221 protein-coding genes, 14 tRNA genes, 2 pseudogenes, 5 riboswitches and 3 other annotated features (1 of these 245 only partly in view) are annotated in these 230,686 nt (G+C 35.0%); of the genes and pseudogenes, 71 read left to right on the top strand and 166 right to left on the bottom strand.

Annotated features, from left to right (window positions below):
* The 3 genes in view from ppk1 to NQ499_RS04625 are tightly spaced (at most 50 nt apart) and all read left to right on the top strand, a layout consistent with a single transcriptional unit that may run on beyond the window.
* Positions 1-711 carry the end of a polyphosphate kinase 1 gene (gene ppk1 / locus NQ499_RS04635; RefSeq protein ID WP_006505578.1) on the top strand. Its footprint begins 1,338 nt before the window's first position, so the window shows 711 of its 2,049 coding nt (coding positions 1,339-2,049); its start codon lies off the left edge, out of view; it ends in the stop codon at positions 709-711.
* A 1-nt stretch (position 712) separates the two neighbouring features.
* A complete protein-coding gene (locus NQ499_RS04630; RefSeq protein WP_006505577.1) occupies positions 713-1,780 on the top strand; it encodes a 6-phosphofructokinase in 1,068 nt (355 codons plus the stop codon).
* 50 nt (positions 1,781-1,830) lie between these two features.
* Positions 1,831-2,520 carry an RsiV family protein gene (locus tag NQ499_RS04625; protein WP_006505576.1) on the top strand — a complete coding sequence of 230 codons (690 nt, stop codon included), beginning with the start codon at positions 1,831-1,833 and terminating at the stop codon, positions 2,518-2,520.
* 7 nt (positions 2,521-2,527) lie between these two features.
* On the opposite strand, the gene NQ499_RS04620 is transcribed toward NQ499_RS04625, so the two are convergent.
* The 4 genes from NQ499_RS04620 to NQ499_RS04605 are packed head-to-tail and all read right to left on the bottom strand — an operon-like array spanning position 2,528 to position 5,948.
* The gene (locus NQ499_RS04620) at positions 2,528-3,034 is read right to left on the bottom strand and encodes an NAD(+) diphosphatase (RefSeq protein ID WP_006505575.1); all 507 of its coding nucleotides are present in this window, start codon (positions 3,032-3,034) and stop codon (positions 2,528-2,530) included.
* On the bottom strand, positions 3,031-4,341 hold the full coding sequence (locus tag NQ499_RS04615; RefSeq protein WP_006505574.1) for a replication-associated recombination protein A: 1,311 nt from the start codon (positions 4,339-4,341) through the stop codon (positions 3,031-3,033). The genes NQ499_RS04620 and NQ499_RS04615 overlap by 4 nt, the downstream gene beginning before the upstream one ends.
* 28 nt (positions 4,342-4,369) lie before the next feature.
* Complete coding sequence (locus tag NQ499_RS04610; protein WP_040389844.1) at positions 4,370-5,053, bottom strand: prepilin peptidase; 684 nt, start codon at positions 5,051-5,053, stop codon at positions 4,370-4,372.
* Between the two features lie 10 nt (positions 5,054-5,063).
* Complete coding sequence (locus NQ499_RS04605) at positions 5,064-5,948, bottom strand: LysR family transcriptional regulator (RefSeq protein WP_006505572.1); 885 nt, start codon at positions 5,946-5,948, stop codon at positions 5,064-5,066.
* Between the two features lie 110 nt (positions 5,949-6,058).
* Between NQ499_RS04605 and NQ499_RS04600 the strand changes: the two genes are divergently transcribed.
* Positions 6,059-6,748, top strand: coding sequence for a YoaK family protein (locus NQ499_RS04600; protein ID WP_202898384.1), 690 nt, complete (start codon positions 6,059-6,061; stop codon positions 6,746-6,748).
* A gap of 42 nt (positions 6,749-6,790) precedes the next feature.
* On the opposite strand, the gene NQ499_RS04595 is transcribed toward NQ499_RS04600, so the two are convergent.
* Complete coding sequence (locus NQ499_RS04595) at positions 6,791-7,834, bottom strand: SWIM zinc finger family protein (RefSeq protein WP_006505570.1); 1,044 nt, start codon at positions 7,832-7,834, stop codon at positions 6,791-6,793.
* A gap of 291 nt (positions 7,835-8,125) precedes the next feature.
* Here NQ499_RS04595 and NQ499_RS04590 point away from each other — a divergent pair, with 291 nt between their 5' ends.
* On the top strand, positions 8,126-8,890 hold the full coding sequence (locus NQ499_RS04590) for a helix-turn-helix transcriptional regulator (protein ID WP_006505569.1): 765 nt from the start codon (positions 8,126-8,128) through the stop codon (positions 8,888-8,890).
* Here NQ499_RS04590 and NQ499_RS04585 read toward each other — a convergent pair.
* The 3 genes from NQ499_RS04585 to NQ499_RS04575 all read right to left on the bottom strand — a co-directional run bounded on the left by NQ499_RS04585 (position 8,878) and on the right by NQ499_RS04575 (position 12,013).
* Positions 8,878-10,209: an MATE family efflux transporter gene (locus tag NQ499_RS04585; RefSeq protein WP_006505568.1), complete on the bottom strand. Its 1,332-nt coding sequence runs from the start codon at positions 10,207-10,209 to the stop codon at positions 8,878-8,880. The two genes, NQ499_RS04590 and NQ499_RS04585, sit on opposite strands and share 13 nt — an antisense overlap.
* Before the next feature lie 55 nt (positions 10,210-10,264).
* On the bottom strand, positions 10,265-10,801 hold the full coding sequence (locus tag NQ499_RS04580) for a GDSL-type esterase/lipase family protein (RefSeq protein ID WP_006505567.1): 537 nt from the start codon (positions 10,799-10,801) through the stop codon (positions 10,265-10,267).
* A 111-nt stretch (positions 10,802-10,912) separates the two neighbouring features.
* The gene (locus tag NQ499_RS04575; protein ID WP_259848616.1) at positions 10,913-12,013 is read right to left on the bottom strand and encodes an IS1/IS1595 family N-terminal zinc-binding domain-containing protein; all 1,101 of its coding nucleotides are present in this window, start codon (positions 12,011-12,013) and stop codon (positions 10,913-10,915) included.
* 125 nt (positions 12,014-12,138) lie between these two features.
* Positions 12,139-12,215, top strand: a riboswitch (glycine riboswitch).
* Positions 12,216-12,284, top strand: a riboswitch (glycine riboswitch).
* A gap of 45 nt (positions 12,285-12,329) precedes the next feature.
* Here NQ499_RS04575 and NQ499_RS04570 point away from each other — a divergent pair.
* Entirely contained in the window at positions 12,330-13,676 is a 1,347-nt protein-coding gene (locus NQ499_RS04570) for an alanine/glycine:cation symporter family protein (protein ID WP_006504781.1), read from the top strand.
* A gap of 50 nt (positions 13,677-13,726) precedes the next feature.
* Here the strand turns inward: NQ499_RS04570 and NQ499_RS04565 are convergent, their stop codons facing one another.
* The 5 genes from NQ499_RS04565 to NQ499_RS04545 all read right to left on the bottom strand — a co-directional run bounded on the left by NQ499_RS04565 (position 13,727) and on the right by NQ499_RS04545 (position 21,315).
* On the bottom strand, positions 13,727-14,215 hold the full coding sequence (locus tag NQ499_RS04565) for a YitT family protein (protein ID WP_006504780.1): 489 nt from the start codon (positions 14,213-14,215) through the stop codon (positions 13,727-13,729).
* Positions 14,216-14,901: 686 nt separating this feature from the next.
* The gene (locus NQ499_RS04560) at positions 14,902-16,596 is read right to left on the bottom strand and encodes a TniQ family protein (protein WP_238319817.1); all 1,695 of its coding nucleotides are present in this window, start codon (positions 16,594-16,596) and stop codon (positions 14,902-14,904) included.
* Positions 16,597-16,662: 66 nt separating this feature from the next.
* A complete protein-coding gene (locus NQ499_RS04555) occupies positions 16,663-18,312 on the bottom strand; it encodes an AAA family ATPase (RefSeq protein WP_006504778.1) in 1,650 nt (549 codons plus the stop codon).
* A 14-nt stretch (positions 18,313-18,326) separates the two neighbouring features.
* Entirely contained in the window at positions 18,327-20,579 is a 2,253-nt protein-coding gene (locus tag NQ499_RS04550) for a transposase (protein ID WP_238319816.1), read from the bottom strand.
* The gene (locus NQ499_RS04545; RefSeq protein WP_006504776.1) at positions 20,560-21,315 is read right to left on the bottom strand and encodes a TnsA endonuclease N-terminal domain-containing protein; all 756 of its coding nucleotides are present in this window, start codon (positions 21,313-21,315) and stop codon (positions 20,560-20,562) included. The genes NQ499_RS04550 and NQ499_RS04545 overlap by 20 nt, the downstream gene beginning before the upstream one ends.
* A gap of 258 nt (positions 21,316-21,573) precedes the next feature.
* Here NQ499_RS04545 and NQ499_RS04540 point away from each other — a divergent pair, with 258 nt between their 5' ends.
* On the top strand, positions 21,574-22,248 hold the full coding sequence (locus NQ499_RS04540; protein WP_238319815.1) for a recombinase family protein: 675 nt from the start codon (positions 21,574-21,576) through the stop codon (positions 22,246-22,248).
* Here the strand turns inward: NQ499_RS04540 and NQ499_RS04535 are convergent.
* The 16 genes from NQ499_RS04535 to NQ499_RS04460 form a co-directional block, all read right to left on the bottom strand.
* Complete coding sequence (locus NQ499_RS04535) at positions 22,233-22,694, bottom strand: hypothetical protein (RefSeq protein ID WP_006504774.1); 462 nt, start codon at positions 22,692-22,694, stop codon at positions 22,233-22,235. The genes NQ499_RS04540 and NQ499_RS04535 overlap by 16 nt on opposite strands.
* Before the next feature lie 266 nt (positions 22,695-22,960).
* Positions 22,961-23,146 carry a hypothetical protein gene (locus tag NQ499_RS04530; RefSeq protein ID WP_040389629.1) on the bottom strand — a complete coding sequence of 62 codons (186 nt, stop codon included), beginning with the start codon at positions 23,144-23,146 and terminating at the stop codon, positions 22,961-22,963.
* On the bottom strand, positions 23,146-26,496 hold the full coding sequence (locus NQ499_RS04525) for a DEAD/DEAH box helicase (protein WP_006504772.1): 3,351 nt from the start codon (positions 26,494-26,496) through the stop codon (positions 23,146-23,148). Before NQ499_RS04525 ends, NQ499_RS04530 begins: the two co-directional genes overlap by 1 nt.
* A 1-nt stretch (position 26,497) precedes the next feature.
* On the bottom strand, positions 26,498-27,526 hold the full coding sequence (locus NQ499_RS04520) for an Eco57I restriction-modification methylase domain-containing protein (protein ID WP_006504771.1): 1,029 nt from the start codon (positions 27,524-27,526) through the stop codon (positions 26,498-26,500).
* A gap of 6 nt (positions 27,527-27,532) precedes the next feature.
* Positions 27,533-28,486 (bottom strand): hypothetical protein, encoded by a 954-nt coding sequence (locus NQ499_RS04515; protein WP_006504770.1) that lies wholly within the window; start codon positions 28,484-28,486, stop codon positions 27,533-27,535.
* Between the two features lie 569 nt (positions 28,487-29,055).
* Positions 29,056-29,460, bottom strand: coding sequence for a YitT family protein (locus NQ499_RS04510; RefSeq protein WP_006504769.1), 405 nt, complete (start codon positions 29,458-29,460; stop codon positions 29,056-29,058).
* Positions 29,423-30,163 carry a copper homeostasis protein CutC gene (locus NQ499_RS04505; RefSeq protein ID WP_006504768.1) on the bottom strand — a complete coding sequence of 247 codons (741 nt, stop codon included), beginning with the start codon at positions 30,161-30,163 and terminating at the stop codon, positions 29,423-29,425. The genes NQ499_RS04510 and NQ499_RS04505 overlap by 38 nt, the downstream gene beginning before the upstream one ends.
* Positions 30,160-31,254 carry a Sapep family Mn(2+)-dependent dipeptidase gene (locus NQ499_RS04500; RefSeq protein WP_006504767.1) on the bottom strand — a complete coding sequence of 365 codons (1,095 nt, stop codon included), beginning with the start codon at positions 31,252-31,254 and terminating at the stop codon, positions 30,160-30,162. Before NQ499_RS04500 ends, NQ499_RS04505 begins: the two co-directional genes overlap by 4 nt.
* The gene (locus NQ499_RS04495) at positions 31,254-32,207 is read right to left on the bottom strand and encodes a N(4)-(beta-N-acetylglucosaminyl)-L-asparaginase (protein ID WP_006504766.1); all 954 of its coding nucleotides are present in this window, start codon (positions 32,205-32,207) and stop codon (positions 31,254-31,256) included. The genes NQ499_RS04500 and NQ499_RS04495 overlap by 1 nt, the downstream gene beginning before the upstream one ends.
* A 56-nt stretch (positions 32,208-32,263) precedes the next feature.
* Positions 32,264-32,785, bottom strand: a complete 522-nt coding sequence (locus NQ499_RS04490; protein WP_006504765.1) for a GrdB-related putative oxidoreductase — start codon at positions 32,783-32,785, stop codon at positions 32,264-32,266.
* Between the two features lie 16 nt (positions 32,786-32,801).
* Positions 32,802-34,169, bottom strand: coding sequence for a PTS sugar transporter subunit IIC (locus tag NQ499_RS04485; RefSeq protein WP_006504764.1), 1,368 nt, complete (start codon positions 34,167-34,169; stop codon positions 32,802-32,804).
* A gap of 23 nt (positions 34,170-34,192) precedes the next feature.
* A complete protein-coding gene (locus NQ499_RS04480) occupies positions 34,193-34,516 on the bottom strand; it encodes a PTS sugar transporter subunit IIB (RefSeq protein ID WP_006504763.1) in 324 nt (107 codons plus the stop codon).
* A gap of 1 nt (position 34,517) precedes the next feature.
* Positions 34,518-34,844: a PTS lactose/cellobiose transporter subunit IIA gene (locus tag NQ499_RS04475; RefSeq protein WP_006504762.1), complete on the bottom strand. Its 327-nt coding sequence runs from the start codon at positions 34,842-34,844 to the stop codon at positions 34,518-34,520.
* 74 nt (positions 34,845-34,918) lie between these two features.
* Entirely contained in the window at positions 34,919-35,470 is a 552-nt protein-coding gene (locus NQ499_RS04470; RefSeq protein ID WP_006504761.1) for an RDD family protein, read from the bottom strand.
* Positions 35,471-35,478: 8 nt separating this feature from the next.
* Positions 35,479-37,353 (bottom strand): BglG family transcription antiterminator, encoded by a 1,875-nt coding sequence (locus tag NQ499_RS04465; RefSeq protein ID WP_006504760.1) that lies wholly within the window; start codon positions 37,351-37,353, stop codon positions 35,479-35,481.
* A gap of 102 nt (positions 37,354-37,455) precedes the next feature.
* The gene (locus tag NQ499_RS04460; protein WP_006504759.1) at positions 37,456-38,034 is read right to left on the bottom strand and encodes a GNAT family N-acetyltransferase; all 579 of its coding nucleotides are present in this window, start codon (positions 38,032-38,034) and stop codon (positions 37,456-37,458) included.
* Between the two features lie 93 nt (positions 38,035-38,127).
* Here NQ499_RS04460 and pdxR point away from each other — a divergent pair, with 93 nt between their 5' ends.
* The 3 genes from pdxR (at position 38,128) to NQ499_RS04445 (ending at position 40,816) form a co-directional block, all read left to right on the top strand.
* Positions 38,128-39,519: a MocR-like pyridoxine biosynthesis transcription factor PdxR gene (pdxR, locus tag NQ499_RS04455; protein WP_006504758.1), complete on the top strand. Its 1,392-nt coding sequence runs from the start codon at positions 38,128-38,130 to the stop codon at positions 39,517-39,519.
* Between the two features lie 152 nt (positions 39,520-39,671).
* Positions 39,672-40,118, top strand: coding sequence for a DUF2798 domain-containing protein (locus NQ499_RS04450; protein WP_006504757.1), 447 nt, complete (start codon positions 39,672-39,674; stop codon positions 40,116-40,118).
* 101 nt (positions 40,119-40,219) lie between these two features.
* Positions 40,220-40,816, top strand: a complete 597-nt coding sequence (locus NQ499_RS04445; RefSeq protein ID WP_006504756.1) for an ECF transporter S component — start codon at positions 40,220-40,222, stop codon at positions 40,814-40,816.
* Positions 40,817-40,838: 22 nt separating this feature from the next.
* Here the strand turns inward: NQ499_RS04445 and NQ499_RS04440 are convergent, their stop codons facing one another.
* The 3 genes from NQ499_RS04440 to NQ499_RS04430 form a co-directional block, all read right to left on the bottom strand.
* On the bottom strand, positions 40,839-41,399 hold the full coding sequence (locus NQ499_RS04440) for a flavin reductase family protein (protein ID WP_006504755.1): 561 nt from the start codon (positions 41,397-41,399) through the stop codon (positions 40,839-40,841).
* The gene (locus NQ499_RS04435) at positions 41,396-42,124 is read right to left on the bottom strand and encodes an arginase family protein (protein WP_040389628.1); all 729 of its coding nucleotides are present in this window, start codon (positions 42,122-42,124) and stop codon (positions 41,396-41,398) included. The genes NQ499_RS04440 and NQ499_RS04435 overlap by 4 nt, the downstream gene beginning before the upstream one ends.
* A 90-nt stretch (positions 42,125-42,214) precedes the next feature.
* Positions 42,215-43,639, bottom strand: a complete 1,425-nt coding sequence (locus tag NQ499_RS04430; RefSeq protein ID WP_006504753.1) for a 6-phospho-beta-glucosidase — start codon at positions 43,637-43,639, stop codon at positions 42,215-42,217.
* A gap of 281 nt (positions 43,640-43,920) precedes the next feature.
* A riboswitch (TPP riboswitch) is annotated at positions 43,921-44,030 on the top strand.
* A gap of 46 nt (positions 44,031-44,076) precedes the next feature.
* Between NQ499_RS04430 and thiC the strand changes: the two genes are divergently transcribed.
* Positions 44,077-45,384 carry a phosphomethylpyrimidine synthase ThiC gene (gene thiC / locus NQ499_RS04425; RefSeq protein ID WP_006504752.1) on the top strand — a complete coding sequence of 436 codons (1,308 nt, stop codon included), beginning with the start codon at positions 44,077-44,079 and terminating at the stop codon, positions 45,382-45,384.
* Positions 45,385-45,427: 43 nt separating this feature from the next.
* Here the strand turns inward: thiC and NQ499_RS04420 are convergent, their stop codons facing one another.
* The 8 genes from NQ499_RS04420 to nagB form a co-directional block, all read right to left on the bottom strand.
* Entirely contained in the window at positions 45,428-46,897 is a 1,470-nt protein-coding gene (locus tag NQ499_RS04420) for a glycoside hydrolase family 1 protein (protein ID WP_006504751.1), read from the bottom strand.
* A 121-nt stretch (positions 46,898-47,018) separates the two neighbouring features.
* Positions 47,019-48,056 carry an NUDIX domain-containing protein gene (locus NQ499_RS04415; RefSeq protein ID WP_006504750.1) on the bottom strand — a complete coding sequence of 346 codons (1,038 nt, stop codon included), beginning with the start codon at positions 48,054-48,056 and terminating at the stop codon, positions 47,019-47,021.
* Between the two features lie 48 nt (positions 48,057-48,104).
* Positions 48,105-48,758: a M15 family metallopeptidase gene (locus tag NQ499_RS04410; RefSeq protein ID WP_006504749.1), complete on the bottom strand. Its 654-nt coding sequence runs from the start codon at positions 48,756-48,758 to the stop codon at positions 48,105-48,107.
* 70 nt (positions 48,759-48,828) lie between these two features.
* Positions 48,829-49,314 (bottom strand): hypothetical protein, encoded by a 486-nt coding sequence (locus NQ499_RS04405; protein ID WP_040389627.1) that lies wholly within the window; start codon positions 49,312-49,314, stop codon positions 48,829-48,831.
* Between the two features lie 6 nt (positions 49,315-49,320).
* Positions 49,321-50,358 (bottom strand): YdcF family protein, encoded by a 1,038-nt coding sequence (locus NQ499_RS04400; RefSeq protein WP_006504747.1) that lies wholly within the window; start codon positions 50,356-50,358, stop codon positions 49,321-49,323.
* A 23-nt stretch (positions 50,359-50,381) separates the two neighbouring features.
* Positions 50,382-51,320, bottom strand: coding sequence for a homoserine O-acetyltransferase MetA (gene metA / locus NQ499_RS04395; protein WP_006504746.1), 939 nt, complete (start codon positions 51,318-51,320; stop codon positions 50,382-50,384).
* An 11-nt stretch (positions 51,321-51,331) separates the two neighbouring features.
* A complete protein-coding gene (locus tag NQ499_RS04390; RefSeq protein ID WP_006504745.1) occupies positions 51,332-52,528 on the bottom strand; it encodes a deoxyguanosinetriphosphate triphosphohydrolase family protein in 1,197 nt (398 codons plus the stop codon).
* 58 nt (positions 52,529-52,586) lie between these two features.
* Positions 52,587-53,318, bottom strand: coding sequence for a glucosamine-6-phosphate deaminase (nagB, locus tag NQ499_RS04385; protein ID WP_006504744.1), 732 nt, complete (start codon positions 53,316-53,318; stop codon positions 52,587-52,589).
* Positions 53,319-53,684: 366 nt separating this feature from the next.
* Here nagB and ptsP point away from each other — a divergent pair, with 366 nt between their 5' ends.
* Positions 53,685-55,406 (top strand): phosphoenolpyruvate--protein phosphotransferase, encoded by a 1,722-nt coding sequence (gene ptsP / locus NQ499_RS04380; RefSeq protein ID WP_259848615.1) that lies wholly within the window; start codon positions 53,685-53,687, stop codon positions 55,404-55,406.
* A 92-nt stretch (positions 55,407-55,498) separates the two neighbouring features.
* Here the strand turns inward: ptsP and ucpA are convergent, their stop codons facing one another.
* The 6 genes from ucpA to NQ499_RS04350 all read right to left on the bottom strand — a co-directional run bounded on the left by ucpA (position 55,499) and on the right by NQ499_RS04350 (position 61,032).
* Positions 55,499-56,296, bottom strand: a complete 798-nt coding sequence (gene ucpA, locus NQ499_RS04375; RefSeq protein WP_006504742.1) for an SDR family oxidoreductase UcpA — start codon at positions 56,294-56,296, stop codon at positions 55,499-55,501.
* Positions 56,297-56,379: 83 nt separating this feature from the next.
* Positions 56,380-57,783, bottom strand: coding sequence for an APC family permease (locus NQ499_RS04370; RefSeq protein ID WP_006504741.1), 1,404 nt, complete (start codon positions 57,781-57,783; stop codon positions 56,380-56,382).
* Between the two features lie 334 nt (positions 57,784-58,117).
* On the bottom strand, positions 58,118-58,336 hold the full coding sequence (locus NQ499_RS04365; protein WP_244985257.1) for a hypothetical protein: 219 nt from the start codon (positions 58,334-58,336) through the stop codon (positions 58,118-58,120).
* 90 nt (positions 58,337-58,426) lie between these two features.
* Complete coding sequence (gene der, locus NQ499_RS04360; RefSeq protein ID WP_006504739.1) at positions 58,427-59,734, bottom strand: ribosome biogenesis GTPase Der; 1,308 nt, start codon at positions 59,732-59,734, stop codon at positions 58,427-58,429.
* A gap of 11 nt (positions 59,735-59,745) precedes the next feature.
* Positions 59,746-60,408, bottom strand: a complete 663-nt coding sequence (cmk, locus tag NQ499_RS04355) for a (d)CMP kinase (RefSeq protein ID WP_006504738.1) — start codon at positions 60,406-60,408, stop codon at positions 59,746-59,748.
* 12 nt (positions 60,409-60,420) lie between these two features.
* Positions 60,421-61,032, bottom strand: coding sequence for a hypothetical protein (locus NQ499_RS04350; protein WP_006504737.1), 612 nt, complete (start codon positions 61,030-61,032; stop codon positions 60,421-60,423).
* Positions 61,033-61,148: 116 nt separating this feature from the next.
* Between NQ499_RS04350 and NQ499_RS04345 the strand changes: the two genes are divergently transcribed.
* Positions 61,149-61,325, top strand: a complete 177-nt coding sequence (locus tag NQ499_RS04345; RefSeq protein ID WP_006504736.1) for a ferredoxin — start codon at positions 61,149-61,151, stop codon at positions 61,323-61,325.
* A gap of 29 nt (positions 61,326-61,354) precedes the next feature.
* Here the strand turns inward: NQ499_RS04345 and NQ499_RS04340 are convergent, their stop codons facing one another.
* On the bottom strand, positions 61,355-62,098 hold the full coding sequence (locus NQ499_RS04340) for a pseudouridine synthase (RefSeq protein WP_006504735.1): 744 nt from the start codon (positions 62,096-62,098) through the stop codon (positions 61,355-61,357).
* Between the two features lie 30 nt (positions 62,099-62,128).
* Positions 62,129-62,683 (bottom strand): DUF5662 family protein, encoded by a 555-nt coding sequence (locus tag NQ499_RS04335; RefSeq protein ID WP_006504734.1) that lies wholly within the window; start codon positions 62,681-62,683, stop codon positions 62,129-62,131.
* Positions 62,684-62,796: 113 nt separating this feature from the next.
* Between NQ499_RS04335 and NQ499_RS04330 the strand changes: the two genes are divergently transcribed.
* Positions 62,797-63,159, top strand: coding sequence for a hypothetical protein (locus NQ499_RS04330; RefSeq protein ID WP_006504733.1), 363 nt, complete (start codon positions 62,797-62,799; stop codon positions 63,157-63,159).
* Between the two features lie 90 nt (positions 63,160-63,249).
* Here the strand turns inward: NQ499_RS04330 and NQ499_RS04325 are convergent, their stop codons facing one another.
* The 15 genes from NQ499_RS04325 to NQ499_RS04255 all read right to left on the bottom strand — a co-directional run bounded on the left by NQ499_RS04325 (position 63,250) and on the right by NQ499_RS04255 (position 74,622).
* Entirely contained in the window at positions 63,250-63,492 is a 243-nt protein-coding gene (locus tag NQ499_RS04325) for a hypothetical protein (protein WP_006506913.1), read from the bottom strand.
* Entirely contained in the window at positions 63,467-63,619 is a 153-nt protein-coding gene (locus tag NQ499_RS04320) for a hypothetical protein (RefSeq protein ID WP_006506914.1), read from the bottom strand. The genes NQ499_RS04325 and NQ499_RS04320 overlap by 26 nt, the downstream gene beginning before the upstream one ends.
* 166 nt (positions 63,620-63,785) lie before the next feature.
* The gene (gene scpB / locus NQ499_RS04315; RefSeq protein ID WP_006506915.1) at positions 63,786-64,376 is read right to left on the bottom strand and encodes an SMC-Scp complex subunit ScpB; all 591 of its coding nucleotides are present in this window, start codon (positions 64,374-64,376) and stop codon (positions 63,786-63,788) included.
* Entirely contained in the window at positions 64,363-65,100 is a 738-nt protein-coding gene (locus NQ499_RS04310) for a segregation and condensation protein A (protein WP_006506916.1), read from the bottom strand. Before NQ499_RS04310 ends, scpB begins: the two co-directional genes overlap by 14 nt.
* 10 nt (positions 65,101-65,110) lie before the next feature.
* Positions 65,111-65,914, bottom strand: coding sequence for a folate family ECF transporter S component (locus NQ499_RS04305; RefSeq protein ID WP_006506917.1), 804 nt, complete (start codon positions 65,912-65,914; stop codon positions 65,111-65,113).
* Positions 65,915-66,032: 118 nt separating this feature from the next.
* Positions 66,033-67,412, bottom strand: a complete 1,380-nt coding sequence (locus NQ499_RS04300) for an NAD(P)-dependent oxidoreductase (RefSeq protein WP_006506918.1) — start codon at positions 67,410-67,412, stop codon at positions 66,033-66,035.
* Positions 67,409-68,836, bottom strand: coding sequence for a metallophosphoesterase family protein (locus NQ499_RS04295; protein ID WP_040390209.1), 1,428 nt, complete (start codon positions 68,834-68,836; stop codon positions 67,409-67,411). Before NQ499_RS04295 ends, NQ499_RS04300 begins: the two co-directional genes overlap by 4 nt.
* A 42-nt stretch (positions 68,837-68,878) precedes the next feature.
* Entirely contained in the window at positions 68,879-70,264 is a 1,386-nt protein-coding gene (gene asnS, locus NQ499_RS04290) for an asparagine--tRNA ligase (protein WP_006506920.1), read from the bottom strand.
* 5 nt (positions 70,265-70,269) lie between these two features.
* Positions 70,270-70,914: a redox-sensing transcriptional repressor Rex gene (locus tag NQ499_RS04285; RefSeq protein ID WP_006506921.1), complete on the bottom strand. Its 645-nt coding sequence runs from the start codon at positions 70,912-70,914 to the stop codon at positions 70,270-70,272.
* Positions 70,907-71,920, bottom strand: coding sequence for a tRNA (adenosine(37)-N6)-threonylcarbamoyltransferase complex transferase subunit TsaD (gene tsaD, locus NQ499_RS04280; protein ID WP_006506922.1), 1,014 nt, complete (start codon positions 71,918-71,920; stop codon positions 70,907-70,909). The genes NQ499_RS04285 and tsaD overlap by 8 nt, the downstream gene beginning before the upstream one ends.
* A complete protein-coding gene (gene rimI, locus NQ499_RS04275) occupies positions 71,920-72,357 on the bottom strand; it encodes a ribosomal protein S18-alanine N-acetyltransferase (protein WP_006506923.1) in 438 nt (145 codons plus the stop codon). Before rimI ends, tsaD begins: the two co-directional genes overlap by 1 nt.
* Entirely contained in the window at positions 72,348-72,953 is a 606-nt protein-coding gene (tsaB, locus tag NQ499_RS04270; RefSeq protein ID WP_006506924.1) for a tRNA (adenosine(37)-N6)-threonylcarbamoyltransferase complex dimerization subunit type 1 TsaB, read from the bottom strand. The genes rimI and tsaB overlap by 10 nt, the downstream gene beginning before the upstream one ends.
* A complete protein-coding gene (tsaE, locus tag NQ499_RS04265) occupies positions 72,946-73,392 on the bottom strand; it encodes a tRNA (adenosine(37)-N6)-threonylcarbamoyltransferase complex ATPase subunit type 1 TsaE (protein WP_006506925.1) in 447 nt (148 codons plus the stop codon). Before tsaE ends, tsaB begins: the two co-directional genes overlap by 8 nt.
* Positions 73,373-73,936 (bottom strand): DUF402 domain-containing protein, encoded by a 564-nt coding sequence (locus tag NQ499_RS04260; RefSeq protein ID WP_006506926.1) that lies wholly within the window; start codon positions 73,934-73,936, stop codon positions 73,373-73,375. Before NQ499_RS04260 ends, tsaE begins: the two co-directional genes overlap by 20 nt.
* A gap of 140 nt (positions 73,937-74,076) precedes the next feature.
* Positions 74,077-74,622 (bottom strand): energy-coupled thiamine transporter ThiT, encoded by a 546-nt coding sequence (locus NQ499_RS04255; RefSeq protein WP_006506927.1) that lies wholly within the window; start codon positions 74,620-74,622, stop codon positions 74,077-74,079.
* A gap of 45 nt (positions 74,623-74,667) precedes the next feature.
* A riboswitch (TPP riboswitch) is annotated at positions 74,668-74,769 on the bottom strand.
* 99 nt (positions 74,770-74,868) lie between these two features.
* Between NQ499_RS04255 and NQ499_RS04250 the strand changes: the two genes are divergently transcribed.
* A complete protein-coding gene (locus tag NQ499_RS04250) occupies positions 74,869-76,059 on the top strand; it encodes an acetate/propionate family kinase (protein WP_006506928.1) in 1,191 nt (396 codons plus the stop codon).
* Between the two features lie 446 nt (positions 76,060-76,505).
* Here NQ499_RS04250 and NQ499_RS04245 read toward each other — a convergent pair whose 3' ends face one another.
* Both NQ499_RS04245 and NQ499_RS04240 read right to left on the bottom strand, forming a co-directional pair.
* On the bottom strand, positions 76,506-79,277 hold the full coding sequence (locus NQ499_RS04245) for a pectinesterase family protein (protein ID WP_006506929.1): 2,772 nt from the start codon (positions 79,275-79,277) through the stop codon (positions 76,506-76,508).
* Between the two features lie 56 nt (positions 79,278-79,333).
* A complete protein-coding gene (locus NQ499_RS04240; RefSeq protein WP_006506930.1) occupies positions 79,334-80,251 on the bottom strand; it encodes a hypothetical protein in 918 nt (305 codons plus the stop codon).
* 442 nt (positions 80,252-80,693) lie between these two features.
* Here NQ499_RS04240 and NQ499_RS04235 point away from each other — a divergent pair, with 442 nt between their 5' ends.
* Both NQ499_RS04235 and NQ499_RS04230 read left to right on the top strand, forming a co-directional pair.
* On the top strand, positions 80,694-82,337 hold the full coding sequence (locus NQ499_RS04235; protein ID WP_259848614.1) for an IS1182 family transposase: 1,644 nt from the start codon (positions 80,694-80,696) through the stop codon (positions 82,335-82,337).
* 175 nt (positions 82,338-82,512) lie between these two features.
* Positions 82,513-82,884, top strand: coding sequence for a hypothetical protein (locus NQ499_RS04230; protein ID WP_006507025.1), 372 nt, complete (start codon positions 82,513-82,515; stop codon positions 82,882-82,884).
* Here NQ499_RS04230 and NQ499_RS04225 read toward each other — a convergent pair.
* The 8 genes from NQ499_RS04225 to NQ499_RS04190 form a co-directional block, all read right to left on the bottom strand.
* Positions 82,834-83,868 carry an IS3 family transposase gene (locus NQ499_RS04225; RefSeq protein WP_006507026.1) on the bottom strand — a complete coding sequence of 345 codons (1,035 nt, stop codon included), beginning with the start codon at positions 83,866-83,868 and terminating at the stop codon, positions 82,834-82,836. The two genes, NQ499_RS04230 and NQ499_RS04225, sit on opposite strands and share 51 nt — an antisense overlap.
* 14 nt (positions 83,869-83,882) lie before the next feature.
* The gene (locus NQ499_RS04220; RefSeq protein ID WP_259848613.1) at positions 83,883-84,311 is read right to left on the bottom strand and encodes an HTH domain-containing protein; all 429 of its coding nucleotides are present in this window, start codon (positions 84,309-84,311) and stop codon (positions 83,883-83,885) included.
* 231 nt (positions 84,312-84,542) lie between these two features.
* Complete coding sequence (locus tag NQ499_RS04215) at positions 84,543-85,049, bottom strand: GNAT family N-acetyltransferase (RefSeq protein ID WP_006507163.1); 507 nt, start codon at positions 85,047-85,049, stop codon at positions 84,543-84,545.
* A gap of 43 nt (positions 85,050-85,092) precedes the next feature.
* A complete protein-coding gene (locus NQ499_RS04210; protein ID WP_040390275.1) occupies positions 85,093-86,556 on the bottom strand; it encodes a WD40/YVTN/BNR-like repeat-containing protein in 1,464 nt (487 codons plus the stop codon).
* 53 nt (positions 86,557-86,609) lie between these two features.
* Positions 86,610-86,915 (bottom strand): hypothetical protein, encoded by a 306-nt coding sequence (locus NQ499_RS04205; RefSeq protein WP_202898498.1) that lies wholly within the window; start codon positions 86,913-86,915, stop codon positions 86,610-86,612.
* Positions 86,916-87,417: 502 nt separating this feature from the next.
* Positions 87,418-87,930 (bottom strand): YcxB family protein, encoded by a 513-nt coding sequence (locus tag NQ499_RS04200; RefSeq protein ID WP_040390276.1) that lies wholly within the window; start codon positions 87,928-87,930, stop codon positions 87,418-87,420.
* 479 nt (positions 87,931-88,409) lie between these two features.
* Positions 88,410-88,715, bottom strand: coding sequence for an AzlD domain-containing protein (locus NQ499_RS04195; protein WP_006507169.1), 306 nt, complete (start codon positions 88,713-88,715; stop codon positions 88,410-88,412).
* Positions 88,712-89,407, bottom strand: coding sequence for an AzlC family ABC transporter permease (locus tag NQ499_RS04190; RefSeq protein ID WP_006507170.1), 696 nt, complete (start codon positions 89,405-89,407; stop codon positions 88,712-88,714). The genes NQ499_RS04195 and NQ499_RS04190 overlap by 4 nt, the downstream gene beginning before the upstream one ends.
* 173 nt (positions 89,408-89,580) lie before the next feature.
* Here NQ499_RS04190 and NQ499_RS04185 point away from each other — a divergent pair, with 173 nt between their 5' ends.
* Positions 89,581-90,627, top strand: a complete 1,047-nt coding sequence (locus NQ499_RS04185) for an IS1/IS1595 family N-terminal zinc-binding domain-containing protein (RefSeq protein ID WP_040389582.1) — start codon at positions 89,581-89,583, stop codon at positions 90,625-90,627.
* Positions 90,628-90,669: 42 nt separating this feature from the next.
* Here the strand turns inward: NQ499_RS04185 and NQ499_RS04180 are convergent, their stop codons facing one another.
* Complete coding sequence (locus NQ499_RS04180; RefSeq protein WP_006506247.1) at positions 90,670-91,194, bottom strand: hypothetical protein; 525 nt, start codon at positions 91,192-91,194, stop codon at positions 90,670-90,672.
* Between the two features lie 349 nt (positions 91,195-91,543).
* Between NQ499_RS04180 and glmS the strand changes: the two genes are divergently transcribed.
* From glmS to NQ499_RS04155, 5 genes are all read left to right on the top strand, one after another.
* The gene (gene glmS, locus NQ499_RS04175) at positions 91,544-93,343 is read left to right on the top strand and encodes a glutamine--fructose-6-phosphate transaminase (isomerizing) (protein WP_040390035.1); all 1,800 of its coding nucleotides are present in this window, start codon (positions 91,544-91,546) and stop codon (positions 93,341-93,343) included.
* Positions 93,344-93,432: 89 nt separating this feature from the next.
* Entirely contained in the window at positions 93,433-94,680 is a 1,248-nt protein-coding gene (locus NQ499_RS04170) for a hypothetical protein (RefSeq protein ID WP_006506249.1), read from the top strand.
* 108 nt (positions 94,681-94,788) lie between these two features.
* Positions 94,789-94,989 (top strand) — a binding site (T-box leader).
* A gap of 49 nt (positions 94,990-95,038) precedes the next feature.
* Positions 95,039-96,007 carry an ABC transporter substrate-binding protein gene (locus NQ499_RS04165; RefSeq protein WP_006506250.1) on the top strand — a complete coding sequence of 323 codons (969 nt, stop codon included), beginning with the start codon at positions 95,039-95,041 and terminating at the stop codon, positions 96,005-96,007.
* Positions 96,008-96,020: 13 nt separating this feature from the next.
* A complete protein-coding gene (locus NQ499_RS04160; protein WP_006506251.1) occupies positions 96,021-96,944 on the top strand; it encodes an ABC transporter permease in 924 nt (307 codons plus the stop codon).
* Positions 96,937-97,731 carry an ABC transporter ATP-binding protein gene (locus NQ499_RS04155; RefSeq protein WP_022425417.1) on the top strand — a complete coding sequence of 265 codons (795 nt, stop codon included), beginning with the start codon at positions 96,937-96,939 and terminating at the stop codon, positions 97,729-97,731. Before NQ499_RS04160 ends, NQ499_RS04155 begins: the two co-directional genes overlap by 8 nt.
* 145 nt (positions 97,732-97,876) lie before the next feature.
* Here NQ499_RS04155 and NQ499_RS04150 read toward each other — a convergent pair whose 3' ends face one another.
* The 17 genes from NQ499_RS04150 to NQ499_RS04070 form a co-directional block, all read right to left on the bottom strand.
* On the bottom strand, positions 97,877-98,254 hold the full coding sequence (locus tag NQ499_RS04150) for a hypothetical protein (RefSeq protein WP_006506253.1): 378 nt from the start codon (positions 98,252-98,254) through the stop codon (positions 97,877-97,879).
* 316 nt (positions 98,255-98,570) lie between these two features.
* A complete protein-coding gene (gene greA / locus NQ499_RS04145; RefSeq protein ID WP_022425416.1) occupies positions 98,571-99,050 on the bottom strand; it encodes a transcription elongation factor GreA in 480 nt (159 codons plus the stop codon).
* Between the two features lie 367 nt (positions 99,051-99,417).
* Positions 99,418-100,044: a uridine kinase gene (udk, locus tag NQ499_RS04140; RefSeq protein WP_006506255.1), complete on the bottom strand. Its 627-nt coding sequence runs from the start codon at positions 100,042-100,044 to the stop codon at positions 99,418-99,420.
* Positions 100,034-101,284 (bottom strand): peptidase U32 family protein, encoded by a 1,251-nt coding sequence (locus NQ499_RS04135; protein ID WP_006506256.1) that lies wholly within the window; start codon positions 101,282-101,284, stop codon positions 100,034-100,036. The genes udk and NQ499_RS04135 overlap by 11 nt, the downstream gene beginning before the upstream one ends.
* Positions 101,268-102,188 carry a peptidase U32 family protein gene (locus NQ499_RS04130; RefSeq protein ID WP_006506257.1) on the bottom strand — a complete coding sequence of 307 codons (921 nt, stop codon included), beginning with the start codon at positions 102,186-102,188 and terminating at the stop codon, positions 101,268-101,270. The genes NQ499_RS04135 and NQ499_RS04130 overlap by 17 nt, the downstream gene beginning before the upstream one ends.
* Complete coding sequence (locus NQ499_RS04125) at positions 102,172-102,783, bottom strand: O-methyltransferase (protein ID WP_006506258.1); 612 nt, start codon at positions 102,781-102,783, stop codon at positions 102,172-102,174. The genes NQ499_RS04130 and NQ499_RS04125 overlap by 17 nt, the downstream gene beginning before the upstream one ends.
* Positions 102,783-103,814 carry an endolytic transglycosylase MltG gene (mltG, locus tag NQ499_RS04120; RefSeq protein ID WP_006506259.1) on the bottom strand — a complete coding sequence of 344 codons (1,032 nt, stop codon included), beginning with the start codon at positions 103,812-103,814 and terminating at the stop codon, positions 102,783-102,785. The genes NQ499_RS04125 and mltG overlap by 1 nt, the downstream gene beginning before the upstream one ends.
* 78 nt (positions 103,815-103,892) lie before the next feature.
* Positions 103,893-104,984 (bottom strand): lactonase family protein, encoded by a 1,092-nt coding sequence (locus NQ499_RS04115; RefSeq protein ID WP_006506260.1) that lies wholly within the window; start codon positions 104,982-104,984, stop codon positions 103,893-103,895.
* A 37-nt stretch (positions 104,985-105,021) separates the two neighbouring features.
* On the bottom strand, positions 105,022-105,345 hold the full coding sequence (locus NQ499_RS04110) for a DUF1292 domain-containing protein (RefSeq protein WP_006506261.1): 324 nt from the start codon (positions 105,343-105,345) through the stop codon (positions 105,022-105,024).
* A 3-nt stretch (positions 105,346-105,348) separates the two neighbouring features.
* A complete protein-coding gene (gene ruvX / locus NQ499_RS04105) occupies positions 105,349-105,771 on the bottom strand; it encodes a Holliday junction resolvase RuvX (RefSeq protein WP_006506262.1) in 423 nt (140 codons plus the stop codon).
* The gene (locus NQ499_RS04100) at positions 105,771-106,028 is read right to left on the bottom strand and encodes an IreB family regulatory phosphoprotein (RefSeq protein WP_006506263.1); all 258 of its coding nucleotides are present in this window, start codon (positions 106,026-106,028) and stop codon (positions 105,771-105,773) included. The genes ruvX and NQ499_RS04100 overlap by 1 nt, the downstream gene beginning before the upstream one ends.
* A gap of 58 nt (positions 106,029-106,086) precedes the next feature.
* Complete coding sequence (gene alaS, locus NQ499_RS04095) at positions 106,087-108,693, bottom strand: alanine--tRNA ligase (protein WP_006506264.1); 2,607 nt, start codon at positions 108,691-108,693, stop codon at positions 106,087-106,089.
* Between the two features lie 31 nt (positions 108,694-108,724).
* Positions 108,725-108,919, bottom strand: a binding site (T-box leader).
* Between the two features lie 42 nt (positions 108,920-108,961).
* Positions 108,962-109,933: a Na/Pi cotransporter family protein gene (locus tag NQ499_RS04090; protein ID WP_006506265.1), complete on the bottom strand. Its 972-nt coding sequence runs from the start codon at positions 109,931-109,933 to the stop codon at positions 108,962-108,964.
* 146 nt (positions 109,934-110,079) lie between these two features.
* Positions 110,080-112,269: an SF1B family DNA helicase RecD2 gene (gene recD2, locus NQ499_RS04085; protein WP_006506266.1), complete on the bottom strand. Its 2,190-nt coding sequence runs from the start codon at positions 112,267-112,269 to the stop codon at positions 110,080-110,082.
* A complete protein-coding gene (gene mnmA / locus NQ499_RS04080) occupies positions 112,269-113,399 on the bottom strand; it encodes a tRNA 2-thiouridine(34) synthase MnmA (RefSeq protein ID WP_006506267.1) in 1,131 nt (376 codons plus the stop codon). The genes recD2 and mnmA overlap by 1 nt, the downstream gene beginning before the upstream one ends.
* Positions 113,400-113,460: 61 nt before the next feature.
* Positions 113,461-114,387 (bottom strand): ROK family protein, encoded by a 927-nt coding sequence (locus NQ499_RS04075; protein WP_006506268.1) that lies wholly within the window; start codon positions 114,385-114,387, stop codon positions 113,461-113,463.
* A gap of 48 nt (positions 114,388-114,435) precedes the next feature.
* Positions 114,436-115,404 (bottom strand): RluA family pseudouridine synthase, encoded by a 969-nt coding sequence (locus NQ499_RS04070; protein WP_006506269.1) that lies wholly within the window; start codon positions 115,402-115,404, stop codon positions 114,436-114,438.
* Between the two features lie 73 nt (positions 115,405-115,477).
* Between NQ499_RS04070 and NQ499_RS04065 the strand changes: the two genes are divergently transcribed.
* The 3 genes from NQ499_RS04065 (at position 115,478) to NQ499_RS04055 (ending at position 117,748) form a co-directional block, all read left to right on the top strand.
* The gene (locus NQ499_RS04065; RefSeq protein ID WP_006506270.1) at positions 115,478-116,011 is read left to right on the top strand and encodes an NUDIX hydrolase; all 534 of its coding nucleotides are present in this window, start codon (positions 115,478-115,480) and stop codon (positions 116,009-116,011) included.
* A gap of 85 nt (positions 116,012-116,096) precedes the next feature.
* Positions 116,097-116,849 carry a helix-turn-helix domain-containing protein gene (locus NQ499_RS04060; RefSeq protein WP_259848497.1) on the top strand — a complete coding sequence of 251 codons (753 nt, stop codon included), beginning with the start codon at positions 116,097-116,099 and terminating at the stop codon, positions 116,847-116,849.
* Between the two features lie 11 nt (positions 116,850-116,860).
* On the top strand, positions 116,861-117,748 hold the full coding sequence (locus NQ499_RS04055; RefSeq protein WP_259848513.1) for an IS3 family transposase: 888 nt from the start codon (positions 116,861-116,863) through the stop codon (positions 117,746-117,748).
* A 76-nt stretch (positions 117,749-117,824) separates the two neighbouring features.
* On the opposite strand, the gene NQ499_RS04050 is transcribed toward NQ499_RS04055, so the two are convergent.
* The 6 genes from NQ499_RS04050 to NQ499_RS04025 form a co-directional block, all read right to left on the bottom strand.
* A complete protein-coding gene (locus NQ499_RS04050; protein ID WP_006507137.1) occupies positions 117,825-119,261 on the bottom strand; it encodes an HAD hydrolase-like protein in 1,437 nt (478 codons plus the stop codon).
* A 108-nt stretch (positions 119,262-119,369) separates the two neighbouring features.
* A tRNA-Lys gene (locus NQ499_RS04045) sits at positions 119,370-119,445 on the bottom strand.
* 55 nt (positions 119,446-119,500) lie between these two features.
* Positions 119,501-119,576 (bottom strand) — tRNA-Lys (locus NQ499_RS04040).
* A 93-nt stretch (positions 119,577-119,669) separates the two neighbouring features.
* The gene (gene thiI, locus NQ499_RS04035) at positions 119,670-120,866 is read right to left on the bottom strand and encodes a tRNA uracil 4-sulfurtransferase ThiI (protein WP_006507138.1); all 1,197 of its coding nucleotides are present in this window, start codon (positions 120,864-120,866) and stop codon (positions 119,670-119,672) included.
* A 4-nt stretch (positions 120,867-120,870) separates the two neighbouring features.
* On the bottom strand, positions 120,871-122,007 hold the full coding sequence (locus tag NQ499_RS04030) for a cysteine desulfurase family protein (protein ID WP_006507139.1): 1,137 nt from the start codon (positions 122,005-122,007) through the stop codon (positions 120,871-120,873).
* A gap of 49 nt (positions 122,008-122,056) precedes the next feature.
* Positions 122,057-123,799: a septation ring formation regulator EzrA gene (locus NQ499_RS04025; protein ID WP_040390267.1), complete on the bottom strand. Its 1,743-nt coding sequence runs from the start codon at positions 123,797-123,799 to the stop codon at positions 122,057-122,059.
* 172 nt (positions 123,800-123,971) lie between these two features.
* On the opposite strand from NQ499_RS04025, the gene NQ499_RS04020 reads away from it, so the two are divergent.
* From NQ499_RS04020 to NQ499_RS03990, 7 genes are all read left to right on the top strand, one after another.
* A complete protein-coding gene (locus tag NQ499_RS04020) occupies positions 123,972-125,306 on the top strand; it encodes an MATE family efflux transporter (RefSeq protein ID WP_006507141.1) in 1,335 nt (444 codons plus the stop codon).
* A 64-nt stretch (positions 125,307-125,370) separates the two neighbouring features.
* Entirely contained in the window at positions 125,371-125,763 is a 393-nt protein-coding gene (locus NQ499_RS04015; protein WP_006507142.1) for a pyridoxamine 5'-phosphate oxidase family protein, read from the top strand.
* 10 nt (positions 125,764-125,773) lie between these two features.
* Positions 125,774-126,589 (top strand): tetratricopeptide repeat protein, encoded by an 816-nt coding sequence (locus tag NQ499_RS04010; protein WP_050772227.1) that lies wholly within the window; start codon positions 125,774-125,776, stop codon positions 126,587-126,589.
* A 10-nt stretch (positions 126,590-126,599) separates the two neighbouring features.
* Positions 126,600-127,112 (top strand): O-acetyl-ADP-ribose deacetylase, encoded by a 513-nt coding sequence (locus NQ499_RS04005; protein WP_006507144.1) that lies wholly within the window; start codon positions 126,600-126,602, stop codon positions 127,110-127,112.
* Between the two features lie 225 nt (positions 127,113-127,337).
* On the top strand, positions 127,338-127,943 hold the full coding sequence (gene rpsD / locus NQ499_RS04000; protein WP_006507145.1) for a 30S ribosomal protein S4: 606 nt from the start codon (positions 127,338-127,340) through the stop codon (positions 127,941-127,943).
* Between the two features lie 42 nt (positions 127,944-127,985).
* A complete protein-coding gene (locus tag NQ499_RS03995; RefSeq protein WP_259848612.1) occupies positions 127,986-128,654 on the top strand; it encodes a trimeric intracellular cation channel family protein in 669 nt (222 codons plus the stop codon).
* 72 nt (positions 128,655-128,726) lie between these two features.
* Positions 128,727-130,352, top strand: a complete 1,626-nt coding sequence (locus NQ499_RS03990) for an IS1182 family transposase (RefSeq protein WP_259848560.1) — start codon at positions 128,727-128,729, stop codon at positions 130,350-130,352.
* A 140-nt stretch (positions 130,353-130,492) separates the two neighbouring features.
* Here NQ499_RS03990 and NQ499_RS03985 read toward each other — a convergent pair whose 3' ends face one another.
* From NQ499_RS03985 to NQ499_RS03965, 5 genes are all read right to left on the bottom strand, one after another.
* Complete coding sequence (locus tag NQ499_RS03985; protein WP_259848611.1) at positions 130,493-131,347, bottom strand: LytR/AlgR family response regulator transcription factor; 855 nt, start codon at positions 131,345-131,347, stop codon at positions 130,493-130,495.
* A 101-nt stretch (positions 131,348-131,448) separates the two neighbouring features.
* Complete coding sequence (locus NQ499_RS03980; protein WP_006505560.1) at positions 131,449-132,408, bottom strand: Gfo/Idh/MocA family protein; 960 nt, start codon at positions 132,406-132,408, stop codon at positions 131,449-131,451.
* Between the two features lies 1 nt (position 132,409).
* A complete protein-coding gene (gene rpiA / locus NQ499_RS03975; protein WP_006505561.1) occupies positions 132,410-133,072 on the bottom strand; it encodes a ribose 5-phosphate isomerase A in 663 nt (220 codons plus the stop codon).
* Between the two features lie 89 nt (positions 133,073-133,161).
* Positions 133,162-133,455: a DUF2500 family protein gene (locus NQ499_RS03970; RefSeq protein WP_006505562.1), complete on the bottom strand. Its 294-nt coding sequence runs from the start codon at positions 133,453-133,455 to the stop codon at positions 133,162-133,164.
* A gap of 194 nt (positions 133,456-133,649) precedes the next feature.
* A complete protein-coding gene (locus NQ499_RS03965) occupies positions 133,650-138,860 on the bottom strand; it encodes a discoidin domain-containing protein (protein WP_081455811.1) in 5,211 nt (1,736 codons plus the stop codon).
* 503 nt (positions 138,861-139,363) lie between these two features.
* Between NQ499_RS03965 and NQ499_RS03960 the strand changes: the two genes are divergently transcribed.
* The gene (locus NQ499_RS03960; RefSeq protein WP_259848610.1) at positions 139,364-140,614 is read left to right on the top strand and encodes an IS110 family RNA-guided transposase; all 1,251 of its coding nucleotides are present in this window, start codon (positions 139,364-139,366) and stop codon (positions 140,612-140,614) included.
* A gap of 91 nt (positions 140,615-140,705) precedes the next feature.
* Here the strand turns inward: NQ499_RS03960 and NQ499_RS03955 are convergent, their stop codons facing one another.
* Positions 140,706-140,912 carry a DUF4177 domain-containing protein gene (locus NQ499_RS03955; protein ID WP_259848609.1) on the bottom strand — a complete coding sequence of 69 codons (207 nt, stop codon included), beginning with the start codon at positions 140,910-140,912 and terminating at the stop codon, positions 140,706-140,708.
* Positions 140,913-141,221: 309 nt separating this feature from the next.
* On the opposite strand from NQ499_RS03955, the gene NQ499_RS03950 reads away from it, so the two are divergent.
* From NQ499_RS03950 to NQ499_RS03940, 3 genes are all read left to right on the top strand, one after another.
* The gene (locus tag NQ499_RS03950; RefSeq protein ID WP_259848608.1) at positions 141,222-141,389 is read left to right on the top strand and encodes a hypothetical protein; all 168 of its coding nucleotides are present in this window, start codon (positions 141,222-141,224) and stop codon (positions 141,387-141,389) included.
* Complete coding sequence (locus NQ499_RS03945) at positions 141,377-141,745, top strand: IS110 family transposase (protein ID WP_259848607.1); 369 nt, start codon at positions 141,377-141,379, stop codon at positions 141,743-141,745. Before NQ499_RS03950 ends, NQ499_RS03945 begins: the two co-directional genes overlap by 13 nt.
* A 282-nt stretch (positions 141,746-142,027) precedes the next feature.
* Positions 142,028-142,618, top strand: coding sequence for a transposase (locus NQ499_RS03940; RefSeq protein ID WP_259848606.1), 591 nt, complete (start codon positions 142,028-142,030; stop codon positions 142,616-142,618).
* Positions 142,619-142,835: 217 nt separating this feature from the next.
* On the opposite strand, the gene NQ499_RS03935 is transcribed toward NQ499_RS03940, so the two are convergent.
* From NQ499_RS03935 to NQ499_RS03885, 11 genes are all read right to left on the bottom strand, one after another.
* Entirely contained in the window at positions 142,836-143,225 is a 390-nt protein-coding gene (locus tag NQ499_RS03935) for a hypothetical protein (RefSeq protein ID WP_006506390.1), read from the bottom strand.
* Between the two features lie 22 nt (positions 143,226-143,247).
* Positions 143,248-143,766, bottom strand: a complete 519-nt coding sequence (locus NQ499_RS03930; protein WP_006506391.1) for an SdpI family protein — start codon at positions 143,764-143,766, stop codon at positions 143,248-143,250.
* Positions 143,767-144,127: 361 nt separating this feature from the next.
* Positions 144,128-144,367 (bottom strand): hypothetical protein, encoded by a 240-nt coding sequence (locus tag NQ499_RS03925; RefSeq protein ID WP_006506392.1) that lies wholly within the window; start codon positions 144,365-144,367, stop codon positions 144,128-144,130.
* Positions 144,368-144,484: 117 nt separating this feature from the next.
* Positions 144,485-145,414 carry an acyl-CoA thioester hydrolase/BAAT C-terminal domain-containing protein gene (locus NQ499_RS03920; protein WP_040390067.1) on the bottom strand — a complete coding sequence of 310 codons (930 nt, stop codon included), beginning with the start codon at positions 145,412-145,414 and terminating at the stop codon, positions 144,485-144,487.
* Positions 145,415-145,486: 72 nt separating this feature from the next.
* Complete coding sequence (locus tag NQ499_RS03915) at positions 145,487-146,302, bottom strand: class I SAM-dependent methyltransferase (protein ID WP_006506394.1); 816 nt, start codon at positions 146,300-146,302, stop codon at positions 145,487-145,489.
* A gap of 169 nt (positions 146,303-146,471) precedes the next feature.
* Positions 146,472-146,888 (bottom strand): hypothetical protein, encoded by a 417-nt coding sequence (locus NQ499_RS03910; protein WP_006506395.1) that lies wholly within the window; start codon positions 146,886-146,888, stop codon positions 146,472-146,474.
* Positions 146,889-146,933: 45 nt separating this feature from the next.
* Complete coding sequence (locus NQ499_RS03905; RefSeq protein ID WP_259848605.1) at positions 146,934-147,269, bottom strand: DUF3784 domain-containing protein; 336 nt, start codon at positions 147,267-147,269, stop codon at positions 146,934-146,936.
* 181 nt (positions 147,270-147,450) lie between these two features.
* On the bottom strand, positions 147,451-147,636 hold the full coding sequence (locus tag NQ499_RS03900; protein WP_006506397.1) for a hypothetical protein: 186 nt from the start codon (positions 147,634-147,636) through the stop codon (positions 147,451-147,453).
* Between the two features lie 131 nt (positions 147,637-147,767).
* Positions 147,768-148,529: a C39 family peptidase gene (locus NQ499_RS03895; RefSeq protein WP_006506398.1), complete on the bottom strand. Its 762-nt coding sequence runs from the start codon at positions 148,527-148,529 to the stop codon at positions 147,768-147,770.
* Positions 148,530-148,630: 101 nt separating this feature from the next.
* Positions 148,631-149,737, bottom strand: coding sequence for a sensor histidine kinase (locus tag NQ499_RS03890; protein ID WP_050772179.1), 1,107 nt, complete (start codon positions 149,735-149,737; stop codon positions 148,631-148,633).
* A gap of 12 nt (positions 149,738-149,749) precedes the next feature.
* Entirely contained in the window at positions 149,750-150,433 is a 684-nt protein-coding gene (locus tag NQ499_RS03885) for a response regulator transcription factor (protein WP_006506400.1), read from the bottom strand.
* Between the two features lie 138 nt (positions 150,434-150,571).
* Here NQ499_RS03885 and NQ499_RS03880 point away from each other — a divergent pair, with 138 nt between their 5' ends.
* Entirely contained in the window at positions 150,572-151,921 is a 1,350-nt protein-coding gene (locus tag NQ499_RS03880) for an MATE family efflux transporter (protein ID WP_006506401.1), read from the top strand.
* Positions 151,922-152,006: 85 nt separating this feature from the next.
* Here NQ499_RS03880 and NQ499_RS03875 read toward each other — a convergent pair whose 3' ends face one another.
* The 8 genes from NQ499_RS03875 to NQ499_RS03840 form a co-directional block, all read right to left on the bottom strand.
* A complete protein-coding gene (locus NQ499_RS03875) occupies positions 152,007-152,318 on the bottom strand; it encodes a type II toxin-antitoxin system RelE/ParE family toxin (protein WP_006506402.1) in 312 nt (103 codons plus the stop codon).
* Positions 152,308-152,568, bottom strand: coding sequence for a type II toxin-antitoxin system prevent-host-death family antitoxin (locus tag NQ499_RS03870; RefSeq protein ID WP_006506403.1), 261 nt, complete (start codon positions 152,566-152,568; stop codon positions 152,308-152,310). Before NQ499_RS03870 ends, NQ499_RS03875 begins: the two co-directional genes overlap by 11 nt.
* A 256-nt stretch (positions 152,569-152,824) precedes the next feature.
* Complete coding sequence (locus tag NQ499_RS03865; protein WP_006506404.1) at positions 152,825-153,928, bottom strand: FAD-dependent oxidoreductase; 1,104 nt, start codon at positions 153,926-153,928, stop codon at positions 152,825-152,827.
* Between the two features lie 188 nt (positions 153,929-154,116).
* A complete protein-coding gene (locus NQ499_RS03860) occupies positions 154,117-154,380 on the bottom strand; it encodes a hypothetical protein (protein ID WP_006506405.1) in 264 nt (87 codons plus the stop codon).
* Positions 154,370-154,555 carry a hypothetical protein gene (locus NQ499_RS03855; RefSeq protein WP_006506406.1) on the bottom strand — a complete coding sequence of 62 codons (186 nt, stop codon included), beginning with the start codon at positions 154,553-154,555 and terminating at the stop codon, positions 154,370-154,372. The genes NQ499_RS03860 and NQ499_RS03855 overlap by 11 nt, the downstream gene beginning before the upstream one ends.
* A 102-nt stretch (positions 154,556-154,657) precedes the next feature.
* A complete protein-coding gene (leuS, locus tag NQ499_RS03850; protein ID WP_040390069.1) occupies positions 154,658-157,054 on the bottom strand; it encodes a leucine--tRNA ligase in 2,397 nt (798 codons plus the stop codon).
* A 42-nt stretch (positions 157,055-157,096) separates the two neighbouring features.
* Positions 157,097-157,296, bottom strand: a binding site (T-box leader).
* Positions 157,297-157,342: 46 nt separating this feature from the next.
* Positions 157,343-159,124 carry an ABC transporter ATP-binding protein/permease gene (locus NQ499_RS03845; protein WP_006506408.1) on the bottom strand — a complete coding sequence of 594 codons (1,782 nt, stop codon included), beginning with the start codon at positions 159,122-159,124 and terminating at the stop codon, positions 157,343-157,345.
* Position 159,125: 1 nt separating this feature from the next.
* Positions 159,126-160,829, bottom strand: coding sequence for an ABC transporter ATP-binding protein/permease (locus tag NQ499_RS03840; RefSeq protein WP_006506409.1), 1,704 nt, complete (start codon positions 160,827-160,829; stop codon positions 159,126-159,128).
* 44 nt (positions 160,830-160,873) lie between these two features.
* On the opposite strand from NQ499_RS03840, the gene NQ499_RS03835 reads away from it, so the two are divergent.
* Complete coding sequence (locus NQ499_RS03835; protein WP_006506410.1) at positions 160,874-161,806, top strand: TIGR01212 family radical SAM protein; 933 nt, start codon at positions 160,874-160,876, stop codon at positions 161,804-161,806.
* Positions 161,807-161,879: 73 nt separating this feature from the next.
* On the opposite strand, the gene hpf is transcribed toward NQ499_RS03835, so the two are convergent.
* The 4 genes from hpf to NQ499_RS03815 all read right to left on the bottom strand — a co-directional run bounded on the left by hpf (position 161,880) and on the right by NQ499_RS03815 (position 164,484).
* The gene (gene hpf, locus NQ499_RS03830; protein WP_040390070.1) at positions 161,880-162,416 is read right to left on the bottom strand and encodes a ribosome hibernation-promoting factor, HPF/YfiA family; all 537 of its coding nucleotides are present in this window, start codon (positions 162,414-162,416) and stop codon (positions 161,880-161,882) included.
* Between the two features lie 107 nt (positions 162,417-162,523).
* Positions 162,524-163,669: a methionine adenosyltransferase gene (metK, locus tag NQ499_RS03825; protein WP_040390071.1), complete on the bottom strand. Its 1,146-nt coding sequence runs from the start codon at positions 163,667-163,669 to the stop codon at positions 162,524-162,526.
* Between the two features lie 64 nt (positions 163,670-163,733).
* A riboswitch (SAM riboswitch) is annotated at positions 163,734-163,833 on the bottom strand.
* A gap of 15 nt (positions 163,834-163,848) precedes the next feature.
* Positions 163,849-164,076: a NifU family protein gene (locus NQ499_RS03820; protein WP_040390072.1), complete on the bottom strand. Its 228-nt coding sequence runs from the start codon at positions 164,074-164,076 to the stop codon at positions 163,849-163,851.
* 198 nt (positions 164,077-164,274) lie between these two features.
* Entirely contained in the window at positions 164,275-164,484 is a 210-nt protein-coding gene (locus NQ499_RS03815) for a hypothetical protein (protein ID WP_006506414.1), read from the bottom strand.
* Between the two features lie 173 nt (positions 164,485-164,657).
* Between NQ499_RS03815 and NQ499_RS03810 the strand changes: the two genes are divergently transcribed.
* From NQ499_RS03810 to NQ499_RS03800, 3 genes are all read left to right on the top strand, one after another.
* Entirely contained in the window at positions 164,658-165,017 is a 360-nt protein-coding gene (locus NQ499_RS03810; protein WP_006506415.1) for a CvfD/Ygs/GSP13 family RNA-binding post-transcriptional regulator, read from the top strand.
* A complete protein-coding gene (locus tag NQ499_RS03805; protein ID WP_006506416.1) occupies positions 165,014-166,294 on the top strand; it encodes a glucose-6-phosphate isomerase in 1,281 nt (426 codons plus the stop codon). Before NQ499_RS03810 ends, NQ499_RS03805 begins: the two co-directional genes overlap by 4 nt.
* Before the next feature lie 193 nt (positions 166,295-166,487).
* Positions 166,488-167,426, top strand: coding sequence for a 3-hydroxyacyl-CoA dehydrogenase (locus NQ499_RS03800; RefSeq protein WP_040390073.1), 939 nt, complete (start codon positions 166,488-166,490; stop codon positions 167,424-167,426).
* 250 nt (positions 167,427-167,676) lie between these two features.
* Here the strand turns inward: NQ499_RS03800 and NQ499_RS03795 are convergent.
* The 6 genes from NQ499_RS03795 to NQ499_RS03770 form a co-directional block, all read right to left on the bottom strand.
* A tRNA-Gly gene (locus tag NQ499_RS03795) sits at positions 167,677-167,750 on the bottom strand.
* Between the two features lie 6 nt (positions 167,751-167,756).
* A tRNA-Lys gene (locus tag NQ499_RS03790) sits at positions 167,757-167,832 on the bottom strand.
* Between the two features lie 8 nt (positions 167,833-167,840).
* A tRNA-Gln gene (locus tag NQ499_RS03785) sits at positions 167,841-167,916 on the bottom strand.
* 7 nt (positions 167,917-167,923) lie between these two features.
* Positions 167,924-168,008: transfer RNA gene (locus NQ499_RS03780), tRNA-Tyr, on the bottom strand.
* A 2-nt stretch (positions 168,009-168,010) separates the two neighbouring features.
* Positions 168,011-168,086 (bottom strand) — tRNA-Thr (locus NQ499_RS03775).
* Positions 168,087-168,109: 23 nt separating this feature from the next.
* Positions 168,110-168,185, bottom strand: a tRNA-Val gene (locus NQ499_RS03770).
* 346 nt (positions 168,186-168,531) lie between these two features.
* On the opposite strand from NQ499_RS03770, the gene NQ499_RS03765 reads away from it, so the two are divergent.
* Entirely contained in the window at positions 168,532-168,867 is a 336-nt protein-coding gene (locus NQ499_RS03765) for a hypothetical protein (RefSeq protein ID WP_006506418.1), read from the top strand.
* Positions 168,868-168,890: 23 nt separating this feature from the next.
* Here NQ499_RS03765 and NQ499_RS03760 read toward each other — a convergent pair whose 3' ends face one another.
* From NQ499_RS03760 to sufC, 7 genes are all read right to left on the bottom strand, one after another.
* Positions 168,891-170,351: a HEAT repeat domain-containing protein gene (locus NQ499_RS03760; RefSeq protein WP_006506419.1), complete on the bottom strand. Its 1,461-nt coding sequence runs from the start codon at positions 170,349-170,351 to the stop codon at positions 168,891-168,893.
* A gap of 66 nt (positions 170,352-170,417) precedes the next feature.
* Positions 170,418-170,945, bottom strand: coding sequence for a 5-formyltetrahydrofolate cyclo-ligase (locus NQ499_RS03755; RefSeq protein ID WP_050772180.1), 528 nt, complete (start codon positions 170,943-170,945; stop codon positions 170,418-170,420).
* Positions 170,938-172,344 carry a Fe-S cluster assembly protein SufB gene (sufB, locus tag NQ499_RS03750; RefSeq protein WP_006506421.1) on the bottom strand — a complete coding sequence of 469 codons (1,407 nt, stop codon included), beginning with the start codon at positions 172,342-172,344 and terminating at the stop codon, positions 170,938-170,940. Before sufB ends, NQ499_RS03755 begins: the two co-directional genes overlap by 8 nt.
* A 2-nt stretch (positions 172,345-172,346) precedes the next feature.
* Entirely contained in the window at positions 172,347-172,784 is a 438-nt protein-coding gene (gene sufU, locus NQ499_RS03745; protein WP_006506422.1) for a Fe-S cluster assembly sulfur transfer protein SufU, read from the bottom strand.
* Positions 172,768-174,000, bottom strand: a complete 1,233-nt coding sequence (locus NQ499_RS03740) for an aminotransferase class V-fold PLP-dependent enzyme (protein ID WP_006506423.1) — start codon at positions 173,998-174,000, stop codon at positions 172,768-172,770. Before NQ499_RS03740 ends, sufU begins: the two co-directional genes overlap by 17 nt.
* Positions 174,001-174,002: 2 nt before the next feature.
* Complete coding sequence (locus NQ499_RS03735) at positions 174,003-174,884, bottom strand: SufB/SufD family protein (RefSeq protein WP_006506424.1); 882 nt, start codon at positions 174,882-174,884, stop codon at positions 174,003-174,005.
* Complete coding sequence (gene sufC, locus NQ499_RS03730; protein WP_006506425.1) at positions 174,877-175,701, bottom strand: Fe-S cluster assembly ATPase SufC; 825 nt, start codon at positions 175,699-175,701, stop codon at positions 174,877-174,879. The genes NQ499_RS03735 and sufC overlap by 8 nt, the downstream gene beginning before the upstream one ends.
* A 153-nt stretch (positions 175,702-175,854) precedes the next feature.
* Here sufC and NQ499_RS03725 point away from each other — a divergent pair, with 153 nt between their 5' ends.
* Genes NQ499_RS03725 through NQ499_RS03715 form a run of 3 tightly spaced genes read left to right on the top strand, consistent with a single transcriptional unit; the run spans position 175,855 to position 178,231 of the window.
* Complete coding sequence (locus NQ499_RS03725; RefSeq protein WP_006506426.1) at positions 175,855-176,820, top strand: peptidylprolyl isomerase; 966 nt, start codon at positions 175,855-175,857, stop codon at positions 176,818-176,820.
* Between the two features lie 5 nt (positions 176,821-176,825).
* Positions 176,826-177,773 carry a hypothetical protein gene (locus tag NQ499_RS03720; protein ID WP_238319888.1) on the top strand — a complete coding sequence of 316 codons (948 nt, stop codon included), beginning with the start codon at positions 176,826-176,828 and terminating at the stop codon, positions 177,771-177,773.
* A 53-nt stretch (positions 177,774-177,826) separates the two neighbouring features.
* Entirely contained in the window at positions 177,827-178,231 is a 405-nt protein-coding gene (locus NQ499_RS03715; protein ID WP_040390079.1) for an HIT family protein, read from the top strand.
* A gap of 76 nt (positions 178,232-178,307) precedes the next feature.
* Here the strand turns inward: NQ499_RS03715 and NQ499_RS03710 are convergent, their stop codons facing one another.
* Together NQ499_RS03710 and nifJ are read right to left on the bottom strand one after the other, a co-directional pair.
* On the bottom strand, positions 178,308-178,535 hold the full coding sequence (locus NQ499_RS03710; RefSeq protein WP_006506429.1) for a hypothetical protein: 228 nt from the start codon (positions 178,533-178,535) through the stop codon (positions 178,308-178,310).
* A 116-nt stretch (positions 178,536-178,651) separates the two neighbouring features.
* A complete protein-coding gene (nifJ, locus tag NQ499_RS03705; RefSeq protein ID WP_006506430.1) occupies positions 178,652-182,185 on the bottom strand; it encodes a pyruvate:ferredoxin (flavodoxin) oxidoreductase in 3,534 nt (1,177 codons plus the stop codon).
* Positions 182,186-182,948: 763 nt separating this feature from the next.
* Between nifJ and NQ499_RS03700 the strand changes: the two genes are divergently transcribed.
* Complete coding sequence (locus tag NQ499_RS03700) at positions 182,949-184,109, top strand: MFS transporter (protein ID WP_006506432.1); 1,161 nt, start codon at positions 182,949-182,951, stop codon at positions 184,107-184,109.
* Positions 184,110-184,212: 103 nt separating this feature from the next.
* On the opposite strand, the gene NQ499_RS03695 is transcribed toward NQ499_RS03700, so the two are convergent.
* Positions 184,213-185,349, bottom strand: coding sequence for an IS30 family transposase (locus NQ499_RS03695; protein WP_259848584.1), 1,137 nt, complete (start codon positions 185,347-185,349; stop codon positions 184,213-184,215).
* A gap of 244 nt (positions 185,350-185,593) precedes the next feature.
* Between NQ499_RS03695 and NQ499_RS03690 the strand changes: the two genes are divergently transcribed.
* Positions 185,594-186,829: a 6-phosphofructokinase gene (locus tag NQ499_RS03690; protein ID WP_006507152.1), complete on the top strand. Its 1,236-nt coding sequence runs from the start codon at positions 185,594-185,596 to the stop codon at positions 186,827-186,829.
* 112 nt (positions 186,830-186,941) lie between these two features.
* On the opposite strand, the gene NQ499_RS03685 is transcribed toward NQ499_RS03690, so the two are convergent.
* Positions 186,942-188,078 carry an IS30 family transposase gene (locus NQ499_RS03685; RefSeq protein WP_215657699.1) on the bottom strand — a complete coding sequence of 379 codons (1,137 nt, stop codon included), beginning with the start codon at positions 188,076-188,078 and terminating at the stop codon, positions 186,942-186,944.
* Positions 188,079-188,320: 242 nt separating this feature from the next.
* Between NQ499_RS03685 and NQ499_RS03680 the strand changes: the two genes are divergently transcribed.
* From NQ499_RS03680 to NQ499_RS03670, 3 genes are all read left to right on the top strand, one after another.
* Positions 188,321-188,397, top strand: a tRNA-Ile gene (locus NQ499_RS03680).
* 20 nt (positions 188,398-188,417) lie between these two features.
* Positions 188,418-188,494: transfer RNA gene (locus NQ499_RS03675), tRNA-Ile, on the top strand.
* A gap of 18 nt (positions 188,495-188,512) precedes the next feature.
* Positions 188,513-188,588, top strand: a tRNA-Ala gene (locus tag NQ499_RS03670).
* A gap of 80 nt (positions 188,589-188,668) precedes the next feature.
* On the opposite strand, the gene NQ499_RS03665 is transcribed toward NQ499_RS03670, so the two are convergent.
* Both NQ499_RS03665 and tnpA read right to left on the bottom strand, forming a co-directional pair.
* Complete coding sequence (locus NQ499_RS03665; RefSeq protein WP_006507171.1) at positions 188,669-189,880, bottom strand: MalY/PatB family protein; 1,212 nt, start codon at positions 189,878-189,880, stop codon at positions 188,669-188,671.
* A gap of 77 nt (positions 189,881-189,957) precedes the next feature.
* Positions 189,958-190,348: pseudogene (gene tnpA / locus NQ499_RS13735) on the bottom strand (IS200/IS605 family transposase).
* Positions 190,349-190,426: 78 nt separating this feature from the next.
* Between tnpA and NQ499_RS03650 the strand changes: the two are divergent.
* Positions 190,427-191,566: a transposase gene (locus NQ499_RS03650; RefSeq protein ID WP_259848602.1), complete on the top strand. Its 1,140-nt coding sequence runs from the start codon at positions 190,427-190,429 to the stop codon at positions 191,564-191,566.
* 190 nt (positions 191,567-191,756) lie between these two features.
* Here NQ499_RS03650 and NQ499_RS03645 read toward each other — a convergent pair whose 3' ends face one another.
* Both NQ499_RS03645 and NQ499_RS03640 read right to left on the bottom strand, forming a co-directional pair.
* Entirely contained in the window at positions 191,757-192,347 is a 591-nt protein-coding gene (locus tag NQ499_RS03645; protein ID WP_006504371.1) for a histidine phosphatase family protein, read from the bottom strand.
* A gap of 3 nt (positions 192,348-192,350) precedes the next feature.
* The gene (locus NQ499_RS03640; protein ID WP_006504372.1) at positions 192,351-195,275 is read right to left on the bottom strand and encodes a glycoside hydrolase family 2; all 2,925 of its coding nucleotides are present in this window, start codon (positions 195,273-195,275) and stop codon (positions 192,351-192,353) included.
* A 135-nt stretch (positions 195,276-195,410) separates the two neighbouring features.
* On the opposite strand from NQ499_RS03640, the gene NQ499_RS03635 reads away from it, so the two are divergent.
* From NQ499_RS03635 to NQ499_RS03625, 3 genes are all read left to right on the top strand, one after another.
* The gene (locus tag NQ499_RS03635) at positions 195,411-196,220 is read left to right on the top strand and encodes a PocR ligand-binding domain-containing protein (RefSeq protein ID WP_006504373.1); all 810 of its coding nucleotides are present in this window, start codon (positions 195,411-195,413) and stop codon (positions 196,218-196,220) included.
* Positions 196,221-196,412: 192 nt separating this feature from the next.
* On the top strand, positions 196,413-196,841 hold the full coding sequence (locus NQ499_RS03630) for an HTH domain-containing protein (RefSeq protein ID WP_006507027.1): 429 nt from the start codon (positions 196,413-196,415) through the stop codon (positions 196,839-196,841).
* A 14-nt stretch (positions 196,842-196,855) separates the two neighbouring features.
* Entirely contained in the window at positions 196,856-197,890 is a 1,035-nt protein-coding gene (locus tag NQ499_RS03625) for an IS3 family transposase (protein WP_006507026.1), read from the top strand.
* Here NQ499_RS03625 and NQ499_RS03620 read toward each other — a convergent pair.
* The 8 genes from NQ499_RS03620 to NQ499_RS03585 form a co-directional block, all read right to left on the bottom strand.
* Complete coding sequence (locus tag NQ499_RS03620; RefSeq protein ID WP_006507025.1) at positions 197,840-198,211, bottom strand: hypothetical protein; 372 nt, start codon at positions 198,209-198,211, stop codon at positions 197,840-197,842. The two genes, NQ499_RS03625 and NQ499_RS03620, sit on opposite strands and share 51 nt — an antisense overlap.
* 451 nt (positions 198,212-198,662) lie before the next feature.
* Positions 198,663-198,977 carry a type II toxin-antitoxin system RelE/ParE family toxin gene (locus tag NQ499_RS03615; protein ID WP_006504784.1) on the bottom strand — a complete coding sequence of 105 codons (315 nt, stop codon included), beginning with the start codon at positions 198,975-198,977 and terminating at the stop codon, positions 198,663-198,665.
* Positions 198,967-199,254, bottom strand: coding sequence for a type II toxin-antitoxin system RelB/DinJ family antitoxin (locus NQ499_RS03610; protein ID WP_006504785.1), 288 nt, complete (start codon positions 199,252-199,254; stop codon positions 198,967-198,969). The genes NQ499_RS03615 and NQ499_RS03610 overlap by 11 nt, the downstream gene beginning before the upstream one ends.
* A gap of 223 nt (positions 199,255-199,477) precedes the next feature.
* Positions 199,478-200,476 carry a UDP-glucose 4-epimerase GalE gene (gene galE, locus NQ499_RS03605; protein ID WP_117548122.1) on the bottom strand — a complete coding sequence of 333 codons (999 nt, stop codon included), beginning with the start codon at positions 200,474-200,476 and terminating at the stop codon, positions 199,478-199,480.
* Positions 200,477-200,478: 2 nt separating this feature from the next.
* Positions 200,479-201,762, bottom strand: coding sequence for a galactokinase (locus NQ499_RS03600; RefSeq protein WP_006506805.1), 1,284 nt, complete (start codon positions 201,760-201,762; stop codon positions 200,479-200,481).
* Positions 201,759-202,772, bottom strand: a complete 1,014-nt coding sequence (locus NQ499_RS03595; protein ID WP_006506806.1) for an aldose epimerase family protein — start codon at positions 202,770-202,772, stop codon at positions 201,759-201,761. Before NQ499_RS03595 ends, NQ499_RS03600 begins: the two co-directional genes overlap by 4 nt.
* Positions 202,766-204,235 (bottom strand): UDP-glucose--hexose-1-phosphate uridylyltransferase, encoded by a 1,470-nt coding sequence (gene galT, locus NQ499_RS03590; protein ID WP_006506807.1) that lies wholly within the window; start codon positions 204,233-204,235, stop codon positions 202,766-202,768. The genes NQ499_RS03595 and galT overlap by 7 nt, the downstream gene beginning before the upstream one ends.
* Before the next feature lie 168 nt (positions 204,236-204,403).
* On the bottom strand, positions 204,404-205,390 hold the full coding sequence (locus NQ499_RS03585) for a LacI family DNA-binding transcriptional regulator (RefSeq protein ID WP_006506808.1): 987 nt from the start codon (positions 205,388-205,390) through the stop codon (positions 204,404-204,406).
* Between the two features lie 318 nt (positions 205,391-205,708).
* On the opposite strand from NQ499_RS03585, the gene NQ499_RS03580 reads away from it, so the two are divergent.
* Positions 205,709-206,983 carry a helix-turn-helix domain-containing protein gene (locus NQ499_RS03580; protein ID WP_040389542.1) on the top strand — a complete coding sequence of 425 codons (1,275 nt, stop codon included), beginning with the start codon at positions 205,709-205,711 and terminating at the stop codon, positions 206,981-206,983.
* A gap of 298 nt (positions 206,984-207,281) precedes the next feature.
* Here the strand turns inward: NQ499_RS03580 and NQ499_RS03575 are convergent, their stop codons facing one another.
* From NQ499_RS03575 to NQ499_RS03565, 3 genes and pseudogenes are all read right to left on the bottom strand, one after another.
* Positions 207,282-209,060 carry a glycoside hydrolase family 35 protein gene (locus tag NQ499_RS03575; protein ID WP_259848601.1) on the bottom strand — a complete coding sequence of 593 codons (1,779 nt, stop codon included), beginning with the start codon at positions 209,058-209,060 and terminating at the stop codon, positions 207,282-207,284.
* A 5-nt stretch (positions 209,061-209,065) separates the two neighbouring features.
* Positions 209,066-210,217 (bottom strand): annotated as a pseudogene (locus tag NQ499_RS03570) (PTS sugar transporter subunit IIC).
* 57 nt (positions 210,218-210,274) lie between these two features.
* Positions 210,275-210,451, bottom strand: coding sequence for a hypothetical protein (locus NQ499_RS03565; RefSeq protein ID WP_006505681.1), 177 nt, complete (start codon positions 210,449-210,451; stop codon positions 210,275-210,277).
* A gap of 613 nt (positions 210,452-211,064) precedes the next feature.
* Between NQ499_RS03565 and NQ499_RS03560 the strand changes: the two genes are divergently transcribed.
* From NQ499_RS03560 to NQ499_RS03550, 3 genes are all read left to right on the top strand, one after another.
* Positions 211,065-211,141: transfer RNA gene (locus NQ499_RS03560), tRNA-Ile, on the top strand.
* 20 nt (positions 211,142-211,161) lie between these two features.
* Positions 211,162-211,238: transfer RNA gene (locus NQ499_RS03555), tRNA-Ile, on the top strand.
* Positions 211,239-211,258: 20 nt separating this feature from the next.
* Positions 211,259-211,334 (top strand) — tRNA-Ala (locus NQ499_RS03550).
* A 94-nt stretch (positions 211,335-211,428) separates the two neighbouring features.
* Here NQ499_RS03550 and deoC read toward each other — a convergent pair.
* The gene (gene deoC, locus NQ499_RS03545) at positions 211,429-212,097 is read right to left on the bottom strand and encodes a deoxyribose-phosphate aldolase (protein WP_006505680.1); all 669 of its coding nucleotides are present in this window, start codon (positions 212,095-212,097) and stop codon (positions 211,429-211,431) included.
* Between the two features lie 250 nt (positions 212,098-212,347).
* On the opposite strand from deoC, the gene NQ499_RS03540 reads away from it, so the two are divergent.
* From NQ499_RS03540 to NQ499_RS03515, 6 genes are all read left to right on the top strand, one after another.
* Positions 212,348-213,088 carry a putative ABC transporter permease gene (locus tag NQ499_RS03540; protein WP_006505679.1) on the top strand — a complete coding sequence of 247 codons (741 nt, stop codon included), beginning with the start codon at positions 212,348-212,350 and terminating at the stop codon, positions 213,086-213,088.
* Between the two features lie 59 nt (positions 213,089-213,147).
* Positions 213,148-213,744, top strand: a complete 597-nt coding sequence (locus NQ499_RS03535; RefSeq protein ID WP_006505678.1) for a flavin reductase — start codon at positions 213,148-213,150, stop codon at positions 213,742-213,744.
* Positions 213,745-213,759: 15 nt separating this feature from the next.
* Positions 213,760-215,106 carry an FprA family A-type flavoprotein gene (locus tag NQ499_RS03530; protein WP_006505677.1) on the top strand — a complete coding sequence of 449 codons (1,347 nt, stop codon included), beginning with the start codon at positions 213,760-213,762 and terminating at the stop codon, positions 215,104-215,106.
* 109 nt (positions 215,107-215,215) lie between these two features.
* Positions 215,216-215,563 (top strand): ArsR/SmtB family transcription factor, encoded by a 348-nt coding sequence (locus NQ499_RS03525; RefSeq protein ID WP_006505676.1) that lies wholly within the window; start codon positions 215,216-215,218, stop codon positions 215,561-215,563.
* Between the two features lie 13 nt (positions 215,564-215,576).
* Complete coding sequence (locus tag NQ499_RS03520; protein WP_040389865.1) at positions 215,577-215,795, top strand: cation transporter; 219 nt, start codon at positions 215,577-215,579, stop codon at positions 215,793-215,795.
* A 15-nt stretch (positions 215,796-215,810) separates the two neighbouring features.
* A complete protein-coding gene (locus NQ499_RS03515; protein WP_006505674.1) occupies positions 215,811-217,688 on the top strand; it encodes a heavy metal translocating P-type ATPase in 1,878 nt (625 codons plus the stop codon).
* A 51-nt stretch (positions 217,689-217,739) separates the two neighbouring features.
* Here NQ499_RS03515 and NQ499_RS03510 read toward each other — a convergent pair whose 3' ends face one another.
* From NQ499_RS03510 to NQ499_RS03495, 4 genes are all read right to left on the bottom strand, one after another.
* The gene (locus NQ499_RS03510) at positions 217,740-218,153 is read right to left on the bottom strand and encodes a peptide deformylase (RefSeq protein ID WP_006505673.1); all 414 of its coding nucleotides are present in this window, start codon (positions 218,151-218,153) and stop codon (positions 217,740-217,742) included.
* 65 nt (positions 218,154-218,218) lie between these two features.
* Positions 218,219-219,619: a 6-phospho-beta-glucosidase gene (locus NQ499_RS03505; RefSeq protein ID WP_006505672.1), complete on the bottom strand. Its 1,401-nt coding sequence runs from the start codon at positions 219,617-219,619 to the stop codon at positions 218,219-218,221.
* Positions 219,620-219,744: 125 nt separating this feature from the next.
* On the bottom strand, positions 219,745-220,632 hold the full coding sequence (locus NQ499_RS03500) for a MurR/RpiR family transcriptional regulator (protein ID WP_006505670.1): 888 nt from the start codon (positions 220,630-220,632) through the stop codon (positions 219,745-219,747).
* Positions 220,626-221,156, bottom strand: coding sequence for a GNAT family N-acetyltransferase (locus NQ499_RS03495; protein WP_155812645.1), 531 nt, complete (start codon positions 221,154-221,156; stop codon positions 220,626-220,628). The genes NQ499_RS03500 and NQ499_RS03495 overlap by 7 nt, the downstream gene beginning before the upstream one ends.
* 568 nt (positions 221,157-221,724) lie before the next feature.
* Here NQ499_RS03495 and NQ499_RS03490 point away from each other — a divergent pair.
* The 6 genes from NQ499_RS03490 to aguB are packed head-to-tail and all read left to right on the top strand — an operon-like array spanning position 221,725 to position 228,391.
* The gene (locus NQ499_RS03490) at positions 221,725-223,179 is read left to right on the top strand and encodes an aminotransferase class I/II-fold pyridoxal phosphate-dependent enzyme (protein WP_040389864.1); all 1,455 of its coding nucleotides are present in this window, start codon (positions 221,725-221,727) and stop codon (positions 223,177-223,179) included.
* Between the two features lie 15 nt (positions 223,180-223,194).
* A complete protein-coding gene (gene speE, locus NQ499_RS03485; RefSeq protein ID WP_040389863.1) occupies positions 223,195-224,052 on the top strand; it encodes a polyamine aminopropyltransferase in 858 nt (285 codons plus the stop codon).
* Positions 224,049-225,308 carry a saccharopine dehydrogenase family protein gene (locus NQ499_RS03480; protein WP_006505666.1) on the top strand — a complete coding sequence of 420 codons (1,260 nt, stop codon included), beginning with the start codon at positions 224,049-224,051 and terminating at the stop codon, positions 225,306-225,308. Before speE ends, NQ499_RS03480 begins: the two co-directional genes overlap by 4 nt.
* 4 nt (positions 225,309-225,312) lie before the next feature.
* The gene (nspC, locus tag NQ499_RS03475) at positions 225,313-226,434 is read left to right on the top strand and encodes a carboxynorspermidine decarboxylase (protein ID WP_006505665.1); all 1,122 of its coding nucleotides are present in this window, start codon (positions 225,313-225,315) and stop codon (positions 226,432-226,434) included.
* Positions 226,406-227,506, top strand: coding sequence for an agmatine deiminase (aguA, locus tag NQ499_RS03470; RefSeq protein ID WP_006505664.1), 1,101 nt, complete (start codon positions 226,406-226,408; stop codon positions 227,504-227,506). The genes nspC and aguA overlap by 29 nt, the downstream gene beginning before the upstream one ends.
* A gap of 9 nt (positions 227,507-227,515) precedes the next feature.
* Positions 227,516-228,391, top strand: coding sequence for an N-carbamoylputrescine amidase (gene aguB, locus NQ499_RS03465; protein WP_006505663.1), 876 nt, complete (start codon positions 227,516-227,518; stop codon positions 228,389-228,391).
* A gap of 241 nt (positions 228,392-228,632) precedes the next feature.
* On the opposite strand, the gene NQ499_RS03460 is transcribed toward aguB, so the two are convergent.
* From NQ499_RS03460 to rplM, 3 genes are all read right to left on the bottom strand, one after another.
* The gene (locus NQ499_RS03460) at positions 228,633-229,379 is read right to left on the bottom strand and encodes a TSUP family transporter (protein ID WP_006505662.1); all 747 of its coding nucleotides are present in this window, start codon (positions 229,377-229,379) and stop codon (positions 228,633-228,635) included.
* Between the two features lie 346 nt (positions 229,380-229,725).
* Complete coding sequence (rpsI, locus tag NQ499_RS03455; RefSeq protein WP_006505661.1) at positions 229,726-230,118, bottom strand: 30S ribosomal protein S9; 393 nt, start codon at positions 230,116-230,118, stop codon at positions 229,726-229,728.
* A 12-nt stretch (positions 230,119-230,130) separates the two neighbouring features.
* A complete protein-coding gene (rplM, locus tag NQ499_RS03450; RefSeq protein ID WP_006505660.1) occupies positions 230,131-230,565 on the bottom strand; it encodes a 50S ribosomal protein L13 in 435 nt (144 codons plus the stop codon).
* Positions 230,566-230,686: the final 121 nt, after the last annotated feature.

Below are 230,686 nucleotides of genomic sequence, written 5' to 3'. Positions count from 1 at the left end.
ATCAAGTATCTCACTCAGATTGGTACAGGTAACTATAATGAAAAGACTTCTAAGCTTTATACAGATTTCTGTTTGATGACTTCAGAACATGCTTTTGGTGAAGAAGCCAATGAACTTTTTACTCATTTATGCTTAGGTGAAACAGATCATAATGCGAATGTATTATTCGTTGCACCACATTGTATGATTTCAAGAATCTTTGAAAAGATTGATGAACAGATTGCCCTTGCGAAAGCTGGCAAACCTGCTTATGTAGGATTTAAGTGTAATGCAGTTACAAGTAAGAAGATGATTGAAAAGCTTGTAGAAGCCAGTCAGGCTGGTGTAAAAATTCAATTAATTGTAAGAGGTATCTGTTGTATCATTCCTGGTATTAAGGGTTATACAGAAAATATACAGGTTATATCTATTGTCGGACGTTATTTGGAACATTCTCGTATTTATATCTTCGGCGATAAGAATCCAGATGTATATATTTCTTCTGCCGACTTAATGACACGTAACCTAGAAAGACGTGTGGAAGTGGGTGCACCAATTCATGATCCTCGTATTAAGAAGACTATTCTTAATATGTTTGATATTATGCTTCATGACAATGTGAAGGCATCACGTTTATTAAATGATGGTACATATAAACGTGTAAAGAATAAACAGGAGAAGATCAATAGTCAGGAATACTTCTTTAAGAAAAAAAGTATAAGGGAGGCATAATATGCGCGTTGGTATTTTAACAAGCGGAGGAGACTGTCAGGCCCTTAACGCAACTATGCGTGGGTTGGCTTTAACTCTTTATAGAAATGTAAAAAATGTTGAAATCATTGGCTTCATCGATGGTTATAAAGGATTGATGTATGAAAAATACAAAAAAATGAAGCCTAAAGATTTTTATGATATTTTAAACGTAGGTGGCTCAATTCTTGGAAATTCAAGATGTCCTTTCAAACGTATGCGTATTATTGAAAATGGTTTTGATAAAGTCAAAGCGATGAAGAATACTTATAAGAAACTTGAATTGGACTGCTTAGTTGTACTAGGTGGTAATGGTTCTATTAAAAGTGCTAATATGTTATCACAGGAAGGACTAAATGTAATTGCATTACCTAAGACAATTGATAATGATGCCTGGGGCACAGATTATACATTTGGTTATTCTTCTGCCACTGCGATTGCGACACGTTACTTAGATGAAATCAAGACAACAGCCGCAAGTCATAGCCGTGTCTTTGTGATTGAGGTTATGGGTCATAAGGTAGGACATATCTGCTTATCTGCAGGTATTGCAGCAGGTGCTGATGTCATCCTCTTACCGGAGATTCCATATGATATTAAAGTTGTTGCGAAAAAGGTTAAAGAAACATTAAAGGATGAAAAGAACTATGCGATTATTGCCTGTGCAGAAGGCGCTATTTCTGAAGCCGATGCCTTAATGAAGCGAAAAGACTATAAAGCAAAAGTACTTGCAAGAAATGGTCGTTCTGTAGCTTATGAAGTAGCTGATGAATTAAGTCAGGAAATTGATGCTGAGATTCGTGTATCATGTATTGGTCATGCACAGCGTGGTGGTCATCCTGATAGTTATGATCGTGAAATCTCTACACGTTTTGGCGTAGAAGGTGCAAGACTCATCATTAAGAAACATTATGGAGAATATGTTGTATTACAAGGAAATCATGTCACACATATTCCATTAGAAGCTACTGCAGGTAAATTAAAATATGTAGATACTGAAGGAGAAATCGTACAAAGCGCAAAGCTTGTAGGAATCTCATTTGGTGAGTAAACTGTTCGCAAGAACAGTTTTTTTGTGTATAATGTGAGTTAGGTGATACTATGCATAAACTAACATTTTGGAAAAAGATAGGACTTTCTTTTATTGTCCTTGTAGCTATACTTATACTGATCAATCATCAACTCAATAAAGATACCAATACACCAAATAGACTCACTCTGTCTAACCTATTTACTGTAGATGTGAAGAAATCCCATGTTCCATGGATTACAACTGCAGATAATAATAAACAAAAAGCACTTGATGTAGTGAATCATAAGATGGCATCTACTATTAAGAATTTTATTTCAAAAGAGGAAAAAAGCGGAAGTTATTATTCTATTAATCATGAGATTGTTTATAATACAGACCAGTTATTTACTCTTAAATTAGAGCTAAATAGAGCACGTGCAGATAGTTACACAAAGAACGTTTATTATACAATCAACAAATCCACAGGAAAGAGTATCCCTCTTTCTGCTTATTTTAAGAATAGTGACTATAAAGAAGTGATTTCTAAAGAGATACTTAAACAAATGAAAGCAGAAATGAAAAAAGACACCAATAAAGTATATTGGTGTCAAAAGAATGATAATCCTCGTTTTAAAGGTATTTCGAAAAATCAAAGCTACTATATTAATAAACAAGGTGAACTTGTTATCTGCTTTGATCAATTTGAAGTGGCTCCCGGTTATATGGGAAACCCTACATTCACAATTAAAAATGACTTACTCGACGACTACTTCAAATAGTCGTCTTTTATCTTGTGAAAACAAGATTGTGTTCTCTCTTATAGAGATATCTTCTAAGTAATTCCTGAGCTAGAGAATCAGGCTTAATGATATTCATTGCATCTTTTAGATCATACCATTTTGCATAATCTACTTCTTCATTGCAGTGAAATGATTCATCTTCTACGACAACGATATAGTTGTTAATATATGTATTAGTGCGTGCATAGTATTCATTGTCGTTGAATTCATAAGAAGAAATAGTAAGACCTGTTTCTTCTTTGATTTCTCTAAAAAGAGCCTGCTTCGCATTTTCTCCTTTTGTGACATATCCAGCTATTAAGATATTATCCTTACGTCCATACTGTTGAATGAGAAGGATTTTATCTTTTTTGGGATTGAGTACAAGTGCACTGACTGCACTATTAAACATTGGGAATCTGAATTCCTGACAGTTTGGACAATAAGGTACCATACCATCTATTCCATTTTCTTTTTCTATTAATTCATGACCACATTTCACACAATAACTCATTGATTTTCTTTTCTCCACTTCTTAATTTCATCTAATCTATTCTTATATTGTTTCTCTGCACCTTGAGTACCTGGAAGATAGTATTCCCTGTCTTTTAATGAATCGGGTAGACATTGCATATTTGTAATCTTCTCTTTTGTATCATGAGCATATTGATAGCCTTCCCCATAATGTAGTTCCTTCATAAGTTTTGTAGGTGCATTACGAATAACTAATGGCACAGGTTCAGATAATTCTTTTAAGGCATCTTTTTTAGCTGTTTCATAGGCAACATATAAAGAGTTGGATTTAGGTGCCATGGACATATAAACAACAGCCTGCGTTAATATCACTGAACATTCAGGCATACCAATATAATGACAGCTTGTATAAGCATCATTCGCAATAGATAAAGCACGAGGATCCGCTAAACCAATATCTTCACTCGCAAAACGAATCACTCTTCTTGCGACATAAAGAGGATCTTCTCCTGCCTCCAACATTCTAGCAAGCCAATATATAGCGGCATCTGGATCTGAATTACGCATTGATTTATGTAAGGCACTAATGAGATTATAATGTTCCTCACCCTTCTTATCATATAAAAGAGATTTCTTTTGTGTACATTGTTCAATAATGGTCTTAGTAACATGTATGATTCCGTCTTTCTCATCACTATTATTAATAACCATTTCTAAAGTAGATAACGCATTTCTTGCATCACCATTACTAAAAGATGCAATAAGGTGTAAACAATCATCGGATATATCAATCTTCATGTTTCCAAATCCCTTAGGACTAGAAATGGCATGTTTGAGTAATGAAACAATATCCTCTTCTTCAAGTGCGTTGAGGACAAATACCTTACAACGCGATAAAAGAGCTCCATTGATTTCAAATGATGGGTTTTCAGTTGTGGCCCCTATAAGTATAATGCTTCCTTTTTCTACAAAAGGCAAAAAAGCATCCTGCTGGGATTTATTGAAACGATGTATTTCATCCACAAATAAAATTGTCTTTTCACCAAAGACACGATTGTTTTCTGCCTGCTTCATCACTTCTCTTATTTCTTTAATACCACTTGTCACAGCAGAGAAATCAATAAAAGAAGAATGTGTATGAGAAGCAATAATTCTTGCAAGTGTCGTTTTACCTACTCCTGGTGGTCCCCAGAAGATCATTGAAGAAATAGAATCAGTTTCTATGAGTCTTCTAAGTATTTTTCCTTTTCCTACTAGATGAGTCTGTCCAACAAATTCATCTAAATTATCAGGTCTCAGTCTTGAAGGAAGAGGTTCATTAAATGTTTCTTCAAAAAGTGACGCCATAAGAACACCTCCTATGACAAAAATAGTATTACAGGATTAAGAAACTGTCAAATAAAGATATAGTTAACCATCCAAGTGCTATAAAAGGACCAAAAGGAATCATCTTCTTTTGTTTTATAAAAGAGAAGATGATTCCTAAGAAACAGGCAATGGATAAGATACTTAATGTTTGATAAATACCTAAAGAAAGACTGCAGACACCTAACATCTTAATATCTCCCCCACCGAGTCCTTCTTTTCCACTTATTTTATAAAATAGATAAACAAATAGTATAAGAAATAATAGGAGAATGAGAGATTCTTTGAGATATATAGTCTTAAAGCTACATAACAAGCTAATAAGAAGGTATATATCAGGTATTTCATAGATATGTAAGTCAATAATAGAAATAATATAAAAGCATGTAAGAGACGCGATATGAGATAAATAAAGAATACTTAATCCATCATGAATATAAAACAAGATAAATAAAAAGCCTGCAGTCAATTCATGAACAAGCAGACTCTTATTGAGTTTATGATGACAATAACGACATTGCCCTTTAAGTAATATATAAGATAATCCTGGAATTAAATCGAATACATGTAATGTATGGCCACAATAATCACAATGACTTCTTCCGAGTATTGATTCATGAGTCATATAACGATGTGACATACAAGATATAAAACTGCCAAAACAAGTACCTATCATAAATATAAGTAGTGGCATAATGTCCTCCTTAACGATGTGTAAGTGATTCAATCAGTTTACTAGAAGCGATGCTTTGTGATTTATTAGGATCCTTCACTAAGCAGACCTTACGATGTGGTAATGATTGAAACAACGGGATTTCATAGACTTCTCCCTTATCTAAGTATTGTTGGGCTAGCTTTCTAGGATAGAATGCAATACCTAAATTATGAACAATAAGAGGGATAATCTGATCAGTTGTAGAGACTTCTATATCAGGATGGAAAGAAACGCCATTATCTAAGAAATATTGATTATAAAAGTTTCTTGTTCCCGTCTGACTTGTAAGAGATATAAAAGGTGTGTCTTTGAATTCATCTAAAGAATGATGTTTTAATGAGAATTCCTTATACTTCTTCCCACAAATGAGAATATCTTCAAAATGATCAAGTACTGAGACCTGTAATAAATGTGGTAAGTCTATTGGTGTTGTAACAACAGAGAAGTCACATAAATCATTTCTTAATGATTCTAATGCTTCTGGTGTAGTATGGTTAGTGATACGCAGGCGTACATGTGGATATTGTTCATGGAAACGTTCCAGATGATCTAAAAGGAATATACGTAATGCATTCTCACTGACACCTAAAGTAATTAAACCACTATTTAATTCTTTTTCTTTTTGTAGTTCACTTTCTCCTAGTCTTAAATGTTCCTGAGCAATGGCAACATGTTCAAATAAGTTTTCTCCCTCAGGTGTTAATTTAACACCTCTATTTGAACGAATAAAAAGCTTACAGCCTAATTCGCTTTCTAAGTTATTGATATAACGGGTGATATTAGGCTGGTTGTTCCTTAACATTTCTGCTGCCTTTGTGAAGCTCTGGTATTGTGCTACATAGTAGAATATTCTGTAATAATCATAGTTTGCCATAAGCGTCCTCCCATATAATAATCATATCATCAGTATATCAAAAATACTTTTTACATATTTCTGTTCATTCAGTATAATGCATTTGATTTAAATTTACAATGGAGTATGTTATGAAAGACAAACTTATTCAATGGTTTTTACGTGAAAGACAGATGTCTGAAGCTTTTATAAATAGTATCTTCCTTGCCATGTCTGGTGGTTTTCAGGATGCTTATACTTATTTTGCGCGTGGTGGTGTTTATTCTAATGCCCAGACAGGTAACGTCGTATTATTAAGTAATCATATCATGAGTGGAGAATGGATGATTGCCTTAAAGTATTTATTACCTTTAATCGCCTTTGCATCTGGAATATTTATTGCCGATATTGTTCATTCTCGCTTTAAATATGCCCAAAAGATGCATTGGAGACAGGGTATACTTGTATTAGAAATAGTGATTCTATTCTTTGTAGGACTCATTCCCCATCACTTAGATAGTCTTGCGACTATTCTTGTCTCATTCTCTTGTGCACTTCAGGTACAGACATTTAGAAAAGTAAGTGGTTATTCTTATGCTTCTACAATGTGTATTGGGAATATTCGTAATGGGACAAGTGCTTTAGCGGATTATACAGAAACACATAATAAAGCATCACTTAGACGTGCATTCTATTATTATGGAATTATTTTCTTTTTTGGACTTGGTGCAGGATTTGGTGGTTTATTTTCCACAGGAAAATCTATTCATGTTATCTGGGTATCAAGCTTATTATTGATCATCAGTTTCTTTATCATGGGATTAGAAAAACTAAGAGAGTAGAGAGATTATATCTCCCTACTCTTTTTATACGCTTAAAACGCCTTATTTTCTCAATTGATTTAAAGAAATAAACTGCACTCCTCCAGGAATCTCTTCTATCTCTTTAAGATAGTGAGTGATATCCTGTTTACCTACAAGTGGCTTAAGTTCCTCTAGATACTTATTTAATAATTGTTCAGGATAGTCTAATAAATCATGATAATATTCTTCAAGAATATACAAGCCAGGTGTTTGAATGACAAGATTCAATAACTGATCATACATGCCTTCTTCTAAATAAATCTTATCCAGTCTTGCACGAGGTGGTAGATTCTTAAGAAGTCCATCTCTTAAAGATTCCCATTCTTCTTTTGAATATTGTCTTTTTAATTCACGGTAAAAATCAATCTGTCCATCCTCTCTTACAAGTGTCCATAAAATATCTAAATAAGATTCTCTATCATTATCTTTTAAGTATAAATCCTTCAAATAAGATTGATACATCTTTTTAATAGAAGGCTTATCTGTCTTCAATGATTTCACAAATGAAATAGCTTCTTTAATATCAAGTGTACTATAGTAATCAATCAAAGATTTAGATACGACCTTATCTTCCAAATAATTTTTAAATGTATGAATAAGCATATCTATATCCATATAATCATCTATACATTTCACAATATAACTACGAGCTGATTTAACATCAGGATGATTTCTAAAAGCTTCTTCCACACTTTCTTTAATATCTTCTTTCTTTTCTACCTGCGGTAGTTGATCGAAGTATTCTGGATGATCTTTTAATATTTTCTTTAATAGTTGTTTAGCCTGCTTCTCACTTAATGCATCAACGAGTACATGCTCATCATAAACAGGATGACTGTCTAAATAATACAAAACAGCAGCCATATGTTTACAATGCGCTCCCTCTTTAGCATAGGGACAATCGCAGAACATATCATTATCATCTATTTTTACATGATAATCCTCTGTCCCATGAACCGTGGCATAGATGACTTCTCCTACTTTACGTACATGATCCACTGCCCCTTCCTGGGCATATTCATAACCTCTTTCTAATATCAAATCATCAAATAATTCTTCTTTCATCCTATCAGCTCCTCATATCAAATTATAACATATCCTTGATATTCTACACAAACATATCAATATCGTATATTATACAGAACTATAATCAGTTCGTATTATCTTTTAGTATCATTATTGTATATTTGAAAGTTCGTTTTCATAAAATGTCACCGTTTACATTTATTGAGTACATCAACTTTGCTTGATAATTATCACATTTTCTTTCATTTGTATCATTATCGTATATTTTTATTGATTAATATCTATTTTATACTTATAATAATATCACTATCGTTTATAAGGAGTTTTATCATGTTTCCTATCCATACCCAGCATATTGAAAATACAGAAAATGATATGATTTATCATGATCACGATTCTTTAGAATTCATTTATTGTCTTCATGGAGAAGTATCCTATTTAATTAATGGAGAATCAATTACTATTCATAAGGGCGAAGCCTTTATGATTAATACTCATATTATTCATGCAAGACTTTCTTCTACAGCCCATTTAATGACTGTCTCTATCGAAAGAGAAACTTTTAGTATGCATGAATCACTTTTAAGTTATTTTGATTCTTTCTTCAATCATGAACATGCTCCTTATCTCATTATTCATGATCATACAATTCATGTACTCATCACTAAGCTCTATGGTTTACTTAATATTCCAGAAATGAATCCCTTTTTAATTCTCTCTTCTGCATCAGAGCTTGTCCATTTAGTTAGTACAATTCTTCCAGAAAGTAAACCACTCGACGATTACGATAAGATGTTAGAAATGATTCATTACTTAGAAGATAATATATCCCAAAAGATCACCATCCAGGATATGGCAGACGCAGTTTCTATCTGTCGTTCTAGATGTTGTAGTATTTTTTCTCAATACCTTCATACATCTCCTATGGCTTATTTAAATGAACTGCGTTTAGTGCATAGTACCGAGTTATTATCTAAAAATTATTCTATTGTATCTATTTCAAAAATGTGTGGCTTTAGTCGTCCTAGCTATTTTAATACACAATTTAAAAAGAGGTATCATATGACACCTCTTGAATATCGTCATTCTTCTTGAATCTTTTTGAAACAATAACTAAAAGTAAATACACAATAGAGTGCTGCAACAATCCAGGCTGTCTGATCAGCACAGCATATTGCGGTATAACCAGCTATTGGTACAAATACCAATGATACAAAACATCTCGCAATCATTTCAATGACACCAGAGAATATTGCGAGTCCGGAATAGCCAATCCCCTGAGTTGTCTGGCGGCATACATTGAGAATTGACAGAACCCAATAGAAATATCCCATATAAGCAATGTATTTTGCGGATGCATCAAGGACTGCGCTGTATTTCGATGAAATAAACAACATTGAGAATATTCTACCAAATAGAATCAATAAGATTCCTACAATCACACCATAGATAATACCTACAACAACAGTTTGTATGACACCTTTTTTGATACGATCATATTTCTTTGCACCATAGTTCTGACTTGCGAAAGTAGAAGCTGCTGTGGCCAATGCATCAAATGGACAGATAGCAAGCTGTTTGATTTTAGCTGCCGCCGCAAAGGCAGACATATAAGTTGCACCTAAAGAGTTATTAGCTCCCTGCATGACCATAGAGCCAATCGCAGTAATAGAGTACTGTAATCCCATTGGAAGTCCCATACCAAGTAAACTCTTAACGATGGATGACTTCATTACTTTATTTTCTTTTTCTAGATGTAATACTGTGAAACGTTTCTTAATGAGTATAAGACATAAGATGCCACTGATACCTTGTGATACAATAGTCGCAAGAGCTGCACCTGCGACATCAAGTTTTAAAATAATAATACAAAATAAATCTAACACAATATTGAGACAAGCAGAAAAAGCCAGAAATAAGAATGGTGTACGGCTATCCCCTACAGCACGTAATATACTTGAACATAGATTATAGAGTAATGTACATGGTAATCCTATAAATATAATTAATAAATATATATAAGAACGTGATGCAATCTCAGATGGTATCTGTAATATATGAATAATTGTCATACATAATAAACAGCATCCTACAGTTAATAAAGTACCGATAATAATAGTCAATACAATGCTATGATAGATAAAATCGCGCATCTTAGATAAGTTATTTCCACCAAATGACTGCGCAATAGGTATACCAAATCCACAGCATATACCAATACAAAATCCCAATACTAAAAACTGTACACTACTAGTAGAGCCTACTGCCGCAAGTGCATTGGCACCTAGTGTCTGACCTACTATTGCAGTATCCACAATATTATAAGTTTGCTGGAATATATTTCCTAATAATAAAGGCAATGCGAACATCATAATGAGTTTTAATGGATGTCCTTCTGTCATATTCTTTGTCATATCGTAATCCCCCTAATGTTGAAGTATAGCACTTTTTAGCATACAAAAAAATCCATTATAAGGATTTCTTCATATAGTCTACAATTGTTTTTCCTAACTGTTCATGTCCCTTTTGTGTAAGATGGATGCCATCAAATGAAAGTTCTGTAATCACGTCTTCTACATCAATAAAATCTGCATGAAAGCTATCTGCAAGTACTTTTAACTTCTTATTGAGTTCTTTGCTTCTTTGATATCTTTCTTCATCATTACGTAGATAAGGTGGTGCAAGAAGTAATATATGTTCGGCTTTAGACAGGGCACGTCTTAACATCACATGAAGTCCTACTGTGATATGGTCTATAGGTTCTAAATGATCCACATTATTTGTTCCTAGCATAATAATCAATAAACCAATCGGTGCATATTGTCGTAAAGTGATATCATATAAGAATTGTCTTGGTTCAGCAAGTCTTCCATTGAGTCCTGCATTAACGACAAAATCATCCTTATAATTCTCTCTTACTATATCCACCCAGTTTGTTTCATAACGTCCCCCATCAAGAGGGTTAAATCCATAAGTATTAGAATCCCCATAACATACGATATTCATAAATTCATTCCCCTTTTTTCTTATTATACAAAAGCTTTTAAAATAAAGCTCCTCTTTTGCAAATGGGTGGTGATTATTCGCTTATTTACTATGTTTAGAGCTTATTGCATCTCAATATCGCACTCTTTTTGGCGACAAAACTGCCATTTCTATAAATTTTAATACCTTATCGTACTTATCCTTTGGGTCATTCATAATGAACCAAAATAGATTCAGCCAGTCTTGGAGGTGTTCTCTGTCATAAGCTCCGTGATTTCTTATGAATTGTTTCAATAATAAATGAAGATTATTAACTGGATATAATGGGTTGTCTTTATCTGATAAACCTTTTGTTTCTCTTGTAGAGTATACTTTGCTTTCCAGTTCTAATTCTTCAATCAATATACTGTGAGAATGCTCATCATCATGCACTAATATAGAGCCTTTTGCAATATGCTTGCTGTATGTTTCTTTTGTTGATTTTCTTGAGGGTTTTGATGTTCCTGTAACTATAAAAATTGATTTTGTCTCATTACAGGCAACACCAACACCTATTTTATTTCTAGAAATTCCTCTTAGTTTCTTTCCATCTTTTGTCGCTAGTTTACTTTTTGTCTTTGCAAAATAGGTTTCATCTAAATACACTGTACCATCTAGTACAACATTGTCTTGTATTCCTTTTAAGACTTCAAATGTTTTAATCAGCCAATATTTACCTGTAGTTGGTGAATTTCTATTGTCGTAGGCTGTCGAATTTATAGAATGAAATTCAAACAAATGCAGTAAATACTCAATCCATTCTGAAATAGGAATCTTTTTTGAATCAAAGATTGTATTTGTCAAAGGTGTGAAGCGTTTACCACATCCTTTACAAATATATCTTTGTGTTCCGTCTTTCTTATGCCCATACTTTGTAAAATCATGAGATCCACAGAATGGACATTGTTTTATGTCTAAAGAATTTATAAATTCTATTTCTGAAACAGATGATGTTGCATGTTTAGCGTTGTACCATTCTTGAACAGTATTTTCAACAAGCAATTGTCCTTCTGATTTCTCTTGATTTTCAGACCAAGTAAACGAACGTAAAGATGAATATTTTCTACGTTCTTTTTTATTCATTTGTATTTGGCGGTTCGGAGTTTCACGAGATGAATAACCAGAACCGCCAAGTTCCTCTTGATGGTTATTCACCTCATGAAGCTCTTCAAGAGCTTGCCTTTCTACAAGCATTCTAATTATAGCATTGCCTGTAACAAATTGCTACTTACCACCCATTTGCAAAAGAGGAGCTTAAAATAAAAAAACATTGAATTTATAATAATCTCTGTTTATAATGTTTTCTTGTAAAAGAACGGATGATAGTAGCGAAAGAGATTCTTTGTAAGAACACCGAAGGATGGAAGATTTCAGGTAAAAGGATCGCTATTGGACGAATCACTGGAGAGACTCATAATGAGCACCGAAGGAGTAACACTCTCAGGTAAAAGGACAGTGACTTATACTTTTCACTATTAATTCCGTCTAATTTATTAGAAGGAGTTTTTTTATGACCAAATTTTTGACACAAGTCAACAATCTCGTATGGGGTATGCCCCTTATTCTGTTACTACTCGGAACAGGTATTTATTTTACTACTCATTTAAAGTTTATTCAGTTTGTAAGATTAAAGAAAGCTTTCTCTTTGATTTTCAAGAAGAATGAAGATCAGGAAGGCGATGTATCTAGTTTCCAGGCTTTATGTACTGCCCTAAGTTCTACGATTGGAACAGGTAATATTGTAGGGGTCGCCACTGCGATTTCTGCAGGTGGTCCTGGCGCATTATTCTGGATGTGGATTTCAGCTTTCTTTGGAATGGCCACTAAGTATGCAGAAGGCGTTCTTGCAATCAAATATCGTACAAAGGATGAAAACGGACAGATTGCCGGTGGTCCGATGTACTATATTGAAAAAGGTTTACACAATAAGTTTCTAGCAAGTCTATTTGCATTCTTTGGTGTGGCTGTTGCTTATTTAGGTATTGGTACATTCACTCAGGTAAGATCTATTTCTGATGCATTGCATCTTTCTTTCCATGTACCTTATTGGATCAGTGCGATTATTCTTACTCTTCTTGTTGGTTTTATCACAATCGGTGGTATTCATAGAATTGCGGCAGTTGCTGAAAAAGTGATTCCATTTATGTGTGTATTTTATATTGGTGGTGTTGTACTTATTCTAGTAACACATCTTCCAATGATTCCTCATGTATTAAAGATAGTACTTGCCTCAGCTTTTGATATTAAAGCAGTCTTTGGTGCAGGTATGGGTGTTGCGATGAAGATGGGTATAAGTAGAGGAATCTTCTCGAACGAAAGTGGTTTAGGAAGTGCTCCTATTGCGGCAGCTGCTGCACAGACTGATTCATGTGTAGAACAGGGACTTGTTTCTATGACAGGTACTTTTATTGATACAATGGTGATCTGTACAATGACAGGTCTTGCAATTCTAATCACTGGTGCAAATACAAGCGGTTTAGAAGGAGCTGCAGTTACATCACTTGCCTTTAATAGAGGATTAATTATTCCTTTTATTGGTGAATATATTGTAAATATTGGATTAATTTTCTTTGCCTTTACTACAATTATTGGATGGAACTACTACGGTGAAAGATGTATGTATTATCTTGCAGGTATTCGTTCTATCAAGATTTATAAGATCATCTTTATTATTCTTATTGCGATTGGTCCATTCATGTCATTAAAGTTTATCTTTATTCTTGCAGATATCGTCAATGGCTGTATGGCAATTCCTAACCTCATCGGTTTAATTGGACTTAGAAAAGAAGTCATTGCGGAAACAGAAGAATACTTCAAAGAAGAAAACACTTGTACTATAGAAGAATTAAGCATCTAACCTCTCTATTTGAGAGGTTTTTTTCATGCAAAAAAACAGGCCGAAGCCTGTTAATCGAGTGGCTTTTGATAAAATCCACCGACAAAGTTTTCTGTTGGTAATATATTGATGATGACATGAGGATCAATACTCTTCATGAGATCAACAATATCCTGTACTTCATAGCTTGACACGACAGTATGAATCATAGTAAGAGGATGACCACTATAGCCACCTTCGCCATGAAGCATAGTCAAACCATGACGATATTGTGCAATATAAGCCTGACGTAATTCTTCAGGATGAATTGTAGTGATTTCTAAAGTCACACGTTTATATCGCTTATAGAATGTATCAATCGTTTTAGTTGAGAGGAATTGGAATAAAATAGAATATCCTGCATGAATCCAGCCAAACATGAATCCAAATACACATAGCATCAAGGTATTGAAGACAAATATATATTCGAAGATTGACTTATTCATTTTATTCGATACATATAAAGCAATAAAGTCAGTACCAGCTGTACTTGCATTACCTCTTAAGGCAATCGCATGCATTTTTCCCCTTAATCACTTCCGTTTAGATGCTCGAAAACCGCATAAAATCGTTTTAATTTTCCCATTAATCTCTTCCCTTTCCCTAAATCCTGTATGGAAATAAACATTAATTTTAAATATGCCACCGATTTTACATTTTCCGCAATTAGTATGATTTTTACCCCGGCAGCAGATTTCTTTTCCTGAAGGCTGTTTTGTTTCTTCGGGTATTTAAAAAATGGTTGAAATTAGGTACTTAACCAATGTGCCCGTAAATGCTGGTTGTTAAATAACTGGTTGGAGCTTAATGAAAGAAAGAAAAGCCTCATTTGACTCCTATGCACGATTGAAATAATTAAAACCTATTCGTTGTCATTGTCATGACCAGCATATTGACTATTATTTGGATTGCATTGGTTTGCGTGATTATTCAAGTTAGTCTTGTATGCATTGTTGTTTGGATTATGCTGATTGGCATAATTATTAATCTGTGCTTGCGTGTGAGTACGTCCGGATATTCCACGCCCTCTGCTTTTACTCATGTGAAATAATCTCCCTTCTATGTATTTCTGCAATCAATTTTGCCTGCAACAGCGTTATAAATGATTGAGTTATTAACACTTACTCTATACATGTCAGAAAAACGTTTGCCGATTACAATTTTTGTGCAAGAAAAAAGACACCAGCTTTTTGCCAGTGTCTTCGTCTTACGGATGCCCTACCATCCCTCGTTTGAAATTCGCATACTGCACATTCTTTACAACCACACCATCAGGGAATCTCACATCCATATCTTCGCTTCTACGATACGCAACAATCTCGGCTTCAAGTCCGCATTTCATCATTTTCTTTTCGCCGATGCGAAGCTTTCTTTTATTTCTTCTGGAGTCCTGCGGCCTTGCAACACGTCCTTCCATGAAATTTCTGTACTCAATATGCTCTGCAACAGATCCGTCCTCAAAACGGACATCCATATCTATATGTTTTCGATAAGCGATAATTGTAGCTTTGAGCCCATTGTTCATAATATTTGTTTCTCCGACACGATCAATCGGAGGCCTGATGGACCCGTTTAAAAATTCTTTATATGCTGCATGCCTGGCAATATAGCCATCTTCAAACCTAACATCAATATCGGCATAAGCTCCATACCGAATAATCTCAGCTTCAAGTCCACAGTTCATCGTTCTCTTTTCTCCAAGTCTGCGCTTTGCCTGTTCTTTTGGGGTATCATAAGGGTGACCAATCATTCCTAACTTAAATTTTGTATAAGATGTATGTTTGGCAACAGCTCCATCCTCAAACTCTACATCTAAATCCATGGACGACCGGTAAGCAATAATCCTGCACGTCTTACCACTATTCATGGTAGCTTTCCTGCCGATTCTGTCCCGATACTTATAGTCGCACTTGTCACACAACTGCCTTTTTGTAAGACCACGAACATTTAACGGCAGCACATATTCCTTTCCACATGGTCTGTGACGGATTCTGACATGAGCTTCATCCTCGTATCCAATCACCTCGTATTCTTCGTTCCAAGAAAGATCTATTCTTTTCTGCAGCAGCTCCAAGCCATCACATTTCCTCTCGCATATCGGGCATTCATATCCGAAATCCCTTGCTAAACCAAATGAATGATACAGCATTCCGCAATCTGGACAGATCCTGCTCACAATCTGGCATTCTTCTCTCTCTCTTTCTTCGACCAGTTCCAAAAATTCAGCCCCATCATACTTTTCACAAAAAGCTTCGATAATGCGGTTAATGGTCAGCCTGTCCAGTATCAATCGTCCGGTCTTCGTACCGGCAAGCAGGTCTTTTATATCATCTAACGTGACTTTTGGCTGATGCAGATAAACCTGATAGAGGAATTTCGCATACCGGAGGCTTTCTTCATCTGCTGGAACAATCGGTTTATCGCTATCATAGATTGAGTAAATCTGTAACTTGCAGCCATGCTTTGCACAGGCTGTTACCCCATGGAGCGAATGCCATGCTCTGATATAGGGACGTCTCCCGTTCGCCATGTCTTCAGCCAGGCATTCCGGACAGCACATCAGTGCTTTGCAATGATTCTTTTTATTGCCTGGAATTATATGAAAATTTTCTGCCTGCCGGATGACCTGTTCTGCCACAAGAACATTCATGCCTTCATTACGAAACGGCATCATCGTACTGAATTCTGAATGTTTTGACAGGATCTCTTTCAGCGTCGGGAACTTATCACTTTCATATCTTCTACAGATATCCTCTAGTTCCAGCAGTTCTGCACTTCCCTCAAAAGCAACAGAGAACGCCTCTTTTGGCATTCCGTTAACAGAAAACAAAGCTTCCAGCCATGACACAATGTTCTCATCCGGATATATCCGAAACCATATTGGAAATTTGTATTTGTTCAATTGTATACACTCCTTTCTTTAATCTCTTCACCTATCCATGATTCGCCAGATCCTGCAGGATATTTCCTACTCATTCATAGCTTTTTTCAAAGCTGTAAGCCCCTGGCTTGTCTCTCTGTCGATCGTAGCGGCATCGCTTTTCCCTTTCTTCGCCTGATTAGCTGTGGCGGTATTTTTACGTTTCACCTTTGCGTTTGCCTTTTTCAATATTTCCATAGCCTTCTGTGCAAGAAACTTCGAAGGGTGATCCAGGATATCCGGTTCCTTATCGATTGCCTGTCTGATTGCGCGGTTAATCTGCGTTTCAGTATAATTTGAAGTGTCGCTGATTGACTGGAAAGCTCTGCTGCGGACCGCTTCTCTTTTCCTGGTCAGTTCGCCCGCTGCCATCATATCGAACAGCCTTCCTTTTTCTTCGTCATTTTCCGCAGCGACCTCTTTAGCCTGCCTTGCATAGAGCTTTGTAATATACTCGTGATACTGTGCATCTTCCGGATCATCAGGATCAGCAAGCAGTTTTCGGAGTGTCTCCATGTCCCTCCCAATCGTTTTCTCGATGAATGGCACATCAATCGGCTCCATGCGCTTCTCGATTACATCCTTCGTCTGTATAGTAATCACGATGTATTTCAGGAGTGCTATATTCCTGGATGAATGGTACATGAGAAGTTCCTCAATTTCTGTTGTGAACGGACTTTCCACGTTCCCGAACTGATATCTCCAAAGTGTCTTGATTGCATTCTCAAACAAACGTACATTATTCTTCGTAACCTCGTCTGCATTGATAATGTTTTTTGCTACGCGCCTGTTAAGCCTGTCATATTCCAGTACTGCTCTATATCCGTCATCGTTACCAATGAGTCCGAACTGCACCCCGGTTGCCTGTGTGATACTTACAATGTCCTCAATGTTCTTCTTTTTTGGCGAGAAATCAAGGAACTGCACTTCATCTACGATGATGAGTCCGACATGATAGAGTTCGATCCATTTCTTTACAAGCCCTTCTGTTGCAGAGATACTCTTGGCCCCAACGGCCCTTCTTCTATGGTAATCTCCGGTATCCAGAAATCTGTCAAATGCTGCGGCAATGGATTCAAACACGTCTCTGATATCTTTTCTGAGCGCTGTCACCATGACGATGGGGATCTGTACATAGCTGCAGTCCTCAAACTCATGATAGATTACATTAGGATACATGCGACACGCTAAGTTCACAGCCATAGTCTTTCCGCATCCGGTCTTCCCATGAAGCAGAAATCCAATCGGGCTTGGGGCCTCCAGCTTCTGATACAGAACGATAGCACGTCCAAAGCTTCCTTTCCCATACGCTTTCTCATCTTCGTTTGCGGAAATCATGACGTCAGCCCCTTTATATCTGCGGTCCAAAAACTTCCAGATTGTACGGGCTACATCTACATGAATTCCAAGTGGAATCATTGCCATGTCAATGTCTTCTATTGCGGCTAATTTTTCAGCAGTACTCATTTTTTCTACCTGTTCTCTGTCGTATCCCGGAGGATTCACCATTCCAAGAGCCAGGATATCCCTTACCGAAGGCATCTTCGGCAATGCGCATACATCAGGATTATCTTCATATCCGGCGACTCTGCGGTACTGCGCATCTACCATGCTCCCCGCGGTCAGGTCTACATCATCATAAAGATTTTCATCTTTTCTAAGTTCACGGAATGTTAAATTACATTTCAGTCTCTCCATGTTTTCTTCCTTTCTTATACTTCGTCTTCTATCAGTGCCAAGATACGATTGATTTCCTCTTCTCGGCTGAGTTTTCTGTCTCCCATCGTCCTCATTTCATCTGGGATTCTCAAATGCTCAATCGCTGCCAGTTCTTCCTGCTGCTTTGTTAATGTTTCTTTCTCAGGTTCCGGATCAATGGAACTATAAGAACGTTTCGTAATTTCATCTGGATCTTTTCTCATTTCCTGTTTCTTGGCTGTTTTATCCTCCGGATGCGCTTTGCCGTATTTTTTCTTCTTCTTTGGATTCAGGGCTTTTGCCATTTCTGCCTGTTTCTCTACCGTATCCTGCAAATTCAGTTTCGTGTCCAGATATACCTGTTTTGCTTCTTTCATTACTTTTGAGTCCCTCTTTTTACGGATACACTCGTCGTATTCGTCCCAGGTTAAGTCTGCGTATGTATACTGCTGTTCAATTTTTTCCGCAAGAGGTACTCTGTGGATCTCTTTCTTATATCTGATATAGACATTCCTGATATCGTCCACATTGTATCTGACCTCAATATCTTCCGGATGTGGTTCATCTTTTAAAATATCCAAGAACCATGGTTCCTGCGAATAAAAACGCAGTTCCGTCTTATAGAAGGTGTACACGATACCTTTCCTGCGGTTCCATGTAAATTTTCTTTTTTCTTCTTCCTTTGCCAGCATTGCAAACAGATAGGCTGGTCTTGTTGCATCATTTACATTGGTTGGATCTCCTGCTCTGCCATGAGCTTTTTCGTATGCAAAAATCCCTTTCGGTGTTGGCGATACATTGTTATCCACATACTTCTTATCAATGAGTCCCTCAAAAACACGGCGGTTATACAGAATCACTGATTGGTAGACCAGTCCTCTTATTTCTTCCAGTGTCAGACATGCAGCCCCTTTCGCCAGGTCACCGCCACGGTATTTGTCTTCTATATATCCGTTATTCTTTAACTGTGCTTTTAAATAGGTCTGAACCAGTCCGTTGAAGGATTCGACAACCCCCTTTAAGGAACCGCATCCGGGTGGAACCGGAGTATTACGGATGCCAAGTTCCCCCATCGCTTTGCTATATGCCTTGGACATATACTCTGAGCCTCGGTCACAACGAATCTCGTTTGGTACGATCATGGACGGCCAGTCTTCCTCATCATAGTCAATGTTATAGCCTTTCGTCTGGTTCTTATGCGGTTCCAGGAGTGACAGAAACACCTGCTGAAAGCCACGCATGCTGTTATTTTCAAGACTTACATATGCACCGATGCAGATTCCGCTCAATACTTCGACCATACAGTATACGACAGCTTTTCCAAGAACAGTTTCTCCATCATTCTGGTCGACTACATAACAGCCAAGCTCCATCTCATCTGCTTCAACAATCTGTCCCAATTCATAGACTCCGGTTTTGCTGTTTCCAACCAACTGTCTGTCATTGTTCTGTTTGTCTCTCTCATCTTTTCCCTTGCAGGAATAGTCTTCTGTATGCTTTCTGATATAGTTGTAGAGCATCTTGTATGATACTGATCTTTCCTCTTCTGGAAGTGTTACCATCTTGACAGAAGAACCATCTGGTGCCTCGACCGGTTCGCGAAAATACCGGCGCAGAACTGCGTCATATGCCATTCCCGGTTTCCCATACTTTACGAACATCTTAAGACCGTATTTGAGGATTTCGTCAACGCCATTCTTTGGATTCTCGTAGTCTTTCGAATGGGGTACTCTTTTTCTATAATTACCTTTGCGATGGTCAATAAGACTGAATTTATTGCGGCCGGAACGAAGATAATCATAAAACAAAGTTCTCAAATGCCTTCTTGAAATATTAAGAAGTATTGCATCTGCATCATGGTTTACCTGCAAACGACATTTGATAGGATATTCCTCTCTGAAAATAGCTTCCATTACTTCTGCTCGTTGCATAATCATCTCTGATTCTTCATGTGAAATTGCAAATGATAATCCCGCTTTTTCTTCAACCTTCTTATACTCATTGTTTTCTACTGCTGCAATAAATTCTTTGGTATCAATCAGCTTTAATTTATTATTTTTAAGATTGATTAAATTAACCCCAGTAGGTCTCACATCGAAAACTCTCCATTCCTGGTCTTCGAAACTGTAAATATCACCTCTTCTGATAACAGGTGAATCCATTTTTTCTTCAGCTACCTGATTTTCATCGCCTTCAAGAGTGATAACTTCCAGCGGTTCTATTGTCTCTTTCTTTTCGGATGTTTCGTTATTTTTTAATTCTTCCATTATGTTCTCTCCTTTCTGTAATTTCTTCATGAAGGTCACGTGCCACTAATACTCGCTTATACAGCTCATCAATGTCGAAACCAGCACGCTCTACAATCTCATGGAAATCCAAAATCTGTTTATCCATCGGAATATATACATATTTATGTGCAATCAGATATTTCAGTTTCTGTTCTTTGCTGATCACCTTAAATGATTCGTAATAGCTCATGACGCTTTTTACATTCCACACAAGCACCTGATTAATATCTTCGTTCGTTACCAGCTTAAACCTCACTTTCTGAGATTCCCAATAGATCTGTTCTGCTCTCTGACGCATTACCAGATTGTGCAGCCTTGATTCTTTTCCACGGTAGGTACGTTTATTCGGATCAAATGCGCTTCTGTCGTATTTGACTGAGAACGCCGTCTTGCTTCCATCATCGTAATCTACCAGAAAATCCGTGGTCCACCATGGAGCTTTCTTCATCCCAAGTTCTTCTGCAATGGCATTCATCCTATCTGTATCTAAAAGATATTGTTCGCGGATATGTTCCACATTGTCCTGCCAGCGGATTGTTTCATACACCGCAACTTCTGTCTGCGACAGGCAGTGGATCAATCTTTCTTCAAAGGGATCCCAGATGACTGATGCTGTACCCCGCCCCTTATATTCTCTGACCAGAATAAATGGGGTATAGTCTTTTCCGTATCCCTGACAACGTCCTTCTTCGATTTTTCGTTTATGTGATTTCAATTATTTCTCCTTCCTGTTTATTTTTGTTTTCGCCTTCGCAATTAATATGCTTGATTTCTCATGTGCTTTTATTTTCACATACAAATAAACGACCTTTTTCAAACAATTTTCAGACAAGAATTTATCTGCAATTACCGCATTTATACGGTTTTATTTTATTTTTTTGAAACTTCTAATTTTCGGACATCATTTTTAAATAATATGATATAATGTGTTGGTTAGTACCAGTAACCATTACAAATGAGAGGAGGCTGTGCCATGAGCGAGTGGTGGCTGTTTCGTAATACGCGAATCGAAAATATAAACGAACAATACGAAATAGCACGCAAACATTTGCCAGATACAACCCACTGGCTCGGCTCAGAACACAACTACTTCTACATAAAATGTTGCGACGTGGCTCGTTCTGTCTATTCGGACAGCGACACATTTAAGGGCGATATTTCACCACGTCGCCCTATTCAAAGTGGCGATACGTTATATGTAGCAAATATCTATGTACTTGGCGGCACCTTGCCCAAAATACAAAAAACACTAAAACTCCTTCAAGACAAACAGATCCACCTGCGAATCCCATCGCTTGAATATGACGACAAAGATGATACCCACGACCATGAGCTATTATCCGGAACACTTAGCCAAATCCATAACTATCGTCAGGCGCAGCCTATCGAGCAGCTTCCTGGTCACAGGAAAGCTTCTGGAAGACCGAAACGTCGTATATCACTAATGAGCTTACAGCGAAAAGAATTTGATGTCATAGAACAATATTGCCTGCACAAGATCACTGAACGCCAAGCGATGAAATTATTGGCAGGTAAGCTTCCGGATAATAAACCCATTACTCGTTACATATTTCGAAAATTAGTTGATGAATACAGGAAAATGTTCCCAGATTCGGGCGAGATCGATGCTGATCAATATAATGTATAAGTACGGTGCTCCGCATCATAATCCGTCATCACAGGCGCAATATGCCCTGTATCCGGATCGATAAAAATGCCATGTCCCCAATATTCATTGATGGTCGTGTTAATAAGAAGCGAATAGCCACGTTTCTGACCATCATCAAGCCATGATCTAAGGATGCCGCCCAACTTAAAGTCTGCTTCCTGATCACAGCAAAATTCCGGTTTCGTAAATAAGCTTATGTATCGGATGTCGCATCGAGTTTTGAAAATAGCCAAATTCCCTTCGTATGTTTTCGGATAAAAAACCAATTTGTCAAGGCTGTTCCAAAGCTTTGCCCAATTGGCCCCTTTCAGCTTCTCCATCCCGTCACCAATAAGGGCTTCCGTATCCCTCATCAATTCAAGGTAGTTCCTTACTTCTTCGTTAAGTTCCTTGCTCTCCGGGTTTGTGAATTCAATTTTCTCCATGTGTTTCCTCCTTTTTGAATCTATGGTTTACAGTTATACCTAAATTTGTCCCTATTTTTAGGGATAAATTACTTTGGCATACTCTATATGTCAGAATCAGACAACACGTTTCGTTTCTCATACAGCCTCAAACTGAATGTTGTAATTTTGCCTGTAAATCCGCGCTTTTTCCCAATTGCAACTCAAAAGAAATCTTACATACATGTTCTATTTAGGCATAAAAATACCCACAAGCTTATTTGGCCTGTGGGCATTTTTTAATATTCTTATTTGAAAAGTGTACGCTCTTCTTCTGGTCTACTGAAATATTCCTCAAAATACTTCGATAGAATTTTTTCTGTCGCTACAGTTTTAGATATTCCTGATTCTTCGCAAAATTGTTCCAGCTGGTCACTAATCTCTTTTGCCAACTTAATATTTAAAATCTTAGCGTCTTTTTTCTGTCTTGGCATTAGCATCCCTCCTTGTTTGCAAGTTCTGGAAATAATTCCTCTAGCTTCTCTTCAAGAGTACCGTTTTTAGCGTATTCTAGCGCATCACAAAGCCTGATATTATGTTTTTTAATCGTAATTTCGTCACTGAATCCCATGATGTACGCCAAACAGATTCTATAAATAATCTCTGTTGGAGCAAGGCCATATACCTGTTCAGCGAAGATATGATTCAAACGCTCTTTTCTGTCTGGATATAGAGCTTTCATACGATCACTCTGATACAGACGTTTCACAATTTCTGTAACATACATACCAGACTTCATATAAAGGTCAACAAATGTTTTATCAGGATCATCAAAGCAACCAGGGTTTTCTCCTTCAAGACGGTCAACCATGTCCTTCACCGTAGGCTTAGGTGTGAAGATTTGGTTCGTCTTTTGTGGTGGAATGTAATCAAAGATATCTTCTTCATTAGCTACATCAAAGTAATCCGCAAGTTTAACCTTAAGACCAAGGAATTCTTTCACAGAGTCATTAAATACAATTGGATCAAACAGATGCCCCTCAAAGTGCTCTGTTGCTCCAGTTTCCTCATCCGGGTAATCACCGCCATCGCGAAGGAATCTAAACTGTTCAAGGGTGATGCTCGTCACATCAACGAATACCTGGTCCGGAATAATCTGATCGAACGTCTCAAGCGTGGTATCATCATCACCATATGCCATTAAGAATGACGGAATAGTTCGTGAGAAGCCACGTAAATGGTCTTTAATTGAATCTTCAATAGTACGTTTAGTCTTTTCCTTCTTTTCAGTCTCCACATCACGTACAACGGTCTCTCCAGCGTCTTTTACCATAGTGTCGATAGTTTTACCCATTCGTTCTTTAAAAGCCTCAGAAGCCTCTTTTTGCTTCTTATCGAAGGTGTTATTGATTTCAATAACTTCTTCTTCAGATGTTGCCGCAGCAATCTCATTTTGTCTGTCTGCTTCAAGGGCTTTTTGTTCTACCTGATAGCTACCGAATTCATATTCAAGAGTAGACTCCGCCACTGTATTGATCTTGTTTTCAATCTTTTTCGCAGCATGAGATGACATGTCATCTCCATATTTCTGTGTTGCTGTATCCATAATAGGCTTAGTAACCTGTTCTTTAAAAGCTTTTTTCAACTGTTCAAGCTGTTTCTGTGCTTCAATATCTGTTTTTGTTAGAGGCTTATCCGGAGTGGATTCGATGATATCGTTTAAAGTATCATGTACATCAACATTATCAAAAATCTTCTCTCCAAAAAGCTCTGTTGCTTCTCCAATAACCATTTCATCTGGTAATTCAACTTCGCCATCTTTATTGATATCCAATTCCTTACCTGTAGAAGGGGTAACTCCCGCAAGCGGTCCTGGATCTTTTGCTGGATCCATTTGCTGAATCATATCAATAACAGCCTGAGGCGCACGGAATACATTGCTGATATTCTGGAACAGGAAGTCGCTCATAAATCCTCTGCGGACCACTTCTTTTGATTTGATTTTTCTTGGGATAGACAATACTTTAGCTGCATCTAATGCAATCATTTCGCCATCTTCATCTTCTCCGATTACAGGGAAGAAATTCAATAATTCTCGTACATGGTCTTCACGAGTGCCTGTATCTCCTTTTCCACCAGAAGTACTAGAAGACAAGTCATTAGCAAATGCTTCAAAGATAATCAATGTTCTTGCTGGGTCAAAGTCAAATACGTAAGCATCTTTCTTACGGAAGAATTCACTACCGTTTGAGAACAAACAAGGATTTTGTGCTCTAAACGCTGCCTGCATATATAATCCAGGGCTCTTGATGCTAGAAAGCATCATTACTGCAGTCCATTCTGGAATAGTTACACCAGTCGTTAACTGACCTACAGAAAGCGTAATCGTTTTATCATAAGTTTCGATAGCATCTTTTACCTTGTCGAAGGATTTTAACACCTCGTCTTCTTCATCCAGACGTCCATCACCTGCGGCAAGAACTACTTTATAATCCTTAAATACAGGGTGTTTTTCAAGTTTCTTAGCTAGTGCCTTTGCACTATCTACACGGTTAAGAAGCCATAATGTGTGTTTTAATTCATCTCTAAGCTCCGGAGTAGAGAATGGGAACTTAGTCTGCATTGTCATAGCATCTAAGAATCTATCTACTGAACTGTTATGGACAAAGAATCCACGTTCATTTGTTGCAAAGAACTCATTTAAATCAAATGCATATTCTTCAGTTTCACCATTCACTTCCACACCTTGACTAAGTTCTTCTCGAATAATTTCACTCATCTGATATGTGTACATATTCAGCTGAGGCAGATTCTCATAAGGGTTCGGATCACCATCTACTGATTTCCAGTTTGCTTTTGCCCTTTGTTCATCAGCATAAGTCCAGTTATAAATAGCGTTTGCCGGGAACTTCTCGTTTGCAAGAGCTTTAAATGGTGTACCAGAAAGGTGCAATGTATGTTTTCTCTTAATATGGTCAAACGCAATATCTGTTTTATATGTATCAACACCTTCATGGGCTTCATCAATAACAAGCATATCCCATTCCATATGGGCTACTTCTTCAAGCTTATTGAAGTGTCCACCAAAGTACACAGAGCCTTTCAAATCTTGTAGAGAAACAAATTCAATACAATTTTCTCCAACATTTCCTTTAATCAACTCGTCTGTATATTGTTTTCTTGATAACACATGTGGTTGTGTTTTTAATGCGTCTACTTCACTAACAAATGAAAACCCGGATTCCGCACCGAGGAACTTGCAGTAATCTTCATACCAACTGTTAGCAATAGCAGGACGATTCGTAACAATAAGAACCTTTTCAAGACACATTCTCTTAGCAAGGTCATATACCGTTAAAGTTTTTCCAAAACGAGGTTTTGCATTATAAAGAAATTCGCCACGTTCATGAAGTGTGAAATAATCTTGTGCACGTTCAACAGCTTCATTTTGTTCATTACGAAGTCGGTATGGAATAACACTGTCAGCCTTCTTAATACCTCTATTCTCACGAAATTCATCAAGTTTAGATTTAGCCTCAGTAGGACTAATTTGGAACCATTCTGTACCTTTCTGACGTTTAATACCACATTTCACAAGATATGCGTGGAAGTCTGAGTCTTTAAAAAGTTCCCCAGATCCATCATCGAATGTTGCATTTTTCGACCATTCAATATGATATTCAATATCTGCTGTATGTGTTTGCTGACCGATACGTTTCTCAGCATCTTGTTCTGAATAACCAATTTTTACCCAACCGTTATGACGGGCAATTTCAGGAGTTGTGTAGCAATAAATAATTGGCACAACTTTTTTTGTGGTTTGAATAGTAATTTTAGGTGCCATATTATTCCATCTCCTTTACATTAGTTTCGATAAATGCAACTTCTTCAGCGCTTAACCCATACTTTCTATAAAGCTGTAAATCAATGTCATGAATAGATTTAGACCAGTCGATATCAGACTTAGATGTAAAGTCCTGGATAGGAACATATGCCCATGTTGGTTTTGCATTATTTTGTGTAACCTTTAAAATTGAAAGCAAAGTACGTAAAAATTTAGTTTTAACATACCTCAATGTCGCGTTAGCATCCTGCTCATTATCGCAAGCTCCTATCGAAATAAAAGTTTCTGTAAATCCAACCATCGGGCCTACTACTAACGGATTACTTAACGTTTCCCCAAATGCCCCCGAACCACTCGCTTTTGGTACCAAAACTTTATATTTTTTCAAATTATCTACATCTTTCACAAAATCTTTTCTAAACCACTTATAAAAACGGTTACTTTTATTCACCCCTAGAATTTGTATATATTCTTTATCATCTATAGGTTTTTCTTCTGTAAATAAGGTTGGCATACGCTCGAAACAACTCGGAGCAATTCGTCTATCAGCTGTTTTTTTCATTTCCTCTGGATGAACTTTGTATACCATATCTGAATAACGATAAATTCCACGATTTGTTATTACCGTACATAAGCTGTCTGTTGTTTTCTCCCACACTTTTTGTCTAATAGAATTTAATTCAGGGTATTTTGTAAATACACCAATTGCTTTATAAATAGTATCACAATCGCGATAAGTTATTGCGACACCACCCTTGATATCCGTATTGGCAAAAACTTTCGTAGCATCCTCCTCATAACGTAATACTTTAAAATGCTCGTCATTTAACATTTTTTCGTTCCATGCTTTTGGCGTTCCACCGGCATTAAACAAGAATCTAGCCGGATGAATCATTTCAACTTTCTTACTAATCGAAAATGCAGCTTCTAAGAAATTGTGATAAATAGGGGTACTATTATCGTTAGCTCCATTAGATTCTTGCTGATAAGGTGGATTTCCAATGCAAAAATCAAATAATTTTTTACTCATACTCTTTTAACCTCTTTTCTTACAATCTTTAAATAACATTGATGTGTTAGCACGCCAATCATAAATCTTACACGGAACAGCCTCTTCTATTGTTTCTGCTGATTGTGTTGTTTCATCTTCAAATTCAAGGAGTTCAAATAATGTTAATTGATGATTCTCCTCGTATGGTTTTCCTAGTGGAACTGTGTCTTTCAAACCATCCATCTGCCAGATATTCCAACTGATAATGTTCGCTATACGCGTCAATATCTTCATATTGGGATCATGTTTCCAACGCTCTATAAAATATTCGTAGAATGATAAAAGTACATTGATACGGGCAATCAAGAGATTGTCACCCTGGTACTCATAACCGTAACAGCTTTGTATTGCTCGCTCAGCCCATTTAAGCCATTCTTCTTCGGTGATTGTATTTTCATTCACAACACGTAGTTTACGGTCTAAAAATCCGATTCTATTGATTGGCGGTACAATCAACTCACCTGTTGTTGTATCATAACGTGAGACAAGATACGGGGCCTCTCCACATGTAATTTCAAGTCTACGGGAGTCCACGTATTTCTTCCATGTACGTTTTCCATCAAAAACTATCTTTTCTTCATTGACAGTCCATGTATTGTCGTTGTTCTCATGATTAAAGACATCTTTACGTCCAAACCACTGCTCATCAGCGTAATTGTTCATTTTATTGCAAAGCCACACGGGCGTCATAACCTCAGCCTTCTTGCGGGTGCGTTCTTGCTGTTCCTCAAAAGTCTTGCTAATACGAGGGCGCAGCTTAAACGCATTCGTTCCATTAAACAACGACTGCTTAATTTGGTTCTTATCGTTGAATCCTGGACCATATTCGCTATAAATGTCTGTAGCCCAGATAATGTTCTTTTTCGTTGATTTATCTTGAAGAAGAATCTTCAAGGTATCCTTTACGGGATACGCGTTAATATCAATCAGTTTATCCATTCGTATCTCCCCAAGTCTTTGTGTTCATAAGCCACAGTCCTTTCTTAGTATTTGTTCGTCATAAATATTTCTACACACATTATACACCAATATTGATGTATCGTCTGCGCGTTTCATCGTTTTTCACTATCTTTTATCATATATTATATGTCAGAAAAGCGCCGACTCATTGCCGACGCTTGTTTGTTTTATATAGTCTTCATTTTATTGATGATGATCATGTCACCAGTACACTGAACATCAACTTTATCGCCCACGTGATATCCAAGTGCTTCGAGTCACCGGCCCTGAAGCTGAATTCTTGGAATCTGCTGTTTACTATTTAAACCAAGTGGTGCCTTGTACACTTTGAGGCTGCGTTTTGATTTATACATTGTTTCCTCCTATACCCCGAATTGGGAACTAAATGTTAAATTTGCCATCCTCCGAACGGAACTAATCAAATTTCGCGAACGGAACTAATTAAATCCACGAACGGAACTAATTAAAATCACGAACGGAAGTAATCAAAGGGAAAATATCCTATCTGAACGGAACAAATCAACGAACGGAACAATTCAACGGGAAAATCACATCGCAATCGCAAAGCCATAAAGAAATCCACCAAAACAGACATTCAAGATCACATCATCAAATAATGGATCAAATGATAATACCCTTGTGAAAATACTGAAGAAGATAACTTGTAAGAAAGAGAAGAAAACAAATTTCTTACCTATTGTCTTATAACATACAATTGCGACAGGTAGATTCAGTACAATCACAAGCGTGGAAATAGATAATGAATATCCATAAAGCATGCTGATACGATTAATTAAAATCGCAATACCGGTAAAACCACTTGATAAAAGGTCAGAAGGATTCAAAAACGTCTGAAGAACAAATGTCTGTAAGAGTGCCGAAAAGAACACCGCAAAGAAAGTAATAATATATCTTTTATTTGTTTTGTAGGCTGCTGACAAGTTTTTCGACATTTTCCTGGTCCACACTTTCATAATCATTAGCATGTGTGCCCGTATAATAGCTATAAGTGACAGACTTGCCTGAAGTTGTAGGATCTTCTTCATAATCCTTACAAGAAGAATGTACCTGAGAGATACCTGTATGTTCCATTAAAGAGGATGCATTATTATAGTTCACACCACTTCCTGCAAGAATTTCAATATCCTTACCATAATTTTCTTGTAATGATTTGATTTTATCTGCTCCATCTATCGCAGTTGGCTGACCACCACTTGTCAAAACACGATCAATGCCAAGTTCAATTAATTGAGTCATAGCATGATCTAAATCATCACAGCAGTCAAAGGCACGATGGAATACAGCCGTACGATGGTATTTATGAATAAGTTCTACAAATTCTCTTGTACGCTTTTCGTCAATTGTATGATCACTCTTTAAAAAGCCAAAAGCGAGGCCATCTGCACCATTTTCTAATAGGTCTTCTGCTTCTAATAACATCTGTTTATATTCTATTTCATCATAAGTAAAACCAGCACCACGAGGTCTAACCATACAAATAATAGTTAATGTTGTTTCTCTTTTTAAGAGTTTTAATGAAGCCACAGAAGGTGTTAAACCACCTAAATAAAGGGCACTGTTTAGTTCAATGCGTGTGGCACCACCCTTATAAGCACGTAAGCCATCCTTATAGCTTCCACAGCATACTTCAATCATAGTTCTGTTTCCTTTCTAGATAATTGATATAGTGTTAAAGCATAAATCTTTGCATTTGTAATGAGATCCTCTCTTGTCATCCATTCATTGGGATTATGTCCAATACCTTTCTGTCCTGGAAAAGAAGGTCCAAATGGGACAATATGAGGCATCATTTTTGCATAAGTACCACCTGTTGTAGTAACTGGAGTTCCATCATTACCCGTTACATATTCATATGTCTCTTTCATGATTTCTACCATAGGTGCCTTTTTATCAAAATAAACAGGCTTGAAATGAGACACGACTTCATACTTATACCCTTCAATACGATTGAGTTTATCAAGTATTTCTTCTAGTGTAATTCCTGCTGGATAACTAATAGAAAAGCTGAAGTCTTCTTTAGTTAAATGATAGTTACGGATTTCTAATTGTCCAAACTCATCATTCTTATAATCAATACCAAGTCTTTCACCTTTGTTTTGTGTATTTAAGATATACTTATTCATAAAAGTAATCAAATGATCTAGATCAGCTTTCACTTTGATAACAGCACGTCCTCTTTCAGCATAAACAACAGGATATTTACAATCTGGTGTAAAGCCGGCAATAGGTGCTTTTTCATGATCTAAATAATATTTTAAATCCTCAAATCCTGATTCTTCATCACAGCCAAAGATGATACGTACTTCTCTTTCGGGCTTTATGCCAAGTCTCTTTAAAGCAGTTAAAGCATAAAGACATGAAAGAATAGGACCCTTGTTATCTAGAATACCACGGCTATAAATCACACCGTCTTCTTCATAAGCACTAAATGGTGGATGTTTCCAGCCTTCACCTACTGGTACAACATCTAAATGACCACAGGCACATACATAATCATCACTTTTACCGTAACGTGCATAACCGATATAATGATCAACATCCACTGTTTCAAATCCAAGATCACGAGATAACTGGAGTGTTTCATCAAGTGCATGGCGTACACCTTCTCCAAAAGGAGCATCATTCACAGCCTCAGATTCTACACTATCAATACGTACAATACGTTTGATGCCTTCAATCATCTCATCTGCAATCTCATCAACAGCCTTTAGTATTTCTTCATTCATTATTTTCTTACCAATGGGGCTGTTCTTGTACGCATATAATCATCAAGCCATTCCTGACTTGCTTTTTCAAACACGCTATGTTCACCTTCATGCTTTACTACAAATACAGTTGGTTCAAGTTCTGGAGTTGCAACTACAAATGAGAAACCTTCAATATTTGTGGCACATCCCCATTCACCTTTATTATTCATAGCGATTAAAGACATATCTCCTGCTTCACCACGACGTTTGATTAATTCTTTAGAGAATGTATTAACAGCCTTTTCACATGCAGCCTGTGGGTGCATACCTTCTTTCATCATTCTTACGATTTCATAAGAGACACAGCCCTTCATTACATCTTCACCAAGTCCTGTAGCACTTGCACCACCGACTTCACTATCAACATAGAAACCTGATCCAGATACAGGTGAATCACCTACTCTACCAGAACGCTTCATAAATAGACCGCTCGTAGAAGTTGCAGAAGTCATCTTTGCATTTTCATCTAAGCAGACCATACCTACTGTATCATGACCAGAATAAGGTTTAATTTCCTGAGTCATTTCTTTTAATCTATTATGATAATGAATTTCAGCACGTTCAGTGAGCATGTTCTTTCTTTCAAAACCATTCTTAGATGCATACTTTTCAGCACCTGCACCAACTAAGAAGTTGTTGACCTTTTCATGAGATAATTTTCTTGCGATTTCTACAGGATTGGCAAAGTCTTTGATTGCACCAACACATCCTACTGAAAGAGTATTTCCGTTCATATAAGCCGCATCTAATTCAACAATCATTTCTTCGTTAGGTAATCCCCCATAACCTACTGATTTATAATATGGGAAATCTTCTACAGCCTTAACAGCTTCAACGATTGCATCTCCTGCATCTCCATGATTCTTTAACATTTCATCTGCTTTTGTAATACCTTCTAAAGCCATTCTCCAAGTAGCAATAATACCGTACATATTAATATCCTCCTTTTATTGAAAGAGGATACGTCCTCACGTATCCTCAAGTTAATTTAGAAACAATATTTAGAAGCAACAATGTCTTCGTCTTTCTGCTCACACATCGCCTTGGCAAGCTGACAGATTCCTTCTAATGATTCATTTAAACCAGTACCACCCTTCTTAGGTGTCTTGATAATATGAACCTTGTCTTTATATTCATTAATTGTCTCTTCATTTTCTATACTCATTGCAGCCATAGCATGTGAATGAGTTTTTTCGTTAATATCATAAGCGACACGTGCAGCCATGCGTCCATAGCCAAGATAGTTGAAACATGGACCACATACAACAACATCTGGTTTAATTTTTTCTACCATTGCGCAAAGTTTACGGCTGACTTCATCACTATTTGCTTCATAGAATCCATCTCCACAATATAAACAGCATACAACATGTCCATTTACCTGTTTTAAGAATGGTTCCATCATAATAGCAGGTCCACATGATTCTTTTACTAGTCCTAAAGGTACCATGTGATCATCTTTAATCCCTTTACCAGACTGGATCTGGTCATAAATCATTACGATTTTCATGTTTCGTCTCTCCTTCTTATAGATCGTCAAAAGATAAGTCGTCTAAATCAATGTCGTCTTCTTCTTTAGCAGCCTGAGCCTGAGCTTCTTCATTTAAGTACTGCTTATCAAGTACCTTGATGAATGGCATATAGATAATAACACCAATAACGATTAAGGCAGCCTGAAGCAGTGCACCTACCCAGTTAGTTGCTAAGAAACCTGAGATAATTGGTGGCATAGTCCAAGGGATGTTGATACCTGAACAGATTGGAACAATCTTAAGAGCCATACAGAAGTATGAGATAATGATGTTTACTGTTGGTACTAACATGAATGGAATAAGCATAGTTGGATTTAATACGATTGGTAAACCGAATACGATTGGTTCGTTGATACCAAAGATACCTGGAACTAAAGCAAGTTTACCTAAGTCTGTAATACGTTTAGATTTACAGAATAATAACATTGCGATTAATAATGATAATGTAGAACCACATCCACCAAATGTAGCGAATAAGTCCTGGAACTGCTGACAGATGATATGTCCTGTACCCTGGTGATGAGTGAAGTAAAGAATGTTTTCAGCTGATAAAGTCTGAAGAATTGGGTTAAATACAGCACCTACTACAGATCCACCGTTAATACCGAAGAACCAGAATAAGTGTAAGAAGATATAAGCAACAACCATTGCCCCTAATGTATCACCAAGGTTAAGTAATGGTGTCTGTAAGAATTCAAAGATAATCTGGAATACGTTTGTTCCTAAGAAACCAAACATTAAGTTTACTAGGAAGAAGAAAGTCATTACAAATGTTGCTGGAATCAATGCTGAGAAAGATTCTACAACTGTTGGTGGAACACCAGCTGGCATCTTGATTGTCCAGCCTTTACCTTCTACCCAAGCATAGATATGTACGCTTAAGAATGCAGTAATGATACCTACGAAGATACCCTTAGCACCAACCCATCCTAATGGGATACCAGAAAGAGTTGCTTCAATAGTTTTAGATCCTACAGCAACATTACCAGTGATTGAATATGGCATGATTAGGAACCATGACATAAGTGCGCAGGCAGCACCGAAGATCTTGTTTGTCTTCATCTGACCAGCAAATGAATAAGCGATACCCATTACTGCAAATACTGCCATGATAGTGAATGTTGCATCAGATGGCTTTGATAAGAATGCAGCAAGTGACTCACCAGTTGTCTGATTGATAATTGTTGATTCTAAAAATTTTGTCCAAGCTGCAATTGGAAAGTTTGCGATTAATAAGAAAATTGATCCTGCAATAAGTAATGGTGTTGATACTAAGAAACCATCACGAATTGACATTAAGTATTTATTACGCCCAATTTTTTCCGCTAAAGGCATTAAATACTTTTCAAGTTGTTTCATCATACTTTAAGTACTCCCTTTAATTATTATTTATTGTTTTTTTTGATTAATAGAATAGCTTTTTTAAGTACTCTTTCACCGTTCATCATACCGTAATCATCCTGGTCGATCACAGAAATAGGTATGTTTAGGTGCCCGAAGTTAGCTACTGTTTCGTCATAAAGATATTCAACCTGTGGACCAAGTAAAATACAATCAGGACAATCAGATTTAACGATTTCTCCTAATTTGTTATGAGAGAAAGCAGCCACCTTGATTGGTAAGTTATGGCTATTTGCGACTTCCTGCATCTTGCTTGCAAGAATACTAGTAGACATACCTGCACTACAGAATAAATAAACCTTTTTCATCCTATTCTCCTCCTTCTAATTTTTTAATTCTTTGAGATAGTTTGATAATCTCTTCAGCCATGATTTTTGTTGTTTCAGCATTCATAAGCTGATCTTCCGCATGCATAAGAAGAATTGTTGGAACTGTCTTTTCACCACATGCTTCCTTCTGGATAAGTGATGCATGTGCTTCATGACCTTTCACAAAACTTTCTTCTCCTTCTTTTATTTTTGCGCGAGCTTCATCAAAATCACCCTTCTCAGCAAGATACATTGCCTGTACATAACGTGACTTTGCAGTACCCACGGCAGAAATAATGTTAAAACTTAATAATTCTAAATCTTCCATGTGATTTCCTCCATCTCACAATTCATAGTATAAACTTATATTTATTTTCAGGTAGTGAATGCGATTTCCTCTATTTAGGAAAAATTCACTACTTTAGTACGTGCTAGATAATCATGTAATGCTAGATGTTCTTTCTTATTCACTAAACATAAAATAGCACTCACGATTGTAATCGCAAAGCCAACATACATCATCGGCTTTACCAAACTAATACCTAAACTGATCTGTAATACCTGATGTAATATTGTACTTGCAGAATATAGAACGCCTTCAATAATAATGGCGCCTAATACTTCTCTAAGTATCAGTTCTTTAAGGCCTACATCTTTGCCATCACTCTTTACAATCTTAATATGACATATTCTTTTACCAATTGTCTGTCCCTTATTAATCACCAAAGGAATAATGACATAATAAATAATTGCGCCTAGTAATGCGAATAGCCCACAAATCAGTCCTAATTGATGAGGGTATTCTAATAGATTCTGGTTCTTCATTGTGCCATAAATCTTCTGTGACACAATTGCGATAGGAAATGATGTAAAAAGAGCACCAATATACCAATCTAATAAATATGCACCAAAACGTCTTGGTAATGATGCAATAGTCTGTTGTTGTTTTTTCATATGTTACCTCACGCTGTCATTAATTTCATAAATTGTTGATAATTGTCTGCTTCGATAAACTGCATCAGCTGGTTGTAATCAATAAGTACATTGGATAACCAGTCAAAAAATGTATGCAGCATCTGATTATCCTGTTCACTAATAGATAATAAGAGAATAAGACGTACTTCATACTTACCCCACTTAACGGGATTCTTTAAGACCATGACGGATATAGTAGAACGCAATGGCTGTACTGTAATGGCATGAGGTACCGCAAAGCCCTGCACAAAGGCTGTTCCTGCCATCTCTTCTCTTTTAAAAACATCTTCTTTATATTCTTGTGTGGCATAGCCTAACTGAATCAGATTGTCACATAAATAGTTAATGGCATCTTCCTTAGATGCGATGTCTTTTTTTATAAAGAATGTTTCCTGTCCGATCAGCTTCTTTACAATATGACAGAACTGATCATGATATTTTTCTCTATCTAATTGATTCAATGCCTGGAAGATCTGACTTTCATCCTCATAGTTCACAAATAAACTGATTGATACTGTCTTAATAGATAATTCATGCTGTAAAGGTACAACAGTCAAAATCAAGTCAGGATGAAGTGATGCAATCATATTATTTTCAAAGAATGGGAATACTTTAATAATTTCCATACGTTCTCTAAAACGTGTTTCAATCTTATCCATACATGCTTTCGCCAGCATCTGATTATGGGGAATAATCATAACTACACGGTATTTCTGTGTATCGATATGTCTTTCATAGGCTGTTCCAAAATGTAAAGCGAGATAAGAGATTTCATCTTCTACTAAAGGTTTACCTGTAGCTTTAGAAATGACATCGCTGGCATGTATCGCCATTTCAAAGACTAGAGGATATTGCCTTTTAATCTCCTTTAAATAAGCTGTTGTATTAGGTTTATCTACTTTAATACGATCAAGCAAAGACTGCATATGAATGACTAAGCTATTGTAAAGTTCTTCATCATCTCTAAAATCAATATCAAAACAATCTTTAATGTCTAATAATACTTCTTCTACTAACTGTTGTGATTCTGCTTTTAAGTCTACATGACTGCCTCTTCCTTCTAATAAGAAAGCAAACTTAACGACTTCTTCTTCAACATAAGGAATACCTAACTTTTGTGATAATTCTTCAAAGAAATCCTTTGAGACACGATACTCTAAATCAATACCTGTACAATCACTCTGTGTTTCATATAAATAATTCTTATTCCTGATACGTTCAATCGCAATACCCGCATGCATCATCAACATAGGAAGACTGACATTCTTGAACTTATAATGATTATTTGCGCAGACATTCTTAAAGATTTCTACCACATCAATGAGATTAAAATCCTTCCATAAATGAGACAAGGCACTGATATTTGTGAAGTTTCCTTTGATTTCTGATTCTAATAGATGCTTATATACAGAACGCTTCTCATTTTCATTACCTTCTAAACGAATGTGGTTCTTTACACGTACCACTTTTAAAGAAGGATATTCATTGAGTATACGTCTGATATTTCTTAAGTCATTATCAATCGTATAACCACTGACATAAATACGATCCTGTAATTCAATGAGATTGATTTCCTGTTTAAACAATAATTCCTTAATGATCCAAGATACACGTTCCTGAGATGTCTGAGGAATGACTGACTTTGTCGTAATTCCTTTGACACTTGTCAGCATCTCGTCTAAGTGATAACCTTTACGACGATTGGCTTCTATAAGAGTACATTCATACTCTTTATTAATATGCTCAATATCAGAACGGATTGTACGATCTGATACAGACAACATAGAAGCAAGCTCTTTACCTGTCACCCATTCATCATAATCATAAAGGATATCTATAATACGCTGCTGTCTATTATTCATACGTATAACCTCCTGTACCTTTATTGTAATGGTTTACAGTGCTTTATGCATTCAATTTCACTTCCTAAGTGTTAGGAAATGAAAAAAAGAACCTTTCGGTTCTTATAAATCAATAATATCTAGAATATCATAGGCTGCCTTCAACATCTTTGGATGGAAGTCCCCTTCTCCGGATTCATCCACAACTCTTTGAAGTTCTTTAGTAATCTCAATAAAGTCATCTTTTAGGAAAGGACCTCTTGTACATAATAAATCAAATGTCTGATTCCAATAGAATAAATGATACCCGCTAGAACGGTAGCCATGACTCGCATAAAACTTAGTACGTCTTAAACGCTGTTCATAGTTATCTGCTTGATCATCTAAAGGTTCCATATCCAACACAATCTGTCTTTGATAGAGATCATCCATCAACTTTAAAGTACGTCCGCCATACCCACGAGAACGAAGTGATGAACGAATTGCGAGATAGAATAAATAAACACATGTAGCAGATGTCATTGTCATAAAGAAACCAACAAATGTGTCTTCATCATAGACACCATAAAGATCGGATATACCTGTTTGAGATAAATCAATCATTCTCTCAATAGAGACACGTTCTTCTTTAGGGAATGCTTCATTATTAAGATCTTCTAATTCCTTAAAATTCTCTGTAATTCTTTTAGCCGTTAACGCCATAGATTATCCTCCATTAATATGACTATTCTATGCTGTTTTCTTCTTTTTTTCAAATGATTACGCTATAATGGTTAGAAAAGAAAGGATGAATTTATGCTTACATATAGTTTTGATGAAAATAACCATAAATCTCTCTACCAGCAATTATATACATTTATCAAAAATGATATTCTAGAGGGACATCTGATAGCAGATGAGAAGTTACCTTCTAAGCGTACATTTGCGAAAAATCTAGGTATTAGTATTATCACAATAGAGAATGCTTATGCTCAGTTAATGGCTGAAGGATATATTTATTCTTTACCTAAGAAAGGCTTTTATGTATCTCCTATTAATAATAAGACACCCCTTATTCCTGCCAAGATGATTCATAAACCTTCTATTAAGAAAGAATCCTATTGGTGTGATTTCTCTTCTAATCAGACACCAGCCCATTTGTTTCCTTTCACAACCTGGGCAAAACTTATGAAGGACGTATTAAATGAACACCAATCAGAACTAATGGTTAATCCTCCAGTAGGTGGTATTTATGAATTAAGAGAAGCGATTTCTCACCATTTAAAAGAATTCAGAAATATGGATGTTGAACCAGAAAGAATTATTATTGGTGCAGGAACTGAATATTTATATGGACTACTCGTACAATTATTAGGTTTAGATCTTGTCTATGCCGTAGAGAATCCTGGTTATAATAAAATATTAGATGTTTATTCTAGTTTGGGAGCAAAATGTGTTCCTATAGATATGGATGAGCAGGGAATACTAGTCAATCAATTAGAAGATTTAGATGTAGATATTGCGCATATCTCTCCTTCTCATCATTTCCCAACTGGTATTATTATGCCTGTATCTCGACGTTATGAATTACTTGGATGGGCAAATAAGAAGGAACATCGCTATATTATAGAAGATGATTATGACAGTGAATTGCGTTTAAGTGGACAGCCTATTCCTGCCCTGCAAAGTATTGATTTAAGTGAAAAGGTTATTTATATGAATACTTTTACTAAGACTCTTGCCTCTACAATTCGTATTAGTTATATGGTGCTTCCTCACCATTTATTAGAACGCTATAATAAGAAGCTCTCTTTTTATGCCTGTACAGTCTCTAACTTCGAACAATATACTCTTGCATCATTTATTAATGAACATTATTTTGATAAGCATATTACTAAATTACGTAACCATTATCATAATAAGCGTGATGCGATTGTAAAAATGTTAGAAGAAAGTAGTTTAAAGGATATGATTACTATTTCCAAGGAAGATGCAGGTCTTCATTTCCTTATCACGATTCATACACATATGTCTGATGAAACACTTATCAATAAATTAAAAGAAGAAGGAATCCATCTAAGAGCTATTTCTCATTACTATCTTAAGAATATACCTCATACATCCCATACCTTCATTATGAACTACTCTTCTATCGATTTAGATAAGTTACCACAGGCTATAGAAATATTAGAAAAAATACTTTATTGACATATTTCTTAAAATATATTAAAGTAAATCATGCAAAAAAAGAAGATTGATTTAGGGTATTATTGGAAACGCACAAGCATAGCTTGATAACGAACAACACTTATATTAAGTGTTGTTTTTTTGTATAATTTCAAGAAAGGAGCATTTTTCCAATGCCTAAAACATTTAAACAGAATTTATTATTTACTGCGATGATGTCATTCTTAATGGTGTATGTCATGATTCTCTTCAACATCTCATTAAATATCGGAGGAATGACAAACCAGGTCTTTTTACTTGCCTTCCACGAAATGATTATCATGTGGCCTGTCGCTTTCTTTTTAGAACTACTTGTTGTAGATTCTTTAGCTCATAAGCTTGCTTTCCGTTTTGTACAGACTACAGATCGTCCTATTGTGATTACTCTTGCAATCTCATGTATGATTGTTTGTATCATGTGTCCATGCATGAGTTTAATCGCAACTGTATTATTCAAGAACATTGATGTTTCAGTCTATTTCCAGACAACATTCATAAACTTCCCTGTCGCATTATTATTCCAGATTTTCTATTGTGGTCCTCTGATCCGTTTCTTATTTGGGAAAATCGTACATGAATAAGGTCAGTTTTAAAACTGACCTTATTTTTTTAGTTGATAACTGAATATTTATATAATGTCAGAATGTATGTATAGTGTTATTCATCAAAGGGGGAGTTTTATATGAAAGAAAATAAAACATTAAAAATTGCAGTAACAGGATTGATGGCGGCTTTAGCTTATATCGCCTTCACATTCCTACAGATCAAGATTCCAACACCAGGAGGAACTACTTCATTCCATTTAGGAAATACTTTCTGTGTATTGGCTGCTTTATTATTAGGTGGTGTTCCTGGTGGAGTTGCAGGCGCAGTTGGTATGGGTATTGGTGATTTACTTGATCCTACTTATGTAATAGTTGCACCAAAGACATTTATCTTAAAGTTTAGTATTGGGGTTATTACAGGTCTAGTAGCCCATAGAGTATTCAAGATTCAAAAACTAGAAGGTAAGCAGTTAGTGATTGGTGTAGTCGCTTCTACATTTGCAGGTTTATTATTTAATGTGATTGCTGAACCACTATTCTCTTATTTCTATACTTCAGTATTACTTGGTGCACCTTCTCAAGCTGCTTTAGCTCTTGCATCTTGGAATGCAGTGACTACTATTACTAATGCAGTCATTGCGATTGTGATTTCTTCAGCACTTTATTTAGCTTTAGCACCTACATTTAAAAAGAGTGGTTTATTAGATAAATTACATACAGTTAAAAAAGACTAATTTAAAAGGACTCAATGAGTCCTTATTTTAGTTTAAAACCATCTTTAAAAGCACGCCCAACAATCTTTCCTAAACCTACATATTGATTATTGAATGGATCAAATGTGATAGGCTTTACTTTAGATACATCGACTCTTCCTGTTTCATCTAAGATACGTTCATCTACAGATACATTGACAATTTCACCTTTCATGATTTCTGTATCTAAATCATAGTCCTTGAGACGACATTCTAGACATATAGGTAATTCATTGATAATAGGTGCATGAACTTTACTAGATGGCGTATAAGTAAAACCTGCTTTTTCTAGTTTATTGGGTTCCTTATGCCCTGATACAACACCCACATAATCACACGCTACTACATGATCTTCATCTGCAATACTGACAGTAAAAGCCTGTGTTTTTAAGATATTCTGGACTGTTTTATGTCCACTAGAAAGACTCAATGAAATTTCCATTGTATCGCTAATGCCACCCCATGCTGCATTCATTAAATCAGGATGATCATTCTTATCAAAACTCCCAATCATATAGACAGGCTGTGGATAAGTAAGTGCACGTGCACCAAAATCTTTTCTCATTTCTTTTGTCTCCTTTTAAGTATTTTCATAGCAGTTTGATAAAGTGCATCATCAGAAAGATTATTGATTCTTTCCGCTTTTATATAAGTAGGATAATCATCAATATCTGGATCATCACCACATATATCAATACCAATTACTTCACAGTTTTTTAAGAAGTGCGCTAATACATCCTCTAACATCCCCAGTGACATATCTCCTTGATTCCAGTTTGTCATGGCATATCTTTCATCTAAGACATCCTTATCTATAGAAATATAAACAGGATATTTCGTTTCAAGAGGAATAGTAGCACCTTGTTCTAGTTCTTCTATGCTGAAACTTAATACTTTATTCCGTTCCACTGATTTTAAATCATGTTTACTTGGTCCTATTAAGTATAAACGATGAAGGAAAGGATTTTGTAAAGCTTTTTTAGCCCAGTTTCCACAGCTAAGCATATCTCCTACAATAGAAGATTGCATGTCTGTATGATGATCAATCAAAACAAGATCAAAAGGTTCATGAATAAAATCAGTCATCAATTTAGTGATGTAATGATAATCGCCTGAATCAATAAAATGAATACCAGAAATACCATTCTTACTTATCATCTCTTTTAATTGTTTTTCTGCATGTTGATCACAGAATAAGCGTGTTCCTTCAATGTCACTACAATCATAATAAGTTAACTGTGGATAATCCCCTTTATAGGAATGAGTAAAATCAAATACATAGTTACGCATCTTTATCACCTGTTGATAATTATAGTCTTTATTTAGCACTTGTCAAATCAGACTGCTAAAAAAGAGATAGCCATAGCTATCTCTTGAGTATTATAATTCTTCACCGTTTGTTTCAATAACGTGTTTATACCAGTAAAATGATTTCTTCTTACTTCTAGAGAAGTCCCCTTCATGGTTATTATTATAGTTAACATAGATGAAACCATAACGTTTATCATATTCACCAGTAGAAGCAGATACGATATCAAATGGAGACCACATAGTATAACCTAAAAGATCAACGCCATCATAAGTGACTGCATCTCTCATCGCTTCAATGTGTGCCTTTAAGTAATCAATACGATACTGGTCATCTACAGTACCATCTGCTTCTTTCTTATCATAAGCACCAAAACCGTTTTCTACAATCATCATTGGAAGTTCATAACGATCATAGAACCAGTTTAAGCACCAGCGTAATCCTAATGGGTCAATCTGCCATCCCCAGTCAGAAGCCTTTAGATATTCATTTCTTACAAAGTCTTCATTAAAGTAATCAAATGTCTTTTCATTACGTCCCTGATACTTAGTTGCAAATGACATGTAATAAGAGAATCCGATGTAATCTACTTTACCTTCACTTAAGATTTTCTTATCCTCTTCAGTAATGAAATCATATCCTTTTCTTTCAAACTTCTTTAAGATATAGTTTGGATAATGTCCTCTTGCATGCACATCAGTAAACCAATATTTCTGATGCATAGCACCTAAGGCATTCATCATATCTTCTGGTTTTGGAGAAGCTGGATAAACACCATTCATACCAATCATACAACCAACCTTTAAGTCAGGATTGATTTCATGAGCTGCCTTAACTGCAAGTGCTGAAGCGACTAATTCATGATGAGCTGATAAATACATTAAATATTCAGCATCATCGCCTTCTTTTAATAATACAGCACCTTCCTGGATTAAGTTATGCTGAGTCGGATCAGCCTGGTTATTGATTTCATTAAATGTCATCCAGTATTTTACTTTATGCTGATATCTTTCAAAACATACCTTTGCGAACTTCACAAACATATCAATGGCTTTACGATTTCTAAATCCTCCATATTCTTTTGCGAGTGCCCAAGGTAATTCAAAATGTGATAATGTGATGACTGGTTCAATACCATATTTTAATAATTCATCAAATACATCATCATAGAACTTTAAACCTTCCTCATTAGGTGTTTCTTCATCTCCTCTTGGGAAGATTCTTGTCCAGGCAATAGAAGTTCTAAATGCCTTGAATCCCATTTCAGCAAGTAATGCGATATCTTCCTTATAATGATGATAGAAGTCTACACCTACATGGTTCGGATAATCTTCTCCAGGAAGAACACCATCTGTTAAACGTCTAGGTGCTCCTGTTACGTTATCTCCCGCTGTTTCTACATCTGTACAGCTGATTCCTTTTCCGCCTTCCTGCCAGGCACCTTCACACTGATGAGCAGCCACTGCGCCGCCCCATAAAAAGTCGTCTCTAAACATTGTCTTATCTCCTTTTCTCTTTCTAATAATTATAAATAGAAATGAAAGTGATTTCTATAATTTTCACAAATAGAGATCAAACTTTCGTAAAAATGTTTCATCTTTACATTATCAGTTCATCAATCCAATAAATAAGTGATATTTTGTTGACAGATAGTCATAAGATAACAATGTATTCATTGTTACATTATTTGTTTAAAATTTCACAATAATTTTGTAACATTTTTTTAATGAAAGCGTTGCATTTTATTTATATAAGATGTAATATACCACTATCAACCAAATAAAAAAAGGGGAGCTGACGCGACGGCTGAGAAGAAATACGATCGGATTTCGACCCATAAAACCTGATACGGATAATGCCGGCGTAGGAATTTTGTTTTTTTAGGTATACATGCTCAGGTATACCTTTTTTTATTGTTTAAAGGAGGAAGTGTATGAGTTACACAACACAAATGGATGCTGCAAGACAGGGGATTATTACACCTGAAATGGAAATTGTAGCCGCAAAAGAATCTATGGATGTAGAAGTATTACGTGAACATATTGCGAAAGGACATGCTATTATTCCATGTAATAAGAATCATACTTCTATTGATCCAAGTGGTATTGGTTCAATGTTGAAGACTAAGATCAATGTCAACTTAGGAATTTCTAGAGATTGCAAGGACATGGATGTAGAAATTGAAAAAGTGAATAATGCAGTAAAAATGGGTGCTGAATCAATCATGGACTTAAGTTCTTATGGTGATACACGTACTTTTAGAAAGAGATTAACTAAAGAATGTCCTGCCATCATTGGTACAGTCCCTATTTATGATGCTGTAGTTTACTATCATAAGGCTTTAAAAGATATTACTGCAAAAGAATGGTTAGATATTGTAAGAATGCATGCAGAAGATGGTGTGGATTTCATGACTATTCATTGTGGAATCAATAGAGCTATGTATGAACGTTTTAAGAATAATAAGCGTTTAATGAATATTGTTTCTCGTGGTGGTTCTATTATGTTTGCCTGGATGGCTATGACTGGAGAAGAAAATCCATTCTATGAACATTATGATGAAGTCTTAGATATCTGCCGTGAATATGATATTACTATGAGTTTAGGCGATGCATGTCGTGCTGGATGTTTGGCTGATGCAACTGATGTGGCTCAGATTGGTGAGTTAGTGACTTTAGGAGAATTAACACAGCGTGCATGGGATAAAGATGTACAGGTGATGATTGAAGGTCCTGGTCATATGCCTTTAAATCAGATTGCCGCTAATATGGAAATCCAGAAGACAATCTGTAAAGGTGCACCTTTCTACGTATTAGGCCCTTTAGTTACTGATATTGCCCCTGGTTATGATCATATTACTGCTGCCATCGGTGGTGCAATTGCAGCCACTTATGGTGCATCATTCTTATGTTATGTGACTCCTGCAGAACATCTTCGCCTGCCTAATCTAGATGATGTTAAAGAAGGTATTATTGCATCCAAGATTGCAGCACATGCGGCAGATATAGCGAAGGGTATTCCTGGTGCCATGGAATTAGATAATAAGATGGCATGTGCAAGAAAGAAGCTGGACTGGGAAGAAACATTTAAATACTCAATTGATCCAGAAAAAGCAAGACGTTATCGTGCTGAAGCAGCACCTGAAAAAGAAGATACATGTTCTATGTGTGGTAACTTCTGTGCCGTTAAGAATATGAACCGTATTCTTGATGGTGAGATTGTAAATATCTTTGATGAATAAGAAAAAAGACGTAACTCATATATATGAGCTACGTCTTTTTGTATTAGTCTAAATCAGCGCCATTAGATTCGCAGACTTTCTTATACCAGAAGAATGAATCTTTCTTACTTCTAGAGAAGTCCCCAGTTCCATCATCATGTCTATCTACATAGATGAAACCATAACGTTTCGCATACTGTCCAGTACCTGCAGATACTAAGTCGATTGGTCCCCAAGTTGTATAACCGATTAGTGGTACACCATCTTCGATAGCTTCATCCATTGCTTTAATATGATCTCTGAAGTAATCAATTCTATAAGTATCATGTACAGAACCATCTTCTTCTACCTTATCAAATGCACCAAAACCATTTTCTACAACCATTAATGGTGTATGAGGATAACGGTCATGTAGGATATTTAATGTATATCTTAATCCATCAGGGTCAATCTGCCATCCCCAGTCAGAAGCCTTTAAGTAAGGGTTCTTAGCACCTGTTGCAAGGTTACCATTTGTCTTTTCAGCATTTTCATCAACTGTTACACAGTTAGACATATAGTAAGAGAATGTATAGAAGTCAATAACGCCTTCTTTAATGATCTTCTTATCTTCTTCAGTAATAAATGAAGTATCAATGCCATGATCCTTGAAATATCTGAACATATATGTTGGATATTCACCACGAACCTGTACATCACCACAGAAGTTATTCTTGAAGTTATCTTCATTAAATGCTGCAAGAATATCTTTTGGATTTGGTGTTAATGGATATAAAGTTGTATGAGCAATCATGTTACCAATCATGAAATCAGGATTGATCTTATGACCTTCTGTTACAACTAATGCACTTGCAACAAACTGATTATGTAATGCTTCAAATGTCTTCTGAGGGTTAGATTTTAATTTGTTTAATGGAATACGTTCATCCGAGTTAACATCTTCTGGGTCCATGATACCTAAACCATAAAGGTCACCTAATCCACCTTCACCCATACATGCGATATTGATTTCGTTGAATGTTAACCAGTATTTAACCTTATCCTTATAACGTTTCATACAAGTAGTGGCATACTTAACGAACATATCAATCACTCTTCTATCAGAGAAACCATCGTATTTAGTCACAATGTTCCAAGGAATTTCATAATGACATAATGTAACTAAAGGTTCAATATTGTGTTTCTTACATTCGTCAAATACCTTGTCATAGAAAGCTAAACCTTCTTCATTAGGTGTTTCATCATCACCATTAGGGAAAATTCTACCCCAGTTGATTGATAATCTGAATACATTCCATCCCATTTCTGCAAATAAAGCAATATCTTCAGCATAATGATGATAGAAATCAATTGCTTCATGGCTTGGATAGAACGCAGTCTTATCAGTCTTTGGTAAGAATGTTCTTGGAGTATTTACATCTCCACCAAGTAACATATCTGGTACTGATAAACCTTTACCATCTTCTAAATAAGCACCTTCACACTGATTGGCAGCAACTGCGCCACCCCATAAAAATCCTTTTGGAAAACCCATTTCCTTTACCTCCGTTCATCTTTTCTGTATGTATTATATACATAATAAAAATCATTATAATTAATTTTCACAATGTGAAAACGTTTTACATGATATGAAAATTATTCAAAGTTATTATTATTTAGAATAAATCCCCTCTTTTATGTTCTCCCATATTAGACATAATACATTCTTGATGTTGCTTATGAACAATATCCCATACATACTCCATACCTGTTGCAAGTGGCTGTTTAAGAAAATCTTCTTCGTCAATCCAATAAACCTCTCCTTCATCACTTGAATGAAGCGTTCCTTCATACTCATTTGTCTTATAAACTAGAATAATATTATGAATAGAATGCTTATACCAATGATATAAACCACATAAGTATGGATTCTTAATTGTAAGACCTGTTTCTTCTTTCACTTCTCTAATCATAGCATCTTTGAATATTTCTTCTTTTTCTACATGACCACCAGGAAAAGTAATACCTGTGTAGGAATCATTGACTTTATTTTGTATTAAAACATGGCCTTCATGATCTTCGATCATACACATATTCATCAAGCAGACATCTTCCTTACGACGTTTCTTTACACCTTTAAACTCAATTGCCTGAACTGGGCATATCTCTAAACAGGCCCCACAATGAAGACATTGTGCAACATCTATTACTTCATTATGAATACAACGTTGAGGACAAATAGTCTCACATTTGCCACAATGAATACAACGGTCAGTGATGGTGTAATAAGCACCATGTTCTTTACTATGAATAGTAATAGGTGCTCTTTTGATATGTGCTGGGTCACTGATATCAAAATATTCACCAGATGCTTCATATAAACAAAAGACATCCAATGCCTTTCTTGTATTTTCTGGATAGATAGACTGCATATAAGTATTCTTTAAGAAGATCTCATCAAGTTTATGAGACCCAATATTCTTAACCTTACCACTTAAACTAAAAGATACTTTTCCTTTAAGTCCTGTTAAGGAAATATACTCCTGGTCCATGAGTTCCTGATAGAAACTCTTTCCTCTTGCAGTCAAGAAATAGATACCTTCTTCATCATACAACATGAGATCTATGATTCTTGTGATTGGTTTTCCTTCATTATTAATAGTCGCCATTGTGACAGAATGAATGTCTTCAACAAGTAATTTAATATAATCCATATAAATACCTCCAATTATTAGTGTATACCACAAATAAAAGAGAGTCCATTATAGACTCTCGACATACTCTTCGAAACATAGATTCTTTTGATGCATCTTTAAGGCAGCTTTCTTACCTACATAACGATAATGCCATGGTTCATGCTTAATATGTGTTATAGAAGTTTTACTCTTAGGATAACGTTTCACAAAACCATATTTATATGCATTTTTTTCTAACCATCTATAAGCAGACTGATTGGTTGTGTAACGGTTATCCCCTACTATATCCACTGCAAGTCCTAATTGATGTTCGCTTGTACCTGGGGCTGCCACATAATTTAATGCATATCTTCTTGCAAGAATCGTAAATAACCCTTTACTCTTATAATAATCTGTACGATTATCTAAGATCTTCTGTTGTGAATGAGATGATCGATATCCTTCATTCACCTGCATATAAATATCATCTTTTCTTGCAGCTCTAAACATTTGTGATAATTCAGGCACAATACGTGAATCTACTTCTTTCCCATTATCTAGCTTTGTAAGAATCACCTTATAGTTATCTGGTATTCTATTTGTATGATTCACAAGCATAAGATTCCAGCCATGATTTGTAGAAGAATCATCTATAAAAGTATCTGAACGAAATATAATATATCCTGATAATATGAGTAATAGAATTCCTAGAACTAAAAGACATTTCTTGAATAATCGCATTTCTTTTCACCTCACAATAGTTATATCGTGAAATGTTGAAAAGAAACATCTCAATTTCCTTACAAAAATATTAAGATTTACTTACTTGATTATAATTTTTCGTGATAAACAAGATAATAGGACGAAGGAATCCACAAGAGAAAACACTTAATACAATAAGCCATGATGCATATTTACATCTTTTAGATAAGAAGTGATAAGCAATAATATGATCGACAATAAAACCAATAATTAATATTACTAGAAACACAACAAATAAAAGATAGTTTAATTCGTCCATCACAAATAAAACATATCCAATGATTAATACAGGAAATGCACAAATAGAAGATATAATGCCGAGCACATGATCTCCTGTGATATTTCCTAGTAAATATTTATTATAGAAAGGAATCCAGCCACGATAGTGTTTAGTATCTAATAATGAAGAAACAAGGAATCCTTCAAAAAGATAACCTACTACATAAGTACAGAGTATCCCTATGAATAGAGATACAAAGATAAGAAACAACGTAGACAATATACCCATTAGAAAAAATACACTTAATGCACCCATAATCATTTACCTCACAATTGAAAAAATAATAATAAATATACTGTAGAGAATAATCACAATACTATGCTTCTTCCATGTCATGCTTAAGTAGCCCATGAATTCTCTAATCAAAGCATTTAATGTAAAATACCATTTAGTGACTGAACCAAAGCCAATACATCTAATTCCTAAATTTTTTGCAAGTATCAAGGCTCTGAAAACATGATAAGACGTTGTTACAAGTCCAACTCGTGGAGACTCTTTAGTCATAAGTTTTGATGAGAATAAGAGGTTTTCTTTTGTATTTGTCGACTTGTTTTCAATGAGTATCTTACTCTCATCAATCCCTTTGTTGATGGCATAGCGTGCCATGGCTTCTCCTTCAGGAATATCTTCTCCCTTGCCTTGTCCTCCAGACATGATGAGTAAGGCTTTGGGATTCTTTTTTAAGATTTCTATTCCCTTATCAATTCTACTTGCAAGTAATGGAGTCACCTGTTCTCCTTTGATGCCTGCTCCTAATACTATTATATAATCCAGTTTCCTTTTTTTGAATAAGTGAAACGTATTTAGGAAAGCAGAAAGGCAATAGCTAGCAAGAACGGATAAGAAATAGAAAACCGTAAATGATATGATTGCATAGAGAACTGTCATTATTTTATTAGAAGACTTAAAAAAGATTGGTCCTACAAATAGATAAACAAATAATCCTATCGCAAATCCTAAAGAAAGAAGATTAGTCAATTTCAATCCTCCATGTTTAATGACTTTAATTCCTTCTACAAAGAACATAATAATAGTTGCAAGTGGAAAAAATAGGATAACCAGTATTGCAACAACGGCTAATAGAACCCCTATATCCATAATAAGTGGATAATGAGTTATTGTTTCAGAATAGTAGAACACATAGAAGAATGCTGTAATAATAGTCATCATGGAAAGACCAAAGAACCCCACACCGCTCCATAAGGTACGTGATTCATAACGCATAAGCATGCAATACATGAAATACAAAATCAATAATATAATGAGTGGAATAAATACCACAAAATCACCTCCTACCATAAAAAGCCACCTAGAAAGATGGCTTATTTCTTACGTTCATGAAGATCACTTAGATCATATGGCGTTTCCTGGTAAACATAATAGTTCAACCAGTTAGAGAATAAGAGATAGGCATGTGAACGCCATTTTACTTGTATTTCCTGAGATGGATCATCATCAAGATAATAGTTTTTAGGTAGTTCTGCAATAACACCTGGTTTCTCTTTGTCACGCTTATATTCTTTATCTAATGTATCTGGATCATATTCAGGATGTCCTGTCACAAAGAACTGAGAACCATCCTTAGAAGCCACTAAATAGACACCTGCATCATCACTTTCTGCAAGTATATCAAGATTTGGATTACTTGAGATGTCTTCTTTTAATACAGTTGTATAACGTGAATGTGGTGCATAGAACTGATAATCAAAACCTCTTAAAATCTTTCTTCTCATCTTTCTTTGATTAGTATGATGACGATAGACACCAGTAAGCTTATGCTTCAATAAGTACTTATCAATATCATAATAATAATGTAAAGCAGCCTGTGAAGCCCAGCAGATAAAGAAAGAACTAAAAACATGTGTCTTAGCCCATTCAAAGATCTCACTTAATTCATTCCAATAGTCTACCTCCTCAAAGGGCATCTGTTCTACAGGAGCACCTGTAATAATCATACCATCATAAGAATTCTCCTTGATATCCTTAAATGTCTTATAGAATGTCAATAAGTGTTCCTTAGGGACATTCTTAGAATCATGAGTAGACATATGAATAAGTTCGACTTCTAGCTGTAATGGTGTGTTAGATAATAGTCTTAATAATTGTGTTTCAGTTGTAATCTTTAAAGGCATGATATTTACAATCAAGATTTTTAAAGGTCTAATACGCTGCGTAGTCGCACGCGTCTGGTTCATCACAAAGATGTTTTCAGCCGTTAAAACTTTATATGCTGGTAAATCATCTGGTATATTAATTGGCATAAAAATTCCCCCTATCTATATGCAAGTAATTCATCAAATGCATCAATAATAAAATGATCTGTCATCCCTGATAAATAATCAATAATACTCTTTTCTAAAGCACGTGAATCATTCTCAAAGTCATAAACAATATGGTTTTGATAACGTTCATCATGAAGTAAAGTACTATAGCGTATCAACCATTTAATATAATGATTAATAATGAGTGGATAACGTTCTGCATCTTTTTTTAAGTCTAAAACAAAATTTTCATGTTGTCCATACTCATATAAGAAAGAAAAGAGACTCTCTAGAATCAATTGTACATATTGCGTATGAATCTTAACCTTCTTTATTTCATAGATCTTTTGATAATTAAACTTCATAAATATCTTCATGATTTCAAAAGCTTCATCAGATAAACCAATATATTCCTCCGTACTATTATGAATCACATCTTGAATAAAGTAATTGACCACTGTTCCATTATTGATTGCTTTAAACAAACCTGGAACAACTGTATTAATTTCTTCTATTAAGCTTTTCATATCTTCTTCATTAAGTATATGTAAGTTCCATGCATCCTCTATATCTCTTGCCAGATAAGCTATCTTATCACTGATTTTTACGACACACCCTTCTAGAGTATAAGGTTGATAGAGTCCTGGTGATTTAAAGTCTTTTAAATCGATTTTTTCATCTCTAGGTTTAATTCTTCTTTGATTCACTTCGCCACAATGGGCTATAATGCCATCTCTCACTGCATAGGTGAGATCAAGATTATGTTCAATATGTTGATCATCCTCTAATAAACATAAATCATCTATTAAGTGAAGGCTATTCTTTTCATGCCAGAAAGGTTCTAAACCATGTTTTATAGACAAAGAAGATAGAATCTTTTCTCCTCCATGGCCAAAAGGGGCATGTCCTAAATCATGTCCAGCACTGATAGCACGTGTAAGTTCAGTATTAAGATCTAATTGATAAGCGATTGTATAGCTAATAGATTCTACTAGATTCACATGCTCAGCACGTGTACATATATGATCATTATCAGGTGCAAAAAAGACCTGTGTCTTATGTTTTAAGCGTCTATAGGCTGTAGTGAATATTATACGATTATAATCTCTCATAAAAGGTGTTCTAAAATCCCCCTGTCTTTCATATAACTGTGACTTTCTTTCTATGCAGTCATTATATTTTGGATTTTCTTTATTCATCGCTTTCATGAAATCACCTCAAAAAAATTATAGCATAAAAAAAAGGCGCCTTAAGCGCCTTAAGAAATTATTTAGATAATAATGATGCAGCTGCTTCATCAACGATGATGATTGCATCTTCATGTTTCTGAAGAATAGAAGCTGGTAGATCTTCTGTCACTGGTCCTTCAACTAAGCCTTTAACTGCTTTAGCTTTTCTTTCACCAGTCGCAATTAATAATACCTTCTTAGCTTCCATGATATTAGAAATACCCATAGTGATTGCATGAGTAGGAACAGCACTTAAATCACCATTGAAGAATAACTTAGCATTGTCTTCGATTGTGCTCTGCTTTAATGCAATGTAGTGAGTCACTGAATCAAATGATGTACCTGGTTCATTGAAACCAACATGTCCATTAGAGCCTATTCCTAATAACTGGATATCTCTTGGATTTTCAGCTAATAATGCATTGTATTCATCACAAACTTCTTCGATTGAACCCTTACCCTTAGGAACATTGATATTATTCTTATCGATATCTAATTCATTGAATAACTGATGGCACATGAAATAGTAATAGCTCTGTGGATGATCCTGTGCTAAACCATAGTATTCATCAAGGTTGAATGACTTGATATCTTTGTAGCTTGTTCCATTAGTCTTATGATCTTCTCTCATTAATTCATAAAGACGGATTGGTGTAGAACCTGTTGCAAGACCAAGGTTTGCGTTTGGTTTATTTTTGATAACGTCAAGCATGATTTCTGCTGCTTTCTGACTTGCTTCTTCATAATCTTTAGTAACAATAACTTTCATATTATTATCCTCCTGTTTACACTTCTATATTATACTCGTTATTCCTATTTGTAAAGCAATATTTTCATATTGTGAAATTTTCTTTATTTATTTTAAAATATATTGGTATAAATTATCTGATAGCGAAACAGTAGTTAAAGAATTATATGGTAACTAGAATACATCTATTTTTCACTATTAAAATAGTGAAAAAATGTCCCTAATTGGCTTCTTTCAACACTTGTAGGTATATATAGAAAGAGTTAGATTAATTTATACCCTCAAAATTGTGTAAATTTGTCAAAAAAATATATATGAAAGAGCTTCTTTCCTTTATTTTGTACCCCTTTTATTGTAAAATATGGAGTATATGGAGGTAGGTCAAAAATGACAAATGTAAAAGGTATTGCGGCATCTAGTGGTTATGCCATTGCTAAAGCATATAAATTAGATATGCCAGATTTAACTGTAACACGTACTACAGTTGAAGACACTGAAGCTGAAATTGCTTTATATAACAAGAGCGTTGCAGCCGTTAAACTTGAAATCGCTGCAATTAAGGAAGCAGCTACTAAAAACTTATCTGAAGAAGAAGCAGCAGTATTTGATGCTCATGCTCAGATTCTTGAAGATCCAGAACTTCAGTCACAGGTTGAAGCTAAGATCAATGATGAAAAGTTATGTGCTCCAGCAGCATTAGAAGATGTAGCTAATTTATTCATTACTATGTTCTCATCTATGGATGATGCATATTTCAAAGAAAGAGCAGCTGACGTTAGAGATGTAACTACTCGTTTAAAAGCTAACTTATTAGGTAAGTCTTTACCTAACCCTGCTTTAATTGATGAAGAAGTTGTAATCATCGCTCATGATTTAACTCCTTCTGATACAGCTCAGTTAAATAAGAACTTAGTTCGTGGTTTCATCACTGATATCGGTGGTAGAACTTCTCACTCTGCTATCCTAGCTAGATTTATGGAAATTCCAGCAGTTGTAGCAACTAACGTTATTACTGAAACTGTCAATGATGGTGACATGGTTGTTCTTGATGGTTTAACAGGTGATGTATTTGTTAACCCTGATGAAGAAACAGTTACTACTTATAAAGCTAAGAGAAAAGAATTCGAAGACTACAAAGCAGAACTTAAGACATTAAAGACTGCTGAATCAGTATCTACTGATGGTCATAAAGTATTATTAGTAGCTAACATCGGTTCTCCAAATGATATCGAAGCTATTAAGCAGAATGGTGCTGAAGGTGTTGGTTTATTCAGAACTGAATTCTTATATATGGAATCAGATGAACTTCCAACAGAAGATTCACAGTATGAAGCTTATAAGACAGTACTTGAAAACGTAAATGGTCCAGTTGTTGTTAGAACAATGGATATCGGTGGAGACAAGAAGTTAAAGGCTCTTCCAGTTCCTGAAGAAATGAACCCATTCTTAGGTGTTCGTGCTATTCGTCTTTGCTTCCAGAGAGAAGAAGTATTCAGAACTCAGTTAAGAGCATTACTTCGTGCTTCAGTTTATGGTGATCTTAAGATCATGTTCCCTATGATTGCAACTGTTGGAGAATTCAACAAGGCTAAGGCAATCTTATTAGATGAAAAGGCTAAGTTAGTTGCTGAAGGTGTTAAAGTTTCTGATTCAATCGAAGTTGGTATCATGATTGAAATCCCAGCTGCTGCTGTTCTTGCTGATCAGTTCGCTAAGGTTGTAGATTTCTTCTCAATCGGTACAAATGACTTAATCCAGTACACTTTCGCTGCTGACCGTATGTCATCTACAATCAACTACTTATATCAGCCATTCAACCCATCAATCTTAAGATTAGTTAAGAACACAATTGATGCTTCTCATAGAGAAGGTAAATGGACTGGTATGTGTGGTGAAATGGCAGGCGAAGCTCTTGCTGCACCATTACTACTTGGTTTAGGACTTGACGAATTCTCAATGTCTGCAACTTCAATTCTTGCTCAGAGAAAACGTATCAGAGAATTATCTTATGAAGATTCTAAGAAGTTAGCTGAAAAGGCAACTACTGAACTTTCTACAATGGAAGAAGTTGTTGATTTAGTTAAAGCTGAAACTGGTATTGAAGGATAAAAAACACAATACTTGAGAGATGAACATTTGTTCATCTCTTTTTTTTTGCATACAAAAAAACCACCTCTATAAAGAGGTGGCAAGTATTGATATTAGTTTGTACCGATAGACATTGTTTCTGGTAATGTAGCACCACCATCAATAACAATCTGAGCACCTGTTAAGTAGCTAGATTCATCGCTTCCTAAGAATGCGAATAATTCACCTACTTCGATAGGTCTAGCAAGACGTCCCATTGGAACATTTGCTGCAATATCATTGATTGCTGCTTCTGGATTTTCTGGGTTAGATTCAACAGCCATCTTTTCAACCATTGGAGTTCTTGCATAACCAAGCTGTGAGCAGTTAACACGGATATTACGTTTAGCATATTCTACAGCTAAGCACTTAGTTAAACCAACTAATGCAGCCTTAGTTGTAGCGTAAGCTGCTTCACCAGCATCAGCTACGATATCACCAGTTACAGAAGAAGCGATAACGATGCTACCTCCACCCTGTTTTAACATATAAGGAACAACTGCTTTACATGTATTCCATACACCCTTAATGTTTACATCAATATGGAAATCACGCATTTCATCAGTCATTTCTTCAAATGGAGCTAAGCGGCAAACACCAGCGTTACAGCAAGCAACATTGATTTCACCGAACTTTTCAACACCTTTAGCAGCTGCGGCATCCATTTGTGCACGATCAGCTACGTTAGCTACTACAGTGATGATTTCAGCACCGTATTCTTTTCTTAATCTTTCTGCAGTATCTTCTACAGCTGGTGATAAGTCAACCATGATTAGTTTTGCACCATATTTCGCATATGTAGTTGAGATTCCTTCTCCAAGTCCTACTGCAGCACCTGTAATTAATGCAACTTTTCCTTCTAATTTAGCCATTTTATTATTCTCCTTTTCTAAACTAAATTTATATATGCAAGCAATCGTTTGCTTTGCTATTAATTTTTAATACTATTTAATTGTTAGAACTTCTGAACTCCATCAGGAGTTTCAATTTCTACTGGATGCTTCTTCCAGTTCACACAAACCATCCAGAGCCACAATAACATACCAACACCAAGATATACACCGAAGCAGATCCAAGAATCAATACCCTGACCAAGTGTACAGAAGAATGCGATAGTGACTGCAATCAACATTGCAAGAACACGGAAAGCATCTCCACCCTTAACAGTGTTTGCACTTACCCAATTAGGATGTTTTCTATGAATACAGATAGCTGAAATCATAGTTAATGCATAAGCACAGACACATCCGAAACTCATTAAGTTAAAGAATGCACTCATGAAGTCAGATGAGTTCTGTAATACAATAAATACTAATGATAATACTAACAAGAAGATGTTAGGTAATAATGGCTGCTGATTCTTGTTTACCTTTGCGAAAACCTTTGGTAAGAAGTTCTTATTAGCCATTGAATATAACATACGTACTGTTGACATCCAGAAACCAAGTAATGAAGCACCCATACCAAGTAAACAAGAAAGAATACCAACGATAATAGGCCAGAATGTCCATCCTAATACTTTCTGCATAGTTAAAATAGTTAAGAAACCATCCTGTGCAAGAGTTGTATGAATGCCCTGTAATCCATCTAATCCTGCAACACAGAAATAGTAGAATACATAGATACAACCACAAGTAAGGATTGAACCGCAAATAGCTTTCTTAGAGTTCTTGATTGGGAAGTCTCCTTCTTCAACCATTTGAGGTACTGTTTCAAATCCGAAGTATGGTGTAATCAATAACGCCATGCCAATAACCCATCCAGGAATACCATTTATAGAACTTAAAGTTGACTGGAAGATATTTCCAAAGTTAGATAAATGCCAATGTCCTGAGAATAGTAATAAGAAACCAGTAATAATAGTAACTGCAATGTTACAGAAAAGCATACCTGCCTGAGCCTTTACTAAGAACTGAACGTTCTGAATACTCATTAAGAAATATAAAACAAGTAATATTGCAGCACAACCAACCATGCCCCATGTACCAAGACCTAGATTTAATGTCTTATTGATCCATGTCATGATAGCCATAACAACAGCTGGTGGTACTGAAATCCAAGCGGCCATGATAAGCCAAGAAGCTAAGAATCCAACATGCTTATTAATACCAACAGTGTTGTAGATTAATTCCCCACCACCAGTGTGGAAAATAGATGCCAATTCACTATATACAAGTGCGACTGGCAAAATAGCTACAGTCATAAGTGCGAATGCGAGGAATGTCCCGCTTCCACAATAACCATAGAATACAGAGTCCCAATAGTTTACAAATGTAAAAATAGAACCTGTTGCAACGGTGTAAACGAAAATCAGCTTAAGACTTTTATTTAAGCCACCCTTGCTTTCTTTGTTGTCCATAAAACAACCTCCTCCATAATTGTAATTGGGAATAGCTGAAAAGCATGATTACTGCAAAAAAAAATGTTCTCTCAAAGAGATACCAGAAAATCATACATAATATGAGATAAGTCCCTTCACATAATCTCACAATCAACTATTCAATTGAAATGATATCACTCATATATTTAAATGTTAGCACTTACATTTCTTTCAGTCAAGTAAATTGGTGAAATGAAATTTTAAAGTACTTTCTTTAATAAATACCACAGAAAAAGGAGAATTTTCATTATAATCCTCCTTATAATCTACAATACTAAGTTACTTCACTTATCTGACTACTATTATTTAGCTATTAATATAAGCTGCTTTTATTCTGATATATTCCAATCAAAGTATCACCTTGAATCATCTTTAATATACGAATCATATCACTTGAAGATACACTGATACATCCAGCTGTTGCCCCACCAGTTGAACAATGCAGAAATATAGCACTACCTGCACCAGGGGTACAAGCCGTATTATAATTAAGCGCTATAGCATATCTATACGCTGTTGGGTAGCTGATCAAATGTTCAGCGCTGCTCCACTGTATACCTGTCTGACTCGCGTCTACGAGGATGATTTCATCGCACAAAAAAACTGACCTATTTGGTCAGTTTTAGTCTCTTTTTCTACAGATAATATGAATTGGCGTTCCTTCAAACCCAAAACGATCTCTTAAGCAGTTTTCTAGATAACGCTTATATGAGAAATGCATGAACTTAGGATCATTTACAAATAATACAAATGTTGGTGGCTGTACAGCAACCTGGTTGGCATAATAGATCTTAAGTCTTCCACCTTCAAATGTAGTTGTAGGATTCATTGCCTGAGCATCTACAATAACATCATTTAATACACTTGTAGTCACACGTTTATGAGCATTCATGTATGCTTCTACAATTAAATCAAATAATGTATTAATACGCTGTTTCTTTAAAGCACTGACAAAAGCAATACGTGCATAGTCAAGATACTTAAACTGTTCTCTTAAGTTCTTTTCCATCTTAGCCATTGTCTTTTCATCTTTAGTCACAGCATCCCATTTATTAACAACTAGGACAACTGATTTACCTAATTCATGTGCATACCCCGCAACATGCTTATCCTGTTCAATAATGCCTCTTTCACCATCGACAACACAAAGAATAACATCACTCTGTTCTACAGCCTTTAAAGCACGAAGTACTGAATATTTTTCAATATTCTCATAGACTTTACCCTTCTTACGCATACCTGCTGTATCGATGATTCTATACTTATAACCATCTTTTTCAAATGCTGTATCAATAGCATCTCTTGTTGTTCCTTCAATATTAGAAACAATAACACGGTCTTCACCTAAAATCGCATTTGTAAGAGAAGATTTACCAACATTTGGTCTACCAATAATAGACACCTTGATTTCATCTTCTTCAAACTCATCTTCTTCATCTGGAAGCACTCTAATAACTTCATCAAGAAGATCCCCTACACCAATACCATGAGCACTTGATACAGGAATTGGTTCACCAATACCTAAGCTATAGAAATCATAAATGTTATCCCTAAATGCCACATCATCAATCTTATTAACAGCCAAAAGTACAGGTTTACCTGATTTCTGAAGCATTCTTGCTACAAAGTTATCTTCACTTGTTAAACCTTCACGTCCATTAACAACAAAGATAATAACATCTGCTTCTTCAATCGCAATCTCAGCCTGAGTCTTGATCTGTTCTGTAAAATCAGCATTCTTTAATTCAATCCCACCAGTATCAATAATTCTAAATTCTTTTGTAAGCCAGCTGGCTTTTGCATAAATACGGTCTCTTGTAACACCTGGTACGTCTTCTACAATAGAAACGCGTTCACCAATAATACGGTTAAATAATGTAGACTTCCCTACATTCGCACGACCTACAATCGCAACAATACCTTTTTTCATATTTCGCCTCCTTATTGAGTCTTCTTTTCAACTAAATTCATAATATGTGCAACAACTTCATCAATAGTCATATCTGAAGTATCAATTTCAATTGCATCATCTGCTTTCTTTAATGGAGAAATCTCACGTGTCATATCTGCTTCATCACGTGCTGCTACTTCCTTCTTGATTTCATCAAGATTAGAATTCAATCCACGACTTAAATTTTCATTATGTCTACGTAAAGCACGACATTCAATAGATGCCACCTGATAGATCTTTAGTTCTGCATTTGGTAATACGACAGTTCCAATATCTCTACCATCAAGAATAACACCACCAGCTTTGGCCATTTCTCTTTGTTGTGTTACTAAATATGTTCTTACCTTAGAATAAGCAGAAACAATAGATGCACCTGCACTGATTTCATTCACACGAATATCTGCAGTTACATCACGATCATTTAAGTAGACAGTGTTATCAGGCATTAATTTAATCTTAATTTCTGGTAATAAACGACAGACAGCATTTTCGTCATGGAAATCAACACCCTTTACAAGTGCATAATATGCCACACAACGATACATTGCACCTGTATCAATATAAGTATAACCTAGATTATTTGCGACTCTCTTAGCAATCGTAGACTTACCTGCAGCTGCAGGCCCGTCAATCGCAATAGCAATTTTTTTCATTCTAAAATCCCCCTAAATATTCAGAAAAGTCATGATAATAAATACAATCACCGCAATCACAAGTAATGCGATCACACCATTCAAAATCTTTGTAAGTTTTTTATCTTCTTGTTTTTCCGGTAATGGTGCTTTCTTTTGTGCATGTTTATTTTCATAGTTTGGTGCACTTCTCACTACTCGTTCCGTTTTCACTGGTTCACGATGTGATATTTCTTCACTGTATTTTCTAAAAGCTTCAACATCTTCTTCAGGTGACATAGCAGCCAACTTGTCCATCAAGCTACCACCCTTCACTGCATGCCCTCTTCTTAACTCAGACGTATGATAATCACAGATGGTATCCTGTGAAGAAGCATCCTCTTTCATTTGATTCAAAATATCAAGACGTGTATCCGTGCGTGTTCTTGTTGTATTGAGATGATCCTCGTGCAATGATTCAAATGGGTTGCTTTCATATTTGAGTGTTTCATATGTCTTTGGTTCTAGACTTTCACGATGATTTGACCTTGGTATAAATGATAAGAAATCATCATCAGCATCATCCTCTTCATGAGGCACATAAGTATCATCATCGATATTGTCACGTAAATCCTTATACTTAGACATTCTTGTCTGTTCTGACATAAATTTCACCACCTAATCGTATCTATTATAGCATACCTATAAAATTAAGAAAATAACTTTCAAAAAACCTCATAATCCGTTATAATGGATATATATGAAATAAGGAGGATATGTAAATGAAAGTTAAAGTTAATGAAGGCTGCTTAGGTTGCGGTGCTTGCGCAGGAGTTTGCCCAGACGTTTTCGAATTAGATGACGAAGGATTAGCAAAAGTAATCGTTGATGAAACTGAAGATCCAGCTGTTCAGGATGCTATCGATGGCTGCCCAGTTGGCGTAATTGAAGCTGAATAATAAAGCAAGAGGATGCGATGCATCCTCTTTTATTTTTTGTTTGCGTTTTTCTTTTTTAAAGCCATTGTACGTAATACATTTACTTCATGTGGTTTTAAACGACGATAAGTACCAGGAGTTAATCCCTTTAAGTCAATTGGACCAATCATGATTCTTCTTAAACGCTTTACAGGATGTCCTACTTCTTCAAACATCTTCTTGATTTGTCTGTTCTTACCTTCTACTAAACGAATCAACAACATAGTCGTACCATGTTCTTCATCATTTCCAGTAATCGCAATTTCACAAGGTAATGTTTTAACACCTTCTAGATAGATACCTTTTTCTAGCTGGTTCTTTTCAGCCTTGGTAAGTAATCCCTTAACAGATACTTCATAAACTTTTTCTAAGTGACTAGATGGATGCATAATAAGGTTCGCAAATTCACCATCATTTGTCATAAATAAAGCACCTGTTGTATCATAGTCAAGTCTTCCTACTGGATAAACTCTTTCATTACTATCTGCAAAATAATCAGCTACACATGTACGATCATGTTCATCACTCATAGTACATACGCATTTTTCTGGTTTATAGAATAAATAATATACTTTATCTTCTTTATTAATAAGTTTTCCATTGACACAGATTGTATCTTTCTTAGTGACCTTAGTACCAAGCACTGTTACCACTTCACCATTCACAGTGACTTTACCCTGCTGAATGAGTTCTTCTGCTTTACGACGTGAAGTATAACCACTCTGTGCAATGACTTTTTGTAATCTTTCTTCCATTGTTTCACCCTTTCTTTTCCATTAACTAATCTACATGAAATCGTCCTTAAATTCAACAAAATATTCATCATAATCATGATGTCTATTCAGCATTTTAATTGTATCATCTAGTCCATGATCCTTTAAATAAACAAGCATGAAACGAATTAAGGCACGTGTTTCAGGATGTAATATATAAGAATATTGTCCTGATTCATAGTATTGTAAAGGAAAGGCATCTGTATAGTTCTTTCCTTCATAAATCTTGCTTGCTGCAACTCTATCACAGAACATCTCTAGCACATAGTTATAAGGCATTTTAGCGGGAACCTGACCCTTTCTTGTAAAATCCACCCAGTATTCCCAATGATGCTTATTACGGCCTTTATGATGAAGCCAGGCTGTTGAGTAGCCTTTCTCATTTCTTTCAGCACTATTAGGAGAATATGTTCCCTTATAATACTTAATACCTGTAATAAATTCACTTGGAGAATATTTAGATAAATCATGTAATAAGCCCTGCTTATATAAATGTACTTTAAAGCATAGCTTTCCTACTAATATCTTATGTCTTGTAATTGTCTTAAAATGTCCCCAAATATGCACTGTATTTTCCTCATTTCTGTGTGTTTATCACTATAACATAAAATCATTCTTAAGTATATGTCTTTTCTTTTTATAATTCAATGATATAATGATAGAGAATTGGAGGTAGAACTATGGCATTTCACATTGAAATAGAAACAAATATTGATGATGCTTCACTTGATGTAGAAAGCTGTGAGGAGGTTATTACTTTCTTGGAGAACTCCTACGAAAATGTGAGAGCAGAAATATATAGCTACTGCTTAGGTATGCGTACATTAAGATATGCATTAATAAGTATTGTCGTATTAGGAATCCTTTTCTTTATTAGTCATTCTAAGTTATTCTTATTTGGAATGCCAATCGTGACACTGATGATCATGCTTGGTACCATTTCTCTTGCGGAAACAACTTCTGTGGCTGTAAAGAAGCAGGTTAAAGAAAAGATTGAATATTATAAACGTCGTTTAAAACTATTAAAAGAATGTCAGTCATGAACTACTACGACTTAATATTTTATTAAGTCGTTTTTTTTAGATGCCTGCGCATCCGTTTAAGAAGATTGATATTTAAGTCTCCACCTATCGCTAGGCAATCCTTATTCTTATAGGCGTGTCCACTTCGCCTCTACTGTATAGGATGTTTACATCCACAACGCTACTTTTACGCATGATATTTAATGCACCATTCACATCTGCATTTAACACTTTTCCAGTGGATGTTCTATACTGTCCACGATGTATTCTCTTTCCACTGAAATGATATTCTTCAGTATCATCACTCTTATAGGCTGGTATTGCATCCTCATCCCAGAAACTTGCCTTCTGCAAAGTAATGCTGTCTGATGTTATAGATTGCCTGATTAGTGAGATTCTTCGCTATATGACATAATTCCTTGATAGAACGATAGTCTTCCTTGGACAGATGCTTTACCTGCTGCTTTATTGTAAGATACATATATTTAACTCCTTTCTATAGATTTAGGAAAAGAAGCTTCCTATATATCTTATACCCTTATTATTCCAAAATTTCTCAAACAAATTCATCATCGGCATTCATCCCCCACCTATATTTCTTATTGAGGTGGGAAGTTCTGCCGTTTCTTTAGAAAAAAAGTCAGAAACTAATTCGTTTCTGGCTTTTCTTCTACCTTTTCCTGATATTTTGTATTGAAGATATCTTCTTCATCAAATTCAGATTCAATTTCTTTAAGTTCTGGTAATTCATCCAAGCTTTTTAAGTTAAAAGCGTCCATGAATTCATCAGTAACGCCATATAAGACTGGTTTACCTGGTGAATCATCACGTCCTACTTCTTTAATAAGGGCTTGAGCTAAAAGCTTACGAATCATTGATTCACAGCCTACACCACGTATTTCTTCAATACGAATTCTAGTAACAGGCTGATAATAAGCCACAATAGCTAATGTTTCTAAGGCTGATTTAGATAGTTTTCTACCACTTGTAGTCATCATCTTCTTATAATAGACATCATGCTGAGGCAATGTCACCATCTTATAAGTACCACCAAAATCACATATATCTACACCCTTAACTGTTTTAGAAGCATAAAGAGAGAGTAATTCGTCCATCAGTTCATATGCTTCTTTCTTAGTGATTTCTAATGCTTCCGCAACATCTTTAATTGTAACACCTTCATCACCATAGATATAAAGCATACCTTCTATGACTGATAAATACTCATTCTTGTCCATAGCTTGTTCCTTTCAAATAAATCTTTTCAAAATTACCACTTTGAGTAATCAATAACTCACTGTTTTTTACTAAGACAAGAATAGAAAGGAATGTTACTATCGCAAAATAGCGGTCTCCTTCATCAAACAAGTCTTCAAAATCAACAGTTTTACCTTTATGACGTAAGAAATAACTCCTGATCTGTTCTGTTCTTTCATCAATAGATATTTCTACACGTGCAATTTTAGATTCAAGAGGATGCAATAGAGCACGTCTTTGCATTACTCTCTGCATCGCCTTGATCAAATCATAAACTTCCATTCCCTCAGGAATAGTTTCTTCACCACTAGGAAGATATTCTTCAAGTGCTGAAGGTATTTTAGAATGCATTGTCTGACGTTTATCATAAGAGGCTTCAAAGGCTTCTAAGATACCATTAATGCGGTTCTTTTCAATCAGTCTTTCAATCATTCTCTTTCTTTCTGCTTCATAATCATCTTCTTCATCTATTTCTGGCTTAGGAAGTAATAGTTTACTTTTCATTTCAATAAGCCAGGCTGCCATGACTAAATATTCAGAGACAGCTTCTAAGAGTGAAGGATCCATTGTTTGAATATAAGCGAGATACTGGTCACATACCGCCGCTACATCAAGATCAAGAAGATCCATATCATGTTCTTTTATTAGATGAAGCAAGAGATCGAGCGGCCCAGTAAACTGGTCAACTGTGACCTGATATTCCATATCTATACTCCTATTTATATAATTTATCCATCTGTTTCAATAATGGGAACCCAATAATGATTTCTAATGGAATAATAAAACATGCCTTAATCACACGAATACTTACAGATACCACAAATGGAATGCCATACATAATCTGTAGCCAGAAAGGTGTTAAGCAGAATGTAATTACAAGTTCGACTAAAATAACACTTAATAGCCAAGTACCAAATAATGACACATCATTGTCTTTCATATCCTTTGTGCGTTTCAACATGAACAAGATAAAACCTATAGAGGCAACAAGGCAGAGTCCAATCATAACACCTTTTTGCAAAGATGTTAATGTATAAGTGACTTTACCGATAGAGATTGTTTTTTGTAAAGCAACAAAAAGCGATCCTGCTCCACCAAATAATGCAATCATGAGACATACAACTTTACCAAATCGTTTTCCATCTACATTCTTCACTTTTACAGCAATCAATGATGGAATCAAACCAATCAATACCTGATTGAGTGTAAATCCAAAGAATGGAAATCCTGTTGGGGAAATCACCAAACCAAGTAAATCAGTAATTAAACCAATGAGATAAGCATAGCTTGGTGAAAGAATCACACCTGCCAACATAACAGGAATATATTCAAAACCAATCTTTAAGCTTTCAGCACCAAATAACGGCACCATAATAGTAAGTCTCTTTAGAATCAATGTGATGATAATAATTAAAGCACTAAATGCGAGCTTTTTGGTATTTCTTCTTTCTAATGGATAAACCTTAAAACAGTAAATACCAAGTAATACTAAAATACATACAATAATAATTTGAATCATTTTTTAAATGCTACAATAAACAAATGTTTCTGTTTCAACCTATCGCTAGTCCACAGACGTTAATTCCGATCATCTCTGACCGTACACTTGCCTTCTTATAGGCTCCTCCTTTTCCTTTTTAACAGTTATTACGGTCCTCGCCTTTAATAAAAGCGACAATGTTTTCACGTACTTCAAGAATCAAACGATGTCTTGCTTCTACTGAACCCCATGCAACATGTGGTGTGAAAACGACCTTTTGAGGATCAACACTATATAAAGGGCTTGTTGAAGGAAGTGGTTCTTTTTCAAATACATCTAAACCTGCTCCTGCAATAAGGTTATTATTTAATGCATCACTTAGCGCTTCTTCATCGATAATAGGACCACGTCCTACATTAATGAGGTAAGCTGTATCTTTCATCTTCTTGAAAGCTTCTGCATCAAATAAATGTTCTGTCTCTTTTGTAAGAGGTGAATGAATAGAAATAATGTCACTTGTTTTAAGTAATGTATCAAAATCCACCTGCTTGAAGTGTTCATCCTGATGATGTCCAGTTGTAGAATAATACTGCACCTGACATCCTAATGCTTCCGCAATACGTGCAACGCGCTGACCGATTGCGCCTAGACCAACAATTCCCCAAGTCATAGTAGATAATTCATGAAACGAGTAACCAAAGAATGAGAAGACCTTATCCTTTTCATATTGCTGTGATTTTACATAACTATCATAGCGTGATGTATGTTCAACAAGTTCTAGACATAATGCAAGAGTAAGCTGGGCAACAGCTTCAGTAGAATATCCTTTTACGTTGGCTACTCGGATTCCCTTTTCTTTTGCATAATCTAAATCTACATTGTTTGTGCCAGTAGCTGTCACCGCAATCATCTTAAGATAAGGACAGCGGTCAATTTCTACTTTTCTAAACAGATTCTTATTTGTAATAACGATATCTGCATCCTTACAAAGAGAAATAACATCTAACTGGTCTACATTTTCATGATAAGTCACTCTTCCAAGATCATCAAAAATATGTGTATCCACATCTTTTCCTAATGTTTCTACCTGCAAGAAGACAATACGAAGTTCCTGATGTAACAAACCAAGAATTTCTTCTTTTGTATGGTCCTGCATCATCTTACCAAAAATAATACATTCGTTAAAGTCTAAAACTTCAGCTTCATGTAATTTACCACAAACTCTTCCATCAATCATCTCATAAGTCAGCATTCCACCCATCATGGCCATTCCTAATGCTTTAGAGGTAATGCCTTCATCATCATTAATTGCTTCAAGAATCACTTCTTTAAAGTGTGGATCTGCTTCAATAGATGCTTCAATGACATCTTTTAATGTATCATGCTTGAGAATTTCTTTTCTAAATGCATCATGATAGATAAAAGGTAATACAATATCATATAGTTCCATAGGAACTGGTTTTTCATATCCCTTAGAGAAATTATATAAAATCGCAATCCCTAAGCGTTCATCTTTCATTTTATCAACTAATTTCATTTATCTTCCTCCATTAAATATACTTCAACACGTTTTCTTTCTGCTTTCTTGTTATCATCATAGAATATCAGACATGTTTTCATCTTCTTATCCATATAATCATAACGTAATACATTATAAGAATAATAATGACTTTCACTTTCCTTTAAGCCACCTGTTGCGCTTCCTGCTGAGATATAGTATGTACCTTTTTTATTCATGAAATAAGGCACATGCTTATGGCCATGAAGGACATATTTAATATGACGTTGTTGAAGCCATGTTGCAAACATATTAGCATCTACAAGTGCTTTAGATTTATCCATTATACTTCCAAATATAGATTTTTCACGCCATTGTATTTTTAAGAAGTCTGACTTAGAGACTTTAAATACATGATGGTGTAGTAAGACCACAATCGTATAATCTTCTAGATTTTCTATACCTGCAAGTTCTGAGTCTATTTGGTCTAATTGTCTTCTTGTGATCATTCCTCTAGCTAAGTTACCACCAGCATTAGAATCTATCTTTACAAGTACAATCTTATCTTTTTCTATAACCTTAATCTTTTCACCTAGTAAATAGGCTATGACTTTTGTACGTTGTCTTCCACCAATACTCAAGCCTTTTACTATCATATCATGGTTACCTAACACAAAGGTGATATCTGCCTTATATCTCTTTCTAATCATTGTCATAAAACTATTGGCCTGATACATATTCTTTGTATTAGGAGAGTTCATAAGATCTCCTGTAATAAAGACCTGTTTACTATGAGGACTATGGGCATAGTGATCACATTCATCTAATGAATCCAGTAAATTTGAGACTGCTTTCAGTTTCTTTTTAGGACCTAGATGTAAATCAGATAAATGGTAAATAAAAGAAGAATGTCCTTCTTTATTAAACATTGTCTTCTCATCAATCTTTTTCTGTAATGCCTTTGCCTGGGAATTACTATGCAATGGATAAAAGGCTGCATGTTTAGAATTAAATATGAGTCCTCCAGGCCATTCATCTGCATAAAATAAAGCTTCAAGTAATCCAGGAAATGGGTCTAAGAAAGACAAGTCTTCCTGCTTAAAAGGTTTGCTTATTGTAAAAATATAATCCACTCCTGTAAAAGAATAGTTTTCAATTTCTTTATTTGTACCGGGAATAAGAAATAAGAAAGTCTTATCTTTAAAGAAAGAACGAATACGTTGTAAACCTTCTTGTAAATTAGTATGTGTCAACATGGATACATCTTTAATTGTCATATCAGGACGAATCATACTGAATGAATACTCATCAATCATATCAAGTTCTTTAAATTCTATGTGATGATTTCTTAACCACTGTCGATAATCATTAAAAGACTGATAATTCAATAAAGCACGAGAAAAAGCACGGTCATTATGGTAAATCATATTAAAAAAAGTATTGATGCCATTAAATTCATCCATAATATTACTTCCTTTAAGAAAAAAGACCACATATGTGGTCTTTTAGAATTTCAAGTTACGTGGTGTACGTGGGAATGGTTCTACATCTCTGATGTTAGCCATACCAGTTAAATACATTAAGAAACGGTCAAAACCTAAACCGAATCCAGCATGCTTACATCCACCAAAGCGGCGTAAATCCATATACCACTGTAGTGTTTCTTTATTCATGCCCTTTTCATCCATTAGCTTTTCTAGAACATCATAACGTTCTTCTCTCTGTGAACCACCAACTAATTCACCGATGCCTGGTACTAATAAGTCACATGCTGCAACTGTCTTGTTGTCATCATTTAAACGCATATAGAATGCTTTGATTTCTTTTGGATAATCTGTTAAGAATACAGGACCACCTACAACTTCTTCACAGATATAACGTTCATGTTCAGCATTTAAATCAATACCCCATTCAACCTTGTTATCAAACTTCACATCAGCCTTTAATAAATGATCAATAGCTTCTGTATAGGTCATACGTGCAAAGTGAGAATCTCTAACCTTTGTGATACGGTTGATACAGTCATGGTCAACCATCTGTTCAAAGAATTTCATTTCTTCTGGAGCATTATCTAAGCAGTACTGAATACAGTATTTAACCATTTCTTCAATTAAACACATATCATCTTCAAGGTCCGCAAATGCGATTTCTGGTTCTACCATCCAGAATTCACTCGCATGTCTTGATGTATTTGAGTTTTCAGCTCTGAATGCTGGTCCGAAAGTATAAACATCTCTAAATGCCATAGCGAATGCTTCTACATGTAACTGTCCAGTTACTGTTAAGTAGGCTTCTTTTTCAAAGAAATCCTTAGAGAAATCAGTATCATCAATAGTTGTTACTCTAAACATTTCTCCAGCACCTTCACCATCGTTAGATGTGATGATTGGTGTATGTACATAGACGAATCCCTGATCCTGGAAGAATTCATGAATAGCCATAGATAATACAGATCTTAATCTGAAGATGGCGTAGAATGAATTTGCTCTTGGTCTTAAATGAGGGATTTCTCTCATAAATTCAAAAGAGTGTCTCTTCTTCTGTAATGGGTAATCACTATCACAGTCACCTTCAAGAATGATTTCAGTGGCTTCTACTTCAAATGGCTGCTTTGCATCAGGTGTTAATTTTAACTTACCTAGTACATGAATAGCTGAACCAGTTGCGATATGTGAAACTTCATCGAAGTTCTTTAATTTTTCTTCTAAATAAACAACCTGACAATTTCTAAAATAAGAACCATCATTTAATGCGATGAATCCTAGTTTACCACTATCTCTATTTGTTCTTACCCATCCTTCTAATTCAACATACTCTACGTTATCTGTTTCTACAGCGTTATCTGCACGACAGATTTCATAAAGTTCTCTTACTGTCATAAATTCAAACATCCTTCTTACTCCTTTGTATTTGATTTCATCTTTAATTCTAATTCTTGTATTGCGACAACAACATCCACATTCTGTACCTCTACTCCCTGAGGCACAATAAAATGAGAGTGGGTGAAGTCTACAATGCCTTTAATCCCTAATGCAACTAAGCGATCCACCATTTCCTGAACATTATCAGAAATCGCAAGAATCGCAATCTTACAGTCCTTAGGGAATGTTTTTTCCAAATCATCACTCTTATGAATCTTGACACCAAAACGTTCACCTTCAATATTAGCATCCTTATCATAAGCACAGACAATCTGTCCAACTGTATATTTCCAGCGGTTATATTTCAAAATAGCTGATCCCAAGTTGCCTACACCAATCAAAATAATTGGTTCATCAAGTCCTAAACCTAAGAAGTCACTGAGTGTTTCAATCATCTCTTTTGTATCATAACCATAACCTCGTTTGCCAAGTGTATTCTTCTGAGGCAAAAAGCCAAAGTCACGACGGATAGTCGTATCCTGGATATGAGTAACTTCCGCAAGTTCACTCGATAAGAAGTTCTCTTTACCTTCATGTCCCATAACTCTTAAAGCCTTCAAATAAACAGGAAAACGTGTCATCGTCGCACGTGAAATTTTCTGTTTCTTTTCACTACTCATAGTTGTCTCCTACACTTTCTGCCTCTAAGTCATAATCTGGCTTAACAGATAAGTCCAAAGGGGCAAACATATTGTATTTATACATGATACTTGCAGCAGATGCAATCATTGCGGCATTATCTGTACAATACTTCAATGGTGGAAAAATAACAGGAATATCACTTGTACTCATTTTTTCTCTGAGACCTTTGTTTGCACTCACACCACCTGCTACAATAATCTGCTTTACACCAAGATCATGAGCAGCAGCTAGGGCTTTAGAAGCAATCGTATCCATAGCCACATCCTGGAATGAACATGCTAAGTCATTGCCATTGATTTCTTCTCCTCTTTGGTCTGCATTATGCTTTAAGTTGATGACAGCGCTCTTTAAGCCACTGAAGCTGAAGTTATAGCTTCCATCATCAAGTGGTTTTGGAAGTGTATAGCTATGAGTTCCCTCATGCGCCATTTTGTCTAAAACAGGTCCTCCAGGATATGGAAGATGTAGAACACGTCCTACCTTGTCATAGGCTTCACCAATTGCATCATCAAATGTTGTGCCGATGACCTCAAAAGAGAATTCCTTTTTCATATAAACAAGTTCTGTATGTCCTCCTGAAACAACAAGAGCCATTGCAGGATATTCAATATCATTCACTAGTTCATTAGCATAAATATGCCCCGCAATATGATGTACACCAATAAGTGGCTTGTTTAAATAAATAGCCAATGTTTTGGCTTCCTGCATACCAACATGTAAAGAACCTACAAGTCCTGGTCCTTTTGTGACTGCAATTGCATCAATCTCCTCTAAAGAGATTTCTGCCTGTTTTAATGCTTCCTTTAAAACAGTGCTGACACATTCAACATGTTTACGGCTGGCAATTTCAGGAACAACCCCACCATATTGTTTATGGATATCAATCTGTGATGCAACAACATGACTTAATAACTCTTTTCCATCCTTTAGGATTGCAACACTCATTTCATCACAGCTTGATTCAATAGCTAGAATAACAGCCATTATTTTTCCTCCTTTCTTACCATGAGATAAGCATCCTCATGGTCTGCATAATAATCTTTACGTATAGCACATATCTCATAGCCATACTTCTTATATAAACAAATCGCACGTTCATTCGATACACGCACTTCTAAACTATAATTAATACACCCCTTATTATGTCCTTCTTTTAATCCATAATCCATCAATACCTTAGAAAAGCCTTTTCCTTGATAATTTGGATCAATACCAATTGTAGTCAGTTCACAGTTTTCATAAGCATACCAGAATCCTGCATAACCAACAATTTTGTCATCTACAAGAACATAGTAATGAGCATAATCATTTGTTTTTAGTTCATGAAGAAAATCTTCTTTAGACCATGCAGGGCTAAATAATAACCCTTCTAGTCTTTCAATCTCATCAAGATCTTCTTCCTGCATTTCTCTTAATAACATGCTTTCTTAGCCTCAACATCTTTAATATAAGTTGGCACTAATAAATCAACATTCTCAATTGGATCAGCCATCTGTCCTAATGCATAGATATTAGCACAAAGATCACATTCTTTTTCATCTAACCCTAGACAGCCTATTTCACCTACAAGTTCAAAGTCTCCATATTCAGCACGTAACTGGGCAAAGTCTTCTAAAGCCACGACCTGTTCCTTAATTAAAGGAAGACCATTTTCATAAACACCAACAAAGACCTTATGTCCTCTTGCATCAATAACACTTAATGCTTGACTCATACCAGCATAAGCAGCTAAAGAACTGACTGATTTAATTCTCACATCAGACACTGCAGCAAGTGTCTTTGCGATAGTCATTGCGACTCTGACACCTGTATAAGAGCCAGGTCCGGATGTAATAATCATCTCATTCACATCCTTTAATGCAATATGATGACGATCAAGTACTTCCTTTAATGTAGGAATTGCTTTTTCTGATTGTCTTCTAGAACCTTTTTCCTGGAAGGCTTCTAGACACATATTATCCTGAAATAAGCCTACAGCTAAATAACTATTTGATGTATCCATCACTAAACTAATCATGTGTAACCTCCCTCACATAGTTCTCATATTTTTCACCAATAGGATGAAGCTTTAAAGAACGTGTTTCATCTTCATTCTTTATTATTTCAATTTCTAATCTTTCTTCTGGAATAATGTCTTCAATAAACTGTGGCCATTCAATCACACATAAGCCATCATCTTCAAACATCTCTTCAAATCCCAAATCATCATCTGCCCCTTCTAGGCGATATGCATCAAAATGATAAAGGGTCATACGTCCAGAATAAACCTTCACAATAGTAAAAGTAGGAGAATTGATAATTTTCTTGATTTCAAGTCCCTGCCCTATTCCTTTTGTGAATGTTGTCTTACCAGCCCCTAGATCCCCTGTTAATGTGATAATAGAATGGGGAAAGATTGTTTCTCCAATACGTTTACCAAAAGCAATCATTTCAGCTTCATTTTTTAAGTTTATCATTTTTAGTTCCTCTATTTTTCATCATCTGCTGATACTTATTATACCACTCCTGGGCAAATCCTGCACGAAAAGGACCAGATGCATTCATCGTCATCACAATCAAACGATTGAGCTGTTCATGGAATATCTCATCTAATTCATCTGAATATTGATATTTAATACGATGAGCCGCATATTCACCTTCATCTAATACCTTATAACGATAACCAGGCCATACCTTTAAATCGAGATCATAATCAATATATTTAAGTGCTTCTCCATCATATAATATAGGAGAAGCAATATTACAATAATAATAGATACCATCACTTCTAATCATACAGATTACATTATACCATCTATCCTTAGGAAAATAACAGATAGCGGGTTCTTTAGTGACCCAGGAACGACCATCTGATTCTGTAACTAATGTATTATTATTTATACCAATAAAATGGCGGTCTGTTTCTTCTAATATCTTACAGCGTGACCACGTACGATGTGGTTTACCGTCATGTTTATAGCAATGGATGAGCACATCCTGCCCCACTAATGAATTCTTCATAATCAAACCTCTTTCAACCTATCGAATATCATAGCAAAAAACAGGTGAAATGTACATAAACCTCACCTGTTTTTTCCTAAATAAAGCCTTTTTAAGTTATCGTTTTGTGTTAAAAGTAAAAAAACAGTGGTTTCCCACTGTTAAATAGCCTTAAATGCTTTCTTAAGTTTTGGATAAATAAGTGCAAATACTACATAAGTCAAAATAAGTGTACCTGCATTATAACCAATGTTGTATAAGAATGAATAAACCCAAGGGTTCATGTTCTTAGGTACATAGCTTACAAATACTACAGCACCAGATAATAAATGTGAAATGAACTTAAGGATCATTCCTACAAAAATACCTGTATAAACTTCAGTCTTACCTAATTTAAAATTAGGAATAAAGCCTGCAATACCAAGTGCTGATAATGGCACAAGATAGTCTAATACAACAGACCAAGGTCCATAATATAAAGCAAGACCTAATACAAACTGCATAACAGTGGCACCAACACCGACAATAATTCCATACTGTGCACCCATCAAATAACTTGCAAGTACGATTGGCAATAAACTTAAAGTAATAGAACCACCTTCTGGCTGTCCTGGAACCACCTTAAATAGTACTTCTAGAACTAACTGCATAGCGATAAATAACGCAACATAAGCAATTGCTCGAGTGGATAATGTCTTCTTATTCATTTATAAATCTCCCCTTTCCAATGACTAAGGTGACGCAAAGAAGTCACTAAAAAAGTACGGCCTCTCTACGCTGGTATTACCCAGATCAGATGCTAAGGGACAAGGCTTTCACCTATCTCAGCAATAAATGCGCCCCTGGCAGCAATGATTATATTACAGAACATTCTTTTTGTCACGTAATCTAAATTTATAGTAGAAATGTTAGGGGTTTCTGTTTATAATAGGGGTGTTTAGGAGGATATAAGCATGTCAAAAGTTTTAGCAGTTAACTGTGGAAGTTCTTCATTGAAATTCCAGTTATTTGAAATGGATACTGAAAGTGTTATCACTTCTGGTATTATTGAAAGAATCGGTATGGAAGATTCAATCTTCACTATCAAGTACAATGGTACTAAAGACAAGAAGATTTTTGCAGTTCCTACTCACAAGGAAGCTGTACAGGTATTACTTGATACATTAATTGAAAAGAAGATTGTTGAACGTTTAGATGAAATCAAAGGTATTGGTCATCGTGTCGTACAGGGTGGTCCTTATTTCGATAGTTCTTGTGTTGTAGATGATGATGTGATCGCTAAGATTGATGAATTATCACCACTTGCACCACTTCATAACCCTGCACATATTATCGGTATCAATGCATTTAAGGAAGCTATTCCTACTGCAGGTGCTGTTGTAGTATTTGATACAGCATTCCATCACTCTATTAAGCCTGAAAATGCAGTTTACCCTATCCCATATAAGTTCTATGAAGAAAACAAGATTAGAAAATATGGTGCACATGGTACTTCTCATTACTATGTTTCAAAGCGTACTCAGGAATTATTAGGTAATCCTGAACATGCTAATATTATTGTATGTCATTTAGGTGCAGGTGCTTCACTTTGTGCTGTAAAGGATGGTAAATCTATTGATACTTCAATGGGTCTTACACCTCTTGCTGGTGTTATGATGGCAACTCGTTCTGGTGATATTGATGCATCAGTTGTTGACCACTTAATTGAAAATCTTGGATATGATATGAAGACTGTATTCAAGATGTTAAATAAGGAATCTGGTTTATTAGGTGTATCTGGTGTATCTGGTGATATGAGAGATATCATTGATGCAAAGGATGCAGGTAACCAAAGAGCAAAATTAGCTTTTGATATGTTTAGAAAACGTGTTGCTGATTATATTGGTTCTTATTTTGTAGAACTTGGACATGTTGATGCAATTTCATTCACAGCTGGTATTGGTGAAAACAGCTTTATCGCAAGAGAAGCAATTATTGATCTAGTAAAAGAAGCATTAGGCATCGTATTAGATGATAAGGCTAATGTAGAAGGTCATGGTGAAAGATTAATTTCTGCACCTGAATCTAAAATTAAAGTATTTGTAGTACCAACTGATGAAGAATTAGTGATTGCAAGAGATACAAAAGAATTATTAAACTTATAATAAACTATTTCAGTCTTCTCTAAAGATTAACAAAAATGTCCTCCAGGTATTCATACACCTGGAGGACTTTTTTACTTATTTTTATATTTAATCGCTCTTTTTAAGTAAATTTTTGCTTGAGGTTAACTTATTCAAAAAAGCCATAACAATACTCGTAATATGCTTCCTGAATTGAAATGGGCATAGCTCATACAATTTAGATATTGAAGATTTCTGTATCCACAATCGTTCTAAGAATCACAGATGCCATTTTCTTTATCTTGAATGTATACTTTTCCAGTTTCTTAAGAATTAGAAAATCTGATGTTAAGCTAAATTTGATAATCTAGTAGCAATATTTTTCTTAAACTTGGTGAAAAATAAAAAAGCCTCTCTGATTTTAAAATCAAAGAGGTTTTTGGTATTTAGTCGCTTAACTTAATACCATTGAGTGCCTAAGCACTCTTCTAAACACGTTTACCATTCACTACTTTATAGTAAGTTCCTTTATTGTTCACCTGGGCATAACCAGAATAATTCCAATCTAATACACCATGATCAATATAGTAATAACCACCTGCATGATAGGCTAAACCTGTATAGTTCCAATCAAGAACACCGCCTCTAATACAATACCATGTACCAAAGTACTGGAATAAATCAGTATAGTTCCAGTTTAGCTTACCATTTTCTACATAATACCAAGTGTTATAGTATTTAGTTAGATTAGTGAAATTCCAATCTAGCTGTCCATTCACAACCATATACCATGTACCATAATACTTTGTTAGACCTGTATAATCCCAATTGATTCTACCATGGTCTACATAATACCAAGTACCACAATGTTGTGTTAAACCTGTATAATTCCAATCAAGAACACCATTCTTTACATAGTACCAAGTACCAAAGTAATAAGTAACATCATTGAATTTCCAGTCTAACTGTCCATTCACTACCATATACCATGTACTATAGTACTTTGTTAGACCCGTATAGTTCCAATTAAGAATACTATTCTCAACATAGTACCATCTACCTTCATACTGAACTAAACCAGTATAATCAGTCTTTAATTTACCTTTTTCTAATAAGAACCATGTTCCATCAACATATGTTAAACCATTCTTATTCGTATCAAGAGAGCCTTTACGAATGTAGTATAAAACACCATCTGTTTTACATGCACCTGTATAGTTCCAGTTAATCTGACCTTTTTCAACATAGAAGTAGCCACCACAATGTTCTACTACACCTGTATAAGTCCAGTCAATTGTACCATTCTCTACAAAGTACCATCCACCACAATGATAAATAACATCCCTTGTTTCTTCGTTCAAGCGACCTTTATCAATATAATACCAAGTACCATCAATATAGACTACATCAGTTAGCTTTGTATCTACAGTCCCATTCTGTACATAATACTTTTCACCTTCATACTCAGCGAGTCCTTTAAATTCTTTGTTTACTTCTCCATCTGAATAATAGACAAAATGGTTATTTTCATACATAAGTCCTGACTTTGGTGTAACTGTTGGATCATCTTTATCTCCTGGTTTTACTGCATTACCATAATGAACAGGTTTCCAACCATTAAGTACTGTTTTAATTGCACTATTAGCGTCTGTATCAATATAATCAGCTACAGCTTCTGCAGTCTGATTGGCAGCCAAGCAGAATTTACCATTTGTAACAAATGGTGTTTCACCTGATAAGTTACCATATTCTTTAAATACTGCTGTTTGACCATCTCCAGCACTCATTTCTCTCCATCCTTCAGCATTAATGAGGCCATTAGTCTGAGTCTGGATAAATGTACTATTTGAAGAAGCGCCCCATGTTCTACCATAGTATCCTACAACACCTGTGCCAACACCATCTGTTGTAACATTACAATTTCTAAATACATATGGGCTTGTCTTAGCGGCTGTAATATAACCAACTTTTGCATTGTTAGAAGCATCATCCTTATATGTCTTCCACTGCAATTCACAATTATCAAATACTGCTGAGAATTCACCACAGATATAGTCAACATTACCGCCAATCACACAATTATTAAAATATGTATGATAATTGCAGTTTTTTGAACCATTTCTACCTAATGTATCCTGTGATGAAAGAATCTTACAGTTATAGCATTCAATATTATCTGCATCAATATAGAATGCGTTAGATCTTTCTTTATAAGCATACTTTGTTACATCAGCATTTGGCGCAAGTCTATTTACTGAAAGTGTAGAACCTGCAATATCAGTTTTTTCTGCTTCTGTAAGTTCATAGTTGTATGTATTCTTGAATGTTGTATCTTCAGCAATGAAGTTATTACCTTTTACAATAAATACACCACCCCAAAGATTAGCATTTGCTTCAGCATATGAATACTTGTCTCTTGCCAGTACTTCATTATAAAGTCCTGTTGCAGGATCAACTGAATAATATAATGTACCAACACCATAATACCATGAAACAGTATGACCATTACCTTTAAGTGTTACGTATGGTGCATTCATAACTGTCTGTTCAGATAAATCAGAAGTAAGATTAATTGTAACTCTTCCTGCTTCTCCTTCTGGTCTATTCTGCATATGTAAAATAGCTTCTGATGCTTTGTTTAATGAATCATAATCTCCAGGAACGCTGATTTCACTCTTGAACGGAATAGCTTCAGCTCCTTTTTCTGGAAGTTCAACATAAACTTCGTTTACTGTTGTACCTTCTGCCTTAACAGAAACTCTATCAGATGTCACACCACCATTAGTTGTTTCAACTTGTGTTTTATATTCACCTGGTTTTAATAAGCATGTATATGTGCTACCTGTGATTGTAGCTGTATACTTTAAACCATTAAACATATTTTCAAATGTTAATTCTTTAACAGTACCTGCAGGTGTACCTGTAATAGTACCTTTGACAGTTGCATCTGGTACATCATAAAGAGATACAACTAGTGTATTAGCTGTTGCTGTAAATGTATAACTGTCACCAACAAGTGCTTTTACACTCGTATCGTTTGTTGATAGTCTATATGTATGTCCTTCAAGAAGGTTTACATTAGCACCATCGACTAACTTAACTGAACGATTGCTTAGTTCAGTATCTACTGCTTTAATTTCAAAAGAATCATATAAGTTAGCATTTACATTGTTGAACTTAACCGGCACACTGACAGTCTTATCTACAACATACTTATAACCTGCATAGAATAAGTTATCAGTTGCACTTGTAGTAGACATAACATATGTATGTCCTGGAGCGACTGCAAATGAATATGAAGTAACTCCCTTTTCAGTTAATAATATGAAGTAACTCCCTTTTCAGTTAATGTAGAGCCTACCTTAGAACCATCTCCTGAATTAAAATCATATACTCTTAAAGATGATACAGAATTAAAATAAACTGTCATCATACCCTTAGCAGCTGGAGTGAACTTAGTTAATGTTCCATCTCCTGCTTGAGGAATAGTTGACATGTTATCGCTACTTGCATGTCTCTTACCTGCTGTATAGCTGTTATATTCCTTGCCATTCACTTTAACTGTTTTACCAGTTTTTGCAGTATACTGTGTACTACCTTGTCCTACTAAAGTTAGAACACTGTCACCATATTTATAATCACCTGTTGCAACAACACCTTTCTTAGCGATGTTATCAAGCATCATAGTGAAGTTTTCTGCCTTGCCTTCTTTCGCATAGTTAGAAACTGTCACTGAATGAAGATATGCTTCAGCATTTGCAGAACATGTGATAGTAAGTGTAGTGGCATCTCCGCTATAAGATACCTTTTCACCTGCGCCATCCTGTGTACCCTTGCCAGATGTAGAACCGATTTCTTTACCCGCTTCATCTGTCACTGTAAATGCTGTCGCATTACCATAACCACAAAGACCTAATTGGATATCCGCATTTCCAGCAACTTTCACTTCGATTTTATCTCCGTTATATAATGCTGCACCATGCTGTCCATCATGCCAGTACGCTTTGTCAGTATCTGACACTACCTTGAATATACCATCATCAGACGTATATCCATTGAGCTTTGTTACACCCGAAAGTGTAGTAAAGTTCAAGGTATAGCTATGCCCTGCTTCGGGCACATTTGCTGCTTCTACGTTAGTTCTTACACCCGGTGCAAACTGAAGTAATCCTTCTGTAAGCACTGTAGTAAGTAAAAACGCAAGAAACTTTTTTACTTTTTGGCTTGTTCCCATTTCTTTCCTCCCTTGTAAAAATTTAGATAGTGCAAAATCTCAATAGCGCATTCATACACTACCCCTTTTATATAAACAGTAAAATATATACTGGTTATACCATTCCCCAATATTTGTCTCGTAAATTCTAAGGTCAATATAATTTTTACCTAGGTGAACTAATAGTACAAATAAAAACGTGTGCACCTATAGTCATTAATTCCCAATTCACCATTAATAAAAATATTCAACTGCCTTAAAATAATACTGTACCATGCACACTGTACTTGCTATTCATAATATTCCTTATTCACAAATTCTTGCAATTATATTTTCTAAAAAGACATTAATATGCACTAAATTTCATAATAGAAGGAAAAAAATCTCAAAGAAAAGAGGCTGTAACGGATAAATAACTCATTATAGTTTCATAAAAAGCAAAAGACGGACTGAGGTCCGTCTTTTGTGGTATATTTTATTTGCTATGATACACCAACAAGATTATACGGCATATCAGACATATGCGCTACTAGATTTTAATATTTCTTTTGAAAAAGATATACCTGCTGATGATATTTTAAGAGCTGTGATTGAAGTTACGGAAAGGATAGATATAAATAAGTTTGTTGACTTCACTCATAGAAATTCTCACGGGTATGATGGTCTCATGATGCTCAGACTGCTTCTGCTTGCTTTTGCGGATAATGGTTATGCATCTACAAGAAAGCTTGCAGAACTATGCAGAACTGACATCAGATATATGTTCATCGCACAGAATCAGAAGCCTTCTCATCAGGCATTTCAGAGATTCATCCATGATGATCTCATTATGTCCGTTGAAGAGATATTCTATGAAATGAATAGAATCATGGAGGATGAACTTCCTATCGATACAGATATATTATGCATTGACGGTACTAAGTATGAAGCCAATGCCAACAAGAACACATTCATATGGAGAAAAAATACTGTCAGACATAGGGAAAGACAGTGGAAGAAGTGTAATGATACTATCAAGAGAATCAATAAGTTCTTTAAGGAACAGAATATCAACTGCAGATACTCCATTCTTAGAGAGCCTAATATTGATTATCTATTGAGAGTTACAGATAAAATAGAGATTTACATGAAGGACAATGGAATAGAGTTCGTTCATGGAAAAGGATGCAGAAAGAGCGAGATTCAGAAGCTTTATGATGAGCTAGCGAAAGAAGCGATGAAACTTTTTGAATATGCACTGCATTTTGATATGCTTGGTGACAGAAACAGTTGTTCCAAGACAGACCCTGATGCAACATTCATGCACATGAAGTATGACTATTATAATCATACTAACGTTTTCAAGCCTGGATACAATGTCCAGGTAGGCGTGAGTGATGGCTTCATCAGAAACATTTACGTAAGCAGTGACTGTTCTGATATTCAGACATATATTCCCTTCATGGAGAAGTATAAGCTTATGTATGGCAAGCTTCCTTTAAAGACACCTGCTGATGCAGGTTATGGTAGCTATGATAACTATATGTACTGCAGGGAAAACGGTATTGAGCTGTTTATGAAGTATCCAGGATATTATGAAGAATCGAAGAAGACAAATGATAAGAATAGATTCAGAGTTTCTCATTTTGAGAGAACAGAAGATGGTGGGTATATATGTCCTGCTGGTCATGAGTTCGAGGTGGATAAGGTAACTACTGATACAAGGGGCGTATATGCACGTAGTAATATAAAACTAATAAATCATCACTGTGAAGGCTGTCCATTCAGATCAAGATGCACTAAATCCAGAATTGGAAGAAGCATAAACTACTGCAAGGAACTTGATGAGTTTCATAAGGAAGTAAGAAAAAATGTCACCAGTGAAGAAGGAAAGAAGCTCATGTTCAAGAGAGATAATGAAGCAGAAGGAACTTTTGGTGATCTTAAGGAGAATATGGGTTATGACAGACTCTACAGAAGAGGACATGACAATGTTCAGATGGAGATCTACCTTGTTTCAATGGGGCATAATATCAGGAAATACCAGAAACTGAAGAAGAAAATCAAGGAAACAGAAGAAAACCAGATGAAACAGGTCGAGGAGATGCTCAGATTGTTTATCTGCTGATAAAAATTTTTTTAAGAATTGAGCAGGTTCTTTTTAAGTGTGTCTGAAATATGAAAAGGTTATTCACCATGCAATTAATGTGGACCCCGAGTCAAGGACATTAAATAAAAAGGCGCTTAAAAATGATTAGAAATAAAGATATCCTCTAGGTGTAATTAACCAGGAGGATATTTTTATGTGTAAACTATGTAAATATGTAATTATTAAAGATGGAGTTTTATGTGTATTGGAAACAGATAGAATGAAGGAAGTCATAAGAAATGAACTTGGTGTATTTGACTACCGAGATTATATATTTGATGATGATCCATCAGTCTATCTTCTTGTAAAGGATTTAAGTGTATATGATACTGGTCATACTATTGTTTACAGATCATTTCCAGATGATGCTGACGGTTATTTTAATGGCACTGTTATATTCACTAAGATGGATGATTTTGGCTTTGCATCATTAAGTAATAATGATATAGATATAATCAGAAGTCATTTACGCAGACTACCTGATGGACTGTTTGAAATGAGTTATTCTTTGAAGGATAGCTACTAATTTCTCGAGCGTTGAGTTTCTATCAAGATTATTTCTTATCTGTCTGAATTTTTCCTTATATTCATCAGGCTCCTTTGCGACATGAATTAGTGGGTATTCACCAGTTATATAATATTCAAAATATTCATTTGGTGAAAGTTTGGCCAGATTGTACTGATAACGATCATTGTTGTAATAAACCATATAGGAATCTATTATTTCCTTTAGTTCTTCATATGAGCAGGCATTCTCTGTATATCTACCTATCTCATCTTTCATATGTCCGAAGAAGGATTCCTGGGGAGCGTTGTCCCAGCAGTTTCCTCTTCTTGACATTGACTGTCTGATTTCCAGGCTCTTGAGTAAGTCAATAAACTTGACACTTGTATAATGCACACCCTGATCACTGTGTATCAAAGCATCAGTGTGAATATTATGCTTATGTTTACTGTAAAGCTGATTGATTGTCTCCAGGACAAAGTCTACTTCTAAAGACGGTGATAATACATATGCAAGAATCTGCTTTGTAAATCCATCCTTTATCACCGATAGATAGGCTTTAGATCTTTTGTGACCGTAGAATAGATAAGTAATATCTGTTTCAAGCACATATCCAGGACCATATTCCTCGAAGTGTCTGTTTAGAATATTATCTGCATAATTTGATGTTTTCATTGCCTTAGCCATTCTTCTTGCAGGATTGGCTTTTCTTATTGGACAGAATAGTCCGTATTTCTTCATCAGTCTTGAAATCTTTTTATGGTTCATCACAATGCCCATGTGAAGAAGACGCATATGAATACCACGTCTGCCCTTGTCATATCCTTTGAACCTGTATGCTTCTAAAATCAGTTCAAAATCCTTACGGTCTTGTTCTTCTTTTTCGCTTATGGAACCTTTTCGTTTCTTCCATGAATAGAACCCACTTCTTGAAACACCTGCAGTATCACATAATGCTGAGACACTCAGATTATTACTAGGTGATTCAAGAGTTCTATCTATCATTTTATATTTTTCTCTTATTGTTTGCCCTTCTGCAGTTTTAATATTTGCTTTCTGTTGATAAATCTCACTCTTTTTAAAAAATCGTTCTCCTGCTGGAGAATTTTATTTTTCTGCTTAAGCCTTTCTAGCTGTTCCTCAATGGTAAGATTCTTTGTAGAAGGTCTTCCGGATTTTGTGCCTCTGGTATCCTTGAATCCTTCTTCCCTTGCTGCTTCTTTCCTTACACGATCTGTGAACTTGAGAGTTCGACTAGATTCTAACATATGAGGATCAAATCCATACTTTCTAAATATGTTTCCAGGCATCATGCCTTTCTGTAAATCAATCCAGAAGAGTTCTTTGAATTTTTCTGAATAGGTTATGCTTTTGATAGATACTTTCTTTACATATGGATTCTTTTCGAGTTCCTTTACTTGTTCATCACTAAAATAGTTTACTCCCATAATAACACCACCATTCTATAATCATTATACTATGCAAAATAAAAACCCTGTAAAACAGGGTCACGAAATAAATATCCTTTTTTATCGTGTCCTTTTTACAGGGTCCATTTTAAATAGTGAATAACCTTTTTAGGTGGCAATATACGAAAAAGAGCTGTAACGCTCAAGGTAGTAGTAAATACTATCTATTCGTTACAGCCCCCTTCAACAGACTGTAATTTGTAACACCTATTAGAGTTTTATTTCATAGCCAAACTCATGCAGTACAAATCCATCATCAAATGCTTCATCATATACACCGTCAGCTTTTAAAAATCCGTTTTTTTCATATAGTTGAGTAGCTGGTATATTTACATCTACTACAAAAAGTCTTAGGTATTCAGCACCAAAAGTTTTAGCCACTTCCTTTGCTTTATCAAGCATTAGACCACCTATCCCTTTTTTCAAATATTTACCATTGACACCTAATCGATCAATGTAAAAAGCTTCTGCGTGATTTTCTTTCCATTTAACTGCATTTTCTCCTGTGTTTGTTTTACACAAAACAAAAGCTGACACTATTTCGCCATTATTAAGTAAAACATAGAGTTGATTATTTTTTATATCTTCTTCAAAAAATTCGCAAGGATAAATGTCATCCCAAATTTGAATATCCTGTTCATCCATGTTTTTAATAATTTGTTTATACACATCTTTTAACTGTAGCAAATCCTGCATACCAGCTAATCTAAAATCCATTTTATCACCCCATCAAATTCAAAGTTACCTAACAGTTACCCCTTCATGAACCTATATAAGTCCATGTCTCGCCATTGTCCTTTGACTCAAACAGAATCGCATCCGATTCTCCGGCTGCACTCAAAACCCGGATTGTGAAGATATCACCTTCTTTTTCAGGCATCTCACAATAAGAATAATCATCCAATGTAAGACCGTATTCTTGTGCGGTCTTTGGAAGCTCTGTTACAGTATCCATCGGGAGCTGCACGGCAGTAAATGTTAGACCACCATCTCTTGTAAGGTAAAGTGTCGAATGTGTCTGGGATGCTCCTGACAAGCCCGCAACACCGAAATTGCCATCATAGAAAATTAGTCCTTCCGCTACGCCTCCATTTCCCTGAAATGGATCTGTGCTAGCTGTTTCCCAGTTGGTTCCACCGTCTGTGGTATGTTCTAATTGATAAAATCTACTTCCAGCTGCTGCATCTACAACAGCTAAGCGCCAACCCTGATTTCCATCTAAAAAGAAGTACATAGAACCATCGGACGAATCTGTTGTCCATGCATCTTCCTTCTTTGCTTCCTCAATCTGTGCGTCTTCCTCTGCTGCACTTATCATATCAGGACTGATATACTCTGGATTACTTATATAGCGCACAGGCATAGTTCCATCCTGTTCCGGCATATGCAAAGACACCTCAAATCCAAGTACTTCTCCTCCACTTTGCAGTTGTGAAAGTACACCTTCTTCTCCATCCACAATGACTAAACCTTCCGCAGTTGAAAAAGATCTTCTTCCATAATACAGAATTTCATACTGCTGCGCTTCATAAAGAGAAGCCCATGCCGCTACACGTTCTTTGTAATCCGCTGTTTTTAAAATTTGAAGCATCGGATTCAACTGCATATCGCTGTTGTAATTCGTATTCGCCTCCCCATCAACCCAGACAGTAATTTTTTCGTTCTTTGCTTTGTCATATGAAATCAGGTAAGTTTTTGTCGTTCCTTTCTCATCTTTTCCGTATAAAAAGGTATCAAGCTTGCTAATTTCTCCATGTTCATCAAATGACAGTGTAAAACTTTTTGTAATATAGAGTTTCTCAGGCAGATCAAGCGCCTTGTCCAAATCTGTAAAAATCCCTTCTACTCCGTCCTCGAGGAAATTGGTATGAACAAAATCGATCTCTTTTTTGTGTAGGAACTCATCGATTTCCCAAGAAAGCCTCCCATTATAAGGAATCGCAGCGTAAACAATACGCACACCAAAATACCCAGTAACAAGCAGTACTACTATGATTTCTGCTATAAAGAGTGCATTCTTTTTGCCCTTTATTTCCTTCTCTCGCTTCTTCCTACCTGAACACAACAAGAGAACCGCACAAATTATGCCCCCGACGACTGCAAGAAGCAGTATTGGCAGGTTTCTCCTTACGCCTCCATACTGGCATATCTTCCATGCCTGATATAAAAACAGAAAATAAAATGCAATTCCTATTTTTCCGATAAATGCATGAATTGTTTTCAATTTTATCCTCCTCATATATTTCCTATTTTATCACTCATACAACTTCTAATTTTTCAGTTCGCAAGCTGAAAGTTGTATGGGTACTTTCTATCTTTGGATTTTACATAATTAATAAAAGTACCTACTACTAATCCAACCTGAGAAATAATTTTTCCTATCAGTATTAGGTCAAATTGTGGCATATTAATTTTATCAAAACTAATCATATTTGCGGTGCTAAAAGTCGCATACTCCGCAAGCATATACATAATGCCAAATACAATCGAAAAAAAACATTTCCACCTTCCCATGTAATTATTTTTTCCAATCAGCAGAGAAATCACAAATGTTGCAACCGGAAGAGGCACCCACTGAAACATAATGCTATATCCCATTGAGTCAGTCCCACTGATAAAAAAAACAAAACGTTATAAATGAAATCGCCTAAATTCCGAGATAAGTTGCAAACAAAATAATCATAAACCGTTTATTTTTACTTCTTACCGTATTGGTACTTTCTTCAAGATAATCAGACATAGACTTTTCCTCCTTTAACAGATGATCAAGACTAATGTTATATAAGTCACTCATTTTAATGATACTCACAATGTCAGGGTATTTTCTTTATTAAAAAGAAATGATAAACCAATATTGAGAAAAAAACCTCTTTTCAAAGAATATGGTTGGAATTCAATCTGTGTTAAATAATAGCCATTATCATCATAATAAACTCTAGATGTTCCCTTTTGGAATACTTCTTCAGGAAAAATATCTTTGCATTTCTTTTTGATAATATTATTGATTATTTTATCATCTACCGTATCAAAATTGCCTCACCAGATTCTTTTTTATTGCTCTGTCATTCATCCCATCTACTGGGATTTACATTTTGACATTATTTAACAATAGTTGAGTCAATTCTTCTAACTCACCAGTAGACAAATCATTTTTATCTATCAAAATTATTTTATTATCTCTGCGTTTAACATATATATACTGTTCCATAGTACCGTACTCTTTAAATGCAGTCCAATAATTTTTGCTATATCCAATCTGAGAAATTATTTCTATCCCTTCAGCGTCAAAATGATACTCTACGATTCCAGTACGAAAAGACTTATCTAAGCGTAACTCCGCTTTTTTCAATACAAATTTTTGAAAAGACTTTGCATTGAACGCAAGAAGCAGACTAACTATTCCAATCACCATATAGACATACCCAAAAATATCAGAATTTATAATTAAAAATATGCCACTAAAAATAATAACAATACCCAAAATAATCAGAAGCGGAACAGCTATCTTACGCTTACGAACATTTCCTTTACTTTCCAAAGCAATGTTAATTGCAGCTTCTTTTTTTTCATCACTTAAATTCATACAATATTTAACCATAAAATTACCACCTTTACTTTTCACAGTTCTATAAATTCCGATTTTTCTAACAAAAACATACAAACATACCAACATATAGTCCAATTAATACAGCTACTATTCCTGCAATAAGTGACATAACAGCTGCAACAATGTCTTCCTTATTACTTTTATCATATCAAATTTTGACTAGGTCACCTTCTCTAAATTGGCGATATGTCGTTCCAAAATTAATTTCTATGGTTATAATTTCATAATCAACTTCATATTCATAATTGTAAAAGTAAGCACTTCTTCTATTTATTCTCATAGCACTTACACTTACTATTTTTCCTTTTGTATAGGTCAAACATCTACGCTTTTTTTATTTGGATTTAATGTAAACATATCCCTGTCTTGCAAACAAACTACATATAGAAAAAACATTAAAGAAAAAACTATTCCATAAATAATTGTTTGGCTTAAACTCATTTTACCGCCATCCATAAAACTCCCAATTTTCAAATCACAAACTGCACAATATAAGATGCAAGTATGGCAGCTACAGCCACAAATACAAGACCTTTTCCTTTATAACTAAAAAATATTGCAACTAGAATACCTGCACATGATTCTACTAAATTAGGCGTAGAATTAAAGACACCTGGGAAAGTCAACGCCCCTAGTACTGCATAAGGCAGGTAATAAAGAGCTGAATTGATGAACTTAGATGTAATCTTCTTTCTAAAGAAAGTAAGAGGAAGAAAACGAGGTAGATAAGTAAAAAGTGCCATCACTAAGACAGCTAGTATCTGATATCTTGTCATGCTTCATCCTCCCTTGGAAATAACCAGGCACCCATACATGTTGCAATAAGTGTTGCACTAATCAAGCGTACTCCAGTACTCATAACATTAAATAATGGCACATAAGTAAAGAGTGTATGGACTCCAATAGAAATGAGAACCACTATAGTTACTGGCATTGACTCCTTCATTGCTGGGACAATAAGAGCTAAGAACATACCGTATAAGGCAATTCCCATAGCCCCCTGCAAGGCTAAAGGCAATAAGCCCATAATGAATTCTCCCGCAAGAGTCCCTCCGACCCATCCTATAATAGGTGTTAGGATAAAACCTAGCATAAACTTAAATGTGAGTTTACCAGGTTGCAGACTGGCTAACGCAAATGTTTCATCTGTAATTCCAAAAGAGATGATCATACGTTCAGCTGTATTCATCTTCTCATCAATCTTCTGCGATAAAGAAAGACTCATCAAGAAATATCTAAAATTGATCAATAATAGTGTTATTGCGATTTCTAGATAAGTACTATCAGATAAAATCAATTGTACTCCTGCAAACTGTCCTGAACTTGTTAAGTTTGTAAGAGATATAAAAGTGGCCAAGCCAAGAGGCAAGCCACTTGATACACATAATACTCCAAAAGAAAAGGCAACTGGAAAGTAACCAAGTGCAATTGGAATACTTCTCTTCATTCCTTTCATTATTTCATTCATATTTCATCACCACGAGTATCATATCATAAATAAATTCGCTAAGTTTATGAAAAATGTTGCTACTAGATCATTAAATTTAACTTAACGCCTATTTTTCTACTTTATAGCCACCTAACTCAAATCATCATTTCTCGAACAGTTGTAAAATGATCTTAAAAGGTCAGGTGAGTGCTATGATAACTGAAAACCAGGTAAAAAACTATTTAAGATCTAAGGATAAGGATTATGTAAATAAACTTATCGAATCATTATATGAACAGGATGATGAAGACATTGATCCATCTCATAAGGCATGCCCTATATGTGGTTCAGTCCATTTCAAGAAGAATGGAAAAGATAAGAACAGACATCAGAGATATATCTGTCTTGACTGTCACAAGTCTTTTAGTGATAGAACCAACACCTTATTCTACTGGTCTCATTTTACTTTGGACCAGTGGCTTCACTTCATTGAACTGGAACTATATAAAATGCCTCTAGAGGGTGAGGCTCAAGTCTTAGAGACAAGCAAGACGACCTGCTTCTATATGCGTCATAAACTTTATCATGCAGCATCTGAAATCATGGGTCATCAGAAATTATCTGGTGAAGTTGAAATAGATACACAGTATAAAAGTATAAACCTAAAGGGAACACGTCCTCAAAATATGCCTAGATACTCAAAGAAAAGAGGTAAACAGGCTGCATATAGAGGAATATCTCATCACAAGGTTGCCATTGTCTGTGCTACAGATGAAAATGATCATATGATGATGCAGGTATCAGGTCTTGGAAGTGAGTCATTCGATAAATATAAAGCGAATAAAGACTACTTTAAGGATGTGGAAGAGTTCATATCAGATTCAAAGGCAAGCATACAGCAGTTTGCCAACTATCTTGAAGCAGTAAACAATAAGATAAAGACATCTCCTTTAGAGAAGAGATATCTTACTGATGATGGTAAATCATTAGGAGCTGTCAATGAGATGATGACAGAAGTAAGCTCAATGATACAGACAACAAGAGGCGTTGGCACCAGATACATACAAGGTTATCTAGATTTCCTGCTTCTTAAGAAGCAGGCTAAGTATACATTCAAGAGAAAGGAAATGGCATCTGAGATTCTAAGAATGATGATGGATACTGAGGCTTTCAGTAATGAAATGGTAAGAGCTACACCTATGCCTATTTCACTTAAGGAAGCATATTACGAATATCGTTATGGTATATTCGCTGAATAAGATTACTCAAAGCAACAATTTTCTTAAATTGAGCGAATAAATTTAAAATAGATGTTCTATTATGAAATTTCTGATTTCTTCTCGATCATCGCATACAGTATAGAATGGCTTACGACAATCAAGTCGCTGAATATCCACTGTACGTAAATCAGTCAACTGCATTCTTGAATGGGTAATCAGTCCATGATCATCTATAACAGTCAGATCTTTTTCAAAATGAGGATTCAATGGTGATGATTCTTTTTTTATGGATGTACAAGGTATGATCAGCATCTTATAACCTAGATCTTTCACGATATAGCACCAATGGCCATCCATCAGTTCTTTAGGAAACCCCCTGCCAATATTAAAATAAGCCATCTGATGTTCCTTAGGACGCTTATGAACATGATAATAAGTGTCTGAAGGAGAACCATCCTTCACTAAAGAACAATAAAAATAAGATAACTGACTTGTCTGATGCAGTAAAGAACGTGAATACTTCTCAGCATCATATAAGCCACTCTCATCAAGTTTATTCAAATAATTTTTGAGTTCTTCAATATTCCCTTCTAAATCTTCTTTCATATAAATATCCCTCCTACTCTTATATATACTTTTAAATTTTCTATTTTTCTCTGTAATTTGTATATAAAGTTTTATATCGTTTTCATATTTTTAAAATATCAATATTATTGATTGATTTATCACATATCAAGCATATAATAGTCACAGTTAAGATAAAGTGATATTAAAAAAAGCGCCAGGACTTGTATAAGTTGACGAGGACTAGATTAATCGAACTATTCGGCGGATGGTCTAGAGGCATAGTACTGCCTAAACGATGAACAAAAACACTGAGCAATCAGCCAACAGATTTCATCAGGTACTCCTTTGTTTTAACGTTTTTATTCCACAAAACAAGGAGGACAAGATTATGTGTGGTATTACAGCTTATTGCGGCAATGGTGAAGCCCTACCTTTTTTAATGCAGGGGCTTGCTAAACTTGAATACAGAGGATATGACTCTGCAGGTGTAACAGTGTTAAATAACACTCTTACAACTGTTAAGTGTAAAGGTCGTTTAAAGAACCTAGAAGAAAAGCTAAAAAATCATGATATGACTGGTCATGTAGGTATTGGTCATACAAGATGGGCAACTCATGGTGTGCCTTCTAACTTGAATTCACATCCTCATACAAATCCAGATAATACTCTTTCTATTGTACACAACGGTATTATTGAAAACTATAGAGAATTAAAAGATATTTTGCTAGAAAAGGGTTATTCATTCCAAAGTGAAACAGATTCAGAAGTTGTTGTTATGTGTTTGGACTATTTCTATGAAGGAGATCTTCTAGAAGCAGTAAAGAAAACATTAAACTGTATTGATGGAAGTTATGCGCTTTGTATTGTTTCTACAGAACATCCTGATGAAGTAGTTGTAGCTAAAAAGGCTAGTCCACTCGTTATTGGACGTACTGAAGATGCAAGTGTTGCAGCCAGTGATATTCCTGCTTTACTTGCTTATACTAAAGATGTTTATTTCCTAGATGATTTAGAAATGGCTGTATTAAAGAAAGACAGCATTACTTTCTATAATAAAGATGGTGAAGAAATCACCAAAGAAATGACTACTATTCCTTATGATATGGAAGCGGCTCAGAAGAATGGTTACGATACATATATGTTAAAGGAAATCAATGAACAGCCTCATGTGATCCAGGAAACATTAAGAGGTCGTATTTTCAAGGATTCTATTGTTTTAGATGAATTAAAAGATGTTGATTTTAATAAATTCAATAAGGTTTATTATGTTGCATGTGGTACTGCTTATCATGCTGGATTATGTGGAGCTTCTATTCTAGAACGTGCCACTCGTCTACCAGTTCTTACACAGGTAGCCAGTGAATTCCGTTATAATGATCCAATTATTGATGAAAAGACTTTATGTATCTTTGTATCTCAGTCTGGTGAAACAGCTGATACTCTTGCTGCATTAAAGCTTGCTAATGAAAAAGGCTGTACAACAATTGCAGTCACTAATGTATTAGGTTCAACTATTTCTAGAGATGCGCAGTATACACTTTATACTTGTGCTGGTCCTGAGATTGCAGTTGCTTCTACAAAAGCTTATACAACCCAGTTAGTATTACTTACACTTATTGCCTTATATATTGCCAATAAGAGAGACAATGCAATTAATACTGATCTCATGGAACAGTTAAATAATCTTCCAGAATATGTTTCTAAGTTACTTGAAGATGAAAAGACATTCGAAAGCTATGCTAAGCTATTAAAAGAAAAACATGACTGCTACTTTATCGGAAGAAGTCTAGATTATGCCAGCGTGCTAGAAGGTGCTTTAAAGCTTAAAGAAGTATCTTATGTACATGCTGATGCTTATATTGCCGGTGAATTAAAACATGGTCCTATTGCCTTAATTGAACCTGGAACTGTAGTCATTGCAGTTGCCACTCAGCCTCATGTTGCCGCAAAGACTATCTCTAATATTCAGGAAACAATTGCGAGAGGTGCTGAAGTCGTTCTATTTACTGTTGAAGGACAAGAAGTCAGCGGTGTAGAAAACACTTATTATCTTCCTAATATTCATCCTTTATTACAGAGTGTACTTGTTGCTATCCCATTACAGTTAATCGCATACCATACAGCATGTATTAAAGGCTGTGATGTTGATAAACCTCGTAACCTTGCTAAATCAGTGACTGTAGAATAACGAATAACGAATAACGAACGGAGAACTACGTTCGTTTTTTCTTCACATCAATAATAAAAAAATGTATAATATCTCGTAGGGGTGATAATGTGGAAGAATCAAAAGTAAAAGATTTAACGGCTTATAAGAACCGTTTCGAAGAGGATGCCTCTTCATTCAGCGAATTCCAGGCACGTGATTTCGTTAAAGAATTAAAGAATCAGGGTAAGACTGATGAAGCTATTGAAGTAGGAAGAACATTCCTTGAAATGGCACCAGAATTAAAAGGATATATCAATTATTTTGGCTATGCTCTTTATAATAAGTATATCAACATCAGCGATGAAGAAATTTCTAAGAACAAAAGTTTATTCTATGGTATCCTAGAAGAAATCGCAAAATATTGTAAACAGGAGAGATATTCTCCACTTGAAGCTGCAGTCAATAAGGCTATTAAGCATGTATTAAAGGCTAATCCAGTAGACTATAAGAAGTTATCTGAATTATTAGACTATTTAGATGCACCTACTCTAGAAGATAAACCATTTGTTAATAAAGATGGTAAAGAATTCGAAAGTAAGAAAGAAAAATGGTATCGTATGAAAGTACGTGCATTATATGAACTTGAATCATATAGAGCATGTGTTGAAACTGCGAACATTGCTTTCACTTACAACTTAAAGTGGCATTATAATAACCTTAACTGGGTTAAATATTATCGTGCAAGCTCTCTAGTTGAACTTGGACGTTATGAAGAAGCTGAAAATGAATTCATCGCTTTACAGGGTCATTTCAATGCAGTAGATTCATTTGAAATCCTTTATAAGCTTTATATGAATACAAATCGTGAAGATGATGCTTATACACTTCTAGTTGATAAGTTCTTCAAGGGTGGATTCGATTACAAGAATATCGAAGATTATAAGAAGATTTCAGCAATGGCAAAGGCTAAGGGTCAGGATAAGGCTCATGCACTTGCAGAATGCCTCATTAAGAAGCTAGAAGAAGAAAATGGTAAGACTTATGAAGCAGATGTTGATTTAACTGATTATGCTGATTTAACTGCCAGCGATGCATTTGATCGTGTATATAGTGAAGTCATCTATCATCTTGAAAACTACATTACTCGTCATGAAGGCAAAGTTGTATTCTACAACCATGATAAGAATTTTGGTAGTATCTTCCAGGATGGTGAAGAAAACTTATTCTTCAGACAGGCTGATTTCCTTGATGATGAAGAAGTTGAAAAGTATGACGTTGTTGAATACAGCGTAATTAAGACTTATGATAGAAAACGTCAGCAGATGAGTTCTAAGGCTGTCCTTTTAAAAGTTCTTTACGAAGAAATCAACTACTAAGAGCAGATTATTCTGCTCTTTTTTCTTGTATTCCTTTTTGTTTTTTCCCTAACTTTTAAAAGTTTTGTTTGACTTTTCCTTAATATTTCTATATTATATTTTTATATTATAAAAACAGAGAAATGACATAGTAAAGAAATGTGAGGCATAAGAGATATGATGGCTGGTGCGAATCATACGCAGACATTCTTGAATTCACCATGGAGTTGGAAGTACAAAATACTTCCCGGGTTGCCCGTTATCGCTATTTAGTGAGGTTAGTCTATGACTAATGAACTAGAGGTGGTACCGCGATAATTCGCCCTCTTGGGGTGAATTTTTTTGTTTTTAGGGGAAAGAAAAAAGGGAGGAATCTATTATGAAGAAATTTGTATGTGGTTTAATGGCAGTTGGTCTTGCATTAACTGGCTGTGGTAGTCAGTCTAGTACAAAAGATAAGGCTGATGTCAAGATTGGAGTCATCCAATATATGCAGCATGATGCATTGGATGCATCCTATAAGGGATTTAAGGATACTCTTGTAAAAGCAGGCTATAAGGCTTCTAATATTACTTTAAAGAATGCCAGTGGTGAAAACTCTAACTGTGAAACTATTGCAGAAAGCTTAGTGAATGATGGAAATGATTTGATTTACGCAATTGCAACTCCTGCAGCTCAGGCTGTTGTAAAGAAGACTAAAGATATTCCAGTTGTTGTATCTGCCGTTACTGATCCAGCTGGTAGTAAATTAGTTAAATCAAATAAGAAACCTGGTGGAAATGTAACTGGGGCAAGTGATTTAACACCTGTTAAAGAACAGATTAAATTATTAAAACAGATTATGCCTAACGCAAAGACTGTTGCTGTTATGTATGCAGGTAATGAATCTAACTCTGAAATTCAGGGTAAGATGGCTGTCAAAGAAATCAAAGCTCAGGGTATGACACCATTAATTAAGACTGTTTCTGAATCTAATGAAATCCAGTCAGTCACTGATTCTATTGTAGGTAAAGCAGATGCTTTATATATTCCAACGGATAACCTACTTGCTTCTAATATCCCAGCAGTTGTAAAAGTGACTGATCAGGCTAAAATCCCTGTTATTGTTGGTGAAGAAGGTATGTGTACTAAGGGTGGTTTAGCTACTTATGGTATTGATTATTATAACTTAGGTAGTATTGCCGGTAAACAGGCTATTAAGATCCTAACTGGTAAAGGTAATCCAGCAACTATGCCTATTGAATACTTAAAAGCGAGCGACTGTAAATTAAAGGTCAATAAAGCTCAGATGGAAAAGCTTGGTATTAAAGTACCACAGGAAGTATTAGATAAGGCTGAACTTATTTAAGGAGTGAAAGAGAATGTCTTTATTTTTAGCATTACAAAGTGCGACTTATCAGGGTGTCCTATGGGGCATTATGGCAGTTGGTGTTTATATTACATTTCGTCTATTAGATATTGCAGATATGACATGTGATGGTTCTTTCGCAACAGGAAGTGCTGTATGTGCTGTTATTCTTACAAATCATGGTAATCCAATTATTGCAATTCTTGCAGCAACTCTTGCAGGAGCACTTGCTGGATTTGTGACTGGTTTATTACATACTAAATGTAAGATTCCTGCTATCCTTGCTGGTATCCTTGCACAGTTAGGCTTATATTCAATCAACTTACGTATTATGGGTAAATCAAACATCCCATTATTACAAACAGAAAGCTTATATGACTGGGGACCAATGGTTGGTTTAACTGTTTCACAGTCTACACTTATTGTAGGTGTTATTGCAGTAGCTATTGTCATTGCCATTCTCTATTGGTTCTTTGGAACTGAATTAGGTAATGCATTACGTGCTACTGGTAATAATGAACAGATGGTAAGAGCTGTTGGTGTCAATACTGATTATACTAAGCTACTTGGTTTAGTGATTTCAAATGCCTTAATCGCCTTAAGTGGTGCCATGGTTGGTCAGTCAGTTGGTTATGGCGATGTCAAGATCGGTATGGGTGCAATCGTTATGGGTCTTGCGTCTATCGTTATTGGTGAAGTCATCTTTGGTCGTTATGGTAGTTTCTTAAAGAGACTGATTGCGATTATTGTTGGTTCAATTATTTATCGTATTATTATCGCCGTTGTTATCCAGTTAGGTTTATCAACTGATGACTTAAAGCTACTCACTGCATTTATTGTAGCTCTCGCATTAACTATTCCAGTATTAATGGCTAATAGAAAACAGACTGCAAACTATAAGAAACTTACAAAAGAGGTGGATGAGAAAAATGCTTAAGATTGAACATGTATCAAAAACATTTAACCTTGGCACTATTAATGAGAAGAAGGCCTTGATTGATATTAATCTTCAATTAGATGATGGAGATTTCGTTACTGTTATTGGTGGTAACGGTGCTGGTAAATCCACTTTAATGAATATGATTGCAGGTGTTTATCCTATTGATTGTGGTCATATTAAACTAGATGATAAAGATATTTCTTTGTATCCAGAATATAAACGTGCAGGTCTTATTGGTCGTGTATTCCAGGATCCTATGATGGGTACTGCAGCTGATATGCAGATTGATGAAAACCTTGCCATGGCTAAAAGACGTGGTCAGAAGCGTACTTTAAAGTGGGGTATCAAGAAAGAAGAAAAGAAGTTGTATTATGACCTCTTAAAGACCTTAAATTTAGGCCTAGAAGAGAGAATGACAAGTAAGGTAGGTTTATTATCAGGTGGACAAAGACAGGCTCTTACACTGTTAATGGCGACTGTCACAAAGCCTAAGATTCTCTTACTTGATGAACATACAGCCGCTCTTGATCCGGCAACGAGTGCTAAGGTATTACTTTTGACTAATAAGATTGTCACTGAGCAGAAATTAACTGCAATGATGGTTACTCATGATATGCAGCAGGCTATCGATGTAGGAAATAGATTGATCATGATGTACAATGGTCAAATCATCTATGATGTAAAAGGTGAAGAAAAAAAGAAATTAACTGTTCCTTTCCTACTTAAGAAGTTTGAAGAAGCAAGTGGCAGTGAATTTGTGAATGACAGAATGTTGTTGAAATAAAAACTAAGGGAAAGGCTATTGAGGCCTTTCCCTTTGATTATGCTGTATCTTCTTTTTTTAATAATTCCATTGCAAGAGATGCTCTTTGTACATATGTTATTCTATTAGTTATAAGCTGATAACCATAGGTGCAATAAACTTGAATTTATCTCTTTATATTTTCGTCAGCATACGAATATACCTTATTCCAAAATGCGTCATAATCATTATTAAGAGCAAGTTTTGAATAGCAAATATCTGCCTCTTCTTGTGAAGGTTTCTCCTCAAAAGCAATTAGTGCTTCTGCTTCTTCAATCAATCCCATATCAGTCAATGCATCAACAATATTCTCATAAGATTTAAAATCTAAACCATTCATAGCTAATTCCGTATCATAATCAATGACTGCTATGATATTTCTAATCCAAGAGGGTAATTTATCTAACTCACTTCTTATTTCTGGATATTCATAAATATCTGCCATTGCTTGAACAAAGTCCTCACCATTACTAATTTCTGATAATGCATCATCTATAAAACTCATCTATAATCACCCCTCCGTAAACTCCGATTTGTTATTACCATGATATTATATTTTTTCTTCATTTACAATTACATAAGTTTAATATACTGTCATTCAGTTTAAATTTTATCTAAAGAAACGACAGAAAATCCCTACCTCATTGTTTCACACTATCTTCCTTTACTAAAAAAATAGTATTAACCAATTAGTGAAAGAAATAATGGCGTAATTAATTTCATACAATCCAGAAATAGTTTTTCATCTATAGTTGTATTGCCAACATAAGAAAAGAAGCCTCCTGATTAGTTAAATAATTAGGAGGCTTCTTTTTATACTATTAATATTTAATATCTACAATTTCAACATCATAAGGTTTTGCAACACCGACTGTTACAACATCACCAATCTTATGAGTCATTAATGCTTTCGCAAGTGGAGATTCATTAGAAATCTTACCATGTAATGGATCAGTTTCTGTAGAACCTAAGATTGTAAATGTATCAGGTTCAGGATTTTCTTCAGATAAATCAAGAACTGTTACAGTAGCGCCTAAGTTTACAACATGAGTATCTACCTTAACATCAGAACCAATGATAACTGCATTCTGCATCATTACTTCTAATTCTTTGATTCTTTCTTCAATACGAGCCTGTTTATCTCTTGCTGCATCGTAGTCAGCATTTTCTGATAAGTCACCCTGGCTTCTTGCAAGCTTAATTTCTTCAATGACAGCTGGTCTTTCAACGTTAATAAGGTTTTCTCTTTCAGCTTTTAGCTTTTCAAAACCTTCTCTACTAATTTGCACTTTTTTATCCATTTCTTTCACCTCATATACGTAAATCTGACTACTCCCACGGGTGAGCCCGTGGGGTTCTTACTATCAAGTTTAGCTTATAATCGTACATCATTTTCAGACTTTGGAATACAAGTTTAAGTCTATTTAAGTAAGAACTTTTATTACCAAGCAGTCCAACGACCACATTAACGGTAAATTTCTATCTTATGATAAGGAAGTGTAATCAATCTTCCTGATGTTTATTTTATACTATTTTGATTCCACTATTCAATACTTTGATTCTATTAATCTTAATTCTTTTAATTATGTGGCTTTCATCCCATAGACAAGCCTATGGTTTTTTCGCCACTAATTAATAACATACTTATTTTAATTAGACAAGAACGATTTAATCGCCTAGAATACTACTTATTTTTGTAATCAATAAGTCAATCGCAACAGTATTAGTCCCACCTTCAGGAATAATAATATGTGCATATTTCTTAGATGGCTCAATGAACTGTTCATGCATTGGTCTTACAGTCTCTAAATACTGGTTACAGACTGAATCAACAGTTCTTGCACGTTCTTCTACATCTCTTCTTAAACGTCTGATAAAGCGGATATCTGCATCTGTATCCACATAAATCAGAATATCACAAAGATCTCTTACCTCTTCTTCTGCTAAGACAAAGATACCTTCTAGAATAATAACATCACGATCTTCAATGACTTCTGTAATATCACTTCTTGTATGCTTTGAATAATCATAAGTAGGTTTTTCAATTCTTTCTTTCTTTTTTAACTTCTTTAAATCTGATACTAGAAGATCATTATCAAAGGCAAATGGATGATCATAGTTCGTTTTTACTCTTTCTTCCATTGTCTTATCACTTTGATCTTTGTAGTAATCATCTTGTTTAATGATTTTTACTCTATGACTGCCTTTAAAACGGTCATAGATAGATTGTGCGATAGAAGTCTTACCAGAAGCACTTCCACCTGCAATCCCAATAATGACAGCTTTATTTTCCATGGTTTACCTTCCTTCCCATATCATTCTCTAATACTGGATAATCAATTTCTACATAAAGTATTTCCATCGGATGGTTGGCTACTTCCACCAATTCATTATCTTCATTATAAATCTTATCAACAGTAAAATAAATATTTGAATGACTAGGAGAGAATATTTCTATCTTATCTCCCACCTTGAAATAATTGCGCTGTTCAATTTTCGCACGTTTAGATTCTTGATCATAACCTAAAACACGCATAACGAATTCCTGTGTAGGATGCTCATCTCTTAAGTTATAAAGCTGTTCATCTACACCAGGATTATCATAAAAGAATCCATGACAGAATGCTCTATTGGCTGCTTTTTGTAGTTCATCTTCATATTTCTTTGAATCTGTAAAGTGATCAGGATCAGCGCAATATGTATCAATGAGTTTTCTATAAGTAGATACAACTGTCGCAATATAATGGACAGACTTCATACGCCCTTCTATCTTGAATGAATCCACACCACATTCTATCAACTCACCAATATGATGAATGAGGCACATATCCTTAGATGACATAGTAAATGGAAAATCTTCATTAATAGATTGTCCATTCTCTTCTAAATCATAATACCATCTACAACTTTGTGAACAACCACCTCTATTCGCATCTCGTCTAGAATAGTAGTTAGATAACATACAACGACCACTATAAGAAATGCACATAGCGCCATGTATGAAGTATTCTAGGTCAATATCAGGGGCATTTTTTCTAATATCCTTCAAGTCTTCAAAAGTTGTTTCACGACCTAGTACGACTCGATCCATCCCCATATCTTCAAAGAACTTAACGGCAGATGAATTAGTCACTGACATCTGTGTAGAGACATGTACTTCTAGCTTTAAGTTCATACTTTTCGCAAGATTCATAATATATGGATCTGCCACAATAATAGCTGTAACACCTGCATCATCTAATGCCTGTAAGTATTCTTTAATACCTTCTAGGTTATCATGATGAAGGATGATATTACATGTAACATGGATTTTAGCACCATATTGATTCGCAAACTGTACTGCTTCTTTAATATCTTCTATAGAGAAGTTAGATGCCTGTGATCTTAAAGAGAATTCTTTACCACCAATAAATACTGCATCGGCACCATAAATAATAGCTGTTTTAAGCTTTTCTAGGTTTCCTGCAGGGGCAAGTAATTCTGGCTTCTTTACAATCACACGACGACCATCAATAACCTTACTTATTGGCTGCATCTTCTAGATCCCTCCTCTTTACATCTTCAAGACGATAAATTGTATCATCATATAAGAAACCTCGATCAAGAGGTTTTGAAATCTTTCTTAATAAAGGAAGATATTCTTTTACTTCTTTGTCATATGTACCTCTTTCTAGGGCTTTAAGACAATCACAATACATACTAGTGACTTCCACCGCTTCTCTTGGATCCATAAACATTGTTTCAATATAAAGGTAATCAAAGTCCTTTAATGTATTGAATAAGTCCAATGTATATAATCTAGATTTGCTGAATACAGCCGTTCCACGAGTTGTTTCATATATATGACAAGGGAAATCCTGTCCACGTGGATTTATTGTAATAGCGTCTTTATTATGGCTTAATGTTGTATTACTTGCTGATTCATAGTTAGAGATCAAATGTCTTTTACTCATCATCATATACTGTACACCATGGCCTAAAACAAATAATGGCATATCACAGTTCTTACGTATTTCTAGCTGTTCCTTTAAAGATATTTCTTTAGAAACAAAAGCACCAGAAATACCATAATGAGATAAAGTATTCAGTGTACTTGAATTGGTATTAAGAGTTAAAGGATGATAAATCATCTTAAAATCATAACCCTTTTGATTCACCATACGTAATACACCAAAATCCTGGAAAATTAATCCATTGATTCCAATATCATGTAACGCATCAATATGCTTTTCTAATCCTTCTAGATCATGTTCATCATACATAGCATTCACATAAACATAAAGTTCTTTTGCCTGTTCTTTGATTTCTTTCAATTCTTCAATAGAAAACTTCACTGGTGTCAAAACACTATAGTCTGATCCAGCCATAATCAAAGAAACACCCATATCAACATAATCATGAAGATATCCACGATCATTTAAATTAATTGCGATTTTCATTGTGATCCTTTCTAGTAATGATACATAGACCATCACCTACCTGCACATAATGTGCATCATACTCTTCATTAGAGAAGATCCAGTCTTTAAAACGTTTGATTTTTCTTACAAGAGCACGTGTGTTTCGATTCTTAATATTTGGTATATCAAAAATCATGCCATGGAAATCAAGATTATCCACTAACACAAAACCATCATCCTTTAAATAAGGAACATATTTTTCAAAGAAACGCTGATATTGCGCTTTAGCTGCATCAATAAAAAGACAATCATAAGGTGCATGATTCAACAATGTATCATCAAACTCTAATGCATCTTCATGATAGATTGTGATGTTGTCTTCCTGATGGAAATCCTTAATATTTACAACTGCTTCCTGATAACGTGTATCATCTCTTTCAATTGTATCTACATGAAGACCTTTGACATGAGTTACCATCATTAAAGATGAATACCCAATGGCACTTCCAATCTCTAATACAGACTCCGCATTTCTCTTATTTAATTCATCAATAAGGTATTCAATACCTTCTTTTTGCATAATAGGCACATCTTTCACAAGTGCATATTCTTCTAATTCATAAAATGATTTCATTAATACCACTTATTCTCCTTCACTACTTTTTGATGTTCTCCATATGTCTTTGAATAGATGACAGTCCCATCTTTCTTCGCAAAGAAGAATAAATAATCAGATGGTGTATAGTTTGCGACTGCATCCATAGTCTTTTGTGGGACACATGCAATAGGACCAATAGGAAGTCCTGCATATTTATATGTATTATAAGGAGAATCAATCTTAGTCATCTTTGTAGAGACTTTGACACCTGTTCTATTTAATGCATAGTTGACAGTAATATCTGACTGTAATCTCATACCAGTCTTTAAACGATTGATAAATACGCCCGCAATGGCTGGACGGTCTTTATCAAATAAAGATTCTCTTTCTACGACTGAGCATAATGTTAAGAATTGATGAGGTGTATAGCCAAGCTTAGTCATTGAATCCTTATAAGGTGTTAATTGTTGATCCATATAATCCAGCATTTCTTCTGTGACCTTTTCAATAGTTGTAGATTCACCATAAAGTACATATGTTTCTGGATAGAGATAACCTTCTAATGGATAAAGAATACCCTTTTGAAGAATATCATCACTTAAGAACCAATATTTAGAAATTAACTGCTTTAAATAAGCCTGATCAGCCCATTTATCTAATACTTCTTGTTCTGATTTACCAGTTACATTTGCAACCTTTTTAGCTGCCTGAGGAATTGTGATTCCTTCAGGGATAGTTAAGGAAGACTTCACAACATAAGAGCTGTTCATCTTTGACATGATGCTATACATCTTTGAAAGAGACATGTTCTTATTCAGATTGTAAGTCTGAGAAACAACAGACGGTTTATGAAGTTTTAAATAAACCTTCGCTGCCAATGTGTTTTTTACTAAACCTTTTGATTTTAATGTATTTAATACTGTATAGGCATTCTCACCTTTTTTTACAGTCACCTGTACGACTTCACTTTTAGAAGAGACACGTCCTGTACCTGTTACATAAAATAAGCCTGTACCACCAATCAATAATACAACTACAAGGACTGCCGCTATGATTTTCTTTTTCATACATACATCTCCTTTTCCTTAACCATTATATAGAATTAAGCCGATAATTGCCATAAAAAAATAAGGCATGAAAATGCCTTATTTTACTACACGCAAGTTTTCTGCTCCTTTTTCCATACATACTGGAGCATGGATTGTGAACTGATGATGTGTTTCATATAAAACAGCACGCTTTTCATCTTCTTTGATTTCAAAACTTTCAAGTGATCCACCCTGTTTACAGGCAACAAGTACGTACTTATCTCTAAATAAGAGTAAAGATTTAGGTCCTTCATCTGTTTCCATACAGTCCACTCTTGTAAGTTTTCCTGTTTCTGCGTCTCTTTCAAAGGCAACAAGTGTATCATCACCTTTATTAATCACAAAGATGAAATGTCCATTTTCAGTAATAACCATATCCATAGGCGTATTCACGCCATCATATTCATCTTTAGAATAAGTCATCACTTCATCTACTAATGTAAACTTGTTATGCTTTACAGCATAACATGTAATAGTGCTTGAGATTTGATTAAGGATATAGGCAAATTTACGATTCTTAGAATAAACAAGCTTCAATGGACCACTACCAGGAGTGAGCTTGAATGATAATTCTTCATCCTTGATTAATTCACCTTTTTCACCTTCAGTAAAGAAGATTACTTCATCGCCACCTAAATCAGTGACAACAAGTCTTGTATTATCTGGAGTGAATGTCATGAATGTTGGATGAGATTCAGTCTGTTTTACTGGATCAATACTATGCCCATCTAATTTCACTGTCTTTGATACTCGAACGATTTTAGAAGTCTTAATAGGTACAGTAACAACTTCACCATTATAATAATCAATTGCATAGGCATAATCACGCTCTTTATTTAAGACAGTCTGGATATATGTACGTCCTTCATGTCCTACTCTAGCTGCAAGTCCTAGCTGAACTTCCATGCAGGCATACTGCCAGATACCACCATCCTGAGCACGTCCTGTCCCATTACGATAAGTCAAGTACATAAAACGTCCATTTTTATTCATTGCGAGAGGGCTGGCAAGAGACTTAACGAAAGATTTCTTAATGATTTCTCCGTTGTCTACATTAAAATAGAATGCATAGATACCACGATCAAGGTCTGTTCCTTCACTACCTACAAAGAAAATATCTACTGTTTTTGTTTTACTAAAAAGTCCCATAATTATCTCCTTACTAAAACTAGGTAACGGTTGTTACCTAGTTCTTATCACATTCAGAACAATCTGTGACGCAGTCCCCATCCTCGCATACGCAGCCATCACATTTATCATCTGTTTCTTCTTCATCATGCATATTGAAGTCTTCTAGAACTTCTTCTAGACGCTCCCATTCAGCTGGATCTTCGATATCGTATAGATGATTATCATCATCATAACGAGATGCAAAAATCTGCTCATCATCGTCTTCACTATAATACATGACATATTTATTTCCATTCTCTTCATCTTCATAAGTGAAAAGAATTTCAAATACGTTTTCTTCCCCATTATTATCAGTAATCACAATTTTATTGTCGTCCATTGCTTATCTCCTTATCTTATCAAGATAGCCCTGAAGAATTTCAACTGCTGCCATCTTATCAACAACCTGTTTACGTTTCTTTCTAGAAACATCACCAAAAATCAGATTATTTGTCGCAATAACAGTAGTCAATCTTTCATCTTCAAGAATAACTTCAACATCCATCATCTTCTCTAAACGTTCTTTAAAATCAATAGAAATCTGTGCACGTTCACCAAGATCACCATTCATATGCTTAGGTAATCCTAAAACAATTGTATGAATATTATTCTCTTCTACGATATTCTTGATATGATAAGCACATTTCTTATAAGCGTTTTCGCTAAAATGATAAGTTTCTACACCATGTGCAAGCATTCCTAATGTATCACTTATCGCAACACCGCAAGTACGTGAACCTAAATCTAGTCCTAAAATCTTTTCCACTATTTAGACTCCAAATAGAACTTTACAAGTTCTTCAATAATTTCATCACGATCAGCCTGCTGAATAATAGATCTTGCACTCTTATGACTTGAAATATAAGCAGGATCATTAGAGATCAGATAACCAGCAATCTGGTGAACTGCATTATATCCTCTTTCTTCTAAAGCCTCAGCAACTGTCATCAAATTATTTCTAATTACTTCTCGCTTGAGATCTTCTGAGTTAAATACTCTTGTCTGTGTATAATCTTGTGCCATAATGAACCCCCCTATACAATTTATATTTTAGTATAAACGAAGATAAAATTCAATTTTTTTACAATTTAGATTTTACGGCAGTGATTGCTTCATCAATCTTATCTAATGTTGGTGCACCACCCTGAGCGAAATCTGGTTTTCCTCCGCCACGACCATCAAGTACTTCATTCATAGCCTTAACTAATACACCTGCTTTATATGTATTTGTAAGATCCTTAGTAATACCTACAAAATATGAATTCTTTCCTTCAAAAGTGCTTGTCACTACGACAATACCACTTTCTAACTGGTCTCTAAAATCAAATGCCATCTGTTTAGCGGCTGCATTATCCTTTTCTACATGAGTATAAAGGAACTTCACACCATTGACTTCTTCAACCTGAGATGCCTGGTTCTTTGCTTCTAATGCATTCAACTTACTTGTTAATGTTTCGATTTCTTTCTTCATTGCATTAAGTGTAGTCATAGTGCTTTCAGCCTTTTCTACGATTTTATTCAAATCATTTGCCTTAAGTACAGTACCTACTTCTTCTAAAGTTTCTTCAGATTTTCTTAATGCTTTATAAGCTCTCACATTAGTGACTGCTTCAATTCTTCTTACACCAGAACCAACTGAAGTTTCCATTTCAATCTTGAATAAACCAATCTTTGCAGTATTAGAAACATGTGTACCACCACATAATTCTACTGAGAAGTCACCTACACGTACAACTCTTACAACATCACCATATTTTTCATCAAATAAAGCTGTTGCCCCTGCACTGATGGCTTCTTCCTTAGGCATTTCTTTAACATCTACATCAACACCCTTGAAGATATATTCATTAACCATATCTTCTACAGCTGTTAATTCTTCTTTAGTCATCTTTGATGGATGAGTGAAGTCAAAACGTAATCTGTTTTCATCTAAGTAAGAACCAGCCTGTCCAACATGTGAACCTAAGACATTCTTTAATGCGGCATCTAATAAGTGAGTTGCTGTATGGTTATTTTCAATTAAAGTACGACGTGCTGTATCCACTGTTAATTCTACAGTATCACCTACATGTACACTGCCACTCGTTAACTTAATATAATGTAAATGCTGACCATTAGGAGCCTTTAATACATTAGTGACTTCCGCATCAAACTGATCAGAATGCGCAGAACCTGTATCTGCACACTGACCACCCATTTCAGCATAGAAGTTAGTTGTTTCAACGATGATTTCACCTTCATCAGTCAGTTCATCGACCTTTTCTCCATCCTTGAATAAACCTATAACTGTAGTCTTACAAGGTGCTGTGTCATAAACGAAAGTAGAAGGAGTAGTGAAATCCATTAAATCAATCTTCTGAGAAGCCATTGATTCTCTTTCACCACGTGCTGCACGAGCACGATCCTGCTGTGCTTTCATTTCTACCTGGAACCCTTCGCTATCAACAGTGAAACCAGATTCTTCTGCGATTTCAATAGTTAATTCTAGTGGGAAACCATATGTATCATATAACATGAAGGCAGTAGAACCATCAATCATCTTATCGTCAGAGTGTGCAATAACATCCTTGATCTTCTTTTCACCCTGAGATAATGTCTTATGGAATGCCACTTCTTCTTTCTTAACAGCTTCCTTAACGAATTCTGCTTTTTCTGGAAGATAATCATAGAATTCTTTCATGTTATCTACTACAACATCTACTAAAGTATATAAGAAAGGCTTATCGATACCGATGTTCTTACCGTAACGAACAGCTCTTCTTAAAATTCTTCTTAATACATAACCACGTCCTGCACGGTCAAACATAGCACCATCACTTAATGCGAATGTTACAGTACGGATATGATCGGCAATAACTCTATAAGCCATCTTATCTTCTGCATACTTTACATCAGCTAATTCTTCTGTTGCATGAATGATAGGTAAGAATAAGTCTGTATCAAAGTTTGTTTCACCTTCCTGGATGATTGAAGTAATTCTTTCAAGACCCATACCAGTATCAATATTCTTATGTGGTAATTCTTTATAATCTTTACGATCAATTGTAGGATCACAATCAAACTGAGAGAATACGATATTCCAGATTTCTACATAACGATCATTTTCCATTTCTTCAAAGAATAGTCTTTCGCCGATATGATCTGGGTCATATTTTTCTCCACGGTCATAGAAAATTTCACTATCTGGTCCACCAGGTCCTGCACCGATTTCCCAGAAGTTATCTGCAGTCTTTAAGATATGTGATGGATCTACACCACATTCTTTAGTCCATACATTGTATGCATCTTCATCATCTGTATAAACAGTGATATATAATTTATCTTTATCAAAAGCAAGCCATTCTTCCCCTGTTAAGAATTCCCATGCAAAATGAATTGCTTCTGTTTTAAAATAATCACCAATAGAGAAGTTACCTAACATTTCAAAGAATGTATGGTGACGTGCTGTCTTCCCTACGTTTTCAATATCGTTTGTACGAATAGATTTTTGTGCATTTGTGATACGATTACATGCTGGTTTTTCTGTACCATCAAAATATTTCTTTAATGCTGCTACACCTGCATTGATCCATAATAATGTTGGGTCATCATGTGGAATCAATGAAGCACTTGGTTCAACCATATGTCCCTGTTTCTTGAAATATTCAAGGAATAATGCACGAGTCTGATTACCTGTTAACTTTTTCATAATATCCTCCTAAATAAAAAAGCCGTTCCTTAAAAGGAACGACTTAAATCGCGGTACCATCCTTATTCATAGATACTATCTATGCCCTTTATGACTTTAACGCAGTCATACGTTGATGTTTACATCACTCTCGAAAGGAGCCTTCCTTCATACACCCAAGAACTTGCACCACCCGTTCTCTCTCTTAAGACCTCTATGAAGTACTTGTCTTTCTCAACGATTATGCACCTATTATACATAAAAAAAAGATAAGGCGCAAGCCTTATCTCTATTCTTCGATTAAAGAACCTTCTGCAAGCATTTCACCCTTGATTGGTAATAACTTGTAGATAAGTTTCATAAATACTGCATCAAATGGTAACATGATTACTGTAGTTACAATATTGAATACTGTATGGAAGTTTGCCACCTGATGAGCTGGAGTTCCAGAGAATTCAGCAATCCATGATAATAATGGTGTAGCAGAACATATAATCAAGAAGAAGATTGTACCTACCAAGTTAAATAAAACATGGAATGTCGCAATACGCTTAGAATTTCTACATCCAGTCACTGATGCAAGAATGGCAGTAATACAAGTACCGATGTTTAATCCACATACCATGAATGCTGCTGTGCTAAATGGAACTAAGCCCTTAGTTGCAAGTGCAGAAAGGATACCTACTGCTGCACCAGAAGACTGAATCAAAGCAGTAAAGGCAGCTGCAAATAATACTGCAAGTATTGGATTAGAAAGAGTTGTCATTAATTTAATAAAGACCGGTTCCTTCTGAAGTGGCACAACGGCCCCGCTCATCATATTCAGGCCCATGAAAAGGATACCAAATCCAGTCATGACTGAACCAATGCCTCTTACCTTACGACTCTTAAAGAATAAGCACATGAAGACACCCACAACTGCAAAGACCGGTGCAACAACACCTACATTAATTGCAATCATCTGTGCTGTAATAGTTGTACCGATATTAGAACCCATTACAACCCAGATACATCTGTTTAATGTCATCAAGCTAGCATTCATGAAACCAATCAACATAACAGTCACCGCAGAAGAACTCTGCACAGCAGCTGTTACACCGATTCCGACAAGAACACCTTTAAATTTTGTATTTGTTAATTTTTCTAAGATAGTTTTTAAGCGGTCACCTGCAGCATCTTCTAAGGAATCACTCAAAACCTGCATTCCATACAAAAAGAGTGCCAGCCCACCTAACAAATCAAGCCAGTTAGTTATTTTCATAATCTCGTTTTCCTTCTTTTACCACTCCATTATAACGTGTCTCCACGCAAATGTCGTTAACTAAATGTTAAAATAATCTTAAGTTTATGTAAAGTACTTTACAAAAATAACTTAAATTTAATGTTTTTAACGAATTATTTACTTGATTATTCGAAGCCAGATATCGAAAAAGTAGAAGTATTCTGTCTCTCCTGAAAGCGTTTGATTAATGTTGTGCGTCTTTGTTCATCCTGATTATTATGTAGACCTCGAATAAAGACACCATGATCCCCTAAGATAAACAAAGACTGCTTAGCTCTTGTGATACCTGTATATAATAAGTTCTTCTTCATCATGATGCTATATTCTGGCAGCACTGACATAATAACAATCTTAAATTCATTACCCTGAGATTTATGAACGGACATACAATAAGCATGCCTTAACATATTGAATTCACTGGTACGATAATTGACAAACTGACCATCAAAGTCCACTGTCAAGCTGTCATAAGGTAAGCCTGTATCTTCCTTTCTTTCTATTTCTACTAGAATACCTACATCTCCATTATAGACATCATCATCCGGACGATTTCTTAATTGAAGAAGCTTATCTCCTTCCCTAAAGATCTTACCGCCCACTTTGATTTCAGCTTTATCACTTGTGGGTGGATTAAAAATAGCCTGTAATGATTCATTTAAAGCATCTATACCTGCAACACCACGATACATAGGAGCAAGTACCTGTACATCGGATGCATCATAGCCTTCTTCGACTGCCTTTTTCACAATAATCTGTACACAATGAGCGACATCTTTATTAGGACAGACAGTAAAATGAATATCACGATAATCATCAAAGACATGTGAATCATATTGATCGTTTCTAATATCATGGGATAATGCCACAATGCCACTGCCTTCTTCTTGACGATAAATAGTCTGTAAGCAGATATGAGGAATACCACTCAATAACATATCCTTTAAGACATTACCTGGTGATACAGATGGCAGCTGCTGGTCATCACCAATAAGCAGAATCTTATGAACATGACCACAGGCATCTAGTAATTTAGAAAATAAGAGAGTATCTACCATCGAGAACTCATCAATAACAAGGAGATCTATATCTAAAGGATGATCGGCATTCATAGAGAATGTATTAGTAGATATATCCCATTTTAATAAGCGATGAATAGTGGATGCCTCTAGTTTAGTTAATTCTGATAGTCGCTTAGCCGCACGTCCTGTAGGTGCTACTAAGCCAATCTTTTCATCAGGATATAATGAACGATAAACCTTTAAAATAGCCTGTACGATTGTTGTTTTCCCTGTACCTGGACCACCTGTTAAAATAAGCGCAGATTCTTCTAAGAACTTCTTAATCGCATTCTTCTGTATTTCATCATATGTAATACCCTGTGATTTTTCTGCTCTTTTAATTTTTTCATCAATTAAAGACTCTTCAATAGGATTAGCTGATTGATTTAGATAACGTTCAAACTTTTCAGCAATCATCTTCTCACTCTCATATAAATCACCTGGGTAATAACGATCTTCTTCCTGAATTACTTTTGTACCTGTAATATCATCTAGATTCTTCTCAAATAATTCATCAGGACATTCAGGTAGCATACGTCTGAAATTATGATAAAAAGATTCATAATCACTATAGGTACTTCCTGTTTGAAAGCATAAATCCATTAAAGAAGCCAGAATCCCTGCCTGAATACGTTTTTCATCAAGTGGCTCTACACCGGTTTTCATTGCGAGTTCGTCAACACTTTTAAAACCAATACCTTCTATATCATCAATAAGACGATAAGGATCATTCTGTAATACATCAAGTGTCTTCTCTTTATAATAATTCTGTATTAAAGTCAGATTACGCGTAGAAATTCCATTGCCCATAAAGAAAGATAATACCTGCTGATCATAATCCTGACTCGTGAGTATACCAACAATATTATTTTTAATTGTCTCACTCATATGAGGAATCCCATTTAAACACTCTGGATTCTCCTTAATAGTTGTAAGAGCTTTTTCACCTAAAGCATCTACAATTCTTTCAGCCATCTTCTTACCCACTCCCTTAAAGAGCGGTGAAGAAAGATAGCGGATAATCTCACCTCGATCATCCGCTAGAATTATCTCATAAGAAGACACCTTGAATTGTTTTCCATAACGTGGATGTGTCACATAGTTTCCTTTAATACGATAACGATCATCATTATTGACATAGGACATATTTCCTGTAATAGTGATTTCTTCATCATCTGTCTCAAAAACTGCAACTATATATTTATTTTCTGGATTATAGAAAATAACCTTACTTATAATGCCTTCATATTCTTCCATTATAGATAATCAATCTCCTTGCCGTCTTTATAGACTTTATCAATCGTACCTCCGCCTAGACATACATCTCCATCATAGAAGACAGCTGCCTGTCCTGGAGTGACCGCCTTGATTGGTTTCTTAAATGTAACATAAAGTGTTGTTTCATCAATAAAGTGTAAAGATACATCATTATCTTTCTGGCGATATCTAAACTTAGCCGTACAATCATATTCACCTTCTGGCTTTGTTTTAGATACCCAGTTCACATCAGTAATCAATGCGCCATGAGACAATAACCATTTATTACTATCTCCCTGAGCAATATATAAAATATTCTTATCATAATCTTTTCCAACGACAAACCAAGGCTCACCATTACCGCCAATACCTAAGCCTTTTCTCTGCCCGATTGTATAGTACATAATACCCTGATGATCACCAATAACCTTCTTAGATACAATATCCACCATCTTGCCTGATTTAGCAGGAATATAATTCTTTAAGAATTCTCTAAAGTCTCTTTCACCAATGAAGCAGATTCCTGTAGAGTCCTTCTTATGGGCTACAGGAAGATCAAGTTCTTCCGCAATTCGTCTTACTTCAGGTTTAGTGAGTTCACCAATTGGGAACAGTGAGTTATTTAACTGATTCTGATTCAATTGACATAAGAAATAAGTCTGATCCTTATTATTATCTACACCACGAAGCATCACAGATTCTTTTCCTTCAGTATGAACAACACGGGCATAATGTCCTGTCGCAATATAATCAGCATCAATAGACTTAGCATAATCTAAAAAGGCTTTAAATTTTATATGTTTATTACATAAGATATCAGGATTAGGTGTACGACCTTTCGCATATTCTTCTAGGAAATATGTAAAGACCTGATCCCAGTATTCTTTAATAAAGTCCACTCTACGAATTTCAAGCCCAAGATGAGTCGCAACAGCCTGCGCATCCTGATAATCTTTTTCTTGTGGACATACATCGTCATCATTTGTAGGGTTACCTAGAATATCATTATTTAATGAACTATCCCAGTTTCTCATAAATACACAGATTACTTCATAACCTTGTTTCTTTAATAAATAAGCAGCAACGGCACTATCTACACCGCCACTTAATCCAAGTACAACTCTTTTCATGTTCTACCTCCCTTTGTCTAGTATTCTACCACACAAAAAAGGCTCTTGAAAGAGCCTCCTATTATTCTGCGTTCATTCTTGTCATTGGAAGCATTGCAGCACCGATAGCACCACAGTCTTCTAATTCTGTTTCAAGTAGTGGAATATGATTTCTCATACCTACATGAATCTTCTGATTGAATTCTTTTGTTAACTGGTCTAGGAAATACTTCTTAGACTTCATAACACCGCCACCTACTACAAAGCAATGTGGATCAACTGTATGTGCGATATTTGCGAATAATGTAGCAAGTTCACTAATACATTCATCCGCAATACCCTGAGCTGTTTCATTACCTTCAGCCGCTAATCTAAATACATCACCTGCATGATGTACTAAATCCTTTCCAAGAGCTTCCTGACCCTTTCTAGTGATTGCAGTACCAGAACATTCTCCTTCTGCAGCACCTGGGTTTAAAGCCCCCTGCTTATAACCATTATTCTTAACGATAATATTACCGATTTCACCAGCATGTCCTCTACCGCCAGAAATTAGCTGTTTATTTACTGTAAAAGCGCCACCAATACCAGTAGAAACTGTTACATAATAACAAGTTGGATAATTCTTACCAGCACCTAATACTGCTTCAGCAAGACCAGCAACGTTTGCATCATTATCTAAAAATACAGGTTTATTGAATTTTGTAGATAACTTTTCAGCAATTGGGTAATTTTCAAAACCAGGAAGGTTGCTTGCCATAATCATAACACCCTTTACAACATCAACTGGTCCAGGTACACCAATACCAATACCTTCTACATTTTCAATACCACCACATACTGTATAATCGATTGCTTCAATCTGACGACAGATTTTTGCAGTAACAGCATCTGGTCCTTTTTCTCTTTCAGTAGCATCCTTCACTTCACTATATGACTGACCATTTTCATCAACAAGTAAAGTTCTTACGTTTGTACCACCTAAATCAATTCCAATATAATACTTCATGTTCTCTATACCTCCTTGAAATATTATATTACATATTACACTTCCACGCTATGAAAAAAGTTCTTTTTGTATCTTTTCTAACTGTTCTGGTAATTGTGAAGTAACCGTTTTACCTTTTAAGTAACTCATAGAGCCTATCGGATTCACAAAAGTTAATCGATAAGCATGGAGGAATTGATGATTAAGATGGAATTTCTTCTTTACTTCCTTATTCCATTCAAAATCTCCATATTTACTATCACCCATAACCGGATGTCCTGTCGCACTTAAATGGATACGAATCTGATGTGTACGGCCGGTGATGAGCTGTACTTCTACTAAAGAGCAAGTAGAACATCTTTTTAAGACATGCACTATTGTTTTCATAGATAAAGCCCCCGGTGTATCTTTCTTTACTAAATACATCTTTCCTTCATCTTCATTCTTTTTGACATATCCTGATAATGTGGCATCCTTCATATGTCCCATTGCAATAGTGAGATACTTCTTTTCAATGCCTTGTCTTGTTTTCATCATTGTATTTAAATCCTGAAGTGCTCGCATATCTTTACCAAAGATCACAAGTCCACTTGTATTACGGTCTAAGCGATGCACTGGACCTGGTGTAAAGCTGATATTCTTTTCTGGATCATATTCACCCTTCTGATGTAAATAAGTAAGTACCTGGTTAGATAATGTATTCACTGATTCATTAATATCTTCATGAACAAGTAAACCGGCAGGTTTATCTACAATAAGAATATGTGCATCTTCATAAACAACTTTAAAAGTAATAGGTAACTCATAAATTGTTAAAGGCTTTGTGTATTCCTTGAATTTATCTTCATATAAGAATAGTTCCACCTCATCTCCCGAATGAAGAATATAGTTTTCCTTTACTCTTTTGCCATTTACTTTAACATCTTTTTTTCTTAACATTTTATATATAAGTGAAGAAGGTGCCTGGACGAGCACTTTCTTGAGATATTTATCTATTCTTTGATGATCATCATATTGATCGATTACTAATTTTTTCATAACGTCTCCTTTACCCCCTCATTATAGCATACACCTCTTAGATTATGGTATAATAAAAGTCGAGGTGACAATCATGGAAAAACAAATAGATTCAACAACAATTTATGATGGAGCCATCATGAAGGTGACTAAGGAACACGTATTATTACAAGACGGTAATACTGCCGTACGTGAATGTGTGTATCATCATGGTGGTGTGTGTATACTTGCGATAGAGAATGATGAAATTATTCTTGTAAAGCAGTTCCGTTATCCAAATAGATGCGATACATTAGAAATACCTGCTGGTAAGCTAGAATTAGGAGAAGATCCTGATAAGGCCTGTTATCGTGAATTTGAGGAAGAAACAAATAGACGTGCTAAAAACATGCGTCCTATCTTAAAGATGCTTCCTACACCTGGATATTCAAGTGAAATACTCAGAATATATGAAGCAGAAGACTTCAGGGAAGTAGAAGATTCTTTGCAGTGTGATGCGGATGAATTCTTAAATATCATTAAGATGCCAATTGATGAAGCCTACAAAGCAATCTTTGATGGACGTATTATTGATGGTAAAACTGTCATTGCCGTTATGTATGCTTACAATAGAAAACATTGTAAATAGTAAAAGAGCTCTAGTTTTGATATGATGACCTCCCAGTAGACAGTGTAAATAATTAAAAGCACTGTTTGCTGAGGAGGTTTTTCTTATGGGAAGAAAAAGCAAGTTTTCTAAACAACAAAAAATTGAAATATGTAGAAGGTACTTAGATGGCAGTGAATCAGTTATTAGTCTAGCAAAAGAAATAAATGCTGGTAAAAACACAGTGAAAAAGTGGATTAGAATCTTTAAAGCGTATGGTGATTCTGCATTTGATGAAAAACCTGCAAATGAATCATATACAAAAGAGTTTAAAAGGAAGGTTGTAGAAGAATATCTTGCTGGTGAAAGCTCACTAATAGATATTGCGCTAAAATATAATATTCCTTCAGATAGTACAGTACTTGCATGGGTAAAGTTATATAATGATCATATAGAATTAAAGGATTATATTCCTGGAGGTAAGGAAATCTATATGGCAAAGTGCAGAAAAGTCACAAAAGAAGAAAGAATAGAGATAGTAAAGTACTGCATGGAACACAATCTTGATTATTCGGGAACGTGCAAAGTGTTTGATGTGACATATTCAAATGTATTTAACTGGGTAAGAAAGTACAGAGAAAAAGGTGAAGAAGGCTTATCAGATAGACGTGGACGCCGTAAAAAGGATGAGGAGCTAGATGAACTTGGCCTTCTAAAGAAACAGTTGAGAGAAAAGGAACGTGAGCTTGAGAGAGCTCATCTGGAGATAAGACTGTTAAAAAAAGTGGAGGAGATAGAAAGGAGAGGATATGCAGAACAAGCAGATTCGAGAATGAATATCAGTCAATCAAGGAAATCAAGGAAGAAGACAAAGAGGTAAGCCTATCAGCTATGCTTGAGATATTAGGTGTAAAGAGGGCGAATTATTATAAATGGCTTAGACGCAATAAGAGCGAAAGAGATCTTGAAAATGAGGAACTGGCAGACCTTATAAGAAAGTATGATGTGAAATTCAATCATACGCTTGGCTACAGAATGATGGCAGATAGAATAAACAGAGATGAAAACAAGAACTATAATGACAAGCAGGTCTACAAGGTGATGAAAATACTTGGCATCAAGTCAATCATAAGACCAAAAAGAAGAAGCTGTACAGTCAGAAAAAGCAATAATACAGCCAAGAATAATCTCAAAAGAGACTTCAATGCATCAAGACCTAACGAAAAATGGGTAACAGATGTCACTGAGTTCAAATATGGAAAGAATAATGAAAATAAGCTATATCTAAGCCTGATACTAGATCTTTATGACAGATATCCAGTAGGATATGAAATTAGTGACCATAATGATAATAACCTTGTCTTCAATACATTCAGATCAGCTGTAGAAGCTAATCCAGGAGCACATCCGTTATTTCATAGTGATGGTGGCTACCAGTATACGAGTCCATTCTTTGTACGTATGCTTAAGGATAATGGCATGGAACAGAGCATGTCCAGAGTTCACTGCTGCATTGATAATGGACCAATGGAAGGATTCTGGGGAATACTTAAATGTGAGATATATCATTATGGGAAGAAATATGAAACAAGAGAGGAATTAGAAGAGGCAATAAGAGAATGGATAAGATATTACAGTCATGAAAGATATCAAAGAAGATTTGGTGTGAGAACACCTTATGAAGTAAGAAGTGAAGCATTGTGCAATGAGAATCCAGTTCAGTATCCAATACCTGAGAACAAGGCGATACAGAAATATAAGGCGGCACATTATGCATAAAAATATGCCTGCCACGTAGTGGCAGGCATAGGTACATGTTTTTAATTATTTCACCTGTCTACTTGACAGGGGCGGATCAGTTTGAGCTCTTTTTCTTTAGTGTATAGTATTTAATAATTTCACTGATTGTCACAACAACTACATTCAATATATAACAATGAATCATCTTTAATGCAGAAACTGTCATCACCTGATTATTATTCATATAAGTATAATAGTCAGGTACTGCATTCGTGAGAGAATGAAGACCGTTGAAGATTGTCTTAAAGATTGTTTCAGCAACACCAATATAGGCTAGACTGATTGTATGTAGGACCTTTACAACTGGATGATCCATCATATTACCTAAAGCAACATGAACAACCAAGCCAAGTAATAAAATCATCAATGAAAGTAATAAGACATAACTAATATTTATAAATGTATTAATTATATGATGATCTGGTTTTTTCTTTGGTTCTTCTACGACTGGTTCTTCTTTGATTTCTTCTTTTTCCTCTTCTTTTGGAGGGTTATTTTCAGCTTCCATCACCTTTGCAATCACATCATTCAATGCAGCCGTATCCTGTGCATTAAGTGAAAGGGCCGTTGGTTCTTCTTTTTCTTCTTCTACAGCAGGTTCTTCGACTTCCTCTTTTTCTAATTCTGCGAGATCTTCATCATTGAAAGTAAAACGACGAGGACGCTCTCTTGTAAGTTCTGATAACTTAGATATATAAGTAGATTTAATGATCTTTAATAAATCAGGATCATCTTTATAAACTTCCTGTAAATTCGCAAATAAAGACTTTAATTTAGCCACAGACATCTCTTTATCCATGCCAAGAAGTGGTTCAAAAATCTTGTAATCTTCATAACGACCAAAAAGAATATCATTTAATGCTTCATACATTGTATTGGCCACCTGATAAGAACAGCTGATTTCATCATCTCCTGCTTCTACCAGATCATTTAAATAGATGGTATTCATACCAATATTATTAGCTGAATGAAGAATACCATTCATAGAAGTAATGACTAATGTATCCTTAGGCGTTACCTGGAATCTTTTATCAATATATGCAAGAAGTTCTTCTGATGGAAGTGGCGTAATGTCTGTATCACATCCAATAACATAATCCACCTTACGATATAAAGAACCAAGTTCTAGATAATTAATAGCTGATTTTGTCTTATGTGTAGAAACAACTGCAATTGGAATATTATTCTGATGAAAGTATTCAAATAATTCAATCACACCATCTTTTGGTGATAAGCCCTTCATACTCAAATAATTGTATAAATCTTTTTCAACACTTGAATTCAACTTATTACTATTAAGTGTTGCTGCAAGAGGAAGTGTTTCATACATTGTATACATATTACCTAAAGCATGATAAAACTCATCCGCTGTAACAGTAATGTTTTTCTTCTTACATAAATTCTTATAGAAATTATAACGGAGCCTGTTTAGGGGGAATATACATCCATCCAGTTCTATGATTGCTAGTTTTAATTCTGTATCCTCTCTCATAAAATAATACCCCTTTCCCTAATCTAAACATCATTATAGCATAATTCCTAAATGATATGCTATCCTATAAACAAAAAAGCAGAACCGAAGTTCTGCCTTATTTTCAAATGGTCTCCCCGCACGGGCTCGAACCGTGGACCCTCTGATTAAGAGTCAGATGCTCTACCAACTGAGCTACGGAGAGATAGTTCTTGATATTTCTATCAAGAGTATCAGGTTTTATCCTGTTAAATTTTAAATGGTCTCCCCGCACGGGCTCGAACCGTGGACCCTCTGATTAAGAGTCAGATGCTCTACCAACTGAGCTACGGAGAGAGGTGTGTCCTCAACCGACGAGTTATATATTACACGATTAAGGACACTTCGTCAACTACTTTATGAACTTTTTTTACATTTTTTTAAAAACCTTTAAAAAAGATCTTCATCATTCTTATATTTAGAGTTTATGATGATTGTTTCTGTATGATCAATACACTTCTGTACTTCTGTTTCAAAGTCCCATTTCGCTTCATAGCCTTCTGCTTTATAAGCCTTAGGTTTAGTTGCTGGGTTATGTGGTGTAAAGATTGTACAGCAGTCTTCATATGGTCTAATAGAGATATCATATGTACCGATCTTTTCAGCAATCTTAATAATTTCTAATTTATCCATACATGCAACAGGACGAATAACAGGCGTTGTAATAACCTGATTAATTGTATTCATTGATTCAAGTGTCTGAGATGCCACCTGACCAATACTTTCACCATTCACAATAGCTAAGCAGTCATTCTTCTTTGCAACACCTTCCGCAATTCTATACATCATACGACGCATAACTGTCATTGCATAAGATTCATCACAATGGTCATAGACAGATAACTGTAGTTCAGTAAACGGAACGATATGAACTTTAATAGAACCATGTGTATAGTCTTTTAATACATTCACTAGGTCTAATACCTTTTCCCTTGCCAATTCATTTGTATAAGGTGGAGAAGCATAGTGAATACATTCTAAGTCTACTCCACGCTTCATCGTCAAATAACCAGCAACAGGCGAATCAATACCACCTGAAAGCATTAATAAGGCTTTACCACCAATACCTACTGGATAGCCTCCAGCACCCGGAATCATGTTATCCATAATATAAATAGCATCTTTTCTATATTCTACACGTACTAAAATATCTGGATTGTGAACGTCTACTGATAGTTCTTTTGTAGTATGATGGAATACATATCCTGCAATTTCCTTATTCATCTCAATAGATGTCTTAGGATATGATTTGTCATGTCTTTTTGTATCAATCTTAAAAGTATGACCTTCATCATGATCAATAATATAAGTAACAACTTCCTTGGCCTTTTCTAAGTCATGTTCTACCTTATAACATAAAGAGAAGTTGTGAATACCAAAGATTGTCTTTAACTTATCTGTCACTTCTTCCGCATTTTCTTCATTTAAATAAATATAAAGACGGTCATATGTTAATTCATACTCTAAGGCAGAATAGTCATGAAGTATTTCTTTTGTATTCTTTAATAGTTTTCTAATAAATTGTTTACGGTTCTTTCCTTTAGTTGTAAGTTCTCCAAAACGAACAAGAATATGATCTGGTTTCATCTAATTACCTCTGTTTCTTAATTCTATTTAATGTATCTTTTAAAGCATCTAGGAATATATCTAGTTCCTGCTTTGTAGTGAGATGTGAGAATGAAAGTCTTAATGCGCTTGAACTGATAAGAGGATCCAAATGCATTGCTTGAAGAGTATGAGAGATTTCTACTTTCTTACTTGAGCAGGCACTCTTTGTCGAGATATAGATTCCTTTAGTTTCTAAATCATGCACAATGACTTCTGGTTTATAGTGTGGACATGAAATATTTAGGATGAATGGACTCGCATCTTCTGGTGAATTGATGACAATATTGTCCATTTCACTTAACTGTTCACGTAAATAGTCATTAAGTGATTTGACATAATCATAGTGACTCTTTTGAGATTCAATTGCTTTACGCATTGTTTTCGCAAGCACAATATCCACACAGGCATTGCTTGTTCCACCTCTTAAGCCATTTTCCTGCTGTCCTCCATTGATAAGAGGAACAATACTTGCAGTACGCTTCTTATAGAGTAAACCACTTCCTTTTAAACCAAATACCTTATGTGCTGAGAAAGTGGCTAAATCAATATCATCCAGCGTAATAGACAGCTTACCTAAAGCCTGTACCATATCAACATGATATTTTGTCTTAGGATTCTTTTTATGGACAATAGAAGCAATTTCATGAATAGGATTAATTGTTCCTACTTCATTATTGACATACATTGTAGAAACAAGAATCGTATCTTCTCTTATAAGGGATTCTAATTCTTCTAAATCAAGATGTCCTTTTGAATCAACAGACACATAATCCACTTCAAACCCAAATACTTCTTCTAGCTGCTTAAAAGTATTAGCTACACTTGAATGTTCAAAGGCCGTTGTAATAATATGCTTTCCTCTATTCATATATTGGAAGGCCGTTCCTTTGATAGCTGTATTATTAGACTCTGATGCACATGATGTAAAGATTAATTCTTCAGGACTTACATGAAGTAACTTCGCAATATGTGAACGTGACTGTTCAATCAAACGACTGACCTCATAACCTGGTGCATAAGCAGAATCAGAATTCGCAAAATAATTTGTTAATAGTTTTGTATATGTAGAGCGTATTTCCTCATCAAGAGGAGTTGTCGCTACATAATCTAGATAAATCATCTAATCACCCCGCCTTAAATAATAACGATATAAAAGAAAAAAGTCCACACTAAGCGGACTTAATTTCTTTTCTTTTGATGAGTTCTTCATATTTTCCTGGTTCAAGTCTTTCTAGAATATCAACTGCAACCTGTAATGCATTGCGATATTCACCATTTCTAAATAAGACTTCAGCCTTAGTAAGTTCTGTATTGACCTCTAAGAACATTGAACGATAACGATTGGCATAGACAATGGCATCTTCTACCATACCCGCTGTCACAATCATATTATGAACATTATCATAAAGCTTATAGATCACATCTCTCGCCCCTTCTACCTTGGCACATAGTTCATTCAATACAACCGGTTTATGGGCTTTAAAACGCTTGATTTCTTCTACTTTATTATAAGAGTCAGCAATATAATCACGATAAGAATCATTCACAAGAGGAAGATGTTCATTCTTGATTTCAGACTTGATTTCCAATAAGACAATATTGATGTTTTCGATGAGTTCTTCTGCTTCCTGATTCTTCTTTTCAATTTCATCTTTCTGCTTTTCAAACTCTTCAAGATATGCATCATGTGTCATCATTCTTTCATAAAGACTCTCAACATGTTCTAACATATCTGCATATGCAAAATGACCCGACTCCATCTGTTCAATAAGATCATTAGCGGCATTTTGAATCTGTATAAACTCTTCATGCTTCTTATTAATAACAACTTCTTCTTCATCAATCACAAATTCAGTAATCAAGCGACGATATTCCTTCATGGTCTGCTGATACATACTTGTAAGTCTCTGAAGTTCATTATAGCTTTCTCTCCATTTTTCCTTGAACTGCTTATATGAGTCAAGTTCTTTACTTAAATCAATCACTAATCCTTCAATAAGGCCAGTTAAAGGTTCAAGCACTTCTGCTGCAGCCTTAATATCTACATTCTTTACCTGCACAATGGATTCTTCCATCTGCTCATCCACTTCCTGACGGCGTGCAGCAACCTTCATTTCTTCAAGCGCATAATCATCACCTTCTAAAGAAGCAATTAATTCATCCACCTTATTGATCTTGCTTGGCAATAAATCAGATACTACATAAACATAAGAAGGAAGATCCTTTAAATTTTCATGAAGACTATCAATACGATTTTCAATTTCTTCTGTAAACTTCTTAGCATCCGCAAACATCTGATTATTCATTAATGTTTCAAGCTTTACAAAATCATCATCTAGTTCTTTAAACATCTCTAAGGCATGTGGCACAAACTCTTCAACTTTAATACGAATCTTATCGTATTCATTGCCTACCTGACGATACTTTTCTTTTACTCTGATGATTTCTATACGCTGGATGTTTTCTATTTCTGTCACCTTCTCAATGCGGGCAAGAAGAGCTTTTGCATCACGATCATAACGCTGTGTCATTTCCTGAATCATTGCCAGTTTCTTTTTGACGCCATGACTCTTTCCATAAAATAAAGCAGCATCCACCTCATCCACTAGAACACCTAATTCATTCTTCTGGAATTCAGTGATTTCTTCAAAATCCTTAGTGAACTCTTCATATTGTTCAACAACTTCCGGCATATTTTTCGCAATGGACTGCACACGACCCAATCTATATTGTAATGGCAGTGTTTTAATTCCAGTAATCTGGTTTTCTAATTCTAAGATTTCTTGACGATATACCTTTAACTTCACTGAATGATATATAATCATAAAAATAATCAAAACAATGAGGATAGAGGCAAATATTACTAGGTTTCTTACTCCTATATATTGTATTAGTTCCTTCAAATAATCCATAAAACATCCCTCTCTTACATATCGACTTAATTTTATCATATTTTTCAAGTCATTTCATTACGGAATCGTGAAACCATCAAAAAAATACACATCCGTTTATTTCTTTTTACGAAAATGTTTGCTCTATCTTAAAAAATAGGGCTATGATTGTATTGTTTAGGGAGGGTAAAACATGAATGAAAGTACAGATTTAATACATGGTAAGATATGGAAAGCGATATTATGGTTTTCTATTCCTATGTTAGTCGGAAACTTATTCCAGCAGCTTTATAACACAGTGGACTCTTATGTAGTAGGTAACTTTGTAAGTTCAGGAGCTCTTGCAGCTGTTGGACAATCCACTCCAATCATTAATACTCTTGTTGGTTTCTTTACAGGACTTGCGACAGGCGCGGGAGTAGTCATTGCTCAATATTTTGGTGGTAATCATTTAAATAAGATGAAAAAAGCGATTCATACATCAATTGCCTTAACTCTTATTCTATGTGTATTATTTACTATTTTAGGTATAGGTTTATCACGTCAGATCTTAATTCTTATTGGTTCTCCTGATTCAGTCATGACACCTGCAGCTTTATATTTACGTATTTATTTTGGTGGTATTTCTTTTGTATGTATTTATAATATGGGCTCAGGTATATTACGTGCTGTAGGTGATTCTAAGACACCACTTTATTATTTGATTATTGCGTCTATTATTAATATTATTCTAGACTTTGTTTTTGTATTGAATTTTCATATGGGTGTTGCAGGCGCTGGATGGGCAACTTTTATTGCCCAGGGAATCAGTGCGCTGCTTGTTATAATAAAATTAGTATTCTCGAGAGAAATCTATAAAGTAGAGATTAAAGAGATTTCTATCGATAAGCCTATCTTGAAAAAGATTATTGAAATAGGAATCCCTACTGCTCTTCAGCAATCCATTGTATCTTTTAGTAACGTAATCGTTCAGTCTTATATCAATACTTTTGGCGCCAATGCAGTAGCTGGTTATACTTCTTATGTAAAGATTGATGGATTCCTACAATTACCAATTCAAAGCTTTGCAATGGCTATTACGACTTTTACTGGACAGAACATTGGTGCGCATGCCATAGATCGTGTCAAGAAAGGGCTTCGCACTACAATGGCTATGACCTTTGGAGTTACAACTATTGGTGTTATTTTGATTTATGTATTTGGTGAGCAGCTTGTAGGTATCTTCTCTAGTGATCCTGAAGTGATTAAATACGGTTATTTAATGGCCCGTGTCTTCGCAGCAGGATATCTCACATTGCCAGTTATTCAGATTATTTCTGGTGCACTTAGAGGTGTCGGGCTATCTAATATTCCAATGTATTTCATGGTAGGTACATTCGTCTTTTTGAGACAGATTTATCTTGTGGTAGCAGTTCCTTTTACTCATAACATCGCAATTGTATTTGCAGGATGGCCAGTTACATGGGTGATCTGTATGATTGGATTACTTATCTACTACTTCCGTGTACATTGGTTAGATCATGTATAAGAATATCGGTATTATTCCGATATTCTTTTTTGGTAGTGGTATAATTATGTAAGGAGGTAAAATCATGGAAAGAATAATTAATTTTTTGAAAGAAGCAGATACTTATTACCTAGCAACAGTTGAAGGTGATCAGCCAAGAGTAAGACCTTTTGGAACAGCACATATATTTGAGGGAAAGCTCTATATTCAAACAGGGAAGGTAAAGAATGTATCAAAACAGATTCATGCAAATCCAAAGGTAGAAATTTGTGCATACAAGAATGGTGAATGGCTACGTATTGCAGGAGAACTTATAGAAGATGACCGAAAAGAACCAAAACAATCCATGCTTGATGCTTATCCATCTTTAAAGAAAATGTATTCAGCCGATGATGAAAATACAGAAGTATTCTATTTTAAGAATGCGACTGCGACTTTCTATTCATTTACACATGAAAAAGAAACAGTCAACTTCTAGGGAGAAAATTATGAACAGTAAAGAATTATATAGAAGACTTAATGATATACTCTCAAATATATCAGAAGAGGATTATCCAGAAATCTATAATATCATAGAAAATGAAATGGACTTTTCAGATGAAGAAGTCTATGAAGATGCTTATAATATCGCAGGAGAATTACATGAAGCAGATGGCACAAAGATTCTTCCTGAATGTGTCGCTGATTTTATCATAGATGTCTATACTGATGAACTTAATTCAGGAAATGTGAATGCAGCATGTGATATTGGAGCACTCTATTATACAGGTCGTGCTGGTGAGCAGAATTATAAAAAAGCTGTTGAGTATTATACAATTGCAGCAGATGGAGGATGTCGTCAGGCGCAGGAAAATTTAGGATATTGTTTTTACTATGGTAGAGATATGCCTGTAGATTATAAGAAAGCATTTCATTATTTCGCATTAGGGGCCTTTGATGGACATCTATGTTCACTCTATAAGATTGGTGATATGTATCGTAATGGTTATTATGTAGACAAAAATGAGGTAGAAGCATTCCGTATCTATATGCATTGTGCCCAAGGACTTAATGAAGATAATATTCATCTAGTAGGTGCTGATATTATGATGCGTCTAGGTGATTGTTTCTTTAAGGGCATTGGTACAGAAGTAGATAACAAGCAGGCCTTAAAATATTACCAGTTAGCTGAACAGATGTATTATGAAAGACTTGAATCAGGAGATTTTCTCATTAAAAACTGTTATAAGCATGTTTTAAAAAATCAAGAAGAGGCAAGACAAAAATTAAATGAAGTATTGCCTGGATATGAGTGGACAAAATAAGAGGTAACATATGATTAAAACAATTCAAGGTGATATCACAAAAGTAACCGACGTAGAGGCTATTGTGAATGCAGCCAATAATCTCCTACTAGGTGGAGGCGGTGTAGATGGAGCAATCCATCGTGCAGCAGGGCCAGAACTTCTTAAAGAGTGCAGGACTCTTCATGGATGTGAAACAGGAGAAGCAAAAATCACAAAAGCATATAATCTTCCTTGTAATTATGTGATTCACACTGTAGGTCCTATCTGGTGTGGTGGAAATCACAACGAAGAAGAATTACTTGCACACTGCTACTACAACTCTATGAAGCTGGCAATGGATCATGGTATCAAAAGAATCGCATTCCCTTCTATATCAACAGGTATTTATCATTTTCCTGTTGATAGAGCTGCAAAGATTGCAGTCAAGAGTGTAAATGAATTCATAGAGAATAACCCTGATTATTTTGAATTAGTAGAATGGGTGCTCTTTGATTCTCATACTGCGTCAGTATATGAAGCTGAAGTCAAAAAAACAAAATAAATTTATGTTGTTTTTATCAAGTTTTATTTGACTTTCTATACTTTATTCAGTATAATCAAACTCGCAATAAAATGAATAGCGGTACATAACAGTCGTGCAGCTACGTTCTTGACTTAGGGATGCAAAGTATCTTACCGCAAGAGAAATGCTTAATAAGAACATACGCAGGGTGAGTTATGAATTGTTATTGTTTTATGCAAATAAAACAATAAGGAGGTAACGTCAATGGCACGTTATACAGGCCCAATCTGGAAAAAGTCTAGAAGACTTGGTTTCTCAGTATTGGAAAACGGAAAAGAATTAAACAAGAGACCTTATGCTCCAGGTCAGCATGGTCAGAAGAGACACAAGAGCACTGAATATGGTCTTCAGTTAGCAGAAAAGCAGAAAGTAAGACATATGTATGGTATTAACGAAAAGCAGTTCCACAACACTTTCGACCGCGCTTCTAAGATGGAAGGTGTAACTGGTGCAAACTTCTTATTCTTACTTGAATCAAGATTAGACAACGTAGTTTATAGAATGGGATTTGCAACAACTCGTAGAGCAGCTAGACAGTTAGTAAACCATGGTCATATTTTATTAAACGGTATCAAGACTGATATCCCTTCATGTAGAGTAAATCCTGGTGACGTTATTACTGTTAAGGAAAGATCTCAGCAGTTAGATGTTATCAAGACAGCTTTAGAAGCTCAGACTCATACTCCTGGCTTCGTTGAAGTAGATGCTGAAAAGAGAACTGGTAAGTTCACTAGACTTCCTGAAAGATCTGAATTAAATCAGGAAATCAACGAACAGCTAATCGTCGAATACTATAACAGACTTGGTTAATTCTATTAGCAGCCTTAGGGCTGCTTTTTTATTGGAGTATATATGAATGCAACATTTAATTTAATCATGGATATTGTTGGCACTATTGCTTTCGCAATTTCTGGTGTGATGGTTGCTAGTAAAAAGAAGATGGATTTATTTGGAATTAATATTCTTGCACTATGTACTGCAGTAGGTGGAGGGATGGTAAGAGATGTACTGATTGGTGTTACTCCCCCTGTTATGTTTAAAAACCCAATCTTCGTAATTATTGCACTAGTTACTGCCAACTTAACTATTTTAATATTATATTTTCATAAGAAAACAACAAGAAAAAGTATTGAGTCTTTGACGACCCAATTATTATTTATCTTTGATACCCTAGGCCTTGCCGCTTTCACAATGGATGGTGTAAATGCGGGGATGGCTATTCATCATGGAATATTCCTTCCTGCCTTTCTAGGTGTTATGACAGGTGTAGGAGGAGGTATTATTCGTGATGTTCTCGCAAATGAACTCCCTCAGGTATGTATAAAACAGATCTATGCTTCCGCTTCAATCATTGGCGCAATCATTACATGTTTATTCATTAAATATGGGGAAACCAATGCTGCAGTTGTATTAGGCTTTATTATTGTTGTACTTATTAGAGTACTTGCAGCCCATTATCGATGGGATTTACCAACAATTGATTACTGTGGAGACAAAAACAAAAGAGGCTGTAACGGGTAAATAACTCATTATAGTTTCATAAACAGTAAAAGGCGGACCGAAGTCCGCCTTTTATGGTACATTAATTCTACCATGAAAACATACCAACAAGATTATACGGCATATCAGACATATGCGCTACTAGATTTTAATATTTCTTTTGAAAAAGATATACCTGCTGATGATATTTCAAGAACTGTGATTGAAGTTACGGAAAGGATAGATATAAACAAGTTTGTTGACTTCACTCATAGAAATTCTCATGGGTATGATGGTCTCATGATGCTCAGACTGCTTCTGCTTGCTTTTGCGGATAATGGTTATGCATCTACAAGAAAGCTTGCAGAACTATGCAGAACTGACATCAGATATATGTTCATCGCACAGAATCAGAAGCCTTCTCATCAGGCATTTCAGAGATTCATCCATGATGATCTCATTATGTCCGTTGAAGAGATATTCTATGAAATGAATAGAATCATGGAGGATGAACTTCCTATCGATACAGATATATTATGCATTGACGGTACTAAGTATGAAGCCAATGCCAACAAGAACACATTCATATGGAGAAAAAATACTGTCAGACATAGGGAAAGACAGTGGAAGAAGTGTAATGATACTATCAAGAGAATCAATAAGTTCTTTAAGGAACAGAATATCAACTGCAGATACTCCATTCTTAGAGAGCCTAATATTGATTATCTATTGAGAGTTACAGATAAAATAGAGATTTACATGAAGGACAATGGAATAGAGTTCGTTCATGGAAAAGGATGCAGAAAGAGCGAGATTCAGAAGCTTTATGATGAGCTAGCGAAAGAAGCGATGAAACTTTTTGAATATGCACTGCATTTTGATATGCTTGGTGACAGAAACAGTTGTTCCAAGACAGACCCTGATGCAACATTCATGCACATGAAGTATGACTATTATAATCATACTAACGTTTTCAAGCCTGGATACAATGTCCAGGTAGGCGTGAGTGATGGCTTCATCAGAAACATTTACGTAAGCAGTGACTGTTCTGATATTCAGACATATATTCCCTTCATGGAGAAGTATAAGCTTATGTATGGCAAGCTTCCTTTAAAGACACCTGCTGATGCAGGTTATGGTAGCTATGATAACTATATGTACTGCAGGGAAAACGGTATTGAGCTGTTTATGAAGTATCCAGGATATTATGAAGAATCGAAGAAGACAAATGATAAGAATAGATTCAGAGCCTCTCATTTTGAGAGAACAGAAGATGGCGGGTATATATGCCCTGCTGGTCATGAGTTTGAGGTGGATAAGGTAACTACTGATACAAGGGGCGTATATGCACGTAATAATATAAAACTAATAAATCATTACTGTGATGGTTGTCCATTCAGATCAAGATGCACTAAATCCAGAATTGGAAGAAGCATAAACTACTGCAAGGAACTTGATGAATTTCATAAGGAAGTAAGAAAAAATGTCACAAGTGAAGAAGGAAAGAAACTCATGTTCAAGAGAGATAATGAAGCAGAAGGAACTTTTGGTGATCTTAAGGAGAATATGGGTTATGACAGACTCTACAGAAGAGGACATGACAATGTTCAGATGGAGATCTACCTTGTTTCAATGGGGCATAATATCAGGAAATATCAGAAACTGAAGAAAAGAATCAAGGAAACAGAAGAAAACCAGATGAAACAGGTCAAGGAGATGCTCAGATTGTTTATCTGCTGATAAAATTTTTTTAGGAAATGGGCAGGTTCTTTTTAAGTACGTCTGAAATATGAAAAGGTTATTCACCATGCAATAGTGAATAACCTTTTTGGGTTTGAATATACGAAAAAGAGCTGTAACGCTCAAGGTAGTAGTAAATACTATCTATTCGTTACAGCCTCTTTTTCATCTTCATCAATACCTGATTGAACATTTGTACACTTCATTAATGAATTAATTAATTGTGTACGATTACGTTTTGTCATTGGTACCTTATCTCCATTTGTAAGTTCTACATAATCAGGCCCAAATAAACGAATATAATCTCTGTTAATAGTATAACTTCTATGAATCTTGAAGAACTGTGTACCAAGTAATTCTTCCATTTTATTAAAAGAGACTGTTGAAGTAATTTCACCTTTATTTGTATAAAGTACTGTATTATGCTGGAATGCCATGACATAATAAATATCTTTTAAAGGAATCAAACATGTATGCTTGTTCTTATCATTCACTAAAATTGTTTTATCTGGCTCCATAAGCTTTTTGACCATATCCTTATAGTAATGATATGTACTAGAGCCCATCTTATGAGGGAATAACTCTCCGTCTTCTAACTGTCCTAAACGATCTGGTGTATTTAAATAAACAATACGTCCTTCCTTTTCTTTTTCAATAGACCAGACGAGTGTACATCTTTGTTGTTCATGAATCATTTCTAATGAATTCATATCTGTCATAAGAAAAAAGCGACCGACAATAATACATGTGTTCTGCTGATTAAAAACGCATTGAAAATCAATATGTGTCAATTCACTTTTTAAACTATCATTCATTACAGAATATAAATAATTCATTAGCTCATTCTTGCTTGAATAATATTGACTTGGATCAGCACCACAATAAAAAACATCATTGTCTAGATAATGGCTTAAAAGATTCACATCTTTATGCCAGAAAGCTCTAATAATTTCTCTACTTGTTTCAATTAAATCTTGTATCACTTTTTTTCTCATAATTATCACCACTTATAATTTACCAAAAATAATATTATAAGTCTCATAGTTATGTATAAAAGGTTTTTTTATTGCACGAAAAGTATCTTTTCCTCTTTAATTTATTCAAATGGATAAATCATGCCCCATTGTTTTCTGATTTTAGTAAGTATTTTCATGACATCACTTGTAATTTCTAATGTTTTACTATATTTATTACTTACATAATCCTCCATATCTTCAATTTCGTAAAATAAAGCGTCTTTTGTTTCTCCATTTTTAATTGTTTCGCTATGTCCGTCAGAGGTATAAGTAATCACTGCCTGGTCTCCTCTAGGATAGTTATAGATTTCAATATATCCATTTTCACAGGCAATAAGACCACGTTTAGGCTGTTTTGCACGCATTGTAAGAGAGATGACAGCCATTTCCTTGGAATTATTTAAAATAATACCTGATGTTTCATCGACACCTGTTTCAAACAGATTAACAGTCGAAAGAATCTGCTTTGGACTTTCTGACATAAAATAACGGGCAAAGCTGACTGCATAAACACCAATATCAAGTAATGCACCACCTGCAAGTTCCTTAGAAAAGAAACGATTATTGATATCATATTCCTTGCAGCTTCCAAAGTTGACCTGAATCATCTTCACTGGTCCTAAAGAACCACTCTCCACAATCTCTTTCACCTTTTTAAAAACTGGCATATGGAAAAGTGTCACACCATCCATAATAACTAAGCCTTTCCTTTCAGCCAAAGAGATTGCTTCTTCTAATTGATTATCATTAACTGTAATAGACTTTTCTACAAAAACATGTTTACCTGCTTCTAATGCTTTCATCATCTCTTCATAATGTAAATTATGAGGTGTCGCAATATATACAATATCTATATGAGAATCTTCTAACATATCATCTATTGTATGATAGACATGTCTGACATCAAATTCTTTCTGATAAGATAATGCATTCTCATAACGCCCTGAAACAACCCCATAAATACCATGATTCATTCTATTTAATGCTTCACCCATTTCATGGGCAATCCATCCAGTTCCAATAATCCCCCAGTTATACATATTATTTTCCTCCTATTCTGTATGTTTCTTCTTTATTAGAAATAATAAGATCAGTCACTAATCCTACAAATAGAGAAGTCGCAATAAGTCCTTCAATATTATTAAGTTTATTATTTAATTCTTTTATATTTTCTATTGTATCAAAATGTACATCTACAATAAAATGTCCATCATCACTTATGACCGGTCCTGCTTTACTCTTATTTGGTCTTAAAATAAGTTTTCCACCCATTTCTTTAATTTTTCTTGATACATAACTATAAGCTTCTTTGAGCACTTCACATGTAATATCATGTAAAAATGGTAAAGTAACAAAATACTTTGATTCATCAAGCAATAAAATATAACGATCACTCATAGAGGCAATCAATTTCTCTCTTGTCTGAATAGCCCCACCTGATTTTAATGCATTCATATCCTGATCCACTTCATCACAGCCATCAAAAGATAAATCAACATGATTGACTGACCAGAGTGGTAATAGTTCAAGTCCAGATTGAATGCAAACCTGTTCTGTCGCAAACGAAGGTGTTACAACCTTGACATCTTTATGAGAATGACTTAAATATTCAACAAGATAGCCAATTGTTTCTCCACCACCAAGACCAACAATCATACCATCTTCAATAAGTTCTAAAGCGGCTTTTGCACTTCTTTTCTTCATTTTCACCCATCTCCCATCTATGAAATTATCTTACATAAGCAAAATATCACTTAAATTTATTTTCGTCAATAAAAGAGATGAAGAAAATATTATTCTCCACCTCTTTCATATCTAATAAATCTTGTTCCTTGATAAGTCAATATGCCTTTTTCTCCTTCTGTAAGAGATAAATAGACATAATAATCAACAAGTAATCTTTTTATTCTGCCATCTTCTAATCCAAAACAGACATAATACTTATTTTCATTCACTTCTTTTGTAAGTATACTTGCCCCTATTATATGGACTAGTGCACGATTATTCTTGAACCAGCATATAATTGTATTGGCGTCAACAATACAGATCATACCTACTATAACAAGACAAACAAATACGATTCCCATAAACTGCCTCAATTCTAGTCTTCTTCATTTGATGTCTGAAAAAAGCTTTCTAAAAAAATAAATAAATATTCCATTTCTATCACCTCAATAGTAACTAGTATAGTGTTTAGATATGTAATTGTTATGGACTCTGTGTGTTTTTTATATGTATTTTTCATAAAGAAAAGGACTTCATTTAAAGTCCTTTCTAACTCTTAATACTCTTTCTTTCTCATCACAAGATAAATACCACTCAATGATACAAAGATAGAACTGAATACACTTGCAAGTGGTGTCAAATCACTAGTCTGTGGTTTCTTATTTGGCTTAGTTTCACTTGGTTTAGATTCGCTAGGCTTTGTTTCACTTGGCTTAGATTCGCCAGGCTTTGTTTCACCAGGTTTGTTTTCATCTGGCTTAGATGGCTTGTCCGGTGTAATGACTGGATCTTTGACCTTTTCTAATCCATCAATTGCATCTTTAAGATTCTTATAAGCTGCATCTACTTCAGATTGCTCAGGTTCTTCCTTATTTAAAACATCCTGAGCCTTCTTTAAAGCATCCTGAAGTTTATTCCAGCTTTCTTCTGTATAATCCTTCTGATTCTGATCAATAGAACCTACTAAATCCTCTAAATCCTTAGTATCAGCATCTTCCTTGATTACAGGAGTCTTCGCAATTAAATCCTTTAATAACGCATTATAAAGATTTGTCTTTGCTTCATTGATTTCATTTGCTGAAGCATCTTCCTTCTTTAATACAGCTTTTGCCTTTTCTAATGCAGTATCTAACTTTTCTAATGATTCTTTAGTATAAAGTGTACGATCCAATCCTTCTGCATGTTTAACAAGTGCTTCAAGTTCTTCTGCTCCAGTAGATGCTGGCACATAATGAATCTTGAATTCAGCTGCGCTGCCAAATCCACCCTTAGCTGCTAAGATATTAAATCTTACATACTTTGCATCAACTGCATCAAAGCTGATTAACTTACCTTCTGCATTTAATGGAAGTGTACCTTCTTTGACTTTCTTGAAAGTCTGCCCATCAGTACTTACTTCGATACTATACTGAGTCACTGTACCGTTACCAGCATTACTACGTGGTAAATAATAAAGTCCATCTACCTTTTCAGTTGTACCCATAGTAATCATATACCAGTGTGGTAAGGAAGCACCATTCCATAATGTATGCCAGAATGTACCTGGGTTACCATCTAAAGCATTAGAAGCAGGTGTTTTTTCATTTGCAGTTTCCTGTGAAGAAGCAGTACCTGTCATCGTACCCTGATAGTAATATAAATCAGCCACATCCAATAATACAAGTCGATCTAATGCACTCTGTAAATCTTTTGCATACGCATCAACCTGAGACTGCATACCTCTTGGTAAATCATATACAATATTGTTCTTAGCTGTTTCTAAAGCATCCAAAGAATCCTTTGTATAGATCTTAGTCAAATCAGTGTTAGGAATTTTTGCAAGAATAGCTTCAATTGCGCTGTAATCAGCCTTCTTATAAGTCACTGTCGCAATCAAATCTTTCATACGTTTTACAACATCCGCAATACGCACAGCATCTGGATCAGCCTGACAAGTAAGGGCCTCTCCTTCTTTGATTAATGATCTCATTGCATCCTTCTTAGAAGCATCTACTTTCTTATCTGCTTCTAATGCATGTAAGATCAATAATGTGTTATCTAATTCACTCGTTGAAGCATAGTCCTTATTCTTTGCAAGCACAATATCATCAATATAGCCCACAAAAGCATGTGTTTTACTTCCCACTCTTTCAAATGGAATCATTGTAGTTGCAATAAGTTTGTTACCTTCAACCTTTTCATCATCACCCTTACGGTCTACAAGCTTGCCATTAACATATAATTCAGCATACTTGCGATTACGTCCGTTATCTGGGTTCTTGATTTCAATTTCAACCCACTGTCCTACTGGAAGTGAATAATCAAAAGTAATATCAAAGTTTTCTCTCGAGATAGCTACTTTACCTGTGCCCTTTTGAACACCTTTGATAGAACCATAGCTTGATTCAAATAGGATCTGGTCTTTATCAATTGAAGATGAAGTACGTTTTACCTTGAATCTTAAGCTATTGTTTAATCCTACAGTTGTATGAAGTTTAGTTTCTACATATGAAGAGTCACCCAATAAATGAATAGCCTTCTTATAATCAACATCTTCTACATCTGCATTCACACCCTTATATGAAGTGTTATTGTCGATGACTTCAAATACACCATCTTTGTCTTCTACATTATAGGCAAAGTTAGTACCAGGTGCATCTCCTAATAAGCCCGCTGCATTTTCTGCCTGACTCTGAGTTAATGATCCTTTACCCCAAAGCTTAGCACCAAATAATGCAGCAGATGCCTGAATACGATCATAAACATCATATTCAGTAATACCATTATTGAGGTAATCTGTCATATCATTCCATACTGCAAAAGAACCACCAAGCATCTGTTTATCACCAGCAGGAATATGCTTACCACCCACTTCATTGATTGGTAAGTTATATACTGTTGAATTATTCAAATAGTCATAGTAGTACCCTGCATTTGGTACGATGTAATAGTTACCATCATTACAGTTAATAAGGTCAAAGCCTTCTTCGTACATCTTATCCATATTAGCCCAGCCATAGTTCCATAAGTTCATTTCTACATTCTGAGCCTTTACAGTTACATTACCCTTAAGACTTGATAAACTTCCCCATAGACGTGCTTTACGTCCTGAGTTTTCTACATAATCAATCATATCGTTACAGAAGCGACGATATGCATTTGGATCCTTTGTATATTCATCCGCACCAATATGTACAGTTGTCTTAGAATCAAAGACTGGATCAGAACCATTCATATATTCACCAAAGATTTCCTGTACAAAAGCCACTGATTCATCATACTTAGTTACTAAGTTCAAATGATCATTGTCACGACCATAAGTACCAGCACGTAAGTCTGGACGCACCTTAGTAAGAGCAAGAGAATGCGCTGGTGTATCAATTTCAGGAACAATATTTACCCCATACATTCTTGACTGTTTAATGAAGTTTCTAAATGCCTTCTTAGTATAGAATACATCTGTACTTGTCAAATCAGCCTGGTTCTTACCGCCCTTCTTGATATCAGATTCAAGACGGAATCCAGAATAAGCTGTCATAGGGTCCTTACCTGCATTAGAGTAATTCTCTAGAGGAATGACATTATCATTTAAATGTACCTGGAAGTCATTCAACTTATACCAAGACATTTCCTTCATCAACATTGTTAGATTATCCATAGTAAATGTCTTACGTCCTACATCAAGAATAAGACCTCTGACAGAATAAAGTGGATAATCTCTTGTCATACCCTTAGGCATAGTGAGCATATTAAGCTTTAAGATCTGTAAAATAGTACGTGTAGACCAGAAAGCACCTGTTTCCTGTTCAGCTTTTACTGATACAGTATCACCAATTTCTAAAATATAACCTTCCTTATCTAAACCTAAGTTTTCTTTCTTATCTACAAGAGTAAGAACGATATCTCCTGCTTTTGTTTCACCGCTTGTAACGATATCTAACTTAGATCCTGTGATTTCCTTTAAATCACTCTGGAATGTTTTTGCCATTTCATTCAATTTAGAATTGCGCACCACAATACGGCCATTCTTATTAAAGTTGAATGTACCTGTATGACCTTTCCATTCTCTTAATTCTGGTAATACGATAGGGGCTGCATTATCTCCCTGTTCGACGTTATATTTACCAGGAATATTCACTGCAATTTCTTTAAATAAATAATCATTCTTATCTTTCTTATTTGTTGCTTTGAAAGATAAAGTAGCAGTTGTATCAACTAAAGGCTGATAGATAGTCAAATCATCACCAACAAGCTGTTCATAATCAGCACCATTGAATGTAATTGTATAATCTTCAGATTCTGGAAGAGTTACATTAACCTTCTGATCACCCTTCTTCACTTCTGCCACTGTAATAGAATCCATCATTTCATTCACATCAACTGTTGGTTCTCCACCATATACTTCCATTTCATAAACAGAAATATTATTCCAGCTAATGCCTGTATCTGGATCTAATGAATCCACTGCATCAATATACAAGCGTACATAACGTGCCTTCACCGCTTTATCTAAGACAATCTTCTGAGTCTTATTAGCAGGACGACTGTTAAATATCTTTGCATCTGTCCACTTGTCTAATTCAGTTGCATACTGGATTCTATACTTTGTCGCTTTTCTTGTTTCCCAAGTTAAGCGTACAGTCTTGACATCTAATACATCTTCAAGATCCACATAAATCCAATGAGGTGCATTCTTTACACCAGATGCCCAGCGTGATGTTCCCTTAGTATTACCATCAAACGCTTTACCTGCTGTAAATGAAGTACCACCTTCAACTGAAGAAGCCACTGCAGGCTTATTGAATGCTACGTTTTCTGTAGGGTTTTGAGGTGCTTTATCTGATGAATTCAGTACTTCAAATTCACAGCATGATACACTGTCGTACCCTTCCATCTTTGTCACTTCAACCTTTACATAACGTGCTTTTTTAGCACTAGATAAGTATTCTACAGAAGTACGTTTCTTGTTACCTGTTCTTTTTACAATAGCTTCACCCCAATTTGTATGATCATCTGAAGCATAGATATTATAAGAACCTGCATACACATCATTACTTTCCCAAACCATCTTTAACTGGTTGAAAGACTCAGACTTACCTAGATCTACATAGAACCACTGTACTGGAGCGCCTTCTGTAGACCATCTTGTACTTTCATTACCATCTGTGAGGTTTTTCTTAGGGAGTGTAGGATACTCTGCACTTACTACAACATTCTTGTTTAGCGCTAAATTGACATTCGTAGGTGTCTCAGTCTTTTCCTGAGTACCCATGACTTCAAACTCTGCCACTGAAATACTTGGATAAGCACCATCACGTAATTTTTCTACTGTTAATCTTACGTAACGATACTGTACAGGTGTATCAAGTGTTACAACTTCATCTACGCCAAATCCTTCTGGTTTATCTACTGAATTATGAATCAATGCATAAGATGAACCATTGAGTGATCCTTCAATCTTGAATTTACGTACTCTTTGAAGAGCATTGCCATCCTTAGGATTCTCAAAATGGATATTAAAAGATGAAATCGTAGACTGTGCACCTAAATCCACATCAATCCAATGGTTAGTCGCAGCATGTTCACCAAATTCAGTTGCCCAGCGTGATGACTTATCGCCATCCACTGCTTTTTCAGCACCAAATCCAGAACATGCATAACTTGTTGTAACTTTCTTATTTAATGCAATATTTGTGATTGTATCTGCATGGACAAGTGTCATACTCCAGCTAGAAATAATCATACTCGCACTAAATAATGCAGCTACGACTTTCTTTAATCTTCCCACGATTTTCACTTTCCTTTCTGATTGATTGTCCTCCAATAAAAAAAGACCAAACACAAAAAGACATGATGCAGCGCATGCTTAAATGTGTCTGGTCTTGCCTACTTAAAGTAACAATCCATCTCAAGTAAGAGTATAGTTCATGTAACCTCTTACATCAAGTTTTTTCATCACAATTATTTTAGCATTTTTTTCTCCATTTCCCCGCGCCTTCGTTGCGCGGACACAAATATTTAATCAAACTCAAATCCACCAAAACTATAGTGTGCCTCTCGATATAATAGTATAATCAAAGAGAGGTGGTATACTACAGAGCACGTGAAGGTGAGTAGGCAATTCTGCTCAAATAGAATATCCTGAATTTTTATAAGTCGCCGCTATCTTTTCAAGCACAAATAAGTTGGACTTAGAGCCAGGACACTTATGATTGTACAATCAACTGAGTGATTAGCTTAGATAGCAGTCAATGCCACTTCTCTTCTTTCAATGAAAGGAGAGATTTTTTTATGAAGATTGTTAGACCAATCTGCTGTGGCATGGATGTTCACAAGAATATCATTGTGGCTACAATCGGTATTACTAATAAGAAAACTCGCATTACCGAATACATCCAAGAAACGTTTTCAACTTTAAATCCTGATTTACTGAATCTTAAACAGTGGCTCATTAATCACAAATGCTTTGATGCATGCATGGAATCTACTGGTAAATATTGGATTCCAATTTTCAACATCTTGGAAGATGAAATCAATATTTACTTAACTCATCCAAAATATGTCAAAGCAATTAAAGGGAAGAAAACTGACAAGAAAGATTCAAAATGGATCTGTGATTTATTTAAACATGATCTAATCAAATTTTCTTTCATACCACCCAAAGAAATAAGAGCTTTACGAGAAATATCTCGCTATCGCTATAAATTGGTTGGAATGCGTTCCTCTGAACGTAATCGATATCAAAACTGTATGACAGTTTCCAACATCGGTATTGGTTCTGTATTTTCAGATCCGTTTGGAAAGTCTGCACAAGCAATCATGAAAGAAGTACTTGAGTCAGATATCATTGAAGATGAGAAAATTTTGAAATGTGTCCATGGATTGTGTAAAAATAAAGATAAGATTCTAGATTCCATTAAACACTGCAATATCGAAACTGATCAAAGGTTTAAAATGAATGAGTCAATGACTCATATGGAAGAATTACAAGTCCATATTGATAACTGTGAAATCGAAATGATGAAACGTGCAGCACCAATGTTCGATCAATTCATGCACATCACCCAACTACCAGGTATCAGCACTTTATCTGCAATTCTTATTATTTCAGAAATCGGAGTAGATATGAAACAATTCGAGTCAGATAAACAACTAACCTGTTGGGCTGGATTAGCACCTGCAAATAACGAAAGTGCTAATAAGAAAAAATCAGTTCGTATTTCTAAAGCAGGTCAATATTTAAAACCTTTATTAGTTCAGTGTGCTCTTGGAGCAATCAAAGATAAGGAGGGCTATTTTGGAATTAAGTATTCTCGTATCAAAAAGAGACGAGGCCACAAGAAAGCCATTATCGCAATTGCAAGAATGATGCTTGTCAGCATATACCATATGATTCTTACTGGAGAGACATTTAATCCTTCAGATTATGAATCATTTAGAAATCCTAATCCACCTATAAAGCAACAAGTTTTAACAGAAGAATCAGCAATTGAGTTTCTTAAGAAATCAGGTTTTGACGTTTCTAAATTAACTAAACAATAATATTCAATTATTCTATTTTTTCTAAATTATTCAAACTAATTTTTAAGTTTGTCTTTTTTTTATACGTTTTGATTGATTTTTGTTTCACACTTTATCCTTCCTTTTCAAAAATCAGATCCATTTCCTGTACGTGTCCAGTTCCACGCTGCTTTACAGGAATATATCCGACATATCGCCATCCTTGTAGAGCTCTTTTCTCAATAATAGAACGATATTCATCAACACAATACACATTACCTGCACCTAGTCCCCAGCCTTCTAGATTACAACTTATAGTTTCATATGCATATTTATACATGATTTATCCTCCTCGTATAATATGTACGGAATCAGTTAATGAATTTAATTAAATTCATCATTGATTGTACATTCTAATTTCTAGATAATAGTTTTGTTTTGAATGAAGGTTTTATTCCATCCCCCTGTGGCTACTTCATGTACGTCCACTTCAAAAAGACTTAATCCTTTAGACTTGACATCACTTTATACCCGAATTAGTTTGTTGCAGCAGTGTTTCTACACTTGTCTCCGTATTTGCGAGGTTGCGTTTGTCTTGATTTAGAGGTGCAATTCAAAACCGATTACATATGAAAGAAGGTCATTATTTATGGAAAACAATTATATTCTTTATGTTGGCATGGACTCCTCTAAAGGCAAAGCAGATGCTGCTATCCTCAAGGTCAGTGATCGTAGATCTGTTAAACCTAAATTCTTACGAAAAAATTATCTTTTAAATTTGTTAAATCAGAAGTTACTTCTTTTTTGGAAACTGTAAGAAGTTATTCCGATGATAACTGTACCAGTATCTGTTTTGCTTTAGAAGTTACTGGTATCTATTCTACTAATGTCTATAACTTTATTAAAGACAATCTCAATGATAATGAAAGCATCAAATTTTTGAATACTGATTTTGTCAATCAATGGCGTAACGCTCATAACATTGCTAAATCTGATCCTTTAGATGCTCAAACCATTTCAACTATCATTGGTACTGATTCCGATGTTCAATATGTCAATGACAACGTTTTTAAAAATAAAAACGGATATCAAGATTTGAAAGCTTTAGTACACAGACATTATCGATCAAAAAATCTATTCTCAAGAAATCAACCGTCTCATCGCCCAATGTGATTGTTTATTTCCTGAACTTCAATATGTTTTCGAACCTAAATCAGCTGCTTTTATCGCTGTCTTATCTTCATATCCTACGACACATGATATCATAAATGCTTCAAGACTTGAAGTCTTCAATGTCGTTTATGAAGCTACGAAACATCGCTGTTCGATGGATAAGATCGATAAGCTCTTTGATTTGTGTCATGATACTCTGGTTATGATAATATTTCTTCTTATGGAAGAAGTATCATTCTAGACCTCGTTGAAAACATAAAAAACATAAAAGGTCAGCTTAAAATGATTGAAAGATATATTAGAGATGTTGCTTCTTTAAATCCAGCTTATAAACTGCTTCTTACAATTACAGGATGTGGTCCTTTAACTGCTGCAACTGTTATTGCTGAAACTGGCGATATAAAACGATTTAAAAACGCAGACTGTTTTGTCTCTTATTCGGGAACAAGCCCTAGAAACAAGCGCTCTGGAACGTCTGTAGAAACCATGGGCAAGATTTCTAAAAGAGGCTCTAGATATCTCAGACATGCAATTTACATGATTGCTGAATTTGCCAGACGTCATAATCCAGTTCTCAAACAACAGTTTGAAAGAATCAAGAATGGAAACAAGAAAAGACATAAGCTGGCTAATATCGCAATCGCAAATAAAATTGCACGATATATCTATTCAATTATGAAAAACGAAAGCGGCTTTGTAATTTTTCATGAACATATCATGAGATTACCAGAAGAAACCCAAAATACGTTCTTCAATTCAATATCATTAGACTTTCCTGAAAATACTAGAAAACAGATCTATCAGTATTCTGATATCGACGGTGAAGTACACAAGTTTGTATACACCAAATTAGAAGAGACGATGATTATTTAATAGTATATAAAAGTCTAGTGTAAGAGCTTTCAACGATACGATGTTGAAAAGTTCTTTTTAGTGTACTCTTTTTTAGAAAAGAAAGAGGATTTTTATAGAGGATTCACCTCTAAATCAAGACAAATGCCTATAAATTCAATAAATTCCTAAAAAATAGATTATTTATTGACATCTAATAGTTTGTCTTTAACTTGTAAACTTGAAGCTATATCAATAATTAGTTTTCTGTGATATTCTGTAAATCTTGGCAAAACCTTTCATAATCAAACTTGCCTTTGGTTTTAACTTTTTTTACTGCTCTTATAATAGTATTTCTAATAATAATAACTTTTTCCTCATCTGTCGCATTATAATATTGGTCAAAATCTATTCTAATATCAACGCTGGCACAACTTCCATTTCCAATAAATCTAACCTTTTCTTTCCACATTCCCTTTTGATACAAATCTTTTGGAGCACATTGAGGACATATACCAATTACTTTCAAAATCTCGCTATATTCCTTATCTTTGAAGTATTCATGACATTTTTTACAATAGTAGTATACACCTTCATTCACGCCATATTGCTGAGTAAAATAAGCAGGCGAGTTGATGTTTAATTCCAATTTTTATCACCTCTCATTTAATTTACTTTCTTGTTCCATCTTCATAAAACATCTTTTTTAAAGCAAGTTCTGTTGGAATAATGGATACAATTAGAATAATACATTGCAATAGGACAAAGATAAGAGAAATCATACTATATGTATTGTCATTAGTACGTAATAGTAATACAGAAACAAGAACTGAAAAAGCAAGCATGAATAACCCCATCTTATACCAAAGTCTTCCACAGTGCTCATTCGCAAATTTCCATGTATCCATATTTTTCATTGAACGCGTTGTTCTGTATCCTACCAAACCATTTATATTTTTGGGATAATGTTTCCACATGATTCTTCCTGTTACAATCACAACAACAGGAATCAACAAGTTACAAAAAAACAATACATACATAAGATATACCTCCTTTTGCATTTGTCTTATATCATTAATAGAAGCAGTTGTCGCAAAACTTGCGACAACTGAACGATTCAATTCTTCTTTCAATGCATCCTTAATATGCTTACCTAGCGTCTTGACATGTCTCTCAAATAATTCAACCACACGATATCATTATTAACAGGCACATTATCTTTATCTGCTGTTTCAAACAAAACCTATTCGTTTTTCATAATAGATTTACCTTCTTGTTGATTAAGTTCTTTCTCCTTTACATCTTCTTATCTTTTATATAGATACAGAAAAAGAACTTTCCTACATAAGTATTATACCATTTCTTATCTACAATTGCTTTTGCAACTATATTATAATATTTATCTCATTATAAAAACAGGAGCACCCCCCCGCCAGATATGGGCAGAGGAATACTCCTGTCTAGGTTTATCGTAAGCATAATTCAAATAATAATCAACTATCATTTATAGAATCTTAATACCTGATACTGATAATAGTCATCCTTATCTAGCTAACCAACATAAATACCTTTTCCATTATATGCTGTTTTACCACTACTTGATTTATCTTTTGCTTCTTCTAGTAATGTATCAATCTCTGCATCAGTTGCTTTATTGTAGTTTGCTTTAATAAGTTTTTTCGCATATGTAAGTGCCTCATCATTATACTTACTTGCCTTACTCACAAAAATAAGCGTATTTCTTAATACGACAATCGATTGATGTTTTAGGCATAAGACCTCCTCCTTCATACTTCTATTCTATCATTACATGACTACTCCATTTCTTGCTTTTTTGCGATAAAAAAGGAACATATAATTTCTATACGTCCTTCACTAAACTGGAATCTTTCAACTTACGATGTGATATTATTCCGAAATCCACTCATACAGCGCCGCCGAAAGTCTTTTGTCTATGTCTTTTCTTGCGGCTTCGCACTCATTGGGATATTGCTTTGCTGAACGGAAAATAAAGCGCATAACAAATTTCAGGCCTATTGGCAGTGCCATTCGCAACATGGATTCCGGCAATACAAAATGTGTACCATGTTTATACGTTATAGCCTCATATTCACACTCATGCGGATATTTCTGCAACCGCTGATCCATACGTCGGACATACTTACCTGCCTCCCACAGGCTGTCATCGTCTGCACCAATCAGGATAAGTTTCCCCTTGATATTTTCAATTTTTATCATTTCTTCCTCTGTATGCTCACGTTCCTTTTCAGAATCTGCAAAAAGACAGGTCGAGCGTAGAAAATCTCCTGATCCTTTTGTTTCGGCCTCAATCTTTTTCCAATACGTTGGGTGTTCGTAGACAAATGGCATATAAGCAAGTGGTTTTCCACGATAGGAAAGTGTAGAAGTTCCGGGCACAGGCCACTCCTTGCATCCATCCTTTTTACCCTGCTCAAATCCCTGCCATACAAAATTGCTGGCAGTCAGCCCAAATGTCAGCGTTATATCCGGAAAAAAGGATGCTGCAGCCAACGCTTCCATTCCTGCCGTACTCATCCCCATAATACCGACCTTTCTGTTTCCATGAGTCATTAACCACGTAACCGCTGTCTCAATTCTCTCAAGCGGACAGTTGACATGACTGTAGTTATGCTTTCCCGGAGACATACAAAGGGCATTGACGCCATTTTTGTGCAGCCATTTAGCACCGCATTTTGCCATATAATCATTTGGATCATCTCCAAAGAGACCAATCACAGCACAGTCCGCCCCTTCAGGATTTTCATAATATGTACCATAAAAGCCATCACGATCTGTTTCAAAAAATAATTTTCTCATTGCCATCACCTTTCACCAAATTCCAATTTTAATATCAGACGTGTGGTTTTATATTCACGTATAAAGACTCTTTCATATGCTTTGTTCGTCCTTTTCAAATATCAGAATCTTCTGCGTAACCTTTTTTGCAATCGGTAATAACGCCAAAAGTCTGTATGCAGATGAAAATAACTCCATGCCACGAAGAATATTATCATCTTTTATTTTATGATACCCTGTTATCATATTCCCAAGGTCTTCAAAATAATCTGCACCGAAGACAAATTTTGAGCCTGTTTGCTGTATGGATTTTTCTATTCCTTCTTTCTTCACCCATACCTTTGCCAGACATTCCATAAGAATATAGGCATTATCAAAGTTGTCCTTTATTATTTTTAATATCTTACCGTTTTCTTCTGCTGTCAGATACATTGATAATCCTTCAATGATAAAAAGCATTTTCCCCCGCACTTTTACTTCTTTTGACCATGCAGGGTCAAGTGCAGAAATTCCTATCGTAGAAACACGTCCTGATTCTTCGAAAATCTGATTGCGGATTGCTATCGTTTCGGGCAGGTCCAGATTGTACCAGGTGATTTTACCATTATCCATGCGATAAAATCTCGTATCCAGACCACAGGCAATATTAACCACCGTACAATCAGGATTTTTCTCTATAAAATTCTTTACTAATTCATCAAAAACTACCGTTCTAGCAATTACCCCTTTCCCCATCGTAGAATCCCTAGCCGCTGTAGAAAAATCATAATCAATTTTGTCGACTAATTCTACCGCCTTTGCATCATAGAATTTATTATGTTTACTTTTTGAATATTGGGCTCTGGCATAAAAGCTCTGGAGCATTGTCTCAGCACTGCCACTGATAGTAGGTTTTATTCTTTCATTCATACATTTACCTTTTTGCAATATAGTTAGTTTTGATTAACTTGATTGTAACACATTTTATGACAATAAACAATTCAAATTGACGTGTCTTGAAGACAACCCCCATAAACTTTTCATTAGTTTTCTTTATTTTGTGCTTTTCTTCAAAGTTATATAAGAATTTGGCAATTGCTTACTTCCTTATTGTATTAAGAATATTTAAGGCTTGTTCCCCTTCATCTTTATTGGTACTCCATACGCTGATAGATAATAATTCACCCGCAGAATAATACCCCACATAAACAACATAAATAGTGCTGCTATCTTCTGTTAATACTTCATCGTATATCTTTGCTTCAAATCCACTCGGGATGTAGAAATCTAAATTTCGCTGTCTTGCAGATGCTGGTACTGTTCTGATATAAGCTTCTTCCATTACTTCTCTTGGTGCAAGCATACCTTCCCTTTCTGCGCGAAATGGTGTTATACGAATTGTCAAATCACTACTATTAGGATAAAAAATATACTCCCCATTCTCTTCATCGTATTCGCCTTGCCAGTTATCTGGCATAGAAATTTGCCAATCAAAGAGTAATTTATAAGAATTCATGTTGCTCCTCCAACTCCCGATTTCTTAGTTTCAAAAATCATAAATTCATTTTAACAAATATTTTTCAAACGCTTTGTATGTATCAAAGTGAACCTCTTGGAAAAATAAGACGAGCCAAACAACAAAAGCTGGAACAGCCATATATGGTGTTAAATAATAAGATAACACTGCTCCAATCAGCATTATGCCAGCCCATGTAAAACACTGATTTCTTATATCATGAGAAATATAAGCTTTATCATACAATGCCTGTTCTTCTTTCGACAATAAATTGAATCCCAAAACAAATTGTGCTGCTTTTTCCTTTAAAACCGCAAATAACACACCTATAATCACAAACAGTATTAAAAAAATTATATATGACCAAAATCCTGTATTCATAATACACCTCATTAAATACCGATTTTTCTAATAAAACCATACAAACATAACCACAAATAATCCAATTATTACAAGCATTGTCCCAGCAATACATGATACAATTGCTGCAACACCATCTTCCTTATAACCATCAATATAGCTATACTTAGGATTATTTTTTTCATACCAGATTTTAACTTGGTCATCTTCTATTGATCCTCATTGCATTTACACTTACTATTTTTCCTTCTGTTTGAGTCAAACATTTATGTTTTTTATCTTTTTTTGCTTTAAAATAAACATATCCTTTTCTTGCAAATAAACTACCTATAGAACAAAACATTAAAGGAAAAATCATTCCAAAAATAATCGTTTGGCTTAAACTCATTTTATCTCCATCCCGCAAAACTTCGATTTATTACACCCACATTATATCATAACCTTACATTTACATTCAATTACCTGTATTTTCCCTTTAAGTTCCCTTTAAGTTCTATAGAAAATCATTTCCAAGATATTCTATCTTGAGAATGACCATATATTTCTAATCTGTTTAGAAAGAGTATCATAACTCCATAAACGATTGCTTCTTTTTATAGAGTTAGGATCATTCACAATAAACATCCTCTGCTTCATTCCTCTAATCACAATAAGATGTCCTGTAGTAGTAAAGTCTCCTGGTTTCATACTGCAAATAAGAGGTCTACCATTCATGATTTCATTCTTCATAGAAGAATAAAAGAGGGGTATGTTTCTTCCATGAATACCATAATGTTTCATACCTTCAGTAAAGAAAGCCCAGGATGTTCCATCTTGATAATAGCCATGACTATATGCATAAGATGCCACATCAAAAGGGGTAATGTTATTTCTTCCTGTTAATCCTGCAATAATCATTGCAGCACTCGTAGGACCACAGCCATTCATGCCAATCACATTATATCCATACTTTCCATAGCCCCATCTTTGATCATATTGAAGTAAGAGAGGATAACGTCCTTTTGTGACTGGACCTATTGTATCTGTATAAACATGTCCTTTTTTACTTGGATAGTTGTAAACAAAATCAATAAGTTCTTCATTACGATAAAGTGATTGAATCATTGCATCAGAATATTGATTCTTATTATTTAATATAGTACGTAGTTTAGGATTAGAACGCGCTTTTATTTCTAAACCAATATCTTCTCTTAGTCCACTCACACCACCACTTATATTATAAGCTATATGACCTATAAGAATTGAGAATACACAAAGCAATACAATGATTATTTTTTTCATATGTTTTCATCTCCTTAAAAAAGCATCTTCATTGCTTGTATTTTACCAATACAAATGAAGATGCTTCTTTAATACATTCTTATAGAATTCTTATGAACTTCTTAATTTTTTGGGAGAGTAATTGTGAAGACTGTTTCTTCTTTATTACTTGATGCAAAGATAGAACCATGGTGAAGTTCCACTATTTCCTTGGCAATAGCGAGACCTAAACCACTTCCACCTGTTCTTGAAGTACGTGCTGAATCTAAACGATAGAAGTTCTCAAATATACGATTTAGTTTTTCTTTAGGTATCTCTTTTCCTTTATTGATGACTTTAATAATGACATCATCATGCATACTATGAACATCAATATTGATATCAGTATGATCCTTACTATAGCTAATCGCATTCTTAATCACATTACTAAAGACTCTGCTAAGTTTATCCGCATCACCATATAATGTGATATCTTCATCTTGATTAAGATGGATATTCTTTTCCTGTTCTACTAGGACAGGATAGAAATCATCAATGATTTGTTCGAACATCAGACGAATATCTAAATCTTCTTTTTCTAGAATAATCTTTTCTGAATTATAACGAGCCACTTCAAATAATTCATTAATGAGATCTTCTAAGCGATAAGATTTATCTAATGCAACATTGATATACTTCTCTCTTTGAGTATCAGGCATATCTTTAATTTCATCTAATAAAGATAAGTAACCAATCATAGAAGTCAATGGTGTTTTAATATCATGAGCTAAATAAACAATGAGTTCATCCTTCTTCTGTTCATTCTCTCTTGCAAGTCTCTCATTCTTTATTGATTCACTCTTTAGTTCATTAAATCGTCTTTCTATATCATAAAGTTCTTCTGGTAATGTGATATAGTCTACACTCTTATCTATTAATTCATGAGATGCATGAGTCAATGCATCCATATAATAGGATGTCTGTTTATAAAGACGATGAATTATAAACGCAAAAGAAATCACTATACAGATTAATAAAAACAACAGAAGCAAGAGTGGATTCTTCACAATATTATAAAAGAACGCTAGAAACGTATAAATATTAGAATCAAAATCATAGACCCATTGAAAATCAAAAAAAGCAGCTAGATAGACTGCCAATACAAAAACAACTAACAGCCCTACTGTATAAGCTATATATTGTAGTAGTGTACGTTTATAAATCTTCTTTAAGATTGTATTAGTTTCCATATCATCCATCCTTTATTTTTCAATCTTATAGCCCACTCCATAGACCTTCTTTATATATTTAGGATTTCTTCCACCATCATGCATCTTTTCACGTAAATGTCTAATATGCACCATGATTGTATTATTATCTCTCTTATAATAATCTTCTCCCCAGACCTTTAAGAATAAGTCATCGCTCTTTACAACATTTCCTTTATGGAGACATAATTCCCATAATATCGCAAATTCTGTTTTAGTCAGTTCTATCTTCTTTTCATTAAAATAGAATTCTCTTGTATCATTATTAATACGTATTCCTCTAAAATCTATTTCATTCTTTTCTTCTTTTTCATTATAGTTCTTATAACGTCTTAGCTGTGCTTTGACTCGTGCAACAAGTTCTAATGGCTGGAATGGCTTTGTGACATAATCATCTGCACCAATACTTAAACCATTGATTTTATCAATATCCTCTACCTTTGCGGTTACAAAAATAATAGGAAACTTATACTTTCTTCTTATTGTATTGCATAACGAAAAACCATCCATATCAGGCATCATCACATCTAAGATAGCTAAATCAATCTTTAAATCATCAATATCTCTTAATACATCCTGACTAGAATAGTACTTATATACAGTAAAATTCTCATTTTCTAAATAGATTTGTATTAAATCTGTAATCTCTTTCTCGTCATCTACAACTAATATATTCATAAATATCCCCTCTTATGCATCATTATATCATTTACATTCCTATCAATTATTAATACTTTCTTAATTATTGAAAATTCCCTCTAGAGTTAGTTATAAATAATATGATATGATAGTCGCATTGTGTGGAGGAAAATAAACATGAAGAACATGACTAAAGGGAAACCATTAAATCTTATATTCTTATTCGCATTACCACTTATGTTAGGTAATATCTTGCAGCAATTATATACAATGGTAGATACAATGATTGTAGGACAGTTCTTAGGTGTTAATGCCTTGGCGAGTCTAGGTGCTGCAGACTGGATTAACTGGGCTATTTTAGGAATAGTAATGGGCTTTACACAGGGATTCTCTATTCGTATCTCACGTACTTTTGGCGCTGAAGATTATGGAAATATGAAAAGATCTATGCATATGATTTTCTTCTTATGTGCTTTCTTTTCCATTCTTACAACAGTTGTTGCAGAATTATCTATCGTTCCATTATTAACTCTATTAAATACACCATCTAACGTTATTCAGGGTTCTATTACGTATTTAAGAATCATGTCCGGTGGTTTGACGATCACAATGTTTTATAACTGTTTTTCTAGTATATTACGTTCTTTAGGTGATAGCCGTACACCATTACTCGCAATGATTGGTGGAGCAATCACAAATATCTGTTTAGATTTATTATTTGTAGTGGTATTTAAATGGGGTATTGCAGGTGCTGCGATTGCGACATTATTAGCGCAGTTCTTAACTGCAATATTCTGTCTCTATATGTTGAAGAAAGAACTACCATTCAAGTTAGAACTCACTAAATTTAAGTTTGAAAAAAAGATCATCAAGAACTTATTACAGTTAGGTTCACCTCTTGCTTTCCAGAACCTCATTATTTCTATTGGTGGTATTATGGTACAGTCAGTAGTCAATCGTTTTGGATTCTTATTTATTGCAGGATTTACTGCCACAAATAAGCTCTATGGTTTATTAGAAGTAGCCGCTATTTCATTTGGTTATGCCATCACAACATTCAATAGCCAGAACTTAGGTGCTAAGCAGTATGAACGTATTAAAAAAGGTGTGGCACAGGCTGCCTTCTTATCATTCTGTACTTCAGTGATTATTGGTGGTTCAATGGTTCTATTTGGTAAGCATATCTTATTACTCTTTATTTCAGGTACACCTGATCAGATTAATAAAGTACTTACTATTTCTTATAAATATCTCTTCATTATGGCAGTATGTCTACCAATTCTTTATATGCTTCATTCATATAGAAGTGCCTTGCAGGGAATGGAAAATACATTTATACCAATGGTATCAGGTATTGTGGAACTCGTTATTCGTGTAGGTGTTGCCCTCATCTTCCCTATATTCTTAGGTCAGAATGGTATTTATCTTGCAGAAGTACTCGCATGGACAGGTGCAGCAGTACTGCTTTATATATCATATAAAATAAAAATACATGCATTATTAAAAGATACTGTAATGGGTAATTAACTCATTATGGTTTCAGATAGTGTAAAAGGCGGACATCAAAAATCCGCCTTTTATGATACATTAATTCTACCATAGAAACATACCATCAAAGTTTATCTTTAATATTTTCAAGCTGATGAAATATACCTAAAATATTTACTTCATCATCTTTAATATCAAAAACAACACTGTAATTCATTTGAGGAACAATTGCATTTCTGTAATGCTTTTTAGCTAAATATTGATCAATACATGGTGGGTATTGATATGGATTTTCAATAAGATTATCATAAATCATATCAATGCCATCTAACAGATGTCTAGCAGCTTGTTTATTTTTTAAACAATAAATCAAGTAATAAACAAGATGATCCAACAGTTCATCTGCATTTTTAGTAATATTTAGCCTATAGATCATATTTTGCCCTCATGTTTTCAAGTGATTTCTTGGCGTCTTTTACTTGACCATTCTTCACTTGTTCTTCAGAAATTTCAATATTTCTGTATATATCTATTTTTTTCATTGCTTCTTCATATGCTTCCATACTCATAATCACCATATCTCCATAACCATTTTTGGTAATAAATATAGGATTGTTTGTATTATGACACATCTCAGAAATTTCCGAAGTTTTCTTTAAATCTTTAATTGGAATGATTTGTGGCATCTTTAACACCTCCTTATTATGAGATAATTATACCATAATTATAACCTATTACCAAAAATGAATTTCCTCTTTCTAATTTATTAAGTGTCCTTCACCTATAAAGAGAACTGAACGCTTTTTAATTCATCCCCTAATCATTAAGTAGCTAAAAAGTATCTCTACTATTTAATACTCAATCATTAGAGAAAATACTTATAGATTCTAACATTCCCTACAAAAAGAAAGACACCTCAAAAATGAGATGTCATTGTTTCGTTTAAAGCTTTAATCCTACTTCTAATCCTTCTTTTGTAGCTGGAATAGCACTACCTGCCTTCACAGCCCCACCAATCACATATACTTCTTTACAGTTATTATGAGCCATTTCTTCTAATGGGTTATATGATTTATATCCAAACGCAAAAACAACCATTTCTGCTGGTAATGATACTAATTGACCTTCTTGATTTTCACCGATTACTGCATCTTTTGTGATTTCTTTTACTTTAAAATTAGTTTTTACATTAACACCTGATTCTCTCATCATCTTTAATAAATATTCTCTTGAAATAGGCATCATATCATTTAGAATATCACTTTGCATTTCTACAATAGTTACCTGATGATTTTTTTCCTGTAAATAGTGTGCTGTTTCTGAACCAACTTCTCCACCACCACATACTACAATAGGTCCATTAGGATAATCATACTTACCTAATAACATATCTTCTGCAAAATGTACATGCTCCTGATCAATACCTTTAATAGGAGGCATAAATGGTTTTGCACCAGTCGCCAAAACAATCGCATCGGGACGTACTTTCTGAATTAATTCTTCAGTGACTTCTGTTCCTAAATGGACAGGTACATTTAGTGCTTCTAAATTAGCTCTCATTGATGATGTAAATTTAGATAATTCACCTTTTCCAATTGGATAAGCAGCGCTTTCAAATTGACCACCCAATGAATTTTTAGATTCATAGAGTGAAACATTGTGTCCTCTAATAGCTGCAGTTCTTGCTGCCATTAATCCAGCTGGTCCACCACCTACAACCATAACATTTTTAGGTTCTTTTACAGGTGTTAAATCACATTCATATTCTCTACCTACTCTAGGATTAACTAAACATGTCACACCTTTTCCATCAAATAGAGCCCACTCACATCCCTGTAAACATCCAATACAGTAATTAATCTGATCCATTTTTCCTTCTTTTGCTTTTTTAGGAAGCATAGGATCAGCCAAAGAGCCTCTTGCCATACCGATAAAATCACATTTATCCATATCTAATAAAATATCAGCCATACCAGGCTCATTAATTCTATTTGCTAGAATAACTGGAATATCTACAATCTTTTTAATATTATATGATCTTTCCATAAGAGATGCCTTAACAAATTAAACCTGAGTAGTTCACTCATTCACTTGGTCATTTACATCATTTTATTCATATGTATACTACCTAGCAGAACAACAAAGTACAAATAGGCTTTCTGTTTTAATTTCTTAGCATACAAAAAGATGATATTTATCGATACCATCTTTCTAATACCTTTCAGTAAATTTCATTAATCTATAGAAACAATCATTTTGTTATAATCATCAATAATATAATAGAGCTTATACCCTAACCCAGCTAATACTATTTTATGATGATAAGGTCTTATTTCAGGATATAATCTAGGATTATATTGAATAGTACTGCATACTCTTTCAATCTGACAAAACAGCCTCTTTCCAAAAGAATAGTTATTATAATGATTAATACAATACTTATCAATTTGATCTAATTTATTTATAACTTCTTTATCGAGAAAAACTTTATAAGCCATATTTTTCTTCTCGATCTTTCACAAATTGATCAAAATCTACTAGTTCTACATTTCCCTCTTTATATTTTCTATCATAAATCACAGAAACAACTAAGTCTTCTAATTCCTCATCCGTTAAAACATTGTAACTTTTTCCTTCAAATGTCATCTTTCTCAAATGATGTTTCATTTCCATACTTTATCGCTTTGTTGATATCATCATATCATATCCTCTTACTATCATGAAAAAATCATTCATCAATCAAAAAAGACATCTCCTAAGAGATGCCTTAACGAATTATTTAACCACAATATTTACAATCTTGTTAGGAACATAAATGATTTTCTTAATTTCTTTACCATCAGTATGTGCCTTAACATTTTCAAGTTCTAATGCCTGCTGTTTAACAGATTCAGCTTCCTGATCCTTATTAATAGATAAACGTCCACGTACTTTACCATTTACCTGTACTGCAATTTCAATTGTAGATACAACAAGCTTGTCTTCTTCATATGTTGGCCATGCTTCATAAGCGATTGTTCCTTCATGACCAAGTTTTTCCCACATTTCTTCACAGATATGAGGTGCAATACATGAAAGCATCTTAACGATACCTTCTGCATATGGCTTATAAACTGCTTTAGCCTTATATGCTTCATTAATGAAGATCATCATCTGTGAGATAGCTGTATTAAAGCCAAGGTTTTCATAGTCTTCAGTCACCTTTTTAACTGTTGAGTGATATACGAAGTCTAATGAACCATCATTTGTATCAGTTAACTTATCAGATTCAACAAATAGTCTATAAACACGTTCTAGCCATTTCTTTGAACCTTCTACACCTGTTTCACTCCAAGGTTTAGATGCTTCAAGAGGACCCATAAACATTTCATATAAACGTAATGTATCTGCACCATATGCTTCTACAATATCATCTGGATTAATAACGTTACCCTTTGACTTAGACATCTTCACACCATTTGGACCAAGAATCATACCCTGATGGTATAGCTTCTTGAATGGTTCTTTAACTGGTACGATACCCTTGTCATATAAATAGTTATTCCACATACGTGAATATAATAAGTGTCCTACTGCATGTTCAGGTCCACCAACATACAAGTCAACTGGCATCCAATGCTTTAATAATTCTGGATCCGCAATAGCCTTATCGTTATGTGGATCAATATATCTTAAGAAGTACCAAGAAGATCCTGCAGAACCAGGCATTGTACTTGTTTCTCTCTTACCCTTCTTACCATCTACTTCTACATTAACCCAGTCAACAGCCTTATCCAATGGAGAAGAGCCAGTCTTTGATGGACTATAATCTTCAAGTTCAGGTAGGATAAGTGGTAACTGATCATCACTTAATGCAACAGATGTTCCATCATCAAAGTTAATGATTGGAATTGGTTCACCCCAATATCTCTGTCTTGCGAAGATCCATTCTCTTAAACGATAGTTAACATGCTTAGAACCACAATGATGTTCTTCTAACCAGTCTAACATCTTATCGATTGCTTCCTGTTTATCTAAACCATTTAAGAAGCCAGAGTTGATATGTACACCATCCTGTGTCCATGCTTCCTTAGTAACATCTCCACCTTCTAATACTGGAATAATATCGATACCAAACTTCTTTGCGAAAGCATAGTCACGATCATCATGTGCAGGAACAGCCATGATAGCACCTGTTCCATAACCAGCTAATACATAGTCAGAAATCCAGATTGGAATCTTCTTACCATTTACTGGGTTGATTGCATAAGCACCAATGAAGACGCCAGTCTTTTCTTTATTTAATTCAGTTCTTTCAAGTTCTGACTTAGTTGCGCATACATCTAAGTAAGCTTTTACTTCATCCTTCTTATCAGGAGTCGTAATCTTTTCTACTAATTCATGTTCTGGTGCTAATACACAATAAGTAGCACCGAATAATGTATCACAACGTGTTGTGAATACTGTGAATTTATCATCATAACCATCTACCTTAAAATCAACATGAGCACCGATTGATTTACCAATCCAGTTTCTCTGAATTTCTTTAGTAGATTCTGGCCAATCAACTTCTTCTAATCCTGCAAGTAATCTTTCAGCATATTTAGGAATATCAATAACCCACTGTTTCATATTCTTACGAATAACAGGGAATCCACCACGTTCACTCTTACCATCGATAATTTCATCGTTCGCAAGTACTGTACCTAATTCTTCACACCAGTTAACAGGAATATCTACATATCTAGCTAAACCATCTTCATAAAGCTGTTTGAAAATCCACTGAGTCCATTTATAGAAGCTAGGATCACAAGTAGATACCTGCTTATCCCAGTCAAATGAGAAACCTAACATCTTTAACTGTTTAGTGAAAGTCTGAATATTCTTTAATGTAAATCCTTCAGGGTGGTTACCTGTCTTGATTGCATACTGTTCAGCAGGTAAACCAAATGAGTCAAATCCCATTGGATGTAATACGTTATATCCCTGCATTCTCTTCATTCTTGACATAATGTCAGTTGCTGTATATCCTTCTGGATGTCCAACATGAAGACCTTGTCCTGATGGATAAGGGAACATGTCTAAGGCATAGTATTTAGGTTTTGAGAAATCATAAACATCTGTTTCGAATGTCTTATTCTCTTCCCAGTATTTCTGCCATTTCTTTTCTGCTATCTTATGATCATAAGTCATAATTCTGTCTCCTCCACTTTTAAAATAAAAAAAGTCCTCATGTCTAAGGACGAGAACTCGCGGTACCACCTTAGTTCATGAAGACTGATTCATGCGCTTAATGCTTTAACGCAGCAATACGTGATCTGCTTACCACAGACCCATCTCCCTAGCGAGTTCAATGGATGACTTTACTTATTCACACCAGCCATAAGTTCTCTTAAAAAGCATGACCATCTACTACTCTAGTTCCTTGACTTTTATATACTCACTCACCTTATCATAATTTCCCATTATTTGCAAGAAGTATCATCTCATTTTAAGGATGCGGGATGGATTGAGTTTGATAATATAAATAACACTAAACAATGTTGAGATACAGACTAACAAGAATGAACCAGCCCACAATAGAAGCATAATAAGAGGCTGGAATGTAAGATGCATAGGAAAGTCCGTGATCTGAGGAATAATCTGATTCATCACCTTCATAATACCTAATAATATAAGAGAAGCAGTTAAATAGCTATAAGAATGGAGAATCAGACATTGATAGAAAGACATCTTAAAAATATGTTTATTCTTTTCACCATAGGCTTTCATGATGGCATGATCCTTCTTTAAATGCATAGCATGAAGAATCATGATTTCCATAATCATAAAGATGGAAGAAATAATAGTCAAAATAGAAAAAATGACAAGAATCATCTGAATTCTATTCATGTTATCATTCAATGTTTTCTTTGTTGATTCCCCCATTGTCTTGAATTCATATTCAGGATAATTCTTTTTTAAAGAATTTATAATTGATTTGTCTGCCTTATACTTCAACATACCATATCTTGCAGTTGGTGTCTGATTAAAGAGTGATTCAATCCAATGATAGTTAGCAAATTCATACATATAAAAGGCATCATAATTGTAAGTTTGTGGAGATATACCTACTATTTTTACTTCAATTCCTTTGATTTTTAATTGATATTTATAATAGATCGTCCATGATGTATTGAGTAACGAATTCACCTTCTTATTTTGGGCAAGTTTTCTTGCAGTTGAGAGAGGTACCGCAATTTCATCATTATTTTGTGGTGCTCTTCCATATATATACTGGCTGACATAAGATGTATCATCAGATATAAACAGAACTTCATTCTTCTGATATCTTTGACTATTATGAGAGATTCCCATGAGATTATAATCATCTAAATTCAAATAATGATAGGTTGCTTCGTTGAAATGAGTTAAAGATAAAGGATCATCATTACGTAATTTATAAGTAATTGACTTCTGTGGAATCAATGAAGAGAGATATTGATAAATGGTATTACGAAAAGAGAATGTAAAGGTAAATGTCATCATCAGACATAATAATGCGATAGATAACGCGAAAGACATTTGAAAGAACCTTTTACGACTACTTAAAAAGGACTGGATTGTTAGTTTTAGGATAGGAAAATGATATCTTTTATTATTACAATGATTCTCTTTAGGATATACCTCTGTCTTTTGGATTACTGTATCCTTTATGATATAGCCATCCTTCATCTCTATAATACGATCACTGTATTGTTTCACTGATGTTTCATCATGGGATACAAATAATACAAGAGAAGAATGAGAACGTTCCTTCAATATCTGCAATACTCTCTTTGCATTATCTGGATCAAGTGATGCTGTTGGTTCATCACATAAAATAATATCTGGATCATAATAAAGAGCACGTTCTATCGCAGTGCGTTGTCTTTGCCCTAAAGAAAGTGCACTCACCGGGGTCTTCTTAAACTGTTTAGTGAGTGTTTCATCCAATATGTAAGATGATTTATGAAAATAATCATAGAGACGAATATTATTTGTGATAGAAAGCCAAGGAATAAGATGAAAATCCTGAAAGATAATAGAAATCTTCTTATCTTTATAAATGACTTCTCCAGAATAATCATCATCGAGTCCTGCAATAATATGAAGTAAAGTACTTTTTCCACATCCACTTGGTCCTATTAGTGACACAAAGCCTATATCAGGAAGATTACAAGAAATATTGTCTAGTACATGTTCATGCAGATAACGTTTATTGATTGATTTAAGTTGAATCATATTATTCCTCCCTAAGTAATGAGACAATACTCTCCTTCTTAATACGAATAAACGGTGCTAAAGCAGATATTATTAATATAAGAAGATAGAGAAAATAGAAAATAATATAGAAATAATAAGGAGAGGCAAGGCAGGTAAAATGAAAATATTCCTTAAATGATGTCAATGGAAGAATAGAAAGAATGATTATAAACATCACTATGCTGACAGAGTAAATAAATGAGCCAATAATAAATATTTCTATCTTTGATTCACGCTGTAATTGTTTGTATGTTGCACCCATAGAGATTTTCAAAGCTAATGAGCGGCTTCTTTCTAAGTAAAGAGAAGAGAAGACTGTTTTTGTGAGTTCTATCGCCACAAATAAACTGATCATCATATAAGCCAAGGCAATAATGCGACCAATAGAAATAAGCGTGCCATAACTCATCTTCTTCATATATACATCATTATCTGCTTCATAATTGTTTTCATAACGTTTAATGACTGTTTTAGGATTATTGGTGATAATATCCATCTTGTCATCTCTTATAAGATCTGGATATTTCTTATCTATATCATGATGAAAACAGACAAATTGATCCTGATAGAAATTATCTTCTATTACTCCTACTACTTTATATGTATCATCTTCTAATAGATGACATGTGAATTGTGATTTGAGTTTATGAGATAAATTATGTGTAATAATGACTTCATTTGTATGATGAGGAAAACGACCTGAAAGCAGCTTGATATGATTTTTCTTAGCAGGTAAACGAATCAAAGATGCATTCACACCTTTTATATACCCACTTTCTATATCAAAATGTGGCGTTGCTTTTTCCTTTAAAGAGAAGGGTTCCCCATCATGACTTGCTATAGTCACAATATCTTTAAGTGGTGCTTCCATGTAAGATTTTTCTATAGAGGTAGAAAGACCATTTAAACCACTTATAATTACTAGCGAAGTCACAATAACAAGTATCTGAAAGAGTGAAAGAAGTGCGAGTCTCCTTCTTTCTCCTAACACTTCTTTAAAGCTATATCTTAAAGAGAAGTGCTTCTTATGTTGAGGAATCAGAACATCTTTATTTGTATTCCCTTCTTTAACAGTATGTAATGTCTGATTCCTCATCTCTATGAGTATATCTACATATTCATCTAATAGTTCTGTATCATGAGACACAACAATGACCAAACGATCTTCTGAGACTTCCTTTAATAGTGTCATAACCTCTTTTGCCTGTTTATAATGAAGTGCACCTGTTGGTTCATCGCACAGTAATACAGGTGCATCCTTCAACAAGGCACGGGCAATAGAAACACGTTTCATCTGTCCAATAGAAAGTTCATCAGGATATCTTTTCATAAGTTTATCTATCTTCAATCGTCTAGTGATTTTATCCATCTTCTTCTTGTTCAAATCAATCTGACCAAAATAACATCCAGACATGATGTTTTCTTCTACTGTATAAGAAGGTATCAGATCATTATTCTGTTTAATAAAACCAATCATCTTACAAAACGAGGCATCTATCTCTTTATAATTGAAAGTAATCTGTCCTTCATATTTCAGTAAGCCACATAAACAATAAAGAAGAGTTGATTTCCCACATCCTGAAGGACCTTTAATACCTACTAGCCCCGTATCTGGAAATATATAATTCACATGATCTAATAGACATATATCATAACTCATAGTTAAGTCTTTAAGTTCTAGCATATTCTTTTCTCCTTTTTATGTTATAATGATCCGGGTGATAAAAAATGAATCCTTTTCCATATTCTTTAGATAACAAACGTTATCATACATACAATTATTTTTTAAAAACGAGATATCATAAAAAAGTCGCAAAGGTGTCTTTAGATGCCCATTTTACTTGTCCTAATAGAGATGGGACAAAAGGCTTTGGAGGCTGTATATTCTGTTCTGAGAAAGGGTCTGGAGACTTTATTCTAGATAGTGATTCTCTTTTAGAACAGTTTAAAGCAGGCGCTGAAGTGATGAAAAGAAAGTGGCCTGATGCTGTCTTTATTCCTTACTTCCAGGCATATACAAATACCTATGCTTCTTTAGATCAGTTAAAGAAGATCTATGAACCATTTATTGGTATGAAGGATGTTGTTGGTATTGCGATTGCGACACGTGCAGACTGCCTCACTGAAGAAATATGTGCTTATTTAGAAGAATTATCTAAGAAAACGGATGTCTATATAGAATTAGGCTTACAGACTATTCATGATACTACCGCAAAAGAAATCAATCGTTGTCATACTTATCAGGAATTCTTAGATGGACTCTCTATGTTAAGAAGACATCATTTAGAAGTCTGTGTGCATATTATTAATGGTTTACCTAATGAAACAATAGAGATGATGTTGGAGACTGCAAAAGCGGTAGGAAAACTAGATATACAGGGGATCAAGATCCATAATCTCTATGTCACACAAAATAGTCGTCTATATAAGCTCTATTATCCTTTTAAGATGTTAGAAAGAGATGAATATATTTCTTTAGTTGCAAGACAATTAGAATATATTCCAAGTCATGTAGTCGTAGAAAGACTGACTGGAGATGCACCATTAGAAGAATTAGTAGCTCCTTTATGGTCTATCAAAAAGACAACAATTCTTAATGATATCGATAAATATATGAAAGCACACGATATTATGCAGGGCGATCTTGTATCTCTCAAATAATATATACGAAAGAAAAGAAAGAATTACTTAAGAGCATAAAAAAAAATCTGGCCAAAAGCCAGATTTCTTTTTATTATTCTTCTGTTTCAAGAAGACCATATCCACCATCTCTACGTTTATAGACAACACATGCAGTATTAGTTTCGATGTCCTTATAAACGAAGAATGAATGACCAATGAGTTCCATCTGCATGATAGCTTCTTCCATGTCCATTGGTTTTGGATTAATTGTTTTTGTCTTAACGACAACGTCTTCTTCTTCAGGTTCTTCAAGAGCTTCTAAAGTGTTAATATTGAAAGCGAGTTTATTATTCTTTGACTTTCTACTTAACTTTGTCTTGTACTTTCTGATCTGTCTTTCTAGCTTATCGATAACTAAATCGATTGCTTCATAAAGATCATCACTTGTTTCTTCTGCACGAAGAAGAACATACTCTGTAGGAATTGTAACTTCAATTTTCTGACCAAATGGGTAAGTTCTAATTAAAACCTTAGCCTCCACATCTTGTCCCATGATGAAGTACTTGTCGAGCAATGCTAGTTTTTTAGTAATCTTGTCCTCAATAGCATCTGTAATTGTAACGTTTTTACCTCTGACAATAACTTTCATAATTAATTCCTCCTTTACAATTCTTTCTATATCTATATTATACATAAAAAAAACTAAAAAAACACTCTTGACATAAAATATAAAAAAAGAAGACGTTAATGTCTTCTTTAAGCTAAGTATTTCTTTAAGTCTTCTACTTTATTTAATTTTTCCCATGGGAATTCAACATCAGTACGACCAAAGTGTCCATAAGCAGCTGTTGCGCCATAGATTGGATTTAATAAATCTAATGTATTGATGATACCCTGAGGAGTTAAATCAAATTCTTTCTTGATTGCATCTAAGATGACTTCATCAGCTACCTTACCAGTTCCATAAGTATCAACATGCACACTTGTAGGATCCTTTACGCCAATTGCATAAGATAACTGGATTTCAATACGATCACATAATCCTGCTGCAACAATGTTCTTAGCGATATAACGACTGATATAAGCTGCACTTCTATCTACCTTTGATGGGTCTTTACCAGAGAATGCGCCTCCACCATGTCTTGCCATTCCTCCATAAGTATCAACGATGATCTTACGTCCAGTTAAACCAGTATCACCATGAGGACCACCAATAACGAATCTTCCTGTTGGATTAATGAATACCTTATAGTCTTCATTCATATGATGTTTTCTAACAACTTCTTTCATGATCTTTTCTTTAATGAATGTCTTGAATTCTTCTTCATTGAAATCTGGATCATGCTGGATTGACATAAGAATTGTATCAACCTTAGGATTGTTTTCATCTGTATAATCAATAGTGACCTGTGATTTCATATCAGGTCTTGCATGTTTGAATGTACCATTATGTCTTAATTCACTTGCATAACGTACTAATTCATGAGCCATAGAGATTGGTAAAGGCATATATGTTTCAGTTTCATTTGTTGCATAACCAAACATGATACCCTGGTCACCTGCACCACCTACTTCTACATTTGTACCTAATGCGATATCACTAGACTGTGTATCCATGACTACCTTGATTTCACAAGTATCTGCATCAATACCTAAATCTTCAGCCGTATAGCCGATTCTTCTCATTACATCACGAGCCACTGCTTCATAATCTACTTTCGCATTCGTTGTAATTTCTCCACCAATGACTAATAAATTAGTTGTTACAAAACATTCACAAGCTACACGTGAATATTTGTCCTGTCTTAAGCATTCATCTAAGATTGCATCACTGATCTGATCACAAAGCTTATCTGGATGTCCTTCTGATACAGATTCTGATGTAAATAAGTTCTTTTCCATTTTCTTCTTTTCCTCCTGTAATAAAAAAGCTCTCCTCAAAGAGGAAAGCGTAGTAATCTGCTTCCTCTTATTGTTCAAGTAATACTTGCTTGGTCAAGGCACCTTCTATATAAGGGTTGCCACCACTTTAAAACGATCCTCATCTGTGTGGTTCTTAATAAGAGTATAAAAATATTTAATTAAATTGCCTGTACTTCAATAACGCCTGGGACTTCTTCTATTAAAATCTGTTCAACACCATCTTTAATAGTAGAATCTAGCATCATGCATCCTGCACATGCACCAAGCATATGTACATAAACGATGCCGTCTTTGAAATCAACGAATTCTAAGTCTCCACCATCTCTTTGTAGATAGGGTCTCAACTTATGAATGACTTCCTTAATGGCTTCAATCTTTTCTTCCATGATTTCACCTCGCTTCTGCTTGACCATTATAACACACAAAATAAAAAAGAAAAGTGATATACCCTATAGAATCACTAAAAAACATACTTATTTATTAGACAATTTTGATAGATTGCACATTTTTAAGCATAATTCGCTATTTTTATAAAGTAAATGAACTCTGAGCATAATAAAAGAACCACTGAGGGTTCTTCAATGTTATTCATCGTCTATATTCTTAATATAATTCAGTACAAAATGAATGACATAGAGTATGACAATCATCCATCCAACAGACACAAGAACATATTTGCATACTGCAATATCCCATTCCCCAGGTTCAAAATAATAGTTACTTACAATAGTTGGTAATTGTGTGAGTATATAGAGTAATGCAGCAACCAATATATATAATATTTTTTTCTTCATATGGTTCTCCTCTACTATGTTAGTATATACTAACTATATCATACTCACTTTTTTTGTAAAGTATATCATATTAAATACAAATTATTTATCTTTTTCACATTAAAGAATTATTATTATCTATTCTTTTATCACTATTATAATTATGCTATAATGCAGTTGATTGGAGGCGTGCAATGGAACATCAAGTTCATGTAGGTGACATTGTTGATGTGACCATTACTGGTATTCAACCATATGGTGCATTTGCTTTATTGCCTGATGGAAGCAGCGGATTAATCCATATATCAGAAATATCTGATGGATTTGTTCGTGACGTAAATCAATTTGTCTTTTATGGAGAACAGGTCAAGGTAAAAGTCATTGATATAGATAACGTCCATCATCAGGCAAGGCTTTCTTTAAAAGCAGTCGCGAAAAAGAGACGTTTTCGCAAAAGAAAGTCAATCGTGGAGACACCTAAGGGTTTTAATCCACTAAGAGAAATGATGCCTCGATGGATCAGTCGAGGAATCGCAAAGGAGGAAGATGTATGATCAACGTTGATTTAAGTAAAGCTAAATTAACAGAAAGCATGGAATCATATAAGGACAGAGTCGCAGAAGTTCATGATATGATCCACAACAAAACAGGAGCAGGTAACGACTTTTTAGGATGGGTTGACTTACCTACTAACTACAACAAGACTGAAGTAGAAAACATTAAGAAAAAAGCTGCAGAATTATCTGAAGAAATTGATGTTTTATTAGTTTGTGGTATCGGTGGTTCTTACTTAGGCGCAAGAGCTGCTATTGAAGCAATCAATGGTCTTTACCCAACAAACAAGGTTCAGATCATCTATATTGGTAATACATTCTCTGCTACTTATTTAGCACAGGTTAAGAACTATGTAAAAGATAAAGAATTCGGTATTAATGTAATTTCTAAGTCTGGTACAACTACTGAAACTTCAGTTGCTTTCAGAATCTTCAAAGAATTACTTGAAGAAACTAAGGGTAAAGAAGTAGCTCAGAGAAGAATTGTTGCTACTACAGATGCTCATAAGGGTGCATTAAAGACTTTAGCTGACCAGGAAGGTTATACAGAATTCGTAGTTCCTGATGATATCGGTGGACGTTATTCTGTATTAACTGCAGTAGGATTATTCCCTATCGCAATGGCTGGTATCGATGTTGATGCAATGTTAAAGGGTGCTAAAGATGCCCAGGATAAATACAACAATCCAGATCTTCTTACAAACGATGCTTATCAGTATGGTGTTGCAAGACAGATGTTATTAAAGGCTGGTTACCCAGCTGAAATGTTTGTAACTTATAACTTACAGTTACAGCAGACTGCTGAATGGTGGAAACAGTTATTTGGTGAATCTGAAGGTAAAGAAGGAAAAGGTATCTTACCTACAAGTGGTACTTTCTCAACTGACCTTCATTCATTAGGACAGTTCATCCAGGAAGGTTCTAAGGTTTTATTCGAAACTGTATTAAAGATCAAAGAACCTCAGATGAACTTAGAAATCCCTAGTGATGCAGATAACTTAGATGGTTTAAACTATTTAGCTGGTAAGACAGTTGATTATGTTAACCAGAAAGCATGTGAAGGTACTATTGATGCCCATGTAAATGTTGGTAACGTACCTAACATCCAGATCACTCTTGATCATGTTGATGCATATAGCTTCGGTTATATGGTATACTTCTTCGAAAAGGCTTGTGCAATGAGCGTTTACCTATTAGGTGTTAACCCATTCAACCAGCCAGGTGTTGAAGTTTACAAGAAGAATATGTTCAAGCTTTTAGGTAAGCCTGGATATTAATAAGAAATCCCGCAATCGCGGGATTTTTTTGTACAATGTGATGAGTTTGTAAGAAATTGTGATGTTTTTCACAAAGTATAGTAGATAATCTCTTTTTAATCAGTATAATAAAAGTTAGATAATGTTTAAAAAGATAGTAGTGAAGCAGAAGAAATTTTTCTTCTGTTTTCATTTTACTAGAAAGGAGACAAACATGAAGAACATTACTATTATGGGTGGCGGCGTTCTGGGATCACAGATTGCATTCCAGGCAGCATATTGTGGTTTTGATGTAACAATCTGGTTAAGAAGTGAAGGCAGTATTGGACGTACACAGCCTAAGCTTGATTCTATCAAGCAATCTTATATTGATGCAATTAATCTCATGGATATTGATAAATCTATCAATACATGGTGTATGGGTATTGCAGGCTATGATGATTTTGATAAGGAGAACTGCCTAGAGAAGGTAGAACGCGCTTATTCTACAATCAAGCTAGAGCTTGATATGAAAACAGCAGTTAAAGATGCTGATTTAGTCATTGAATCTATGACAGAAAATATGGAAGCTAAGAAGGATGTCTATACAAAGATGGCTCCCCTACTTCCTGATAAGACAATTCTAGTGACTAATTCTTCTACTATGCTTCCTAGCAAATTAGCTAAGTTTACTGGTAGACCTGATAGGTTCCTTGCCTTGCACTTCGCAAATACGATTTGGAAGAATAATATGACAGAAGTTATGATGCAGAATAAGACAAATAAAACATGCTTTGATGAAGTCATGAAGTTTGCGAAAGAGATTAGAATGATTCCATTACCTGTCAATAAAGAAAAGTCTGGTTACCTACTCAACTCTATGTTGATTCCATTATTATTCTCAGGTATGGATTTAATGGTCAATGGTATCTCTGATCCTGAAAGTATCGATAAAGCATGGACTTTAGGTACTGGTTCACCTAAAGGGCCTTTCCAGATTCTTGATACAGTAGGATTAAAGACTGCTTATGAGATTGTAGGTATGTATGTGAAGATTCCTGGCTTCTTAGCGCCTTATAACTTCAAAGGCATGCATAAGATGTTGAAGTCTTATATTGATCAAGGTAAATTAGGATATAGTACTGGTGAAGGATTCTATAAGTACAAAAAATAAGTAACTAGGCTATAATAAATGCCAGGAGTTTACACTCCTGGCATTTATTTTTACATCGTATCCAAAGTGATTTTTTCCAAATCAGCAAATTCATTTTTGCATCAATTGCTACTGCATCCTCAGAGATTTCCTGTTCATATTCAAAGATTGCCTTGTCATTGCGATTTGATTTGCTAATTCAGCGCTCCTATTAAAAAAATAGTTTACAGGTACAAAAAAAGTCAATCCGAAGATTGACTTGTTCATAAGTTGGAGCGGGTGATGGGAATCGAACCCACGTAGTCAGCTTGGAAGGCTGAAGTTCTACCATTGAACTACACCCGCATAGGATGGTGACTCGCAGGGGATTTGAACCCCTGACCCTCTGATTAAAAGTCAGATGCTCTGCCATCTGAGCTAGCGAGTCAAAAAAGATGGCTGGGATAACTGGATTCGAACCAGTGAAATGACAGAGTCAAAGTCTGTTGCCTTACCCCTTGGCTATATCCCAATAAAGATGGTGGGGAGAGACGGATTCGAACCATCGAACTCGTAGAGAACTGAGTTACAGTCAGCCGCGTTTAGCCACTTCGCTACCTCCCCACTGGTGCCGACTAGAGGAATTGAACCCCCAACCTACTGATTACAAGTCAGTTGCTCTACCAATTGAGCTAAGTCGGCAAATATTGAGCTATAAAATAAAATGGTGGAGGTTAACGGGCTCGAACCGCTGACCCTCTGCTTGTAAGGCAGATGCTCTCCCAACTGAGCTAAACCTCCGCTGCGGGTACTATATTATCATCATATTCGCTCTAAGTCAACAGAAAATAGAAACTTTTTTGTAGTTTTGTATATAGGTATATTTGATTAAATGACTCTTTTTCTTATTTTTGTTGAATTTTTCAAGTTTTTTTCTATTTCATTTGCTTTTTGTTATAAGAACGATTACAATTTAATTGTATCTGGAAACAGGTACATTTTAAAGGCTCTTGGTTAAGGCCGCTCTCAATGACACATACAATTTGCTTTCCTTATTCAAGAGCTTTTATTGTGTCATGGGAGCATTTTTTTATTTGACAAATACTCTAATAGAGACTATATTCATTTAAAGCAGAGAGGTGATAGTATGCAAAGATTCACGTTCGATGATGAAGATGACTCTATTAAGGATACTAAGAGAGAGAATTCTATTCAACAGGAAGAAAAAGAACCTGAAGTTAAAAAAGTTGTTAAGACAAAAGTGAAACATAAGAGATCACATTCTTTACCTAAACATACTAAAACGAAGGTAAAGTATAAAGAGAAATCACATCCTGTGATGACTTTCATTAAGACTTTCATATTATTCGTATTACTTGCAATTATATTAGTGGCACTTGCGTTTGGTATACGTTTTTATTTAGATAACCCAGAAACAGTGAAACAGTGGTTCTGGCAAGGTTATCGTTATTTATTCAGATAGAAAAAGAGGTCCTCATGGGGCCTCTATTTGTTTACCTGAATAATGAAGAAATAAGCCATTGTCTTACCTCTAGGCACATCATAATGTTCTATGAGTGTAAGATAGTCTGAATTAAGTCTTAAATTCTTCTCTACAAGAGATATTTCAGTTGTATAGATAAATACATACCCTTCTGGTAAAACGTGTCTGTGGATACGTTTAAAGAAATTATCATAGACATTCTTTAAAGCACGTGTATCTTTCATCTGTGCATAGGTAGGCATATCAGTAAAGATTTCATCAAACATTTCATTATTCACAAAACGGTTGGCATCTTTATTTACAAAGTGGATTGGCTGATTCGCCGCAATCGCATTCTTCTTAGCTGCTTCTAAGCCTTCTCCATAAATATCTAATCCCATGGCAAACTTAACTGGTTTAGCCATACATCTTTCAATAAGTGTAACACCACTACCACAGAATGGATCTAATACACGAGAATGCATACCCATATAAGGTTTAGCCACTTCCATAAGTGTTGCAGCTACATAAGGCTGCATTGAGTTAGAAATAATTTCACGTCTATAATTAAAGCGTGGATTGTCTAATGAACTCAACTTTAAATAAACATTGACTGTTCCAGGCCTTAATTCTCTAATTAATAATTCAATATCGTAATCAGATGTTACATTCTGCAAGTATGAAGGCATCTCTTCAATAAGTTCTTTTACTATATCATTGATGACAGCTGATTTCTTTTCTCTCATCTGATCAACTAAACGATAATAAAAGCATCCTTCCGCATCATACAAACGATGAAGCACATCCACTAAGTTACTTGACGCAATACGTTTACCAATTAAATGTCCATCCTGAGGAAGTCCTGAGCAGCCTGATAACGGGAAAATCATTTCTCTATAATTACGTAAACCTAGAAGGTCATAAATAGCCTTTGTACGGACTAATACGCCCTGTCCGACCGGTTTATAACGTAAATGTTTCACTTGTTCAAAGAGTGTATATTGATAATAAGGAAGTGTTGTAAGAATAACATCGACTTCTTTATGCAATAAACGGATTGATTTCTTCTTATGATAAGAATATGAACGAATCATCGGATTTAATACTTTTAATTGTGCTTTGATATGCTTGCTGTCTACCACTTCAGAATTCATGAGTTCATTCTGTATTTCCTGTAATTCCTTAATATAAGGCTTACAGTCATAATGACTCATTCCTTTCAAATAGGCATCCTTCACAAAATCCTTTTCTTCATTCTTATAAGCATCTAAAAGAACAGATGCCATTAAAGGATTCTTTGTATAGCCTAATAATAGTGCCGCATTCTTTCTTACCTTAGGATCTTCATGAGTTAAACAGTCACATAGTTTTTCTACAATAGGACCTTCTAATGTATCAGTTGATGTCATTGAACCTTTTAATTTTATTAGATTTTGACGCAGATCAGTGTCTGCGAGAATATTCTTTACAACATTTTTTTCCATATAAAACACCTCATAATCATATCTATTATATCAAATTCATCCCTTTGTTACTATAAAAAAAATGTCTTAGAAGACACCTTTTTGTGTAATTATGTAATTAAGTGGTACATCAAGCAAGTGAGGATGAGTATTTTCTACTTCCTGAAAATCAAATGCCAGGCCAATCGTTATAGCATTGGTCTTTTTTAAACAGCGATCATAGAAGCCACGGCCATAGCCAATACGATTATGATTTGCATCAAACATAAGTAATGGTACTACAATCACATCTAAACCCTTAACATCCATATGTTCATTAGTAGAAGGTTCCAATATATGAAAAGCCCCCTCTTTTAAATCATCCATACTATATATTCTCTGGAAATCCAGTTCTTCTCCTACACATTTTGGTACATAGATTTCCTTTCCTAACATATATTTCTCAATCAAATGAAGTGTATCCACTTCATGGCGATATGACATATAAAAGCCAATTCTTTTCGCATTCTTAAATGCAGGCATTTCTTCTAGATAAGAGGCAATTCTTTTTGAATAAGAAAGAAACGTCTCTTCTTCTAAATCGAGACGTTTCTTAATCATCTGTTTTCTATCCAATAGCATCTTCTGACATATCAAGCTTAATAAGCTGATTTAATTCAACAGCATATTCCATAGGTAATTCTCTGCTGAATGGTTCAATGAAGCCCATGACAATCATTTCTGTTGCCTGTGCTTTAGTGAGACCTCTGCTCATTAAATAGAAGAGCTGATCTTCTGATACTTTAGATACAGTGGCTTCATGTTCAATAATAGAATCATTATTAGCCATGATATTTGTAGGTACTGTATCACTTGTAGAAATCTTATCTAGAATTAATGTATCACATTCTACCTTGCTCTTACAGTCATAAGCATTCTTGTTATGACGGACAAGTCCTCTATAGTTTGTCTTACCACCATTTCTGGCAATAGATTTAGAAATGATCTGACTTGATGTATGAGGTGCTGCATGAATCATCTTAGCCCCAGAATCAATGATCTGACCTTTATCCCCTACTGCAATAGTAATAACTGTGCCCTTGGCTCTTTCTCCTGCAAGAACGCAACAAGGGTATTTCATAGTAACAAGTGAACCGATATTACCATCCACCCATTCCATTGATCCACCTTCCATAACTTTAGCACGCTGTGTTACTAGGTTATAGATATTCTTAGACCAGTTCTGGATTGTTGTATAACGACAATGTGCATTCTTGCCGACAATAATTTCTACAACACCAGCATGAAGTGAATCTTTAGAATATGAAGGTGCTGTACATCCTTCTACATAATGGATATCGGATCCTTCATCTACAATAATTAAAGTTCTTTCAAACTGTGCCATACGTTCAGAATTGATTCTAAAATATGACTGTAATGGCTTATCTAATTTAGTATGAGGTGGTACATAAATAAATGATCCTCCTGACCAGACAGCCCCATTTAATGCAGAGAACTTGTTATCATAATATGGAATAACAGTATCAAAATACTTCTTGAAGATTTCTGGATACTGTTTTAATCCAGAATCAATATCCAAGAAAATAACACCCTTCTCTTTGACTTCTTCAAGCATATTATGATAAACAACTTCAGATTCATATTGAGCACTTGCCCCTGCTAAGAACTTCTGTTCTGCTTCAGGAATACCTAAACGATCAAATGTATTCTTGATTGTTTCTGGTACTTCTTCCCATTTATCTGTTTTAGTGTCTGATGGGCGATTATAATATGTATAATCGTCAAAATCCATCTTAGATAAATCAACACCCCACTTAGGCATCGGCATCTTTAAGAACTGTTTTAATGACTTGATACGATATTCAGTCATCCATTCTGGTTCTTCTTTAATGGCTGATATTTCTCTAACGATATCTTCATTTAACCCTTTAGGTGTCTTGAAGACAGATACATCCTCATCAGGATGATCTTCTATCACTTCAGCTTGTGGAATATTAAGATTCTCAATAGCCATCTCTATTCCTCGCTTCCTTCTAATAATTTTAAGAATCCAGTCCAGCCTAGAGTCGCACACTTAATACGATTGGCCTGCTTATGCGTATTCTTAAACGCAATTGCTTCTTCAAGAAGTTCTGGATCATATTCTTTTTCATAAATCATATGCATATAGTTATCCACAATATGCGCTGCTTCTTCTTTTGTCTTCCCTTTAACTAGTTCAGTCATGATAGAAGTAGAGGCTGTACAGATGGCACATGCTTCACCATCAAAACGCACATCTTCCACTACATCACCATTAAACTTAGCCTGGACATCAATATCATCAATACATGTACTTGAATCCATATTGACTTTCTGATATGAATCATCATCTACAAGTCCATGGTTTCTAGGATTCTGATAGTGGTCCATAATAATTTCTCTCATGATCATTGGATCATCCAAAGAATGCATCAAGGAAATCATCTCCTTTCTTACATGCTTCAATAAACTGATCAATTTCTTCTTCAGTGTTATAGAAATAGAAAGAGACACGACAAGTTGTTCTTACTTTTAAGAACTCGTCTAAAATCTTTGCGCAATGTTCACCCGCTCTAACCGCAATACCATAAGTATTAAATAAGCTGGCTGCATCCTGCGCAAATACATCTTTAATATTAAAGGCAATAGCACCTTCTGAGTTTGGATTATATACAGTGACATTATCCAACTGAGACATCTTCTCAATCGCATAATGACGTAATTCTAATTCTCTTTGACGAATATTGTCCATACCGATGCTCTGTAAATATTTAACAGCTGCACCTAAGCCAATCACACCTTCAATATGAGGTGTACCTGCTTCAAATTTATATGGTGGTTCCTTTAGTGTGACAAGTCCACAGCTGTTATAGCGTGAATTAGATCCTCCGCCAAAACGTGTCGGCTTTGTTTCTTCTAATAACTCATATTTACCATAAAGAACACCAACACCTGTAGGACCACACATCTTATGACCTGAGAAAGCTAAGAAGTCCACATCATCACGTACAACATCTGTGACGATATGTGGTACACTCTGTGCCCCATCTGCCACTACAATAATACCCTTAGAATGAGCATATTCTGTGATTTCCTTGATAGGTACTTCATAACCTAATACATTTGTCACAATCGCAAGTGAAATAATCTTTGTATTCTCTGTTACAGCCTTCTTGACATTTTCTAATGTCATACGACCTTCTTCATCGAGTTCAATATATTTCACAACAGCGCCTGTTTCCTCCGCCACATCAAACCAAGGTAATGTATTAGAGGCATGTTCTGCCACATTCAAAAGGATTTCATCACCTGCTTTTAAATGTGTTTTGGCATAACCATTTGCAATTAAGTTAAGTGAATCCGTTGCACCACTTGTAAATACAACTTCCTCTTTTCTTTTAGCATGAATAAAATGCTGAACCACTTCTCTCGCTTCTTCATAAGCAACATCCACCTGATGAGATAAATCATAATCTCCACGATGGGCATTTCCTGAATAGCTGGATAAATATTCACATACTGCATCAATCACACATTGAGGCTTTAATGTAGTCGCACCATTATCAAAATAAATCAGTGGCTTGCCATGCATTAATGTCTTTCCATCCAACATCGGAAAGTCTTTTCTTGTATCCTTACAATTTACCATAACTAAGCACCTACCTTTGATAACGCCAATTCAAAACGTTCCTTAATCATCTGATTATCTACAACTTCGACTACTGGCATTAAATAACCATATGTAATCAACTGCATAGCCTGACGTTTAGTCAAGCCACGTGACTGTAAATAATAAAGATGTTCTTCATCCATCTTCCCTACACCAGCTGCATGAGAAGCCTGGACATCATATTCATCAATATATAAGAATGGATTTGCACTTGCATAACATTTTGGATCAAAGACAATGATCTTATTTGTCTGATGTGAGGCTGAACCATTCTGTCCATTTGTAATTGTACCAATACCATCAATCACAAGATGTGCTTCATCTTTCGCAACACCATAGTTATCCATGATACCAGTAGTATGGGGTGCATTATGTTTTATATGCACCTTATAATGTTTCTTTTCTTTATTCTTTGATAAAGCCGCCATTCTTAATCTGACATCTGCCCCTTCACCATCTAATTCAAATGTATAAGAGGCTTCAATAGAAGCATCAGATAATTCAGAATAGCCAAGCTGAAGCATACTATCATGAAAAGAATGCCCTTCATCGAGATAAGTATTTTTTCCTGTTCCTTCATTTTCATTAAAGAAATTAACATGTGAATAAGCACCGTTAGTAAATGTACGATTTAATACACCGTTTTCTTCAACATGTCTTGTTTCAATCACTTCTGCATGAACATTGTCTTCAAATACATAATGTAGTGACATTTCATTCTTTACATCTACCACTACATGAAGCTGAATGGGTTCTCCATACTTGAATGTGATTGTTGTATCAGTGACAACAACTTCTTTAGGAAGATTCTCTTCTGTTACCTTCCCATCCACAAAATGAATATAGTGTTCAAAACTATACATTGCTTGTCACCTTATGACCACATGCCCCGATAGAAACAACGTCTTCGTCTTCTTTTTGGAGTTCAATGCCTAATTCTTTCTTTACCCATTCATATCCTTCATTGTTGATCTTTTCAATTAGTTCAAAGCCTCCTTCTACTACAATGTTTCCATCTACTAATACATGTACATGTGTAGGCTTTACTAATTCATATAATCTTTCATAGTGAGAAACCATAACTAGACCAAAGTCTTCCTTTTTTGTTTCTCTCATTTCATTGATGTTATCAGCGACGATACGTAACGCATCAACATCGAGACCTGAATCAATTTCATCTAATAATGCAAATTTAGGTTCTAGCAATTTCATCTGAAGAATCTCATTACGTTTCTTTTCTCCACCTGAGAACCCTTCATTTAAATAACGATGTGCTAAATTACCATCCATTTCTAAGTCTTCTGTGGCATGATCCATGGCCTTAATGAACTGATATAAACTTAATGGTTTTTCTCTTCTTGCATTCATTGCAGAACGTAGGAAATCAGAGTTTGTGACACCTGGAATTTCCTGTGGATACTGCATTCCTAAAAATAATCCTTTACGGCTTCTTTCATCTACACTCATAGAAAGAACATCTTCACCATCTAATGTGATTGTTCCCTGAGTTACTTTATATTTAGGATGACCCATGATTGTACCTAATAATGTTGACTTCCCATTACCATTAGGACCCATCAATGCATGTGTTTCTCCTGTATTAATTGTTAGATTAATTCCCTTCAAAATCTCCTTGTCACCAATAGCTACATGAAGATCCTTTATACTCAAAACTGACATCTTTTTTTCACCTCGAGAATCATTATAAAAGATTAAACGTTCAACCTCAAATAATATGATAAAGAATTATGTCTTTTTATGTGAAACATGGGTAATTATTTGAAAAAAATCACCTACCATGTATAATATATATGTTGCGCAAGGAGGGTACGTATGAAAGCCAAAAAAATAGCGGCGCTATGTTTAGCGAGTGTTTTATTACTAAGTGGCTGTGGTGGTAAAACTGTAGATGGAAAGAGCGTAGTTGCTTCAACTAGTGAAGGTAATGTTTATGCAGATGATGTTTATGATACATTAATTTCCACTAGTTCAGGTAAGTCAGCAGCATTCCAGTATGTTCTTGATCAGTTGATCAATAAACAATATCCTATTACAAGTGATATGAAAGATAATGCAAGTGATATGCTTGATAGTATTAAGAATTCTTATAAAAGCAAATATGGTGAAGATTCTTATGAAAAACAGTTTAAGAGCGATTTAAAGAGTGCTGGTTATACAAGTGAAAGTGAATATAAGAAGAAACTTATTTATTCTTTACAGTATGCAGAATTAGTCAAACACTATGTAAAAACACATTATGATACTGTATTTGAAGATTATTATAAGGTTGCCACACCTCGTATGATCTCTATGATTAAGATTTCTGTTTCTGATCCTTCTAATCCTACTGATTCTGAAAAAGAAAAGTTAAAAGAAGTACAGGAGTTATTAAAGGATGGTAAGAGCTTTGGTGATGTTGCCAAGGATTATTCAGATGATTCTACTACTAAGAGTGCAAAAGGGTCTTTAGGTGTTGTAGATACAACAAGTAACTTAACAAATACTTATGGTAGTACAATTAATGAAGCAGCTTTCTCTTTAACTGAAGGACAGACTTCTGATGTATTAACTGGAAATGATGGTTATTATATCTTAAAGTGTACTTCTACTAGTAAAGAAAAGATTAAGAAGAAATTAAAGAATGTGACTATCCAGTCTCCATTACTTACTTATGATGATCAAATCATTTATCTTGCATTCAAGACTTATGATATTGAATATAAAGATGCAAAGATTAAAAAAGCAGTCAATGAAGCAATTAAAGAAGGCTTAAAGTCTAGAGCTGCAGAAAGGAAGTAATGAGAATGGCAGAATACAAACAAATCCATAAAGTAGAAGTTGAAAAGAAACCTTTTAAACTTACTAAGAAAATGATTGCATTACTTGTCATTGCGATTGTCCTTGTTGTAGGAGTGATTACAGCTTATATTGTGACTGCTGATAAAGATGGTTATACAAGTTCTGTAAAGGATGGTTCAACAGAAGTAATCAGTGGTGATGTAAGTGTGACTAAAAAAGGTTTATATGAATACTTATTAGACAACTATGGTGCCAATGAAGTATTAAATGAAGCTTACAATAAGATTACTGCAAAAGAGATTACTGATAAAGATGCAATTAATGCAAAAGTAAAAGAACTTAAACAGCGTTATGCTGAATATTCTGGTTCTTTTGAAACTTATGCAAAGAATCAGGGATATAGTGATGCAAAGGCTTTTGAGAAGGAAGTCGTTGTGCCAGAAGCAAAATCTGACCTATTAGAAGAAAAATATTTAGATACAAAGTTCAATGATGTATGTAAGAAATATAATGTTTCTTATTTAAAGATTGTTGAATATAGTAAAGAATCTGAAGCATTAAAGGCATTAAAGACAGTGACTAGTGCAGATGCAATGACCGCTTTAATGAATGCGAATACTTCTAGTTCTACCGATTTAGGTTTTGTATGCAGCAAGAGTTCTACTACTACAGTTGATAAGAAGATCATCAAAGCTTTAAGCAAATTTACTTCATTAAAGACTGATAGTGTTTATAAAGAAGCTGTAAAATTAAGCACTGGTAAGTATGCAGTAGTTTATGTATATAACACAGATAAGAGTGCTCAGAAGAATGATATTGTTAAAAACTTATTAAACCTTGGTGATGTGAAAACAGATATTGAAACTTACTATTTAAAGAAATATGAGTTCACTGTCGATGATGAAAAGGTTAAGAAACAGATCAAGAAAATTTCTAGTAAATATGTAGACTAAGAGACGTGAAAACGTCTCTTTTGTGTTAGAATGAATACAGGAGGTTTTATATGATGGATAATTGTATTTTTTGTAAGATTGCCGCTAAGGAAATTCCTGGCAAAGTTGTATATGAAGATGACACATGCATTGCATTCTTGGATTTATCACAGACAACCAATGGACATACACTCGTCATTCCTAAGGAACATTATGATAGTTTTTTAGAAACAGACCCAGAAGTGATGGCACATTGTATGAAAGTGGCTCAGAAGCTTGCAAATAAGATTGTAGAGAATATGCATGCAAAGGGATGTAATATTCTTACTAATGCGAAAGAAGTCGCTGGTCAGACCGTGCATCATTTCCATATTCATATTATTCCAAGATATGAAGAAAATGATCCAATCAAGATCGAATTTACCGATCGTTCAAGTGTTGTAAATCTTGATGATATCTACAACGAAATCATGAAATAGAAAAACAGGGATTTTAAAAAAATCCCTGTTTTTTAGTACACACAATGATATGACATCTCTTTATATTATGATGTGATTAACCTCTCACAAAGTAGCGTGAAACAAATTCCATATTAATTTCTTTGATTTCTCTTTTACCTTCTATATAATCTTCATACATTTCAAAGGGATCTCCAGCCCCAAACAAGCCGCATCCACTGCAGTTCTCACATCCTGCAGAATCATTACAGTCCAATGCTTCTTGTATGATTCTTTTTCTTTCTTCTCTTGTTGTATCTTTTATGAGTACACTCTTCATATCCATCACCCACTCCTAGTATAGAAATAATAGATACAAATAGCAAGCAATATACCTATCTCTTTGATATGTTATAAATATGAAGAAAAGAGATAGCATTTCTACTATCTCTTTCGTATGAATTATTCAGCAGCATCAAAATCTTTAGCAAGTGCTTCTGCTCTTGCACGACGACGTTTAGCATCTACTAGACACTTATCGAATAATGCTTCTGCATTTTCAGGATTGATCTTAACTAACTGAGAGAATCTGTTTTCACTCATTAAGAAGTCTTTGAACTTAGAATAATCAGGAGCCTTAGAATCAATTGTAAGTGGGTTCTTACCTTCTTCAGTTAAACGTGGGTCATATCTTAATAAGTTGAAGTAACCACATTCAACAGCCCATTTTTCCTGTCTTGAAGAATTAATTAATCCACCCTTGATATGATGTTCATTACATGGTGCATAAGCAATAATTAATGATGGTCCATCATAAGATTCAGCTTCCTTCATAGCCTTAATAGCCTGCATTGGGTTAGCACCTAAAGCAATCTGTGCAACATATACATGACCATAAGCCATAGCAATCTGAGCTAAGTCTTTCTTGGCAACCTTCTTACCACTTGCAGTGAACTTTGCAATAGAAGCAGCCTGTGATGATTTAGAAGACTGTCCACCAGTGTTAGAATATACTTCTGTATCAAGAACTAATACATTGACATTCTGATCATTAGCAAGAACGTGGTCTAATCCTCCGTAGCCGATATCATAAGCCCATCCGTCACCACCGATGATCCACTGAGACTTAGTCACTAATTCACCCTTCATATCAAGTAATTCCTTGATAGGTTCATTAGCTGAAGCTTCAACTTTTTCTACTAATTCGTTATAAAGAGCCTTTTCTTCTACTCTCTGACCCTTAACAGCTTCATATTTTTCAAGAATTTCTTTTAATTCTGGTTCTACATCATTCTTATTTGCTTCAATGATTTCTAAGATATGTTTAGACATGTAGTTTTCTGCAAGTTTCATACCGAAACCAAATTCAGCATTATCTTCGAATAATGAGTTAGCCCAAGCCATACCATGACCATTCTTATCAGTAGTACATGGAGTAGATGGAGTTGAACCAGTATAGATTGATGAACATCCAGTAGCGTTCGCAATTCTCATATCAGAACCGAATAACTGAGAAGCTAAACGATAATATGGAGTTTCACCACAACCAGCGCAGGCACCAGAAGCTTCAAAGTAAGGCTTCATGAATCCAACACCCTTCACTGTAGTTGTAGGATACTTGTCATCTCTATATTCTACATTGTTGTATACATATTCAGATAAAGCAGAATGTTCTAATTCTTCCTTAACTGGAACCATTGTAAGTGCCTTTTCACCACGTTTACCTGGACATATGGCTGCACATAATCCACAACCTACGCAGTTATCAGGAGAAACCTGGATACGGAATGATAATCCTTCAACACCCTTACCAATTGGTTTTAATACATCATTCGTAATATCTTCTGGTGCATTCTTGATTTCTTCTTCAGTCATTAAGAATGGACGGATTGTTGCATGAGGACATACCATTGCACACTGGTTACACTGGATACAGTTGTCTTTTTCCCACTTAGGAACCTGAATAGCAATTGCACGTTTTTCTTTAATTGCAACACCATTCTGCATAGTACCATCAAGCTTATCTAAGAATGCTGAAGTTGGAAGGTCATAACCTTCAAGAGCATTGATAGGAGCTACGAAGTTATCAAAGTAATCATCACCAGTTGGTTTTCTTAATGGTAATACAGTTAAGTTAGACCATTCTGGATCTACAGTTACTTCTTCAATTGCATCTTTACCAGCATCGATAGCCTTATAGTTAGCCTGAACGATATTTTCACCCTTATTGCTATAAGACTTCTTAGCCATTTCTTTCATCTTAGTAACAGCTTCATCGATTGGAAGAATCTGTTCATTTAATGCGAAGAATGCTGACTGTAGGATAGTATTTGTACGTCTACCCATACCGATTTCACCAGCAATCTTGTTGGCATTAATAATATAGAACTTAGCATGTTTATCTGCTAACTGTTTCTTTACTCTATTTGGAAGATAATCAGCGATTTCTTCTTTAGTAAATTCAGTATTTAATAAGAAACGTCCACCATCTTTTAAGTTCTTCAACATATCATACTTTAAGCAGTAGTTGTCTAATGAACAAGAGATGAAGTCTGCTCTATTTACATAGTAAGTTGCTCTAATTGGCTTATTACCAAATCTTAAGTTAGAACGAGTAGCTCCACCAGCCTTCTTAGAGTCATATGCGAAATAAGCCTGGCAGTATAAATCAGTATTATCACCAATAATCTTGATAGAAGACTTATTTGCAGATACAGTACCATCAGAACCTAAACCATAGAATAAGCACTGAGTAACACCAGAATTGATATGGAATCCATGAACATCAGGTAATGATAAATGAGTTACATCATCCTTGATACCAATTGTGAATCCTGTAAATGGATTATCTGAATTTAAGTGATCATAAACAGCCTTGATATGCTGAGGTGTAGTATCCTTAGAACCCATACCATAACGACCACCAATAACTAATGTATCAGCATCTCTAATGACTGAACATACATCAAGGTATAATGGTTCACCAGTAGCACCCATTTCCTTAGTACGGTCAAGTACAGCAATCTTCTTAGCAGTTGCTGGTAAAACAGCCTTTAAGTATTTTGGAGAGAATGGTCTATAAAGATGTACTTTGATTACACCAACCTTTTCTCCTTCTTTAGCCATTTCATCAATAGTATCTTTAATAGTTTCAGTTACTGAACCCATTGCGATAATAACTCTATCTGCTTCTGGATCACCATAGTATGTAAATGGAGCATATTCTCTACCAGTAATTTCAGAAATCTTCTTCATGTAATCTGCAGCAATTTCTACAACTGCATCATAATGCTTATTCTGAGCTTCTCTGCTCTGGAAATAGATATCATCATTATCTGCACCACCACGTTCTACTGGATTAGTATGTGGGTTAAGTGCGTTTGCTTTAAATTTCTTAATTGCATCATAATCTACTAATGAAGCTAAAGTTTCATAATCAAGAACTTCTACTTTCTGAATTTCGTGAGATGTTCTGAAACCATCAAAGAAATGGATAAATGGTACACCTGCTTTAATTGCAGTTAAGTGTGCAACACCAGCTAAATCCATAACTTCCTGTACAGAATGTGAACAAAGCATAGGAATACCTGTCTGACGGCAGGCATAAACGTCCTGATGATCCCCAAAGATATTTAATGAACTAGTTGCAAGAGCTCTTGCAGCTACATGGAAAACACCTGGAAGCATTTCACCCTGAATTTTATAAAGGTTAGGAATCATTAATAATAGACCCTGAGATGCAGTAAATGTAGTAGCTAAAGCACCACCCTGTAAAGCACCATGTACAGCCCCAGCAGCACCTGCTTCTGACTGCATTTCAACTACGTTTACAGCAGAGCCAAAAATATTTTTTCTTCCCTGCGAAGCCCATTCTTCAGCATGTTCAGCCATTGGTGAAGAAGGGGTAATTGGATAGATACTTGCTACTTCAGAAAATGCATATGCAACATGAGCGGCAGCAGTATTACCATCCATAGATAAATACTTCTTAGACATAATCTTTCAATCCTCCTTATCTACCATTATACGCTGATATGCAATAAAATACTATAATTAATTATTATCATGTATTTTATCTCTAAAGTGAAAAGTTAAATTCCACTTTAGGCGGTCAAAGTTGCGTTTAGTCTTTCACTTCTTTTCAGTTATTTTTTCTCCTTTAGGTCTATAATTACTGTGATGTCTGTTTCTCTATTTCATGAAAGGTTGATTATCATGGCTAAATCAAATAATAATCTGCATCTTGCCCTTGCAGAAAGAGAAATGATTCTACTAAGGCTTCTATCACTGCTACTCTTGGAAAAGATAAATCAACTATAGGTAAAAAAATAAAGGCACATAGAAAACATTCACAGGTTTGCAGTTTTGATCCTGCGTGTGCCAACAAGGACAGATGCAGAAGGACTGGAAAAAGATAATACAGAATATTAAGTCGAGGCAGTTAACATATCAATATACATTATTATTCAAACAGATTTGTTGCATAATGTAATCAAGAAGGAGGAAAGAAAAGTAGAGAAGAAAACAAAAACTGATGCAGATATTATAGAAAAACTTGATAGTGTTGATTCTAAAATGGGATATTTAAAAAACTTATCAGAGAAGATATCGAAAACACAAAAAAGATCAGAGCATATAACCCTGGTCTCAGACTATTGACAAACTAAAACTAAAATTCAAACTATTACCACTCTTTTCATTGACACTCTAGAGCTGACTATACTATTATTTTTCAGTCAAATGGGGAGGAGTTATATAGATGAAAACAAAAATGTCTTTAAAAGAATGGCTTCCGTTAATCGGTATGACTATTTCAGCTTTTTTAGTAAATACATCTGAATTCATGCCAATAGGTTTGTTGACAGATATTTCCAATAATTTCAACATGACAGCAGCACAAGCTGGTGTCATGATCACAGCTTACTCATGGACTGTGACAATATTGTCTCTGCCACTTATGTTATTTGCATGTAAAATAAAACCAAAGAAACTTTTATTAGGCACACTTACTGTATTTTCCACATGCCAGGTGCTTTCTGTTATTTCCATTGGTTTTCCATTTCTAGTCGTATCACGTATTGGTGTTGCCTGTGCACATTCTATTTTCTGGGCTATTGCTTCACCACTTGCAGTCCGTGTCGTATCTAAAGAACATCAATCAAAAGCACTCAGTGCTATTATTACCGGAACTGCTATCGCAATGGTTCTTGGAATGCCACTTGGTAGAATGATTGGACTTAAGATTGGATGGAGAATGACTTTCTTATGTGTGGCAGTCATTTCATTCCTAGTCCTTGTCTATCTTGCATTCGTATTCCCAAAGATAGAAAATACAGAATCATTTTCTATCAATCAGCTTCCAGAACTTTTCAAGAATTCAAGACTAATGATTACTTATATCATTACATTCCTTTTTGCAACTGGATACTATACAACTTATAGTTATATTGAACCATTTTTACAGAGAGTTGCTGGATTTCCAAGCCACCTAGTGACTATCACATTAATGTTATTTGGTGTTGCTGGACTTTCAGGAAGTTATCTCTTTTCTCGATATTATGATGATCATCGTTTTGCATTTGTACAAACAGTTCTATTTGGTTTTGCAGGTGCTCTAGGCCTTCTATATCCTGCTTCAATCAATATGTATATGATCATATTAGTATGTGCTATCTGGGGTATAGCCGCAATGGCTTTTCAAACAAGCTTTCAGGCTGAAATCATTGGATGTGTTTCTACAGCCGCTTCATCTGTTGCCATGGCAATTTTCTCAGCTATCTTCAATCTAGGGATTGGAAGTGGTACCTGGCTAGGTGGAGTCGTTTATACAAACACTTCTTTAAACTTCATCGGTTTTGTAGGCGCAATGATTGTACTTGTTGCTGCATTCATTAGTTTTATAAAATTCCGCAGCAAATAGGATATCCTTAGGGGGTATCCTTTTTTAGTATAATTAATTATCATCCTGTATTTTTACTATTAATACCCGAATTGCAAGCAGAAACTGGAAATAAGAAGATAAATTAGATTTTATAGAAAATGGTATTATCAGTTACATTAAGTTTAGCTAGTTCGTTAAGAAATAGTTCTTCAGAAGAAAGGTATCCAAGTATCTTTCTTTTCTTCTGGTTTATTTTATTGTTTATATCAATAGTTGTCTCCTTATCAATTGTATTAATATCAGTTCCTTTCGTAATAAAATATCTTATAAGTCCATTGCAGTTCTCATTTGAGGCTCTGTCACATGAATGATAGGGTCTACCGAAATAGACAGTGGTTCTTTTCTCTTTTGATTTTGGCTTCTGCTCTATATCCTTCCATCTAGAAAACTCACTACCGTTATCAAAGGTGATTGATTTAAAGATATCCTTAAAGCTATCACCATAAAACTTATGAAGCTTGTTTATCTGCATATAGACCTGCTTTGAAGATTTAGCAGAGATGGGAATCATATAATAGAAGCGTGTCTTTCTTTCAATGAGAGTAAGATATGCACCATTCTGTCCGTCTCTAGGTCCAGTAACTAGATCACCTTCCCAGTGTCCGAATTCTTCTCTATTCTTGATATATTCAGGCCTTTCGGTAATGGAAGTGCCTTTCTGTCTTTTTGGAATGTATGACTTCCAGTTCTTTTTTGTCTTTCTTCTGACCATGCGAGGAAGATCAAGAGGCTTGATGGATGTTTTTCCCTGATGTACATAGTTGTAAAAAGTTTTAGTAGACACAGTCACCATATTCTTTATTCTGTCTGGCTGATGAATCCTTAAATAGTTTATGGTCTCATCAATAGAGGATAATCTATTTGATTTAATTTCCTGTTCGACAAGAGAGATGAACTCTTTTGATTCTTCAAATTTAGAGTTATTTGGAATTTTATGAATCTTTGATCTCTTTTCGAATGCAGCCATGGCAGAAAGTTCATAATGAATTTTAAGATGAGTATCTTTGATAGTTATAGTGGCATCCTTAATGACTGAATAGACATTAGAGACGGTAGTGCCTACAGTAGAAGCTAAATCTCTAATGAATTGAGTCTTGCCAATGTTACGCTTACCAGAATGGGAAGCATTGAACTGAATCAAAGAATTGATGATGAATTCATAATGAGAAAAATTAAGGTGTTTATTTTTGGCTTTTTGTGATATATTAATGCTGTTCATAGAAATCTCCTTATAAAGTGTGGTAACTATATAATACGATTTCTATGGACTTTTTTTATACAAAAATTGAGAATAGTGGGCCTGCGACCGCGCGAATTGGGATAAAGGGGCATGCCCCTTTATCCCAATTCCTTAATTCCAGTTTCATTTTACAATTCAGATTTTACTATTAATAACTATTAAATCTTTCTATCAAATGCATTTGATGTTAAAATGGGGATGAAATATACAAAAGGAGCATAAAATGAATACGAAAAATTGTTTTATTGGTCAGTCTGGTGGGCCTACGGTTGCCATCAACGCCTCTCTTGCAGGTATTATTACTCAATGCCAGAAAGAAGGATTTACTCATATCTATGGTATGATTAATGGTATCCAGGGACTATTAGAAGATCACTTCATGGATCTAGGTACAACATTTAATTCTGAGGAAAAAATTGATGCATTAAAGCATTCCCCAGCAATGTATTTAGGAAGCTGTCGTTATAAGCTGCCTACAGTAAGTGATGATAAAGACACTTACGACTTGTTATTTAAAAAATTTAATGATTTAGAAATCACTGATTTCTTCTATATTGGTGGAAATGATTCTATGGACACTGTGGCTAAACTTGCTGCTTATGGTGAAACAATCAATTCCCCTATTCACTTCATTGGGATTCCAAAGACTATCGATAATGATTTGATGGGTACAGATCATACTCCAGGCTTTGGTTCAGCTGCAAAGTATGTTGCAAGCTCTATGTTAGAAATTGCTTATGATTCTTCTATCTATAAGCTAGATGCAATTACTATTGTAGAAATCATGGGACGTAATGCAGGGTGGTTAACTGCTGCAAGTGCACTTGCAAGAACTGAATGTAATGATGCCCCTGATCTCATTTATTTACCGGAAGTCGTATTTGATAAAGAACGTTTCTTGAAGGATATTGAAGAAAAGTTCAAAGAAAAGTCTTCTATCATGATTGCAGTAAGTGAAGGTATTCATGATGAAAACGGAAACTTCTTAGATAGTGGTGATTCACAACAGTATGATGCATTTGGTCATCCAATCCATTTTGGTACTGGTAAGGTATTAGAAAATATCTGTAAAGAACATTTTGGATGTAAAGTAAGAAGTATCGAATTAAATGTACTACAAAGATGTGCAATGCATATTGCCTCTAAAGTAGATATTGATGAATCTTTCTTTATTGGTAAAAAGGCTGTAGAAACAGCACTTGCTGATCATACAAATGTTATGATGGGTGTTAAGAGAACTAACAATGATCCATATACTGTAGAATGTATCTACAGTAATGTACAGGATATTGCGAACCTAGAACAGAAAGTTCCAGCAGAATGGATTACTAAAGAAGGTAATGATATCACTCAAGAACTTTATGATTACTTATATCCATTAATTCAGGGTGAAATCGCTATTACTTATAAGAATGGTATTCCTTCATATATCGATATTGCCCATTTAAAAGAAAATTAAGAACGAATAAAGTCCCTTAGAATAATGGGGCTTTATTTATTTATTTATAGTTTAATTCAGAGTTTAATTTTAGTCCCGAATTGCAAGCAGAAACTGGAAATAAGAAGATAAGTTAGTTTTTATAGAAAATAGTATTACCAGTTACATTAAGTTTAGCTAGTTCGTTAAGAAATAGTTCTTCAGAAGAAAGATATCCAAGTATCTTTCTTTTCTTCTGGTTTATTTTATTGTTTATATCAATAGTTGTCTCCTTATCAATTGTATTAATATCAGTTCCTTTCTTAATGAAATATCTTATAAGTCCATTGCAGTTCTCATTTGAGGCTCTGTCACATGAATGATAGGGTCTACCAAAATAGACAGTGGTTCTTTTCTCTTTTGATTTTGGCTTCTGTTCTATATCCTTCCACCTAGAAAACTCACTACCGTTATCAAAGGTGATTGATTTAAAGATATCCTTAAAGCTATCACCATAGAACTTATGAAGCTTGTTTATCTGCATATAGACCTGCTTTGAAGATTTGGCAGAGATAGGAATCATATAATAGAAGCGTGTCTTTCTTTCAATCAGAGTAAGATATGCACCATTCTGTCCATCTCTAGGTCCAGTAACTAGATCACCTTCCCAGTGTCCGAATTCTTCTCTGTCCTTGATATATTCAGGCCTTTCGGTAATGGAAGTGCCTTTCTGTCTTTTTGGAATGTATGACTTCCAGTTCTTCTTTGTCTTTCTTCTGACCATGCGTGGAAGATCAATAGGTTTGATGGATGTTCTTCCCTGGTGGACATAGCTGTAAAATGTTTTAGTAGACACAGTCACCATATTCTTTATAATATCTGGCTGATGAAGCTTTAAATAGTTTATGGTCTCATCAATAGAGGATAATCTATTTGATTTTACTTCCTGTTCGACAAGAGAGATGAACTCTTTTGATTTTTCAAATTTAGAGTTATTTGGAATCTTATGATTCTTGGATCTCTTTTCAAATGCAGCCATGGCAGAAAGTTCATAATGAACCTTGAGATTGTAATCTCTAACAGAGATAGTGGCATCCTTGATGATAGAATATATATTAGAGACAGTAGTACCTACAGTAGAAGCTAACTCTTTAATGAATTGAGTCTTACCAATGTTACGCTTACCAGGATGGGAAGCATTGAACTGAATCAAAGAATTGATGATGAATTCATAATGAGAAAAATTAAGGTGTTTATTTTTTGCTTTTTGTGATATATTAATGCTGTTCATAGAAATCTCCTTATAAAGTGTGGTAACTATATAATACGATTTCTATGGACTTTTTTTATACAAAAATTGAAAATAGGGGCCTGCGGCCGCGCGAATTGGGATAAAGGGGCATGCCCCTTTATCCCAATTCCTTAATTCCAGTTTCATTTTACAATTGAGGGTTTAATTTTAGTTTAATTTTATTTATTTTTTTGTTGACGAGTGTATTTATACATGGTATTATAGGTGAGCAGTCACGAAATGGGCCTGTAGCTCAGTTGGTTAGAGCGCACCCCTGATAAGGGTGAGGTCGATGGTTCAAATCCATTCAGGCCCACCATTTCTAAAACTGTTAAACATGGGCCTGTAGCTCAGTTGGTTAGAGCGCACCCCTGATAAGGGTGAGGTCGATGGTTCAAATCCATTCAGGCCCACCATGTTTATTTAAAACCTTTGGGGCCTTAGCTCAGCTGGGAGAGCGCCTGCTTTGCACGCAGGAGGTCAGGAGTTCGATCCTCCTAGGCTCCACCATTTATAAAAATCAACAGACACGTTTGTGTCTGTTTTTTTACCTATTATTAAAGGACAGCCGAGAGGCTGTCCTTTTCGTGTTAGAATACGTATTCTTTTAATCTTTGCATAGCTTCCTGTAATAATGCATGTGGTAATGCAATGTTGAGTCTTATACCCCATGGATCATGGAACTGAACACCACTTTGCCAGTCTACACCTACATCCCATCCTTTTTGAATAAGTTCATCAATAGTCAGATGATTCTTTAGACAGTAGTCTTCACAATGTAGGAACACCATATAAGTCCCCTGCGTTTGAGATACTTCAATACCTTCTACATAATTTTTAATAAAGTTATAGGTATATTTCATATTCTGTTCAAGTACCTGATTTAATTCATTCACCCATTCAATAGATTCTTCACGATAGGCACCTATTAAAGCATGCATGGATAAAACGTTCATACTATTGTAATGTGTTGCAGTGGCTACTTTGTTGAGCTGTTCTCTTAAATAGTCATCACAAATAATATGATAGCTGCCAATAAGTCCTGCTAAGTTAAATGTCTTACTTGGTGCATAAATAGAGATTGTGCGTCTTTTAGCATCTTCACTAATACTATAAGTAGGAATATGCTTATACCCCGTAAATACAATGTCTGACCATATTTCATCTGATACGACAATGACATCATTTTCTTTGAAAACATTCATTGCCTGTTCAAGTTCTTCTTTTTCCCACACACGTCCACATGGATTATGAGGAGAACAGAGAACTGCTAAGCGAATGTTATTGTCTTTGATACGCTTGTCCATGTCTTGATAATCCATGCGCCACATGCCCTCTTCATCCTTTACAAGAGGACTTAATTCAGCCACTCGGTCTGTATCATTTAATACAGTGGAAAATCCTACATAAGTAGGACTATGGAAGAGAATCTTGTCTCCCGGCTTTGTAAAGGCATGAATGGCACTTGCTAGACATCCTAAAACACCATTCTCGTAACCAATATACTCTTTCTTTAAATCATGAATATTGTTTCTTGTCTTCTGCCAATACATGATGGCTTCATAATAATCATCAGATGGATAGAAATAACCAAATAGCGGATGTGCGATACGTTTATTGAGAGCATCCATTACACTTGGTGCTGTCGCAAAATTCATATCAGCCACCCACATTGGAATAATACTAAAACCTTCTTTAGGGAAAGTAGGTTTCTTGACATGACCTTTTTGAGATCCTACTGCATCCAAGGCCATGGCATCTTTTCCTTTTCTATCAATGATTGTTGTAAAATCGTACTTCATAAATAAATCCTTTCGTTTGTCATAGGCGGTAACCCACTGCCAATAGGTGGTGGGAGGAGCCTCGTAAATCGTATCTATTATCCCTGACTTTCAATATATTTTTGTATAGTTGCTGATGACACTTCTCCAATGCTACAAGCAAAATAACCATCTGACCAAAATATTTTTCCTTCCAATACTGTTTTGATAAGACCGAACTATACTTTTGCCATAAGTGGTATGTTGTTTCCTGCTTTACAATTCAAACTCTATCTGCTGTATCGTAACTTAATAAGAAATGTATATGGTCTTTGTCAGTTTTTATCGCAATAATTTCGTAGCGTGAGTATTAGTTATATCGAGAATCTCTTGTTTAACATCATCAGCAATAGAGCCTTTTAGTAGTTGTTTACGGTATTTGGTTACTAGAACTATATGTACTTTAAGGCTGTATTTTCGTCTGTTATGACGATTGTATCTACTATCCACAGTTCACCTCAAAATATAGATGTTTCTCTATAAATTAGATATAATATATAGTGAAATATCTATGAAAGGAGTACATCTATGGAACAGATGACTATTACAGCTAAAATTCAAATAATCGCAGCTGAAACAGATAAGTTTTTGCTTGATGAAACAATGTCTGTTTATCGTAATGCCTGTAATTATGTTTCAGACTATGTATTCCGCACTCATGACTTAAAGCAGTTTTCACTTAATAAAGCTTTGTATTCTACTTTACGAGAAAAGTTTAACCTTAAATCGCAGATGGCTCAGTCTGTTTTGAAGACTGTTATCGCCAGATATAAGACCATTCTTGAAAATCAGAATGAGTGGATTAAACCATCGTTCAAAAAGCCTCAGTACGACCTGGTTTGGAACAGAGATTATTCCTTAACACAAAATCGTTTTTCAATCAATACGCTTAATGGTCGTGTGAAATTATCTTATTTTGCAGATGGAATGTCTAAGTATTTCGATCATACGATTTATAAGTTTGGTACTGCGAAACTCGTAAATAAACATGGTAAATACTATCTGCATATACCAGTTACTTATGAGGTTGAAGAAAGTAATATTTCTGACATCTGTAACGTTATGGGTATAGACAGAGGTATTAACTTTGTTGTTGCAACTTATGACAGCAAACATAAGTCTGGATTTGTGAGTGGTAAAGCTATTAAACAGAAACGTGCTAACTATTCCAAGCTTCGTAAGGAACTCCAAATGCGACATACGCCATCCTCAAGACGAAGACTAAAAGCTATCGGTCAGCGAGAAAACCGTTGGATGCAGGATATTAACCATCAGGTATCGAAGGCACTCGTTGAAAACAACCCAAAGCACACTCTCTTTGTATTGGAAGATTTATCAGGTATTCGCAATGCTACAGAACGTGTTAAAACAAAAGATCGTTATGTTTCTGTATCATGGTCTTTCTATGACCTTGAGCAGAAACTGATCTACAAAGCAAAACAGAATCAATCTTCTGTTATTAAGGTAGACCCTCGCTATACAAGCCAGTGCTGCCCTTGCTGTGGACATGTTGAAAAGTCTAACCGCAATAAGAAGATACATCTGTTTACTTGCAAAAAATGTGGTTATAAATCTAATGATGACCGCATTGGAGCTATGAATCTGTATCGTATGGGAATAAATTATCTTGCAGATAGCCAAGTACCTAATACAGTTGTAACAGAGTAAACTCTGCTACAAAGGGTGCTGTCAGCCACCCTACGATGTAACGCCACTTTAGATAGCGATATTTATTGGGGTTAAAGGTCGGAGGTGTAAACCGTTATTACGACTGGGCAGTTACAAGCCCATGACCTTTAGGTCGTGGGTAGTTGACGTTGTCTCCTTATTATTATAATAGGATGACTTGAAATGTTACTTAATAGACGGCATTTAGAATAGTATCGAGTGAATAATGTCCTTCTTTATAATCCACTATGATTGCTGTCGCATTATCTGGAAATCTTAAACGTTCATCATGAGGCATAAGTGTTTTAACTAATCCATAAAGTGAACAGCCATGTCCAACAATAAGTACTGTATCATCTTCTTTACTTGATGCAATGATGTCATTAATGGATTCTATATGTTTATTAATCACATCATGGAGATCTTCTCCCTCATATGGTCGATAATCCATTTCGAGCGTATCCATCCAATTAGGTGCATCTATACGCAATTCTTTAACAAATAATGTGTTAATACCTTCTAAGATTCCAAAATTCACTTCTTTTAAACGTTTGTCATAAATAGGTGCAATACTATGACTTTGAAGTATTATCTCTGATGTTTCTACCGCTCTTCCAAGTGGTGATGTATAAGCCTTGTTTATACTATAGTCCTTTAATTGCAGAGACATGTTTTCTACCTGTTTAACGCCTAATTTTGATAAAGGTGAATCACACCATCCCTGTGTTAAATTGATTTCATTAAAGTGTGTTTTACCATGTCTTACAAATATAAACTTCATTGATTATTCTCCTTTAAATGCAAAGTGTAGATGATGCTTATTCTTATCTAATAAGAATTCTTCATGTGTCTTAGCACCCCATGTATCATCTCCTGCAACACCCATCTGCTTCTCATTAATACATAATACTGTCTGATATGCTTCAGGTAATTCATCATGATGACGTGCATTTTCTAATTCATAAGGTGTGTAATGTAAAGCTGACATTTCAAAATCATCGCCCTCTAATAATAATACCTTATTTTCACCATGAATCAATACTTCCTTAACATGTGTTCTATTGCCACATTCCTGTGGGTAGAGATAAGGTGTACAGTTGTCTGTGACATTATAATCATATCTTCCAAGCATTGCCCCTTTATTTCTATCTATATAGTTTTCTTCTGGACCAAATCCATAATATGAGACATGCTCCATATCCTTATATAACTGGAATAATAGGCCGAATGCAGGCATTTCAATATTGGACGCAAGAGGCTGATAAGACATATCTACTTCTACTTTTCCATCACCATATACAGTATATGTAAGATAAAGTAGTTCATCTCGTAAACGAGGTAAATCATATGTATATTCAATCTTGCATGATGTTTCTTCTTTAACTACTCTCACAAATTGACATTTAGCATATAAACTTGCAGTTAACCATTCCCCATAGCGATAGCCATATTTATTTTCCACATCATTATTTGTAGAAGCTCTAAAGAAGTTTGGTTTTACAGGCACACGAATGTATTCTTCTTGATGATAACGATAAGACACTAATCCCTTCTGTTTTGAGAAAATGACATTGAAGTCCTTCCCTACTACACCAACATTCAAATAGTCTTCTACCACTTTAACTGGTAAAGAAGAATTCTTTACTGTTTGAGGTTCATAGTTATAAATATACTGTTCATATGCATACACTTGATTATCTTTCTTTAAATAGATATTCAATGCATATTCTTTATCTTCTTCAACCACAAAAGGATTCTTGATTGTAGTTGTGTATTGTGGTGCACATGCAACAATAACATTCTGTGATTGAATGACATAGCCGTCACATAACAAATCAATCTGTAAAGTGTATTCATTCAAATCAGTAAATAAGTATCTATTATCTAATTTGATTTCCTGTTCATTGATTGTGAAATCTACATATTGATAACAATACTTTACTTCCTGCATCTTAGGAGTATTCTTACGATTCGCAAAGACTAATCCATCGCCACAGAAATCAAAATCACTTGGTCTTTCTTTAAAATCTCCTCCATAACAGAGTTTTCCATCATGATATAGTGCCTGATCGATATAATCCCAGATAAAACCTCCCTGATAAAGAGGATATTTCTTTTCTAAATCAATATACTTAAATAAAGCACCATTACTATTACCCATTGAGTGTGCATATTCACATAGAATGAACGGTTTGTCCTGATGTGTAGTTAAGTACTTTTCTATATCTTTCACATATGTATACATCTGACTTTCAATATCACTTGTCTCATTGTAAGAACGATCGTGGAAGATACCTTCATAATGAATGACACGTGATTGGTCTTTGTTTCTTAAGAATTGAGACATTTCATAGAGATTCTTACCTCCGTGAGATTCATTACCTAAAGACCATATAATAATAGAAGGATGATTCTTATCTCTTTCATACATTGAATTTGCACGATCTAGAATAATATCTAACCATTCAGGCTTATTATCAGGAATAATATGTTCCTTGTCAAAGTACTCACTCCATGTACCATGTGTTTCTAGGTTCACTTCATCAATGACATAAAGTCCATATTCATCACATAGATCATAGACGAAAGATTGATTAGGATAGTGTGATGTACGCAATGCATTGATATTGTGTGCCTTCATATTTAAGATATCCTGTTTTGTTTCTTCATAAGATACATGTCTACCTGTATAAGCAGAAAATTCATGTCTATTAACACCGTGGAAGATGATTCTCTGCCTATTGATACACATAATACTATTTATGATTTTAAATTCTCTCACACCGACCTGCTGGCTTATACATTCTACTAAACCTTCTTCATCCATCACTTCAATAATCAATGTATAAAGGTGTGGTTTTTCTGCAGACCATAAATGAGGATGATCTAATTCAAATTGAAGTGATGTACTATCCTCTTTTATTTGACTCGAAATAATTTCATCATTATATTTTAAAGTATAAATAACCTTTGTAGGATGAATAACAGTTGGATTCACTTCTACGACAGCATGATCATATGTATCATTCAAATGTGTAAGTATCTTTACATCTTCCAAGTGTGTACGAGGTACCATTTCTAGTTCTACATCTCTAAATATTCCTGAGAAACGCCAGAAATCCTGGTCCTCCAGCCAGCTTCCGCTACTAAAGCGATACACATTCACTGTAATCTTGTTGTTTCCTTCCTCTATTAAAGAAGTAATATTAAAGCGTGATGGTGTAAAAGTATCTTCACTATAGCCTACAAAAGTTCCATTAACCCATAAAGCCATTGCGGATTCTACACCGTTAAAATTAATATAAACATCTGTGTCATCTTTAATAACTGAACTATCAAAATATGTAATATAGCTGCCAATTGGATTATGTTCTGGGATTTCTCCTGGTATGATTTGTTCTGTGGCAGACCAAGGATAGATCTGATTGACATACATAGGTGTTCCATATCCCTGTAACTGAATATGTCCAGGAACATTGATTTCATCCCAGTTATCACTGTTGTAATCCTTGTTAGAAAAATCTTTAATTAATTGATTAAACCCATTAGCATAATGAAATTTCCATTTACCATTTAAAGAATAGATATAACTACTCTTATTTGTATGCATCTCCTCTAGAGAGGCATAGCGATGTATTGAGGCATGTGCCTTTTCACGATTGATATTAAATACCTTTGGGTCTTTGACCCATTCATTGTTCATTTCCATATATTTTATCCTCCAAATATAATTATAAAAATACGAGAACAAATAAAAATGGAATGGAGTATAATATAGGGTAATATAGTATAATGTTGTATTTTTTTACTTTTATTGAGATATAATGGTTATGAGGTGATTTACATGGAAGACTTAGAAAAAATACTCAAACAGCTCTATCTTGTCTCAGGATTAAATATGTCCATCTTTGACATTAATCAAAAAATACTGGCTTCTTACCCTCATGAGAAATCCAAATTCTGTCATGAGATAGAAAAGAGCAAAGCTTCTGATCATTGTTTTATATGTGATATAAATGCGATGAATCATGTAAAAGAGACTGGCGAACTTTATGTCTATCAATGTCATTTTGGACTCAGTGAAGCAATTATGCCTTTATATTCTTATGGTGCTTTAACTGGTTATTTAATGATGGGGCAAGCGGTTATAGGAACATATAGAAACTATTCTGAAATCATCAATAAATCTAAGCCCTATTTTGAAAATGAAGAAGAATTAAGACAACTTGTCACAAATATTACTATATTAGATGAAGATCAGATATATGCTTTTGCACATGTATGTGATATCTGCGCAAAATACATTTCTCTCACCAATCGCATTCAGGCCAAGAATGATCATCTTGCCCAGGAAATAAAACAGTACTTAATTGCGAATTATAGTAAACCTATTACGATTGATCAGCTATGTGACTTTTTCTTCTGCAGCAGAGGAACATTGTTAACTCATTTTAAATCTAAATACAATACGACTATCCACAAATTCTTATTAGATTACCGATTAAAGAAGGCTGCAGAACTATTAACAAATAAGAAACAAACCGTTAAAGAGATTGCTTATCAATGTGGCTTTGAAGACCCTAATTACTTCTGCAAAGTATTCAAAAAGGAGTACCAATGCTCCCCTCTAGAATTCAAAAACAAAGGTCTATAACGAATAGATAGTATTTACTACTACCTTGAGCGTTACAGTTCTTTTTCGTATATACAAACCCAAAAAGGTTATTCACTTCTTAAAATGGACCCTGTAAAAAGGACACGATAAAAAAGGATATTTATTTCGTGACCCTGTTTTACAGGGTTTTTATTTTGCATAGTATAATGATTATAGAATGGTGGTGTTATTATGGGAGTAAACTATTTTAGTGATGAACAAGTAAAGGAACTCGAAAAGAATCCATATGTAAAGAAAGTATCTATCAAAAGCATAACCTATTCAGAAAAATTCAAAGAACTCTTCTGGATTGATTTACAGAAAGGCATGATGCCTGGAAACATATTTAGAAAGTATGGATTTGATCCTCATATGTTAGGATCTAGTCGAACTCTCAAGTTCACAGATCGTGTAAGGAAAGAAGCAGCAAGGGAAGAAGGATTCAAGGATACCAGAGGCACAAAATCCGGAAGACCTTCTACAAAGAATCTTACCATTGAGGAACAGCTAGAAAGGCTTAAGCAGAAAAATAAAATTCTCCAGCAGGAGAACGATTTTTTAAAAAGAGTGAGATTTATCAACAGAAAGCAAATATTAAAACTGCAGAAGGGCAAACAATAAGAGAAAAATATAAAATGATAGATAGAACTCTTGAATCACCTAGTAATAATCTGAGTGTCTCAGCATTATGTGATACTGCAGGTGTTTCAAGAAGTGGGTTCTATTCATGGAAGAAACGAAAAGGTTCCATAAGCGAAAAAGAAGAACAAGACCGTAAGGATTTTGAACTGATTTTAGAAGCATACAGGTTCAAAGGATATGACAAGGGCAGACGTGGTATTCATATGCGTCTTCTTCACATGGGCATTGTGATGAACCATAAAAAGATTTCAAGACTGATGAAGAAATACGGACTATTCTGTCCAATAAGAAAAGCCAATCCTGCAAGAAGAATGGCTAAGGCAATGAAAACATCAAATTATGCAGATAATATTCTAAACAGACACTTCGAGGAATATGGTCCTGGATATGTGCTTGAAACAGATATTACTTATCTATTCTACGGTCACAAAAGATCTAAAGCCTATCTATCGGTGATAAAGGATGGATTTACAAAGCAGATTCTTGCATATGTATTATCACCGTCTTTAGAAGTAGACTTTGTCCTGGAGACAATCAATCAGCTTTACAGTAAACATAAGCATAATATTCACACTGATGCTTTGATACACAGTGATCAGGGTGTGCATTATACAAGTGTCAAGTTTATTGACTTACTCAAGAGCCTGGAAATCAGACAGTCAATGTCAAGAAGAGGAAACTGCTGGGACAACGCTCCCCAGGAATCCTTCTTCGGACATATGAAAGATGAGATAGGTAGATATACAGAGAATGCCTGCTCATATGAAGAACTAAAGGAAATAATAGATTCCTATATGGTTTATTACAACAATGATCGTTATCAGTACAATCTGGCCAAACTTTCACCAAATGAATATTTTGAATATTATATAACTGGTGAATACCCACTAATTCATGTCGCAAAGGAGCCTGATGAATATAAGGAAAAATTCAGACAGATAAGAAATAATCTTGATAGAAACTCAACGCTCGAGAAATTAGTAGCTATCCTTCAAAGAATAACTCATTTCAAACAGTCCATCAGGTAGTCTGCGTAAATGACTTCTGATTATATCTATATCATTATTACTTAATGATGCAAAGCCAAAATCATCCATCTTAGTGAATATAACAGTGCCATTAAAATAACCGTCAGCATCATCTGGAAATGATCTGTAAACAATAGTATGACCAGTATCATATACACTTAAATCCTTTACAAGAAGATAGACTGATGGATCATCATCAAATATATAATCTCGGTAGTCAAATACACCAAGTTCATTTCTTATGACTTCCTTCATTCTATCTGTTTCCAATACACATAAAACTCCATCTTTAATAATTACATATTTACATAGTTTACACATAAAAATATCCTCCTGGTTAATTACACCTAGAGGATATCTTTATTTCTAATCATTTTTAAGCGCCTTTTTATTTAATGTCCTTGACTCGGGGTCCACATTATCTGCATGGTGAATAACCTTTTTCATATTTCAGATGCACTCAAAAAGAACCTGCCAATTTCTTAAAAAAATTTTTATCAGCAGATAAACAATCTGAGCATCTCCTTGACCTGTTTCATCTGTTTTTCTTCAGTTTCTGGTATTTCCTGATATTATGCCCCATTGAAACAATGGTAAATCTCCATCTGAACATTGTCATGTCCTCTTCTGTAGAGTCTGTCAACTGATTAAGACTTTCAAAATCAAAAAAGTTAACTTTCTGATTGTATGTTTCAATCATTGCTTTTATTTCTGCATTTTTTGTTAACTCATTACTAAAGCAAGGAGAATGTGACGTGCACTTATCCAAACATTAATTCATTATATTTTCGTAGTCTTGCAATTCATGAAAAATATTATCTACGTAAACAGTATCGTTTTTAATACGATACAGCATAAAATAGCGATGAGATAAAAAATTGATTCTTCGGTATCCTAATTCTCTTAATTTTGGATTATCACAGAGTTTCAGGCTTCCAGCAACATTTGACAAACCGATTTTTGTTGCCTCAAAGTCATTTAATAAATGTCTTGCAACCTGCTCAGTTTTCTTTTCAAACAAAAGATATGCAATGAATCTATCAAAATCTTCCTCTGCACCCTTCATTAAAACAATCTTATAATCCATATTTTGATCTCAAATCAGAAATCACATGATCAGCATCCCTGAACTCTCCCTGTTCTCTGGACTTTTCTAATTTTGCAAGCATCTCTTTCTCAATCATCGGTGCGTATGGATTTAACCCAGTCTGTCTTTTTATTTCAAAAGGAAATCCATTTGTCGCAACAGCCTGTGTTAAGAATATTCTGATTGCTGTTGTTGTATCTGTACCCAAATCTTTAAATAAAGCATCTGATTTACTCTTTAACTCGTCTTCCACTCTAACCTGAATTGTACTAGCCATATTCGGCACCTCACTTCCATCTTTTTCTATATTATAATGCTATATCATATCTACTTCAATACATATGTATTGCTTTTGTAAGGTTTACTCCATCCACTTACATAATAATGTATGTTGCATTCCACGACCTCATCGCCTTCCTATCAAGCGGATATTCGCAATCTGCTTCACTACCTGCTTTTTTCATGCATGAAAAAAAGTCCCTCATTGAGGGACTCATATATTACATATGTTTCTTTGCAAAGTTCCAAGTATCTCTGCACATATCATCAAGTGTCTTTTCAGCCACCCATCCTAACTGTTCTTTTGCACGAGTAGGATCTGCATAACATGTTGCGATATCACCTGCACGTCTTGGCTTGATTTCATAAGGAATCTTGATTCCATTAACTCTTTCAAATGCCTTTACGATTTCTAATACACTATATCCTTTACCTGTTCCTAGGTTACAGATATGAACACCTGGTGTTGCATATTTTTCAATTGCAAGAACATGACCCTTAGCTAAGTCCACAACATGGATATAGTCACGTACACCTGTTCCATCCGGTGTATCATAGTCATTACCAAATACACCTAAGCAAGGAAGTTCACCAGTTGCCACCTTCATGATATAAGGCATAAGATTGTTAGGAATTCCCTTTGGATCTTCTCCTAATAATCCTGATTCATGGGCACCAATTGGGTTGAAGTAACGAAGAAGTGTAACAGACATTTCTGGTACAGCATGCTGTACATCTGTTAGGATTCTTTCCATCATAGCCTTTGTAGAACCATATGGGTTTGTAGTCTGTCCTAATTCACAGTCTTCAGTTAATGGGACAACCTTTGGATCACCATATACTGTAGCACTTGAAGAGAATACAATTGAAGGGACATGATACTTCTTCATAAGCTTAGCAACAATAAGAGTTGTCATTAAGTTATTTGTATAATATTCAATAGGCTTTACTACTGATTCACCTACTGCCTTGAAGGCTGCACAGTGAATGACTGCATCCAATTTATTTTCCTTGAATACGGCTTCTGTCTTATCTTCATCTAAAACGTTGAATTCATAGAACTTTACTTTCTTACCAGTGATTTCATGAATGGCATCTAAGGCTTCTGGTTTTGAATTTGAGAAGTCATCGATGACTACAACATCATGGCCGCTCTGTAGTAGTTCTACACAGACATGACTACCAATATAACCTGCACCACCTGTAACTAATACATTCATATTTATTCCTCCACTACTTTACAACCACCAAGTTTTCTTACCTTAAGTACATGACAGCTGCCTTCTCCAAATAATTTTTCAATTTCTTTCTTATATTCTGGAACAAAGTCATTTTCTACAAATGCCTGAATTGTACCTGCGAATCCACCACCATGTACTCTAGATACACCATGGTCGCCTAATACGATTTCACTTAATGCTAGACCTGCAGAAACTGCCTGATGCTTATAATCAAAGTCTGCATAAACATTCTGTAAGAACTTATAGCTTGAGTTACCAGATTCCTTGATTAACTTCTTGAATAAGTCAAAGTCATCATTGTTTAATGCTTCTACAATCTGAGGTACTCTTGCATTTTCCTTGAAGAAATGAATAGCTCTTAGAATTTCTCTATCATTCTTAACGGCTGCTCTGACATCAGCAATATGATCAAAGAATTCCTTTTCATCTACTTCTCTTAAGAATTCCTTACCAAAATAATGAGCGACATCCTTCATTTCAGTTGGAATAGCACCATATGCATCTGTTAAGTCTGCATGGCTTCCCTTTGTATCAACGATACATAAGCTATGATCATATTTAGAGAAGTCTACATCTACATGATTTACAACAGGATGTTCTGTATCCTTGAAATCGATAGAGATCAATCCACCAACAGCACATGCACACTGGTCCATTAATCCACAAGGCTTACCAAAGTAGACATTTTCAGCATACTGACCTACTTTTGCGATAGTGACCATATCGATGCTCATATTGTTATATAAGCCATCAATGATTGTACCGATGATTGTTTCAAAAGCAGCTGAACTAGATAAACCAGCACCTACTAATACATCACTTGTAATGAATGCTTTGAAACCACCGATATTGTAACCGAGTTCTTTAAGTTTAGAGACAACACCTCTGATTAGTCCTTCTGAAGTCCCTTCTTCTTCATCCTTCTTATCTAAATCATTTAAATAGATTGGCTTAATATTAAAGCTATCAGATACAACATTGATGACATCATCCTGTCTAGCGACTACACCAATGGCATCTAAGTTAATAGAACCAGCTAATACACAGCCATGCTGATGGTCTGTATGGTTACCTGAGATTTCACTTCTACCTGCAGCACTATAGATGCTGACATTTTCATCACCATAAAGTTCAACGAACTTATCTAATGCATTGGCATATCTATCTTTCTGATAATCTACGAGACTTGCATCTTCATATAAGTCTTTCAACATTTCATCATATTTATTCGTTTTAAATTCTTCTTTTAATAAGCTTGCTTTCATTTTGTTACCTCGAATGTATATACTGTTTCTTCTTTAAATTTTTTATTTGCCTTTAAAATGACCTTTGGGTTTTCTTCTTTATGAATACTGTCTGGTAAATAGCTTGTTTCAATACATAATGCATCTTGTGGATGCATAGTGTAACCATATTTATCTAACTGTCCATCTAAATAGTTTGCACTATATACCTGTGCTGATGGATATGTAGTAGATACAGTTAATTTAATACCAGTTTCTGGAGAATAAAGTTCTGCCTGATTCTTATCTGTATTAAATACAAATGGATGATCATAACCACGCGCTGTGATTAACTGTGGATGATTGTCTTTGATACAGTCTCCAATCACTTTTTCACTTCTAAAGTCAAATGGAGTATTTGTGACATCTAATAATTCACCTGTATATAATCCATCACCATCAACGCAGCCTACTTCATCAGCATTAAGTTTTAATACATGATTATGAACACTTGATGCATGTCCATTTAAGTTGAAATATGAATGGTTTGTGATATTGATGATTGTATCCTGATCACTTGTTGCTTCATAGCGCATATGAAGTGATGTTCCTTCGATTGTATAATAAGCATAGAAATCTAATGTACCTGGATAGCCTTCTTCACCATCTTTAGATACATAGTGGAACTTGACACCATCATCAATAAATTCATAATCAAATACCTTGTAAGAGAATCCTTCAATACCACCATGCAATGAGTTAGGACCATTATTAATAGGAACATTATAAGTCTTCCCATTTAATGTGAAGGTTCCCTTCTCAATACGGTTGCATACTCGTCCTACCAAAGCACCAAGATATGTACCATCTCTCTTCTGGTAATCTGATACTTCAGGGAAACCTAATACACAATCACATGGATTTTCTTCTTTGTCCTTCACTACAGCTTTAAGTAGTGTGCAGCCAAAGTTTGTGACTTCTACATAGAAGTCTTTGTTTTCTAAGCCGATGACAACAATACTGTCATCTAATTCTTTCTTAATTTCTACCATAAGCCCTCCACGAAGCGACTGAATCCTTCAATTCCTTCATCAGTCATTTTATATACACCAGCATCTTCTAATACCGCTACAAACTTCTTAGTGACTTCTACTTCTAGGAATTCATCAACATCCTCGTAGTCACAACTCTTAAGATATTTGTACCAGTCTGCATGCTTCTGTAATGACTCATTTGAATCAAAATCCGCATTTCCTAATAGACACTGTTTGATATCTTCTAATTCATTCTTTAATCTTGCAGGAAGAACAGCTAAGCCCATTACTTCAATTAAGCCGATGTTTTCCTTCTTAATGTGGTGATGCTGTGCATGAGGGTGGAAGATTCCTAATGGATATTCTTCAGTCGTACGGTTATTTCTAAGTACTAGATCTAACTGATACTTTCCATCCTTCATACGTGCAATTGGTGTTACTGTGTTATGTCTTACACCATCTGTATATGCAATGATATCTAGTGATTCATCACTATAATCAATCCATTTTTCAAGAATAACATCAGCCAAAGCAATGATTTTTTCTTTGGAAGTAGAGGTAAGTCTTAGAGTTGACAATGGCCAATACAACATATCTACCTGTACCTGGTCATGTTCATAACTCTTGATTACTTTCGCATCTTCCATAGGAAAATGATGACGACCGCCTTGGTAGTGATCATGGGTAAGGATAGAACCACCTACAATTGGTAGATCAGCGTTACTTCCCAGCATATAATGAGGGAACTTATCTACAAATGCGAATAGATGCTCGAATGTATTGTGGTCAATTTTCATTGGCTGATGTTTTTCATTAAATACGATACAGTGTTCATTGTAGTAAACATAAGGTGAATACTGTAGGTAATAGCGATGATCTGCAAGGTCTAATGGGATAATACGATGATTCTGTCTAGCAGGATGCTTCATATTACCTGCAAATCCAACGTTTTCTTTACATAATAAGCAAAGAGGATAGTTTGTAGATTTGATATTCTTTGCAGCTGCAATCGCTTTAGGATCCTTTTCTGGTTTAGAAAGGTTGATAGTAATCTGAATATCACCATATTTAACATAATGGTTAAACTTGATATTCTTATCAATACGTGATTTACGAATATAGTTACTACTAATACTTAAATCATAGAAGTAGTCTGTTGCTTTTTCTGGAGATTCATTATAAAGAGTGTTGAACTTATTTACTACTTCACTAGGACGAGGCATGAGGCAGTTCATAAGTCTTGTATCAAATAAATCTTTTTCAGTCACAGAATCTGAAATCATACCTTTTTCTACTGCATAGTCAAGAATATGATCAATGATATCCTGTGCTGTTTCTAATTTTTCATCGATTTCTTCTAATTGGAATTCATCTAACTGAAGTAAATCTAGAATTAAATTTGCGGCATAGTACAAATCATCTGTACCAATCATGCCTTTTTGTAATGCAAAGTTGAGTAATCTGTTGATCTGATGGTTCATTGTGAGGTCTCCTTTATGTTGTTCTTTCTTTCACTTATATAATAATCATTTTAGTAAAAATATCAACATATTTTATATATAATTCATGCATTTTAGTTAATTTTTACTAAAATACCATAATAAAAAAAGAAGAACCTTATCTTTAGGTTCTTCTGGTTCTTCTCTACATTATTTGCATGATTTTCTAATAACCAACTGGCAAGGAAGCTGAATTCTACGGGGATAGAAAACATCATTTCCTTCAATCATATTGTGAAGTACCGATGCACCAATTTCTCCCATCTCACTTGAAGGTGCATAGACAGTAGATAATGTAGGACGCGTAAAATTGCAAGCATCCACATCATTAAATCCAATAATTGACACTTCATCAGGAACCTTAATACCAACATCAAGTAGAGCCTGCATAGCTCCCATCGCAAGAGGATCATTAGCACAGAACAAGGCCGAAGGTACGTTACCACCAGAAATCACACGATTCATTACTGCATATCCTTCATCCCCTGTCATTTGATGCTTCGTTGTATAAATCTCATAATCAACACCTAAATGTTCGCAATATTTAATAAAACTCTTTTTTCTAGATGTTGTTTGTAAATTTAATTCATCATATTCATTTCTACCCATAAAGCCGATCTTTTTATGACCTCTAGAATGAAAATATGCAACAACTTTAAACATTGCATCATCAAAATCTAAAGAAATGCACGTGTTAGTGATTGGAGATAAATCCATATCAAGCAATACAATGTTTGATGTCATCTTATTAAACAATTCTAAATGCCCATGTTCAAACTTACCAATACAGACAATTCCATCAACACCTTCAAGTATTTTTTTTATATCTAAATCATCATATCTTACTTTAGTAGAAGCTATTTTATTTTTTCTAAGATATTTTTCTACACCTTGCAGTATAGACAAGAAATAAGTATCTCTTATTTCCTGTTCAAATGTATAACATTGAATAATACCAATCTTAAGCACTTTCTTTTTGTCTTTTTGTCTTAAGGAATAATTTAATTCAGTTGCAACTTTCAAAATTTTTTCTCTCGTTTCAGGCAAAACCTTTAATGTTTTATCTTCATTTAGTACTCTCGAAACAGTCGCAATTGAAACATCCGCAGCTTTCGCAACATCTTTAATTGTAGCCATTAATACTCCTCCTTAGACAAAAAATGATAGCAGCGTCCTAATAGATATAAACTTAATCTATACTTATAAGAAAGCTACTATCATAATATAACACATTTTTGAAAAATAAAGTTAAAAAACTAGTTATTATTCATCCTAAAGTGAAAAGTTAAATTCCACTTTAGGCGGGGCAAAGTTGCGTTTAGTCTTTCACTTCTTTCCACTTGATTTTACTCTTACAGTTGAATTTACTTTTACACTTTCAATAGTTGAATTTTCTCCTTCAGGTATATAATTACTGTGATGTCTGTTTCTCTATTTCATGAAAGGCTGATTATCATGGCTAAATCAAATAAGAATCTGCATCTTACTCTTTCAGAAAGACAAATCATTCAGAGAGGGATAGAAAATGGTTCTACCAAGACTTCTATCGCTGCAACTCTTGGAAAGGATAAATCAACTATAGGCAAAGAAATCAAGGCACATAGAAAACATTCACATATTTGCAGCTTTGATCCTGCGTGCGCCAACAAGGACAGATGCAAGCATCACCATGTATGCAAGAACTGTGCTGACTTAGTAGTTTTTAAATGTAAGCGAAGAGACAGATCTCCTGGCGCCTGCAATGGCTGTCCTAAATACCAGCACTGCAGATTTGATAAGTTCACATATTCTGCAGATATCGCCAATAAGGAATATATGGCTGACCTCATTAACTCAAGAGAAGGAATAAATATGACATATAGCGAGCTTAAGGCTTTAGCTGATATCATTGTCCCTCTTATCAAGAAAGGTCAATCACCATATCAGATCATTACTTCTCATCCTGAATTGAATATTTCTGAAAAGACATTATACAACTACATAGAATCTGGCGTATTTAGACAGTTCGGTCTGCTTGATATTGATCTAAGAGTCAAGACAAGAAGAATATCAAAGAAGGATTCTGTCAAATATAAAAAAAGAGAAGACAGAAAGTTCCTGATAGGCCACACCTATGATGATTTCATCTCATATACTGACGATAATGACAACGTTAGTATCGTCGAGATGGATACCGTCTACAATGGACAAAGCGGTCCGTTCATGCAGACTTTTAAGTTCCTGTCTTACTCTTTCATGTTTATTATATACCATGAAGAGAAGACTGCAAAGGTTATGGTTGAAGGTGTAGACCTTCTTGAATCGATATTAGGAAAAGAACTGTTCCTGAAAGAAGTAGAAGTAATCAAGACGGATAGAGGTTCTGAATTTTCGGATGCAGAAGGACTGGAAAAAGATAATGATGGCAGCATGCGAACTCATGTCTTTTACTGTGATCCTATGGCATCACGCCAGAAAGGAAGTCTTGAAAACTACCACAAGGAGATACGTTACATATGCCCTAAAGGGACAAATCTCCAAGCGCTTGGTCTAGATTCACAGGAGAAGGCTAATCTCATAGTATCCCACATCAATTCCCAGCCAAAGGAGTACCTGAAGGGAAAATCTCCGCTGGAGATGATGGAGTTCCTTAATCCAGATTTATACAAGAGATTCATAGAATTTGGAATCAAGAAAATAGAAAATGATGATATTATTTTAAAACCATATTTATTAAAAGAAGATAACTAAAATCATTCGGAGAATGTATGAAACATGAGAGGCAGGCTGACAATAGCACATGAAAGTAAAGTGGAATTTAGTCTTACACTCGAAAAAATGAACGAAATTCCATAGCTTTATTGCGCCTTAAAATACCATGATTTATGACGTTAGAATCTCATTTCTAGTGTACGAATGATTAAGTTCCATTCCCAAAACAAAAAGAATATCAGAATTAATACCCGATATTCTTATGAAAATATAATCCTGAACGACTAAATTCCACATCATTTTCGTTTCTTTTTAAAGTGGAATTTAACTTTTCACTTTAGGAGTTATTATTCATGTCTTTTTTAAAAATTGGTTTATCAACTAGATTGATTGAATCAGAAACAATACCTTCTGTTTCAAAAATAACAATTTGATTATTTCCTTTTTTTAGTAATGGACCTGGAATATACAATGAAAGAGTAGGCCCCGAATTATAGAATCTTCCTAAGTTAAATCCATTTACTATAACTATACCTTTTCCAAAGGCAGATAGGTCAATAAATGTTTCTTTAGGTGTGTCCTGAATATCAAATACATACTCATTGAACGTCGGACCTCCAATATTGGCGTTATCCCATTCAATTTGATTTACCTTCGTAAAATCAATACAGTACTGTTTCCAGTTCTTTGTAAAATGGATATCAAGCATTACACCATTTCTTATACCTTTTCTTTGTGTATCAGCTTGTAGTTTAGATCCATAATTTACTCTTCCCATATTCTCTAATAATATGCCTAAGGAATGTTTGCAATCTTTTTTTGTATGAAGTGTGACAGGATCACCAATTTCTTCTTGATATTGAGTTGCTACATACTCTTTATCTAAATAAATCTGTGCTCTATCTCTTGCATCAATGATTCTCATAGTCACATCATCCTTATATGACTCAAAATCATGTTCATACAAAACGTAACCATAATAATAATCAAGTTTTTCAAAACTTTCAGGCCATGGACTTTCAATGACTCTACTTAAACTAGACAATGTATTAAAAAGGGAGACGCTTCTATTCAAAGAAACCCTGCCATAACTTGCTGTTTTTCTTCTATCAGGCAAAATATCCTGTTTGCCTGTAATCATTTTTCTCAATAAATGATACTTTTCTGTTTTGGCACCATACTCTGTTAAGATAGCATCATAATCATAAGATGTAATCTGCGGCAAATCATGTTCTTTTCTAGCTGAACATCCATTCATCCATCCAAAGTTTGTACCACCATGGAACATATAGAAATTGATACTTCCTAAATCAATCATTTCTTTAGCACTCTGCACTAATTCTTCAGGATCTCTTTTTACAATTTCCATATTCCATCTATTGAACCAACCATCCCAGAATTCCATACACATGATAGGTGCAACAATCTGATGCTTTTTCATAAATTCTTTTAATACTGCGATATTTTCTTTTGCATTAGATCCGAAATTTCCTGTCGGAAAAACATCTTCTTCAAAAAGGCTGCCTGCCTCTAATGCTTCTTCCCAAGTCCCATCTGCTGTAAATATCGGCACCTCAATGCCATATTCACGCATCATTTTGAGTAATGCTTTTAAATAGTCTTTATCTTGATTATAAGATCCATATTCATTTTCTAGCTGTGCTAAAATAATAGTCCCTTCTCTATTAATTTGATATTTAGCAATCATAGGTAATAATACAGCATAATATTCTTCTAAGTGCTTCATATAAACACTATCATTAGTTCTTAAACGAATATCTGAATCCTTTAGAAGCCAAGCTGGTAAACCACCTAATTCCCACTCTGAACAAATATAAGGTGAAGGTCTTATGATAACATATAATCCTAACTTCTTTGCAAGTTCCAAAAAGGCACATACATCTTTTTGACCATCAAAATCAAATTTTCCTTTATATGGCTCATGCAAATTCCATGGGATATAAGTTTCAACAGCATTACATCCCATGTCTTTTAAATCTAATAAAGTATCTTCCCAATATTCTGGAACAATTCTAAAGTAATGAACTGCTCCAGAAATAATTTTGGTTTTCTGCCCGTCTATAATAAAATCTTCTTTGATTTGTATTCTATCCAAAACGGTTATTCCTCACCATTTCCAGCATTTCCAGCATTTTCAAATTTTGGGTTATTAGCTAATTTAACAAATGGGAAGTAAATAATAACAGCAAGTGCTAAGTTAACTAATGATAAGATAATTGAACGCCAGTCAAAAGCTGTACCAAAGAAACCATATAGAACAGGAGGCATTACCCATGCAACGTTTTGTGTTACTGGAGCAACTAAACCTAAAGCTGTTGCTGCATATGCAACACCTGACATTACGATTGGACATAATAAGAATGGAATAAATAGAATTGGATTTAATACTGTAGGTAAACCATACATAACAGGCTCTCCAATGTTGAATAAGCAAGGAGCAATACCTAATTTAGCAACCTGTCTGTAATGTTTATTCTTTGATACCATGAAAATTGCGATTAATAATCCTAATGTTGCGTACCATACGAATGCACCATATGACACACTAGTCCATAAATAAGGAATTTTTGTACCAGCCTTATATGCTTCAAGGTTAGAAAGTAAAGCAACACCAAATACACCTTCCATGATAGGTGCCATAACGTTTCCACCATGGATACCAAAGAACCAGAATAACTGAGTTAAGAATGCAACAGCAATAACTGAAACCGGGCTCTGAGAGAATCCTAATAATGGAGCCTGTAATACATCATAGATTCAATCGATAATTAGTTTACCAGTTAACTGGTCAAATGCAAATGTAAGAATTGCAACAACATACATTGCAACAAAAGCAGGAATAATAGATGTGAAAGGAACAGCGATTGCAGGTGGTACTGAATCAGGTAACTTAATAGTAATGTCTTTCTTCATAATCTTAGCGAAAACAATAACTGCTAAGAAGCCAATAATAATTGCAGTGAAATAACCTCTAGAACTTACCTGGTTACCAGGAATCAAGCCACTAACAGTTACTGATAAAGATCCCTTTGCATAACTTAAGCCAGCTACTTTGTTAAGAGCTTTAGCAACACCACTAGTTACACCTGATACTTCAAATGCTTTTGTCATTGATGTTCCTAAAGAAATAACAAATGATGATAATGCGACTAAGCCACCTGATAGTTTATCAACTTCGTATACTTTTGCAATGTTATAACCCAAAGCAAAGATGAATACAAGTGATACAATAGCAAGTGAACCATTAAAAATAAGACCGTTGATGTCTACTAACCACTGGAATGTTTTAGTAATTCCATCCCATCCGAACTATGAAGGGAAGTCTACTAAAAAGGCATTAATCAATAAAGCGATTGATCCTGTCATAACTACAGGCATAGTTGCAATGAATGAATCCCTTAATGCAACTAAATGTTTTTGAGTACCGACTTTCATAGCAATCGGCATCAATTTGTCGGACATAAAGTCCATAAATTTCTGATACATTTTTCTCTCTCCTCTTTTAATTGATATTACATCGATGTTTTATCTGCTATGATAGTAAAACATTTTAGTAAATAAATCAATTGTTTTACTCTATTTTTATACGTTTTTACTATTTATTTGACGATTTTACAGTTATAAGACCAATAAACTAATTATTTTACTGATTTTTTACCTATATTTCTTTAAATTAATAAGTAAAACAATTCTTTTATCTAGAAAAGTAAAGCATAATATTTTACCAACAAAATACAGTTTTCATTCTTCGTGAACTATTACATTAAATATACATTTATTTTTCAACTATATACTCACACCATTGGTATAATAAAGAAATCAAACAACTTTTTGTAATACCCATAGCCTGCATATGATATTAATCTCATCTTTCTCATGCCATTTAAAAGAATCCTATTAAAAACGTCTTTTATACCAGTAGTTTGTGGGTATTCAAGTTAATAATTTGTTTTTACAACTTTCATGCTATTTAAGATAATATCGCATCGGAATCAGATTTTCCTGGTTTCTCCGATTTTCCCAATTTCTGTATAATTTCTTTATTTTTTTATTGACGTGTCTACTTCTACATGGTATTATAGGTGAGCAGTCAAGAAATGGGCCTGTAGCTCAGTTGGTTAGAGCGCACCCCTGATAAGGGTGAGGTCGATGGTTCAAATCCATTCAGGCCCACCATTTCTAAAACTGTTAAACATGGGCCTGTAGCTCAGTTGGTTAGAGCGCACCCCTGATAAGGGTGAGGTCGATGGTTCAAATCCATTCAGGCCCACCATGTTTATTTAAAATTTCTTTGGGGCCTTAGCTCAGCTGGGAGAGCGCCTGCTTTGCACGCAGGAGGTCAGGAGTTCGATCCTCCTAGGCTCCACCATTTAGAACTTAACAGACACATATGTGTCTGTTTTTTTATTTCATTGCGTAAAAAAGAACCATAGTCCTACATAAAGGATTATGGTTCTTTACTTTTAGTAACCTGCACCAGTGTCTGTATTCTTCATGATTTTAACTAGGCGGCTTGTACCAAGTCTGTCAGCACCAAGTTCGATGAACTTTTCAGCATCATCAAATGACCTAATACCACCTGCTGCTTTTACTTTAACTCCTTCACCCACATGATCATGCATTAACTTTACATCATCAAATGTAGCGCCTGCAGTTGAGAACCCTGTTGATGTCTTAATGTATTCTGCACCTGCATTTGTGACTAATTCACACATCTTGATCTTTTCTTCTTCTGTAAGAAGACATGTTTCAATAATAACCTTTAAGATTTTACCATCACACGCTTCATGAATCTGACGGATTTCATCTTCTACTTCTTCATATCTCTTATCTTTTAAGAATCCGATATTAATAACCATATCAATTTCAGATGCACCATTTGCGATAGCATCCTTTGTTTCAAATACTTTTACTGCAGTTGTACTGTATCCATTTGGGAATCCAATAACTGTACAGATAGGAAGTTTACCATCCACATATTCTGCTGCCTGTTTCACATAAGCAGCTGGAATGCATGCAGATGCTGTACCATATTTGATTCCATCATCTAGGATTACCTTAATGTCTTCCCAAGTGGCACTCTGAGCTAATAATGTGTGGTCTACTTTTTTTAAAATATCATTTGTATTCATTTTATTTTTACCTCTCTTTACATAAACTATTATAACAGTTTATCTAAAATAAAGTAACCAATTATGTTTTCCGGCATCTTAATTCCAATTTTTTGTAATTATTGCACCTATAATCGTAAATGTATCAGTTTCTTTTAATTTCCTTTTTCTTAATAAAAAGAATAAGTTAAGCTCAAATTATAGTTTTCTTTGTTTCTATATTACTATAATGCTATAATGGGTGAAATATTAATAAGGAGGTTAATATAATATGTTAGATGCATTTGCGAATAACTGGACAATACTTGTTATTTCCTTCTTTATCTATAGTTTCTGTGGGTGGATCTGGGAATCACTTATCTGCCCTATCGCCACAGGTCATAAGATACATAACAGTGGTTTCTTAACCGGACCTTGCATTCCTATTTATGGATCAGGTGCGATTGTTGTATGTGCTTTATTTCCTATCTCTAAAGATTGGTCTCTTATTTTTATAGAAGGAGCTATTGTCGCATGCTTTATTGAATATCTCACATCTTATTTCATGGAAAAGATGTTTCATGCAAGATGGTGGGATTATTCTCAAATGAGATTTAATTTAAATGGTCGTATCTGTTTAGAAGGCTTCTTTATCTTTGGTTTCTTCTCTGTGACTGCCGTAAAGAATGTACAGCCATATCTAACTCATATGCTTATACAATATGATTATATTCCAATGGTTATTGCTTCTACTGTTTGTATCACACTATTCACAAGCGACTTCATTACTACACTTGTTGAAGCCACTCATCTTGCGAAAAAGCTTGAGACAGTCTCTCAGGATCTTAAGAAGTTTGCCGATGAATTAGAACTAGATATTCATAATGAAATTACAACAGATGATATCTTTAAGATTGCACGTCAATTAAAGGATAGTCACCGTGAACATCTTATTAAGAAATATTCACATCGTCGTTTAGTCAAGGCATTCCCTGATATCTTAAACAAATACCACACAAAAACTCAGAAATAATGCATCTGAGTTTTTTTCTTTTGTGTAAACGGTTATAATAAACAAGAGGAGGTGTGACCATGGAAAAGAATGCATTATTTAAACTCAGTTATGGTTTGTATGTATTAGGTGTAAATGATGGTAATAAGCCTAATGGCTGTATTATTAATACAGCTGTACAGCTCACAAGTAATCCTTATCGTATTGCAGTGACTGTGAATAAGGCGAATTACACTCATGATGTATTGATGAAGTCAAAGAATATGACTTTATCTGTGCTTGATATCACATGCCCTTTTGATATCTTTAAACGATTTGGTTTCCAGAGTGGTAAAGAGATTAATAAGTTTGATGGTTTTGATATGTATGATTTGAAAGACTCATTACCTTACTTAACACAATATGCAAATGCATATATGAAAGGTCATGTTATAGAAACATTGGATGAGTTAACACATACGATGTTTATTGTAGAACTTGATGATGCTGTTATCTTAAATGATCATGATTCTATGACATATGACTATTATTTCAAGAATGTGAAACCAAAACCAGAAAAGAAGAAAAAAGGATGGGTATGTAAGATTTGTGGATGGGTCTATGAAGGTGATGAATTACCTGAGGATTTGATCTGCCCAATCTGTAAACATCCGGCATCTGATTTTGAGCCACTTTAAGCAGGAGGAAAAGGAATGTTTAATGTAAGACAAATAAGTGATGATTTTTATTATGTAGGAGGCAATGATAGACGTTTAGAACTATTTGAAAATGTTTATCCTGTTCCTGATGGTGTAAGTTATAATTCTTATTTATTAGTAGATGATAAGACTGTCTTATTAGATACTGCAGATGCAGCGATTGCTCATCAGTTCATAGAAAATTTAGAACATGTACTAGATGGTAGAACACTTGATTATGTAGTCGTCAATCATATGGAGCCTGATCATTGTGCAACACTTTGTGATATTGTAATACGTTATCCTAATGTAAAGATTGTGGGTAATACTATGACATTCCGTATGATGAAGCAGTTCTTTGATTTTGATGTAGATAGCCGTGCTATAGTTGTCAAGGAAGGCGATACTTTAGAAACTGGACATCATGTATTAAACTTCGTTACTACACCAATGGTACATTGGCCTGAAGTCATGATGACTTATGATTCTACAACTGGTATTTTATTTAGTGCGGATGCATTTGGTACTTTTGGTGCACTTCATGGCAATCTATTTACAAGTGAAATGGACCTAGATGAATCATTCTGGAATGAAGCAAGACGTTATTATACAAATATTGTTGGTAAATATGGTGTACAGGTGACTAATGCCTTAAAGAAAGCATCTACTCTCGATATCTCAATGCTTTGTCCACTGCATGGACCTATATGGGATGAAGATATTAACTTAATGGTAGAACATACTGCTTCTTGGGCTGCTTATAAACCTGAAGTAAAGGGTGTTATGATTGCTTATGGTTCTATTTATGGCGGTACTGCCAATGCAGCGGAGATTCTTGCAAGTAAGTTAAGTGAAAAAGGTATTCACAATATTAAAGTATATGATGTATCTAAGACTGATCCATCTTATATCTTATCTGAAAGTTTTAAATATTCTCATCTAGTATTCGCAAGCGCATCTTATAATGCGGGTTTATTCACACCTATGCAGAACTTATTGGTAGAAATCAAGGAACATCTTTTACAGAATCGTACATGTGTTTTAATTGAAAATGGTACATGGGCACCAAGTGCTAAGAAGACTATGAAAGCTATTCTTGAACCATTATCTTGGAATTATATCGGTGAAGGGCTCACTATTAAATCACGTATGAAAAATGCAGATTATGAAAAAATTGAAGCTCTTGCTGATGTGATTGTAGAAGATATGAATGAAGAACATCAAGTTAAGGAAGAAGCTCCTGTGCGTAAATGGCGCTGTAAGATCTGTGGTTATGAATATAGCGGAGAAGAACTTCCTGAAAACTTTATTTGTCCTCTATGTAAACATCCTGCTTCAGATTTTGAAGAAATAACTGAATAATACATACAGTCAAGTCGAAGAAACATTTGTTTCTTCGACTTTTCTATTGACAACATATTAATATATTCATATAATTAAATATGTAAAAACGTTTATATGAGGAGGAGCCATGGAAAAGAGAAATGAATTCTTAAATGCGAATGAAGATGTTGTTTCAAAGGTTTTAGAGAATCAGCCTGATGATGAATATCTTTATGATTTAGCCGATTTATTTAAGACATTTGGTGATTCTACAAGAATCAAGATTCTCTATGCTTTATTTGAAGGTGAACTATGTGTAGGTGATTTAGCTACTATATTACAGCTTTCTCAGCCAGCCATTAGTCATCAGCTTAAAGTATTAAAGGATGCGAAACTAGTAAAGTTTAGAAGAGAAGGAAAGGTTATCTTCTATTCATTAGATGATGATCATGTAAGAAGTATTTTATCTATTGGTATGAATCATATTGAAGAGTAAAGGAGAAAATAATATGAAAAAGACTTATAAGGTAGATGTAGATTGCGCAAATTGTGCAAATAAAATGGAAGAAGCAGTAAAGAATACTGAAGGTGTTAAGGATGCCACTTTAAGTTTTATGACTTTAAAGTTAAAGGTTGAGTTTGAGGAAGGTGTTGATCCTCAGGCAGTTATGGAAAAAGCAAGAGAAAATTGTAAAATTGTTGAGGATGATTGCGAAATCTTCCTTTAATAAGGAGTGATTGAAATGACAAAGAAGCAAAAGAATGTTTTAAATAGAATTATTATTGCGATTGTCTTATTGATTGTGATTACTGTATTTAAGACAATTGTCCCTGTACCAGGCTATGTCGAGTTTATCCTCTATTTAATCCCCTACTTTGTGATTGGACATGATATTTTAAGAAAATCTATTAAAAATATCAGTCATGGTCAGGTATTTGATGAAAACTTCTTAATGGCTGTCGCAACAATCGGGGCTATGTGTCTTGGTGAATATCTTGAAGGTTCTGCCGTTATGGTTTTCTATCAGATTGGTGAATTATTCCAGAGTATTGCGGTTGGTAAGAGTCGTAAGAATATCGCCGCTTTAATGGATATTCGTCCTGATTATGCCAATATTATGGTGGATGGAGAGATTGAAGAAGTGGATCCGGATGATGTAGAAATTGGTCGTGAAATCATTGTCAATCCTGGTGAAAAGGTTCCTATTGATGGAATTATTGTAGAGGGTGATACAACACTCAATACAAGTGCCTTAACAGGTGAAAGTGTGCCTCGTAATGCCCATTGTGGTGATGAAATCTATAGTGGTTCTATTAATATGACAGCACGTATCACTGTTAAAACAACAAAAGAATTTGGCGAATCAACAGTTTCTAAGATTCTTGATCTTGTAGAAAACTCAAGTATGAAGAAATCCAAGACAGAAAACTTTATTACAAAGTTTGCAAAGTATTATACACCTGTTGTATGTTATAGTGCGCTCGCTTTGGCTATTATTCCCCCTATTGTCTTAACTATTATGGGACAGCCTGCCCATGTCGGTGACTGGATCTTTAGAGCCCTCACATTCTTAGTAATCAGCTGTCCTTGTGCTCTTGTTATTTCTATTCCATTAAGTTTCTTTGGTGGTATTGGATGTGCCAGCAAGAACGGTATTCTTGTAAAAGGTTCTAACTACCTAGAAACATTATCTGATGTTAAGTACTTCGTATTTGATAAGACAGGTACATTGACTAAGGGTGTATTTGAAGTGACTGATGTTGTACCTGCCGAAGTTTTTGATAAAGATCACTTACTTGAATATGCTGCTTATGCAGAAAGTGCTTCAACACATCCTATCAGCGTCAGCTTAAAGAAAGCTTATAATCAGAAAATCGATAATACACTTGTAGATCATATTCAGGAAATTGCAGGACATGGTGTAGAAGCAGACTATAATGGTCATCATATTCTTGCAGGTAATGCGAAATTAATGAAATTAAAAAGTATTGATTATAGTGCTTATACAAAGGATGGTACACTTGTATATGTAGCAGTTGATGACAAATATGCAGGTTGTATTGTGATTTCTGATATTATCAAGGATCATGCAAAAGAAGCTATTAGTGGTTTGAAATCATTAGGGGCAAAGGAAACTGTTATGTTAACAGGTGATAGTGCTTCTACTGCAGATCTTGTGGCCAATACAATTGGCATTGATACAGTACATAGTGAACTTCTTCCTGCAGATAAGGTAGAAGAAGTAGAAAAGTTGTTAGCTAAGAAATCAGACAAAGAAAAACTTGCCTTTGTCGGTGATGGTATCAATGATGCACCAGTACTCTCTCGTGCTGATATTGGTATTGCGATGGGTGGTCTAGGTAGTGATGCTGCCATTGAAGCAGCAGATGTTGTTTTGATGGATGATGATCCATTAAAGATTTCCCTTGCAACGAAGATTTCTACTAAGACATTAAAAATTGTAAAACAGAATATCGTCTTTGCGTTAGCTGTTAAGTTCATCTGTTTAGTATTAGGAGCACTTGGTATTGCGAATATGTGGCTTGCTATCTTTGCAGATGTAGGTGTTATGATTCTTGCAGTCATGAACGCAACACGTGCTCTCACAATTCATAATTAAAGGTATCCTCAGGGATGCCTTTTTAATTGTATAAAAAAACATCTAGCCAAGCTAGATGAGTATACCTTTCAGATGATCACATTCATGCTGAATGATCTGTGCTGTAAAACCAGTATAAGTTTTAATCTTCTTCTTAAATGATTCATCAAAGTAAGAAACCTTGATTGTTTCATAACGTTTAACTGACTTTTGTCCTACATGAGATAAACATCCCTCTTCACATTCATGATAGTTACCACTTGTTTTAATGATTTCAGGATTATACATCACATGCATCTTTTCATCTTCCAAAAAGATAATAACTGCTTTATTATAGCCAATCATATTCCCGGCCATACCAACACATTCATGAAGATGTGCTTGAAGTGTATCCTTTAAATCAGTTCCTATATATAAATCTTCTTTCGTCGCTTTTTCTGCCACCTGAGATAAGAAGAAATTATCCTTTACTATTTCTTTAATCATTTCCACATCCTCCTGAAATCCATTATAACATAAGAAAACAGGCTCATAAGAGCCTGTTAAGCATATTATAATCCTTTTTCAGTTAATTCTCTTGCAACATCATCTTTGATAGTTACGCCTTCTTCTTCAAGTCTTGCAATAGTATCTGCAAACTGAGGAAGGTATTTCTTATGGGCGATTAATAATTCATCCATAATACGTTTCGCTTTAGTACCAGCTACAATCTGTGGGTTGATTATGAAAGCCTGTAATAAAGTTCCATAATCACCTGTTACAGCAGCTTCTTCAACACATAATTCCATGTTCTTCATGCACTGTACCCATCCTCTTTCTGCTGGTTCTAATGGGCCAAAAGCGATTGGACGTGCACCAGTACTTCCAATATAAGAAGATACTTCTACGGCACAATCAACTGGAAGATCAGGTACTGCACCATTATTCTTAGTAGTTACAACGATATGACTTAACTTATTTGCATAAATAGATGCAATTGTTTCACAAGCTGCATCACTGTAATGTGCACCACCACGTTTTGCAAGCTGTTCTGGCTTATGATCTAGGTTAGGATCCTTATATAATTCAAATAATTCATGTTCAGTCTGCTGTACCTGCTGACCTCTTGTTCCAACATTTGGATCATTGTATTCCTTTAAACCGTGTGCTAACATTTCTTCTTCACGATAGTAATATCTATGATATCCACAAGGAATCATATTCATACGTAATAACTGTTCTTTAAAGAATGGGATATCATGAATATTAGCTGGAATACCCATATCTTTACCTTCATACATTGCATTGATGATGTCTTTAGTCACTTCATGACCATGTTCATCATATACTTTATGCCAATGGAAATGGTTTAAACCTGCAAACTTGTAAGTTAACTGATCCAATGTTTTTCCAATTGTTTTTGGTTCATCCATCATAGCACCTACTGGTACGTTACATAAACCAATAACCTTATCCCACTTACCATATTTCATAACTGATTCAGTCACCATTCCACTTGGGTTAGTGAAGTTGATTAACCATGCATCAGGACATAATTCCTTCATATCTTCTACGATGCTTAAGATAACTGGAATAGTACGTAATGCCTTAAACATACCTCCCGCACCATTTGTTTCCTGTCCTAACATTCCATAAGAAAATGGAATTCTTTCATCCTTGATACGTGCATTTAATAAACCTACTCTGAACTGTGTAGTAACGAAGTCAGCTCCTGGTAATGCTTCTCTACGATCTAATGTAAGATGTACTTTTACATCATAAGGAGATGCATCCCACATTCTCTGTGCCATTTTTCCTACGATTTCAAGTTTTTCTTTACCATCTTCGATATCACATAGCCAGATTTCTCTGATTGGTAATTCATCATATCTCTTGATGAACCCTTCCATTAATTCTGGTGTATAGCTGCTGCCTCCACCAATAGTAACGATTTTTACGCCTTCTTTATTCATTCTTGCGTTCCTCCTTCGACAACACCATTATACGTAAAAGAAATAAAGAAAACATTAAAATGTAAGCGAAAACAACAGTGTTCTCTTTTTGTTCCTTATTTCTAAGTTTTTTAGGGAACACTGTTCTATTTGATGATTGGGTTATCTGTTTTTCTACCACGGTCTGTAAATATGTTTTCACATTCCATAGAAGTCACTGTTTTATTTTCTAAATGTTCATTATAGTTGGTATTAAAATAACCTGCATAAAGAACATCAAGTAGATAAAGTAAAGAAAGATTAAAAGAGAATGTACCTAAATTATCAATTAATTTTTCTCTTGTAGATACATATAAACAGCAGTCTGACTGACTAGAAAGAGAGTTAGTCCCATAAGTTGTAATAGTGATAAAGGATAACTTTCTTTCAACTAATTTATGACAGATAAAGAGGCATTTTGATGTTTCACCAGAATAGCTAATGAGAATAAATAACGTATTGCTGCTACAATAACATGCTTCATAAAAAGCTTCATCCGTGCTATCAAAAATATCTACCTTCTTACCAATTTTCATCATCTTTTCTTTAAAGGTATACGCAATTCCCTTCTGTGCACCTGATACGACAATCGCAATATGTTCCTTCTTTTCAATACGATTGATGGCTTCCTGAAGTGTATCATGATTGAGTAAAGAAATCGTATCCTGCAACGTTTCATCATAAAGTAATCCTATTTTATTCGCAATCACTATATTCTTATCATTTTGGGAGAATGGTCTATTACTATCTATTTCCTGAAAGTGTGTGGATAAGTATCGTATTTCTTCTAAATACTGTTTCTTGAAGTCATTAAATCCTTCAAATCCTAATTTCTGTACAAAACGTACAACTGACGATGGGGCTAAAAATACTTCCTTTGCGACTGTTCTTACTGTCGCATTTTCTAGTTGTATGCCCTGACTTATCAAGTACTGTCCTAATCTTTTTTCATTAGGATTCATTGGACATTTTTCTAATGATTCTCTTATTAACATAGTTCTTTAAAAGGTATGAATGGCTCAGTCGTTTTGTCTAATCTCTTTTCTAGATAAACTACATCTAGCCACTGATCAAACTTATAGCCACATTCATGGAAATGAGCGGCTTCTTTAAAACCATATTTTTCATGAAAAGCGATACTTGCATCATTTGGATAAGTGATGCATCCATAAAGATTCGTAATATTCATTCTTATAAGATAGTCAATCAAAGCATTATAAAGAAGATGGCCTATTCCTTTATGACGCTTTCTATCATCGATATAAATAGATAATTCTGCAGAATGATCATAGGCACGACGATCATACAATGTCCCTGCATAGGCGTATCCTATAACTTCTCCCTCTTCTACTGCGACTAGATATGGATATTTTTCTAGTGTATGACGGATACGATCTGCCATTTCTTTGACTGTAGGTGGTTCTAATTCAAATGTGATAGTTGTATTAAGGACATAGGGTGCATAAATCTTTTGGATAGACTCTGCATCCTCTACTGTTGCGATTCTAATAGTAATCATCATTTTCCTCCTTATTATTTATCAATTCTATAATATTTTCAAAAAATTATAAAGTCTAAAACAGTCTATTTAAGAGTTTTTGTGAAAGCGATTTTGTGTCTGATAATCAGTATTTTTCTTTAATTAATTACTGATTTTCAAAAATGAATTCTAGTTAAAGATTACGTTAAGATTAAATTTTTATATTGACATTCAAACAAAGTATGTTTTATAGTTAGTACTGCAAGCGAACGAATCAGTTCTTATGCAAAATATATGCCTCTGATTAAAAACCTACGGACAGGCAGGGGCAGTTGCCGAAGGTGGTTAGGAGCCACATTATTGATTGCGTTAAAAGCGCAAATTTTATGAGTTGATTACTTTACAATCGTCGCTTAGAAATAAGCACATCATCTTATAGAACGGTCAATATAGTACGTGACATTATATTTATGCATAGGAAGTAGGCATTCTCTGCTGATTTCGCATAGAAAAAAAGTACCATGTATCACATTTTTTACACGTTTGACAGATGATGAATAATCATCTGTCTTTTTTTATGTTTAGACATGATGAGGAAAGGGAGATTATGGACTTAAAGAGACAAGCGAGTGCACCGCTTTATGAAGCGATTGAGACATTTAGAAAGAAAAGAATCGTACCTTTTGATGTTCCTGGACATAAGAGAGGAAGAGGAAATCCTGAACTTGTGGATTTACTAGGAGAACGATGCGTAGGGATTGATGTGAATTCAATGAAACCACTTGATAACCTCTGTCATCCTGTTTCAGTGATTAAAGAGGCACAAGAATTAACTGCCGAAGCATTTGGTGCTGAACATGCATTTTTTATGGTGGGAGGCACAACACAGGCAGTACAGAATATGGTTTTATCTGTATGTAAAGCAGGTGATGAAATTATTGTACCTAGAAATGTGCATAAGAGTGTAATTAATGCACTCATCTTATGTGGTGTAACTCCTGTTTATCTCAATACTGAGATCAATGCGAAACTAGGAATCGTACTTGGAGTGACTGTTGAACAGGTAGAAAAAGCAATACAGGCACATCCTAAGGCTGTTGCAGTATTAGTCAATAATCCTACCTACTATGGCATATGTTCAGATATAAAGGGTATCTGTGATGTAACGCATCGTTACGGATTAAAGGTTCTTGCCGATGAAGCGCATGGTACACATCTTTATTTTGGTGATAATCTTCCTATGAATGCTATGAAAGCTGGGGCTGATATGGCTGCGATATCCATGCATAAGTCAGGAGGATCATTAACGCAGAGTTCTATTCTTCTTACAAGTAACGGCATGAATGCAGAACATGTACAATCAATCATCAATATCACTCAGACTACAAGTGCGTCCTATCTTTTAATGACAAGTCTTGACTTGTCTAGAAGAAATCTTGCCTTACGTGGAAGACAATCATTCGCAAAGGTAAGTGAATGGGCACAGTATGCAAGAGATGAAATCAATTCAATCGGTGGTTATTATGCCTATGGTAAAGAGCTGATTAATGGAAGTACGGTATATGATTTTGATGTCACAAAGCTTTGTGTCTATACAAGAGATATTGGTCTAGATGGGATTGAGGTGTATGACATCTTAAGAGATGAGTATGATATCCAGATAGAGTTTGGAGATATTGGTAACATTATGGCTTATATCTCTATTGGAGATAGAATTCAGGATATTGAAAGACTTGTAGGCGCTTTAGCTGAAATTAGTCGTCTGTATTCAAAGGAAGAAAAACGCTTTGAGGTAGATAGCCAGATGCTTCTCCCTCATGTTGCTGTTTCACCACAGGTTGCATTCTATGCCGATAAGGTCAATGTGCCAATCCGTGATGCAGCAGGATGTATATCAGGTGAGTTTGTCATGGCTTATCCACCAGGAATTCCTATCCTTTCTCCAGGAGAAGAGATTACTGATGAGATTATTGATTATATCCAGTATTCAGTGGAAAAAGGATGTTCAATGCAGGGGATGGAAGATCCTACATTAGAAACATTAAATGTATTAAAAATGTAAGGGAGATAAATGAAGATGGAATTTTGGTTTTCAGAACTTCACTCACCTCATGTGAAGTTCGATATCCGTGTTGAAAAACAGTTATTCTCAGGTGAGAGTGATTATCAGAGAATTGATGTATTTCAGTCACCAGAGTTTGGAAAGTTCCTAACACTTAATGGGAGTGTTATATTTTCGGAACAAGATTGTTTTATCTACAATGAAATGGTTGTTCATGTACCTATGTCCGTTCATCCTGATGTGAGAAACGTCCTGATTGTCGGTGGTGGCGATGGTGGTGTTTCAATGGAGTTGTTACAGTATGACAATATTGAACGTATTGATATAGTGGAACAGGATGACATGTTTGTGGATGTATGTAAGGAATATTTTCCACAAACAGCAGCTGGATTAGATGATGATAGAGTTCATATTTATAATTCAGATGCATTAAGGTTCTTACGCTCCAAGAAGGATATGTATGACCTGATTATTAATGATGCGACTGACCCTTTTGGTGCAAGTGAAGGGTTATTTACAAGAGAATTTTATGGAAACTGCTTTAAGGCACTTAAAGAAAACGGCATACTGGTTTACCAGCATGGAAGTCCCTTCTATGATGAAGATGAAGAAGCCTGCAGAACGATGCATAAAAAAGTATTCCATACATTCCCAATAAGTAGAGTATATCAGGCACATATTCCTACAAGTCCATCAGGATATTGGCTATTTGGTTTTGCATCAAAGAAATATCATCCACTTACAGATTTTAAACCACTTGAGTGGAAAAAAAGAAAGATACATACAGAATATTACACTACTAATCTTCATACAGGAGCATTTATGTTACCTAAGTATGTAGAAGATTTATTAGAACAGGAGGAAGAAAGATGAGTAGAGTTTTAATTATTGGTTGTGGAGGAGTTGCTTCAGTTGCCATCCACAAATGTTGTCAGAACAGTGTTGTATTTGAAGAAATTATGATTGCGAGTAGAACAGTGAGTAAATGTGAAAAGCTTGCTGAAGAATTAAAGGACAAGACTAGCACAAAAATTACAACTGCACAGGTAGATGCAGATAATACTGATGAAGTGATTGCACTTATTAAAGAGTATCAGCCAGATGCTGTATTAAATCTTGCGTTACCTTATCAGGATCTAACTATTATGGATGCATGTTTGGCTTGTAAGGTACCATATATCGATACAGCAAACTATGAAGCTGAAGATACAAATGATCCTAAGTGGCGTGCTATTTATGAAAAGAGATGTGAAGAATTGGGATTCTCTGCTTATTTTGATTACTCTTGGCAGTGGGCTTATATGGACCGTTTTAAGGAAGCAGGTATTACTGGTCTATTAGGTACTGGTTTTGATCCAGGTGTGACGAGTGTATTTGCCGCTTATGCAAAGAAACATTATTTTGATGAAATTCATACAATTGATATTCTAGACTGTAATGGTGGTGATCATGGTTATCCATTTGCGACTAACTTCAACCCTGAAGTTAACTTAAGAGAAGTATCTGCACCAGGTTCTTACTGGGAAGATGGAAAATGGGTAGAAATTCCAGCTATGTCAATTAAGAGAGAATATAACTTTGATGAAGTAGGAGAAAAGGATATGTATCTTCTTCATCATGAAGAAATTGAAGCATTAGGTAAGAATATGCCTGAAGTAAAAAGAATTCGTTTCTTTATGACATTTGGGGAAAGCTATTTAACACATATGAAATGTTTAGAGAACGTTGGTATGCTTTCTACAACACCTGTTGAATTCAATGGACAGCAGATTGTTCCTATTCAGTTCTTAAAGGAATTATTACCTGATCCATCTACTTTAGGTCCTCGTACTGTTGGTAAGACTAATATCGGTTGTATCTTTACTGGTATTAAGGATGGTAGGGAAAGAAGTATTTATATCTACAATGTATGTGATCATCAGGAATGTTTTAAGGAAGTTGGTTCTCAGGCAGTATCTTATACAACAGGCGTGCCTGCTATGATTGGTACTATGCTTGTATTACAGGGATTATGGAATAAGCCAGGTGTTTATACAACGGATGAATTTGATCCAGATCCATATATGGATGCTTTAAATAAATGGGGACTTCCTTGGAAGGTAGTAGAAAATCCTACTTTAGTGGATTAGTTCTATGAAGATCAATGAATTACCTACGCCTTGTTTTGTGATTGATGAAACAAAGCTTATACATAATTTAGAAATACTAAAAGAAGTAGAAGAACGTACTGGTGCAAAGATATTACTGGCTCAGAAATGTTTTTCATGCTTTGAAGAATATCCACTTATAGGAAAATATATAAGTGGTACAACAGCAAGTGGTCTTTATGAAGCAAGACTTGGGAAAGAAAAAATGGGTTTGGAGAATCATGTATATTCTCCTGCCTATCGTTCCCAGGATATAGAAGAACTTGCAGAAATATGTGATCATATTGTATTTAACTCTAAAGCACAGCTTAAAAGATATGCAGAAGTTGTGAAAGATACCTCTATTGGTATACGTATTAATCCAGAATGTTCTACGCAGGTTGGACATGCAATTTATGATCCATGTGCACCTGGTTCTAGAATGGGAATTCGTGCATGTGATTTTGATGATGAGATTGCAGAAATGGTGGATGGACTTCATTTCCATACGCTATGTGAACAGAATTCTGATGATTTAGAAACTACATTGAAGGCTGTGGAAGAGAAGTTCTCTAAATGGCTTCCACAAATGAAATGGCTGAATATGGGTGGAGGACATCATATTACAAGAGATGATTATGATGTTGAACGATTGATTCAATGTATTAATCATATGCAGGAGACTTATGATTTACAGGTTTATTTAGAGCCTGGTGAAGCTGTTGCCTTAAATGCGGGATATAACGTGACTGAAGTATTGGATATTGTAGAGAATAATGGAAAGATTCTGATTCTTGATACCTCTGCTGCCTGTCACATGCCCGATGTATTAGAGATGCCTTATCGTCCCCCACTCAAAGAAAGTGGATTACCAAATGAACTCGCCTATACATATCGCCTTTCTTGTAATACATGTCTAGCTGGTGATGTGATTGGCGAATATTCATTTGATCATGAAATAAAGATTGGAGATAAGCTTTATTTTGAGGATATGGCTATTTATTCCATGGTCAAGACAAATACATTTAATGGGATTCCCCTCCCTTCTATTGCAGTTATGGATCAAAATGGGGAGTGTCGCATCATAAAGGAGTTTGGTTATGAAGATTTTAAAAACAGATTGTCTTAGTGATGGATTTCGTATGCCTGGAGAATTTGAAAAGCAAGATGGCTGTTTGATGATTTATCCATGGCGTCCTGGCTCTTGGAATTATAATGCGAAGTATGCAAGAGATGTATTTGTAGAGATTGCACATATTCTTGGGGCATATGAAGACGTGTATATGATTGTACGTTCTGAAGATATGAACGAAGCTATCACAAGACTTGATCATCCTCATATTCACATTATAGAAACAAGTAGTGATGATGCATGGGCAAGAGATACTGGACCTACTTTTGTGATTAATGACAAAGGTGAGAGAAGAGGTATTAACTGGGAATTTAATGCCTGGGGTGGAAGTTATGATGGTTTATATTCCCATTGGGAAAATGATCAGCTTATTCCGAATCATCTCTGTGAATATCTTGGAGATGACTTGTATGAAGCACGTCCTTTTGTCTTAGAAGGTGGCTCGATTCATGTAGACGGTGAAGGAACACTAATTACAACTGAAGAATGTTTATTAAGTCCTGGACGTAATCCTACAATGACTCGTGATGAGATTGAAGAGAAGCTGAAACAATATTTGAATGTAGAAAAGATCATCTGGCTTCCTTATGGTATTTATAATGATGAAACAAATGGACATGTAGATAACTTCTGTTGTTTTGTAAAGCCTGGTGAAGTGCTTCTTGCATGGACTGATGATGAAGAGGATCCACAATATGTAAGAAGTCATATGGCTTATGAAATCTTATCGAGTCAAAAAGATGCAAAAGGAAGACCGTTAAAGATTCATAAACTCCCTATTCCACATATTCCTGTATGTATTACTGAAGAAGATTTAAAGGGATACGAGTTTGAAGAGGGCGAAGATACAAGAGAAGTTGGAGAACGTTTAGCTGCAAGCTATATTAATTTCTATATTGGCAATCATTGTGTATTAGTTCCACAGTTTGGGGATGAACATGACAGTGTAGCTGTGGAAATATTAAAAGAGTGTTTTCCTGAACGTGACATTATTCCTATTGAAGCACGTGTTATTTTAACTGGTGGAGGGAATATCCATTGTATTACACAGCAGATTCCTGCAAAGTAGGAGGTTTATATGAGACAAGTCAAAGTTGCTGCATTACAGTTTTCATGCAGTAAAGATGTACAAGAAAATATTAATAAAGCAGAAAAGATGGTAAGAGAGGCAGCAGACAATGATGCCAATATCATTCTGCTTCCTGAATTATTTGAACGTCAGTATTTCTGTCAGGAGAAACGCTATGACTATTATGATTATGCATTACCTCTTGAAAAAAATCCTGCCGTGAATCGTTTTAAAGAAGTCGCAAAGGAATTAGGTGTAGTCATTCCTGTGAGCTTCTATGAAAGAGATATAGATCGTCTCTTTAATACTGTAGCAATGATTGATGCCGATGGAAGTGTGTTAGGTATTTATAGAAAAACACATATTCCTGATGATCATTTTTATCAGGAGAAGTTCTATTTCACTCCTGGTGACACTAGTTTTAAAGTATTTGATACACGTTTTGGTTGTATTGGTGTAGGCATCTGCTGGGATCAATGGTTTCCTGAAACAGCCAGATGTATGGCTGTACAGGGTGCAGAGATGTTACTCTACCCTACTGCCATTGGTAGTGAACCTATTCTAGATGTTAATAGCAGTGGTCATTGGAGACGTGTGATGCAGGGTCATGCAGCCGCTAATTTAATGCCTGTAGTGGCTGCAAATCGTATTGGAGTAGAAACAGTTGAACCTTGTAAAGAAAATGCCGGACAATCTTCTTCTTTAGATTTTTATGGTTGTTCTTTTATTGCGGATGCAACAGGAGATATTATTGTCTCAGCAAAACAGGAAGAGACAATACTTTATGGAGAGTTTGATTTAGATGTATTGAAAGAGGAACGTTTATCTTGGGGATTGTTCAGAGATAGACGTCCTGAGACTTATATCGTAATGACAAAGAAATAAACTATTTGAGAAGGATGTAAATCCTTCTTTTTTTTATAACCTCGCAACACCTCGCATTTACCTTGCAAAATATCAATTCAACTATTTCATACATTATTTTTAGAAATAAAAAATGAGAGGCGCGCAGGTCCTCTCACAACGTAAACATATATTACCTTATTTTTCTATTAAAGTAAATAATGTTCAATAAGAAAACATATATAAAGGACTGAATCCATTATTGGGTTCAGTCCTTTTCACACTATATTCCTGATACAACTTTAATCATTAATAATACTAATACAATTGGAATGACTGGTTTAATAATCTTAGAACCGTTATTCACAACCATTCCAGCACCTACATAATGTCCTGCAATACTAAAGCATGAAGCAGCAAGTCCTAATCCCCATAGGATCTTTCCTGCTAAGATAAATGTAACTAATGCTGAAATGTTGGAAGATAGATTTACTACCTTTACATTTCCTGTCGCCTTATCTATTGGCATCTTCGCAAACTTAGTAAATACAAGTAATAAGAATGTGCCTGTTCCTGGACCATAGAATCCATCATAGCAGCCAATCACAAATGAGCATGCAATCGCAATCAAATATTGTTTAGTCTTTGTCATTCCCACTGGAACTTCTACATCCATGTTCTTATCTTTTAATACACAGATTGCGACAACTGGTAAAAGAACAACTAGTACCATCTTTAGAATATGATCACTCATAATGAGTGTAAGATTTGCGCCTGCGACAGAACCAATGAGTGCGCCAATAACTGTTCCTGGTACAAATCCCCAATCTACTTTTTTATTCTTAATAAGTCTTGCAGTCGATACAACTGTGCCTGTTGATGATGACAGCTTATTTGTCGCAATTGCAGCATGTACTGGTATTCCTGCAAACATATAGGCTGGAAGTGAAATCAGACCTCCACCACCTGCAATTGAATCTACAAAGCCCGCTAGAAATACTAACGGACATACAATGAAATAAATCCCCATTTTCCCTTTTCCTTTACATAAGATATAAGAGGTAAATACCTCGATTTCCTATTGTAGCGATTTAGGAAAGAGATGTAAACTACCTTTTTATCTGAGAAGCATCTTATATGATTCGTTGTATATATACATAGTAATGACTCTGATTTAATTTGCTAGATGGTGTCTGACAATTTCCAAATAATTCACGACAACAAACTCTATTCTAACAATCTATATTTACTTCCTAAATAAATATTATACTAATATGTAATTAAAATAGAGCCCATTATAAGGCTCATTTTAAAGTAAAACAAAAACTCCCAAAAGGGAGTTCTTGAATGTCTCTTGTAATAAGTGATAAATAATATTATCTCTTTGAGAACTGTGGAGCACGTCTTGCTTTTTTAAGACCGTATTTCTTACGTTCTTTAACTCTTGAATCACGAGTTAATAAGCCAGCAGCCTTTAATGTTGGTCTGTAATCAGAACCAGCTTCAAGTAAAGCTCTTGCGATACCATGACGGATAGCACCAGCCTGACCTGAGATACCTCCACCATTAACATTAACTTTTACATCGAACTTATCCTTTGTACCAGTTAATTCTAATGGCTGGTCAACGATCATTAATAATACGTCTGAAGGAAGGTATTCCTTAGCAGCCTTACCGTTGATTTCGCATTTACCAGTACCTGGTGTTAAGATAACACGAGCTACTGAAGATTTTCTACGACCTGTTCCTCTGTACTGTACGTTTGCCATTTATTCTTCCTCCTACTTTAACTTTAATTCTACTGGTTTCTGAGCAGCATGTGGATGTTCACTACCAGCATAAACAAATAATTTCTTAGCCTGCTGTCTGCCAAGAGTGTTGTGTGGAAGCATACCTTTGATGGCAGTTTCTACGAATCCAGTTGGATTCTGTTCCTGGAACTGTCTAGCAGTTTTAACTTTTAAACCACCTAAGAATCCAGAATGGTGATAGTACTTCACCTTGTCTAACTTCTTACCTGTCATTACTACTTTTTCTGCATTGATGATAACTACATAGTCACCAGTGTCTACATGTGGAGTATAAGTAGGCTTGTTCTTACCTCTTAATACTGTAGCAACCTGAGATGCTAAACGACCTAATGTAAGACCAGTTGCATCTACAACATACCATTTTCTTTCAATTGTGGCTTCTTTAGCCATTGTTGTTTGTCTCATTCTTTTTTCTCCTTTTAAAATAACCTTACCGGGGTCTTTTTAAAATGATTTTATCCAGGGAAACGTATTGTCCGTTGATAAGGGTCAGACTGTTTCCTGAACAAACAAACTCATGCATTCT

This window comes from Catenibacterium mitsuokai, from assembly GCF_025148785.1.
GTDB lineage: Bacteria > Bacillota_I > Bacilli_A > Erysipelotrichales > Coprobacillaceae > Catenibacterium > Catenibacterium mitsuoka.
The sequence above is the reverse complement of the archived record's forward strand: the minus strand, read 5'-3'. Positions and strand labels throughout refer to the sequence as shown.

What these genes read in the sequence shown, in the direction of transcription:
- NQ499_RS03630 (WP_006507027.1), top strand. Translation starts at nt 196,413, where the DNA reads ATGGGAGTAAACTATTTTAGTGATGAACAAGTAAAGGAACTCGAAAAG.
- NQ499_RS04615 (WP_006505574.1), bottom strand. Translation starts at nt 4,341, where the DNA reads ATGGCGTCACTTTTTGAAGAAACATTTAATGAACCTCTTCCTTCAAGA.
- NQ499_RS04195 (WP_006507169.1), bottom strand. Translation starts at nt 88,715, where the DNA reads ATGACAAGATATCAGATACTAGCTGTCTTAGTGATGGCACTTTTTACT.
- NQ499_RS03505 (WP_006505672.1), bottom strand. Translation starts at nt 219,619, where the DNA reads ATGAATAAAGAAGGCGTAAAAATCGTTACTATTGGTGGAGGCAGCAGC.
- NQ499_RS03685 (WP_215657699.1), bottom strand. Translation starts at nt 188,078, where the DNA reads ATGAACAGCATTAATATATCACAAAAAGCAAAAAATAAACACCTTAAT.
- metA (WP_006504746.1), bottom strand. Translation starts at nt 51,320, where the DNA reads ATGCCAATTAATATACCAGATGATTTACCAGCATATAAAGTTTTAACG.
- NQ499_RS03535 (WP_006505678.1), top strand. Translation starts at nt 213,148, where the DNA reads ATGGAAAAGAATGCATTATTTAAACTCAGTTATGGTTTGTATGTATTA.
- NQ499_RS03595 (WP_006506806.1), bottom strand. Translation starts at nt 202,772, where the DNA reads ATGGTAGAAATTAAGAAAGAATTAGATGACAGTATTGTTGTCATCGGC.
- NQ499_RS04505 (WP_006504768.1), bottom strand. Translation starts at nt 30,163, where the DNA reads ATGATTGAAGTATGCTGTGGAAGCTATAAGGATGGCTTACGTGCTTAT.
- NQ499_RS04620 (WP_006505575.1), bottom strand. Translation starts at nt 3,034, where the DNA reads ATGAGTTATTGTGTGAAATGTGGTCATGAATTAATAGAAAAAGAAAAT.
- der (WP_006504739.1), bottom strand. Translation starts at nt 59,734, where the DNA reads ATGAAAAAAGGTATTGTTGCGATTGTAGGTCGTGCGAATGTAGGGAAG.
- NQ499_RS03875 (WP_006506402.1), bottom strand. Translation starts at nt 152,318, where the DNA reads ATGATCTATAGGCTAAATATTACTAAAAATGCAGATGAACTGTTGGAT.
- tsaD (WP_006506922.1), bottom strand. Translation starts at nt 71,920, where the DNA reads ATGGCTGTTATTCTAGCTATTGAATCAAGCTGTGATGAAATGAGTGTT.
- NQ499_RS03845 (WP_006506408.1), bottom strand. Translation starts at nt 159,124, where the DNA reads ATGATTCAACTTAAATCAATCAATAAACGTTATCTGCATGAACATGTA.
- NQ499_RS03715 (WP_040390079.1), top strand. Translation starts at nt 177,827, where the DNA reads ATGGATAATTGTATTTTTTGTAAGATTGCCGCTAAGGAAATTCCTGGC.
- cmk (WP_006504738.1), bottom strand. Translation starts at nt 60,408, where the DNA reads ATGAAAAAAATTGCTATTGCGATTGACGGGCCTGCAGCTGCAGGTAAG.
- NQ499_RS03915 (WP_006506394.1), bottom strand. Translation starts at nt 146,302, where the DNA reads ATGAATGAAAGAATAAAACCTACTATCAGTGGCAGTGCTGAGACAATG.
- NQ499_RS04225 (WP_006507026.1), bottom strand. Translation starts at nt 83,868, where the DNA reads ATGATAGATAGAACTCTTGAATCACCTAGTAATAATCTGAGTGTCTCA.
- leuS (WP_040390069.1), bottom strand. Translation starts at nt 157,054, where the DNA reads ATGACTTATGATCATAAGATAGCAGAAAAGAAATGGCAGAAATACTGG.
- rpsD (WP_006507145.1), top strand. Translation starts at nt 127,338, where the DNA reads ATGGCACGTTATACAGGCCCAATCTGGAAAAAGTCTAGAAGACTTGGT.
- recD2 (WP_006506266.1), bottom strand. Translation starts at nt 112,269, where the DNA reads ATGGAAGAATATGAAGGCATTATAAGTAAGGTTATTTTCTATAATCCA.
- NQ499_RS03810 (WP_006506415.1), top strand. Translation starts at nt 164,658, where the DNA reads ATGGAACATCAAGTTCATGTAGGTGACATTGTTGATGTGACCATTACT.
- NQ499_RS04130 (WP_006506257.1), bottom strand. Translation starts at nt 102,188, where the DNA reads ATGAAAATCGCAATTAATTTAAATGATCGTGGATATCTTCATGATTAT.
- tsaB (WP_006506924.1), bottom strand. Translation starts at nt 72,953, where the DNA reads ATGATTAGTTTAGTGATGGATACATCAAATAGTTATTTAGCTGTAGGC.
- NQ499_RS04330 (WP_006504733.1), top strand. Translation starts at nt 62,797, where the DNA reads ATGGCATTTCACATTGAAATAGAAACAAATATTGATGATGCTTCACTT.
- NQ499_RS03895 (WP_006506398.1), bottom strand. Translation starts at nt 148,529, where the DNA reads ATGAAAAAAATAATCATTGTATTGCTTTGTGTATTCTCAATTCTTATA.
- NQ499_RS04205 (WP_202898498.1), bottom strand. Translation starts at nt 86,915, where the DNA reads ATGTTTCAGTGGGTGCCTCTTCCGGTTGCAACATTTGTGATTTCTCTG.
- NQ499_RS04090 (WP_006506265.1), bottom strand. Translation starts at nt 109,933, where the DNA reads ATGAAAATAACTAACTGGCTTGATTTGTTAGGTGGGCTGGCACTCTTT.
- NQ499_RS04285 (WP_006506921.1), bottom strand. Translation starts at nt 70,914, where the DNA reads ATGAGTAGTGAAAAGAAACAGAAAATTTCACGTGCGACGATGACACGT.
- NQ499_RS04150 (WP_006506253.1), bottom strand. Translation starts at nt 98,254, where the DNA reads ATGAGTTTTATAGATGATGCATTATCAGAAATTAGTAATGGTGAGGAC.
- NQ499_RS04540 (WP_238319815.1), top strand. Translation starts at nt 21,574, where the DNA reads ATGAGCGAGTGGTGGCTGTTTCGTAATACGCGAATCGAAAATATAAAC.
- NQ499_RS03645 (WP_006504371.1), bottom strand. Translation starts at nt 192,347, where the DNA reads ATGAAGTTTATATTTGTAAGACATGGTAAAACACACTTTAATGAAATC.
- NQ499_RS03495 (WP_155812645.1), bottom strand. Translation starts at nt 221,156, where the DNA reads ATGATTACTATTAGAATCGCAACAGTAGAGGATGCAGAGTCTATCCAA.
- NQ499_RS04410 (WP_006504749.1), bottom strand. Translation starts at nt 48,758, where the DNA reads ATGCGATTATTCAAGAAATGTCTTTTAGTTCTAGGAATTCTATTACTC.
- NQ499_RS03985 (WP_259848611.1), bottom strand. Translation starts at nt 131,347, where the DNA reads ATGAGAAAAAAAGTGATACAAGATTTAATTGAAACAAGTAGAGAAATT.
- NQ499_RS03820 (WP_040390072.1), bottom strand. Translation starts at nt 164,076, where the DNA reads ATGGAAGAAAAGATTGAAGCCATTAAGGAAGTCATTCATAAGTTGAGA.
- deoC (WP_006505680.1), bottom strand. Translation starts at nt 212,097, where the DNA reads ATGAATACAAATGATATTTTAAAAAAAGTAGACCACACATTATTAGCT.
- NQ499_RS04605 (WP_006505572.1), bottom strand. Translation starts at nt 5,948, where the DNA reads ATGGCAAACTATGATTATTACAGAATATTCTACTATGTAGCACAATAC.
- NQ499_RS04185 (WP_040389582.1), top strand. Translation starts at nt 89,581, where the DNA reads ATGATAACTGAAAACCAGGTAAAAAACTATTTAAGATCTAAGGATAAG.
- NQ499_RS04450 (WP_006504757.1), top strand. Translation starts at nt 39,672, where the DNA reads ATGCCTAAAACATTTAAACAGAATTTATTATTTACTGCGATGATGTCA.
- NQ499_RS03600 (WP_006506805.1), bottom strand. Translation starts at nt 201,762, where the DNA reads ATGAAAGCAAGCTTATTAAAAGAAGAATTTAAAACGAATAAATATGAT.
- NQ499_RS04115 (WP_006506260.1), bottom strand. Translation starts at nt 104,984, where the DNA reads ATGGGACTTTTTAGTAAAACAAAAACAGTAGATATTTTCTTTGTAGGT.
- NQ499_RS03885 (WP_006506400.1), bottom strand. Translation starts at nt 150,433, where the DNA reads ATGAATATATTAGTTGTAGATGACGAGAAAGAGATTACAGATTTAATA.
- NQ499_RS04350 (WP_006504737.1), bottom strand. Translation starts at nt 61,032, where the DNA reads ATGTCAGAACAGACAAGAATGTCTAAGTATAAGGATTTACGTGACAAT.
- sufC (WP_006506425.1), bottom strand. Translation starts at nt 175,701, where the DNA reads ATGTCAGTTTTGAGTATAAAGGATCTTCATGTAGCTATTGGTGACAAG.
- NQ499_RS04430 (WP_006504753.1), bottom strand. Translation starts at nt 43,639, where the DNA reads ATGTTTAGAGACGACTTTTTATGGGGCGGCGCAGTGGCTGCTCATCAG.
- NQ499_RS03460 (WP_006505662.1), bottom strand. Translation starts at nt 229,379, where the DNA reads ATGGGGATTTATTTCATTGTATGTCCGTTAGTATTTCTAGCGGGCTTT.
- NQ499_RS03925 (WP_006506392.1), bottom strand. Translation starts at nt 144,367, where the DNA reads ATGAAGGAGGAGGTCTTATGCCTAAAACATCAATCGATTGTCGTATTA.
- alaS (WP_006506264.1), bottom strand. Translation starts at nt 108,693, where the DNA reads ATGAAAAAGTTAACAGGTAATCAGACTCGTGCATTATTCCTTGAATAT.
- NQ499_RS03980 (WP_006505560.1), bottom strand. Translation starts at nt 132,408, where the DNA reads ATGTATAACTGGGGGATTATTGGAACTGGATGGATTGCCCATGAAATG.
- NQ499_RS04625 (WP_006505576.1), top strand. Translation starts at nt 1,831, where the DNA reads ATGCATAAACTAACATTTTGGAAAAAGATAGGACTTTCTTTTATTGTC.
- NQ499_RS04075 (WP_006506268.1), bottom strand. Translation starts at nt 114,387, where the DNA reads ATGAAGTATTATATTGGAATTGATTTAGGTGGTACAAACGTAAGAACT.
- NQ499_RS03840 (WP_006506409.1), bottom strand. Translation starts at nt 160,829, where the DNA reads ATGCTAGAACTTAAAGACTTAACTATGAGTTATGATATATGTCTATTA.
- NQ499_RS04155 (WP_022425417.1), top strand. Translation starts at nt 96,937, where the DNA reads ATGCTTAAGATTGAACATGTATCAAAAACATTTAACCTTGGCACTATT.
- NQ499_RS04480 (WP_006504763.1), bottom strand. Translation starts at nt 34,516, where the DNA reads ATGAAAAAGGTTTATTTATTCTGTAGTGCAGGTATGTCTACTAGTATT.
- udk (WP_006506255.1), bottom strand. Translation starts at nt 100,044, where the DNA reads ATGGAAAATAAAGCTGTCATTATTGGGATTGCAGGTGGAAGTGCTTCT.
- NQ499_RS04300 (WP_006506918.1), bottom strand. Translation starts at nt 67,412, where the DNA reads ATGAAATTAGTTGATAAAATGAAAGATGAACGCTTAGGGATTGCGATT.
- NQ499_RS04405 (WP_040389627.1), bottom strand. Translation starts at nt 49,314, where the DNA reads ATGGGTGCATTAAGTGTATTTTTTCTAATGGGTATATTGTCTACGTTG.
- NQ499_RS03905 (WP_259848605.1), bottom strand. Translation starts at nt 147,269, where the DNA reads ATGAATACAGGATTTTGGTCATATATAATTTTTTTAATACTGTTTGTG.
- NQ499_RS03740 (WP_006506423.1), bottom strand. Translation starts at nt 174,000, where the DNA reads ATGGTAAATTGTAAGGATACAAGAAAAGACTTTCCGATGTTGGATGGA.
- NQ499_RS04305 (WP_006506917.1), bottom strand. Translation starts at nt 65,914, where the DNA reads ATGATTCAAATTATTATTGTATGTATTTTAGTATTACTTGGTATTTAC.
- NQ499_RS04525 (WP_006504772.1), bottom strand. Translation starts at nt 26,496, where the DNA reads ATGGCACCTAAAATTACTATTCAAACCACAAAAAAAGTTGTGCCAATT.
- NQ499_RS04020 (WP_006507141.1), top strand. Translation starts at nt 123,972, where the DNA reads ATGAATGAAAGTACAGATTTAATACATGGTAAGATATGGAAAGCGATA.
- NQ499_RS03870 (WP_006506403.1), bottom strand. Translation starts at nt 152,568, where the DNA reads ATGCCACAAATCATTCCAATTAAAGATTTAAAGAAAACTTCGGAAATT.
- tsaE (WP_006506925.1), bottom strand. Translation starts at nt 73,392, where the DNA reads ATGATAAACTTAAAAAATGAAGCTGAAATGATTGCTTTTGGTAAACGT.
- NQ499_RS03580 (WP_040389542.1), top strand. Translation starts at nt 205,709, where the DNA reads ATGGCTAAATCAAATAAGAATCTGCATCTTACTCTTTCAGAAAGACAA.
- NQ499_RS04340 (WP_006504735.1), bottom strand. Translation starts at nt 62,098, where the DNA reads ATGGAAGAAAGATTACAAAAAGTCATTGCACAGAGTGGTTATACTTCA.
- NQ499_RS04050 (WP_006507137.1), bottom strand. Translation starts at nt 119,261, where the DNA reads ATGAGAGAGGATACAGAATTAAAACTAGCAATCATAGAACTGGATGGA.
- NQ499_RS03855 (WP_006506406.1), bottom strand. Translation starts at nt 154,555, where the DNA reads ATGGAAATGAAACATCATTTGAGAAAGATGACATTTGAAGGAAAAAGT.
- glmS (WP_040390035.1), top strand. Translation starts at nt 91,544, where the DNA reads ATGTGTGGTATTACAGCTTATTGCGGCAATGGTGAAGCCCTACCTTTT.
- NQ499_RS04535 (WP_006504774.1), bottom strand. Translation starts at nt 22,694, where the DNA reads ATGGAGAAAATTGAATTCACAAACCCGGAGAGCAAGGAACTTAACGAA.
- NQ499_RS04180 (WP_006506247.1), bottom strand. Translation starts at nt 91,194, where the DNA reads ATGAAAGAAGATTTAGAAGGGAATATTGAAGAACTCAAAAATTATTTG.
- NQ499_RS04435 (WP_040389628.1), bottom strand. Translation starts at nt 42,124, where the DNA reads ATGCGTAACTATGTATTTGATTTTACTCATTCCTATAAAGGGGATTAT.
- NQ499_RS04570 (WP_006504781.1), top strand. Translation starts at nt 12,330, where the DNA reads ATGACCAAATTTTTGACACAAGTCAACAATCTCGTATGGGGTATGCCC.
- NQ499_RS04485 (WP_006504764.1), bottom strand. Translation starts at nt 34,169, where the DNA reads ATGATGAAACAACTTGAAAAGTATTTAATGCCTTTAGCGGAAAAAATT.
- NQ499_RS03540 (WP_006505679.1), top strand. Translation starts at nt 212,348, where the DNA reads ATGTTAGATGCATTTGCGAATAACTGGACAATACTTGTTATTTCCTTC.
- NQ499_RS03635 (WP_006504373.1), top strand. Translation starts at nt 195,411, where the DNA reads ATGGAAGACTTAGAAAAAATACTCAAACAGCTCTATCTTGTCTCAGGA.
- NQ499_RS04510 (WP_006504769.1), bottom strand. Translation starts at nt 29,460, where the DNA reads ATGTCGAAAAACTTGTCAGCAGCCTACAAAACAAATAAAAGATATATT.
- NQ499_RS03800 (WP_040390073.1), top strand. Translation starts at nt 166,488, where the DNA reads ATGAAGAACATTACTATTATGGGTGGCGGCGTTCTGGGATCACAGATT.
- aguA (WP_006505664.1), top strand. Translation starts at nt 226,406, where the DNA reads ATGAAGATTTTAAAAACAGATTGTCTTAGTGATGGATTTCGTATGCCT.
- NQ499_RS04320 (WP_006506914.1), bottom strand. Translation starts at nt 63,619, where the DNA reads ATGTATCTTACAATAAAGCAGCAGGTAAAGCATCTGTCCAAGGAAGAC.
- NQ499_RS04070 (WP_006506269.1), bottom strand. Translation starts at nt 115,404, where the DNA reads ATGAAAAAATTAGTAATCGATCAATATGATGATCATCAAAGAATAGAT.
- rpsI (WP_006505661.1), bottom strand. Translation starts at nt 230,118, where the DNA reads ATGGCAAACGTACAGTACAGAGGAACAGGTCGTAGAAAATCTTCAGTA.
- rpiA (WP_006505561.1), bottom strand. Translation starts at nt 133,072, where the DNA reads ATGAAGAAAAGAAGTGCAAAAGCCGCTTTAGAACTTATTGAAGATGGT.
- NQ499_RS04310 (WP_006506916.1), bottom strand. Translation starts at nt 65,100, where the DNA reads ATGGAATATCAGGTCACAGTTGACCAGTTTACTGGGCCGCTCGATCTC.
- NQ499_RS04390 (WP_006504745.1), bottom strand. Translation starts at nt 52,528, where the DNA reads ATGAAAGCGATGAATAAAGAAAATCCAAAATATAATGACTGCATAGAA.
- NQ499_RS03765 (WP_006506418.1), top strand. Translation starts at nt 168,532, where the DNA reads ATGCAAAGATTCACGTTCGATGATGAAGATGACTCTATTAAGGATACT.
- NQ499_RS04415 (WP_006504750.1), bottom strand. Translation starts at nt 48,056, where the DNA reads ATGGATTATATTAAATTACTTGTTGAAGACATTCATTCTGTCACAATG.
- NQ499_RS03700 (WP_006506432.1), top strand. Translation starts at nt 182,949, where the DNA reads ATGAAAACAAAAATGTCTTTAAAAGAATGGCTTCCGTTAATCGGTATG.
- galE (WP_117548122.1), bottom strand. Translation starts at nt 200,476, where the DNA reads ATGAATGTATTAGTTACAGGTGGTGCAGGTTATATTGGTAGTCATGTC.
- NQ499_RS04495 (WP_006504766.1), bottom strand. Translation starts at nt 32,207, where the DNA reads ATGTACGGTATTATTGCTACTTGGAGAATGGCTTTAGAAGGTATTACA.
- NQ499_RS03585 (WP_006506808.1), bottom strand. Translation starts at nt 205,390, where the DNA reads ATGGCTACAATTAAAGATGTTGCGAAAGCTGCGGATGTTTCAATTGCG.
- NQ499_RS04190 (WP_006507170.1), bottom strand. Translation starts at nt 89,407, where the DNA reads ATGAATGAAATAATGAAAGGAATGAAGAGAAGTATTCCAATTGCACTT.
- NQ499_RS03735 (WP_006506424.1), bottom strand. Translation starts at nt 174,884, where the DNA reads ATGTATAGTTTTGAACACTATATTCATTTTGTGGATGGGAAGGTAACA.
- NQ499_RS04520 (WP_006504771.1), bottom strand. Translation starts at nt 27,526, where the DNA reads ATGAGTAAAAAATTATTTGATTTTTGCATTGGAAATCCACCTTATCAG.
- NQ499_RS03615 (WP_006504784.1), bottom strand. Translation starts at nt 198,977, where the DNA reads ATGGATTATAAGATTGTTTTAATGAAGGGTGCAGAGGAAGATTTTGAT.
- NQ499_RS04530 (WP_040389629.1), bottom strand. Translation starts at nt 23,146, where the DNA reads ATGCCAAGACAGAAAAAAGACGCTAAGATTTTAAATATTAAGTTGGCA.
- NQ499_RS04580 (WP_006505567.1), bottom strand. Translation starts at nt 10,801, where the DNA reads ATGAATATCGTATGTTATGGGGATTCTAATACTTATGGATTTAACCCT.
- speE (WP_040389863.1), top strand. Translation starts at nt 223,195, where the DNA reads ATGGAATTTTGGTTTTCAGAACTTCACTCACCTCATGTGAAGTTCGAT.
- NQ499_RS04585 (WP_006505568.1), bottom strand. Translation starts at nt 10,209, where the DNA reads ATGACAAAGAATATGACAGAAGGACATCCATTAAAACTCATTATGATG.
- NQ499_RS04475 (WP_006504762.1), bottom strand. Translation starts at nt 34,844, where the DNA reads ATGGAAGATTTAGAATTATTAAGTTTTAACATTATTTCTGCCGTGGGT.
- NQ499_RS04165 (WP_006506250.1), top strand. Translation starts at nt 95,039, where the DNA reads ATGAAGAAATTTGTATGTGGTTTAATGGCAGTTGGTCTTGCATTAACT.
- scpB (WP_006506915.1), bottom strand. Translation starts at nt 64,376, where the DNA reads ATGGACAAGAATGAGTATTTATCAGTCATAGAAGGTATGCTTTATATC.
- NQ499_RS04515 (WP_006504770.1), bottom strand. Translation starts at nt 28,486, where the DNA reads ATGGATAAACTGATTGATATTAACGCGTATCCCGTAAAGGATACCTTG.
- rplM (WP_006505660.1), bottom strand. Translation starts at nt 230,565, where the DNA reads ATGAGACAAACAACAATGGCTAAAGAAGCCACAATTGAAAGAAAATGG.
- NQ499_RS04240 (WP_006506930.1), bottom strand. Translation starts at nt 80,251, where the DNA reads ATGGGAACAAGCCAAAAAGTAAAAAAGTTTCTTGCGTTTTTACTTACT.
- NQ499_RS03520 (WP_040389865.1), top strand. Translation starts at nt 215,577, where the DNA reads ATGAAAAAGACTTATAAGGTAGATGTAGATTGCGCAAATTGTGCAAAT.
- NQ499_RS04060 (WP_259848497.1), top strand. Translation starts at nt 116,097, where the DNA reads ATGGGAAGAAAAAGCAAGTTTTCTAAACAACAAAAAATTGAAATATGT.
- NQ499_RS03515 (WP_006505674.1), top strand. Translation starts at nt 215,811, where the DNA reads ATGACAAAGAAGCAAAAGAATGTTTTAAATAGAATTATTATTGCGATT.
- NQ499_RS04470 (WP_006504761.1), bottom strand. Translation starts at nt 35,470, where the DNA reads ATGAAAAAACAACAACAGACTATTGCATCATTACCAAGACGTTTTGGT.
- NQ499_RS03625 (WP_006507026.1), top strand. Translation starts at nt 196,856, where the DNA reads ATGATAGATAGAACTCTTGAATCACCTAGTAATAATCTGAGTGTCTCA.
- NQ499_RS04630 (WP_006505577.1), top strand. Translation starts at nt 713, where the DNA reads ATGCGCGTTGGTATTTTAACAAGCGGAGGAGACTGTCAGGCCCTTAAC.
- NQ499_RS04490 (WP_006504765.1), bottom strand. Translation starts at nt 32,785, where the DNA reads ATGAAAATCGTAATGATTTATGACCAGATCCAGTCTGGTAAAGGGATT.
- NQ499_RS03900 (WP_006506397.1), bottom strand. Translation starts at nt 147,636, where the DNA reads ATGAGTTTAAGCCAAACGATTATTTTTGGAATGATTTTTCCTTTAATG.
- NQ499_RS04565 (WP_006504780.1), bottom strand. Translation starts at nt 14,215, where the DNA reads ATGCATGCGATTGCCTTAAGAGGTAATGCAAGTACAGCTGGTACTGAC.
- NQ499_RS03725 (WP_006506426.1), top strand. Translation starts at nt 175,855, where the DNA reads ATGAAAGCCAAAAAAATAGCGGCGCTATGTTTAGCGAGTGTTTTATTA.
- sufB (WP_006506421.1), bottom strand. Translation starts at nt 172,344, where the DNA reads ATGGCTATTGAGAATCTTAATATTCCACAAGCTGAAGTGATAGAAGAT.
- NQ499_RS03650 (WP_259848602.1), top strand. Translation starts at nt 190,427, where the DNA reads ATGGAACAGATGACTATTACAGCTAAAATTCAAATAATCGCAGCTGAA.
- NQ499_RS03610 (WP_006504785.1), bottom strand. Translation starts at nt 199,254, where the DNA reads ATGGCTAGTACAATTCAGGTTAGAGTGGAAGACGAGTTAAAGAGTAAA.
- NQ499_RS03510 (WP_006505673.1), bottom strand. Translation starts at nt 218,153, where the DNA reads ATGATTAAAGAAATAGTAAAGGATAATTTCTTCTTATCTCAGGTGGCA.
- NQ499_RS04065 (WP_006506270.1), top strand. Translation starts at nt 115,478, where the DNA reads ATGGAAAAACAAATAGATTCAACAACAATTTATGATGGAGCCATCATG.
- NQ499_RS04550 (WP_238319816.1), bottom strand. Translation starts at nt 20,579, where the DNA reads ATGGAAGAATTAAAAAATAACGAAACATCCGAAAAGAAAGAGACAATA.
- galT (WP_006506807.1), bottom strand. Translation starts at nt 204,235, where the DNA reads ATGAACCATCAGATCAACAGATTACTCAACTTTGCATTACAAAAAGGC.
- NQ499_RS04135 (WP_006506256.1), bottom strand. Translation starts at nt 101,284, where the DNA reads ATGCAGCCAATAAGTAAGGTTATTGATGGTCGTCGTGTGATTGTAAAG.
- NQ499_RS03880 (WP_006506401.1), top strand. Translation starts at nt 150,572, where the DNA reads ATGAAGAACATGACTAAAGGGAAACCATTAAATCTTATATTCTTATTC.
- mltG (WP_006506259.1), bottom strand. Translation starts at nt 103,814, where the DNA reads ATGAAAAAGAAAATCATAGCGGCAGTCCTTGTAGTTGTATTATTGATT.
- NQ499_RS04200 (WP_040390276.1), bottom strand. Translation starts at nt 87,930, where the DNA reads ATGGTTAAATATTGTATGAATTTAAGTGATGAAAAAAAAGAAGCTGCA.
- hpf (WP_040390070.1), bottom strand. Translation starts at nt 162,416, where the DNA reads ATGAAAGTTATTGTCAGAGGTAAAAACGTTACAATTACAGATGCTATT.
- NQ499_RS04400 (WP_006504747.1), bottom strand. Translation starts at nt 50,358, where the DNA reads ATGGTAGGAGGTGATTTTGTGGTATTTATTCCACTCATTATATTATTG.
- NQ499_RS03940 (WP_259848606.1), top strand. Translation starts at nt 142,028, where the DNA reads ATGATTGAAAGATATATTAGAGATGTTGCTTCTTTAAATCCAGCTTAT.
- NQ499_RS03695 (WP_259848584.1), bottom strand. Translation starts at nt 185,349, where the DNA reads ATGAACAGCATTAATATATCACAAAAAGCCAAAAATAAACACCTTAAT.
- NQ499_RS04100 (WP_006506263.1), bottom strand. Translation starts at nt 106,028, where the DNA reads ATGGCACAAGATTATACACAGACAAGAGTATTTAACTCAGAAGATCTC.
- NQ499_RS03995 (WP_259848612.1), top strand. Translation starts at nt 127,986, where the DNA reads ATGAATGCAACATTTAATTTAATCATGGATATTGTTGGCACTATTGCT.
- sufU (WP_006506422.1), bottom strand. Translation starts at nt 172,784, where the DNA reads ATGCATTCTTTGGATGATCCAATGATCATGAGAGAAATTATTATGGAC.
- NQ499_RS04370 (WP_006504741.1), bottom strand. Translation starts at nt 57,783, where the DNA reads ATGGACAACAAAGAAAGCAAGGGTGGCTTAAATAAAAGTCTTAAGCTG.
- NQ499_RS04575 (WP_259848616.1), bottom strand. Translation starts at nt 12,013, where the DNA reads ATGCTTGTAGAAAGGCAAGCTCTTGAAGAGCTTCATGAGGTGAATAAC.
- NQ499_RS03665 (WP_006507171.1), bottom strand. Translation starts at nt 189,880, where the DNA reads ATGAAGTACGATTTTACAACAATCATTGATAGAAAAGGAAAAGATGCC.
- NQ499_RS04025 (WP_040390267.1), bottom strand. Translation starts at nt 123,799, where the DNA reads ATGGATTATTTGAAGGAACTAATACAATATATAGGAGTAAGAAACCTA.
- rimI (WP_006506923.1), bottom strand. Translation starts at nt 72,357, where the DNA reads ATGTTATTAAGAGAAATGCAGGAAGAAGATCTTGATGAGATTGAAAGA.
- thiI (WP_006507138.1), bottom strand. Translation starts at nt 120,866, where the DNA reads ATGAAACCAGATCATATTCTTGTTCGTTTTGGAGAACTTACAACTAAA.
- NQ499_RS04215 (WP_006507163.1), bottom strand. Translation starts at nt 85,049, where the DNA reads ATGGATTTTAGATTAGCTGGTATGCAGGATTTGCTACAGTTAAAAGAT.
- NQ499_RS04590 (WP_006505569.1), top strand. Translation starts at nt 8,126, where the DNA reads ATGTTTCCTATCCATACCCAGCATATTGAAAATACAGAAAATGATATG.
- NQ499_RS03990 (WP_259848560.1), top strand. Translation starts at nt 128,727, where the DNA reads ATGAAAACATACCAACAAGATTATACGGCATATCAGACATATGCGCTA.
- NQ499_RS04440 (WP_006504755.1), bottom strand. Translation starts at nt 41,399, where the DNA reads ATGAGAAAAGATTTTGGTGCACGTGCACTTACTTATCCACAGCCTGTC.
- NQ499_RS04220 (WP_259848613.1), bottom strand. Translation starts at nt 84,311, where the DNA reads ATGGGAGTAAACTATTTTAGTGATGAACAAGTAAAGGAACTCGAAAAG.
- pdxR (WP_006504758.1), top strand. Translation starts at nt 38,128, where the DNA reads ATGCTTACATATAGTTTTGATGAAAATAACCATAAATCTCTCTACCAG.
- nspC (WP_006505665.1), top strand. Translation starts at nt 225,313, where the DNA reads ATGAAGATCAATGAATTACCTACGCCTTGTTTTGTGATTGATGAAACA.
- NQ499_RS04030 (WP_006507139.1), bottom strand. Translation starts at nt 122,007, where the DNA reads ATGATTTATCTAGATTATGTAGCGACAACTCCTCTTGATGAGGAAATA.
- NQ499_RS04125 (WP_006506258.1), bottom strand. Translation starts at nt 102,783, where the DNA reads ATGAAATCATTTTATGAATTAGAAGAATATGCACTTGTGAAAGATGTG.
- NQ499_RS04555 (WP_006504778.1), bottom strand. Translation starts at nt 18,312, where the DNA reads ATGGAGAGACTGAAATGTAATTTAACATTCCGTGAACTTAGAAAAGAT.
- greA (WP_022425416.1), bottom strand. Translation starts at nt 99,050, where the DNA reads ATGGATAAAAAAGTGCAAATTAGTAGAGAAGGTTTTGAAAAGCTAAAA.
- NQ499_RS03565 (WP_006505681.1), bottom strand. Translation starts at nt 210,451, where the DNA reads ATGTATCAGAAATTTATGGACTTTATGTCCGACAAATTGATGCCGATT.
- NQ499_RS04465 (WP_006504760.1), bottom strand. Translation starts at nt 37,353, where the DNA reads ATGAATAATAGACAGCAGCGTATTATAGATATCCTTTATGATTATGAT.
- NQ499_RS04055 (WP_259848513.1), top strand. Translation starts at nt 116,861, where the DNA reads ATGCTTGAGATATTAGGTGTAAAGAGGGCGAATTATTATAAATGGCTT.
- NQ499_RS04250 (WP_006506928.1), top strand. Translation starts at nt 74,869, where the DNA reads ATGTCAAAAGTTTTAGCAGTTAACTGTGGAAGTTCTTCATTGAAATTC.
- NQ499_RS04245 (WP_006506929.1), bottom strand. Translation starts at nt 79,277, where the DNA reads ATGTCTACTACAAGTGCAACTGATAACTTATTCTATGCAGGTTATAAG.
- NQ499_RS03500 (WP_006505670.1), bottom strand. Translation starts at nt 220,632, where the DNA reads ATGTTAATAAGAGAATCATTAGAAAAATGTCCAATGAATCCTAATGAA.
- nagB (WP_006504744.1), bottom strand. Translation starts at nt 53,318, where the DNA reads ATGAAAGTTATTGTTACTAAAGATTATGAAGAAGCAAGTCAGAAAGCA.
- NQ499_RS03835 (WP_006506410.1), top strand. Translation starts at nt 160,874, where the DNA reads ATGAATCCTTTTCCATATTCTTTAGATAACAAACGTTATCATACATAC.
- NQ499_RS04160 (WP_006506251.1), top strand. Translation starts at nt 96,021, where the DNA reads ATGTCTTTATTTTTAGCATTACAAAGTGCGACTTATCAGGGTGTCCTA.
- NQ499_RS03970 (WP_006505562.1), bottom strand. Translation starts at nt 133,455, where the DNA reads ATGGGAATCGTATTTGTTTGTCTTGTTATAGTAGGTATGATCTGTATT.
- NQ499_RS03530 (WP_006505677.1), top strand. Translation starts at nt 213,760, where the DNA reads ATGTTTAATGTAAGACAAATAAGTGATGATTTTTATTATGTAGGAGGC.
- NQ499_RS04255 (WP_006506927.1), bottom strand. Translation starts at nt 74,622, where the DNA reads ATGAATAAGAAGACATTATCCACTCGAGCAATTGCTTATGTTGCGTTA.
- NQ499_RS04260 (WP_006506926.1), bottom strand. Translation starts at nt 73,936, where the DNA reads ATGAAGAATTCATTAGTGGGGCAGGATGTGCTCATCCATTGCTATAAA.
- NQ499_RS03910 (WP_006506395.1), bottom strand. Translation starts at nt 146,888, where the DNA reads ATGAATTCTTATAAATTACTCTTTGATTGGCAAATTTCTATGCCAGAT.
- NQ499_RS04110 (WP_006506261.1), bottom strand. Translation starts at nt 105,345, where the DNA reads ATGGACGACAATAAAATTGTGATTACTGATAATAATGGGGAAGAAAAC.
- NQ499_RS03955 (WP_259848609.1), bottom strand. Translation starts at nt 140,912, where the DNA reads ATGTATAAATATGCATATGAAACTATAAGTTGTAATCTAGAAGGCTGG.
- NQ499_RS03640 (WP_006504372.1), bottom strand. Translation starts at nt 195,275, where the DNA reads ATGGAAATGAACAATGAATGGGTCAAAGACCCAAAGGTATTTAATATC.
- NQ499_RS04005 (WP_006507144.1), top strand. Translation starts at nt 126,600, where the DNA reads ATGATTAAAACAATTCAAGGTGATATCACAAAAGTAACCGACGTAGAG.
- ucpA (WP_006504742.1), bottom strand. Translation starts at nt 56,296, where the DNA reads ATGGCTAAATTAGAAGGAAAAGTTGCATTAATTACAGGTGCTGCAGTA.
- NQ499_RS03890 (WP_050772179.1), bottom strand. Translation starts at nt 149,737, where the DNA reads ATGGAAACTAATACAATCTTAAAGAAGATTTATAAACGTACACTACTA.
- NQ499_RS04015 (WP_006507142.1), top strand. Translation starts at nt 125,371, where the DNA reads ATGGAAAGAATAATTAATTTTTTGAAAGAAGCAGATACTTATTACCTA.
- NQ499_RS03525 (WP_006505676.1), top strand. Translation starts at nt 215,216, where the DNA reads ATGGAAAAGAGAAATGAATTCTTAAATGCGAATGAAGATGTTGTTTCA.
- NQ499_RS04230 (WP_006507025.1), top strand. Translation starts at nt 82,513, where the DNA reads ATGTGTAAACTATGTAAATATGTAATTATTAAAGATGGAGTTTTATGT.
- NQ499_RS03865 (WP_006506404.1), bottom strand. Translation starts at nt 153,928, where the DNA reads ATGGAAAGATCATATAATATTAAAAAGATTGTAGATATTCCAGTTATT.
- NQ499_RS04610 (WP_040389844.1), bottom strand. Translation starts at nt 5,053, where the DNA reads ATGCCACTACTTATATTTATGATAGGTACTTGTTTTGGCAGTTTTATA.
- ptsP (WP_259848615.1), top strand. Translation starts at nt 53,685, where the DNA reads ATGACAAATGTAAAAGGTATTGCGGCATCTAGTGGTTATGCCATTGCT.
- NQ499_RS03490 (WP_040389864.1), top strand. Translation starts at nt 221,725, where the DNA reads ATGGACTTAAAGAGACAAGCGAGTGCACCGCTTTATGAAGCGATTGAG.
- NQ499_RS03620 (WP_006507025.1), bottom strand. Translation starts at nt 198,211, where the DNA reads ATGTGTAAACTATGTAAATATGTAATTATTAAAGATGGAGTTTTATGT.
- aguB (WP_006505663.1), top strand. Translation starts at nt 227,516, where the DNA reads ATGAGACAAGTCAAAGTTGCTGCATTACAGTTTTCATGCAGTAAAGAT.
- NQ499_RS04460 (WP_006504759.1), bottom strand. Translation starts at nt 38,034, where the DNA reads ATGGCGTTAACGGCTAAAAGAATTACAGAGAATTTTAAGGAATTAGAA.
- nifJ (WP_006506430.1), bottom strand. Translation starts at nt 182,185, where the DNA reads ATGTCTAAGAAGTATTTATCTATGGATGGTAATACTGCTGCCGCTCAT.
- NQ499_RS03720 (WP_238319888.1), top strand. Translation starts at nt 176,826, where the DNA reads ATGGCAGAATACAAACAAATCCATAAAGTAGAAGTTGAAAAGAAACCT.
- NQ499_RS04345 (WP_006504736.1), top strand. Translation starts at nt 61,149, where the DNA reads ATGAAAGTTAAAGTTAATGAAGGCTGCTTAGGTTGCGGTGCTTGCGCA.
- NQ499_RS04010 (WP_050772227.1), top strand. Translation starts at nt 125,774, where the DNA reads ATGAACAGTAAAGAATTATATAGAAGACTTAATGATATACTCTCAAAT.
- NQ499_RS04445 (WP_006504756.1), top strand. Translation starts at nt 40,220, where the DNA reads ATGAAAGAAAATAAAACATTAAAAATTGCAGTAACAGGATTGATGGCG.
- NQ499_RS04420 (WP_006504751.1), bottom strand. Translation starts at nt 46,897, where the DNA reads ATGGGTTTTCCAAAAGGATTTTTATGGGGTGGCGCAGTTGCTGCCAAT.
- NQ499_RS04500 (WP_006504767.1), bottom strand. Translation starts at nt 31,254, where the DNA reads ATGAATGAAGAAATACTAAAGGCTGTTGATGAGATTGCAGATGAGATG.
- NQ499_RS03480 (WP_006505666.1), top strand. Translation starts at nt 224,049, where the DNA reads ATGAGTAGAGTTTTAATTATTGGTTGTGGAGGAGTTGCTTCAGTTGCC.
- NQ499_RS03920 (WP_040390067.1), bottom strand. Translation starts at nt 145,414, where the DNA reads ATGAGAAAATTATTTTTTGAAACAGATCGTGATGGCTTTTATGGTACA.
- NQ499_RS04595 (WP_006505570.1), bottom strand. Translation starts at nt 7,834, where the DNA reads ATGAAAGAAGAATTATTTGATGATTTGATATTAGAAAGAGGTTATGAA.
- NQ499_RS04295 (WP_040390209.1), bottom strand. Translation starts at nt 68,836, where the DNA reads ATGGATGAATTTAATGGCATCAATACTTTTTTTAATATGATTTACCAT.
- NQ499_RS03860 (WP_006506405.1), bottom strand. Translation starts at nt 154,380, where the DNA reads ATGGCTTATAAAGTTTTTCTCGATAAAGAAGTTATAAATAAATTAGAT.
- NQ499_RS03805 (WP_006506416.1), top strand. Translation starts at nt 165,014, where the DNA reads ATGATCAACGTTGATTTAAGTAAAGCTAAATTAACAGAAAGCATGGAA.
- NQ499_RS04600 (WP_202898384.1), top strand. Translation starts at nt 6,059, where the DNA reads ATGAAAGACAAACTTATTCAATGGTTTTTACGTGAAAGACAGATGTCT.
- NQ499_RS03815 (WP_006506414.1), bottom strand. Translation starts at nt 164,484, where the DNA reads ATGAAGAAAAAAATATTATATATATTGGTTGCTGCATTACTCTATATA.
- metK (WP_040390071.1), bottom strand. Translation starts at nt 163,669, where the DNA reads ATGGAAAAGAACTTATTTACATCAGAATCTGTATCAGAAGGACATCCA.
- NQ499_RS03960 (WP_259848610.1), top strand. Translation starts at nt 139,364, where the DNA reads ATGAAGATTGTTAGACCAATCTGCTGTGGCATGGATGTTCACAAGAAT.
- mnmA (WP_006506267.1), bottom strand. Translation starts at nt 113,399, where the DNA reads ATGAAAAGAGTTGTACTTGGATTAAGTGGCGGTGTAGATAGTGCCGTT.
- asnS (WP_006506920.1), bottom strand. Translation starts at nt 70,264, where the DNA reads ATGTTTGAATTTATGACAGTAAGAGAACTTTATGAAATCTGTCGTGCA.
- NQ499_RS03760 (WP_006506419.1), bottom strand. Translation starts at nt 170,351, where the DNA reads ATGGAAAAAAATGTTGTAAAGAATATTCTCGCAGACACTGATCTGCGT.
- NQ499_RS03690 (WP_006507152.1), top strand. Translation starts at nt 185,594, where the DNA reads ATGAATACGAAAAATTGTTTTATTGGTCAGTCTGGTGGGCCTACGGTT.
- thiC (WP_006504752.1), top strand. Translation starts at nt 44,077, where the DNA reads ATGAGTTACACAACACAAATGGATGCTGCAAGACAGGGGATTATTACA.
- NQ499_RS03710 (WP_006506429.1), bottom strand. Translation starts at nt 178,535, where the DNA reads ATGGATATGAAGAGTGTACTCATAAAAGATACAACAAGAGAAGAAAGA.
- NQ499_RS03950 (WP_259848608.1), top strand. Translation starts at nt 141,222, where the DNA reads ATGGAAAACAATTATATTCTTTATGTTGGCATGGACTCCTCTAAAGGC.